The sequence below is a fragment of the Streptomyces sp. NBC_00872 genome, from assembly GCF_045161915.1.
GTDB lineage: Bacteria > Actinomycetota > Actinomycetes > Streptomycetales > Streptomycetaceae > Streptomyces.
In genome coordinates this window covers 6,843,992-7,074,677 of the sequence record NZ_CP108806.1, presented here as the reverse complement: position 1 = coordinate 7,074,677, position 230,686 = coordinate 6,843,992, and the positions used below count along the sequence as shown (strand labels likewise).

Annotated in this window: 203 protein-coding genes, 3 rRNA genes, 3 pseudogenes and 1 riboswitch (2 of these 210 cut by a window edge); of the genes and pseudogenes, 69 read left to right on the top strand and 140 right to left on the bottom strand. The window is 70.6% G+C overall.

From position 1 onward, the window contains the following. The 3 genes from cmk to aroH form a co-directional block, all read right to left on the bottom strand. On the bottom strand, window positions 1-427 hold the 5' portion of the coding sequence (gene cmk, locus OG214_RS30245; RefSeq protein ID WP_363084796.1) for a (d)CMP kinase. It extends 287 nt beyond the left edge of the window; the window shows 427 of its 714 coding nt (coding positions 1-427); its start codon is at window positions 425-427; its stop codon lies off the left edge, out of view. 135 nt (window positions 428-562) lie between these two features. Further along, on the bottom strand, window positions 563-1,648 hold the full coding sequence (locus tag OG214_RS30240) for a prephenate dehydrogenase (protein WP_363084797.1): 1,086 nt from the start codon (window positions 1,646-1,648) through the stop codon (window positions 563-565). Then, a complete protein-coding gene (gene aroH, locus OG214_RS30235) occupies window positions 1,645-2,007 on the bottom strand; it encodes a chorismate mutase (RefSeq protein WP_405986517.1) in 363 nt (120 codons plus the stop codon). Before aroH ends, OG214_RS30240 begins: the two co-directional genes overlap by 4 nt. A 186-nt stretch (window positions 2,008-2,193) precedes the next feature. Between aroH and OG214_RS30230 the strand changes: the two genes are divergently transcribed. Then, a complete protein-coding gene (locus OG214_RS30230; protein ID WP_405986516.1) occupies window positions 2,194-2,943 on the top strand; it encodes a DNA polymerase beta superfamily protein in 750 nt (249 codons plus the stop codon). Here the strand turns inward: OG214_RS30230 and OG214_RS30225 are convergent. The 14 genes from OG214_RS30225 to OG214_RS30160 form a co-directional block, all read right to left on the bottom strand. After that, on the bottom strand, window positions 2,863-3,717 hold the full coding sequence (locus OG214_RS30225; RefSeq protein WP_405986515.1) for a DNA polymerase beta superfamily protein: 855 nt from the start codon (window positions 3,715-3,717) through the stop codon (window positions 2,863-2,865). The genes OG214_RS30230 and OG214_RS30225 overlap by 81 nt on opposite strands. A 3-nt stretch (window positions 3,718-3,720) precedes the next feature. Beyond that, window positions 3,721-4,743, bottom strand: a complete 1,023-nt coding sequence (locus tag OG214_RS30220) for an ADP-ribosylglycohydrolase family protein (RefSeq protein ID WP_405986514.1) — start codon at window positions 4,741-4,743, stop codon at window positions 3,721-3,723. Then, window positions 4,740-5,522: an NUDIX hydrolase gene (locus OG214_RS30215; RefSeq protein WP_405986513.1), complete on the bottom strand. Its 783-nt coding sequence runs from the start codon at window positions 5,520-5,522 to the stop codon at window positions 4,740-4,742. The genes OG214_RS30220 and OG214_RS30215 overlap by 4 nt, the downstream gene beginning before the upstream one ends. Continuing rightward, entirely contained in the window at window positions 5,519-6,604 is a 1,086-nt protein-coding gene (locus OG214_RS30210) for an AAA family ATPase (protein ID WP_405986512.1), read from the bottom strand. Before OG214_RS30210 ends, OG214_RS30215 begins: the two co-directional genes overlap by 4 nt. Continuing rightward, window positions 6,601-7,257 (bottom strand): nicotinamide riboside transporter PnuC, encoded by a 657-nt coding sequence (gene pnuC, locus OG214_RS30205; protein ID WP_405986511.1) that lies wholly within the window; start codon window positions 7,255-7,257, stop codon window positions 6,601-6,603. Before pnuC ends, OG214_RS30210 begins: the two co-directional genes overlap by 4 nt. Window positions 7,258-7,407: 150 nt before the next feature. Further along, the gene (locus OG214_RS30200; RefSeq protein ID WP_405986510.1) at window positions 7,408-8,655 is read right to left on the bottom strand and encodes a pseudouridine synthase; all 1,248 of its coding nucleotides are present in this window, start codon (window positions 8,653-8,655) and stop codon (window positions 7,408-7,410) included. Then, on the bottom strand, window positions 8,655-9,221 hold the full coding sequence (gene scpB, locus OG214_RS30195; RefSeq protein WP_382866600.1) for an SMC-Scp complex subunit ScpB: 567 nt from the start codon (window positions 9,219-9,221) through the stop codon (window positions 8,655-8,657). Before scpB ends, OG214_RS30200 begins: the two co-directional genes overlap by 1 nt. A gap of 62 nt (window positions 9,222-9,283) precedes the next feature. Further along, complete coding sequence (locus tag OG214_RS30190; protein ID WP_405986509.1) at window positions 9,284-10,492, bottom strand: segregation and condensation protein A; 1,209 nt, start codon at window positions 10,490-10,492, stop codon at window positions 9,284-9,286. A gap of 48 nt (window positions 10,493-10,540) precedes the next feature. Further along, window positions 10,541-11,125, bottom strand: coding sequence for a hypothetical protein (locus OG214_RS30185; RefSeq protein WP_405987658.1), 585 nt, complete (start codon window positions 11,123-11,125; stop codon window positions 10,541-10,543). Further along, on the bottom strand, window positions 11,122-12,243 hold the full coding sequence (locus OG214_RS30180; protein ID WP_363083530.1) for a ParA family protein: 1,122 nt from the start codon (window positions 12,241-12,243) through the stop codon (window positions 11,122-11,124). Before OG214_RS30180 ends, OG214_RS30185 begins: the two co-directional genes overlap by 4 nt. Window positions 12,244-12,624: 381 nt before the next feature. Beyond that, window positions 12,625-13,740, bottom strand: coding sequence for an alanine dehydrogenase (ald, locus tag OG214_RS30175; RefSeq protein ID WP_363083529.1), 1,116 nt, complete (start codon window positions 13,738-13,740; stop codon window positions 12,625-12,627). Between the two features lie 144 nt (window positions 13,741-13,884). Further along, window positions 13,885-16,014: a tetratricopeptide repeat protein gene (locus OG214_RS30170; protein WP_405987657.1), complete on the bottom strand. Its 2,130-nt coding sequence runs from the start codon at window positions 16,012-16,014 to the stop codon at window positions 13,885-13,887. Window positions 16,015-17,105: 1,091 nt separating this feature from the next. Beyond that, a complete protein-coding gene (locus OG214_RS30165) occupies window positions 17,106-17,732 on the bottom strand; it encodes an NUDIX domain-containing protein (protein WP_383042005.1) in 627 nt (208 codons plus the stop codon). A gap of 89 nt (window positions 17,733-17,821) precedes the next feature. After that, complete coding sequence (locus OG214_RS30160; protein ID WP_363083527.1) at window positions 17,822-19,516, bottom strand: CTP synthase; 1,695 nt, start codon at window positions 19,514-19,516, stop codon at window positions 17,822-17,824. A 399-nt stretch (window positions 19,517-19,915) separates the two neighbouring features. Here OG214_RS30160 and OG214_RS30155 point away from each other — a divergent pair, with 399 nt between their 5' ends. Together OG214_RS30155 and OG214_RS30150 are read left to right on the top strand one after the other, a co-directional pair. Then, window positions 19,916-21,742 (top strand): glycoside hydrolase family 15 protein, encoded by a 1,827-nt coding sequence (locus tag OG214_RS30155; protein ID WP_363083526.1) that lies wholly within the window; start codon window positions 19,916-19,918, stop codon window positions 21,740-21,742. Between the two features lie 191 nt (window positions 21,743-21,933). Then, window positions 21,934-23,562, top strand: a complete 1,629-nt coding sequence (locus tag OG214_RS30150; protein ID WP_405986508.1) for a PucR family transcriptional regulator — start codon at window positions 21,934-21,936, stop codon at window positions 23,560-23,562. 34 nt (window positions 23,563-23,596) lie between these two features. Here the strand turns inward: OG214_RS30150 and OG214_RS30145 are convergent, their stop codons facing one another. The 5 genes from OG214_RS30145 to OG214_RS30125 all read right to left on the bottom strand — a co-directional run bounded on the left by OG214_RS30145 (window position 23,597) and on the right by OG214_RS30125 (window position 29,260). After that, window positions 23,597-24,688, bottom strand: coding sequence for a glycosyltransferase family 4 protein (locus OG214_RS30145; RefSeq protein ID WP_405986507.1), 1,092 nt, complete (start codon window positions 24,686-24,688; stop codon window positions 23,597-23,599). A gap of 438 nt (window positions 24,689-25,126) precedes the next feature. After that, entirely contained in the window at window positions 25,127-26,875 is a 1,749-nt protein-coding gene (gene recN, locus OG214_RS30140) for a DNA repair protein RecN (RefSeq protein WP_383042012.1), read from the bottom strand. Window positions 26,876-26,948: 73 nt separating this feature from the next. Continuing rightward, window positions 26,949-27,857, bottom strand: a complete 909-nt coding sequence (locus OG214_RS30135; protein WP_363084553.1) for an NAD kinase — start codon at window positions 27,855-27,857, stop codon at window positions 26,949-26,951. A gap of 209 nt (window positions 27,858-28,066) precedes the next feature. After that, window positions 28,067-28,882, bottom strand: a complete 816-nt coding sequence (locus tag OG214_RS30130; protein WP_405986506.1) for a TlyA family RNA methyltransferase — start codon at window positions 28,880-28,882, stop codon at window positions 28,067-28,069. 36 nt (window positions 28,883-28,918) lie between these two features. Continuing rightward, window positions 28,919-29,260, bottom strand: coding sequence for a hypothetical protein (locus OG214_RS30125; protein ID WP_382866976.1), 342 nt, complete (start codon window positions 29,258-29,260; stop codon window positions 28,919-28,921). Between the two features lie 42 nt (window positions 29,261-29,302). Here OG214_RS30125 and OG214_RS30120 point away from each other — a divergent pair, with 42 nt between their 5' ends. Beyond that, window positions 29,303-29,650: a sterol-binding protein gene (locus OG214_RS30120; protein ID WP_363084549.1), complete on the top strand. Its 348-nt coding sequence runs from the start codon at window positions 29,303-29,305 to the stop codon at window positions 29,648-29,650. Window positions 29,651-29,735: 85 nt separating this feature from the next. Here the strand turns inward: OG214_RS30120 and OG214_RS30115 are convergent, their stop codons facing one another. Further along, window positions 29,736-30,551 carry an ABC transporter ATP-binding protein gene (locus OG214_RS30115; RefSeq protein ID WP_363084548.1) on the bottom strand — a complete coding sequence of 272 codons (816 nt, stop codon included), beginning with the start codon at window positions 30,549-30,551 and terminating at the stop codon, window positions 29,736-29,738. Window positions 30,552-30,862: 311 nt separating this feature from the next. Continuing rightward, the gene (locus OG214_RS30110; protein ID WP_405986505.1) at window positions 30,863-31,891 is read right to left on the bottom strand and encodes an HAD-IIA family hydrolase; all 1,029 of its coding nucleotides are present in this window, start codon (window positions 31,889-31,891) and stop codon (window positions 30,863-30,865) included. A gap of 107 nt (window positions 31,892-31,998) precedes the next feature. On the opposite strand from OG214_RS30110, the gene OG214_RS30105 reads away from it, so the two are divergent. Next, entirely contained in the window at window positions 31,999-33,375 is a 1,377-nt protein-coding gene (locus OG214_RS30105) for a DUF1015 family protein (protein ID WP_405986504.1), read from the top strand. A 73-nt stretch (window positions 33,376-33,448) separates the two neighbouring features. Here OG214_RS30105 and OG214_RS30100 read toward each other — a convergent pair whose 3' ends face one another. The 6 genes from OG214_RS30100 to OG214_RS30075 form a co-directional block, all read right to left on the bottom strand. Further along, complete coding sequence (locus OG214_RS30100) at window positions 33,449-34,252, bottom strand: hypothetical protein (protein ID WP_405986503.1); 804 nt, start codon at window positions 34,250-34,252, stop codon at window positions 33,449-33,451. Next, window positions 34,252-35,487 (bottom strand): hypothetical protein, encoded by a 1,236-nt coding sequence (locus tag OG214_RS30095; protein WP_405986502.1) that lies wholly within the window; start codon window positions 35,485-35,487, stop codon window positions 34,252-34,254. The genes OG214_RS30100 and OG214_RS30095 overlap by 1 nt, the downstream gene beginning before the upstream one ends. 240 nt (window positions 35,488-35,727) lie before the next feature. Continuing rightward, window positions 35,728-35,844, bottom strand: a 5S ribosomal RNA gene (gene rrf / locus OG214_RS30090). Between the two features lie 133 nt (window positions 35,845-35,977). Then, window positions 35,978-39,101 (bottom strand): 23S ribosomal RNA (locus tag OG214_RS30085). 300 nt (window positions 39,102-39,401) lie between these two features. Further along, a 16S ribosomal RNA gene (locus OG214_RS30080) occupies window positions 39,402-40,929 on the bottom strand. Together the 16S, 23S and 5S rRNA genes form the textbook arrangement of a ribosomal RNA operon. 523 nt (window positions 40,930-41,452) lie before the next feature. Beyond that, entirely contained in the window at window positions 41,453-42,091 is a 639-nt protein-coding gene (locus OG214_RS30075; RefSeq protein WP_363085179.1) for a DNA-3-methyladenine glycosylase, read from the bottom strand. Window positions 42,092-42,165: 74 nt separating this feature from the next. Between OG214_RS30075 and OG214_RS30070 the strand changes: the two genes are divergently transcribed. From OG214_RS30070 to OG214_RS30060, 3 genes are all read left to right on the top strand, one after another. Next, on the top strand, window positions 42,166-42,948 hold the full coding sequence (locus tag OG214_RS30070) for a sporulation protein (RefSeq protein ID WP_363085180.1): 783 nt from the start codon (window positions 42,166-42,168) through the stop codon (window positions 42,946-42,948). An 81-nt stretch (window positions 42,949-43,029) separates the two neighbouring features. Next, complete coding sequence (locus tag OG214_RS30065) at window positions 43,030-43,569, top strand: YbhB/YbcL family Raf kinase inhibitor-like protein (RefSeq protein WP_405986501.1); 540 nt, start codon at window positions 43,030-43,032, stop codon at window positions 43,567-43,569. A gap of 142 nt (window positions 43,570-43,711) precedes the next feature. Next, window positions 43,712-44,224 (top strand): HNH endonuclease, encoded by a 513-nt coding sequence (locus OG214_RS30060; protein WP_363085182.1) that lies wholly within the window; start codon window positions 43,712-43,714, stop codon window positions 44,222-44,224. Window positions 44,225-44,300: 76 nt separating this feature from the next. On the opposite strand, the gene OG214_RS30055 is transcribed toward OG214_RS30060, so the two are convergent. From OG214_RS30055 to OG214_RS30040, 4 genes are all read right to left on the bottom strand, one after another. Further along, window positions 44,301-45,077 (bottom strand): sulfite exporter TauE/SafE family protein, encoded by a 777-nt coding sequence (locus OG214_RS30055; protein WP_405986500.1) that lies wholly within the window; start codon window positions 45,075-45,077, stop codon window positions 44,301-44,303. A 63-nt stretch (window positions 45,078-45,140) separates the two neighbouring features. After that, complete coding sequence (locus tag OG214_RS30050; RefSeq protein ID WP_129769718.1) at window positions 45,141-46,070, bottom strand: SPFH domain-containing protein; 930 nt, start codon at window positions 46,068-46,070, stop codon at window positions 45,141-45,143. Between the two features lie 90 nt (window positions 46,071-46,160). Continuing rightward, window positions 46,161-46,589 carry an NfeD family protein gene (locus tag OG214_RS30045; protein ID WP_363085184.1) on the bottom strand — a complete coding sequence of 143 codons (429 nt, stop codon included), beginning with the start codon at window positions 46,587-46,589 and terminating at the stop codon, window positions 46,161-46,163. A gap of 73 nt (window positions 46,590-46,662) precedes the next feature. Continuing rightward, window positions 46,663-47,454 carry an ABC transporter ATP-binding protein gene (locus OG214_RS30040; RefSeq protein ID WP_363085185.1) on the bottom strand — a complete coding sequence of 264 codons (792 nt, stop codon included), beginning with the start codon at window positions 47,452-47,454 and terminating at the stop codon, window positions 46,663-46,665. 125 nt (window positions 47,455-47,579) lie between these two features. On the opposite strand from OG214_RS30040, the gene OG214_RS30035 reads away from it, so the two are divergent. After that, the gene (locus tag OG214_RS30035) at window positions 47,580-48,374 is read left to right on the top strand and encodes a hypothetical protein (protein ID WP_363085186.1); all 795 of its coding nucleotides are present in this window, start codon (window positions 47,580-47,582) and stop codon (window positions 48,372-48,374) included. 439 nt (window positions 48,375-48,813) lie between these two features. On the opposite strand, the gene OG214_RS30030 is transcribed toward OG214_RS30035, so the two are convergent. From OG214_RS30030 to OG214_RS30020, 3 genes are all read right to left on the bottom strand, one after another. Then, the gene (locus OG214_RS30030; RefSeq protein WP_363086177.1) at window positions 48,814-49,062 is read right to left on the bottom strand and encodes a chaplin; all 249 of its coding nucleotides are present in this window, start codon (window positions 49,060-49,062) and stop codon (window positions 48,814-48,816) included. 155 nt (window positions 49,063-49,217) lie between these two features. After that, window positions 49,218-49,892, bottom strand: a complete 675-nt coding sequence (locus tag OG214_RS30025; protein ID WP_363086179.1) for a response regulator transcription factor — start codon at window positions 49,890-49,892, stop codon at window positions 49,218-49,220. Window positions 49,893-49,908: 16 nt separating this feature from the next. Then, window positions 49,909-51,066 (bottom strand): GAF domain-containing sensor histidine kinase, encoded by a 1,158-nt coding sequence (locus OG214_RS30020; protein ID WP_383041815.1) that lies wholly within the window; start codon window positions 51,064-51,066, stop codon window positions 49,909-49,911. A 236-nt stretch (window positions 51,067-51,302) separates the two neighbouring features. Here OG214_RS30020 and OG214_RS30015 point away from each other — a divergent pair, with 236 nt between their 5' ends. From OG214_RS30015 to OG214_RS30005, 3 genes are all read left to right on the top strand, one after another. Next, complete coding sequence (locus OG214_RS30015; RefSeq protein ID WP_405986499.1) at window positions 51,303-52,001, top strand: SDR family NAD(P)-dependent oxidoreductase; 699 nt, start codon at window positions 51,303-51,305, stop codon at window positions 51,999-52,001. Beyond that, window positions 51,998-53,134, top strand: coding sequence for an S-adenosylmethionine:tRNA ribosyltransferase-isomerase (locus OG214_RS30010; protein WP_405986498.1), 1,137 nt, complete (start codon window positions 51,998-52,000; stop codon window positions 53,132-53,134). The genes OG214_RS30015 and OG214_RS30010 overlap by 4 nt, the downstream gene beginning before the upstream one ends. 274 nt (window positions 53,135-53,408) lie before the next feature. After that, on the top strand, window positions 53,409-54,002 hold the full coding sequence (locus OG214_RS30005; protein WP_405986497.1) for a transglycosylase SLT domain-containing protein: 594 nt from the start codon (window positions 53,409-53,411) through the stop codon (window positions 54,000-54,002). A gap of 134 nt (window positions 54,003-54,136) precedes the next feature. On the opposite strand, the gene OG214_RS30000 is transcribed toward OG214_RS30005, so the two are convergent. Next, window positions 54,137-56,779 (bottom strand): FHA domain-containing protein, encoded by a 2,643-nt coding sequence (locus OG214_RS30000; RefSeq protein ID WP_405986496.1) that lies wholly within the window; start codon window positions 56,777-56,779, stop codon window positions 54,137-54,139. Window positions 56,780-57,055: 276 nt separating this feature from the next. On the opposite strand from OG214_RS30000, the gene OG214_RS29995 reads away from it, so the two are divergent. Both OG214_RS29995 and serB read left to right on the top strand, forming a co-directional pair. Then, window positions 57,056-58,885, top strand: coding sequence for a streptophobe family protein (locus OG214_RS29995; RefSeq protein WP_405986495.1), 1,830 nt, complete (start codon window positions 57,056-57,058; stop codon window positions 58,883-58,885). Between the two features lie 76 nt (window positions 58,886-58,961). Continuing rightward, window positions 58,962-60,179: a phosphoserine phosphatase SerB gene (gene serB, locus OG214_RS29990; protein ID WP_405986494.1), complete on the top strand. Its 1,218-nt coding sequence runs from the start codon at window positions 58,962-58,964 to the stop codon at window positions 60,177-60,179. Between the two features lie 141 nt (window positions 60,180-60,320). Here the strand turns inward: serB and OG214_RS29985 are convergent, their stop codons facing one another. The 4 genes from OG214_RS29985 to OG214_RS29970 form a co-directional block, all read right to left on the bottom strand. Next, on the bottom strand, window positions 60,321-60,839 hold the full coding sequence (locus OG214_RS29985) for a histidine phosphatase family protein (protein ID WP_363085847.1): 519 nt from the start codon (window positions 60,837-60,839) through the stop codon (window positions 60,321-60,323). 91 nt (window positions 60,840-60,930) lie between these two features. Next, on the bottom strand, window positions 60,931-61,140 hold the full coding sequence (locus OG214_RS29980; RefSeq protein ID WP_363085848.1) for a hypothetical protein: 210 nt from the start codon (window positions 61,138-61,140) through the stop codon (window positions 60,931-60,933). Window positions 61,141-61,323: 183 nt separating this feature from the next. Beyond that, window positions 61,324-61,440, bottom strand: coding sequence for an SGM_5486 family transporter-associated protein (locus tag OG214_RS29975; protein ID WP_363085849.1), 117 nt, complete (start codon window positions 61,438-61,440; stop codon window positions 61,324-61,326). A gap of 4 nt (window positions 61,441-61,444) precedes the next feature. After that, window positions 61,445-62,902 carry a CynX/NimT family MFS transporter gene (locus OG214_RS29970; RefSeq protein ID WP_405986493.1) on the bottom strand — a complete coding sequence of 486 codons (1,458 nt, stop codon included), beginning with the start codon at window positions 62,900-62,902 and terminating at the stop codon, window positions 61,445-61,447. A gap of 83 nt (window positions 62,903-62,985) precedes the next feature. Between OG214_RS29970 and OG214_RS29965 the strand changes: the two genes are divergently transcribed. Beyond that, complete coding sequence (locus OG214_RS29965) at window positions 62,986-63,660, top strand: FadR/GntR family transcriptional regulator (protein WP_382865510.1); 675 nt, start codon at window positions 62,986-62,988, stop codon at window positions 63,658-63,660. Window positions 63,661-63,757: 97 nt separating this feature from the next. On the opposite strand, the gene OG214_RS29960 is transcribed toward OG214_RS29965, so the two are convergent. The 4 genes from OG214_RS29960 to OG214_RS29945 form a co-directional block, all read right to left on the bottom strand. Further along, on the bottom strand, window positions 63,758-64,150 hold the full coding sequence (locus OG214_RS29960) for a hypothetical protein (RefSeq protein ID WP_405986492.1): 393 nt from the start codon (window positions 64,148-64,150) through the stop codon (window positions 63,758-63,760). 271 nt (window positions 64,151-64,421) lie between these two features. Next, on the bottom strand, window positions 64,422-65,195 hold the full coding sequence (gene fabI, locus OG214_RS29955; protein ID WP_363084637.1) for an enoyl-ACP reductase FabI: 774 nt from the start codon (window positions 65,193-65,195) through the stop codon (window positions 64,422-64,424). 4 nt (window positions 65,196-65,199) lie between these two features. Beyond that, entirely contained in the window at window positions 65,200-65,919 is a 720-nt protein-coding gene (gene fabG / locus OG214_RS29950) for a 3-oxoacyl-[acyl-carrier-protein] reductase (RefSeq protein ID WP_363084638.1), read from the bottom strand. 168 nt (window positions 65,920-66,087) lie between these two features. Then, window positions 66,088-68,133 carry a GTP-binding protein gene (locus tag OG214_RS29945; protein WP_405986491.1) on the bottom strand — a complete coding sequence of 682 codons (2,046 nt, stop codon included), beginning with the start codon at window positions 68,131-68,133 and terminating at the stop codon, window positions 66,088-66,090. 214 nt (window positions 68,134-68,347) lie between these two features. On the opposite strand from OG214_RS29945, the gene OG214_RS29940 reads away from it, so the two are divergent. The 3 genes from OG214_RS29940 (at window position 68,348) to tyrS (ending at window position 72,627) form a co-directional block, all read left to right on the top strand. After that, on the top strand, window positions 68,348-69,871 hold the full coding sequence (locus tag OG214_RS29940) for a TldD/PmbA family protein (RefSeq protein ID WP_363084640.1): 1,524 nt from the start codon (window positions 68,348-68,350) through the stop codon (window positions 69,869-69,871). Then, window positions 69,868-71,274: a metallopeptidase TldD-related protein gene (locus OG214_RS29935; RefSeq protein WP_405986490.1), complete on the top strand. Its 1,407-nt coding sequence runs from the start codon at window positions 69,868-69,870 to the stop codon at window positions 71,272-71,274. The genes OG214_RS29940 and OG214_RS29935 overlap by 4 nt, the downstream gene beginning before the upstream one ends. A gap of 84 nt (window positions 71,275-71,358) precedes the next feature. Continuing rightward, a complete protein-coding gene (gene tyrS, locus OG214_RS29930; RefSeq protein WP_405986489.1) occupies window positions 71,359-72,627 on the top strand; it encodes a tyrosine--tRNA ligase in 1,269 nt (422 codons plus the stop codon). Window positions 72,628-72,861: 234 nt separating this feature from the next. Here tyrS and OG214_RS29925 read toward each other — a convergent pair whose 3' ends face one another. Then, entirely contained in the window at window positions 72,862-73,152 is a 291-nt protein-coding gene (locus OG214_RS29925; protein WP_405986488.1) for a GlsB/YeaQ/YmgE family stress response membrane protein, read from the bottom strand. 218 nt (window positions 73,153-73,370) lie between these two features. Between OG214_RS29925 and OG214_RS29920 the strand changes: the two genes are divergently transcribed. Beyond that, window positions 73,371-73,730 carry a DUF3099 domain-containing protein gene (locus OG214_RS29920; protein WP_405986487.1) on the top strand — a complete coding sequence of 120 codons (360 nt, stop codon included), beginning with the start codon at window positions 73,371-73,373 and terminating at the stop codon, window positions 73,728-73,730. A gap of 208 nt (window positions 73,731-73,938) precedes the next feature. Beyond that, window positions 73,939-74,184, top strand: coding sequence for a hypothetical protein (locus OG214_RS29915; RefSeq protein ID WP_363083419.1), 246 nt, complete (start codon window positions 73,939-73,941; stop codon window positions 74,182-74,184). A gap of 43 nt (window positions 74,185-74,227) precedes the next feature. Here the strand turns inward: OG214_RS29915 and moaA are convergent, their stop codons facing one another. The 3 genes from moaA to OG214_RS29900 form a co-directional block, all read right to left on the bottom strand. After that, window positions 74,228-75,217, bottom strand: coding sequence for a GTP 3',8-cyclase MoaA (moaA, locus tag OG214_RS29910; protein ID WP_405986486.1), 990 nt, complete (start codon window positions 75,215-75,217; stop codon window positions 74,228-74,230). Between the two features lie 237 nt (window positions 75,218-75,454). Beyond that, window positions 75,455-77,107 (bottom strand): cation acetate symporter, encoded by a 1,653-nt coding sequence (locus OG214_RS29905; RefSeq protein ID WP_382865534.1) that lies wholly within the window; start codon window positions 77,105-77,107, stop codon window positions 75,455-75,457. After that, entirely contained in the window at window positions 77,104-77,499 is a 396-nt protein-coding gene (locus OG214_RS29900; protein WP_363083417.1) for a DUF485 domain-containing protein, read from the bottom strand. The genes OG214_RS29905 and OG214_RS29900 overlap by 4 nt, the downstream gene beginning before the upstream one ends. A gap of 246 nt (window positions 77,500-77,745) precedes the next feature. Here OG214_RS29900 and OG214_RS29895 point away from each other — a divergent pair, with 246 nt between their 5' ends. Next, on the top strand, window positions 77,746-79,311 hold the full coding sequence (locus tag OG214_RS29895) for a S8 family serine peptidase (protein ID WP_363083416.1): 1,566 nt from the start codon (window positions 77,746-77,748) through the stop codon (window positions 79,309-79,311). A gap of 16 nt (window positions 79,312-79,327) precedes the next feature. Here the strand turns inward: OG214_RS29895 and OG214_RS29890 are convergent, their stop codons facing one another. Then, window positions 79,328-80,263: a sterol desaturase family protein gene (locus OG214_RS29890; RefSeq protein WP_405986485.1), complete on the bottom strand. Its 936-nt coding sequence runs from the start codon at window positions 80,261-80,263 to the stop codon at window positions 79,328-79,330. Window positions 80,264-80,395: 132 nt separating this feature from the next. Between OG214_RS29890 and OG214_RS29885 the strand changes: the two genes are divergently transcribed. From OG214_RS29885 to OG214_RS29865, 5 genes are all read left to right on the top strand, one after another. Beyond that, complete coding sequence (locus OG214_RS29885) at window positions 80,396-83,500, top strand: NACHT domain-containing protein (protein ID WP_405986484.1); 3,105 nt, start codon at window positions 80,396-80,398, stop codon at window positions 83,498-83,500. A gap of 164 nt (window positions 83,501-83,664) precedes the next feature. Further along, window positions 83,665-84,711 carry a DEDDh family exonuclease gene (locus tag OG214_RS29880; RefSeq protein WP_405986483.1) on the top strand — a complete coding sequence of 349 codons (1,047 nt, stop codon included), beginning with the start codon at window positions 83,665-83,667 and terminating at the stop codon, window positions 84,709-84,711. Window positions 84,712-84,863: 152 nt separating this feature from the next. Further along, on the top strand, window positions 84,864-85,664 hold the full coding sequence (locus OG214_RS29875) for an SURF1 family protein (RefSeq protein ID WP_405986482.1): 801 nt from the start codon (window positions 84,864-84,866) through the stop codon (window positions 85,662-85,664). Window positions 85,665-85,749: 85 nt separating this feature from the next. Continuing rightward, complete coding sequence (locus OG214_RS29870) at window positions 85,750-87,534, top strand: glycoside hydrolase family 15 protein (protein WP_405986481.1); 1,785 nt, start codon at window positions 85,750-85,752, stop codon at window positions 87,532-87,534. 4 nt (window positions 87,535-87,538) lie between these two features. Continuing rightward, window positions 87,539-88,294: an SDR family oxidoreductase gene (locus OG214_RS29865; protein WP_405986480.1), complete on the top strand. Its 756-nt coding sequence runs from the start codon at window positions 87,539-87,541 to the stop codon at window positions 88,292-88,294. Window positions 88,295-88,376: 82 nt separating this feature from the next. Here the strand turns inward: OG214_RS29865 and amaP are convergent, their stop codons facing one another. The 5 genes from amaP to OG214_RS29840 form a co-directional block, all read right to left on the bottom strand. Next, window positions 88,377-88,955: an alkaline shock response membrane anchor protein AmaP gene (gene amaP / locus OG214_RS29860; RefSeq protein WP_405986479.1), complete on the bottom strand. Its 579-nt coding sequence runs from the start codon at window positions 88,953-88,955 to the stop codon at window positions 88,377-88,379. Window positions 88,956-88,959: 4 nt separating this feature from the next. Beyond that, window positions 88,960-89,712: a DUF6286 domain-containing protein gene (locus tag OG214_RS29855; protein WP_405986478.1), complete on the bottom strand. Its 753-nt coding sequence runs from the start codon at window positions 89,710-89,712 to the stop codon at window positions 88,960-88,962. Beyond that, window positions 89,709-90,059 (bottom strand): hypothetical protein, encoded by a 351-nt coding sequence (locus OG214_RS29850; RefSeq protein ID WP_363086018.1) that lies wholly within the window; start codon window positions 90,057-90,059, stop codon window positions 89,709-89,711. The genes OG214_RS29855 and OG214_RS29850 overlap by 4 nt, the downstream gene beginning before the upstream one ends. 6 nt (window positions 90,060-90,065) lie before the next feature. Beyond that, entirely contained in the window at window positions 90,066-90,257 is a 192-nt protein-coding gene (locus OG214_RS29845) for a hypothetical protein (RefSeq protein WP_363086019.1), read from the bottom strand. A gap of 77 nt (window positions 90,258-90,334) precedes the next feature. After that, on the bottom strand, window positions 90,335-90,826 hold the full coding sequence (locus OG214_RS29840) for an Asp23/Gls24 family envelope stress response protein (RefSeq protein ID WP_363086020.1): 492 nt from the start codon (window positions 90,824-90,826) through the stop codon (window positions 90,335-90,337). A 93-nt stretch (window positions 90,827-90,919) separates the two neighbouring features. Here OG214_RS29840 and OG214_RS29835 point away from each other — a divergent pair, with 93 nt between their 5' ends. From OG214_RS29835 to OG214_RS29825, 3 genes are all read left to right on the top strand, one after another. Then, entirely contained in the window at window positions 90,920-91,663 is a 744-nt protein-coding gene (locus OG214_RS29835; protein WP_405986477.1) for a hypothetical protein, read from the top strand. 181 nt (window positions 91,664-91,844) lie between these two features. Further along, window positions 91,845-92,924, top strand: coding sequence for a Dyp-type peroxidase (locus tag OG214_RS29830; protein ID WP_405986476.1), 1,080 nt, complete (start codon window positions 91,845-91,847; stop codon window positions 92,922-92,924). Next, window positions 92,905-93,714, top strand: coding sequence for a family 1 encapsulin nanocompartment shell protein (locus tag OG214_RS29825; RefSeq protein WP_363085401.1), 810 nt, complete (start codon window positions 92,905-92,907; stop codon window positions 93,712-93,714). Before OG214_RS29830 ends, OG214_RS29825 begins: the two co-directional genes overlap by 20 nt. A gap of 92 nt (window positions 93,715-93,806) precedes the next feature. On the opposite strand, the gene OG214_RS29820 is transcribed toward OG214_RS29825, so the two are convergent. From OG214_RS29820 to OG214_RS29790, 7 genes are all read right to left on the bottom strand, one after another. Next, window positions 93,807-94,610 carry an enoyl-CoA hydratase/isomerase family protein gene (locus tag OG214_RS29820; RefSeq protein ID WP_405986475.1) on the bottom strand — a complete coding sequence of 268 codons (804 nt, stop codon included), beginning with the start codon at window positions 94,608-94,610 and terminating at the stop codon, window positions 93,807-93,809. Window positions 94,611-94,738: 128 nt separating this feature from the next. Then, window positions 94,739-94,960: a helix-turn-helix domain-containing protein gene (locus OG214_RS29815; protein ID WP_030753304.1), complete on the bottom strand. Its 222-nt coding sequence runs from the start codon at window positions 94,958-94,960 to the stop codon at window positions 94,739-94,741. Window positions 94,961-95,618: 658 nt separating this feature from the next. After that, window positions 95,619-97,217, bottom strand: coding sequence for an ABC-F family ATP-binding cassette domain-containing protein (locus tag OG214_RS29810; protein WP_363085403.1), 1,599 nt, complete (start codon window positions 97,215-97,217; stop codon window positions 95,619-95,621). 98 nt (window positions 97,218-97,315) lie between these two features. After that, window positions 97,316-98,239 carry a hypothetical protein gene (locus tag OG214_RS29805; protein WP_405986474.1) on the bottom strand — a complete coding sequence of 308 codons (924 nt, stop codon included), beginning with the start codon at window positions 98,237-98,239 and terminating at the stop codon, window positions 97,316-97,318. A gap of 254 nt (window positions 98,240-98,493) precedes the next feature. Then, complete coding sequence (locus OG214_RS29800; protein WP_382865586.1) at window positions 98,494-99,891, bottom strand: hypothetical protein; 1,398 nt, start codon at window positions 99,889-99,891, stop codon at window positions 98,494-98,496. A gap of 133 nt (window positions 99,892-100,024) precedes the next feature. Beyond that, a complete protein-coding gene (locus OG214_RS29795; protein ID WP_405986473.1) occupies window positions 100,025-101,152 on the bottom strand; it encodes an alpha/beta hydrolase family protein in 1,128 nt (375 codons plus the stop codon). A gap of 101 nt (window positions 101,153-101,253) precedes the next feature. After that, complete coding sequence (locus OG214_RS29790; RefSeq protein ID WP_405986472.1) at window positions 101,254-101,916, bottom strand: class II aldolase/adducin family protein; 663 nt, start codon at window positions 101,914-101,916, stop codon at window positions 101,254-101,256. A gap of 173 nt (window positions 101,917-102,089) precedes the next feature. On the opposite strand from OG214_RS29790, the gene OG214_RS29785 reads away from it, so the two are divergent. From OG214_RS29785 to OG214_RS29755, 7 genes are all read left to right on the top strand, one after another. Beyond that, the gene (locus OG214_RS29785) at window positions 102,090-103,349 is read left to right on the top strand and encodes an inorganic phosphate transporter (RefSeq protein ID WP_363083311.1); all 1,260 of its coding nucleotides are present in this window, start codon (window positions 102,090-102,092) and stop codon (window positions 103,347-103,349) included. 30 nt (window positions 103,350-103,379) lie between these two features. Further along, a complete protein-coding gene (locus OG214_RS29780) occupies window positions 103,380-103,586 on the top strand; it encodes a hypothetical protein (protein ID WP_363083312.1) in 207 nt (68 codons plus the stop codon). 75 nt (window positions 103,587-103,661) lie between these two features. After that, window positions 103,662-103,793: riboswitch (cobalamin riboswitch) on the top strand. Window positions 103,794-103,828: 35 nt separating this feature from the next. Next, entirely contained in the window at window positions 103,829-104,896 is a 1,068-nt protein-coding gene (locus tag OG214_RS29775) for a cobalamin biosynthesis protein (protein WP_363083313.1), read from the top strand. Continuing rightward, complete coding sequence (locus OG214_RS29770) at window positions 104,893-106,536, top strand: cobyric acid synthase (protein WP_405986471.1); 1,644 nt, start codon at window positions 104,893-104,895, stop codon at window positions 106,534-106,536. The genes OG214_RS29775 and OG214_RS29770 overlap by 4 nt, the downstream gene beginning before the upstream one ends. A gap of 67 nt (window positions 106,537-106,603) precedes the next feature. Next, window positions 106,604-108,754, top strand: a complete 2,151-nt coding sequence (locus OG214_RS29765; RefSeq protein WP_405986470.1) for a putative cobaltochelatase — start codon at window positions 106,604-106,606, stop codon at window positions 108,752-108,754. Beyond that, window positions 108,754-109,353: a cob(I)yrinic acid a,c-diamide adenosyltransferase gene (cobO, locus tag OG214_RS29760; protein ID WP_363083317.1), complete on the top strand. Its 600-nt coding sequence runs from the start codon at window positions 108,754-108,756 to the stop codon at window positions 109,351-109,353. Before OG214_RS29765 ends, cobO begins: the two co-directional genes overlap by 1 nt. Next, complete coding sequence (locus OG214_RS29755; RefSeq protein ID WP_405986469.1) at window positions 109,347-110,780, top strand: cobyrinate a,c-diamide synthase; 1,434 nt, start codon at window positions 109,347-109,349, stop codon at window positions 110,778-110,780. Before cobO ends, OG214_RS29755 begins: the two co-directional genes overlap by 7 nt. Window positions 110,781-110,847: 67 nt before the next feature. Here the strand turns inward: OG214_RS29755 and OG214_RS29750 are convergent, their stop codons facing one another. After that, window positions 110,848-111,732 (bottom strand): ZIP family metal transporter, encoded by an 885-nt coding sequence (locus tag OG214_RS29750; RefSeq protein WP_405986468.1) that lies wholly within the window; start codon window positions 111,730-111,732, stop codon window positions 110,848-110,850. A gap of 63 nt (window positions 111,733-111,795) precedes the next feature. On the opposite strand from OG214_RS29750, the pseudogene OG214_RS29745 reads away from it, so the two are divergent. Further along, window positions 111,796-112,173: pseudogene (locus OG214_RS29745) on the top strand (cobalamin biosynthesis protein); the annotation flags it as partial. Window positions 112,174-112,451: 278 nt separating this feature from the next. Then, window positions 112,452-113,513 (top strand): Rv2231c family pyridoxal phosphate-dependent protein CobC, encoded by a 1,062-nt coding sequence (cobC, locus tag OG214_RS29740; RefSeq protein WP_405986467.1) that lies wholly within the window; start codon window positions 112,452-112,454, stop codon window positions 113,511-113,513. A gap of 243 nt (window positions 113,514-113,756) precedes the next feature. Here the strand turns inward: cobC and OG214_RS29735 are convergent, their stop codons facing one another. After that, the gene (locus tag OG214_RS29735) at window positions 113,757-114,707 is read right to left on the bottom strand and encodes an SCO1860 family LAETG-anchored protein (protein ID WP_405987656.1); all 951 of its coding nucleotides are present in this window, start codon (window positions 114,705-114,707) and stop codon (window positions 113,757-113,759) included. A gap of 317 nt (window positions 114,708-115,024) precedes the next feature. Continuing rightward, entirely contained in the window at window positions 115,025-116,122 is a 1,098-nt protein-coding gene (locus OG214_RS29730; RefSeq protein ID WP_405986466.1) for an amidohydrolase family protein, read from the bottom strand. A gap of 145 nt (window positions 116,123-116,267) precedes the next feature. Here OG214_RS29730 and OG214_RS29725 point away from each other — a divergent pair, with 145 nt between their 5' ends. The 5 genes from OG214_RS29725 to thpD all read left to right on the top strand — a co-directional run bounded on the left by OG214_RS29725 (window position 116,268) and on the right by thpD (window position 121,444). Continuing rightward, entirely contained in the window at window positions 116,268-117,323 is a 1,056-nt protein-coding gene (locus OG214_RS29725) for a pyridoxal-phosphate-dependent aminotransferase family protein (RefSeq protein WP_405987655.1), read from the top strand. A gap of 432 nt (window positions 117,324-117,755) precedes the next feature. Continuing rightward, window positions 117,756-118,316 (top strand): diaminobutyrate acetyltransferase, encoded by a 561-nt coding sequence (gene ectA, locus OG214_RS29720; RefSeq protein WP_363084430.1) that lies wholly within the window; start codon window positions 117,756-117,758, stop codon window positions 118,314-118,316. Window positions 118,317-118,525: 209 nt separating this feature from the next. Beyond that, entirely contained in the window at window positions 118,526-120,079 is a 1,554-nt protein-coding gene (gene ectB, locus OG214_RS29715; protein WP_405986465.1) for a diaminobutyrate--2-oxoglutarate transaminase, read from the top strand. Between the two features lie 49 nt (window positions 120,080-120,128). Next, entirely contained in the window at window positions 120,129-120,527 is a 399-nt protein-coding gene (locus OG214_RS29710; RefSeq protein WP_363084432.1) for an ectoine synthase, read from the top strand. 2 nt (window positions 120,528-120,529) lie between these two features. Beyond that, complete coding sequence (thpD, locus tag OG214_RS29705) at window positions 120,530-121,444, top strand: ectoine hydroxylase (RefSeq protein WP_365906149.1); 915 nt, start codon at window positions 120,530-120,532, stop codon at window positions 121,442-121,444. Window positions 121,445-121,544: 100 nt separating this feature from the next. On the opposite strand, the gene OG214_RS29700 is transcribed toward thpD, so the two are convergent. Beyond that, entirely contained in the window at window positions 121,545-122,609 is a 1,065-nt protein-coding gene (locus tag OG214_RS29700; RefSeq protein WP_363084434.1) for an alkene reductase, read from the bottom strand. 230 nt (window positions 122,610-122,839) lie between these two features. Here OG214_RS29700 and OG214_RS29695 point away from each other — a divergent pair, with 230 nt between their 5' ends. Continuing rightward, a complete protein-coding gene (locus OG214_RS29695; protein ID WP_405987654.1) occupies window positions 122,840-123,451 on the top strand; it encodes a MarR family winged helix-turn-helix transcriptional regulator in 612 nt (203 codons plus the stop codon). A gap of 50 nt (window positions 123,452-123,501) precedes the next feature. Next, window positions 123,502-124,995: a serine hydrolase domain-containing protein gene (locus OG214_RS29690; protein ID WP_405986464.1), complete on the top strand. Its 1,494-nt coding sequence runs from the start codon at window positions 123,502-123,504 to the stop codon at window positions 124,993-124,995. A 113-nt stretch (window positions 124,996-125,108) separates the two neighbouring features. Here the strand turns inward: OG214_RS29690 and OG214_RS29685 are convergent, their stop codons facing one another. The 3 genes from OG214_RS29685 to OG214_RS29675 all read right to left on the bottom strand — a co-directional run bounded on the left by OG214_RS29685 (window position 125,109) and on the right by OG214_RS29675 (window position 127,755). Beyond that, complete coding sequence (locus tag OG214_RS29685) at window positions 125,109-126,158, bottom strand: aminotransferase class V-fold PLP-dependent enzyme (protein ID WP_405986463.1); 1,050 nt, start codon at window positions 126,156-126,158, stop codon at window positions 125,109-125,111. A gap of 69 nt (window positions 126,159-126,227) precedes the next feature. Next, window positions 126,228-126,956 carry a DsbA family oxidoreductase gene (locus tag OG214_RS29680; RefSeq protein WP_363081558.1) on the bottom strand — a complete coding sequence of 243 codons (729 nt, stop codon included), beginning with the start codon at window positions 126,954-126,956 and terminating at the stop codon, window positions 126,228-126,230. 103 nt (window positions 126,957-127,059) lie between these two features. Continuing rightward, window positions 127,060-127,755 (bottom strand): TetR family transcriptional regulator, encoded by a 696-nt coding sequence (locus OG214_RS29675; RefSeq protein ID WP_405986462.1) that lies wholly within the window; start codon window positions 127,753-127,755, stop codon window positions 127,060-127,062. Window positions 127,756-127,873: 118 nt separating this feature from the next. On the opposite strand from OG214_RS29675, the pseudogene OG214_RS29670 reads away from it, so the two are divergent. Then, window positions 127,874-128,788, top strand: a pseudogene (locus tag OG214_RS29670) (zinc-binding alcohol dehydrogenase family protein); the annotation flags it as partial. Window positions 128,789-128,970: 182 nt separating this feature from the next. Here the strand turns inward: OG214_RS29670 and OG214_RS29665 are convergent. The 3 genes from OG214_RS29665 to OG214_RS29655 form a co-directional block, all read right to left on the bottom strand. Continuing rightward, a complete protein-coding gene (locus tag OG214_RS29665; protein WP_405986461.1) occupies window positions 128,971-130,266 on the bottom strand; it encodes an MFS transporter in 1,296 nt (431 codons plus the stop codon). Between the two features lie 79 nt (window positions 130,267-130,345). After that, window positions 130,346-130,981: a DUF1349 domain-containing protein gene (locus OG214_RS29660; RefSeq protein ID WP_405986460.1), complete on the bottom strand. Its 636-nt coding sequence runs from the start codon at window positions 130,979-130,981 to the stop codon at window positions 130,346-130,348. Continuing rightward, the gene (locus OG214_RS29655; protein ID WP_405986459.1) at window positions 130,974-132,518 is read right to left on the bottom strand and encodes an aldehyde dehydrogenase (NADP(+)); all 1,545 of its coding nucleotides are present in this window, start codon (window positions 132,516-132,518) and stop codon (window positions 130,974-130,976) included. The genes OG214_RS29660 and OG214_RS29655 overlap by 8 nt, the downstream gene beginning before the upstream one ends. Before the next feature lie 231 nt (window positions 132,519-132,749). On the opposite strand from OG214_RS29655, the gene OG214_RS29650 reads away from it, so the two are divergent. From OG214_RS29650 to OG214_RS29640, 3 genes are all read left to right on the top strand, one after another. After that, window positions 132,750-133,520, top strand: coding sequence for an IclR family transcriptional regulator (locus OG214_RS29650; RefSeq protein WP_363081564.1), 771 nt, complete (start codon window positions 132,750-132,752; stop codon window positions 133,518-133,520). After that, window positions 133,520-134,005 carry a GNAT family N-acetyltransferase gene (locus OG214_RS29645; RefSeq protein WP_363081565.1) on the top strand — a complete coding sequence of 162 codons (486 nt, stop codon included), beginning with the start codon at window positions 133,520-133,522 and terminating at the stop codon, window positions 134,003-134,005. Before OG214_RS29650 ends, OG214_RS29645 begins: the two co-directional genes overlap by 1 nt. A gap of 196 nt (window positions 134,006-134,201) precedes the next feature. After that, window positions 134,202-135,650 (top strand): penicillin-binding transpeptidase domain-containing protein, encoded by a 1,449-nt coding sequence (locus OG214_RS29640; RefSeq protein ID WP_405986458.1) that lies wholly within the window; start codon window positions 134,202-134,204, stop codon window positions 135,648-135,650. Between the two features lie 204 nt (window positions 135,651-135,854). Here OG214_RS29640 and OG214_RS29635 read toward each other — a convergent pair whose 3' ends face one another. The 3 genes from OG214_RS29635 to OG214_RS29625 all read right to left on the bottom strand — a co-directional run bounded on the left by OG214_RS29635 (window position 135,855) and on the right by OG214_RS29625 (window position 139,497). Then, window positions 135,855-137,534 (bottom strand): amidase, encoded by a 1,680-nt coding sequence (locus OG214_RS29635; RefSeq protein WP_405986457.1) that lies wholly within the window; start codon window positions 137,532-137,534, stop codon window positions 135,855-135,857. Beyond that, window positions 137,531-137,833 carry a hypothetical protein gene (locus tag OG214_RS29630; protein ID WP_363081568.1) on the bottom strand — a complete coding sequence of 101 codons (303 nt, stop codon included), beginning with the start codon at window positions 137,831-137,833 and terminating at the stop codon, window positions 137,531-137,533. The genes OG214_RS29635 and OG214_RS29630 overlap by 4 nt, the downstream gene beginning before the upstream one ends. Before the next feature lie 191 nt (window positions 137,834-138,024). Continuing rightward, on the bottom strand, window positions 138,025-139,497 hold the full coding sequence (locus tag OG214_RS29625; RefSeq protein WP_363081569.1) for an NCS2 family permease: 1,473 nt from the start codon (window positions 139,495-139,497) through the stop codon (window positions 138,025-138,027). A 237-nt stretch (window positions 139,498-139,734) separates the two neighbouring features. Here OG214_RS29625 and OG214_RS29620 point away from each other — a divergent pair, with 237 nt between their 5' ends. Then, on the top strand, window positions 139,735-140,973 hold the full coding sequence (locus tag OG214_RS29620) for an MFS transporter (RefSeq protein WP_405986456.1): 1,239 nt from the start codon (window positions 139,735-139,737) through the stop codon (window positions 140,971-140,973). A gap of 33 nt (window positions 140,974-141,006) precedes the next feature. Here the strand turns inward: OG214_RS29620 and OG214_RS29615 are convergent, their stop codons facing one another. The 7 genes from OG214_RS29615 to OG214_RS29585 all read right to left on the bottom strand — a co-directional run bounded on the left by OG214_RS29615 (window position 141,007) and on the right by OG214_RS29585 (window position 145,235). Then, complete coding sequence (locus OG214_RS29615; protein WP_365902523.1) at window positions 141,007-141,264, bottom strand: hypothetical protein; 258 nt, start codon at window positions 141,262-141,264, stop codon at window positions 141,007-141,009. A gap of 75 nt (window positions 141,265-141,339) precedes the next feature. Beyond that, entirely contained in the window at window positions 141,340-142,134 is a 795-nt protein-coding gene (locus tag OG214_RS29610) for a GNAT family N-acetyltransferase (protein ID WP_405987653.1), read from the bottom strand. A 404-nt stretch (window positions 142,135-142,538) separates the two neighbouring features. Continuing rightward, complete coding sequence (locus OG214_RS29605; protein WP_382859191.1) at window positions 142,539-142,796, bottom strand: hypothetical protein; 258 nt, start codon at window positions 142,794-142,796, stop codon at window positions 142,539-142,541. 241 nt (window positions 142,797-143,037) lie between these two features. Beyond that, window positions 143,038-143,463, bottom strand: a complete 426-nt coding sequence (locus OG214_RS29600) for an SUKH-3 domain-containing protein (RefSeq protein ID WP_405986455.1) — start codon at window positions 143,461-143,463, stop codon at window positions 143,038-143,040. A gap of 35 nt (window positions 143,464-143,498) precedes the next feature. Further along, window positions 143,499-143,912: a hypothetical protein gene (locus tag OG214_RS29595; RefSeq protein ID WP_405986454.1), complete on the bottom strand. Its 414-nt coding sequence runs from the start codon at window positions 143,910-143,912 to the stop codon at window positions 143,499-143,501. A 130-nt stretch (window positions 143,913-144,042) separates the two neighbouring features. Beyond that, entirely contained in the window at window positions 144,043-144,513 is a 471-nt protein-coding gene (locus OG214_RS29590) for an NUDIX domain-containing protein (RefSeq protein ID WP_405986453.1), read from the bottom strand. Between the two features lie 2 nt (window positions 144,514-144,515). Further along, complete coding sequence (locus OG214_RS29585) at window positions 144,516-145,235, bottom strand: XRE family transcriptional regulator (RefSeq protein ID WP_405987652.1); 720 nt, start codon at window positions 145,233-145,235, stop codon at window positions 144,516-144,518. Window positions 145,236-145,264: 29 nt separating this feature from the next. On the opposite strand from OG214_RS29585, the pseudogene OG214_RS29580 reads away from it, so the two are divergent. Continuing rightward, window positions 145,265-146,356, top strand: a pseudogene (locus OG214_RS29580) (tyrosine-type recombinase/integrase); the annotation flags it as partial. 140 nt (window positions 146,357-146,496) lie between these two features. On the opposite strand, the gene OG214_RS29575 reads toward OG214_RS29580, so the two are convergent. Both OG214_RS29575 and OG214_RS29570 read right to left on the bottom strand, forming a co-directional pair. Continuing rightward, complete coding sequence (locus OG214_RS29575) at window positions 146,497-146,817, bottom strand: hypothetical protein (RefSeq protein ID WP_405986452.1); 321 nt, start codon at window positions 146,815-146,817, stop codon at window positions 146,497-146,499. Window positions 146,818-147,392: 575 nt separating this feature from the next. Beyond that, window positions 147,393-147,896, bottom strand: a complete 504-nt coding sequence (locus OG214_RS29570; protein ID WP_405986451.1) for a hypothetical protein — start codon at window positions 147,894-147,896, stop codon at window positions 147,393-147,395. A 221-nt stretch (window positions 147,897-148,117) separates the two neighbouring features. Here OG214_RS29570 and OG214_RS29565 point away from each other — a divergent pair, with 221 nt between their 5' ends. Continuing rightward, window positions 148,118-149,359, top strand: a complete 1,242-nt coding sequence (locus tag OG214_RS29565) for an exo-alpha-sialidase (protein ID WP_405986450.1) — start codon at window positions 148,118-148,120, stop codon at window positions 149,357-149,359. 73 nt (window positions 149,360-149,432) lie between these two features. Here OG214_RS29565 and OG214_RS29560 read toward each other — a convergent pair whose 3' ends face one another. Together OG214_RS29560 and OG214_RS29555 are read right to left on the bottom strand one after the other, a co-directional pair. Next, a complete protein-coding gene (locus OG214_RS29560) occupies window positions 149,433-150,635 on the bottom strand; it encodes a hypothetical protein (protein ID WP_405986449.1) in 1,203 nt (400 codons plus the stop codon). Beyond that, on the bottom strand, window positions 150,632-151,726 hold the full coding sequence (locus tag OG214_RS29555; RefSeq protein ID WP_405986448.1) for a 5-dehydro-4-deoxyglucarate dehydratase: 1,095 nt from the start codon (window positions 151,724-151,726) through the stop codon (window positions 150,632-150,634). Before OG214_RS29555 ends, OG214_RS29560 begins: the two co-directional genes overlap by 4 nt. A 335-nt stretch (window positions 151,727-152,061) precedes the next feature. On the opposite strand from OG214_RS29555, the gene OG214_RS29550 reads away from it, so the two are divergent. Together OG214_RS29550 and OG214_RS29545 are read left to right on the top strand one after the other, a co-directional pair. Beyond that, a complete protein-coding gene (locus OG214_RS29550; RefSeq protein ID WP_363081578.1) occupies window positions 152,062-152,871 on the top strand; it encodes an NAD(P)-dependent oxidoreductase in 810 nt (269 codons plus the stop codon). Window positions 152,872-153,050: 179 nt separating this feature from the next. After that, window positions 153,051-154,244, top strand: coding sequence for a TerD family protein (locus tag OG214_RS29545; RefSeq protein ID WP_405986447.1), 1,194 nt, complete (start codon window positions 153,051-153,053; stop codon window positions 154,242-154,244). A 76-nt stretch (window positions 154,245-154,320) separates the two neighbouring features. Here OG214_RS29545 and OG214_RS29540 read toward each other — a convergent pair whose 3' ends face one another. After that, entirely contained in the window at window positions 154,321-154,548 is a 228-nt protein-coding gene (locus OG214_RS29540) for a hypothetical protein (RefSeq protein WP_078490871.1), read from the bottom strand. A gap of 164 nt (window positions 154,549-154,712) precedes the next feature. Further along, entirely contained in the window at window positions 154,713-156,131 is a 1,419-nt protein-coding gene (locus tag OG214_RS29535) for an alkaline phosphatase PhoX (protein ID WP_405986446.1), read from the bottom strand. Window positions 156,132-156,234: 103 nt separating this feature from the next. Here OG214_RS29535 and OG214_RS29530 point away from each other — a divergent pair, with 103 nt between their 5' ends. Then, window positions 156,235-156,999, top strand: coding sequence for an SDR family NAD(P)-dependent oxidoreductase (locus OG214_RS29530; protein WP_405986445.1), 765 nt, complete (start codon window positions 156,235-156,237; stop codon window positions 156,997-156,999). A 427-nt stretch (window positions 157,000-157,426) separates the two neighbouring features. On the opposite strand, the gene OG214_RS29525 is transcribed toward OG214_RS29530, so the two are convergent. From OG214_RS29525 to OG214_RS29510, 4 genes are all read right to left on the bottom strand, one after another. Beyond that, the gene (locus OG214_RS29525) at window positions 157,427-158,920 is read right to left on the bottom strand and encodes a hypothetical protein (RefSeq protein ID WP_405986444.1); all 1,494 of its coding nucleotides are present in this window, start codon (window positions 158,918-158,920) and stop codon (window positions 157,427-157,429) included. A gap of 267 nt (window positions 158,921-159,187) precedes the next feature. Continuing rightward, the gene (locus OG214_RS29520) at window positions 159,188-159,964 is read right to left on the bottom strand and encodes an antibiotic biosynthesis monooxygenase (protein ID WP_405986443.1); all 777 of its coding nucleotides are present in this window, start codon (window positions 159,962-159,964) and stop codon (window positions 159,188-159,190) included. 252 nt (window positions 159,965-160,216) lie between these two features. Continuing rightward, window positions 160,217-160,870 carry an SMI1/KNR4 family protein gene (locus tag OG214_RS29515; protein WP_363080681.1) on the bottom strand — a complete coding sequence of 218 codons (654 nt, stop codon included), beginning with the start codon at window positions 160,868-160,870 and terminating at the stop codon, window positions 160,217-160,219. Between the two features lie 41 nt (window positions 160,871-160,911). Then, window positions 160,912-161,544, bottom strand: coding sequence for a hypothetical protein (locus tag OG214_RS29510; RefSeq protein ID WP_405986442.1), 633 nt, complete (start codon window positions 161,542-161,544; stop codon window positions 160,912-160,914). Window positions 161,545-162,018: 474 nt separating this feature from the next. Here OG214_RS29510 and dapA point away from each other — a divergent pair, with 474 nt between their 5' ends. After that, window positions 162,019-162,909: a 4-hydroxy-tetrahydrodipicolinate synthase gene (gene dapA / locus OG214_RS29505; protein ID WP_405986441.1), complete on the top strand. Its 891-nt coding sequence runs from the start codon at window positions 162,019-162,021 to the stop codon at window positions 162,907-162,909. An 82-nt stretch (window positions 162,910-162,991) separates the two neighbouring features. On the opposite strand, the gene dapD is transcribed toward dapA, so the two are convergent. The 4 genes from dapD to OG214_RS29485 all read right to left on the bottom strand — a co-directional run bounded on the left by dapD (window position 162,992) and on the right by OG214_RS29485 (window position 165,324). Beyond that, window positions 162,992-163,990 (bottom strand): 2,3,4,5-tetrahydropyridine-2,6-dicarboxylate N-succinyltransferase, encoded by a 999-nt coding sequence (gene dapD, locus OG214_RS29500; protein ID WP_363080677.1) that lies wholly within the window; start codon window positions 163,988-163,990, stop codon window positions 162,992-162,994. A 222-nt stretch (window positions 163,991-164,212) separates the two neighbouring features. After that, window positions 164,213-164,416: a hypothetical protein gene (locus OG214_RS29495; protein ID WP_363080676.1), complete on the bottom strand. Its 204-nt coding sequence runs from the start codon at window positions 164,414-164,416 to the stop codon at window positions 164,213-164,215. Between the two features lie 33 nt (window positions 164,417-164,449). Further along, a complete protein-coding gene (locus tag OG214_RS29490) occupies window positions 164,450-164,986 on the bottom strand; it encodes a TetR family transcriptional regulator (RefSeq protein WP_363080674.1) in 537 nt (178 codons plus the stop codon). Then, entirely contained in the window at window positions 164,986-165,324 is a 339-nt protein-coding gene (locus OG214_RS29485; protein ID WP_363080673.1) for a multidrug efflux SMR transporter, read from the bottom strand. The genes OG214_RS29490 and OG214_RS29485 overlap by 1 nt, the downstream gene beginning before the upstream one ends. Before the next feature lie 333 nt (window positions 165,325-165,657). Here OG214_RS29485 and OG214_RS29480 point away from each other — a divergent pair, with 333 nt between their 5' ends. Continuing rightward, window positions 165,658-166,650 (top strand): oxidoreductase, encoded by a 993-nt coding sequence (locus OG214_RS29480; RefSeq protein WP_405986440.1) that lies wholly within the window; start codon window positions 165,658-165,660, stop codon window positions 166,648-166,650. Between the two features lie 53 nt (window positions 166,651-166,703). Here OG214_RS29480 and OG214_RS29475 read toward each other — a convergent pair whose 3' ends face one another. Both OG214_RS29475 and OG214_RS29470 read right to left on the bottom strand, forming a co-directional pair. Beyond that, window positions 166,704-167,708, bottom strand: coding sequence for an NAD(P)H-dependent glycerol-3-phosphate dehydrogenase (locus OG214_RS29475; RefSeq protein ID WP_405986439.1), 1,005 nt, complete (start codon window positions 167,706-167,708; stop codon window positions 166,704-166,706). 43 nt (window positions 167,709-167,751) lie between these two features. Then, window positions 167,752-168,477: a class I SAM-dependent methyltransferase gene (locus OG214_RS29470; protein ID WP_405986438.1), complete on the bottom strand. Its 726-nt coding sequence runs from the start codon at window positions 168,475-168,477 to the stop codon at window positions 167,752-167,754. A 46-nt stretch (window positions 168,478-168,523) separates the two neighbouring features. Between OG214_RS29470 and OG214_RS29465 the strand changes: the two genes are divergently transcribed. Then, a complete protein-coding gene (locus OG214_RS29465; RefSeq protein WP_405986437.1) occupies window positions 168,524-169,846 on the top strand; it encodes a transcriptional regulator in 1,323 nt (440 codons plus the stop codon). Window positions 169,847-169,985: 139 nt separating this feature from the next. On the opposite strand, the gene OG214_RS29460 is transcribed toward OG214_RS29465, so the two are convergent. From OG214_RS29460 to OG214_RS29425, 8 genes are all read right to left on the bottom strand, one after another. Then, window positions 169,986-170,324 carry a metal-sulfur cluster assembly factor gene (locus OG214_RS29460; RefSeq protein WP_363080665.1) on the bottom strand — a complete coding sequence of 113 codons (339 nt, stop codon included), beginning with the start codon at window positions 170,322-170,324 and terminating at the stop codon, window positions 169,986-169,988. Continuing rightward, a complete protein-coding gene (gene sufU / locus OG214_RS29455) occupies window positions 170,321-170,785 on the bottom strand; it encodes a Fe-S cluster assembly sulfur transfer protein SufU (RefSeq protein ID WP_382859270.1) in 465 nt (154 codons plus the stop codon). Before sufU ends, OG214_RS29460 begins: the two co-directional genes overlap by 4 nt. A gap of 24 nt (window positions 170,786-170,809) precedes the next feature. Continuing rightward, a complete protein-coding gene (locus OG214_RS29450) occupies window positions 170,810-172,084 on the bottom strand; it encodes a cysteine desulfurase (RefSeq protein WP_363080663.1) in 1,275 nt (424 codons plus the stop codon). Next, window positions 172,081-172,845, bottom strand: coding sequence for a Fe-S cluster assembly ATPase SufC (sufC, locus tag OG214_RS29445; protein WP_363080662.1), 765 nt, complete (start codon window positions 172,843-172,845; stop codon window positions 172,081-172,083). Before sufC ends, OG214_RS29450 begins: the two co-directional genes overlap by 4 nt. A 7-nt stretch (window positions 172,846-172,852) precedes the next feature. Next, entirely contained in the window at window positions 172,853-173,170 is a 318-nt protein-coding gene (locus OG214_RS29440; RefSeq protein ID WP_365902494.1) for a non-heme iron oxygenase ferredoxin subunit, read from the bottom strand. Then, on the bottom strand, window positions 173,170-174,348 hold the full coding sequence (gene sufD / locus OG214_RS29435) for a Fe-S cluster assembly protein SufD (protein ID WP_405986436.1): 1,179 nt from the start codon (window positions 174,346-174,348) through the stop codon (window positions 173,170-173,172). The genes OG214_RS29440 and sufD overlap by 1 nt, the downstream gene beginning before the upstream one ends. Window positions 174,349-174,435: 87 nt before the next feature. Continuing rightward, the gene (sufB, locus tag OG214_RS29430; protein WP_363080658.1) at window positions 174,436-175,857 is read right to left on the bottom strand and encodes a Fe-S cluster assembly protein SufB; all 1,422 of its coding nucleotides are present in this window, start codon (window positions 175,855-175,857) and stop codon (window positions 174,436-174,438) included. After that, on the bottom strand, window positions 175,854-176,603 hold the full coding sequence (locus tag OG214_RS29425) for a helix-turn-helix transcriptional regulator (RefSeq protein WP_405986435.1): 750 nt from the start codon (window positions 176,601-176,603) through the stop codon (window positions 175,854-175,856). The genes sufB and OG214_RS29425 overlap by 4 nt, the downstream gene beginning before the upstream one ends. 289 nt (window positions 176,604-176,892) lie before the next feature. Here OG214_RS29425 and OG214_RS29420 point away from each other — a divergent pair, with 289 nt between their 5' ends. The 3 genes from OG214_RS29420 to OG214_RS29410 all read left to right on the top strand — a co-directional run bounded on the left by OG214_RS29420 (window position 176,893) and on the right by OG214_RS29410 (window position 179,830). Further along, window positions 176,893-177,876 carry an ABC transporter ATP-binding protein gene (locus tag OG214_RS29420; protein WP_405986434.1) on the top strand — a complete coding sequence of 328 codons (984 nt, stop codon included), beginning with the start codon at window positions 176,893-176,895 and terminating at the stop codon, window positions 177,874-177,876. Then, window positions 177,873-178,694, top strand: coding sequence for an ABC transporter permease (locus OG214_RS29415; RefSeq protein WP_405986433.1), 822 nt, complete (start codon window positions 177,873-177,875; stop codon window positions 178,692-178,694). Before OG214_RS29420 ends, OG214_RS29415 begins: the two co-directional genes overlap by 4 nt. 161 nt (window positions 178,695-178,855) lie before the next feature. Then, window positions 178,856-179,830: a COX15/CtaA family protein gene (locus OG214_RS29410; RefSeq protein ID WP_405986432.1), complete on the top strand. Its 975-nt coding sequence runs from the start codon at window positions 178,856-178,858 to the stop codon at window positions 179,828-179,830. A gap of 49 nt (window positions 179,831-179,879) precedes the next feature. Here the strand turns inward: OG214_RS29410 and OG214_RS29405 are convergent, their stop codons facing one another. From OG214_RS29405 to OG214_RS29335, 15 genes are all read right to left on the bottom strand, one after another. Next, entirely contained in the window at window positions 179,880-180,920 is a 1,041-nt protein-coding gene (locus OG214_RS29405) for a sugar kinase (RefSeq protein WP_405986431.1), read from the bottom strand. Beyond that, window positions 180,917-181,924: an SMP-30/gluconolactonase/LRE family protein gene (locus tag OG214_RS29400; protein WP_405986430.1), complete on the bottom strand. Its 1,008-nt coding sequence runs from the start codon at window positions 181,922-181,924 to the stop codon at window positions 180,917-180,919. The genes OG214_RS29405 and OG214_RS29400 overlap by 4 nt, the downstream gene beginning before the upstream one ends. After that, on the bottom strand, window positions 181,921-182,622 hold the full coding sequence (locus OG214_RS29395; RefSeq protein ID WP_405986429.1) for a bifunctional 4-hydroxy-2-oxoglutarate aldolase/2-dehydro-3-deoxy-phosphogluconate aldolase: 702 nt from the start codon (window positions 182,620-182,622) through the stop codon (window positions 181,921-181,923). The genes OG214_RS29400 and OG214_RS29395 overlap by 4 nt, the downstream gene beginning before the upstream one ends. A gap of 76 nt (window positions 182,623-182,698) precedes the next feature. Then, window positions 182,699-183,553 carry a hypothetical protein gene (locus OG214_RS29390; protein WP_405986428.1) on the bottom strand — a complete coding sequence of 285 codons (855 nt, stop codon included), beginning with the start codon at window positions 183,551-183,553 and terminating at the stop codon, window positions 182,699-182,701. A gap of 29 nt (window positions 183,554-183,582) precedes the next feature. Continuing rightward, window positions 183,583-184,728 (bottom strand): galactonate dehydratase, encoded by a 1,146-nt coding sequence (dgoD, locus tag OG214_RS29385; RefSeq protein WP_405986427.1) that lies wholly within the window; start codon window positions 184,726-184,728, stop codon window positions 183,583-183,585. Further along, window positions 184,725-185,576, bottom strand: coding sequence for a FadR/GntR family transcriptional regulator (locus tag OG214_RS29380; RefSeq protein ID WP_405986426.1), 852 nt, complete (start codon window positions 185,574-185,576; stop codon window positions 184,725-184,727). The genes dgoD and OG214_RS29380 overlap by 4 nt, the downstream gene beginning before the upstream one ends. 82 nt (window positions 185,577-185,658) lie before the next feature. Further along, entirely contained in the window at window positions 185,659-186,417 is a 759-nt protein-coding gene (locus OG214_RS29375; protein ID WP_405986425.1) for an SDR family NAD(P)-dependent oxidoreductase, read from the bottom strand. A 107-nt stretch (window positions 186,418-186,524) separates the two neighbouring features. Continuing rightward, window positions 186,525-188,624, bottom strand: a complete 2,100-nt coding sequence (locus OG214_RS29370) for an alpha-galactosidase (protein WP_405987651.1) — start codon at window positions 188,622-188,624, stop codon at window positions 186,525-186,527. Between the two features lie 77 nt (window positions 188,625-188,701). Further along, the gene (locus tag OG214_RS29365) at window positions 188,702-189,613 is read right to left on the bottom strand and encodes a carbohydrate ABC transporter permease (protein WP_363080646.1); all 912 of its coding nucleotides are present in this window, start codon (window positions 189,611-189,613) and stop codon (window positions 188,702-188,704) included. Next, on the bottom strand, window positions 189,613-190,593 hold the full coding sequence (locus OG214_RS29360) for a carbohydrate ABC transporter permease (protein ID WP_405986424.1): 981 nt from the start codon (window positions 190,591-190,593) through the stop codon (window positions 189,613-189,615). The genes OG214_RS29365 and OG214_RS29360 overlap by 1 nt, the downstream gene beginning before the upstream one ends. Before the next feature lies 1 nt (window position 190,594). After that, the gene (locus OG214_RS29355) at window positions 190,595-191,884 is read right to left on the bottom strand and encodes an ABC transporter substrate-binding protein (RefSeq protein WP_405986423.1); all 1,290 of its coding nucleotides are present in this window, start codon (window positions 191,882-191,884) and stop codon (window positions 190,595-190,597) included. A 229-nt stretch (window positions 191,885-192,113) separates the two neighbouring features. Then, the gene (locus tag OG214_RS29350; protein WP_405986422.1) at window positions 192,114-194,318 is read right to left on the bottom strand and encodes a glycoside hydrolase family 27 protein; all 2,205 of its coding nucleotides are present in this window, start codon (window positions 194,316-194,318) and stop codon (window positions 192,114-192,116) included. Window positions 194,319-194,597: 279 nt separating this feature from the next. Further along, window positions 194,598-195,710, bottom strand: coding sequence for an amidohydrolase (locus tag OG214_RS29345; RefSeq protein ID WP_363084536.1), 1,113 nt, complete (start codon window positions 195,708-195,710; stop codon window positions 194,598-194,600). A 158-nt stretch (window positions 195,711-195,868) separates the two neighbouring features. Continuing rightward, the gene (locus tag OG214_RS29340) at window positions 195,869-196,276 is read right to left on the bottom strand and encodes a hypothetical protein (RefSeq protein WP_405986421.1); all 408 of its coding nucleotides are present in this window, start codon (window positions 196,274-196,276) and stop codon (window positions 195,869-195,871) included. 109 nt (window positions 196,277-196,385) lie between these two features. Then, window positions 196,386-197,333 carry a heme o synthase gene (locus tag OG214_RS29335; protein WP_363084538.1) on the bottom strand — a complete coding sequence of 316 codons (948 nt, stop codon included), beginning with the start codon at window positions 197,331-197,333 and terminating at the stop codon, window positions 196,386-196,388. A 337-nt stretch (window positions 197,334-197,670) separates the two neighbouring features. Between OG214_RS29335 and tkt the strand changes: the two genes are divergently transcribed. The 5 genes from tkt to pgl are packed head-to-tail and all read left to right on the top strand — an operon-like array spanning window position 197,671 to window position 204,241. Continuing rightward, window positions 197,671-199,746 carry a transketolase gene (gene tkt, locus OG214_RS29330; RefSeq protein ID WP_405986420.1) on the top strand — a complete coding sequence of 692 codons (2,076 nt, stop codon included), beginning with the start codon at window positions 197,671-197,673 and terminating at the stop codon, window positions 199,744-199,746. A 34-nt stretch (window positions 199,747-199,780) separates the two neighbouring features. After that, the gene (tal, locus tag OG214_RS29325) at window positions 199,781-200,899 is read left to right on the top strand and encodes a transaldolase (protein WP_405986419.1); all 1,119 of its coding nucleotides are present in this window, start codon (window positions 199,781-199,783) and stop codon (window positions 200,897-200,899) included. Between the two features lie 5 nt (window positions 200,900-200,904). Further along, window positions 200,905-202,437, top strand: coding sequence for a glucose-6-phosphate dehydrogenase (zwf, locus tag OG214_RS29320; RefSeq protein WP_363084541.1), 1,533 nt, complete (start codon window positions 200,905-200,907; stop codon window positions 202,435-202,437). Next, window positions 202,434-203,462 (top strand): glucose-6-phosphate dehydrogenase assembly protein OpcA, encoded by a 1,029-nt coding sequence (opcA, locus tag OG214_RS29315; RefSeq protein ID WP_363084542.1) that lies wholly within the window; start codon window positions 202,434-202,436, stop codon window positions 203,460-203,462. Before zwf ends, opcA begins: the two co-directional genes overlap by 4 nt. Continuing rightward, window positions 203,459-204,241: a 6-phosphogluconolactonase gene (pgl, locus tag OG214_RS29310; protein WP_365902472.1), complete on the top strand. Its 783-nt coding sequence runs from the start codon at window positions 203,459-203,461 to the stop codon at window positions 204,239-204,241. Before opcA ends, pgl begins: the two co-directional genes overlap by 4 nt. 122 nt (window positions 204,242-204,363) lie before the next feature. Here pgl and OG214_RS29305 read toward each other — a convergent pair whose 3' ends face one another. The 16 genes from OG214_RS29305 to uvrA all read right to left on the bottom strand — a co-directional run bounded on the left by OG214_RS29305 (window position 204,364) and on the right by uvrA (window position 225,834). Beyond that, window positions 204,364-205,203 (bottom strand): poly-gamma-glutamate hydrolase family protein, encoded by an 840-nt coding sequence (locus OG214_RS29305; RefSeq protein ID WP_363085684.1) that lies wholly within the window; start codon window positions 205,201-205,203, stop codon window positions 204,364-204,366. Window positions 205,204-205,291: 88 nt separating this feature from the next. Then, window positions 205,292-206,884 carry a PH domain-containing protein gene (locus OG214_RS29300; RefSeq protein WP_405986418.1) on the bottom strand — a complete coding sequence of 531 codons (1,593 nt, stop codon included), beginning with the start codon at window positions 206,882-206,884 and terminating at the stop codon, window positions 205,292-205,294. Then, window positions 206,881-207,393, bottom strand: a complete 513-nt coding sequence (locus OG214_RS29295; RefSeq protein WP_405986417.1) for a PH domain-containing protein — start codon at window positions 207,391-207,393, stop codon at window positions 206,881-206,883. The genes OG214_RS29300 and OG214_RS29295 overlap by 4 nt, the downstream gene beginning before the upstream one ends. Continuing rightward, on the bottom strand, window positions 207,383-209,035 hold the full coding sequence (pgi, locus tag OG214_RS29290) for a glucose-6-phosphate isomerase (protein ID WP_363085688.1): 1,653 nt from the start codon (window positions 209,033-209,035) through the stop codon (window positions 207,383-207,385). Before pgi ends, OG214_RS29295 begins: the two co-directional genes overlap by 11 nt. A 243-nt stretch (window positions 209,036-209,278) precedes the next feature. Continuing rightward, a complete protein-coding gene (locus OG214_RS29285; protein WP_003976875.1) occupies window positions 209,279-209,614 on the bottom strand; it encodes an RNA polymerase-binding protein RbpA in 336 nt (111 codons plus the stop codon). Window positions 209,615-209,784: 170 nt separating this feature from the next. Further along, window positions 209,785-210,015 carry a preprotein translocase subunit SecG gene (gene secG, locus OG214_RS29280; protein ID WP_363083672.1) on the bottom strand — a complete coding sequence of 77 codons (231 nt, stop codon included), beginning with the start codon at window positions 210,013-210,015 and terminating at the stop codon, window positions 209,785-209,787. A 186-nt stretch (window positions 210,016-210,201) separates the two neighbouring features. Further along, on the bottom strand, window positions 210,202-210,978 hold the full coding sequence (tpiA, locus tag OG214_RS29275) for a triose-phosphate isomerase (RefSeq protein WP_363083673.1): 777 nt from the start codon (window positions 210,976-210,978) through the stop codon (window positions 210,202-210,204). 7 nt (window positions 210,979-210,985) lie between these two features. Next, window positions 210,986-212,197 (bottom strand): phosphoglycerate kinase, encoded by a 1,212-nt coding sequence (locus tag OG214_RS29270; protein WP_363083674.1) that lies wholly within the window; start codon window positions 212,195-212,197, stop codon window positions 210,986-210,988. A 159-nt stretch (window positions 212,198-212,356) separates the two neighbouring features. Next, a complete protein-coding gene (gene gap, locus OG214_RS29265) occupies window positions 212,357-213,361 on the bottom strand; it encodes a type I glyceraldehyde-3-phosphate dehydrogenase (RefSeq protein WP_363083675.1) in 1,005 nt (334 codons plus the stop codon). A 180-nt stretch (window positions 213,362-213,541) separates the two neighbouring features. Continuing rightward, window positions 213,542-216,493, bottom strand: coding sequence for a M14 family zinc carboxypeptidase (locus OG214_RS29260; RefSeq protein WP_405986416.1), 2,952 nt, complete (start codon window positions 216,491-216,493; stop codon window positions 213,542-213,544). 229 nt (window positions 216,494-216,722) lie between these two features. Then, complete coding sequence (whiA, locus tag OG214_RS29255) at window positions 216,723-217,712, bottom strand: DNA-binding protein WhiA (protein ID WP_046495602.1); 990 nt, start codon at window positions 217,710-217,712, stop codon at window positions 216,723-216,725. Continuing rightward, window positions 217,703-218,737, bottom strand: coding sequence for a uridine diphosphate-N-acetylglucosamine-binding protein YvcK (gene yvcK, locus OG214_RS29250; RefSeq protein WP_363083677.1), 1,035 nt, complete (start codon window positions 218,735-218,737; stop codon window positions 217,703-217,705). The genes whiA and yvcK overlap by 10 nt, the downstream gene beginning before the upstream one ends. Continuing rightward, on the bottom strand, window positions 218,734-219,672 hold the full coding sequence (rapZ, locus tag OG214_RS29245; protein WP_363083678.1) for an RNase adapter RapZ: 939 nt from the start codon (window positions 219,670-219,672) through the stop codon (window positions 218,734-218,736). Before rapZ ends, yvcK begins: the two co-directional genes overlap by 4 nt. Continuing rightward, window positions 219,659-221,836, bottom strand: a complete 2,178-nt coding sequence (gene uvrC, locus OG214_RS29240; RefSeq protein WP_405986415.1) for an excinuclease ABC subunit UvrC — start codon at window positions 221,834-221,836, stop codon at window positions 219,659-219,661. Before uvrC ends, rapZ begins: the two co-directional genes overlap by 14 nt. Window positions 221,837-221,959: 123 nt before the next feature. After that, window positions 221,960-222,388: a Rieske (2Fe-2S) protein gene (locus OG214_RS29235; protein WP_363083680.1), complete on the bottom strand. Its 429-nt coding sequence runs from the start codon at window positions 222,386-222,388 to the stop codon at window positions 221,960-221,962. Between the two features lie 524 nt (window positions 222,389-222,912). Continuing rightward, window positions 222,913-225,834: an excinuclease ABC subunit UvrA gene (gene uvrA / locus OG214_RS29230; protein WP_405986414.1), complete on the bottom strand. Its 2,922-nt coding sequence runs from the start codon at window positions 225,832-225,834 to the stop codon at window positions 222,913-222,915. 243 nt (window positions 225,835-226,077) lie between these two features. On the opposite strand from uvrA, the gene OG214_RS29225 reads away from it, so the two are divergent. The 3 genes from OG214_RS29225 (at window position 226,078) to OG214_RS29215 (ending at window position 228,585) form a co-directional block, all read left to right on the top strand. Beyond that, complete coding sequence (locus tag OG214_RS29225; protein ID WP_363080087.1) at window positions 226,078-226,764, top strand: maleylpyruvate isomerase family mycothiol-dependent enzyme; 687 nt, start codon at window positions 226,078-226,080, stop codon at window positions 226,762-226,764. Window positions 226,765-226,774: 10 nt separating this feature from the next. After that, window positions 226,775-227,428 carry an MBL fold metallo-hydrolase gene (locus tag OG214_RS29220; protein ID WP_363080088.1) on the top strand — a complete coding sequence of 218 codons (654 nt, stop codon included), beginning with the start codon at window positions 226,775-226,777 and terminating at the stop codon, window positions 227,426-227,428. Between the two features lie 101 nt (window positions 227,429-227,529). Further along, the gene (locus OG214_RS29215; RefSeq protein WP_405986413.1) at window positions 227,530-228,585 is read left to right on the top strand and encodes a S66 peptidase family protein; all 1,056 of its coding nucleotides are present in this window, start codon (window positions 227,530-227,532) and stop codon (window positions 228,583-228,585) included. A gap of 126 nt (window positions 228,586-228,711) precedes the next feature. On the opposite strand, the gene OG214_RS29210 is transcribed toward OG214_RS29215, so the two are convergent. Continuing rightward, the gene (locus OG214_RS29210; RefSeq protein ID WP_363080090.1) at window positions 228,712-229,728 is read right to left on the bottom strand and encodes a TerC family protein; all 1,017 of its coding nucleotides are present in this window, start codon (window positions 229,726-229,728) and stop codon (window positions 228,712-228,714) included. Between the two features lie 254 nt (window positions 229,729-229,982). Beyond that, window positions 229,983-230,686: the 3' end of a TerD family protein gene (locus OG214_RS29205; RefSeq protein ID WP_405986412.1), read on the bottom strand. The gene runs 1,360 nt beyond the window's last position; the window shows 704 of its 2,064 coding nt (coding positions 1,361-2,064); the start codon falls outside the window, past its right edge; its stop codon occupies window positions 229,983-229,985.

Sequence of the window (230,686 nt, the reverse complement as noted above, 5' to 3'; positions counted from 1 at the left end):
CACGGCCCTCGACCACGATGCCGTTCACCGCGGCGGCGGCGATGGACCGCTGCAGCTCGGTGATGACGGTCCGTACCTCGGGCACCGCGCTGACCGCGCTCACCTTGGAGGTGACGTCCTGGGTACGGATCGGGGCCGAGGCGTCCGTGCCGTCGACCGTGATCGTGGGTCCGGCCGGGTCCGTGCCCGAGACCAGGGCGGGCTTGCCCGCGGCGGTCGCGACGGCCACGGCGTCCGTGACATCGATCCCGTTGCTGATCATCCACCAGGTCATCGCGCGGTACTGCGCGCCGGTGTCCAGATAGCTCAGCCCGAGCCGGGCGGCGACGGCCTTGGAGGTGCTCGACTTGCCCGTGCCCGAGGGCCCGTCGATGGCGACGATCACGGCGGCCGGGGCGGTCCGGGCGGGGGTTGCTCCGATTTCCACGGGGGTCGGACACCTTCCTGGTTCACGGGGTGTTGTGTGCGGGGACGCACAAACGCCCCCGCACAAGGTTACCGAGTACTCAGGACCGCCCACGCACCCGTTCGGCGGGACGCGGAGCCCGGGACCGCGGACCGGTCACTGCCGGATCGACCAGCCGCGTTCCCGCAGGGCCGCGGAGAGCACCGGTGCCGCCGCCGGTTCCACCATGAGCTGGACCAGACCCGCCTGCTGCCCGGTCGCGTGTTCGATACGGACGTCCTCGACGTTGACGCCCGCGCGCCCGGCGTCCGCGAAGATCCGGGCCAGTTCCCCGGGACGGTCGCTGACCAGGACCGCCACGACCTCGTAGGCCGCCGGGGCCGCGCCGTGCTTGCCCGGCACCCGTGCCCGGCCCGCGTTGCCGCGGCGCAGCACGTCCTCGATCCCGGCCGTACCGCCCCGTCGTTTCTCCTCGTCGGAGGACTGGAGCGCGCGCAGCGCCTCGACCGTCTCACCGAGGTCCGCGACCACCCCCGCCAGCACATCGGCGACGGGACCGGGGTTCGCGGAGAGGATCTCGACCCACATCGCGGGGTCGGAGGCCGCGATCCGGGTGACATCGCGGATGCCCTGGCCACAGAGGCGTACGGCCGTCTCGTCGGCCTCCGCCAGCCGGGCGGCGACCATCGACGAGATGAGCTGGGGGGTGTGGGAGACCAGGGCGACCGCCCGGTCGTGCGCGTCGGCGTCCATGACCACGGGCACGGCGCGGCAGAGCGCGACCAGTTCCAGGGCCAGATTGAGCACCTCGGTGTCGGTGTCCCGGGTCGGGGTCAGCACCCAGGGGCGTCCGTCGAAGAGATCGGCGGTCGCGGCCAGCGGACCCGAGCGCTCCTTGCCGGCCATCGGGTGCGTACCGATGTACGAGTCCAGGTCGAGACCGAGCGCCTCCAGCTCACGGCGGGGCCCGCCCTTGACGCTCGCCACGTCCAGATAGCCGCGGGCCACGCCCTCCCGCATGGCCGCGGCGAGCGTGGCCGCGACATGGGCGGGCGGTACGGCGACGATCGCGAGGTCGACGGGTCCCTCGGGCGCCTCGTCCGTCCCCGCGCCGAGCGCGGCGGCGGTACGGGCCCGGGACAGGTCGTGATCGCTGAGATGGACGGTGACGCCCCGGCCGGCCAGGGCCAGCGCGGCCGAGGTGCCGATCAGGCCGGTTCCTATGACGACAGCGGTTCTCACTGGGCGATGTCCTTGCGGAGGGCGGCGGCGGCACCGAGATAGACGTGCGCGATCTCCGACCGGGGAAGGTCGGACTCGATATGGGCGAGGATACGGACGACACGGGGCAGGGCGCCCTCGATGTCCAGTTCCTGGGCACACAGGAGGGGGACGTCGGCCATTCCGAGCCCGCGGGCGGCGGCTGCCGGGAAGTCGCTGTGCAGATCGGGGGTGGCGGTGAACCAGATACTGATCAGATCGTCCGCGGTGAGCGCGTTGCGCTCCAGTATCGCCGTGAGCAGCAACCTGACCTGGGCGTCCATATGTCCGGGCTCGTCCCGCTCCAGCTGGACGGCCCCGCAGACCGCTCGTACCGCCACGGTGTTCTCCTCGTTCCGCACTGCGCCCGGACGCTGTCGCTGTCCGGTGGGCAGTGCCCGGTCGGTCGGGTGGTGCCCGGTCGGTGTCCGGGCCGCTCAGCTCAGCGTAGACAGCCCGGGGACGCCCGGCCCGCGGTGCCGTCCCCGTACGCCGTCTCCGTACGCCGCCCCCGTACGCTCTCGCGCATGACACCCGAAGTCCTGGTCCGTGACCACACCGTCTACTCCTGTGTCATGGGCTCGCGCGCCTTCGGGCTCGCGACGGAGGAGAGCGATACGGACCGGCGGGGTGTCTTCGTCGCGCCGGCCCCGCTGTACTGGCGTTTCGAGAAGCCGCCGGCCCATGTGGAGGGGCCGGCCCCCGAGCAGTTCTCCTGGGAGCTGGAGCGCTTCTGCGCGCTCGCGCTGCGCACCAACCCCAATGTCCTGGAGTGTCTGCACTCCCCGCTCGTCGAGCGGCTCGACGACACGGGCCGTGAACTCCTCTCGCTGCGCGACGCGTTCCTGTCCCGCCACGCGCACGAGACCTTCGTACGGTACGCCGCGGGCCAGCGCAGAAAGCTGGAAGCGGACGTCCGTCTGCACGGCGCCCCGCGCTGGAAGCACGCCATGCATCTGCTGCGGCTGCTCGCGAGCTGCCGGGATCTGCTCCGTACGGGCACGCTGGACATCGACGTCGGCGCGGACCGGGAGTCGCTGCTGGCGGTCAAGCGGGGCGAGGTCCCCTGGCCGGAGGTGGAGCGCAGGATGACCCGGCTGGCCGACGAGGCCGACAGGGCGGCCGAGCGCTCGCCGCTGCCGCCGGAGCCGGACCACGCCCGTGTCGAGGACTTCCTGATCCGTACCCGCCGCGCCTCAGCGCTCCAGCCGGACACGGACGACCAGCTGGTGCAGCGCCTCGTACCCGGCGGGCGCGTCGGGGAGGGCCGTGGCTGACCGCGCCTCCTCCAGCACCGCGCCCAGCGCCTCCGCGTCCGCCCGCAGCCGCTCCGTCCCGGGCCCGCCGACGGCCCGTCCGTGCTCCGCCCCCGCCTTCGCCGCGATCAGCTCCGGCAGATAGCCGGGCGCCGCCACCTCGCCCAGCAGGGTGGGCAGATGCGCCTGGATCCCGCCGCCGCGCATGAGATGGATGCCGGTGAGCAGCGCGCGGAAGGTGTAGAGCAGGGGCTTGAGTTCACCGGTCTTCTCGAAGAGCCGCCACTGGGTCCGCGCGAAGCCCTGGTAGTGGTGGGCGTGATGCCCGGTCAGCACACCGGGGGCGAGCGCGATCAGCTCCCGGTGCGCCTCGCTCGTGCGCACGACCAGCGGCGAGAGGAGCTGCTCCAGCACATAACCGTTGCGCCGCAGCATCAGCAGGGCGAACTTGCGCAGATCGTGGGTGACGAGATCCATCTCCGTACCGTCCCGGTCCGCCGTCCAGGACCGGGTCTCGGCCGGCTCGTGGAGCCCGGTGAGCGCGGCGGCCGACAGCAGATGGACACCGCGCAGGTCCACATCGGAGTCCCGGCTCGGGAATCCGTAGAGATGCGCCCCGGAGACGGTGACGAACAGCAGCGGATCGCTCTCCTCCGCGAGGACCGGGCCGAGGTCGGTGACCGGCAGTCCGGCCGCGCGGAGGCGGTCTTCGGCGGTTCTTCCGTCCGCGGTTCTTCCGTCCGCGGTTCTTCCGTCCCCGGTTCTTCCGTCGGGGACCGCTTCGTCCGTACGCATGGATCAAGAGTCCCAGAGGGCTCCGAGCGACATCAGATCGCTCCGGTACTCGATCCGCTCGGCCCACTCCTTGGGCCAGGCCCCCGCGCCGAGGTGCGCCCCGGCGAACGCGCCCGTCAGACAGGCGATGGAGTCCGAGTCGCCCCGGGTGCAGGCGGCCCGGCGCAGGGCGGTGACGGGGTCGGCGGGGAAGAGCAGGAAGCAGAGCAGACCGGTGGCGAGGGCCTCCTCCGCGATCCAGCCGTCCCCGGTCGCCAGACACGGGTCGGTCTCCGGCGAGGGTGTGCGCAGGGCGAGCTGGACCCGCTCCAGGGCCTCCAGACACTCGTCCCAGCCGCGCGCGATGAAGGACTCGGGCGTGGAATCGTGCGAGCGCGTCCAGAGGTCGCCGAGCCAGCGGTGGTAGTAGCGCTCCCGGTTCTCGTACGCGTACGAGCGCAACTGCCCCACCAGCCCGACCGGTTCGCCGCCCCGGGCCAGCAGATACACCGCGCGGGCGGTGAGGTCCGAGGCGGCGAGCGCCGTCGGATGCCCATGGGTGAGCGCCGACTGCAACTGCGCGGCGCCCGCCCGCTGTTCGTCGCTGAGTCCGGGTACGAGCCCGATCGGCGCCACCCGCATATTGGCGCCGCACCCCTTGGAGCCGATCTGGCTGGCGCTCTGCCAGGGCCGGTCGCTGTCGAGGAGCGCGCACGCCCTCAGACAGGTGCGGCCGGGGGCGCGGTTGTTGTCCGGTGAGTGGTACCAGTCGACGAACTCGTCCCGCACCGGGCGCTCCAGCCGGACGGGACCGAGCACGCCCCGGTCCATCGCCGTCCGGATGCCCCGGGCGAACGCGAGCGTCATCTGGGTGTCGTCCGTGACGATCGCGGGCCGCGGCAGGGGCATCTCCCGCCAGGGGCCGCACTTGGCCAGGATCGACGGCACATCGTTGAACTCGGTCGGGAAGCCGAGGGCGTCACCGAGCGCGAGCCCGATCAGCGAGCCCGTCGCGGCCTGTTTGGTGAGGGTCCTCGCGATGATCATACGGTCCGTCCTTCCTGTCGATCCGGTCGCAGCAGAGGTGGATGCAGCGTGGTGGCGGCGCCCGCGCGATACAGCGCGGCCGGTTTCCCCCGGCCTCCGGTCCTGCGCGGCGGACGGTCCAGCGCCTGGACGAAGCCGGGCGTGGTGAGCACCTTGCGCCGGAAGTTGGGAGGGTCGAGTTCCACGCCCCAGACGGTCTCGTACACCTGTCGCAGCTCGCCGAGCGTGAACTCGGCCGGACAGAAGGCCGTGGCGAGACAGGTGTATTCGAGCTTGGCGCCGACACGGTCGTAGGCGTCGGCGAGGATGTGCTCGTGGTCGAAGGCCAGCGGCCCGTTGGCGCCGAACTCCACCCACCGGGCGCGGGCGGCGTCCCCGCCGCCCCTCGGCTCCGGCAGATCGGGCACGAGCGCCGCGTACGCCACGGAGACGACCCGCATCCTCGGGTCGCGGTCCGGGTCGCTGTACGTACGGAGCTGCTCCAGATGGAAGGCGCCCGCGGTCTCCGCCGACAGGCCGGTCTCCTCCGCGAGTTCACGGCGGGCGGCCTGCCCGGCGGACTCCCTCGGCAGGACGAAGCCGCCCGGCAGCGCCCAGGCGCCCAGATAGGGCTCCTGGCCGCGCTCGACGAGCAGGACGTGCAGCCGGCCCTCGCGGACGGTGAAGACGGCGAGGTCGACGGTGACCGCGAACGGCTCGAAGGCGGAGGGGTCGTAGTCCTCGGGCACCCGCGCCCGCGCCCGCCCGGCGGCCGGGGCGCCGGTCCCCCGGGCGCTCACCGCCGCTCCGGAAGCGGCGGGGCGAAGTCCCAGCCCCGGGCGAGCAGCGCGTCGACGGCGGCGACCGAGGCGCCGAGCCGCTCCTCGCGCGATCCGCTCACCCGGATGAACTGCCTTCCGGTACGGGCGAGTTCCGCCCCGAACCGGGCCGTCATCCAGGGCCGCAGCTCCTCCCCGTCGCGCAGTCCGTCGTCCTCGAAGGCGACACCCTCGTGGTCGGTGAGCAGCCAGAGATGATGGGTGTTCCGTTCCGCGATCTCCGCGGTCCGGGGATCATGTCCGCCCAGATACCGTTCGTGCCAGACGGTGGTGGCGAAGGAGTCCGTGTCGCAGAAGAGCACGGGAGACCCCGCCCGCGCCGCCGTGTCCTCCAGTTCGTTCTGCCGCTGGGCGATCAGCGGGAACTCCTCCGCGGTGAACTCGACGTCCTCCCAGCGCGCCCGCGGCCACCGGGCGCGCAGGGCGGCCAGCTTCCGTTCGCTGAACTCCCGCCCGTACTCGGGCACGCACCGGGTCCGCGCCCACACCCCGCCGCGCCGCCGGTAGTGCTCGGCCAGTGCCAGCGCCAGGGTGGTGGTGCCGGTGGACTCGGCGCCGAGCACCACGACACGGCGGGTCAGCGCCGCGCGTACGGGCGGTGCGAGCAAGTCCCAGCAGCCGACGGGGTCCTTGCGCACGGCGGTGCCGGAGACCGGGAAGACCGTACGGTCCTGGTCGACGAGGACGGACTCGGCGCCGAACCGCCGCCCCAGTTCCCCGCCGTAGGTCTCCGAGCTGAAGACGGCGTCGACCGGCTCGGGCACGGCCCCGCGGAAGACGGCCATATGGGCGTCCCAGACGGCGGGGTCGGCCAGATCCACGGGGATGTCGTCGACCGCGCCCACGACCCGTATGTCCGGCTCCGGGTGGACCTCGCGCATCCAGCGGACACGGTCGGCCAGCGGTACGGACTCCACCGAGGAGGCGCAGACCAGCACGGTCAGCCGGGCGCAGCGGTCCCGCGCGGTCCGTACGAGATGGTGGTGGCCGGCGTGCGGCGGATAGAACTTGCCGAGCACCAGGCCGTGTGCGAAGTCGCTCATAGCGCGGTCGCCTCCGCCGTCGGCCGGGGCGGACCCCCGGTGAGGTCCCTGGACCAGTTGCGCAGCCCCGCCACGCACAGGGCCAGGAAGCCGAGATAGAGCAGCGAGGTCAGATAGAGGTCCTTGTGCGCGTAGAGCGGGATGTACACGAGGTCCGCCGCGATCCACAGCCACCACGACTCCAGCCGCTTGCGGCACTGTCCGTAGGTCGCCATCAGGGAGAGCGCCGTGGTCAGGGCGTCCCAGAAGGGCACGGTCGAGTCCGTGGCCCGGCCGAGGAGCAGCGTCAGTCCGAGTGTCCCCACCGCCCCCGCCGCGAGCAGCCGGTTCCATTCGGTGCGGGTCGTACGCCGCACCGGCAGGGACGAGCCTGGTCCACCCCCGTGGGTCCAGGTCCACCAGCCGTACGCGGCGAGGGTGATGAAGACGACCTGCAGCCCCGCGTCGGCGTACAGGCCCGCCTGGGTGAACAGCAGGATGAAGAAGACGTTGTTGGCGATTCCTATCGGCCAGTTGGCGAGGTGCTGGCGGGCCACGAGCCAGACGCAGAGCGCGCCGCTGCCGAAGCCGAGCACCTCGGTCCAGCTCACCGGGGTGTCCAGGACGGTCAGCAGCGGACGCTGCAAGGGATCGAGGAAGTCCGCGAGACTCACACCCGCCTCCTTAATGGTCATACTGACTATAAAGTGAACGGGCTTGCTCCACAAGGGAAAAGCCCGCGGCCGACGGCCACGGGCTCTTTCTTCCTGCTTGCTGCTCGCTGCTTCCCGGGTACGGCGGGCATCGCCGCGTACCGCCTGGGGCTACAACCCCACTTCCTTCATCAGCATGCCGACCTCGGTGTTGGTGAGACGCCGCAGCCAGCCGGACTTCTGGTCGCCCAGCGGGATCGGGCCGAAGGACGTCCGTACGAGCCGGTCCACCGGGAACCCGGCCTCGGAGAGCATCCGCCGGACGATGTGCTTGCGGCCCTCGTGGAGGGTGACCTCCACCAGATAGTTCTTCCCGGTGTTCTCGACGACACGGAAGTGGTCGGCCTTGGCGTAGCCGTCCTCCAGCTGGATGCCGTCCTTGAGCCGCTTGCCCAGATCGCGCGGCAGCGGGCCCTGGATCGCGGCCAGATAGATCTTCTTGACGCCGTACTTGGGGTGGGTCAGACGGTGGGCCAGCTCACCGTGGTTGGTGAGCAGGATGATGCCCTCGGTCTCCGTGTCGAGCCGGCCGACGTGGAAGAGCCGGGTCTCGCGGTTGGTGACGTAGTCGCCGAGGGACTGGCGGCCGTCCGGGTCCTCCATCGTGGAGACGACCCCGGCCGGCTTGTTCAGCGCGAAGAAGAGATACGACTGGGTGGCGACGGTCAGCCCGTCGACCTTGATCTCGTCCTTCTCCGGATCGACGCGCATGCCCTGCTCGACGACGATCTCGCCGTTGACCTCGACCCGGGCCTGCTCGATCAGCTCCTCGCAGGCGCGGCGCGAGCCCATGCCGGCGCGGGCGAGGACCTTCTGGAGCCGCTCGCCCTCCTGCTCGGCGCCGGACGTCCTGGGGGTCTTGACCGAGGGCCGCTCCGCGTACCGGTCGCGGTTGCGCTGCTCGATCTTGGCGTCCAGCTCACGGGGGCGGGCCGCGGCGCCCCGGCGCGGGCCGCCACGGCCGCCGCCGCTCTGCGCGGGCCTGGGACCGCCCTTGGCGCCGCCACGGGCCGCCGCGCCCCGGGCACCGCCGCCCTGACGGGAGCCGCCGCCGGTGGCACCGTCCGTCTCACCGGAGCGGCCGGAACCACCGGAGCCACCGGAACGGCGCGCGCCGCCGGGCGCACCGGACGCGCCGGAACCGCCGGTCGGACCCGAGCGGCCGACGTCGTAACGGCGCTCCTCGGGACGCGGGCGGGACGGCCGCTTCTGCTGGTCGTCCCGGCCACCGCCGCCGGCGCTCCGGCCGCTGCCGGCACCCCGGCCGCCCCGGTCGTCCCGGCTGTTCCGGTTGCCGCCGCCGCTCCCGCCTCCGCTGTTCCTGTTGCCGCTGCCGCTGTTCCTGCCACTGCTTCGCATCAAAGTTCCGTCTTGTCGTCTGCGTCGGTATCCGGTGCGTCCGGATCGAACGACGGAACACCTTCCTGGCTCTCGGCCTCGATCGCGTCCGCCTCGGGGAGGAAGGGCGCGAGTTCCGGAAGTTCGTCCAGGCCCCGCAGGCCCATCCGCTCCAAAAAGTAGTTCGTCGTCCTGTACAGGATCGCACCTGTTTCGGGTTCCGCGCCCGCCTCCTCGACCAGCCCGCGCTGGAGCAGCGTGCGCATGACGCCGTCGCAGTTGACTCCCCGTACCGCGGAGACCCTGGACCGGCTCACGGGCTGGCGGTACGCGACGACCGCGAGGGTCTCCAGCGCGGCCTGGGTGAGCCGGGCCTGCTGGCCGTCGAGCACGAAGCCCTCGACGGCCTCCGCGTACTCGGGCCGGGTGTAGAAACGCCAGCCGCCCGCGATCAGCCGCAGTTCGAAGCCGCGGCGCTGGACGGTGTACTCGTCGGCGAGCTCCCGCAGGGCGTCGGCGACGGCCCGCCGGGGGCGGTCGAGGACCTTGGCGAGATGCTCCTCGGTGGCGGGCTCGTCGACCACCATGAGGACCGCCTCCAGGGCGGGCTTGAGATCCAGTTCCGCGACGGTACGTGACTGCTGCTCGCTCACACCTTCTCCTCGCTGTCCTCGGCGCTGTCCTCGGCGGTGTCGCCGCCCTCCGCGGCACGGTGCTCCTCGGCACGGTCCTCGGCCGTGCGGTCGAACTCGTCGGTCACGGCCGGCTCCGCGTCGCCGTCCCCGCCCGTCCAGCGGACCATGAGCCGGCCGAGAGCCTCCTCCTGGTCCAGGGAGACCGCCCGCTCCCGGTACAGCTCCAGCAGGGCCAGGAACCGCGCCACGACGGTGAGGGTGTCGGCGGCGTCCTCGGTGAGCGACTGGAAGCTGGCCTCCCCGCGCTCCCGCAGCAGCGCGACGACGATCCCCGCCTGCTCCCGTACGGAGACCAGCGGCGCGTGGATGTGGTCGACGTACACCCGCGGCTCGGGCTTGGGCTGCATCGCCTTCACGGCGAGCGCGGCGAAACCCTCGGGCCCGATCCTGATCACGACCTCGGGGAGCAGCGCGGCGTGGTGGGGCTCCAGTCCGACGGTACGGGGATAGCGCCGGGCCTCGGCGTCCAGCCGCCCGCTGAGGATCTCGGCGACCTGCTTGTACGCGCGGTACTGGAGCAGCCGGGCGAAGAGCAGGTCCCGTGCCTCCAGCAGGGCGAGATCCGCCTCGTCCTCGATCTCGGCGGTGGGCAGCAGCCGGGCCGCCTTCAGATCCAGCAGCGTGGCGGCGACCACGAGGAACTCGGTGGTCTGGTCCAGGTCCCAGTCGGGGCCCATGGCCCGGATGTGCGCCATGAACTCGTCGGTCACCCTGGACAGCGCGACCTCGGTCACATCCATCTTGTGCTTCGAGATGAGCTGCAACAGCAGATCGAACGGCCCCTCGAAGTTCGACAGCCGTACGGTGAACCGCCCGTCGTCATCGGCGGGCCCGGCGTCGGGCCCGGCATCCGGCCCGCGGGCGTCCGGTGTCCCGGCGCCCGGCACTCCGGGCGGGGCGGGGTGTGACACGTCGGCGGCGGACTCGGGTACGGGCTCCGCAGGCGCTGGTGCGGCCTCCGCGGACTCGGGTACGGGCTCCGCAGGCGCGGGCGCGGCCTCCGCGGACTCGGGTGCGGGCTCCGCAGGCGCGGGCGCGGACCCAGGGCTCTCCTCAGGGGGCGCGAGGGGCCCGGCGCTCTCCTCGGGGGCCGCCGGCGCGGGGGACGGCACGCCAGGGCCACGGCCCAGCGGGCGGCGGGCGGAAGGGGAGGGCGGGGGCATCGGGGTCCTGGGGGCGGGGAGCGGGGGTACTGCCCGCGCAGGCTACCCTCAGCGCCCGCGCAGGCGCCGTACGAGGATGCTCGCGTCGCCGCGTGATTCGAGGTCGGCGAGGACCACCGCGACCGCCTCGCGGACGATCCGCCCGCGGTCCACGGCGAGGCCGTGCTCACCGCGCAGTACGAGCCGCGCGTGCTCCAGGTCCATCAGTTCCTCGGCCGAGACATAGACCGTGATCTTCTCGTCGTGCCGCTCGCGCCCGCTGGGGCGGCGGTTGGCGCCCCGCCCCCGGCGGCGCTGCTGGCCGCCGGACGGCGCGGGTCCCGGTCCGCCGGTCTCCTGCGTCCGGCGTCCCTTCACGGCGTTGGCCGCCTGCTCCGCGCCCGCCGTACGGCTCCTGGGCGCTTCCGCGGAGTCCGTGCCGGCGGCGGAGTGCTCGTCAACGGGGGCCGGCGCGGACGCGGCCGACGCGGTCTGGCCCGGTACCCCCGGCTCGCCCGCCGGGTCGCTCTCCCCGGCCGGCGCCGGCACCCGCGGCTCGCCGTTGGCGTTCCGGCGCCGCTCCGCGGGCGAGGAGGACTGGAGCGCCGTCCCCCCGGTCGTACGGAACAGCTCGTCGGCCCCGGGCAGACTCACTCGGCGTGACACCGGGCGAGCACCTCCCTGGCGAGCTGGCGATACGCGGCGGCGCCCACGGAGTTCGAGGCGTACGTCGTGATGGGCTCACCGGCGACCGTGGTCTCCGGGAAGCGCACGGTCCGCCCGATCACCGTGTGGTACACGTGGTCGTCGAAGGCCTCGACCACCCGCGCGAGGACCTCGCGGCTGTGCACCGTACGGGAGTCGTACATCGTGGCGAGGATGCCGTCCAGCTCCAGTTCCGGGTTGAGCCGCTCCTGGACCTTCTCGATCGTCTCGGTCAGCAGGGCCACCCCGCGCAGCGCGAAGAACTCGCACTCCAGCGGCACGATCACCTTGTGCGCGGCCGTCAGCGCGTTCACGGTCAGCAGACCGAGCGAGGGCTGGCAGTCGATCACGATGTAGTCGTAGTCCTGCATCAGCGGCTTCAGCGCCCGCTGGAGCGTGGACTCGCGCGCGACCTCGCTGACGAGCTGCACCTCGGCGGCCGAGAGGTCGATGTTGCTGGGCAGCAGATCCATGTTGGGCACGGCGGTCTTCAGGAGGACCTCGTCGGCCGCCATGCCCCGCTCCATGAGCAGGTTGTAGACGGTGAGGTCCAGCTCCATCGGATTCACGCCGAGACCGACCGACAGGGCTCCCTGCGGGTCGAAGTCGACGAGCAGCACACGCCGGCCGTACTCCGCCAGCGCGGCGCCGAGGTTGATGGTGGACGTCGTCTTGCCGACGCCGCCCTTCTGGTTGCACATCGCGATGATCTTCGCGGGCCCGTGGTCGGTCAGCGGGCCCGGAATCGGGAAGTACGGCAGGGGACGCCCGGTCGGGCCGATCCGCTCACGGCGCTGGCGTGCGGCGTCGGGGGCGAGAGTGGCCGCGTACTCGGGATCCGGCTCGTACTCGGCGTCGGGGTCGTAGAAGTGCCCCTCGGGCACTTCGTCGTAGTCGGCGAATGGAGTGGACTCTCGGCCACCCTCGTTGCCGGCCATGGCGTTCACGTGTTGGCCGTCCATCATCTGGTGGGCTGTCGTCATGTGCTGGTGGGTGGCGAAGGTGCGGACAGCTACGGAGCCGACAGCCTCGAACCCGGACGACGGGCTCTGGCCCCTCACCGGCATTCCTGGTTGACCACCCCCGGGAGTAAATGTCGACTCATTCACAAGTCGTCTTACCTCCTTGGACGGGACCAGGAAACTTATCGATAGGTCAGCGTGGCACCATGCCGACGGTTGGCGACTCTATGGCGTGTCACCGGTCCGCAGCAACACAATCCGCCGGACCCGGCCCGATGTGTCGGCAACGGAACATCCCTCTGTCAAGGGCGCACAAGCCTCTCATCAAGGCATGGCGCACACGTTTCACGGCTCGGCGAATCGGTGAAAAGGTTACGTTCGAGGCGAGTTGACCGGGGGTTCGGAGCCGTCCGGGCACACGTCCGGCCGGACCCCGTCGATCAAGGTCCGGCCGCTGGCGTGATGTTGACGTCACAGATTGACGCATCAGCCCAGAAGCGCGCTCAATTCGGCGTGATCCAGCCCATGGGCCTCGGCGACCTCACGGTAGAACACCTGGCCCTCGTGGGTGTTGAGCCCCTTGGCGAGGGCGGGATCCCGGCGCAGCGCCTCGGTCCAGCCGCGGTTCGCCAGCTCCACGATGTACGGCAGCGTGGCGTTGGTCAGCGCGTATGTCGAGGTGTTGGGTACGGCGCCCGGCATGTTGGCGACGCAGTAGAAGACCGACCCGTGGACCGGGAAGGTCGGCTCGGCGTGTGTCGTGGGGTGTGAATCCTCGAAGCAGCCGCCCTGATCAATCGCAATGTCGACAAGTACACTTCCGGGCCTCATCTTGGCGACCAGCTCATTGGTGACGAGCTTCGGCGCCTTCGCCCCGGGGATGAGTACGGCCCCTATGACAAGGTCCGCCTCGACGACCGCGCGCTCCAGTTCGAAGGCGTTGGAGACAATGGTCTGCACCTGGGTGCCGAAGATCCGGTCGGCCTCGCGCAGCTTGCTGATGTCACGGTCGAGCAGGGTCACATGGAAGCCCATGCCGACGGCGATCTGGGTGGCGTTCCAGCCGGAGACACCGCCGCCGATGACGACGGCCCGGCCCGCCGCCGTACCCGGCACCCCGCCCGGCAGGACACCGCGGCCGCCGGCCGAGCGCATCAGGTGGTACGCGCCGACCTGCGGCGCGAGCCGGCCCGCGACCTCGGACATCGGGGCGAGCAGCGGCAGCGCCCGGCCCGCGGTCTCGACCGTCTCGTACGCGATGGCCGTGGTGCCCGAGTCCAGCAGCGCGTCGGTGCAGGCGCGGGACGCGGCGAGATGGAGATAGGTGAAGAGCGTCTGGCCCTTGCGGAGCCGGTGGTACTCCTCCGCGATCGGCTCCTTGACCTTCAGCAGCAGGTCGGCGGCGGCCCAGACCTCGTCCGCGGTGGCCAGGATCCGCGCGCCGGCCGCGCCGAACTCCTCGTCCGTGATCGAGGAACCGGCGCCGGCGTTCCGCTCGATGACGACCTCATGGCCCTGGCGCACCAGCTCGTGCACACCGGCGGGGGTGATGGCCACCCGGAACTCGTTGTTCTTGACCTCGCGGGGGATACCGACCAACACGGCAGATCACGGTCCTTGGCTCAGGGGATTGCGGGGGCAATGCCAGGGGGACCGGGGCGCGGAAGAGCGCACCGGGGCACACCGCGTGCGATGCGGCAGAGCCAGTCTAATGAAGGATTTCCCACTGTCCAGCCTTGCAAAGCTTTATTCCCCGGCCAAAGCGCTGCGGATTTCGTAGGTGTTTCCTTCCGTTTCCAGCAGCCGATCGGCTGTCGCGCGATGCAGCCTCGCCGCCGCCGGGTCACCGAGCCGGTCCAGCGTGTCCGCCACCCGGAGCTGGAGCGCGGCCTGGAGCCTGACGTCTCCGGCCAGCCGGGCCCACTCCACCGCCTCCTGACAGGTCTCCAGCGATTCCTGCGGCCGTCCCGCGTACTCCTGGACCCGGGCCGCCTCGCTCAACGCGCGTGCCTGGGCCGGGAGATCGCGCAGCCTGCGGTGGACGGCCACGGCGGCCCGCCAGCTCCGCAGCGCCTCCCCGTAGTGGCCCGCGTAGGTGTGGACGGTGCCGAGCCGGCCGTACAGCCTGGCCTCGTCGGCGCGTTCGCCCCGGCTGAGCCGCTGGGCGAGTGCCCTTCCGTACCAGTCGGCGGCCCGCTGCCAGTCCTGGAGGTCCTGGTACGCGCCGCCTACGGATTCCATCGCGCGGCCGGTCGCGTAGAGATCGTTCGCGGCCCGTCCGGCGTCCAGCGCGGCACGGTAGCGGGCGAGCGCGTCCTGGGTACGGCCGGTCCTGGCGTCCAGATCGCCGATGTTCAGCAGCGCGGCGGCCTGCTCGCGGTGCAGATCGCGCCGCTCCGCGATATCGAGGACGAGCTGATGGAGCCCGTACAGCTCGGGCGCGGCGGCCTCGGTGCCACGGTGCGCGGCCAGCGCGCGGACCAGCGCGGCGATCAGCCGGCGGGCCAGGGTGTCCAGTTCCCCGTCGGTGACCGCGAGCCGGGCGGAGGCCAGCAGGGCGGGCTGCCGCGAGTCCAGCCACTCGGCCGCGGCGGCGACGGTCGGATAGCGCAGCGAGCGGGGCAGCGTGGCCAGCCGTTTACGGGCCGGGGAGCCGTCGGGCTCGGTGATGGCCCGGCAGGACTGGAGCAGCCGTACGGTCCGCTCCAGCATCCGCGCCCGCGCGAGCTGCACCTCGGACTCCCGGTCGTGCCTCTCCAGGAGGTCGCGCAGCAGCGGGAGGAGACAGCCGGGCACCAGGTACTGGCCGGCGGTGTCGGCGGACTGCCCGTCCGCGGCCGGACCGCCGCCCCGGCGCAGCAGCCCGAGTGCGGTGAAGTCGGCGAGCGCGGTCCTGGCGGCCGAGACCGAGCAGCCGGCCAGCGCGGACGCGGTGTGCGCGTCCAGGACCCCCGCGGGGGCGAGGGCGAACAGCCGCAGGACCCGCGCGGCGGACGACGGCAGCGTCTCGTACACGAGCCGGAAGGCGCGGGCGAGCGGGCGGTCGCCGACCGGCCGCTCGGGGTCGTGCGGAAGGGCGCGCAGCCGCTTGGTCGCGTCGGCGACGGAGGCGGTGGGGCGGGCGGCGAGCCAGCCGCCGATGAGGACGAGTGCGGCGGGCTGGCCGCCGCACTCCTCGGCGAGCGACTCCGCGGCCTGCGGATCGACGGTGATCCGGACGGCACCGGTGAACCGCGCGAGCAGTTCGATGGCGGCCTTCGCGTCCATTCCGCCGAGCGTGCAGGGGCGGACGTCGGGGATTCCGGTGAGCGGGCCCTGCGCCACGGCGACGACCAGGCAGTCGGGGTTGTCGGGCACGAGCGGGTCGACCTGCCCGGCGTCGGCCGCGTCGTCGAGGAACAGCAGCACGCGCCGTACGGCCAGCGCCTCCCGCACCATCTCGGACAGCTCGTCCTCCCCGGCGCCGGGCGGGGTGGTGATGGCGAACGCGCCGAGGATCTCGCGGGCCGTGCGCTCGGTGGGTACGGCCTCGCCGCCGGGTTCGGTCAGCCGGGTCCTGACGACCCCGTCGGGATAGCCGTCCCGCAACTGCCCGGCCAGTTCCTCGGCGAGCGCGGTACGGCCCGCCCCGGGCCGTCCGGCGATCAGCAGCACCCGGGCGCGCGGCTCCTTGCGCCCGGAGAGGGTGTTGAGTCCGGCGCGCTCGATGTCCCCGTGCAGGGCCTTCAGTTCCCGCACCCGGCCGAAGAACTCCGTGGGCCGCGCCGCGCTCCGGCCCGGACCCGCCGGGGGCGGGGTTCCGCCGTGGGGTCCCGGTCCCGCCGTACCGCGGCCGGGCCCGGCGACAGCGCCCGTACCGGCGCCGACGGGACGGATCCCGGCGGTGACAGGGGTGTCCTCGTCGTCCTCGGGGTCGTCCTCGGGACCGAGCCCGTCGTAGAGACCGGCGGGGTCCTCGTCCGGGTCGGCCTCGGCGAGGCCCCCGCCGGACGCGCCACGGGCTCGCGGGCCGCCCGGCGCGGTCGCGGTGCCCCGGGTCCCGTCATCGGCGGGAGGGGCCTTGGCCGTGGCGGACGCGGATACGGACCGGGCGGGTGTGGACGGAGCGGGCGCGGACGGAGCGGGTGACCCGGCCGAGGGTGATCCGGCCGCGGGTGGTCCGGCCGGGGCGGTCGATCCGGCCGGGGGGGCCGCCTTCTCGGCCGCCTTCTCCGTCGCCTTGCCGACGGACGCGGAGCCCCGGGCCGGGGAGTCCGTGGAGTCCGGGGCCGTGACCTCGTTCGTGGCGGCGGGCCCGTTCCCGGTGGCGGTCTCGTCCCCGGTGGTCCCGCTGCCGGTGGTCCCGTTCCCGGAAGTTCCGTTGCCGGAGGTGGACACGGCAGCCGTGGCGGGACGGCGTCTCAGAAAGGGGCGACGGCGCCGCGCGTCCGACGGGGTATCACCCTCCGTAACGACGGCGGGAGTGTCACTGGTCGCGTCCTCAGGACTCTCCGGGAGCTTCACCCGGGCTGTACCTTTCGTCTCGGAACCGCCCTTCGGAGCCTTCGCGGCGGCCGGCTTGGACCGGCGGCCACGCCGCTTGCCCGAGGGGCGATCGGATTCATTCACCGCTGCGGCGCCCGGCTGCGCGTCGGTGGAGCCGCCGCTCTTCCCCGTGGCGTCCGTACGGCCGGGGCCGCCCACATCCACCGCCTGATCCGTCACGGGCCACGCTCCCGTCCGCCTGCGCACGAGCCGAGCCCGGCGGATTTCCGCACGGGCGGTTCGAGCGTAGTTCACTCTCTGCGACGGAAGCGGTGGAGCACGGCCGCCCGATCCCCCGATCGGATCAGTCGTATCGTCAGATCGAGCGACCGCGCGAGGAGGAGACCGCGGGAAAAGACCGCGGGACGGACCACGACGGGACGCCCCGCCCGGGATCACGCCCGGCCCGGAACCCGCCGGGCTCAGGATGGATCGCGCCCGGCTCAGGATTCAAACGGACGGGCGGGCCACGGGGCGTCCGCCGGCCGCAGCGCCTCGACACCGTCGCCCGCCAGCACCGCCCCGAGCGCGAGAACGCCCACGACCAGACAGTTGTTGTGCAGCTCTCCCGCGAAGACGCCCCGGGTCAGCTCCCCCAGCGCCACCCGCGCCAGCTCCATGTCCGCCTCCTCGTCGGAGACCTCGAAGCGCTCCCCCTCCGCCTCCGACAGATCGCGGGCGAGAAAGATCCGTACCGCCTCGTCGGAGCCGCCCGCCGTGGTGTAGACGTCCGTCAGCACCCGCCAGTCCTCGGCCTTGACATGCGCCTCCTCGTACAGCTCGCGCTGTGCCGCGTGCAGCGGGTTCTCACCCGGTACGTCGAGCAGGCCGGCCGGGATCTCCCACAGCTTCTGGCGCACGGGGTGCCGGTACTGGCGCAGTACGAGCACCCGGTCCTGGTCGTCCAGCGCGAGGATCGCCACGGAGCCGGGGTGGACCTGGTAGTCGCGGGACACGACCGTGCCGTCCGGCATGACCACATCGTCCGTACGGACACTGGTCTTGTTGCCGCGGAAGGGCGTCCTGGTGGCGGTGATCCGCCACTCCTCGGGGGCGTCCTTGATGGTCATGAAAGCGTCCTCCCACACAGCGCGCGCACGCGGAAACCGGGGCCGGGAATCCTGGAAGACCCCTGTGACCCCGGCTCCCACCGTATCGCCTACGCGCCGGCGGCCACGCGCTCCTGCGACCCGGGACGCCCGCCCCGACGGCGCTCCACCGCGGCCTTCACCAGACCGGCGAAGAGGGGGTGCGGCCTGGTCGGCCGGGACCGCAGCTCCGGGTGCGCCTGGGTGGCGACCAGATAGGGGTGCGTGGCGCGCGGGTACTCCACGTACTCGACCAGCTTGTTGTCGGGCGAGGTGCCCGAGAAGACCAGACCGGCCTTCTTCTCCAGCTCCGCGCGGTAGGTGTTGTTGACCTCGTAGCGATGCCGGTGGCGCTCCTCCACATACGGCTGGTCGTCATAGACCTCGCGCACGATCGAGCCCTCGGCGAGCTTCGCCGGGTAGAGGCCGAGCCGCATCGTGCCGCCCAGATCGCCCGCGCCCTCGACGTAGGCGAGCTGCTCCTCCATGGTGGAGATCACCGGGTGCGCGGTGCCGGAGTCGAACTCCGTGGAGTTGGCGTCGGAGATCCCGGCCACATTGCGCGCGGCCTCGATCACGATGCACTGGAGCCCCAGACAGAGCCCCAGCAGCGGGACCCCGTTCTCCCGGGCGTACTGGATCGCGCCGACCTTGCCGGTGACCCCGCGCTCCCCGAAACCGCCGGGGATCAGGATCCCGTCGACATCGGAGAGCTGCCGCGCCGCGCCCGCCGGAGTCTTGCAGTCGTCCGATGTGACCCACTTCACTTTGACCCGCGCCTTGTTGGCGAATCCGCCCGCGCGCAGCGCCTCGGTCACCGACAGATAGGCGTCGGGCAGATCGATGTACTTGCCGACCAGCGCGACGGTCACCTCGTGGTCGGGGTTGTGGACCCGGTCCAGCAGATCGTCCCAGACCGTCCAGTCCACATCGCGGAACGGCAGATCCAGTTTCCTGACGACATAGGCGTCCAGGCCCTCGGTGTGCAGCACCTTGGGGATGTCGTAGATCGACTTGGCGTCCACGCAGGCCACCACCGCCGCCTCGTCGACATCGCACATCAGCGAGATCTTGCGCTTGATCGGAAGAGGGACGTCGCGGTCGGCGCGGAGCACGATCGCATCCGGCTGGATTCCGATGTTGCGCAGAGCCGCCACCGAGTGCTGCGTGGGCTTGGTCTTCAGCTCCCCCGACGGGCCGATGTACGGCAGCAGGGAGATATGGACGACGAAGACGTTGTCGCGGCCGACCTCATGGCGCACCTGGCGGACGGTCTCCAGGAACGGCAGCGACTCGATGTCGCCGACCGTGCCGCCGACCTCCGTGATGACGACGTCGACATCGTCGGTCGCCATCCGCCGGATGCGGTGCTTGATCTCGTTGGTGATGTGCGGAATGACCTGAACCGTGTCCCCCAGATACTCACCGCGCCGCTCCTTGGCGATGACCTGGGAGTAGATCTGGCCGGTGGTGACATTGGCGGAGCCGTCGAGATCCACATCGAGGAAGCGCTCGTAGTGGCCGATGTCCAGATCGGTCTCGGCGCCGTCGTTGGTGACGAACACCTCACCGTGCTGGAACGGATTCATGGTGCCGGGGTCGACGTTCAGATACGGGTCGAGCTTCTGCATGGTGACCCGCAGACCACGCGCCTTGAGCAGCGCACCCAGACTGGAGGCGGTCAGGCCCTTGCCGAGGGAGGATGCGACGCCCCCGGTGACGAAGATGTGCTTGGTCGTCGAGGATGTCGAGGATCGGTTCGGCATGGCCAAGAGGGGCTCCCGTGGTCGCGGTCTGAGGTGCGTACCGGTGTCCCTGCCTGAGCGGGGAGGGACTTCCGTCGCTGCGGGTTCGGGGCCCCTTCGCGTTGCCTGGGAGTCCACCGGTCCACGGGCTACCAGGGTATCAGCGACGCGACGAGGCCGGTTCCGGCCACGCGCCCCACCCCCTTCACACGTGTCACCCTTTGTCCCCAGAGTCACCCTTGGCCACGATGTTCGTCGGACCGATGTTGCCGGGACCGTGGCGCAGAACTCCCAGGTGCGTCGTATCCTGCTCGGACGTTCGCTGCCGAGTCCGGCCGGCATCGGCACACCCCGCCCGATTTCCCGGAAGATGAGCTCGTCAACGACTCTTGACCGAAGTACGCGCCCCGCGGGGCGGACATGGCCGTTCGACTGGAGATGCACGTGGCCGGGCGCATCGAGGATTACGCACTCATCGGAGATATGCAGACCGCCGCCCTGGTCTGCCGGGACGGCACAGTCGACTGGCTGTGCCTGCCCCGCTTCGATTCGCATGCCGTGTTCGCGGCTCTGCTCGGCACCGATGAGCACGGGTTCTGGCGGCTGGGGCCGGCGCATCCCGCCGGCTCGGCGCCGCCGCGGGCGGCCAGGCGCCGCTACCGCGGAGACTCACTGATCCTGGAATCCGAGTGGGACACCCCGCGCGGCACGGTGCGCGTGACGGACTTCATGCCGCCACGCGACGGTGCTCCGCAGGTCATCCGGATCGTGGAGGGAATCAGCGGCCGGGTGCCCATGCGCTCCGCGCTGCGGATGCGGTTCAGTTACGGACGCGTGGTGCCGTGGGTGCACAAGGTCGACAACCGCACGGTCGCCGTCGCCGGACCCGACTCGGTCTGGCTGGACACCACGGCGGAGACCTACGGCAAGGACCTCACCACCTACTCCGACTTCACCGTGGCGCCGGGCGACCGGATCGCCTTCACGATCAGCTGGCAGCCCTCGCACCGGCAGCCGCCCGCGCTGCCCGACCCCGAGGGCTCGCTGGAGGCGACCTCCGACTTCTGGCGTGAGTGGGTCGAGCACTGTACGTACCACGGGCCCTACCGCGAGGCGGTGGTCCGTTCCCTGATCACGCTCAAGGCCCTGACGTACGCGCCGACGGGCGGGATCGTCGCCGCCCCGACCACCTCGCTGCCGGAGGAGATCGGCGGCGTACGGAACTGGGACTACCGCTACACCTGGCTGCGCGACGCCGCGATCACGCTCTCCTCGCTGCTGCGCACCGGCTACCGCGAGGAGGCCCGCGCCTGGCGCGAGTGGCTGCTGCGCGCCGTCGCCGGCGATCCGGAGAACCTCCAGATCATGTACGGGATCGCGGGTGAACGGGAGCTGGGCGAGGCGGAGCTGGACTGGCTGCCCGGTTATGAGCGCTCGGGCCCGGTCCGGGTCGGCAACGGCGCCGCGCACCAGCTCCAGCTCGATGTCTACGGCGAGGTCACCGAGGCGCTGCATCTGGCGCATATGACGGGCCTGGCCCGTAACGACTACGCGTCGGTTCTCCAGCTCAAGCTGATCCGCTATCTGGAGAAGCACTGGGACCAGCCGGACGAGGGCATCTGGGAGGTGCGCGGGCCGCGCAGGCACTTCGTGCACTCCAAGGTGATGGCCTGGGTCGCGGTCGACCGCACGATCAAGCTGATCGAGTCCGGCGAGGCGGACGGGCCGCTGGAGCGCTGGCGCGAGATGCGGGACGACATCCACCGCGATGTCTGCGAGAAGGGGTACGACAAGGAGCGGAACACCTTCACGCAGTCGTACGGCTCCAAGGAACTGGACGCGTCCCTTCTGCTCATCCCGCAGATGGGCTTCCTCCCGCCGGACGACAAGCGTGTGATCGGCACCATCGAGGCGATCCAGCGCGAGCTGTCCACGGAGGACGGGTTCGTGATGCGCTATCCGACGTCCGGTGAGGAAGAGGGCGTCGACGGGCTGTCGGGCGACGAAGGCGCCTTCCTGGCCTGCTCGTTCTGGCTGGCCGACGATCTCGCGATGATCGGACGGGTGGACGAGGCGCGGAAGCTCTTCGAGAGGCTGCTGGCGCTCAGGAACGATCTCGGGCTGCTGGCGGAGGAGTGGGACCCGCGGCTGCAGCGCCAGGTCGGGAACTTCCCGCAGGCGTTCAGCCATGTGCCGCTGATCGACACGGCACTGCGGCTGACGGCCTCGGGGGCGTACGGAGGCTGACGGCGGTCCGGAGGCCGGGACGGGGGCGCACGCCCCCGTCCCGGCCTCCCGCTTTCGCGCCCCGGCTTTCGCTGCCGCCGGTTTCACGCCTCCACCTCGCGCCCCCGGGGTTCGCGCCTCCGGTTTCGCGCCTCCCGTTTCCCGCTGCTCGCGTTTCCTGTCGGCCGTAACCGCGGGTAGCCTCCGGCTTCATGGACAGTCAGGGCGGAATCACCGTACAGCGGGCGCTTGAGCTGCCGGGGCTGCGCGGTGGTCTCCCCGAGGTCGTCGCCTGCGCGGACCGGCTGGACCGTACGGTCCGCTGGGTCCACGCGGGCGAGGTCCCGAACATCGCCTCACTGCTCAAGGGCGGGGAGCTGCTGCTCACCACCGGACTCGGTCTGGGCACCCGCCCCGCCGACCAGCGCGCCTTTGTACGCAAGCTCGCCGACCGCGGGATCGCGGCGCTGGTGGTGGAGCTGGGGTCGCGCTTCGAGCGGCTGCCGACGGCGCTCGTGGAGACGGCGCGGGCGGCCGGTCTGCCGGTCGTACAGCTCCACCGGGAGGTGCCCTTCGTCTCGGTGACCGAAGAGGTGCACACCGAGATCGTCAACGGCCACTACGCGCTGCTGAGACAGGCCGAGGAGGTCCACCGGCGGTGCACGGAGGCGCTGCTGGACGGGGGCGGGGTGCCGCGGGTGCTCCGTATCCTCGCGGACTTCGCGGGCAACCCGGCCTTCCTGGAGACCGCGGAGGGGCAGCTGCTGTACGCGGCGGCGCCCGGCGCGGGGCCGGCGGCGGCGGACCCCTTGCAGATCTGGGAGGGGCTGCGCGGCCGGCGGGCGGCGCGCGCCGCCGGGCCGCCCGTGGGCACGGTGCTGGTGGATGTGCCGGGCGGCGGCCACGGTACGGGCGCGGTACGGGCCCGTCTGGTGCTGCCCGCCGTCACGGCACCGCCGCTGCCGGTGCACCGTATGGCGGCCGAACGCGCGGCGGGCATCCTGGCGGTCGTACTGATGCAGGCACGCCAGGAGGATGAGCTGGCGGCACGTGGCCGTGGTGATTTTCTGACCGATCTGGCCGAGGGCAGGATCCTCGCCGAGGACGCGCCCGCGCTAGCGGGAGTGCTGGGCTTCAAGCCCGGTGAGGGGCCGCTGCTGCCGGTGGTGATGAGGCTGGGTCCCGAGCCGCTGCCGTCGGGCGACTGGGCGCTGCTGGCGCGGGCGGTGCTGGAGGAGCTGTCGTCGATGGGCGTCCCGGTGCTGCTGGGCGTCCGGCCGGTGGAGGGCCGGGTTCCGCTGCTGCTGGGACTGCGCGCCGAATCGGAACGTACACAGGTGGCCGACCGGGTCGCCTCGGCGCTGCGTACGGGGGTGGCGCGGGCCGGTCTGGAACGCGCGGGCGCGCAGCCGCCGGTGGTGGTCGTCGGGGTCGCGGGCGGCTGGGCGGCGGCGGGCACGGCGCTGCGGCACGCGGCGGAGACCGCGACGGCGGCGCGGGGCCTGCCCGAGTGCTCCTGGTACGACGCGCGCCGCCTGGACATCGACCTGCTGCTGTGGCGCCTGCGGGAACACCCGGACCTGGCCGCCTTCGTGGACCGCGCGATCGGCCCCCTGCGTACCCACGACCGCGCGTCCCGCCCCGCGCTGCTGCCCACGCTGGAGGTCTATCTGGCGCACGCGGGCCGCAAGGCGGAGACGGCCCGCGAACTGCATCTGAACCGCCAGACGCTGTACAACCGCCTGGCCCGCATCGCCGAACTGCTGGGCACGGACCTGGACGACCCCCAGACGGTCCTGGCCCTGAGCCTGGCGCTACGGGCGAGACGCCACACGAAGTAAAAGCCGGGGGGCGCCGCCGGGGTCGGCGGAGGCCTCAGCGGGAACGGGCCGGAGGCTGGGCCAGTTCGTCGTATACGCAGAGCACTTGGGCGATGGTCTCGTCCTCCGTCGGCCAGGTCTCCGCCTGGGCCCGGCCCGCCTCGGCGAGCCACTGCCGGCGGCCGGGGTCACCGAGGAGCCGGACCACCGCGTCGCCGAGGGCCTTCGCGTCCCCGTACGGTACGAGTTCCGCCGCGTCGCCGACCAGTTCGGGGATCCCGCCCACCGCCGTGGCGATCAGCGGCACCCCCAGCCGCAGTGCCTCCTGCGCGAGGACGGAGCGGGCCTCCCAGCGGCTGGGCAGCAGGGCGATATCGGCGGCGGCGAGGAGTTCGGTGATGTCGTCACGGCGGCCGATCAGCCGCACCGGCAGTCCGCCGGTGTCGATACGCCGCTGGAGCCCGCCCCGTTCCCGGCCCTCGCCCGCGATGGCGAGCAGCGGGGCGGGGTCGAGGCAGCTCCATGCCGCGGCCGCGTCGAGCAGCGTGTCGTACCCCTGTTCCGGTCTGAGGCTGCCCACCGCCATCAGCAACGGCCGCTCGACCGCGCCGAGTTCGGCACGGGCCTTGCTCTCGGGACCGCCGGTCCACCGAGGTGCCGCGGGCAGCGCGGCCGGCGCGAGGCGCGCGTCGCGCGCCCCTCTGCTGCGGGCCCGGTCGACCAGATCCGACGAGGTGCCGAGCACAATGGCCGCCGCCCTGACGGCCCTTCGCTCCAGCAGCCGTACGAGATGGCCGCGTGGTCCTTCGGTCCGCGCACGGGTGTGCAGGGTGACCACCAGCGGTATCCGCTGACCGCCGAGCGCGATCGCCGTCCGTACAGCGGCGTGCACCCCATGCGCGTGCACCACGTCCGCTCCGGCGCACGCGGCGCGCAGGGTCGCGACGGAGGCGGGGTCCCCACGCCGGGGTACGGCGACATGGTGCGCCCCCGAGCCGCTGAAGTCATAGGTACGCTCGACATCCGCGGGGGCGCACACCGTGACGCGCACGCCCCGGGCGACCAGCCCCGCCGCCAACGATCGAACGTGCGCGCTGCTGCCCGCACTGCCACCGCCCAGCACCTGGACCGTACGCAGTTGAGTCACGTGGTCAAGGCTCCTGGATCGGGATCGGGGACACCGTCAAGGATGCCAGTCCGGACGTGCGTTCCGGCACGGCGGGGATGTCGTTCTTGTGTCCGGCACCGGGAGCGAGCGATCGGGACCACCCACATGGGTGAACCTCGCCTCGGTGCGCCTCCGGGCGGGGAGGGCAGAAGACAAGCCCGTCCGGCGATCGAGGACGAACCGGCCGGCCGGAACGCGCCACGGAGACATTCCGGCCCGGCACGGCACGGTCACCGGCTTCCGCCGCGGCCCCTAGGTCCTGTCCGGTCGATCTTCGTGGATCAGCCCGGGGCGTCTGGCGCGGTGCATCGCAAGGCGGAGGATCGCCCGTGTACTGGATGTACTCGGGTGACTCCGACAACGCGGCGAGGTGCCGTGCCAGGCGTTCCGGGCCCACGAAGATCGACCGGACAGGACCTAGTTGAGAGGCGTCCTAGCCGTCGCCAGCAGCTCCTCCGCGTGCGCCCTCGCCGTCTCCGAGTCCTCCTGGCCCGCCAGCATCCGCGACAGCTCCCGTACCCGGTCCTCACCCTCCAGGACCGTCACCCCCGACCGCGTCACCGAGCCGTCGTTCGTCTTCTCGACCAGGAGCTGGCGGTCGGCGAAGGCCGCGACCTGCGGAAGGTGCGTCACCACCACCACCTGCGCGGATCTGGCGAGCTTCGCCAGCCGGCGGCCGACCTCGACCGCCGCCTTGCCGCCGACCCCCGCGTCCACCTCGTCGAAGAGATAGGTCGGTACGGGATCGGATCCCGCGAAGACCACTTCCACCGCGAGCATCACCCGGGACAGCTCACCACCGGAGGCGCCCTTGGCGATCGGCCTCGGCTGGGCGCCCGGGTGGGGGGCCAGCAGCAGTTCGACCTCGTCGGCGCCGTGCGAGCCGTACACCACGGAACGCCCGCCCACCACGATCCCGGACATCTCGTCCGCGGTCTCGGTCTGCCGGATGTCGAACGAGACGCGCGCGTGCGGCATGGCCAGCGAGGCCAGCTCCGCCGTGACGGCCTCCGCGAAGCGCGCCGCGGCCTCCGTGCGGGCGTCGGTCAACGCCTGGGCGAGAACGGACAGTTCGTCGCGCAGCGCGTCACGCTCGGCCGTCAGCTCCGCGATCCGGTCGTCGTCGCTCTCCAGCTCCGTCAGTCGCGCGGCGCTCTCCTCGGCCCAGGCCAGCACGGCGGAGATGTCCTCGCCGTACTTGCGTGTGAGCGCGGTGAGGGCGGCCCGCCGTTCCTCCACGGCTGCCAGCCGCAGGGGATCGGCGTCCAGATCGTCCGCGTAGCCGGCCAGCTCGCCCGCCACGTCCGCCAGCAGGATGGAGATCTCCCCCATCCGCTCGGCGAGCCCGGCGAGCACCGGGTCGTGGGACCGTACGGCCTCCAGCGCCCGCCCCGCGCCCGCGACGAGTGTGGTCGCCTCGACGCCCTCCGGGTCCTCGGGATTGCCCGCGAGCGCCGCGTGCGCCACGGCCGCGGCGGACGCGAGCGCCTCCGCGTGACCGAGCCGTTCCGCCTCGGCGGCGAGTTCGGTGTCCTCCCCCGCCCTCGGCTCCACGGCCGCGACCTCGTTCAGCCCGAAGCGCAGCAGATCGGCCTCCTGCGCCCGCTCACGGGCCCGGGTGGTCAGCTCCTCCAGCTCCGTGGCGACGGCCCGCAGCCTGCGGTACGCCGCCGTGTACGCGGTATGGGGCGCGGCGACCCCGTCGCCCGCGTACCGGTCGAGGGCCTGCCGCTGCCGCGCGGGCCGCAGCAGCCCCTGCTGGTCGGTCTGGCCGTGTACGGCGACCAGATCGTCCGCCAGCTCGGCCAGTACGCCCACGGGCACCGAGCGCCCGCCCAGATGGGCCCGTGAGCGCCCCTCGGCGGAGACGGTTCTGCTGATGAGCAGCGTCCCCTCGTCCAGCTCGGCCCCGGCCTCCTCGGCCCGTACGGCCGCGGGCGTGCCCGCGGCCATGGTGAGCCTGCCCTCCACGACCGCGGATCTGGCGCCGATCCGTACCAGCGCCGGATCCGCGCGTCCGCCGAGCAGCAGTCCCAGACTGGTGACGACCATGGTCTTGCCCGCGCCGGTCTCACCGGTCACCGCGGTAAAGCCTGGCGACAGCTCGACGACCGCGTCGTCGATGACCCCGAGCGACCGTATCCGCATCTCCTCCAACACGGTCATGACCATACGAGGTCCCCGCGCCGCCGCGCGACGGACCCCACCCCCGGTTCCCCCGGCCGAGGGCCGTCCGCCCTCAGTGCGGTGCCCCGCGCCAGCCGGACACCGGCAGCGCGAACTTGGCCACCAGCCGGTCCGCGAACGACGCGTGGTGCAGCCGCGCCAGCCGTACGGGGACGGCACCGCGCCGTACCTCCACCCGGGCCCCCTGGGGCAGCTCGACGGTTCTGCGGCCGTCGCACCAGAGCACACCGTTGGGCGTGTGCGCCTGCACCTCCACCGCGAGCACCGTGGTCGGTGAGGTGACCAGCGGCTTCGCGAACAGGGCATGGGCGCTGATCGGCACCATCAGCAGCGCCTCGACCTCGGGCCAGACGACCGGCCCGCCGGCCGAGAAGGCGTACGCGGTCGAACCGGTGGGCGTGGCGCACACGATGCCGTCGCAGCCGAAGGCGGTGACGGGCCGCCCGTCGATCTCCAGGACGACTTCGAGCATCCGCTCGGGCGAGACCTTCTGCACGGCCGCCTCGTTGAGCGCCCAGTCCCGGTGGACGACATCGCCGTTGCTGTGCACGACGACATCGATCGTCATCCGCTCCTCGACCTCATACGCACGGGTGACCACGCGGTTGACGACCTTGTCCAGATCGTCCCGTTCCGCCTCGGCGAGAAAGCCGACCCTGCCCAGATTGACGCCGAGCATGGGGACGCCCGAGGCCCGTGCGAAGGCGGCGCCGCGCAGCAGCGTCCCGTCACCGCCGAGCACGATCAGCAGTTCGCAGCCGTCGAGTACGTCGGGCGTGCCGTCGGGGACGGTCTCGACGGACGGCGGCAACGGCAGATCTTCGGCCTCCGTGGCCAGGACGCGTACGCCGAGACCGTTGCGCACCAGTCCGTTCACGACCAGTTCGGCGCTGCGGATCGCCGCGGGCCTGCCGGTGTGGGCCAGCAGGAACACCGTACGGTCCGCGTTCGCGGCTCGCAGGCTCCCGGCGGTCTCGGTGGCCGGGGCGCTCGGGGCGGGTTCGGCGGCCGGGGTGTGCTGAGCGCCCAGCGTGACCGGGACGCTCTCGGTGATCAGGGTGGCCCGGGTGGCCGGCGTGGTCCGGGTGCTCTGGGTGCTCTGGGTGCTCTGAACGGTCTGGGTGCTCTGAATGCTCTGCGCGGGCTCGGTGCTCTGCGCGGGCTGCGTGGTCAACGGGGTCCCTCCGCCACTGCACGGTCGACATCCGCCGGGTCCAGCTCGGGCGCTCCGGCGTGGAGCCACAGAAAGTACTCGACATTTCCGGACGGTCCAGGCAGCGGGCTCGCGGTGACCCCCCGTACTCCGAGGCCCAGTTCACCGGCCCGCCGCGCCACCGCCCGTACGGCCTCGGCCCGCAGCTCGGGACTGCGTACGACTCCCCCGCTGCCCAGCCGCTCCTTGCCCACCTCGAACTGCGGTTTCACCATCAGTACGAGGTCGGCGCCGGGTGCGGCGCAGCGCACCAGCGCGGGCAGCACCAGCCCCAGCGGAATGAACGAAAGATCCCCGACCACCAGATCCACAGGCTTCCCTTCGATCGCGTCGAGCGTCAACTCGCGTACGTTCGTACGATCCTTGACGGTGACGCGTTCATCGCTCCGCAGTGACCAGGCGAGTTGTCCGTAGCCGACATCCACCGCGACCACATGGCCGGCGCCGGCGCGCAGCAGGACATCCGTGAAGCCGCCGGTGGACGCGCCCGCGTCGAGTGCCCGTCTGCCGCGGACCTCCAGACCGAGCGGAGTGAAGGTCGCCAGCGCGCCCGCGAGTTTGTGTCCGCCGCGCGAGACGTAGTCGGGATCGCCGTCGTCCGCGGTGACGACCACGGCGGCGCTCGTCTCGACCTGGGTGGCGGGCTTGGTCGCGGTGGTGCCGCCGACGGTCACCCGGCCCGCGGCGATGAGCTGGCTCGCGTGTTCACGTGAGCGCGCGAGGTTACGGCGTACCAGTTCGGCATCGAGACGGCGGCGTGCCAGTCCTGCCACGTTCGGTTCAGCTCCTGTGGTCGTACGCGAGAGGGATCACCGGGGGCCCTGCGGCCGGGGTCCTTGCGAGCCTTGTGGTCCTTGCGGGCCCTGCGGCCGGGGTCCTTGCGGACCCTGCGGCGCCGGACGCGCGTCGAGCGCGGTCAGCGCGTCGCGCAGCCCCCGGTGTACATCCTCGTACACCTCGACATGTCCGTCCGTCGGCAGGTGGTCGGCGTCGCCGAGCCGGGCCAGCCGCTCGTCCACCTCGGCGTCGCCGGTCGGTACGGTGCCCACCCCGAGCGGGCGGGGCGCCGCCGGGTCGTCCGTGGGAGGTCCCGCCGTCCCCGGCTCGCTCTCGGCCGGTCCGGCGGCCGGTCCCGCCATGGAGTCGCTCATGCCCAGACGCTACCCCGAAGCCCTGCGGTACCGTCGGTCACGATGGCGACGACGGAGGAGTGCCGCAGCGCACTCGACAAGCTCTCGGACAATCTGGCACGCGCGGACGGGAAGGTCCGCACCGCGGCCGGGCTCGACCGTTCCCTGAGCTGCCACATCACGGATCTGGACCTCACGTTCACCGGCCGTCTCGTGGACGGCCGGATCGAGGTGGCCGACACCGTGCAGGGTCCGCCGCCGGAGAAGGCGGAGATCGGACTGGCCATGGCGGGCGACGACCTGGTGGCACTGGTCGACGGCACGCTGAACTTCGCCCGCGCGTGGGGCTCGGGACGGGTCAGACTGGACGCGGGCTTCCGCGACCTGCTGCGCCTGCGCGCACTGCTCTGAGGCTTCTTGCCCGGGGCTGGGCTTCGTGCGTGGAGCTGAGGCTTCGTGCGTGGGGGGGCGGCTTTGCGGCCCGGGTGCCGTCCTCTCACTTCTCCAGCGGTACGGGCACGGCCCGCCGGGTCCGCCGGGCCGCCGGCACCACCAGCGGCGTACCCGTCTCCGGGTCCTCGATCACCTGACAGCGCAGACCGAAGACCTCCTCCACGCGCTCGGCCGTGACGACCTCCCGGGGCGTCCCCTCCGCCACGACCGCCCCGTCGCACATCGCGATGAGATGCGTGGCGTAACGGGCCGCGTGGTTGAGGTCGTGCAGCACGGCGACGAGCGTACGGCCCTGGGTCTCGTGCAACTCCGCACACAGGTCGAGCACATCGATCTGGTGCTGGATGTCGAGGAAGGTGGTGGGCTCGTCGAGCAGCAGCAGCGGTGTCTGCTGGGCGAGGGCCATCGCGATCCAGACACGCTGACGCTGACCGCCGGACAATTCATCGACATAACGATCAGCCAGTTCGTCGACACCGGTCGCCGCCATCGATTCCTCGACTATCCGTTCGTCCTCCGGCGACCACTGGCGCAGCAGCCCCTGGTGCGGATACCGGCCACGCGCCACCAGGTCCGCGACCGTGATGCCGTCGGGCGCGATGGACGACTGGGGCAGCAGACCGAGGGTCCTGGCGACCTTCTTGGCGGGCATCGTGTGGATGGCGGTCCCGTCGAGCAGGACCCGTCCCCGGGAGGGCTTGAGCATCCGGGAGAGCGCCCGCAGCAATGTCGACTTGCCGCAGGCGTTCGGGCCGACGATCACCGTGAACGAGTGGTCGGGGATCTCCACCGACAGATCGCGGGCGATGAGCCGCTGGTCGTAGCCGAGGGTCACCGATTCCGCGGTCAGTCGCTGCATGGTCGTACTCCTGGTGTCCGGGCCGGTATCCGCGTCGGTGGCGGTGCGGCAATCGGTGGCGGTGCGGGAGTCGGTGGGGGTGGGGGTGCGGGTACGGGTGCCCGCGGGGTTCATCCGTGTCCGCGCATACGCGTCCCGCCCTGCGCCCGGTGACCAGCAGCCGGAGCGGACAGCGGCCACCGAGCGAGAGAACCCGCCCCGCCGTTCCCCGGAACCCCGCCGTTCCCGGGAACTGTCGCCAATGCGAGGTGAGGTTAGCCTACCCTCACCCCCCACCGGCCCCTCCGCCCCCGTACCGGCGACCGCCCCTCCTACAGACCGAGCCTCGCCAGCGCCTTGCCCGCGTCCAGCGTGCCGGCGCCGTCGCCCGCCTCCGTCCAGGCCGCCGCGCACAGCGCGCGCAGCCCGTCCGGCGCCGCGCCGTCCCCCTCCAGCGCCAGCGCGTTCCCGGCGACCGAAGCGGTCCAGCCGCCGCAGCCGAACCCGCCCTCCGTCCCGGTCACTTCGGGCTGCCCGGTCAGCAGCCCGCGCAGATCCTCGTCCACATAGGTCGGCCGGTGGTTCGGCCCGGCGGCCAGGAGCCGCGCCGCGTCCGTCACCCCGGTCAGTACGAGCAACGAGTCCACGCCCCCGTTGAACGCCCCTTCGATATCCGTGTCCAGCCGGTCCCCGACGACCAGCGCCCGCTTCGCCCCCGTCCGCAGAATGGTCTCGCGGTGCATCGGCGGCAGCGGCTTGCCCGCGACCTGCGGTTCGGCTCCCGTGGCGATCCGTACGACCTCGACCGCCGCGCCGTTGCCGGGCATGATCCCCCGCGCGCTCGGAATCGTCAGATCCGTATTGGACGCGAACCACGGCACACCGCGGTTGATCGCGTAGCAGGCCTCGGCGAACCGCCCCCAGGCCAGGTCGGGACCGCCGTACCCCTGCACCACGGCGGCGGGATCGTCGTCGGCCCGCTCCACCGGCTCAAGTCCGCGTTCGCGCAGCGCGACCCGTAGCCCCTCCCCGCCGATCACCAGGACCTTGGACCCGGCCGGAAGCTGCTCCGCGATCAGCCGGGAGACCGCCTGCGCCGAGGTGATGACATCGGCGGGCTCGGCAGGCGCGCCGAGTTCGGTGAGATGCGCCGCGACGGCGGCGGGCGTGCGCAGCGCGTTGTTGGTGACATACGCGAGGTGCATCCCGGCTTCCCGGGCCGTACGGAGCGACTCGACCGCGTGCGCGATGGCCTCCCCGCCCGCGTAGACCACACCGTCGAGATCGAGCAGAGCGGTGTCGTACGCCTCGTGCAGCGCGGTCGTACTCCCGCTCGGCCTGGTCCTGCTCTGCTCGCTCATCCGCCGTCCGTCCCTCGCTCGTGACAGCCACATGGCACGCGTCCGTACTCCGTGGCGCTTCTCCCCCGATCATCGCTCATCCCCCACACCCCACATACGATGCCCTGATGAACACAACAGGTCCCGCGGACAAGGGGCTGCGACTGATTCCGTTCCACGGGCTCCGCTATGTCCCCGAACGGGTCGGCAGTCTCTCCGCCGTGACCTCCCCGCCGTACGACGTGGTCGTGCGGCCGGACGGACTGCACCATCTGGAGTCGGCCGATCCGCACAACATCGTCCGGCTGATCCTGCCGCAGGCCCCCACCCCCGACGAGCGCCACCGCCAGGCGGCGCGGACGCTGGGCCGCTGGCTCGCCGAGGGCGTGCTCGCGCCGGATCCCGAGCCCGCGCTGTACGTGTACGAGCAGCGCAAGGGCGAGTTGGTGCAGAGAGGGGTCATCGGGGCGCTGGCGCTCTCCTCGCCCTCCGACGGCATCGTGCTGCCCCACGAGGACGTCATGCCGGATGTCGTGGCGGACCGTGCGGCCCTGATGCGGGCGACCGCGGCGAATCTGGAGCCACTGCTGCTGACGTACCGCAGCGGCGGCGAGGTCACGGGCTCTCCGGGGGTACCGGGCACGGCGGGCGCGCCGGGCACCTCGGGCGTACCGGGTACGGCGGTCACACCAAGCACACCAAGCACGGGCACACCGGGCACGGCGGGTGTCATCGAGCGCACCATCCGCCGCCCCCCACTCCTCGCCACCACCACGGAGGACGGCTTCAGCCATCGGCTGTGGTCGGTCACGGATCACGGCGACCTCGCGGAGATCGCCGACGATCTGGGCCACCACCAGGCCCTGATCGCCGACGGCCACCACCGCTGGGCGACCTATCTGAGGCTGCGCGACGAGCACACGGAACCCGGCCCCTGGGGATACGGACTGGTCCTGCTGATCGACACGGCCCGCTATCCCCTCCAGGTCCGCTCCATCCACCGGGTGCTGCACCAACTGCCGGTCGGCCGCGCGGTCGAGGCCCTCTCCGGCTTCTTCCGTGTCCGTACGGTCGACGGCCCGCTCCCGGAGGCGCTCGACGCCCTCGCCGACGCCACGACCACGGGCAACGCGTTCCTGCTCGCCGGGGACGGCCGCTTCCATCTGGTCGACCGCCCGGACCAGGAGCTGCTGGCGCGTACGGTCCCCGTCGACCGGCCCGCGGCCTGGCGGGCACTGGACGCGACCGTCCTGCACGCCACGCTCGTGGACCACATCTGGCGGATCCCGGACACGCCCGAGCACATCGCGTACATCCACGACACAGCGGCAGCCGTCGACAAGGCGGAACGGGACGCCAGTACAGCGGTCCTGCTGCACCCCGTGCGCGAGGAGGTCGTACGGGAACTGGCGCGGCAGGGCGTCATGATGCCCCGCAAGTCCACGTCCTTCGGCCCCAAGCCGGCGACAGGACTGGTGCTGCGGAGTCTCGCCCCGGGCAACTGACAGAGCGAACGCGTGTGGGTGGTACCCCGGCCGAACCCTGCCGGGGTACCACCCACACACCTCAACTCAACGCTCAGTGCTTGGTGTCGCGTTCGACTTCTTCATCGACCTCTTCATCGACGCCGTCGTCGTCATCCTCGTCACCGTCGCCGCTGTCTTCGTCGTCGTCCACGACGTCGGTGTCAACATCGGTGTCGGTGTCAGCGTCGAGGACGGGACTGAGGTCGTCGTCCTCGTCCGCGTCCTCGTCGTCCTCCTCGACCATGGCGTCGACGAACTCGACCCCGTCCAGCTCCGCGAGCCGGTCCGAGGCGTCCGTCGCGCCGTCCTTGTCCGCCTCGATCGTCTTGGCGAACCACTCACGGGCCTCGTCCTCACGCCCGGCCGACAGCAGAGCGTCGGCGTAGGCGTAGCGCAGCCGGGCGGTCCACGGCTGAACGGAGCTGGACGCCAGCTCGGGGCTCTGGAGCGTCACGATGGCGGCGTCGATCTGCCCCATGTCCCTGCGCGCCCCGGCGGCGACCAGCCGCATCTCGACCTGGCCCGCCTTGTCGAGCTTCTGCACCTCGGGCTCGCCGGCCATCGCCATCGCCCGCTCCGGACGGCCGAGTCCGCGCTCGCAGTCCGCCATGACGGGCCACAGATCGACATTCCCGGTCATCCGCCGAGCGGCCCTGAACTCGGCCAGCGCCTCGGCGTACTTCTGGGTCGCGTACGCGGCGAAGCCCGCCGCCTCGCGCACGGCGGCGACCCTGGAGGCGAGCCGCAGCGCGATACGGGAGTACGCGTACGCCCGCTCCGGGTCCTCGTCGATGAGCTGGGCGACCATGACGAGGTTTCTGGCGACGTCGTCCGCAAGCGTCTTGGGCAGGCTCATCAGCTCCTGACGGACGCTCTTGTCGATCTCCTCGCCGGTGACCTCGTCCGGGATCGGCAGCCGCTTGATCGGCTCCCTGTCACGGTCGCGGTCCCGGTCGTCACGGCGCTCGTAGCCGCCACGGCGGTTGTCTTCGCGCCCGCGGTATCCGCCACGGTCGCGGTCACCGCGGTCCCGGTCGTCGCGACGGCCGTAACCACCGCCACCGCCGGAACCGCTGGGACGGCCTGCCCCACCACGGCTGTCGTCACGACGCGGACCGCTGGGCCGGTCGTCACGACGGAAGCCCGGCCGGTCATCACGACGGTCATCCCGACGGGGTCCGCCGGGACGGTCGTCGCGGCGCGGAGCGCTCGGCCGGTCGTCACGGCGCGCGTAGCCGCCGCCACCGCCCCGGCTGTCGTCACGGCGGAAGGCGGGCCGGTCATCACGACGGGTGTCGTCACGGCGGGCGTCGTCACGGCGGGCGTCGTCACGGCGGGCGTCGTCACGGCGGGCGTCGTCACGGCGGAACGTGGGGCGGTCGTCACGGCGGCTGTCGTCACGGCGATTGTCGTCGCGCCGGTCATCACGACGCGGACCGGTCGGACGGTCGTCGCGGCGAGGGGCACTGCTGGGACGGTCGTCACGTCGCCCGTAACCACCGCCGCCGGAACCGAAACTGGGCCGAGCGCCACGGTCGCGGTCATCACGACGGGGACCGCTCGGCCGGTCGTCCCGACGGGGACCACTGGGACGGTCATCACGCCGAGGGCCGCTGGGGCGGTCGTCACGCCGAGGGCCGCTGGGACGGTCGTCCCGACGGAAGCCGGGGCGGTCGTCACGACGGTCATCACGCCGGAAGGCAGGCCTGTCGTCACGCCGGTCGTCCCGACGCGGACCGCTCGGGCGGTCGTCACGACGCGGACCACCGCTGCCGGGACGGTCGTCACGCCGCCCATAGCCACCACCGCCGGTGTTACCACCGGCCGGCCGCCCGCCACGGTCGTCACGGCGACCGTAGCCACCGCCGCCGGAAGCGGAACCGGAGCTGGAGTGGGGACGGCCGCCACGGTCGTCGTCGCGACGCGGTCCGGCGGGCCGGTCGTCGCGTCCACCGCGATATCCGCCGCCCCGGTTGTCATCGCGGCGACTGTTGTCGTCACGACGGCCGTCATCACGGCGACTGCTGTCGTCACGACGGAAACCACCACGGTCCCGATCATCACGTCGCGGACCGCGATCGCGATCGTCACGGCCTCCGCGGAAGCCGCCCCGGTCACCGCTGTCCCGACGGCGCTCATCGCGCTCGGGACGGTCGTCGGAGGAGTTGGGGGACATCGGTTGGGCTCCTGTCTTCGGGTACCGCAGTCATTCTCGCGCAGTCGGCCTTCCGATGCGCTTCGGGTGAAATGGGGAATGGGAGGGAGGAACGGGGAAAACAAAAAGGACCCATGGTCCAGCATGAACGCTGGACCATGGGTCCTTGAAAGATTGTTCGGCGGTGTCCTACTCTCCCACAGGGTCCCCCCTGCAGTACCATCGGCGCTGTGAGGCTTAGCTTCCGGGTTCGGAATGTAACCGGGCGTTTCCCTCACGCTATGACCACCGAAACCCTATCGGGCCACCCCACAAAGCTGGGGTATCGGCACTTAGCGAACAAGCACACTCTTCAATTGAGTACATACTGGTTCAACCGGTGCGACTGTTCGCAACCCGGGAACCACACAGTGGACGCGAGCAACTGAGGACAAGCCCTCGGCCTATTAGTACCGGTCAACTCCACCAGTCACCTGGCTTCCATATCCGGCCTATCAACCCAGTCGTCTACTGGGAGCCTTAACCCCTCAAAGGGGGTGGGAGTCCTCATCTCGAAGCAGGCTTCCCGCTTAGATGCTTTCAGCGGTTATCCCTCCCGAACGTAGCCAACCAGCCATGCCCTTGGCAGAACAACTGGCACACCAGAGGTTCGTCCGTCCCGGTCCTCTCGTACTAGGGACAGCCCTTCTCAAGACTCCTACGCGCACAGCGGATAGGGACCGAACTGTCTCACGACGTTCTAAACCCAGCTCGCGTACCGCTTTAATGGGCGAACAGCCCAACCCTTGGGACCGACTCCAGCCCCAGGATGCGACGAGCCGACATCGAGGTGCCAAACCATCCCGTCGATATGGACTCTTGGGGAAGATCAGCCTGTTATCCCCGGGGTACCTTTTATCCGTTGAGCGACGGCGCTTCCACAAGCCACCGCCGGATCACTAGTCCCGACTTTCGTCCCTGCTCGACCCGTCGGTCTCACAGTCAAGCTCCCTTGTGCACTTACACTCAACACCTGATTACCAACCAGGCTGAGGGAACCTTTGGGCGCCTCCGTTACCCTTTAGGAGGCAACCGCCCCAGTTAAACTACCCATCAGACACTGTCCCTGATCCGGATCACGGACCCAGGTTAGACATCCAGCACGACCAGAGTGGTATTTCAACGACGACTCCACCCATACTGGCGTATGAGCTTCAAAGTCTCCCACCTATCCTACACAAGCCGAACCGAACACCAATATCAAACTGTAGTAAAGGTCCCGGGGTCTTTCCGTCCTGCTGCGCGAAACGAGCATCTTTACTCGTAATGCAATTTCACCGGGCCTATGGTTGAGACAGTCGAGAAGTCGTTACGCCATTCGTGCAGGTCGGAACTTACCCGACAAGGAATTTCGCTACCTTAGGATGGTTATAGTTACCACCGCCGTTTACTGGCGCTTAAGTTCTCAGCCTCGCCAACCCGAAGATTGACTAACCGGTCCCCTTAACGTTCCAGCACCGGGCAGGCGTCAGTCCGTATACATCGCCTTACGGCTTCGCACGGACCTGTGTTTTTAGTAAACAGTCGCTTCTCGCTGGTCTCTGCGGCCACCCCAAGCTCAAGGAGTAAATCCCATCACCCAGTGTGGCCCCCCTTCTCCCGAAGTTACGGGGGCATTTTGCCGAGTTCCTTAACCATAGTTCACCCGAACGCCTCGGTATTCTCTACCAGACCACCTGAGTCGGTTTAGGGTACGGGCCGCCATGAAACTCGCTAGAGGCTTTTCTCGACAGCATAGGATCATCCACTTCACCACAATCGGCTCGGCATCAGGTCTCAGACACATGTTGCACGGATTTACCTGCACAACGCCCTACACCCTTACCCCGGGACAACCACCGCCCGGGCTGGACTACCTTCCTGCGTCACCCCATCGCTTACCTACTACAGATCTGGTCCGACGGCTCCACCACTCCCCTTTGCCCGAAGGCTCCAGGACGGCTTCACGGTCTTAGCATCGTCTGATTCGATACTGGGCGTTTCAAAGCGGGTACCGGAATATCAACCGGTTGTCCATCGACTACGCCTGTCGGCCTCGCCTTAGGTCCCGACTTACCCTGGGCAGATCAGCTTGACCCAGGAACCCTTAGTCAATCGGCGCACACGTTTCCCACGTGTGTATCGCTACTCATGCCTGCATTCTCACTCGTGAACCGTCCACCACTCGCTTACGCGGCGGCTTCACCCGGCACACGACGCTCCCCTACCCATCACAGTCCCCGTTGGGGGTACATACTGCAATGACACGACTTCGGCGGTACGCTTGAGCCCCGCTACATTGTCGGCGCGGAATCACTTGACCAGTGAGCTATTACGCACTCTTTCAAGGATGGCTGCTTCTAAGCCAACCTCCTGGTTGTCTCTGCGACTCCACATCCTTTCCCACTTAGCGTACGCTTAGGGGCCTTAGTCGATGCTCTGGGCTGTTTCCCTCTCGACCATGGAGCTTATCCCCCACAGTCTCACTGCCGCGCTCTCACTTACCGGCATTCGGAGTTTGGCTAAGGTCAGTAACCCGGTAGGGCCCATCGCCTATCCAGTGCTCTACCTCCGGCAAGAAACACACGACGCTGCACCTAAATGCATTTCGGGGAGAACCAGCTATCACGGAGTTTGATTGGCCTTTCACCCCTAACCACAGGTCATCCCCCAGGTTTTCAACCCTGGTGGGTTCGGTCCTCCACGACCTCTTACAGCCGCTTCAACCTGCCCATGGCTAGATCACTCCGCTTCGGGTCTTGAGCGCGCTACTATACCGCCCTATTCGGACTCGCTTTCGCTACGGCTACCCCACACGGGTTAACCTCGCAACACACCGCAAACTCGCAGGCTCATTCTTCAAAAGGCACGCAGTCACGACGCACCGAGTAAACTCGATGCGCGACGCTCCCACGGCTTGTAGGCACACGGTTTCAGGTACTATTTCACTCCGCTCCCGCGGTACTTTTCACCATTCCCTCACGGTACTATCCGCTATCGGTCACCAGGGAATATTTAGGCTTAGCGGGTGGTCCCGCCAGATTCACACGGGATTTCTCGGGCCCCGTGCTACTTGGGTGATTCTCAAACGAGCCGTACAGATTTCAGCTACGGGGGTCTTACCCTCTACGCCGGACCTTTCGCATGTCCTTCGCCTACCCATACGGTTTCTGACTCGCCGACCGGCCGGCAGACCGATCAAGAGAACTCCCACAACCCCTGAAACGCAACCCCTGCCGGGTATCACACGTCACAGGTTTGGCCTCATCCGGTTTCGCTCGCCACTACTCCCGGAATCACGGTTGTTTTCTCTTCCTGAGGGTACTGAGATGTTTCACTTCCCCTCGTTCCCTCCACACTGCCTATGTGTTCAGCAGCGGGTGACAGCCCATGACGACTGCCGGGTTTCCCCATTCGGACACCCCCGGATCAAAGCTCGGTTGACAGCTCCCCGGGGCCTATCGCGGCCTCCCACGTCCTTCATCGGTTCCTGGTACCAAGGCATCCACCGTGCGCCCTTAAAAACTTGGCCACAGATGCTCGCGTCCACTGTGCAGTTCTCAAACAACGACCAGCCACCCGCCACCCCACTCTCACGAGCGAGTACACCGGGACCGGCACTCGAAGGACGAGCAACGCTCGCACCCTCAGACACCCAACAGCGCGCCCCACACAGTCCACCAGCAAGAATCACGTTCCACGCCGAAGCAGTACTAGCAACCCTCACCAACAGACTGTGCCGAATAGTCAACGTTCCACCCATGAGCTGACCACCGTCGGACATGCGCCGACGAAGTGGCTCTCGACCCCGAAGGGTCTAGATGCTCCTTAGAAAGGAGGTGATCCAGCCGCACCTTCCGGTACGGCTACCTTGTTACGACTTCGTCCCAATCGCCAGTCCCACCTTCGACAGCTCCCTCCCCACAAGGGGGTTGGGCCACCGGCTTCGGGTGTTACCGACTTTCGTGACGTGACGGGCGGTGTGTACAAGGCCCGGGAACGTATTCACCGCAGCAATGCTGATCTGCGATTACTAGCAACTCCGACTTCATGGGGTCGAGTTGCAGACCCCAATCCGAACTGAGACCGGCTTTTTGAGATTCGCTCCGCCTCACGGCATCGCAGCTCATTGTACCGGCCATTGTAGCACGTGTGCAGCCCAAGACATAAGGGGCATGATGACTTGACGTCGTCCCCACCTTCCTCCGAGTTGACCCCGGCAGTCTCCTGTGAGTCCCCATCACCCCGAAAGGCATGCTGGCAACACAGAACAAGGGTTGCGCTCGTTGCGGGACTTAACCCAACATCTCACGACACGAGCTGACGACAGCCATGCACCACCTGTACACCGACCACAAGGGGGCGACCATCTCTGGCCGTTTCCGGTGTATGTCAAGCCTTGGTAAGGTTCTTCGCGTTGCGTCGAATTAAGCCACATGCTCCGCTGCTTGTGCGGGCCCCCGTCAATTCCTTTGAGTTTTAGCCTTGCGGCCGTACTCCCCAGGCGGGGAACTTAATGCGTTAGCTGCGGCACCGACGACGTGGAATGTCGCCAACACCTAGTTCCCAACGTTTACGGCGTGGACTACCAGGGTATCTAATCCTGTTCGCTCCCCACGCTTTCGCTCCTCAGCGTCAGTAATGGCCCAGAGATCCGCCTTCGCCACCGGTGTTCCTCCTGATATCTGCGCATTTCACCGCTACACCAGGAATTCCGATCTCCCCTACCACACTCTAGCCTGCCCGTATCGAATGCAGACCCGGGGTTAAGCCCCGGGCTTTCACATCCGACGCGACAAGCCGCCTACGAGCTCTTTACGCCCAATAATTCCGGACAACGCTTGCGCCCTACGTATTACCGCGGCTGCTGGCACGTAGTTAGCCGGCGCTTCTTCTGCAGGTACCGTCACTCACGCTTCTTCCCTGCTGAAAGAGGTTTACAACCCGAAGGCCGTCATCCCTCACGCGGCGTCGCTGCATCAGGCTTCCGCCCATTGTGCAATATTCCCCACTGCTGCCTCCCGTAGGAGTCTGGGCCGTGTCTCAGTCCCAGTGTGGCCGGTCGCCCTCTCAGGCCGGCTACCCGTCGTCGCCTTGGTAGGCCATCACCCCACCAACAAGCTGATAGGCCGCGGGCTCATCCTTCACCGCCGGAGCTTTCAACCCTCTCCCATGCAGGAGAAAGTATTATCCGGTATTAGACCCCGTTTCCAGGGCTTGTCCCAGAGTGAAGGGCAGATTGCCCACGTGTTACTCACCCGTTCGCCACTAATCCACCCCGAAAGGCTTCATCGTTCGACTTGCATGTGTTAAGCACGCCGCCAGCGTTCGTCCTGAGCCAGGATCAAACTCTCCGTGAATGATTACCCGTAATCGGGTCAGCACCACGAGAGCGGAACCACCAGCCGGAATAAGACCAGTGATTCACAGCGTCCTCGCTGTGTTACTTCAAAGGAACCCGAACCCACCGGAACATCACATCCCGGAAGGACGGGGTATCAACATATCTGGCGTTGACTTTTGGCACGCTGTTGAGTTCTCAAGGAACGGACGCTTCCTTCGTACTCACCCTCACGGGCTTTCCTCCGGGCTTTCCCTTCGGTCTTGCTGTCTTGCGTCTCCGACTTTACCAGATCCATTCGGCGTCTTCCGCCTCGTGAATTCCAGTGACCTTTGGGATTGGTCTTTTGCCTTTCGGCTTCCGCTACTTTAACCGAATCCCCGCCCGGCTCATAATCGAGCCGTCGGGCTTGAATTTCGGCATGCCGAAATAGAACCCGTCGGGGCTGGTCGTCAGTAGTGGATGGCCACTTCGGGCGGCTGCTGAGCAGCAGGACCGGTGTCAAGCGGCTCGGGCTACGTTAGGCGGATGAACGGTACGAGTCAAGTTCGGCGGCGTCTGGGCGCATGGGCCCGATAAGGGCTCACCGAAGGGTCGCCGTCGATCCAGAAGCGCCAGGGGTGGACCGCGCCGTCGCCGCCCACCCCGGTGCGGGGGCCGCTGCGGACCTGGTCAGTCGGTGCGGGCGTGCCGGCCAGTATCGCCAGCGGCGCGTCGGGGCCCGCGCAGACGTCCGTGCCGTTGAGGCCGCGGTCGACATCGAGGGCGGTGGCCAAGCGGGCCGGGCCTTTGGCCAGTTCTCTGTGATGCCGGGCCGAGAACCGACGTTTATGTGCCAGCTCGGCGCCCACCTCGATCTCGCCGGCGCGGAGCAGGACTCCGCTCGCCATGCCCTCGGGGCCGCACACCAGGTTGAGGCAGTGCCACATCCCGTAGGTGAAGTAGACGTACGCGTGACCGGGCGGGCCGAACATCACTCCGTTACGGGCCGTCCGGCCGCGGAATGCGTGCGATCCCGGGTCGATCTCGCCCGCGTACGCCTCCACCTCGGTCAGCCGGAGTTCGATCGGGCCCTCGTCCGTGGTGCGTACCAGTGTGCGCCCGAGAAGATCGGGCGCGACCTCCAGGACCGGACGGTCGAAGAAGTCCCGGGGAAGCGGAACACGATCGGGGCTCTCCATGGCGTATGAGCGTACCGGGGAACCGACTACGGTCGGAGCGCGTATGTAGGGGTCAGGATCTAGAAGGAGTGAACATGGGCTTCAAGAAGCTGCTCGCGAGCCTCGGTGCCGGTGGTGCGTCCGTCGAGACGGAGCTGACCGAGCTGAACGTCGTGCCGGGCGGGGTAGTCCAGGGCGAGGTGCGGCTCCAGGGCGGGTCCGTCAACCAGCGGATCGAAGGTCTCTCGGTCGGCCTTCAGGCGCGTGTCGAGGTCGAGGGGAACGACCAGGAGCTCAAGCAGGACATCGAGTTCACCAAGCAGAGCATCGGCGGCGCCTTCGAGGTGCAGGCCGGGGCGGTGCATGTGGTGCCGTTCGGTCTGGAGATCCCGTGGGAGACCCCGATCACGACGATCGACGGTCAGCAGCTGCGCGGGATGAACATCGGGGTGACCACGGAGCTGGCGATCGCGCGGGCGCTGGACTCCGGCGATCTCGACCCGATCAATGTCCACCCGCTGCCCGCGCAGCAGGCCATCCTGGACGCCTTCATCCAGCTCGGGTTCCGCTTCAAGGCCGCGGACATGGAGCGTGGTCATATCCGCGGGACGCGCCAGCGGCTGCCGTTCTACCAGGAGATCGAGTTCTTCGCGCCGCAGCAGTACCGCGGGCTCAACCAGGTCGAGCTGACCTTCGTCGCGGACGACCGTGAGATGGACGTCATCCTGGAGATGGACAAGAAGCCGGGGCTGTTCACCGAGGGCAGCGACTCGTTCCGGTCCTTCCAGGTCGGCCTGGGCGACTTCCAGGGCACCGACTGGGCCGCCTATCTCAACCAGTGGCTCGCCGAGGTGGGTGGCCGTCGCAACTGGTTCTGATCACGGCCTTTAGGCTCGGCGTCGCAGGGCGGATCCGCCGGCACACGGGCCGGCGGGACGGCCGATTCGGAGGTTCAGACGTTGACCGAGGGCAAGAGGGCTCCGCTCCCTCATGACTTCCATCCGCAGGTGCCGTCGTTCACGGTGGTGAGTGAGGACATCGCGCCCGGGGCGGTGCTGAAGGACGCGCAGGTCTACGCGGCCGGGAACACCTCACCGCAGCTGCGCTGGGAGGGCTTCCCCGCGGAGACCAAGAGTTTCGCCGTGACATGTTTCGATCCCGACGCGCCGACCGGCAGCGGGTTCTGGCACTGGGTGCTCTTCGACATCCCGGCGTCGGTGACCGAGCTGCCGGCGGGTGCGGGCAGCGGTTCGTTCGAGGGGCTGCCCAAGGGCGCGGTGCACGCGCGGAGCGACTACGGGTCGAAGGACTTCGGGGGCGCGGCGCCGCCGGCCGGGGATCCGGCACACCGGTATGTGTTCACGGTGTACGCCGTGGACACCGAGCGGCTGGGGCCCGACAGTGACGCCTCGCCCGCGTTCGTCGGCTTCAATCTGCGATTCCACACGCTTGCTCGTGCGCAGCTCATCGGCGAGTACGCCGCTCCGGCCAAGAGCTGACCGTTTTCCTTTTGTTTGCCCTGCCCTGGTCTTGGAGAGACCAGGGCAGGGCACTTTTTATTGTGTTGTCCCCCTCGGCGTGCCCGGCCAGAGTTGATCCCAGCCCGCCAGGTGGTGGGCCGGCACACGGGAGGTGGGCGGGATGCGGGACACGCTGGTACTGAATGCGAGCTTCGAGCCGCTGTCGACGGTGACACTCAACCGTGCGGTGGTGCTGGTGCTCCAGGACAAGGCCGTTGTCGAGCAGGCTCATCCCGGTCTCCGTGTCCGTGCGGCCACCATGGAGCTTCCGGTGCCCCGGGTGATCCGGCTCTGCCGCTATGTGCGGGTGCCCTTTCGAAGACAGGCCCCGTGGTCGAGGCGGGGTGTTCTGGTACGGGACCAGCACCGGTGCGCGTACTGCGGCAGACGCGCGACGACGGTGGACCATGTGGTGCCGCGGTCCCGGGGTGGCGCCGACAGCTGGCTGAATACCGTCGCTTCCTGCGCCGAGGACAACCACCGCAAGGCCGACCGTACGCCGGAGCAGGCGGGGATGCCGTTGCTGCACGACCCGTTCGTACCGTCCCCGGCGGACGCGATGCTGCTGTCGCTGCGGGCGGGTGAGCGTTCGGAGCTGCCGCAGTGGCTGATAGGCGTGCGGTCCGCCGCGTAAGGCCCACGACGACGTACGGCGAGAGCCCGCTCCCGGATCCGGGGGCGGGCTCCTGTGTGTCCGCGCGTCTTCGGTGTCAGCCGTAGCGGCGGATCAGGAGCTGTGCGATGGCGACCGCGCCGACGGCGACGATCAGCGCGCGCAGCGCGACCGGTGGCAGACGGCGGCCGACCCTGGCGCCGATCTGGCCGCCCAGCGCGGAGCCGACGGCGATGAGTACGACGGCCGTCCAGTCGAAGTGGGCGACGAAGAGGAAGTAGAGCGCGGCGATGCTGTTGACGACGGCGGCGAGGATGTTCTTGACGGCGTTGAGGCGTTGCAGGCTGTCGTCGAGCAGCATGCCCATCAGGGAGAGGTAGATGATTCCCTGGGCCGCCGTGAAGTAGCCGCCGTAGACGCTGGCGAAGAGGAGTCCGGCGAACAGGAGCGGACCGCCGTCGAGGCGGGCGCTGGTGCCTCTGCGCCGGCGGCGGGCCTGGACGGCCTTGGTGAGCCGGGGCTGGAAGATCACCAGGGCGAGGGCGATGGTGACCAGGACGGGCACGATCGTCTCGAAGGCCGTCGAGGGCAGGACGAGCAGCAGTGTGGCGCCGGTGAGACCGCCGGCGAGTGCGGCGACGCTCAGCCGCAGCACCCGGCGGCGCTGGCCGGCGAGTTCGGCGCGGTAGCCGATGGCTCCGCTGATCGAACCCGGTATGAGTCCAAGGGCGTTGGAGACGGTCGCGGTGACCGGTGGGAGGCCGGTCGCCAGCAGGACGGGGAAGGTGATGAGGGTGCCGGAGCCGACGATGGTGTTGATGGTCCCGGCACTGATGCCCGCGACGAAGACGGCGAGCATCTCCCAGATGGTCACAGCACGCTGCCCCTTCGGTGATCGGTGCGGTATGCACCGATCATGCACGAAGGGGCAGTACGGTCAGTCCAGCGGGGGGTCCTGGCGGCGCTCCTTGCCGGTGTCGAAGCCCGGCATCCCGCCGCCGAGATTACCGAAGGCACCGCTGAGTCCCTTGAGGGCGTCGCCGATCTCGCTGGGCACGATCCAGAGCTTGTTGGCGTCTCCCTCGGCGATCTTGGGGAGCATCTGGAGGTACTGGTACGAGAGCAGCTTCTGGTCGGGGTCGCCCGCGTGGATCGACTCGAAGACCGTACGGATCGCCTGGGCCTCGCCCTCGGCGCGCAGGGCCGCGGCCTTGGCCTCGCCCTCCGCGCGGAGGATCGCGGACTGCTTCTCGCCCTCCGCGGTGAGGATCTGCGACTGGCGGATGCCCTCGGCGGTGAGGATCGCGGCGCGCTTGTCACGGTCGGCGCGCATCTGCTTCTCCATCGAGTCCTGGATGGAGGTCGGCGGTTCGATGGCCTTCAGCTCGACGCGGTTGACGCGGATGCCCCACTTGCCGGTGGCCTCGTCGAGGACGCCGCGCAGCGCCGCGTTGATCTCCTCACGGGAGGTGAGGGTCCGCTCCAGGTCCATGCCACCGATGATGTTGCGGAGCGTGGTGACGGTGAGCTGTTCGATCGCCTGGATATAGCTGGCGACTTCATAGGTCGCCGCGCGGGCGTCGGTCACCTGGTAGTAGATGACGGTGTCGATGTTGACGACCAGGTTGTCCTGCGTGATCACCGGCTGCGGCGGGAAGGGGACGACCTGCTCGCGGAGGTCGATCCGGTTACGGATCGAGTCGATGAACGGGACCACGATGTTCAGGCCCGCGTTGAGAGTTCGGGTGTAGCGGCCGAACCGCTCCACGATGGCGGCGCTTGCCTGCGGGATGACCTGGATCGTCTTGATCAGGGCGATGAATACAAGCACCACCAGGATGACCAGGACGATGATGATTGATGGCATCGCGTATCTCGGGCCCTTCGCTGCCGGATGTTCTGATGATCGAGTTTCTCAGACCAGGAGCGTGTATGGGGAGCGTTCCACAGGGTTGGCTCACATCACCACGGCTGTCGCACCGTCGATTTCGACCACATCGACCTGCTGGCCGGGTTCGAACGACGCGTCCGCGTCGAGGGCGCGCGCCGACCAGACCTCACCGGCGAGCTTGATACGTCCATCACGGCCGTCGACACGTTCGAGAACGATGGCCTGTCGGCCTCTCAGCGCGTCAATTCCCGTGGCCGCTCCGGGACTGGAGCCGCGTTGCCGGCTCGCGATACGGCGGACCACCACGGTGAGCGCGACGGACACCACGGCGAATACGAGGACTTGGGCCACCACGGTGCCGCCCAGCGCGGCGGTGACGGCGGCGGCGACCGCCCCGGCGGAGAACATTCCGAACTCGGGCATCGCGGTCAGAACGAGCGGAATCCCCAGACCGACGGCGCCGATCAGCCACCACACCCACGCTTCGATTTCCACCTGGTCATGGTAGGTCCGGCGATCCCTGTCGGGACAGGGGTGATATCCGGTCAGCCGAGCGGCGTTGCCGGCGTCAGCGGAGCGGCAGTCCCTGCGCCGTCCAGCGGTCACCGTTGCGCTCGACGACGAGCGGGAGACCGAAGCAGAGGGAGAGGTTGCGGGAGGTCAGTTCCGTCTCCATGGGTCCGGCGGCGAGCACCTTGCCCTGACGGATCATGAGGACATGGGTGAAGCCCGGCGCGATCTCCTCGACGTGGTGGGTCACCATGATCATGGAGGGGGCGTACGGATCGCGGGCGAGACGGCCGAGCCTGCGCACGAGGTCCTCGCGCCCGCCGAGGTCGAGACCGGCCGCGGGCTCGTCCAGCAGGAGCAGCTCCGGGTCGGTCATCATCGCGCGGGCGATCAGGGTGCGCTTGCGCTCGCCCTCGGAGAGGGTGCCGAATCTGCGGTCGAGGTACTCGGTCATGCCCAGCCGGTCGAGGAAGGCGCGGGCGCGCTGCTCGTCGACCTCGTCGTAGTTCTCGTGCCAGGTCGCGGTCATGCCGTACGCGGCGGTCAGCACGGTCTGGAGGACGGTCTGGCGCTTGGGCAGCTTCTCGGCCAGGGCGATGCCCGCGATGCCGATGCGCGGGCGCAGGTCGAAGACGTCCACCTTGCCGAGCCGGTCGCCGAGGATGGTCACCTGCCCGCCGGTCGGGAAAAGGTAGCTGGAGGCGAGATTGAGCAGGGTGGTCTTCCCCGCGCCGTTGGGGCCGAGGATCACCCAGCGCTCCCCCTCCTTGACCGACCAGGAGACATCGTCCACCAGAGCGCGTCCGTCGCGGACCACGGATACGTCCACCAGCTCCAGTACATCGCTCATGAGCGCGTTGTCTCCCCATGCAATCGTCTTGAGGTTCCGGGTGCGCCTGTGGGCGCATCTCCCCGGAAAATCTACGCCACCGGTCGAGTGGTCCGGCCCTGAGGTCCGTTCCCTAGGCTGGGTCCATGCATTCGCAACCACGCTCAGGACTGCTGGCCGCTTGGGGAAACGCCCTTCTGGCCGGGTTTGTATCGCCGGACGACGCCGTGCTCGCCGTGGTCGGTGATGACGCGCCGCACCGGGTGGAGGGGCTGCCGGGCGAGGCCGGTCCTGTCGGGCTCACGCTGGCGCTGGGGCGGCTACGGGCGCTCGGGGTGACGGGATACCGGGTGGCGCTGCCCGTACCGGGACATCCGCTGGGGCTGAGCGGACCTCCGGAGTTCAATGCCCGCGCGCTGGAGGCCGAGGAGGCCGTCGTCGCGACGGGTGCGCCGTACGGTCTGGTGCCCGAGGTCACCTCGGTGGGCCCGGAGGGGGACCGCCATACCGAGGTCCTCTGGCACTGTCTGCCGGTACGGGAGGCCCCGCCGGCGGATGTGCCCTCGCTCGGGGAGGCGGAGCGTGAGCTGGCCGAGGCGCTGCGGGAGGCGACGGAGGTGATCTCACGGCTGGACGTGGCGGCCTCGGGCCCGGTGGCGGAGGCGGCCCTGGACGCGTACCGGGCACGGGCGGAGCGGGGCCGCGAGGTACTGGCGCCCGGTTACCCGCCGCGTGCGGTCCGGGTCCTCGAACTGGCGGAGCGGGTCGGACTGCTGGTCTCGCTGGCGTACGAGCACGGGCACGGCGGTGCGGTGAGCGCGTCGGAGATGGCGGCGCGCGGAGCGGCCCTGCGCCCGGTCGAGCGGGTGGCCCGACGGGCGCGGGTCGCCTCGTACAACGCGTACGTGGAGGAACGGCAGAGGCAAGAGCCGCATTTTTAAGGGGCTCGGTCCGCCTCCGGGCCCCCTTTTTTGAGGGCTCGGTTCGCCTCCGGGCGCTTTCTGCCACTGTCGACGGTCGACCGTGCTCGGTCCGCTCGTTCCTCACGGACCTGCACGCGCTCTCCCTTTCGACAGCGGCGCGCCCTTCGGCTCACTCGCCGGCGGCCGTGCGCGGCCCGAACGCATCCGTACCCCAGGGGCGGCCGGGGCGGGCCCCACCCGGATCCCGGTCACCTCGGCCGCCTCGGGACGCGGACATGTTCCGGCCGCTGTCGCCCGCCGGCGAGTGAGCCGAAGGGGCGCGTCGGCGCCGAAAAGGAGAACGCGCACAGGCCGTGAGGAACGACCGGACCGAGCACGATCGACTGTCGGCGCCGACAAAAAGCGCCCCGGAGGCGAACCGAGCCCAAAAAAGGGGGGGCCGACCCGGGGCTCAGCCCTAGTGGTTGACCGAGTGGTTGCCGAAGGCCGGGTTCAGCAGGCCGATCACGTTGACCGTGTTGCCGGTGAGGTTCAGCGGGATGTGCACCGGGACCTGGATGGCGTTGCCGGAGCCGACACCCGGGGAGTTCTTCGCCGTGCCGAGGGCGTGGGCGCCGCCATCCGTGGCGAACGCGGCACCGGCGGAGGCGCCCGCCGCGAGGCCGGCGGTGACGAGGACCAGAGCGGCCTTCTTGGCAACCTTCATGGGATGTTCCTTAATCGTGTGATCAATGACCACGGCAGTACGCCGTGGTTACGCCATGAAGAACGCCCGAGCGGCGGTCAGGATGCGCCGTGTGGGTGACATACACACGACGGTATGAATCTCAGACCGGAGGACGACGGTCCGCTTCGGCCGCTTCAGTCCGCCGCCCCATGTCGGACGGCCCAGAGCGCCGCCTGCGTACGGTCCGAGAGATCCAGCTTCATCAGGATGTTCGAAACGTGCGTCTTGACAGTTTTCTCCGAGAGCGTCAGCGCACGGGCGATCTCCCGGTTGGAGCGCCCGTCGGCGATCAGTCCGAGCACCTCCCGCTCCCGCTCGGTGAGCGAGGTCCCTCTGCCCTGGCCGGTGCCGGAGTCGTCCTGGGCCAGCAGCGCGCCCGCGACCTCCGGCTGGAGCAGCACATGGCCCGCGTGGACGGAGCGGATCGCGCCCGCCAGCGCCTCGGGGTCGATGTCCTTGTACACATAGCCGCAGGCCCCGGCCCGCAGGGCGGGGACCACGGTGCGCTGCTCGGTGAAGCTGGTGACGATCAGCACTCGGGCCGGACTGGCCTGCTCACGGAGCTTGCGCAGCGCCTCGATACCGTCCATACCGGGCATCTTGATGTCCATCAGTACGACATCGGGATGCAGTTCCCCGGCGCGGGCGACCCCCTCGGCGCCGTCCGACGCCTCGCCCACCACTTCGATGTCGTCCTGGATCTCCAGGAACGTGCGCAGTCCGCGGCGGACCACCTGGTGGTCGTCGACCAGCAGAACGCGGATCGCCCGCCCGCGCCCCGCCGCCGTCCCGTCGGCGGAGCGCTCCACGGCGCCCCTGCCCTCTTCAGCCACCGGGCACCTCCATCTCGATCGTGGTGCCCTGTCCGGGCGCCGATTTCACCCTGAGTCTGCCGCCCACACCGCTCGCCCGGTCGCGCATCGAGACCAGCCCGAGATGGCGGCCCGCCCTGCGGACCGTCCGGGGCTCGAAGCCCTTGCCGTTGTCGGTGACGCTGAGGACCGCGCCCTGGCCCCGGCGGGCGAGGGCGACCCCCACCCGGTCGGCCCCCGAGTGCCGCAGCGCGTTGTGCAGTGCCTCCTGGGCCACCCGCAGCAGCGCCTCCTCCTGGGCCGCGGGCAGGGCCCGTATCCCGGAGGTGCCGAAGGTGACCTCGGCCGAGTGGGCGCGGTCGAGCACCTGGACATGGTTGCGGAGCGTATGGACGAGCCCGTCCTCGTCGAGGGCCGCGGGGCGCAGCTCGACCACGGCGGCGCGCAGCTCGTCGGCGGCCTCGGCGGCGAGAGCGGCGACCTGCTGGAGTTCGCCCTTGGCGCGGACCGGGTCGCGGTCGACCAGGGCGGCGGCGGCCTGGGCGGTCAGCCGGAGCGAGAAGAGCTTCTGGCTGACCGCGTCGTGGAGTTCATGCGCGAGGCGCGAGCGCTCCTCGGCGATGGTGAGTTCGCGGCTGCGCTCGTACAGCCGGGCGTTGGTGAGGGCGATCGCGGCGTGCTGGGCGAGGATCGCGAGGAGTTCCTCGTCCTCCTCGGTGAATCCGCAGCGCCGGCCGCGGGAGGACTCCGCCCGGGGGCAGCGCTTGTTGGCGAGGAAGAGCGCGGCGAGCGTCTCGTCACCGTCCCTGACCGGCAGGCCGAGGAAGTCGGACATGTCGGGGTGGGCGGAGGGCCAGCCCCCGAACCGCGGGTCCCTGCGCACATCGGCGAGACGCTCGGTCTTCTCCTCGTGGAGCATCGCCGCGAGGATGCCGTGCTGGCGGGGCAGCGGCCCGATGGCCCGCCACTGTTCGTCGCTGACGCCGTCCACCACGAACTGGGCGAAGCCGCCGTGGTCGTCCGGGACACCGAGCGCCGCGTACTCGGCGTCGAGCAGTTCGCGGGCCGAGGCGACGATCGTCTTGAGGACGTCACGCACCTCCAGACGTCTGCTCATCGCGAGAAGCGCGCTGCTCACGGCGGCGAGGCCGGAGCCGGGTCGGTGACTCATGTTTTCACCGTACCGGCGGGTCGGGCAGCCCGTATCCGCCTCGCGACCGCCTCCGGCCGGGGCCGATGACCTAGGACCGGCCTAGGCCCGACCTCGGCGCGGCCTCGGCGCGGCCTAGGGCGAATGCCCTGAGTGGACAGGGCCCGCGTCCGAGGCGATGAGGAGGGCGGCGTTCCTACGTTGGGTGGCGTCGGCGGGCACCGGAGCGCGCCGATCCGGCGGAAGGAGCGGATGTCATGCCCGTAGCGATCATCACGGGGGCTTCGAAGGGACTGGGGCGCGCGCTGGCCGTGGCGCTGGCCCGGAGCGGCTGGGATCTGGTGCTGGACGCCCGGACCGCGCCCGCACTGGAAGGGGCGGCCGGCGAGGCGAGGGCGTACGGAACACGGGTGGTGGCGCTCACGGGGGATGTCACGGACGCCGTGCACCGGGAGGAACTGGTGACCGCCGCCGCCGGACTGGGGGCGCTCGATCTGCTGGTGAGCAATGCCAGCGCGCTGGGCGCGGAGCCGCTCGTACGGCTGGACGCGCTGCCGCTGCACGGACTGCGGACGGCGCTGGAGACCAATGTGGTCGCGGCGCTCGGCCTGGTGCAGCGGGCGCTGCCGCTGTTGCGCGCGGGCACTCCGGGCGCGGTGATCACGGTCAGTTCGGACGCGGCGGCGGAGGCGTACGGGACCTGGGGCGGTTACGGGGCGTCGAAGGCGGCGCTGGACCAGCTCGCCGCCGTGCTCGCGGTGGAGGAGCCGGAGCTGCGGGTGTGGAGCGTCGACCCGGGCGACATGGGGACGGACCTCTATACGGCGGCCGTGCCGGACGACCCGGATCCGCGGCCGGATCCGGAGTCGGTGGTGCCCGGTTTTCTGCGGCTGCTGGAGCGGCGCCCGCCGAGCGGCCGGTACACGGCTCCCGCTCTGCGGGACGTGACCGTATGAGGCGCCCGACGGCGGGGTGGGCGACGAGGCGGGAGGGCGCGGGGATGCCGCGGGCGCTGCGTGCGCTGCGGGTGCCCGAGGAGCTGTCGGCGCGGGTCCCGGCGGAACAGCGCGGCTCGGGCAGGGACGATGTACGTCTGCTGGTCTCCCGGGGCACCGACGTGACTCATCACACTTTCCCTGAGCTGCCTGATCTGCTCCGGGCCGGGGATGTGCTGGTGGTCAACACGTCGGCGACGCTGCCGGCCGCGGTCAACGGGCGGCTGGGCGGCGCGCGGGTCGTGACGCACTTCTCGACCCAGGGTGACGACGGCCGGTGGGCGGTGGAACTGCGCACACCGTCGCCGGCCGGGGCGGCCGGGGCGGGCACCACCGTGCCCAGGGCCGGGGGCCCTGCCGGGGCGGTCGTACGGCTGCCGGGCGGCGAGCGGCTCGTACTGGAGGAGCCCCTGGACCCGGAGGGGGTCCGGCTGTGGTGGGCGCGGGTCTCGTGCCCCGATGTGCCGGGACTGCTGCGCCGCTACGGGCGGCCGATCCGGTACGGGTACACGGAGCGGGACCAGCCGCTGTCCGCGTATCAGACGGTCTTCGCGCTCCCCTCCCCCGACGGCTCGGGCTCCGCGGAGATGCCGAGCGCGGGCCGTCCCTTCACCGCGGGGACGGTCAGGGAGCTGGTGCGGCGGGGAGTGCGGTTCGCCCCGCTGGCGCTGCATACGGGGGTGGCGTCGGCGGAGGCGCACGAGCCGCCGTACCCGGAGCGCTTCGAGGTGCCGGAGACGACGGCCCGGCTGGTGAACGCCGCCGCGGCGGGCGGCGGAAAGATCATCGCGGTCGGTACGACGGCGGTACGGGCCCTGGAGTCGGCGGCCGGGACCGACGGTGTGGTGCGGGCGGCCTCGGGATGGACGGATCTGGTGATCACGCCCCGGCGCGGGGTGCGCGCCGTGGACGGGCTGCTGACCGGGCTGCACGAGCCGGAGGCCTCGCATCTGCTGATGCTGGAGGCGATCGCCGGGCGCGCGGCGCTGGAGCGGGGTTACCAGGAGGCGCTGGAACATCTCTATCTCTGGCACGAGTTCGGGGACGTCCATCTCGTCCTCCCGGACGAGACCGCTCACTCATCGCATTGCTGAAGCAACGAACGGTCATATCGCCCCACCCCCGATGTGAGCCCGCACATAGGACGTGGATCACTTACGAAGCCGTCTAGTCGATGAACAAAGGGGTGTGAGCGTGGCGTAAACGGGCATTTGGACGCCGGTTGAGCGCCCCGCCGCACTACCCAGGGTCGTACGTCACACCTTTGCCACAGGATTTTGCTGCCGCTAAGAATTGCGTTCGTCGCCGCCGAGCTGGCTGGCCAACCGGCCTTCGCGACTCCCCGCAATTCGAAGAGGTACGTCTTTCATGTTCTCGTCACGCATCGCTGATCTCCGTAGCCTGAACAGGACCACGACCCGCAAGGCTTCGATCGCAGGCATCGCCGCCGCAGGTGTCGCGGCCGTCACGTTCTCGCTGGTTCCCGGTGGCAACACCGGCGCCGACACCCATGTCGCCAGCGCGCCCGTGGCCTGGTCGAGCACCCAGGGCGGTGTGCACAGCTCGGCCCTGAAGGCGAGCGCGGCGAAGGAGATCACCGCCGTCAAGACGGCCGACAGCAAGCCCGCCAAGGCGGCCTACCCGGACAACCTGGACGGGTGGATCCGCGAGGCGCTGTCGATCATGAAGAAGAACGGCATCCCCGGCTCGTACGAAGGGCTGCACCGCAACATCCTCCGCGAGTCCAGCGGTAACCCGAAGGCCATCAACCTCTGGGACATCAACGCCAAGAACGGCATACCGTCTAAGGGTCTGCTCCAGGTCATTCCGCCGACGTTCCAGGCGTACCACGTCAAGGGCACCCCGTTCGACATCTGGGACCCGGTCGCCAACATCGTGGCCGCCGCCAACTACGCCGCGGACAAGTACGGTTCGATGGACAACGTCAACAGCGCCTACTGAGCCGAACGGCGCTGAGGGCACAGAAGCCACGAGGGCGGCACCCACACGGGGTGCCGCCCTCCGGCGTATGCGTATATCCGCGGCGTACGCGCGTGTTCGCGCGTACGCGTACGCGGGTGACCCCCGCCCGCGCGCTACTTGCGCATGACCTCCGGCTCATGACGGCGCAGCAGCCGCGACACCGCGAACCCGCAGACCACCCCGATGAACAGCAGGATGCCGATGTTCATCCCCCACTGGCTCGCCGAGTGCTCCCACAGCGGGTCCAGATTGGTGGGGTTGTCCTGGTCCCACGGCGGCATGAGGTGTGCCAGATCGAGGGTCGAGCCCGCGCCCGCGATGGCCCAGCGGGACGGCATCAGCCAGGCGAACTGCTCCAGCCCCGGCGAGTCGTAGACCTGGAAGAGGATGCCGGTGAAGACGACCTGGACGATCGCGAACATCACCAGCAGCGGCATGGTCTTCTCGGCGGTCTTCACCAGCGAGGAGATGACCAGGCCGAACATCATCGAGGTGAAGCCGAGGGCGATCACGACCAGGCAGATCTCGACGGCCGGCGGCATGATCAGGCCCTCTTCGGGCAGGGTGCGGGTGGCGAAACCGATACCGCAGATGATGACGCCCTGGATGGCCGTGATCACACCGAGCGTGATCACCTTGGACATCAGATAGGCGGAGCGGGAGAGGCCGGTGGCCCGTTCCCGTTCGTAGATCACCCGTTCCTTGATCAGTTCTCGTACGGAGTTGGCCGCGCCCGAGAAGCACATACCGACCGCGAGGATCAGCATGATCGTGCCCGCGTCGCCGTTGAACTGGGACGGCGCCTCCGGCGGGCCGAGGCCGAACTTCGCCGGGATGACGACGCTGACCACCCCGAGCACGGCCGGCAGGATCACCATCAGCGCCATGAAGCCCTTGTCCGACGCGATGACCGAGGCATAGCGGCGGATCAGTGTCAGCAGCTGGGAGACCCAGCTCTGCGCCTTCGGCGGACGCATCTGCTGCGGCGGCGGCATATGTACGGACTGTGCCGCGACGGCGTCGATGTCGGCGGCGTACATCTGGTAGTGCTGCGAGCCACGCCAGCGGCCCGCCCAGTCGTAGTCGCGGTAGTTCTCGAAGGCGGAGAAGACATCGGCCCAGGTGGTGTAGCCGAAGAAGTTGAGCGCCTCCTCCGGCGGGCCGAAGTACGCCACGGCGCCGCCGGGGGCCATCACCAGCAGCTTGTCGCAGAGCGCCAGTTCGGCCACGGAGTGGGTGACCACCAGGACCGTACGGCCGTCGTCGGCGAGACCGCGCAGCAGCTGCATGACATCGCGGTCCATGCCCGGGTCGAGACCTGAGGTCGGCTCGTCCAGGAAGATCAGCGACGGCTTGGTGAGCAGTTCCAGTGCCACGGAGACACGCTTGCGCTGACCGCCGGAGAGCGAGGTGATCTTCTTGTTCTTGTGGATGTCGAGCTTCAGCTCGCGCAGCACCTCGTCTATCCGGGCCTCGCGCTCGGCCTCGGCGGTGTCACCGGGGAAGCGCAGCTTGGCCGCGTACTTGAGCGCCTTTCTGACGGACAGCTCCTTGTGCAGGATGTCGTCCTGCGGGACCAGACCGATGCGCTGGCGCAGCTCGGCGAACTGCTTGTACAGATTCCGGTTGTCGTAGAGGACATCGCCCTGGTCGGCGGGGCGGTAGCCGGTGAGCGCCTTGAGCAGCGTGGACTTGCCGGAGCCGGACGGACCGATGACCGCGATCAGCGACTTCTCCGGGACACCGAAGGAGACGTCCTTGAGGATCTGCTTGCCGCCGTCGACGGTCACCGTGAGATGACGGGCGGAGAAGGAGACCTCGCCGGTGTCGACGAACTCCTCCAGGCGGTCGCCGACCAGACGGAACGTCGAGTGGCCCACGCCGACGATGTCGTTGGGGCCGATCTGTACGGTGCCGGACTTGGCTATCGGCTGGCCGTTGACATAGGTGCCGTTGTGGGAACCGAGGTCACGGATCTCGAACCGGCCGTCGGGCGTCGCCGTGAACTGGGCGTGCAGCCGCGAGACCTGGAGGTCGGCGACGACCAGTTCGTTCTCCAGCGCGCGGCCGATACGCATCACACGGCCGAGGGAGAGCTGGTGGAACGTGGTCGGGCTGCGGTCGCCGTACACCGGCGGGGCCCCCGCGGCACCGCCGGAGGCCGGGGCCTGCTGCGGGAAGGAGGCACCGGGGCCGCCGCCCTGGTGAGGACCCTGCTGGTGCGGGCCCTGCTGGTGCGGGCCCTGCTGGTGCGGCACCTGTCTCTGCCGCGGCGGCGCCTGGCCGTGCTGCTGCGGTGTCCCCGGCTGCTGCTGCCAGGCCTGTTGCCCCTGCGCGGATGCCTGCTGAGCCTGCTGGGCCTGCTGGGCCTGCTGGGCCTGCTGCCAGTCCTGCTCCGCCTGCTGTGTCTGAGCCGGTCCCTGTGCGCCGTACGCACCCGCACCCGCACCCGCGCCCGCCGCTCCGCCGCCGGTGAGGCTGAGCCGGGGTCCGTCGGTGGCGTTGCCGAGATACACGGCCGAGCCGGGTCCGATGTCCAGCCGCTGGATGCGCCGGCCCTGCGCATAGGTGCCGTTGGTGCTGCCGTGGTCCTCGATGACCCAGTTCCGGCCGCCCCAGCTGATGGTGGCATGGCGCCACGAGACCCTGGCGTCATCGATCACCAGGTCACCCTGGGGGTCGCGGCCCAGGGTGTACGACCTGGACGGATCGAGTGCCCAGGTCCTTCCGTTCAATTCAAGTACGAGTTCCGGCACTCCATGCCCCACTTGTTGTCCCCCGATTGTCCCCCGTTCGCAGGGAGTCTAGGGATGGCGAACATCGTGAGGAACTATTTCAGGCTCGCTCGGCCGCGGGAAAGCCGGGCCGTACCAACGCCTGGTACAAGCACGTAACAGCGTGCGTGGAGGGACCGTTGACGGGGGAGAAAGGCACCCGGAGAGTGGTAAGCGCGTATGAGTGCCTACGGATCATGCGCGAATACGAGGAACGATCACAAGGCGGACACACCCGTCGGGGATCGGGGGGTCCTGATGAACGCGCGGGACGACGGCGGCCGTAGCGGTCCGGTCGATGTGCTGCTGGGCTCGATCGCCGCCGTGAGCTGGGCGCTGGTCGGGATGGCGGCGGTGGCGGCGCTCGGTCTGCGGCTGCTGGACGCCGACACGGCGGGCTCGTTGGGGCCGATGACCGCGGCGGTGGTGGTGCTGGGGGCGGGGGGATCGGTCACGCCTTCCGGCGATGTGTCCGCCCTCGGCATGGACGGTGCGGAGGTGCGGACCGCTGTCGACTTCACGCCACTGGGCGTGGGACTCACGGGGGCGCTGATCCTCGCGTTCCTCTTTCTGCGGTCGCTGCGGCGCGCGGGCGCGTATGTCTCCGTCGCCGAACTCGCCCTGCGTGCGGGGACGGTGGCGGCGCTCTTCGTCGGTCTGGTCGGCGGGCTCGCGTGGGCCGGGCGTGATGTCGTCACGATCGACGGGAGCGGGCTGGGGCTCGACCGGATGCCGGGCGGGGGCGGCTCCGGAGCGGGCGGTGACGGCTCCGGGATCGAGGTGCCGGGACTCGGCGAAGTACCGGGACTGGGCGACCTCGGCGATCTCGGTGATCTGGGCGACATCCCGGGCATCGGGGGGCTGTTGCCCGACCGGCTCGGTGATCTGGTGAACGTCCGGGCGACGGTGGGATTCCGGGTGGACACCGCCGAGTCGCTGGCCGGCGCCCTGCTGTGGGTGCTCGGCGTCCTGGCCGTGGCCCTGCTCGTCTCCGGCCGTACGCCGCTGCCGCGCGGCTGGGAGCGGGCGCACCGGATCGTACGGCCGGCGGCCTCCGCCCTGGTCACCGTGGTGCTGATGGCGGTGGTCGCGGGACTCGCGGCGGCCGGGTTCGCGGCGATCGGCGACGCCCATCCCCGGCGTATCGCGGGCGCGGCCCTGCTCGGCGCGCCGAACGGTGTCTGGCTCGGTGTTCCGCTCGGGCTGTTCGTGCCCTGGGACGGCAGCGCGTCGGGCCCCTTGGCCGCCCTGCTCCCCGACCCGCTGGACAGGCTGCTGCGGCCGTCGGGCGGTGAGCCGCTGACGGTCGGCGGGCTCGCGGAGCTGGACGGACGGATCTGGCTGCTGGTGGCGGCCGTCGCCGTGATGATGCTGTACGCGGGGGTGCTGACGGCGGTCCGTACGATCCGGGCCGACGAGAGCGCGGCCCACCAGAACCCGGCCTACCGGAGCCCGGCCCACGGGAGTGCCGCCCACCGGAGCCCCGCCCACCGGGGCGCGGCCCATCGGAGCGCGGCCCACCAGAACCCGGCCTACCGGAGTCCCACCCACCGGAGCGCGGCCCACCGGGGCGTGGCCGCCCTCGCCGGGCGGTGTGCCCTGACGCTCGGCATCGTCACCGCGCTCACTCTCCCGGCCCTGGTGTGGCTCACGGATGTCTCGGCCGACATGTCGCTGTCCGTGTTCGGGATCCCCGCGTTCGACGCGGGCCTCGAACTGCGCGGCAGAGCCGGTACGGCCCTGCTGCTCGGCGCGGTCTGGGGCGCGGGTGCGGGCGGTGCGGGGGCACTGCTCGCGTACGCGGTACGGAAGAAGGGACGGGGTACGGGAGCGGCGGAGCCGGAGCACCGACGGGCGCCCGGGACGGAAGTCCTGCCGCTGCCCGAGCCGGGGTTTCCGCCGATGCCCGAGGAGGCACCCGCGGCAGGCCCCGGGAAACGTACCGGTCCTGACCCGGGACAGGCGGCAGGACCGTACACCCCGTCCGTGCCCTACCGGCCCGCCGACCCCGGTACCAACCCCTATCTGCGCCTTCCCGAGGGCGGGAGCGGACCGCCTCCCCCGGGGTCGCAGCGGGACGGCCGCTGACCGAGACTGGAACCGCTGTCCGGTACGCGGGACGGCCGGCCACAGCTCCTGACTCGCCCGATACGGTGGAACCACCATGAGCGCATCGCAGCCCCCTCGGACCGCCGACGTCCCCACTCTTCTCGTCAAGATCTTCGGGAAGGACCGTCCCGGGATCACCGCCGGGCTCTTCGACACCCTCGCCGCCTACTCCGTCGACGTGATCGACATCGAGCAGGTCGTCACCCGTGGCCGTATCGTCCTCTGCGCGCTGATCACCGCCCCGGCCTCCGGCGCCGAGGGCGCGCTGCGGGCGACCGTGCACACCTGGACGGAATCGCTCAAACTCCAGGCGGAGATCATCTCCGGCATCGGCGACAACCGGCCGCGCGGCAGCGGCCGTTCTCATGTCACCGTGCTCGGCAACCCGCTGACCGCCGAGTCGACGGCGGCCATAGCGGCCTGTATCACCGCCACCGGCGGCAATATCGACCGGATCTTCCGGCTGGCGAAATACCCCGTCACCGCCGTGGAGTTCGCGGTGTCGGGGGTGGAGACCGAGCCGCTGCGCACCGCGCTGGCCACCGAGGGCGCGGAGATCGGGGTGGATGTCGCGGTCGTCTCGGCCGGACTGCACCGCCGGGCCCAGCGGCTGGTGGTCATGGACGTGGACTCGACCCTGATCCAGGACGAGGTCATCGAACTCTTCGCGGCCCACGCGGGCTGTGAGGCCGAGGTCGCCGAGGTGACCTCCAGGGCCATGCGCGGGGAGCTGGACTTCGAGCAGTCCCTGCACGCGCGGGTGGCGCTGCTCGCCGGGCTCGACGAGTCGGTCGTGGAGAAGGTGCGGGCCGAGATACGGCTCACCCCCGGCGCGCGCACCCTGATCCGTACGCTCAAGCGGCTGGGCTATCAAGTGGGGGTGGTCTCGGGCGGATTCACCCAGGTCACCGATGCCCTTCAGGAGCAGCTCGGGCTGGACTTCGCCGCCGCCAACACCCTGGAGATCGTGAACGGCAAGCTCACCGGACGCGTGGTGGGCGAGATCGTGGACCGCGCGGGCAAGGCCCGGCTGCTGCGCAGATTCGCGGACGAGGCGGGGGTCCCGCTGGCACAGACCGTCGCGATCGGCGACGGTGCCAACGATCTCGACATGCTGAACGCGGCGGGGCTGGGGGTCGCCTTCAACGCCAAGCCCGTGGTCCGTAAGGCGGCCCACACGGCGGTGAACGTACCGTTCCTGGACACCGTGCTGTATCTGCTCGGCATCACCCGTGAAGAGGTGGAGACCGCGGACGGCGGGGACGGGCACTGACAGGGGACGGACACCGGCATACGCGGGAGGGCCCCGGCGCGGACTCCGCGCCGGGGCCCTCCCGTGTCCTGGGCGGACCTCCCCGTGTCCTGGGCGGATCAGTCATGTCCGGGACGGATCAGTCGCGCATGCCGGGACGGATCAGTCGCGCGGGGTCCAGAAGTCGACGAGCCTGCCCACTCCGTGCTCCACCGACTTCCAGCTTCCGTCGAAAGCGATCACGGCGAGCGAGGCGGTCGGGAATCCCGTGCGGGTCATCCTGGCGATGGTGTCGCCGTCCGCCTCGCCGGAGAGGGCGTCGGCGAGCGCGTGCATACCGGGGTTGTGACCGACCAGCAGCAGATCGCGCACATCGTCGGAGGTCTCGTTGACCAGGGCGAAGAGATCGCCCAGGGTGGCGTCGTAGAGCCGGTCCTCATAGACGGTCCTGGGGCGTACGGGCAGCTCGTGCACCGCCAGCTTCCAGGTCTCACGTGTCCTGGCGGCCGTCGAGCAGAGAGCCAGATCGGCGACGAGCCCGCTGTCGGCGAGCCTGCGGCCGGCGATGGGGGCGTCCGACCGGCCGCGATCGGCGAGCGGCCGCTCGTGGTCGGGCACGTCCGGCCAGTCGGCCTTCGCATGCCGGAGGAGGACGATCCTGCGAGGTGTATCGACGCTCATGCATCCCAGCTTCGCATGAAATGCGCCAGCGGGCAGAGGGTGTTGACGGGCTGCCCCGGCACGGGTGAACGGTGCCGGCGACTGCTCGCCGTTACCCCACCAGGGTCTGATGGATCTGCTCCAGGATGCGGCCGACCCCGGGGTCGCTCGCCGCGGCACGGGCCTGGCCGGAGCCCGTCATCAGCAGTAGCAGCGCGGCGAAGGCGACGGCGGGCAGGGCGACGGACCACCACGGCAGCCGGATCTCGATGCTGTCGGAGGCGGCGCGAGGGTGGGACCGTGGGTGGGTCGGGACCGGCATGGCCGCCTCCGTGGGTCTGCGGTTTCTGTTACCCCAGAACCTACGGATCATGAGCCCCCGGGCACATCCGGTGACCCACCCAGTAGACCCTGACCCTGGCCCCCTAGGGGACGGTGGTGCTAGCCCCACCTTTCCGCGAGGGCGCGGCTCTCCCCAGGCAGTGTCACGGCGACCCGGGCGGCCTTACGGCGACGCGATCGACGCGATGATGCCGATCAGCACCAGGATGCCGATGATCGTGCCGAAGACGAGGAGCAGCTTCCGCTGCCCGTTCTGGGGGTTCGGGTCAAGGACTGGCATACGTTCAGTCTCGCATCCGCGCCTCGTCCTCGATCGTCCGGTCCTGTCCCGCGATCACCCCCGCCACCATCTGCGGCACCAGGAACCCCGCCATCAGCGCGATCGGCAGCCCCCAGCCGCCCGTGTGCTGGTACAGCACGCCCACCAGCAGCGGGCCCGGGATCGAGATCAGATAGCCGGTGCTCTGGGCGAACGCGGAGAGCCGTACGACCCCCGCGCCGGACCTCGACCGCATACCGATCATGGTGAGGGCGAGCGGGAACGAGCAGTTCGAGATGCCCAGCAGCACCGCCCAGAGCCAGGCGCCCCCGGCGGGCGCGAAGTACAGGCCCGAGAAGGCGGTCAGTCCGCAGACGCCCAGACCGACGACGATCGGGCCCTGGTTCCTCATCCGCGCGGCCAAGCCCGGGATCACAAAGGCCAGGGGCACCCCCATCACCATGGTCACGGCGAGCAGGAGCCCGGCCGTGCCCGCCGGGACCCCCGCGTCGCGGAAGACCTGGGGCATCCAGCCCATGGTGATGTACGCGCCGGTGGCCTGGAGGCCGAAGAAACAGGCGAGCGCCCAGGCGGTACGGCTGCGCCCGAGCCGGAGGCCGGGGGCCTGTCCCGTCGCCGGTCCGTGGGCGGCCGGAGCCCCGGTCGGACGGCTCCCGGCCGGAGCCCCGCCGGACGGCTCCCGGCCGGACAGCTCACGGCCGGACGGCTTCCGGCCGGACGGCTTCCGGCCGGACGGCGGCGCCGCGCCGCGGTCGCGTACCAGGCCGAGCCAGGGCAGTACGGCGACCGCGGCGAGCACGGCCCAGATACCGAGCCCCGTACGCCAACTGCCGCCCAGCGCCTCGGTCATGGGGACGGTCGCGGCGGCGGCGACGGCCGTGCCGAACGCCAGCGCCATCGAGTACAGCCCGGTCATCGTGCCGACCCGGTCGGGGAAGTACCGCTTGACGATCACCGGCATCAGCACATTGCTGACGGCGATACCCATGAGCGCGAACGCGCTCGCCGCGAGGAAGGCGGGCGTACCGCCCGCGAACGGACGGATCAGCAGTCCCGCCGTGATGGCCACCATGCCGGCGCAGACGATGGCACCGGCGCCGTAGCGCCGGGCGAGACGTGGCGCGGTGAAGCCGAAGACCGCGAAGCAGAGGGGCGGTACGGAGGTGAGCACACCGGCGACGCTGCCGCTCATGTGCAGCCCGTCCCGTGCCTCTTCGAGCAGCGCGCCGAGGCTGGTGATGGCGGGGCGGAGATTGAGGGCGGCGAGGACGATCCCGATGACGAGAAGCCGGGTGTACCGGAGCGCCGCCCCCGGTGCGGGAGAATCGCCGGACGCGGACGCGGATACGGGCACGGATCCTGGCGCGGACCCGGCTTCCGGCGCGGACGCGGCGGTGGACGCGGCCGGCCGGGTCAGGGTCCGGGTCTCCACGGGTATCTGCGGCTGCGGTTCGTCGGGCATGGGGTCATCATAGAATCATGGGATGATTGACTGTCCAGCCGCCCGACTCCCCTCTTCTGCCGTTCCACAAGACTTGGAGCATCATGGCGCTGACCTCTCCCCGGCGTTCCGCGCTCTCCGATCAGGTGATCACCGAGCTGCGGAGCCAGATCACCTCGGGCGAATGGCCGGTGGGCTCCCGTATCCCCACCGAGCCCGAGCTGGTCGAACAGCTCGGGGTGGCCCGTAACACCGTCCGTGAGGCGGTCCGCGCGCTCGCCCACAACGGGCTCCTGGACATCCGGCAGGGCTCGGGGACGTATGTCGTCGCGACCAGCGAGCTGGCCGGGGTGATGCACCGGCGCTTCGCCGGAGCCGACCCGCGTGATATCGCCGAGGTGCGCTCCACGCTGGAGTCCTCGGCCGCGAGGATGGCCGCGGAGCGGCGTACGGAGCGGGATCTGCGGCAGCTGGACACGCTGCTCGCCCACCGTGAGGAGGCCTGGAGCGCGGGCGACCGGGACGCGTTCGTCGCGGCCGACGCCACCCTGCACATGGCGGTCGTCTCGGCCTCGCACAACGATGTGCTGACCGCGCTCTACGCGGACCTCAACCACCTGCTGCGCGACTCGCTCCGCGACGACGTGGGGCAGGAGCTGCGCCCGGAGAACCATATGGACCACGCACGGCTGGTGGCCGCGATCCGGGCGGGCGATGTGGAGACGGCGGGCGCCGAGGCCGCCAGTTACACCCGTCACTGTCTGCACGAACGGGTCTGAGCGCCCCGGGTTTGCATACCGGCGGGTCCGGCCCAGGCCGGGTCGAGCACCCGGGTCCTGGGCGCCGTACGTACGGTCCTGGAGCGTCCGGCGGCGCTCAGGAGGCCGCGCGCTCATGGGTGATCCACACCTGGCGGATCTCCATCCAGCACCGCTCGGCGAGTTCCGCGTACCGGGCCGCGGCGATCTCCACCGCGGCGCTGTCGGCGTCGATGTCCCACCAGCGCTCGCACTCGACATGCAGCCGTACCCGGTCGGTCTCCGGATACGGGTTGTGACAGGAGGCGGTGGCGTGGGAGCCCTCGACCGTCGTACGGCAGGTGGCGCCGAAGCGCTCGGGACGGCCGTGCTCCATGCCCCCGCCCGCCGGGGCGGACAGATCGGCGACGGGCACGGGTCCGCCCCGTACTTCCGAGGAGACGGCGAAGGCGGTCGCGATCAGCAGGGCCGTGAGGAGAGTGGCGGCCGTACGGAGATACGACGGGCGCATGTGTACACCTCCTCCCCCATGGCGGCCCTCGCGGCGATCCGCGCAGCGGCCCACGAGGCCGCCGATACGGCAACCGGAATGCCCCGATGCGCTCAGTGTGGGGCCACTTGCCCCACTTTTCGAATCGAAGGGACACGGTCCGTCACTCCACCGGATCACCGCCGGATCACCGGGCCCTGGCGCCCTGACACACGGAAGCCGCGCACCGTCGGACTGGACGGTGCGCGGCTTCCGGAACGGGGGTACGCGGGGCGCTGAGGTGGTCAGGCGGTCAGGCGCCCATCATGTGCACGCCACCGTCGACATGCACGATCTCGCCGGTCGTCTTCGGGAAGAAGTCGGACAGCAGACCGACGACACCCCGGCCGGCCGGGTCCGGGTCGGACAGGTCCCAGCCGATCGGCGCGCGGTGGTTCCACACGTCCGCCAGCTCCTCGAAGCCGGGGATGGACTTGGCGGCCATGGACTTGATCGGACCGGCCGAGACCAGGTTGCAGCGGATGTTCCGCGCGCCCAGGTCACGTGCGAGATAGCGGTTGGTGGACTCCAGCGCCGCCTTGGCGACACCCATCCAGTCGTACTTGGGCCAGGCGACCTGCGCGTCGAAGGTGAGACCGACCACCGAGCCGCCGCGCTCCATCAGCGGCAGACAGGCCGTCGTGAGCGACTTCAGCGAGTACGCGGAGACGTGCACGGCGGTCGAGACGTCGTCCCAGCTTCCCTCCAGGAAGTTGAACGCGCCCTGCGGGCCGAAGGCGATCGAGTGCACGACACCGTCGAGTCCGGCACCGGCGTCGCCCTGGATCTCCCGGATCCGGCCGGCGAGCCGGTCCAGGTGCTCCTGGTCGGTGACATCCATCTCGATGACCGGGGCGGGCTTGGGCAGCCGCTTGGCGATGCGCTCGACGAGGGTGAGCCGGCCGAAGCCGGTGAGGATGACATCGGCGCCCTCCTCCTGCGCCACCTTGGCGGCGTGGAAGGCGATGGAGCCCTCGGTGAGGACACCTGTCACCAGAATGCGCTTGCCGGCGAGGATTCCACTCATGTGATCAGTGACCCATGCCCAATCCGCCGTCAACGGGAATGACGGCTCCAGTGATGTACGAGGCGTCGTCGGAGGCGAGGAACCGCACCGCGGCGGCGATCTCCTCCGGCTGCGCGTAGCGGCCGAGCGGTACCTGCGCGACGATGCCCGCGCGCTGCTCGTCCGTGAGCACCTTGGTCATGTCGGTGTCGACGAAGCCCGGTGCGACGACATTGAAGGTGATGTTCCGCGAGCCCAGTTCACGGGCGAGGGAGCGCGCGAAGCCGACGAGACCGGCCTTGGACGCGGCGTAGTTCGCCTGTCCCGCCGAGCCGAGCAGCCCGACGACCGAGGAGATCAGGACGACCCGGCCCTTCTTGGCCCGCAGCATCGCGCGGTTGGCGCGCTTGACGACACGGAAGGTGCCGGTGAGGTTGGTGTCGAGGACGGAGGTGAAGTCGTCCTCGGACATCCGCATCAGCAACTGGTCCTTGGTGACACCGGCGTTGGCCACCAGCACCTCCACGGGACCGTGCTTCTCCTCGATCTCCTTGTAGGCCTGCTCCACCTGCTCGGTGTCGGTGATGTCGCAGCGGACCGCCAGGCAGCCCAGCTCCAGCAGGGCCGCCGGCGGCTCGCCGGAGCGGTAGGTGATGGCGACCTTGTCGCCGTTTTCGGCGAAGACCCGGGCGATGGCGAGGCCGATGCCCCGGTTTCCTCCGGTGACGAGAACCGAGCGGCTCAACGGATCAGCCTTTCGTAGCGGTCTGGTACACCGAAAACCTATCGGTAGCGTCTCGTCCGCGGAGAATCGACCCCTGACAGCGCCTCGGTACAGACCCTGTTGGATTCCTACAGAAACACCCGCAGGGCCGCCGGAACACCCGCGCCGGGCGGCCGGGAACGGGCCGGACTAACCCCCGGCGATCCTTCGCACGACACGCAGCAGGTACTCCTTTCGGTGGAGTGGATCGTGATCCGTGCGGGGCCGGGACGGGATGGCGCCGGTGACCGGGCGGTAGCGGTCGAAGGCGGATTCCAGTACGCCCTCGCCCCGGGTCAGGGTCGGCAGCCGCTGTTCCAGTTCATGTACCTGGGCCGCCGGGATCTCACCCTCCAGAACGTATGCGTCACCCCGCGTGGACGGTGTCCGGGGTACGGCGCGCAGCCGGGCGAGAACGGGCAGGAGCGCTCCGTACACATCCGCCGGGAGTTCGAGGCGGAAGCGGTGCATCGGCTCGTGCACCGCGGTGCCGGCCTGCTGGAGCGCGCTCATCAGGACCAATGGCGTGAGATTGCGGAAATCCCCCGCGGTGCTCGACATGCTCTTGTCGAAGACACCGTGGGAATGGCTCTGCCGCGCCGCGTAGCCGGAGTGGGTGAGGGTGACCGTACAGTCGGGAATCCGCCATCCGTGAATGCCCTGGAACAGGCTCTCCTTCACCGTTTCCTCGACCGCTTTCATGAACGCGAAGGGCATGGAACCGAGTTCGACCTCCAGCCGGAATTCCACGCCCGAATCGACCGGCGCCGGATCGACGCGCAGCCCGACCGTGGCGAGAAAGGGATTGTGGTCCTTTCCCATGATCTCGAAGGCCGCGCCGGATCCGGTCAGCCGTTCCACACAGATGGTGGTCGTCTCCCGGAAGGTGACCTCGACGCCGAAGTCATTCGCCAATGTCGCCTGGATGACCTCTTTCTGCACCTCTCCGTAGAGCGATACGGAGATCTCCTGGCGGAGTTCGTCCTGCCGGAGATCGATCAGCGGATCCTGTTCGACGAGTTGGGCGAGTGCCGCGTGCAGCGCGCCCCGGTCCGCCGGGCGGCAGGGGACGACGACCGTCTCCAGCGTCGGCGGGGCGAAGTGCTCCGGGGAGACGCGCGAGTGCTCGGCCCCGTCCGGGGAAACACCCGTACGCGCGGTGACGCCGGTGACGCCGGTGCCGCCGACGGTGTCGCCGATCCGGACACCGCCGAGCCCCCGGAGGACGGCGATCCGCCCGGCCTCGACCGACTCGCGGGGGACGGCCGACCCCTGGTCGAACACGCTGATCGCGGTGACCTTCCCCGCGCCGTCCCGGCCGAACGTCAGCCGGTCCCGGGTCCGTACGGTCCCCGAGAGCATCCGGACGTACGCGACCTTCTCCCCCGCCGGACCACGGTCGATCTTGAAGACCGTGCCGAGGACGGCGCCCTCGGCGTCGCGCTCGGAGGCGGGCAGCAGCTCCTTGACCCCAGTGATCAGCGCGTCCACGCCCGCGCCCGTGATGGCCGAGCCGAAGTACACCGGATGGACCGCCGCCCGCCGGGTCTGCGCGGCGAGCTCACGGTGGAGCAGGCCGTAGGGAAGAACCGCCGCGTCGTCCAGATACGCGGCCATGAGGGCGTCGTCATGATCCGCGAGCGTCTCCGCGAGCCCGCTGACGAAGGCGGTCTCCGTCCCGTCGTACGGGGCGAAACCGGCGCCGCGCGTGCCGAGACCGTACGCCGCTCCCATCGGAACGACCGCCGGGCTCAGCCGCTCGGCCACGCTCCGGAGCACGCGTTCGCCGTGCGCGCCACGGCGGTCGATCTTGTTCACGAAAACAATCGTGGGAATACGGAGCCGCCGCAGCGTCCGCATCAGTACACGGGTCTGCGCCTGCACCCCTTCGACGGCGGAGATCACCAGGACCGCGCCGTCGAGCACGCCCAGGGAACGCTCCACCTCGGCGATGAAATCGGGGTGTCCCGGTGTATCGATCAGATTGACGGTGATGTCGTCGATCACGAACGACACGACGGCCGACTTGATCGTGATCCCGCGCTGCCGTTCCAGCGCGAGGGAATCGGTCCTGGTACTCCCGTCATCGACGCTGCCGATCTCGTCGATGACCCCGGCGGTGTGGAGCAGCCGCTCGGTCAGGCTCGTCTTACCGGCGTCGACATGCGCCAGGATTCCAAGGTTCAGCGTTCGCACGAAGTGTCAGGTCCTCTGTGTGGACGGCAATTTCCCGCTGGCTGGACACAGACGTTCCTCGCACGACGAACTCCTTGATCGATCCGATGTCGCGGGCGAGTACAGCAGAGCTCCCCGCCGGTCGCAACCGATTTGTCCGGCACACGGCGGCGCCCCGCGCCCGCATGATTCACTGCGGACACATGACACACAGCTGTGAGAAGGGGAGGCCGACGTGCCCCATGAGGTAGATCAGTCGTTCCTGGCACTGCCGCTGCGGGCGCTCGCCGACGCCGCGCTCGCACGGGCGCGGGCGCTCGGCGCCGAGCACGCGGACTTCCGGTTCGAGCGGGTGCGCGGCGCGTCGTGGCGGCTGCGGGACGGCAAGCCCGCCGGGTCGTCGGACACCACGGATCTCGGGTACGCGGTCCGGGTCGTGCACGGGGGTGCCTGGGGTTTCGCGTCCGGCGTCGATCTGTCCATGGACGCGGCGGCGCGGGTGGCGGGGCAGGCCGTGGCGATGGCGAGGCTCTCCGCGAAGGTGATCGCGGCGGCCGGTTCGGACGAGCGTGTCGAGCTCGCCGAGGAGCCGGTGCACTCGGAGAAGACCTGGGTGTCGTCGTACGAGATCGATCCGTTCGACGTGCCCGACGAGGAGAAGAGCGGGCTGCTCGCGGAGTGGAGCGCGCGGCTGCTGCGCGCGGAGGGCGTCGCGCATGTGGACGCGTCGCTGCTCACCGTCCACGAGAACAAGTTCTACGCGGACACCGCCGGTACGGTCACCACCCAGCAGCGGGTCAGACTGCATCCGCAGCTCACCGCCACCGCGGTCGACGCCGGCAGCGGTGAGTTCGACTCGATGCGCACGATCGCGCCGCCGGCCGGGCGGGGCTGGGAGTATCTGACCGGGACCGGCTGGGACTGGGACGCGGAGTTGGAGCGTATCCCCGTGCTGCTCGCCGAGAAGATGCGGGCGCCGAGCGTCGAGGCGGGCACGTACGACCTGGTCGTCGATCCGTCCAATCTCTGGCTGACCATCCACGAGTCGATCGGCCACGCCACGGAGCTGGACCGGGCGCTGGGGTACGAGGCGGCGTACGCCGGGACCTCGTTCGCGACGTTCGACCAGCTCGGGAAGTTGGCGTACGGCTCCTCGGTGATGAATGTGACGGGCGACAGGACCGCCGAGCACGGTCTGGCGACCATCGGCTACGACGACGAGGGCGTCGAGGCGCAGTCGTGGGACCTGGTCAAGGACGGCACGCTCGTCGGCTACCAGCTCGACCGCAGGATCGCGAAGCTCACCGGTCTGGGCCGCTCCAACGGCTGCGCCTACGCGGACTCACCGGGGCATGTGCCCGTACAGCGTATGGCGAATGTGTCGCTGCGGCCGGATCCCGGCGGGCTGAGCACGGAGGACCTGATCGGCGGGGTGGAGCGCGGGATCTATGTGGTCGGCGACCGGTCGTGGTCGATCGATATGCAGCGCTACAACTTCCAGTTCACCGGGCAGCGGTTCTTCCGTATCGAGAACGGCGAACTGACCGGTCAGCTCCGCGATGTCGCCTACCAGGCGACGACGACGGACTTCTGGGGCTCGATGGAGGCGGTCGGCGGACCGCAGACCTATGTCCTGGGCGGCGCCTTCAACTGCGGCAAGGCCCAGCCGGGCCAGGTGGCGGCGGTCTCCCACGGCTGCCCCTCCGCCCTCTTCCGCGGCGTCAACATCCTCAACACGACTCAGGAGGCCGGACGATGAGCACCAGCCGTATCAGCAAGCCGCACGAAATCGTCGAGCGCGCTCTCGAACTCTCCACCGCCGACGGCTGTGTGGTCATCGCCGACGAACAGTCCTCCGCCAATCTGCGCTGGGCCGGCAACGCGCTGACGACCAACGGTGTCACCCGGGGCAGGACCCTGACCGTCATCGCCACCGTCGACGGCGCGCGGGGCACCGCGTCCGGTGTGGTCTCGCGCGCCGCCGTCACCGCCGATGAACTGGAGCCGCTGGTACGGGCCGCCGAGGCCGCCGCGCGCGGGGCCGGTCCCGCCGAGGACGCCCAGCCGCTGGTCGGCCCGGAGCAGGCTGGTCCGCCGTCCGGGGACTTCACGGACGCGCCCGCAGAGACGACCTCCGCCGTCTTCGCGGACTTCGCGCCGGCGCTCGGCGAGTCCTTCGCCCGTGCCCGCGCCGGCGGCCGTGAGCTGTACGGTTTCGCCAACCACGAGCTGACCTCGACCTATCTCGGTACGTCGACGGGCGTACGGCTCCGCCACGACCAGCCCAACGGCACGCTGGAGCTCAACGCCAAGTCCCCCGACCGCACCCGCTCGGCCTGGGCGGGCCGGGCCACCCGCGACTTCAAGGACGTGGACCCGGCGCTCCTCGACACCGAGCTGGCCCAGCGGCTGGCCTGGGCGGAACGCCGGATCGATCTGCCCGCCGGGCGGTACGAGACGCTGCTGCCGTCGACCGCCGTGGCCGATCTGCTGATCTACCAGCTCTGGTCCTCGACCGCCCGCGACGCCACGGAGGGCCGTACGGTCTTCTCCCGCCCCGGCGGCGGCACCCGCCTCGGCGAGAAGCTCTCGGAGCTGCCGCTCACGCTCCGTACCGATCCGAACGAGCCGGGTCTGGAGTCCGCGCCGTTCGTGATCGCGCACTCCTCGGGCGACGACGCCTCCGTGTTCGACAACGGTCTGCCGCTGCCGGCCACGGACTGGGTACGGGAGGGCGAGCTCTCCCGGCTGATCACCACCCGGCACACCGCCGCGCTGACCGGGCTCCCGGTCGCGTCGGGCACCGGGAATCTGATGCTGGAGGGCGGCGGCGACCGGTCGCTGGAGGAGATGGTCTCGGCCACCGCGCGCGGGCTGCTGCTGACCTGCCTCTGGTACATCCGGGAGGTCGATCCGGCGACCCTGCTGCTCACCGGGCTGACCAGGGACGGGGTGTATCTGGTCGAGAACGGCGAGGTCGTCGGTGAGGTGAACAACTTCCGGTTCAACGAGTCGCCCGTCGATCTGCTCTCCCGCGCCACCGAGGCCGGGCGTACGGAGAAGACGCTGCCGCGTGAGTGGGGCGACTGGTTCACCCGGGCGGCGATGCCCCCGCTGCGTATCCCCGACTTCAATATGAGCTCGGTCAGCCGGGGTGTGTAGCCGGAGCGGATCGCGCGCTCGGGCCCCGCACGACGCCCATAGACTGGTGCTCACCCATGTGACCATCCGAGGAGAGACACGACCGTGACGGATATCGTCGACGAGCTGAAGTGGCGCGGGCTGTTCGCCCTGTCCACGGACGAGAACGCTTTGCGCAAGGCTCTCGCGGACGGTCCCGTGACGTTCTATTGCGGCTTCGATCCCACCGCGCCCAGTCTGCACGTGGGACATCTCGTACAGGTGCTGACCGTACGCCGGCTCCAGCTGGCCGGACACCGGCCGCTGGCCCTGGTGGGCGGCGCCACCGGCCAGATCGGTGACCCCAGGCCGACCGCCGAGCGGACGCTGAACGACCCGGAGACGGTCGCGGGCTGGGTGCGGCGGCTGCGGGCCCAGATCGAGCCGTTCCTCTCCTTCGAGGGCCCGAACGCCGCGACCGTGGTCAACAATCTGGACTGGACCGCGGGTCTGTCCGCGATCGAGTTCCTGCGGGACGTCGGCAAGCACTTCCGGGTGAACAAGATGCTCACCAAGGAGTCCATCGCCCGCAGGCTGGAGTCGGACGAGGGCATCAGCTACACCGAGTTCAGCTACCAGTTGCTCCAGAGCATGGACTTCCTGGAGCTGTACCGGCGGTACGGCTGTGTCCTCCAGCAGGGCGGCAGCGACCAGTGGGGCAATCTCACCGCCGGTCTCGATCTGATCCACCGGCTGGAGCCGGGGACCACCGTGCACGCGCTGGCCACCCCGCTGATGACCAAGGCGGACGGGACCAAGTTCGGCAAGACGGAGGGCGGGGCCGTCTGGCTCGACCCGGAGATGACCACGCCGTACGCCTTCTACCAGTTCTGGCTGAACGTGGACGACCGCGACATCTCCGCGTACAGCCGCATCCTCAGCTTCCGCGGCCGCGAGGAGCTGGAGGAGCTGGAGCGGAGCACCGAGGAGCGTCCGCAGGCCCGTGCGGCCCAGCGGGCGCTGGCGGAGGAGCTGACGACGCTCGTCCATGGCGCGGAGCAGTGCGCGGCGGTCGTCGCGGCCTCCCGGGCGCTGTTCGGGCAGGGGGAGCTGGCGGAGCTGGACGAGGCGACGCTGAGCGCGGCGCTCTCCGAGGTGCCGCGCGCCGAGGTCACCGAGCTGGGCCCGGTGGTGGATCTCCTCGCCGAGACCGGTCTCGCGCCGAGCAAGTCGGCGGCGCGGCGCACGGTCAAGGAGGGCGGGGCCTATGTGAACAACGCCAAGGTCACCGACGCGGACTCCGTACCGGGCCGCGAGGAGCTGCTGCACGGCCGCTGGCTGGTGCTGCGCCGGGGCAAGAAGAATCTGGCGGCGGTCGAGGTCACGGCCGGCTGACCGTTGTCAGGCTGATCCTTGCGGTCCGGGTGGTCCTCGGAGCCGGGGGCGGTCCTTGCAGACCGTGGTGGTCCGCGGGGCGCGCGAGACATCGTGTGCCCCCGGGCCGCCCGTCCACACACTTCACACGCTCTGCACACTTCACGCGCCTCACAGCCGGACACGTCTCACGGCTGCACACGTCTCATAGCTGCACACGTCTCATAGCTGCACACACCTCATAGCTGACACGTCTCACATGCGCTGTCTGGCACCGCTGGCCCGTCTCCCCCGGATCCTGTTCCAGAGCAGGTCGACCACGAAGACCACCAGAATCGCGCCGATGAGCTGGAGCACATGGCGCGTCCAGTCGATGCCCCTGGTGTGGGCGACGCCCAGCCAGCCCGCGGCCCCGTTGCCCAGCATGCCGCCGAGGATGCCGCACAGGACGGTCAGCCAGAGGGGGATGTGCTGTTTGCCCGGGAGGACCGCCCTGGCGACAAGGCCCAGCACCAGCCCCACAATGATCGCCCACAACCAGCTCATCGTCGCCTCCCGGAGTGGTGCGCTCGCGCTCCGCGCATGTGCGGCCAGTCTGTGCCGGTCGCTCATACGGCGCATGTCGGACGGCTCCGTACGTGGCGCGATGAGAACGATCGGTCAGGATGGAGGGTGACCCGCTCTCGTGGCGGCAGGAGTCCGGGCGTACCGTGGTTTGCGATGGGCCCGGGGGAATCCGGCACAGAATCGGGTGATGGAACGTGATGCGGAAGCGGAGCGGCACCGAGGTCTTCCGGATCACGGGGGCCCGGCAGGGACTCGCCGACGATGTGCGCGGCCGGCAGCGCCGCTATGTGATCTCGATGTCCGTACGGACCCTCGCGGTGGTCGCCACCGTGGCCTTGTGGAATGTGGAACGGCCGGTGGCGATCGTGACCCTTGTCGTCGGCACACTGCTGCCGTATGTCGCCGTGGTGATCGCCAACGCGGGCCGGGAGAACGCTCCTTCGCTGCCCACGACCTTTGTGACGGCGCCCGTGGCTCCGATGATCGCGCCGCCCCCGGGACCTGTTGTGGCGGAATCCGGAGCCGAGACGAAGGGCCGCGAAACGCGGGAGAACTGATCTCCGGCGGTCCGCGAAGCTCAAGGAAAGCTCAGATCAATCGTGAAGTTCCGGTGCACGGCACCCCATTGCCCGTGACATACTTTGTACGCGCTCCGCATCCCCCGTCGGAGCGACGGACCGACGCCGGGCAGCTCCCCCCGTGGCTGCTCGGCGTCGCCATTTCGGGTTATCGGATGGGGTCCGGGGCTTGTCCTAGGGTGGCCGGGTGAACTTCCCCGACAATTCCCATTCCGAGGCCGCGCCGATCTGCTCCGCGAAGGGCTGCCGTAAACCCGCCGTCTGGGTCCTCGCCTGGAACAACCCCAAGCTGCATACGCCGGAGCGGCGCAAGACCTGGCTGGCGTGCGACGAGCACCGTGAGCATCTCTCCTCGTTCCTCGGTATGCGCGGCTTTCTCAAGGACGTGGTCGAACTGGCCGAATGGGAGCGCCGGTCCGCCACCGATCACTGACACCAGCCACCGATCGCGGACATCGGTCACCCGACCTCCGGCATCAGCCTCCGATCGCGGACATCGGGCGGTCCGGCTGGAGGAACGAGGGATCGTCCAGCCCGGAACCGGCCTTCTTGCCCCACATCGCCAGCTTCCAGATCGTGGCGATCTCCTCGTCGGGCGCACCGGAGCGCAGCGCGCCCCGCAGATCCGTCTCCTCCCGGGCGAACAGACAGGTGCGCACCTGTCCGTCGGCGGTCAGCCGGGTGCGGTCGCAGGCATGGCAGAACGGGCGCGTGACGGAGGCGATCACCCCGACGCGGTGCGGTCCGCCGTCCACGATCCAGCGCTCGGCGGGCGCCGAGCCCCGGGCGCTCTCGCCCTCGGGGATGAGCACGAAGCGGGTACGCAGCGACTCCAGGATCTCACCGGCCGTGATCATGCCGTCGCGCTTCCAGCCGTGCTGGGCGTCGAGCGGCATCTGCTCGATGAAGCGCAGCTCATAGCCCTGCTCGATGGCCCAGGCGAGCAGCTCGGGCGCCTCGTCGCCATTGAGGCCCGGCATCAGCACGGCGTTGATCTTGACGGGGGTGAGCCCGGCCTCATGGGCGGCGCGCAGCCCGCTGATCACATCCGCGTGCCGGTCACGCCGGGTGAGGGCCTGGAAGACGGCGGGCCGCAGGGTGTCGAGTGAGACATTGACCCGGTCGAGGCCGGCGGCCCTGAGCGCGGCGGCGGTGCGCCGGAGCCCGAGGCCATTGGTGGTCACCGACATCCTGGGGCGTGGCTCCAGCGCGGCACACCGCTCGACGATCCCGACGAGACCGGGTCTGATCAGCGGCTCGCCGCCGGTGAAGCGGACCTCGGTGATACCCAGGCGGGTGACGGCGATATGGACCAGACGGACGATTTCGTCGTCGCTGAGCAGCTCGGACTTGCCGAGCCACTGGAGCCCTTCCTCCGGCATGCAGTAGGTGCACCGCAGATTGCACCGGTCCGTGAGTGAGACGCGCAGGTCAGTGGCCAGACGGCCATAAGTGTCTATGAGCACTCCGGGCCCCCTCCCTGTGATCGGATCCGACACCGTCGAGACTACGTCAGCCCACTGACAACGCCAGAGGGACATTTAGGGCGGGGAGCGGCGTGGCCGCGTCGCGGGTCTCCACGACGCGGCCACGGAAGGCGCCCGGAAGGGGCACGGAAGGGGCACGGAAGGGGCACGGAAGGGGGTCCGTACCCGGAAGGGTGCTGCCCGTACGGCTTTTTCCGATGAGTCTTCCCGTACGGCTCAGTGGGCTCCGGTGCCGGTCAGGGACTTGACCTCCAGCTCGGCGTACTTGCCCTTGTCCGGCTGCTCCTTGGACAGCACGGTGCCCAGCCAGCCGAGCAGGAAGCCCAGCGGGATGGAGATCAGACCCGGGTTCTCCAGCGGGAAGAAATGGAAGTCGACGTCGGGGAACATCGAGGTGGGCTTCCCCGAGACGACCGGGGAGAACAGCACCAGCAGCACCGAGGAGGCCAGACCGCCGTAGATCGACCACAGGGCGCCCTGGGTGGTGAACCGCTTCCAGAACAGGCTGTAGAGGATGGTCGGCAGATTGGCCGAGGCGGCGACGGCGAAGGCGAGCGCGACCAGACCGGCCACGTTCAGATCGCGGGCGAGCGCCCCGAGCCCGATGGAGACGACGCCGATGGCGACGGTCGCCCAGCGGGCCGCGCGGACCTCCTCCTTCTCGGTCGCCTGGCCCTTGCGGATGACATTGGCGTAGATGTCGTGCGCGAAGGACGACGAGGACGCGAGCGTCAGTCCCGCGACCACCGCGAGGATCGTGGCGAAGGCGACCGCCGAGATCACGGCGAGCAGAATCGCTCCTCCGGTGGAACCGGCACCGCCGCCGATTTCCAGGGCGGCCAGCGGAGCCGCCGTGTTGCCCGCCTTGTTGGAGGCGATGATGTCATCGGGCTTGAGCAGCGCGGCGGCGCCGAAGCCGAGCACGATCGTCATCAGATAGAACGCGCCGATGATGCCGATGGCCCAGATCACCGACTTGCGGGCGGCCTTGGCGGTGGGCACGGTGTAGAAGCGGATCAGGATGTGCGGCAGTCCCGCCGTACCGAGCACCAGCGCGATGCCGAGCGAGATGAAGTCCAGCTTCGAGGTCGCGGTGGCCCCGTACTTGAGACCGGGCTCCAGGAAGGACGTCCCCTTGCCGCTGTTGCTCGCCGCCGTGCCCAGCAGGTCCGAGAGGTTGAAGTTGAACTTCAGCAGGATGAGGAAGGTGATGAGCAGGGTGCCCGCGATGAGGAGCACGGCCTTGACCATCTGCACCCAGGTGGTGCCCTTCATACCGCCGATGGTGACGTACACGATCATCAGCAGACCGACCAGCGCGACGATGGCGATCTTCCCGGCGTCACTGGTGATGCCGAGCAGCAGCGAGACCAGCACACCCGCGCCGGCCATCTGCGCGAGGAGGTAGAAGATCGAGACGACGATGGTGGAGGTGCCCGCCGCGGTACGGACCGGGCGCTGGCGCATCCGGTACGCGAGGACGTCACCCATGGTGTACCGGCCGGAGTTGCGCAGCGGTTCGGCGACGAGCAGCAGTGCCACCAGCCAGGCGACCAGGAAGCCGATGGAGTAGAGGAAGCCGTCGTAGCCGAAGAGGGCGATGGCGCCGGCGATCCCGAGGAAGGACGCGGCGGACATGTAGTCGCCGGAGACGGCGAGTCCGTTCTGGAAGCCGGAGAACTGGCGTCCGCCCGCGTAGAAGTCGGACGCGTTCTTGGTCTGCCGGCCGGCCCAGACGGTGATGACCAGGGTCGCGACGACGAAGAGTCCGAAGAGTGTGATGATCAGCGGCCGGTGCTCGCTGGCGTCCGAGGCGGCGGCGAGCTGGAGCGGCGCCGACTGGCCGACGAGCTGGATCGAGTGGCTCACGCGTCCGCCTCCATACGGGACTTGATGACATCCGCCTTCGGGTCGAGCTTGCGGGCGGCGTGCCGCGCGTAGTACCAGGCGATGAGGAACGTGGTGGCGAACTGCGCCAGACCGAGGACGAGTGCGACATTGATGTTGCCGAAGACCTTGGTGCCCATGAAGCCGCCCGCGTAGTTGGACAGCAGGACGTACAGCAGGTACCAGGCGATGAAGGCGACGGTCAGCGGGAAGGCGAAGGAGCGGTAGGTACGGCGCAGTTCGCCGAATTCCGCGCTCTCCTGCACCTCGACGAACTGGGCCGTCGTGGGCTGGACGGTCGTGGGCCGGTCCGGTGTGGACGGGGCTGGGCTGGTGTCCGTACCGCCCTCGGGCGGCGGTGCATCGGTAGCCACGGAATCTCCTCGTGACGCGGGTGCGGTGTGGTTGGCCATGGGGACCTCTCAGGGACGGGATGGTGCTCGTCCCCCTGACAACGGCACGGGAGGCATGGCGAAGCGGTTCAACACCGGTCTTTTTCTTCCGGAAATGATTCAAGAAGTGATTGAAGAGCAGCGATGATCAGCGATAACTTCGCTCGTCATGTACCCGTTCACGCGCAGCCTGCGCGGGGGCGGTCTCACGGATGATGTGGAGAACCCATGGCTCATCTGGGATCCAGACGGCAGCGCGCACTCGCGCTGCCCGTAGGTCTGGCGCTCACCGTCACGCTCGGTTTCCTGCCCGCCGCGACGGCTACGGCCGCACCGGCAGGCGGCGGCACCGACGCGGTCGCCACGGACGGCCCGAAGCTGTCGTACGTCGTCAACACCCGCGGTGGACACTCCACCGTCAAGTCGGTCAAGAAGGCGATCGACCGGGCCGGCGGCACTGTGGTCACCAGCTATGACCAGATAGGTGTCATCGTCGTCACCTCGCAGAACCCCGGCTTCGCCACGGCCGTACGCAAGGTCAGGGGCGTCGAGTCGGCCGGTGCCACCCGCACCGCGCCGCTGCCCGCGCAGTCCACGACGGACGTCGGTACGCCGCGTGCGCTCACCGCCGAGGAGGTCGCCGTCGCGACCGGTGCGGCGAAGAAGGCGAACGCGTCGAAGGGCGGCGGCACCGCCCTCCCCCAGGACCCGCTGGAGCCGTTGCAGTGGGACCTGCCCGCCATCAAGGCGGACAAGGCGCATGAGAAGACCCTCGGCAGCAGGAACGTCACTGTCGCCGTCATCGACACCGGTGTCGATGACACGCACCCGGACATCGCGCCCAACTTCGACCGCGCGGCGTCGGTCAACTGTGTGACGGGCAAGCCCGACACGACGGACGGCGCCTGGCGTCCGAACGCCGGGGAGAGCCCGCACGGCACGCATGTCGCGGGTGAGATAGCCGGAGCCAAGAACGGCGTGGGCATCACCGGTGTCGCGCCGGGTGTGAAGGTGTCCGGTATCAAGGTCTCCACCCCGGCCGGCCTCTTCTACACCGAGGCCGTCGTCTGCGGCTTCATCTGGGCCGCCGAGCACGGTGTCGATGTGACGAACAACAGCTACTACACCGACCCGTGGTACTTCAACTGCAAGACCGACCCGGACCAGAAGGCCCTGGTCGAGGCGATCACCCGCGCCACGCGGTACGCCGAGAGCAAGGGCACGGTCAATGTGGCCGCGGCGGGCAACGAGAACTACGACCTCTCGTCCGACGAGATCCTCGACCCGACCAGCCCGGACGACGGCACCCCCGTCGACCGGGTCATCGACCCCTCGGTGTGCCTGGACATCCCGACCCAGCTGCCGGGCGTCGTCACCGTCGCCTCCACCGGCGCCAAGGGCCTGAAGTCCTCGTTCTCCAACCACGGTCTCGGCATCATCGACATCGCGGCCCCGGGCGGCGACTCCACCGTCTACCAGACGCCGGCCCCGCCGGCCACCAGCGGTCTGATCCTCGGCCCGCTGCCGGGCGGCAACTGGGGTTACATGGCCGGTACGTCGATGGCCTCCCCGCATGTCGCGGGTGTCGCGGCGCTGCTGAAGTCCACGCATCCGCACGCCTCGGCGAACGCGATCAAGGCGCTCCTGACGGCGCAGGCCGACGACGTGGCCTGCCCGACGGCGTACGACATCAACGGCGACGGCGTCGTCGACGCCGTCTGTGAGGGCGGCAAGGCCTACAACGGCTTCTACGGGGCGGGTCTGGCCGACGCCCTGGACGCGGTGCGCAGGTAGGCACCACCAGCCGGAATCAGTGCGCGGGCCGTCCTTCGGGGCGGCCCGCGTCCGTTGTACGCTCCGCCGTGCGGGCCGCGGGCGCGGCGGACACGGCGGACCCGGCCGGCACGGCCTCCTGTACGGGCTGCCAGCCGGGCCCGCGCAGCACATGGCCCGCCCGGTCACGCCAGCCGCGCGCGGCCCGCAGATCGCGAGCGAGGGCCGCGTACTCATGGGTGGCGACCCGGAGCGGGTTGTAGGTGTCGATGTTCTTGGTGAGCCCGTAGACGGGCCGCTCGGTCTCGGGCACGAACGACCCGAACAACCGGTCCCAGACGATCAGGATCCCGCCGAAGTTCCGGTCCAGATAGCCGCCTTGGGACGCGTGGTGCACCCGGTGGTGGGAGGGCGTGTTCAGCACGTACTCGAACGGCCGCGGCAGCTTGTCGATCCGCTCGGTGTGCACCCAGAACTGGTAGACGAGATTCGCGGACGAACAGAACGCGAGCGCCGCCGGATGCACACCGCACGCGATGAGCGGCAGATAGAACGGCCAGACCGTGAGCGAGGTCCAGGGCTGACGCAGCGCCGTGGTCAGATTGAACCTGCGGCTGGAGTGGTGGACCACATGGCAGGCCCACAGGATCCGGATGACGTGATGGCCGCGGTGGGACCAGTAGTAGAAGAAGTCCTGCGCGAGCAGCATCACCGGAACGGTCCACCAGAGGACGGGCACCCGGAGCGGGGTCAGGGCGTGCACGGCGGTGTAGACCGCGACGATCGGCAGCTTCCAGAGCAGATCGAAGACCAGACTGCCGAGCCCCATGGTGACGCTGGTGACGGCGTCCTTGGCCGCGTACCCCGCGGCGTCCTCGTCGGGATGGAACCGGTAACTCACCATCTCGACCACGGTGAGCAGTACGAAGGCGGGTATCGACCACAGCACGGCATCGGGCAGGTTCGACGGCATGCGAGCACGGTAGAGGCGGGCGCGGGGCGGCGCCAGATGTTGTTACCGACAAGTATGCGAGCCGTGCCGTGGGATCCTGTCAGCCCGCTTCGTCGTCGTGTGCGTCGTGTTCATCGGGGAGGAACGGCCGCAGTGAGCCTGGAAGTCGTGGTGGCGCGTCTCGCGGGTACGGTCATGGGCGCGGTCGCCAAGTCCGTACTCCTGCCGAAACCGGGCGCGGGCCTCGTGGCCTCTCCCGTACGCCCCCTGCCGAAACCGGCCTCACCGGACCGGCTGGCGAAGGTGCTGGCGGGGAGGCTGAAGCAGTCACACGCTTACGCGCGGCTGCCGGAGAACGAACGGCTGGCGGCCGTCGAGGCCGTACGGTCCTCCTTCGCGGCGGCGGGTGGGCTGACGCCCGAGCGGCTGTTCGCCCTGGACCTGGACCCGGCGCGGCTGGCGGGAGAGTTACGCACACCGCATCCCGGTCCCGCCGAGGACCTGTACGAGGAGCTGCTCGGTCTGTGCTGCGCGCATGTGGTGGAACAGCTCACCGCACATCCGTCGTTCGCCGCGCGGGCGGCGGTCGAGCAGCGGCGGGAGGCGGGCCGGACGCGGGAGCTGGTCGAGGACGTACGGGAGCGGGTGGGACCGCGACGGGACGCGGCGGCGCTGGCGTTCGAGCAGCGGTACGGCGAGTATGTCGCCCGTACCCATGGGCGGCTGGAGCTGTTCGGACTGACGCTGGGACGGTCGAGGCGGGACTGGCCGCTGGACACGGCGTACATCAGCCTGTCGGTGAGCGGGGAGCGCAGAGGTCCCGGGGGTCTCGGGGACCCGGGGCTGCCGCACACGGGCCCCACGACGGTCACCGCCGAGCAGGCGCTGACGACCACGGACCGATTACTGCTGCGCGGCCCGGCCGGGTCGGGCAAGAGCACGCTGGTGCAGTGGCTGGCGCTGAACGCGGCCCGGCGCAGCTTCCGTCCCGAACTCGCCGACTGGAACCGCTGCGTGCCCTTCGTACTGCGGCTGCGGGCCTTCACGACCTGGGATTCGCTGCCGATGCCGGAGGACTTCCTGCGGGCGGCGGGGGTGCCGCTGTCGGCGGCGTCCGGCTGGGCGGAGGACCTGCTCACGGAGGGCCGCGCGCTGGTCCTGGTCGATGGCGTGGACGAGGTGCCGACCCGGCTGCGGGCCCGTACCGAGACCTGGCTGAAGTCCCTCGTCGCGGCGTTCCCCCGAGCGCGTTATGTGGTGACGACCCGGCCGTCGGCGGTACCGGAGGACTGGCTGTCGGGTCAGGGCTTCGAGGCGCACTCGCTGCTGCCGATGGACCGTGAGGACATCAAGGCGTTCGTGGGCCACTGGCACGGCGCGGCCCGCGCGGAGTGCGTCTCCGACACCGAACGGGACCAGCTCGACACGTACGAGAAGTCCCTGCTCCAGGCGGTGATGACCCGCCGGGACCTGGGGCGGCTGGCGACGAACCCGCTGATGTGCGCGCTGCTGTGCGCCCTGAACCGGGACCGCCGAATGCAACTTCCCCGGGCCAGGAAGGAGTTGTACGACGCGGCCCTGGAGATGCTGCTCGTACGGCGGGACACGGAACGGGAGATCCTGGGCGTCGAGGGCGTGACCCTGACCCGGGACGAGCAGACGGCACTGCTGCAACGGCTGGCGTACTGGCTGATCCGCAACGGGCAGGCGGAGGCGACGCGCGGGGACGTCGTGGAGATGCTCGGGGAGTGGCTCGCCGCGATGCCTCAGGTGGCGGGCGGACCGGAGGAGGTCTTCACCCATCTGCTGATCCGCAGCGGCCTGCTGCGCGAACCGGTCCCGGGCGCGGTCAACTTCGTCCACCGGACCTTCCAGGACTATCTGGGCGCGAAGGCGGCGGTCGAGAGCCGGGACTTCGGAGTGCTCGTCAGGAACGCGCATGACGACCAGTGGGACGACGTGGTGCGCATGGCGGTGGGCCACGCGCGGGTGGATGAACGGGGCCGGCTGCTGCGGCAGTTGCTGCGCCGCGCGGATCGGGCACCGAGGCTGAGCCACCGACTGGTGCTGCTGGCGGCGGCCTGCCTGGAACACGCGCCGGAGCTGGAGCCGGCGGTACGGGGAGAGGTGGAGTCCAGGGCGGCGGAACTGGTCCCGCCGCGCGGGATGGCGGACGCGGAGGCCTTGGCGAAGGCCGGGGAGCTGGTGCTTGAACTGCTGCCGGGTCCGGAGGGTCTGGACGAGCGCACGGCGGCGGCGGTGGTACGGACGGCGGCGCTGATCGAGGGGGACGGGGCGTTCGAGGTGGTCTCCCGGTTCCGGGAGGATTCACGCTCGTCGGTCGTTTCCGAGGTGTCCAGCGCATGGGTGTCGTTCAACAGTCAGTCGTATGCCGAATCCGTGCTGTCCGCCCATCAATGGGGAGGGGATTCCTTTCTGTATGTGCGGACCTCGGAACAGCTTCAGGCTCTGCGCCATGTCCCCATGGCTCGCAATGTGCATGTGCACGGCGATCACAGTGACCTCACGCCCCTGCTCGCGCTCAAGGCCCCGGACTGGCTCTATCTCCGCGACAACGACGTGCTCACCGATCTCTCCGTCCTCGCGTCCCTTCCGCGATTTTCGGAGTTGTCTCTCGACCGCTGTTCCGCGGTACGGGACCTGACCGCCCTGGTGACATGCGGGCTCACGGAACTGCATCTGTACGACGTGCACCACGACATCTCGCTGGAGCCGCTGGGCGAGATGCCCGAACTCCAGCGCGTCCTGTTCTCCTACCCCTTGCTCATGGAGAGCGTGGGGGAACTGCCCATGGGCCCGCAGCTCACCGACCTCTACCTCTACCGGCAGGCCAGTTATCTGAATCTGGACGGTATCGAGCGATGGCCGAAGCTCAAGAGCCTCGCTCTGTCCGGCGCCGCACAGATCCGTCAGCTCGCCCGGATTCCCTCGTTGAGCGGACTGACCACACTGAGCCTGCTGCACCAGAGTCCACTCGACCTGGCGGATATCAGCCATCTCACCGGACTCCGGCAGCTTTACTTACGGCAGTGCGAATTGCCGCTCGGGCTCGGCCCGGTTCGCGATTTACCCGCCCTCACCGCCATCTCCCTGGACTCATGCGCTCAGTCGGGAATTCCACTCGACCTGAGCACGCTCGCCGATCTGGAAGGGCTCACCGTCAACCTCATCGGGAACGACACCCCGGTCACCGGGGAAGACCTCTTCCCGCCCGGCCGGATCGTCCGGGCGGAATAGGTCCTGTCCGGCCCGGCGTCGTCCCGTGCGCCCGGTGCTCCTACAGGCGCCGTACCCATAAGCATCCTTGACGGTACGCCGGGCCGTCGGGCGGCGAGGGGTGGGTGAGGGTGTGGTACCGGCCGACCAGGCGTCAGCTCTGTCAGTCCCGGCCCGTATTCTCTGTGACCATGCTCGACGACCATACGACTTCAGCGATGTGGCCGGCCGCCTACCCCGAGGGGTACGCGGTCGTCGACGTGGAGACCACCGGACTCGCACGCGACGACCGGATAGTGTCCGCTGCCGTCTACCGTCTGGACGCGCGGGGCGATGTCGAGGACCACTGGTACACACTGGTCAACCCGGAGCGCGACCCGGGGCCCGTGTGGATCCATGGTCTGACGACCGATGTGCTCGCCGACGCCCCGCTCTTCCCCGAGGTCGCCGGTGAGCTGGCCGAGCGGCTCGACGGCCGGGTGCTCGTGGCGCACAACGCGATCTTCGACTGGTCGATGATCGCCCGGGAGTACGCGCGCGCGGCGCGGACCGCGCCCACCCGGCAGCGGCTGTGCACCATCGCGCTCTCCAAGGAGCTCGGACTGCCCCTGCCCAACCACAAACTGGAGTCGCTCGCCGCGCACTTCGGTGTCGTACAGCAGCGCGCGCACCACGCGCTCGACGACGCGCGCGTGCTGGCCGAGGCGTTCCGTCCGAGTCTGCACGCCGCCGCGCGCGGGGGCGTGCGGCTGCCGCTGCTGGAGTGCCTGCCGCTCACCGAGTGGTCGGACGCCCCGGCGCGGCCCCGGGTCGGCTATCAGCCCACCTATCGGCAGACGAGCTGGCGGCCCTCCCGCAAGCGGCCCGCCTGCCCGTATCCGAACCCCGGGCGGTACGAGCCGGGCGGGGCGCTGATGCAGGGGATGCGGGTGGCGTTCTCGGGCGACACCTCGGTCGACCGCGAGCTGCTGGAGGACCGGGCCGTGGAGGCGGGGCTGCATGTGGCGTCCAGTGTGTCCCGGCTGACGAGTCTGCTGGTGACCAATGACCCCGGGTCCTCGACGTCCAAGACGGTCAAGGCGGCGTCGTACGGCACGCCGGTGATCGACGAGGCGGCCTTCACCCAGCTCCTCCGGGACGTGGCACCGGCGCGTGGTTCCATCCCCGCGCCCGCCACCGAGCCCGTCCCCGCCACCGCCCCCGCGCCTGCCTCCGCGCCCGGCGCCGAGTAGAGGCCGAGTGGAGGAAGGGCACACCCGCCTTCCGTCCGCCACGCCCGCCGCCGCTCCGGGCCCTGGCCCGCGCGGCCTGTCCGGAACACCCCCCATCGTCCAGAACCCACCCGCCGTCCGGCGGCCACCGGCCGCCGGGTACGGTCGATGGTGTGTACCGCTTCCTGTTGTCCCGGCAGTGGGTGATCCTCACCCTGCTCGCTCTCGCCCTCATCCCCGCGATGATCGAGCTGGGTTTCTGGCAGCTCCACCGGCATGAGCACCGGGTCGCCCAGAACACCCTGATCTCGGACAACCTCAAGGCGAAGCCCGTCCCGGTCGAGGAGCTGACCTCCCCCGGACACACCGTCCCGCGCGCGGACTACTGGCGCACGGTCACCGCCACCGGCAGATTCGACACCGCGGACGAGGTCGTCGTACGCCGCAGGACCTCCGCCGACGACCAGGTCGGCTATCACGTCCTCACCCCGCTCATCCTCAGCGACGGCCGGGCCGTGGTCGTCAACCGGGGGTGGATCCCGTCCACCGGCGACCAGCGGGCCTTCCCCGACATCCCCGCCGCGCCGAAGGGCGAGGTCACCGTCACCGGCCGGCTGAAGGCCGACGAGACGGCGGCGGCCACCGGGATCAGGGACGTACAGGACCTGCCTCCCCGCCAGGTCATGCTGATCAACAGCGAGCGGCAGCAGAAGGCCATCGGACGCACCGTCCTCGGCGGCTATGTCGAGCAGACCGCTCCCGTGCCGGCCGGTGGCTCTCCCGAGCAGATCCCGACCCCCGACGACAGCTCGATCGGGCCTCATATGGCGTACGCGGTCCAGTGGTGGCTGTTCGCCGCCGCCGTGCCCGTCGGCTGGGTGATCCTCGTCCGCCGTGAGCTGCGCGACCGTGCGGCGGCGGCCGGGCGGGCCGCGCCCGAGTCCGAGCCGGAGCGCGCGCCCGCCACGGCCTGACCGTCCGAGGACCCGGGCGGGAACCCCCGCCCGCCTCCCCGCCGCGCCTGCTTAGCCGTTCCGCGCGCCGGGAACAGCCCTTTGCGTGACCCAACGCATCGAGGACTACGCACTCATCGGCGATCTCCAGACCGCCGCCCTGGTCGGCAGGAACGGCTCCATCGACTGGCTGTGCCTTCCTCGCTTCGACTCGGCGGCCTGCTTCGCCGCGCTGCTCGGCGACCAGGAGAACGGCCACTGGCGGATCGCCCCCGTGGACGCGGGCGACTGCACACGGCGTGGCTATCTGGGTGAGACGCTGGTGCTCGAATCCGTGTGGGAGACCCCCACCGGCACGGTCAAGGTCATCGACTTCATGCCGCAGCGCGAGGTGGCCCCCGACATCGTGCGGATCATCGAGGGCGTCAGCGGCTCGGTGGAGATGAGCGGCACGCTCCGGCTGCGCTTCGACTTCGGTTCCGTCGTGCCCTGGATGCGGCGCGAGGAGGGGCACCGGCTCGCGGTCGCGGGTCCCGACTCCGTCTGGCTGCGCAGCGAACCCGAGGTCAGGACCTGGGGCCAGCACTACAGCACCCGCTCGTCGTTCACCGTCGCCGCGGGCGAGCGTGTGGCGTTCGTCCTCACCTGGCACCCCTCGCACGAGGAGCGCCCGCCGCTCGCCGATCCGTTCGAGGCGCTGGCGCAGTGTCTGGAGGACTGGGCCGTCTGGTCGGCGCGCTGCCGGTACGAGGGCCCGAACCGCGCCGCCGTCATGCGCTCGCTCATCACGCTCAAGGCGCTGACGTACGGCCCGACGGGCGGCATCGTCGCCGCGCCGACCACCTCCCTGCCGGAGGAGCTGGGCGGCGTACGCAACTGGGACTACCGCTACTGCTGGCTGCGGGACTCGACACTCGTGCTGGGGGCGCTGCTGTCGGTCGGCTATCTGGAGGAGGCGGCGGCCTGGCGGGACTGGCTGCTGCGCGCGGTGGCGGGTGATCCGGCCGATCTCCAGATCATGTACGGCCTGGCCGGTGAGCGGCGGCTGCCGGAGAGCGAGTTGCCCTGGCTGAGCGGTTACGCGGGCTCCTCCCCGGTCCGTACGGGCAACAGCGCGGTCGACCAGCTCCAGCTCGATGTGTACGGGGAGGTCATCGACTCGTTCCATGTGTCACGGACCTCGGGTCTGCCGCCGAAACCGCATGCCTGGAGTCTGGAACTGACGCTGCTCGGCTTCCTGGAGTCGAAGTGGCGCGAACCGGACGAGGGGCTGTGGGAGGTACGGGGACCGCGCCGGCACTTCGTGCACTCCAAGGTGATGGCATGGGTCGCCGCCGACCGGGCCGTACGGACGCTGGAGCGCAATCCGCGCTTCGCCGGGAAGGCGGACCGGTGGCGGGCGATGCGGGACGAGGTGCACCGGGAGGTGTGCGAGCGGGGGTACGACCCGGAGCGGAACACCTTCACGCAGTCGTACGGCTCCGCCGAACTGGACGCGGCGACACTGCTCATCCCCCGGGTCGGGTTTCTGCCGCCGGACGATCCGCGGGTGATCGGCACGGTCGACGCCGTACGGGCGGAGCTGGGCCAGGACGGTCTGCTGCGCCGCTACAGCGTGACGGGGCCGGGCGTGGACGGACTGCCGGGCACGGAGGGGACGTTCCTGGTCTGCTCGTTCTGGCTGGCCGACGCGCTGCATCTGACGGGGCGTACGGAGGAGGCGAAGGAGCTGTTCGAGCGGCTGCTCGCGCTCCGCAACGATGTCGGGCTGCTCTCGGAGGAGTACGACCCGGTGGCACGGCGGCAGCTCGGCAACTTCCCGCAGGCGTTCAGCCATATCGGTCTGGTGGTGACCGCTCTGACGCTCGCCGGGGAGCACACGGCAGGATAGGGCCATGGATCTTGGACTGAAGGACCGTGTCTATGTCGTGACGGGCGCGTCACGGGGGCTCGGCCGGGCGACCGCGGAGGCGCTGGTGGCGGACGGCGCGAAGGTCGTCGTCTCCGGGCGGGACGAGAGGAGTGTGAGCGAGGCCGCGGCGGCGATCGGCCCCGGCGCGCACGGGGTTGCCGGGGACAACGCGGACCCGGCCCTGGCGGAGCGTCTGATACGGACGGCGCGCGCCGAGTTCGGGGGCTTCGACGGCATCCTGATCAGTGTCGGCGGCCCGCCGCCGGGATACCCCACGGCCAATTCGGACGAACAGTGGCGGGCGTCGTTCGAGTCGGTCTTCCTGGGAGCGGTACGGCTGGCGCGCGCGGCGGCGGCGGAGCTGGGCGAGGGAGGAGTCATCGGCTTCGTCCTGTCGGCCTCGGTCCATGAGCCGATCCCGGGTCTGGCGATCTCGAACGGTCTGCGCCCCGGGCTGGCCGGTTACGCGAAGTCCCTGGCGTACGAACTCGGCCCGCGCGGGATCAGGGTGCTGGGCCTGCTGCCGTCGCGTATCGACACGGACCGGATGCGCGAGCTGGACGCGCTGTCGGGCGACGCGGCGGCGGCACGGGCGGCGCAGGAGTCCCGTATACCGCTGCGGCGGTACGGAAAGCCGGAGGAGTTCGGCAGAACGGCCGCGTTCCTGCTCTCGCCGGCGGCGTCGTATCTGACGGGCATCATGCTCCCGGTGGACGGCGGCACCCGCCACGGCTTCTGACCGCGAGGCTCGGTACGCCCAGGCGGGGTACGGCGAGGCCCGGTACGGCCGGGGCGGGTGGCCCCGGCCGTACGGTCCCGGATCAGGTGACGCGTTCCGCGCCGTGCCGGGCCGCGCGAAGGCGGACCTCCGCCGGGAGCGCGGCCAGGCCCGTCGAGTCACGGGCATGGGTCAGTGCCTCGTCCGTGAGCCGGTTCACCGACCGGCGCGGCGACGCGTGGGGTTCCAGGAGCAGCCGGATCCGGGCCGACGGGCCCGAACGGCGGCCCATGAGGCGTACCTTGGCGCGCGCCACACCGTCGAGGGACTCCGCGTCGTCCTCCAGCACGCTCTCCAGCGCGCGCCCGCGCAGCAGCGCGCCCTGTCCGTCGCCGCTGTCGACCAGCACCTCCGCCGGCCGGGACCGCCGCAGCTGGGACAGCAGCCACCAGAGCGCCAGGACCACCACGACCGCGAGACCGGCGATGACGGCCGGCCACCACCAGCCGTCGGTGCGGTAGCGCTCCCGGTCGGCGCGGCTGAGCAGGACGTCGTGCGGCCCGCTGTACGGCCACCAGGACGGTACCGCCCACCCCAGTCCCCGGGCGAGCACCAGACCACCCGCGCACAGCAGCGCCAGGCCGATCAGCGCCAGCAGCACACGGTTGACCACCCGGATCATCCCGTCACCCCTTCTTCACCGGCCTGCGGACCCGGACCGTCAGCGAGGGCGGCCTCGCGAGACCGAGTTCGCCGATGCCGGTGGCCAGTACCTCGTCCAGATCGGCCCGTACGGAGTCGATTTCACGGAAGTGGGAGAGGGCACGCGCCCGCACCCTGGAGCGGCCGACCCGTACCCGCGCGGACCGCACCCCGGAGACCTCCATGGCCCGGTCGCGCAGTACCAGCGCGGCAGCGTCCCGGTCGAGCCCGGCGCGTACGTCCGCGACGTCCCGTCGCATCGGCAGCACCCGCCGCAGCCCCGGTGTGAGGGCGAGCGCGATCAGCCACAGCCCGAGCGCCATCGCGACACACGCGGCGACCAGCATCCAGGTGTCGTCCAGGGGCCGCCGGGCGAGTTCGTCGGCGAGCCTGCGGCGCCAGTCCATCGCCCGCTGGCCGGCCCGTACCGCCGCGATGTCGTACAGCAGGAGACCGGCGGCGCCCAGGACGACCAGGGCGGTCAGCGCCGCGGGGAAACGGCGGGCGGACCAGAAGCGCCCGGCCCTGTGGTACGCCTCGCCGGTGAGCGTAGGCCGCGGCTCGTAGCGGGTGGCGGAGGCCGACAGATCGAGAGCGGCCGGACCGCCCGGTCCGTCGCCCTGTGCCGGATCCTTCCCGGCTCCCCCGGCCGCCGGACCGCCCGCAGGCCCGCCCGCCCGCTCTTCCGACGGATCCTCGGCCGGACCGTTCGCCGGGCCCTTCGCCGGATCGCTCACCGGACCCTCCCCTGTGCCGTCAGACGCGACTGAACGGAGTGCAGCCGCTCGACGCTCACCACCACCTCGGGTACCTCCAGACCCGCCAGGGCCCTGACCCGCTGGGCGACCCTGAGCCGTACCGCGCCGCACTGCGTACCGATGTCGGAGGGGTAGTCCAGCTCGACCCCGACCCGTACCTGCGCGATGTCACGGCGCACCGTGACCGTGGCGTGCGGCGCGGAGCCGCCGTCCGGTACGCCCTGGAGCGCCTCGCGCGCCGCCTGCGCGGCGATCTTCGCGACGACCCGGTCGGCGATCGTGGTCGCCCCGCGCTCGGCGGCCGCCACCACCCCGTCACCGGCCACGCGGGATCACCGCCGCCGGTCGTCGCGGTCGCGGTTACGGAAGAAGTCGCCGGGTTCGAGATCGCCGTCGGCGAACCGCCCTGCCACAAAGCCGATCGCCCCCAACGCGGCCACCAGCACAAAGGCACCGAAGCCGCCGAAGTATCCGGCGAAACCGAGCGCCATACCGGCCAACAGGCCGACCATCGCCATGCTCATCGTGCGCTCCTCTTCCGCTGCTCTTCCGCCCCCGGGCCGGTCGCTCCGCCGGTCACGGCCGTCACGCCGGTCACGGCCTACTGGACCCGCGCGTCCTGGTCCTCGTCATCTTCCTCGTCGGGCAGCTTGACGTCACTGACCGCGATATTGACCTCGACCACTTCCAGGCCCGTCATCCGCTCGACCGCGGCGATGACGTTCTCCCGCACGGCGGCGGCCACTTGGGTGATCGAGACGCCGTAGTCGACGACGATCTCCAGATCGAGCGCCGTCTGGACCTCTCCCACCTCGGCCTTCACCCCCCGGCTGACGGATCTGGTGGTGCCGGGGACCCGCTCGCGCACCGCGCCGAAGGTACGGGACATACCGCTGCCCAGGGCGTACACGCCCAGTACGTCGCGGGCCGCGAGCCCGGCGATCTTCTCCACCACACCGTCGGCGATGGTGGTACGTCCACGTGTGGCGGGAGGGCCTCCACCGCGCTTGGTGACGGACGGCTTCCTCCCGTCGTCGCCCGAGGGTTCCGTGGCAAAAGGCGCTGACTGGTTGCGGGGTGTGCTGTCCGACATCGCCATTCATCCTTTCCGGGCGGCGGGAGACTCCGTTCCTCAGACTAGGTCCGCTTTCCCCGTACCGCGCCACGGATGCGGCAGGCTGGTGGAATGACGACTGCGCACGACTCCGACAGTTGGACGGCCGCGGTACGCCGGCGGCTCGACCTGGGCAGACTGCTTCCGCTGGGCGGCGCCGCCGACGGGACATGGCTGGCGGAACGCGCGGCGGCGGCGGAACTCCGGGGGGCGGCGGCCGCGGTGCCGGGCACCGTGCTGGGCGCGGTGCGGCTCTCCCCCGCGGATCCGGGCACGGTGGAGAAGTCCCTCGTACCGCCGCCGCCCAGCGCGCTGCCGCCCGGACAGCTCCGTATCGAGGCGGAGTTCGGCGAGCGGTTCACGGATATGACGGACGCCCCCCTGCCCGTCGTGGCCGACCGGCTGCGCGCGGTGCTGTTCGCCTGCGCGACCAAGCGGCTGGGACTGCGGATCGCGGAGATCGATCTGCGGGTGACGGCCCTGCTGGACCCGGCGGCGGAGCCCTCGGCAGAAGCGGCGGGGGCGGCGGGGCCTGTGCAACCGGCCGGGCCGGCAGGGCCGTTCGAGCTATGGGCCGCCACCCCGGAGGGTGAACCCGCGCTGACGGCCGCCTCGGTGCCCGGTGTCGCCTGTCTGACCCGGACGCTGGGCAACGCGGTGACCGGCTCTCCCGGGCATGTCCGGATCGAGCTGGCGACGGCGGCGGGGCACCGCCCGCTGGAGGTGGCACGGGTGGTACGGAAGAGGGTCGCGGCGCGCGTGCCGGGCGGTCCCTCGGTGGGGGTGCTGATCACGGCGGTGAATGTGACGCCCTGAGATCTCCGCCCCGCCCGTGGCCGGGCCCCGCCCGTAGCCGGGCCCCGGCCGCCCCGGGCCGCGCGGGGCGGCCCGGCCACGGGATGCGGTGCCGCTCCCCGCCCAGGACAATGGTGCAGGTCAGACCGGGGTACCGGTCGGCGCGGCGGCCCACGACGAGCGGCGGAGGAGGCAGGCGGCCATGGCCGGTCCCGTCCCGGAGGTGATCCCGCAGCCGGTGCTGAGCCCTCTGACGGGTGCGGCCATCTTCCTGGTGGTGACGGTGGACCCGGGCGGCGAGCCGGTCGTGCGGGAACTGCTGCCCGATCTGGCGGGGCTCCAGCGCGCGGTCGGTTTCCGGGCGCCCGACGGGCAGTTGAGCGTGGTCACCGGTATCGGCTCACAGGTCTGGGACCGGCTGTTCGGCGGACCGCGCCCGGCCGGGCTGCATCCCTTCCGTGAACTCGTCGGACCGACGGGACACCGCGCGGTGTCCACCCCCGGCGATCTGCTCTTCCATGTCCGGGCGGCGCGGCTCGATCTCTGTTTCGGTCTGGCCGCCCAGATCATGGAGCGGCTGCGCGGCGCCGTGACGGTCCGCGACGAGGTCCATGGTTTCAAGTACTTCGACGTACGCGACCTGCTCGGCTTTGTCGACGGGACGGAGAATCCCGTCGGTCCCGTGGCGCGGGCCGCGGTGCTGATCGGCGACGAGGACGCCGGGTTCAGCGGCGGAAGCTATGTGATCGTGCAGAAATATCTGCACGATCTGGACGCCTGGAACGCCCTGCCCGTCGAGGAGCAGGAGCGGGCGATGGGCCGGTCGAAACTCTCCGACATCGAGATGGCCGACGACGTCAAACCGGCCGACTCGCATGTCGCGCTGAACACGATCACGGACCCCGACGGCACCGAGCGGAAGATCCTCCGCGACAACATGCCCTTCGGCAGCGTGGGGCGCGGTGAGTTCGGCACGTACTTCATCGGTTACGCCCGTACCCCCGATGTCACCGAGCAGATGCTGGAGAACATGTTTCTCGGCAGTCCGCCGGCCACCCACGACCGGATCCTGGACTTCTCCACCGCCGTGACCGGCACGCTGTTCTTCGCGCCCAGCGCCGACTTCCTCGACGATCCGCCGGACCCGCCCGGAGCGGGGACGGAGACGGAGGAGGCGGAGGAGGCCGGGGAAACCCTGGTCGGCAGCGCACCGAGGACCGACGGCTCGCTCGGGATCGGCGACCTGAAGAGGAGCATCCCCGATGAAGAACCTGCACCGTGAACTGGCGCCCATCTCCGATGCCGCGTGGGCGGACCTGGAGGAGGAGGCGCGCCGCACCTTCGAGCGCCATGTGGCCGCCCGCCGGATCGTCGATGTGCCCGAGTCCCTCGGAGTCACGACGGCGGCGATCGGTACCGGCCATCTCGACCCCGTCGATCCGCCCGCCGACGGGGTCGTCGCCCACCGACGCGCGTCACGGCCGCTCGTCGAGCTACGGGTGCCGTTCACGGTCGACCGCCGGCAGGTGGACGATGTCGAGCGCGGCGCGAAGGACGCGGACTGGCAGCCGGTGAAGGACGCGGCCCGGAAGATAGCGTTCGCCGAGGACCGCGCGGTCTTCGAGGGGTACGGGGCGGCGGGCATCGCGGGTATCCGGCAGAGCACGTCCAATCCGGAGCTGACCCTCCCCGCCGAGGTGCGCGACTATCCGGACGCCATCAGCCAGGCCGTGTCCACGCTCCGGCTGGCGGGCGTCGGCGGTCCGTACACCCTCGCCCTCAGCGCCGGCGCGTACACCGCCGTGAACGAGACGTCCGACCACGGCTATCCGATCCACCGGCACATCGACCGGGTGCTGGACGGCGGGATCGTCTGGGCGCCCGCCATCGACGGTGCCTTCCTGCTGTCCACGCGGGGCGGCGACTTCGAGCTGCGTCTCGGTCAGGACGTGTCCATCGGCTATCTGTCCCACGACGACACGAGCGTACGGCTCTACTTCCAGGAGACGCTGACCTTCCTGATGTACACGGGCGAGGCCGCGGTGGCACTCACCGCGACACCGCAGCTGTGAGACCGACCGCGCGTCAGACCGGCCGCGATCATGGGACGGATCGCGGCCGTGAGTCCGCTCGGGCACACCGGCGTACCGGCGTACCGGCCGCGTCAGTCCGCGAGCCCCGCCAGATCGCGCAGCCGCCGGGCCTGCGCCGCGCGCTCGGCCGCGCGCTGGTCCTCGAAGGAGCGGCCGGCCGCGCCCCGGAGCAGCGCCTTGGTCTCGATCACCGCGTCCCTCGGCGCGGCCAGCAGCGCGCCCGCCAGATCCTGGACGGCCGCATCGAGTTCGTCGACGGGCACCACGAGATTGGCGAGCCCGGTACGTTCGGCCTCGTCGGCCTGGACGAAGCGGCCCGTGGCGCAGATCTCCAGCGCACGGGCATAGCCCACGAGTCCCACCAGCGGATGGGTGCCGGTGAGATCCGGGACCAGCCCCAGACTCGTCTCGCGCATGGCGAACTGCGCGTCCGACGCCACGACCCGGAGATCGCAGGCGAGGGCGAGCTGGAAACCGGCGCCGACGGCATGCCCCTGGACGGCCGCGACCGACACGATGTCGTTGCGGCGCAGCCAGACGAAGCCGTCCTGGTACTCGGCGATGGCCGCGTCGAGGTCCGCGTCGGAACCCCGCGCGAGATCCAGGAAGGACGGCTCCCCGTCGAACCCCTCGGGGGTGAACGCCTGCCGGTCGAGCCCCGCGGAGAAGGACTTGCCCTCACCACGCAGCACCACGACCCGCACACTGCCCGGCAGCGACCTGCCGGCTTCCCTCAACGCCCGCCACAGAGCGGGAGACTGGGCGTTGCGCTTGGCCGGGTTGGTCAGGGTCACCGTGGCGATCGCGTCCTCGACGGTGAGCCGTACGCCGTCCTTGTCGAGCACTGTTTCGTGTACTGATTCGAGCGAAGTCATACCGCGCCTCCGGTCCGGGCAGTCAGGGCATCGAGCCAAGTGACTGCACAGTAACCACCTGGGCGATCGCGTGATCGACCCGGGTGGCCACCGTCCGAACCGGTGACCATGAGGAGCGCACGCGGGCGTCAGGCCGAAGCGGCCTTCTTGCCTCTCGTCGCTCCGCCACGTCCCCGCAGCGTGACTCCGGACTCGCTGAGCATCCGGTGAACGAATCCGTAGGAACGGCCCGTTTCCTCGGCCAGCGCCCGGATGCTCGCACCGTTGTCGTACTTTTTCTTCAGGTCTGCCGCGAGCTTGTCGCGCGCGGCGCCGGTTACCCGGCTGCCCTTCTTCAGAGTCTCGGCCACCCGTGCCTCCTCATGGGAAGTGCGCTCTGGACTTCTCATGATCACCCCTTACGGGCCTCCTGGCCACCCATTCGGCAAGGTCCGTACGACAAGCTTTGGCAGAGTTCAAGCTTCCAGCGCGACCGGATTCCCCGATTCCGGTCATGGCTGTAGGGGACAAGAGTCGGGATACCGGTCGAAGTGCCAGGTCAGCGGCGTACCGGCAAGAGTGGCGCGGATAATGTGTCCAACAGCACTCTCCGTCGCGCGGCACGCCGACAGTACGAGACGCACTCACTCAGATGATGGATCACCGCTGAGCCGAATGATCCATACGGAGTGGATCACGGTCGGGACCGGGGCGGGACCGGGGCGGGACCGCCCCTGGAACACGGCCGCGGGCGCCCTGCGCACCGGTCCGCGGACCGCCCATGGATCACTCGCCGGGCACCCCACGGGCCACCCGGCGGTCGGTACGGCAGATCATCCGGCGGCCACGGAGGGGACCACCCGGCCGTCGCACGACGGCCGCGCGCGGGCGGCCACACGCGACCGTCGCGCACGGGCAGCCATACGCGGCGGCCATACGCCGGGCCGGCGGTTGTCCGCACGGCGGGCCGACGGGCGGTCGCCGGGCAGGCCACTCCGGCGGTCAACCCGGCGGACCGCCGCCAGGCCGTCAGGCGAGCGCGACCAGATCCGCGTAGTCCGCGCCCCAGAGGTCCTCGACCCCGTCGGGCAGCAGGATGATCCGCTCCGGCTCCAGCGCGTGGACGGCGCCCTCGTCGTGGGTGACGAGGATGACCGCGCCCTTGTACGTACGCAGCGCGCCGAGGATCTCCTCGCGGCTGGCCGGGTCCAGGTTGTTCGTCGGTTCGTCGAGCAGCAGCACATTGGCCGAGGAGACGACCAGGGTGGCGAGCGCGAGCCGGGTCTTCTCACCGCCGGAGAGCACACCGGCGGGCTTGTCGACATCGTCACCGGAGAAGAGGAAGGAACCCAGCGTCTTGCGGACCTCGACCAGATCGAGATCGGGCGCCGACGAGCGCATGTTCTCCAGGACCGAGCGCTCCGGGTCGAGCGTCTCGTGCTCCTGGGCGTAGTAGCCCAGCTTGAGACCGTGGCCCGGGGTCACCTGTCCGGTGTCCGGCTTCTCCACCCCGGCCAGCAGCCGGAGCAGGGTGGTCTTGCCCGCTCCGTTGAGACCGAGGATGACGACCCTGGAGCCCTTGTCGATGGCGAGATCCACATCGGTGAAGATCTCCAGGGAGCCGTACGACTTCGAGAGTCCCTCGGCCGTCAGCGGGGTCTTGCCGCAGGGGGCGGGTTCGGGGAAGCGCAGCTTGGCGACCTTGTCGGACTGGCGCACCTCCTCAAGGCCGGACAGCAGCCGCTCGGCCCTGCGGGCCATGTTCTGCGCGGCCACGGTCTTGGTCGCCTTGGCACGCATCTTGTCGGCCTGCGAGTTGAGGGCGGCGGCCTTCTTCTCCGCGTTGGCGCGCTCGCGCTTACGGCGCTTCTCGTCGGCCTCGCGCTGCTGCTGGTAGAGCTTCCAGCCCATGTTGTACACATCGATCTGGGCGCGGTTGGCGTCCAGATAGAAGACCTTGTTCACCACGGTCTCGACCAGCTCGACATCGTGGGAGATCACGATGAAGCCGCCCCGGTAGGTCTTGAGGTAGTCGCGCAGCCAGACGATCGAGTCCGCGTCGAGGTGGTTCGTGGGCTCGTCGAGCAGCAGGGTGTCGGCGTCCGAGAAGAGGATCCGCGCCAGCTCCACCCGGCGGCGCTGACCGCCGGAGAGGGTGTGCAGGGGCTGGCCGAGCACCCGGTCGGGCAGCCCGAGCGCGGCGGCGATGGTGGCGGCCTCGGCCTCGGCGGCGTATCCGCCCTTGGTGAGGAACTCCGTCTCCAGGCGCTCGTACCTCTTCATCGCCTTCTCGCGGGTGGCGCCCTTGCCGTTCGCCATCCGCTCCTCGTTCTCGCGCATCTTCCTCAGCACGGAGTCGAGGTCGCGGGCGGAGAGGACTCGGTCGCGGGCGAGGACGTCGAGATCGCCGGTGCGGGGGTCCTGCGGCAGATAACCGACTTCCCCGGAGCGGGTGATGGTGCCGGAGGCGGGGATGCCCTCACCCGCGAGGCACTTGGTGAGGGTGGTCTTGCCGGCTCCGTTGCGGCCGACGAGACCGATGCGGTCCCCCCTGGCGATACGGAACGAGGCGGACTCGATGAGGACACGGGCTCCGGCGCGCAGCTCTACGCCGGTTGCGGTGATCACGGAAAGACTCCAGGGCGGTATGGACGGCGGAAGAGGGCAGGCGGAGGCGAGTCTTCGACGCCGGCTAATGCACAAGGAGAAATGCCATGCGGCCCAGTCTAACCGGGCTGCGCGAATGCTTTCCGCTGCCGGGGGCCGGTACCCTCGGCCGGCCGGTGGCCCGGGAGATCGTTGCCGAGCGGGGTGCGGTCGGGCACGATCCTGCCGAGTCCGTCCACGGCCTTCAGCTCCGCCGTCCAGGCGGAGTTCCCCTCGCAGGGCTGGGCGACGAGCAGGACCCCGCCCGTACGGACCGAGCGCGCCGGGTCGAAGGCACAGCCGCGTACGGCGGGCAGCACCCAGCGCAGATCGCCGTCGGCGGTGCGGTACGCGGTGATCCGGCGCGGGGTGACGACGGCGAGCATCCGGGCCCCGGGGTCGAGGAGTTGGAGCACTCCGGTGCCCCGGCCGGGGGCGGCGGCCAGCCAGTCGGCGAGCCCGGGGAGCGCGCGGTGCCAGCGCACGGCGTGGCCGGTGGCGCTCTCGGTGTCGGTGACCAGACCGTCGCTCCAGAGGGCGAAGGCGTGGCCGGGCGCCGCGGCGAGCGCGAGCGGGCGGCGGCCGGAGCGCTCATGGACCCAGCGCAGTGCGCCGGAGCGCGGATCGTGTGCCTCGACGCGCGGGCCCGCGGTGCGCAGTACGGGGTCCTGGGCGGCGGGCGGGGCGGGGGCAGGCGGGGTGTGGACGGTGAGCTGGTCGCCGAAGGGGGCGTGCCGGGAGTGATGGGCGGCGGTCACCAGGGGGAGCGCGAACAGGGCCGGGAAGACGGCGAGCGCGAGCCGGGCGGCGCGCCGTGCGCGCCGGTGCCGGGCGGTGGTACGGGCCACGGCGCCCCCGGTCCCGTCTCCGTCCCCGGTCCCGTCTCCGTCCCCGGTGCCGTCGCTCCCGGGTGTGGGCGAGGGGGTCGCGGCGGGTGGGGCGGGCGTGGTGTGCGGGGCGGGCGGCGGGACGGTCGGCGCCGCGGTCGTGGACGGAACGGTCACTGTTCCCCCGGTCCCTGTTCGCTCTTCTGTGCCACCGGTCTCGACCCGGCGTGCGCCTCGGTCAGGCGTGAGCGTAATAAGGGACCACGCGGACGGCACCCGGAGCCGCCGCGACACGGCGGACAGGGCCGGGCACATCCCCCGTTCGGCAGCGGGCCCGCGCGGGACGGCGGCTTCGCGCGCGGGGCCCCGCCGGGTCCGTACCGCCGTCCACCGTCCACCACCCCGGGCGGACGGCGGTACGGGCGTACGGGTCAGGAGCCTCCGGTGTGCACCTGGAAGGCGGCCCGGCGCACGGCCTTGGCGAGGGCCGGATCGGGGTGTGCCGCGGCCAGGGCGACCAGGACCTGGACGGTACGGGGATGGCCGACGGCCCGGACCTCGTCCAGCAGGGCGGGCACATTGCCCTGCACGGCCGAGTCGAGATGGCGGACCAGCAGATCGCTCTCCCCGTGGTCGGCGACGGCCGCCGCGGTGTCCACCCAGAGCCACGTCGACTCCTCGCGGGTGAGGACATCGGCCGCGTCGTCCGGGTCGGCGCCCTCGTACTCCGCCAGCCAGAGCAGGGCGTAGGGGCGCAGCGAGGACTCGCCGGCCGCCGCCCGTACGCCCGCCTCGGCCGGGGCGCCGACGACGCGCAGCGCCTCGAAGGCCAGCCCGCGCAGGAGCGCGTCCTCGCCACGGGCGACGGTGAGCAGTTCGGTGACGGCGCTGCCGACGGTCCGGGCGGCGAGCCAGGCGCGGTACTCGGCGCGGGCCGGTCCCGGGGTGAGTCCGGCACAGCCGCGCAGCATGTGCTGGGCGGACTGTTCGATATTGCCCGCGGGGCTCTGGGCGGCGACGCAGATCTGCTCCAGCTTGACCCAGACCGCCCAGTTGCCGAGCGGGGTGAGGGTGGCCTGGCCCTCCCCCAGGGTCAGCGCGCCGACGGCGGCCAGTCCTTCGAGGGCCCAGTCGAGCAGCGGGGGCAGGAGGGTCTCGTCCGGCGGCTCGGGGGCCGTGCGCTCGGCGGGCGCGGGCTGTGGCCCGTAGGGGACCTCGCAGCGCTCCTCGTGGAGTTCGGCGACGCGCTGCCGCAGCAGATCGAGCAGGGCCGGTACGAGCACGGGTCCGGCCGAGAGCTGGAGCAGGGAGAGCACCTGGGGGACGGCTTCGACGACCTCGGCGACCGTGGAGGCCTCGACGTCCTCGGGGGCCGGGTGCACGAGCGACCAGGCGTCGAAGAGGGCCACCCAGCCACGCTGGACGGCGCTGTCGTCGCGGTCCCAGGCCTGGAGCCGCCAGCCGGGCCGTACGGTGCCGCCGTGCAGCTCGACGAGCCCGGCCAGCCTGGCCCGGTCCCAGCCCGCGCGCACCTGCTCCGGAGCCAACTCCAGGGCTTCGGCGGCCCGTGCCTGCGCGGACGCGCCGAAGGGACCCGTGCCGGGGCCCCGGTCGACGGCGGCCCAGCGGGCGATCCGTACGGCGTCGGCGAGGACCTCCCTGGCCTGGCGGGCCAGCTCCGCGGGGGGTGGAGTGCCCTCGGGCGGCCGGGGTGCCGGCCGGTTGCGTCCGTCGGTCACAGCCCGTCGGGCCGTGGTCAACGGCCGCGGGCGGACGAGTCGGAGTCTGGAGTTGCGCGCCAATTGCTCATCAGGCTTTCGGGACGTCACGGGAGCAGTCTTCCCGGTGACCGCCCGAAAGCCCAAACGGAACCTGTTCAGTCGGTACCGGAACGCGGACAGGGGCCCGCGCGGACGGGTCCGGGCGAGGGTGCGTACGGGGCGGAAGAGGCCAGTTGGACGGCTACATGAGAGGGGTGAGGAAGCGGCGCAGGGCCTCCTCGTAACCGGTCGGATCCGCGTTCCACATCGCGGCGTGCGGAGCGTGCGCGACGGCGTGCAGACCGATCAGTCCCGGGCGCAGGGCGGCGAGTTCGCGGGAGGGGTCCCAGGAGGCGAGGGTGTCGTCGGGGCCGTGGATGATCAGCGTCGGGACATCGAGGTTGCGCGGGTCGGCGGCCTGGAGCAGCCGGCCGCCGTGGAGTCCGGTCCTGCCCTGGGCCGCCCGGACGGCGAGCGGCAGCAGCGCGGTGGGGGTGCGCCGGGCGGTGGCGAGGGCCTTCAGGGTGGCCTCCCAGTCCAGTACGGGCGAGTCGAGCACCAGCCCGGAGATCCGCTCGCTGTGCGCGGAGTTCGCGGCGGCGTGCAGGGCCATCGTGGCGCCGGTGGACCAGCCGTACAGGATGACCCGCTCCGCGCCGTAGCGGACGGCGTAGCGGATCGCCGCGTCGAGGTCGCGCCACTCGGAGTCGCCGAGATGACCGAGGCCGTCCGGGGAGCTGGGGGCGCCGGGGTCGCCCCGGTAGGCGAGATCGAGCACGGCGACCTGGAGTCCCGCCAGCAGTTCCATGACGTTCAGGGGGTGCTCACGGGTGGTGCCCAGACCGTGCACGGTGATCACCCAGGTGTCCCGCGCTCCCGGCACGAACCAGGCGGGCAGGAAGCCGAGTTCGCCCGGGATCCGCTCCTCCCGGTGGTCGATGCCGAGCGCGGTGGTGGGGTCGCCGGTGTGGACCTGCGGGGTGAGGCGTACCCGCATACCCGGGACGAGGGTGCCGTGGTCGACCCGCTCCAGTCTCCGTACGACGGTGTCGGCGGGGTGCCGCACGCCCTCCAGGACGGGCCCGACGACCGCGTGGAGGTCCCGGTTCCCGATCCCGTACACACCGGGGCGCAGGGAGGCGAGACAGCGGGTCAGGGCGATCTGCCCCGCGGCCGTGGCGTGCACGGTGAGCCGGGGGTCGCCGGGCAGGGGCCGCCCCGGCGACGCCTTCAGAGCGGCGTCACCGGCGAGCCGGCCGGCCGCGACCGCGGCCGCGCCGACGCCGATCACGGTGGAGACGGCCGCTGCCGTCGCTGTTGCGGGGCGCACGGTCCCAGTGTCGTCACCCGCGCCCGCCCCGGCCACCGGGCGCGGTCCGTCGGGGTCGGGCCGGACCGTCACCGGTCACGGCCGGCGGCCCCGGCCGATGGTCAGCGCCCCTGGCCGTAGCCCTTCAGCTTCTCCCCGGCCTCCTGGAGCTGGGCCTCGGAGAGCAGCGAGGGCGAAAGGCCCGGCACCGCGCTGGCGGTGAGCCAGAGCCGGGACATCCACTCCAACTGGGCCGTGCGGTCGTAGGCCTGCGCGAGGGTGGCGCCGTAGGTCACCGTGCCATGGTTCTGGAGCAGACAGCCCGTGCGGTCGCGAAGGGCGGCGAGCATGCCCGCGGCCAGTTCGTCCGTCCCGTACAGCGCGTACGGGGCGACCCGGACGGGGCCGCCGAACGCCGCCGACATGTAGTGGATCACGGGCAGTTCCGGCACGAGCGTGGAGACGGCGGTGGCGTGCACCGCGTGGGTGTGGACGACGGCCGCCGCCGAGGTGTGCCGGTAAACCGAGAGATGGAGCGGCAGCTCACTCGTGGGGGTGAACGCGCCGAGGACCTGCCGGCCGTCCGGATCGACCCCGACGGCGTCCTCAGGACCGAGCTGTTCATAGGGAATTCCGCTCGGCGTCACCAGGATGATTCCACCGACCCGCACCGAGACATTGCCCGAGGTGCCGACGACGAGCCCCTCGGAAGCCGTTCTGCGGGCGGTGTCCACCAGGTCCTGCCAGGCCCGGACTATGGCGTCCTGTTTCTCCTGATCGGTCATACCGCGATCCTGCCAGGAGTGCCCGGCGGACCGTGCACCGTTCTCCCGATCATCCGAACAGAACCATGCGACGTCAGCCTGAGACACCACGAAGACCTGCGCAGTTCATCTTCCGTTCACCATGACTCCCTACGTTCACCGAGGCCCCCTACGTCGAACGATTGCCTGGGTAAATGGAACACATCACACTGCTGCTCGCGATCGTGATCGTGACGGCGCTCGTGTTCGATTTCACGAACGGTTTCCATGACACCGCCAACGCGATGGCGACGACCATCTCGACCGGCGCCCTGAAGCCCAAGACCGCGGTGGCCATGTCCGCCGTGCTGAATCTGGTCGGCGCGTTCCTCTCCGTGGAGGTCGCCAGAACGATCTCCGGCGGGCTCATCAACGAGAACGGCATCCGGACAGAAGTGATCTTCGCGGCGCTCGTCGGCGCCATCCTCTGGAATCTGCTCACCTGGCTCGTCGGTCTCCCGTCGAGCTCCTCCCACGCCCTCTTCGGCGGACTGATCGGCGCCACCCTGATGTCCGTCGGCACCTCCGGGGTCAACGGCGGTGTGGTCATCACCAAGGTGCTGATCCCCGCGCTCGCCGCGCCGGTCGTCGCCGGTCTCGCGGCGCTGCTCGCCACCAGACTGACGTACCGTATCGGCCGCCGCACGGACGACAAGGCCACCGCCAAGGGCTACCGCGCGGGCCAGATCGCCTCCGCCGGTCTGGTCTCCCTGGCGCACGGCACCAACGACGCGCAGAAGACCATGGGCGTCATCACGCTCGCGCTCGTCACCGGCGGTGTCCTCTCCCCCGGCTCCAACCCCCCGCTGTGGGTCATCGTCTCCGCGGGCACGGCGATCGCGCTCGGTACGTACCTCGGCGGCTGGCGCATCATCCGCACCATGGGCACCGGTCTCACCGATCTCGGGCCGCAGCAGGGCTTCGCGGCCCAGACCAGCGCCGCGACCGTCATCCTCGCCTCCTCGCACCTCGGCTTCTCGCTCTCCACCACCCAGTCCTGCTCCGGCGCCGTGATGGGCGCGGGCCTCGGCCGCAAGGGGGGTGTGGTCCGCTGGTCCACCGCCACCCGGATGTTCGTCGCCTGGGGACTGACCCTGCCCGCCGCGGGTCTGGTCGCGGCCTGCGCGGAGTTCCTGACCGGTCAGGGAAGTTGGGGCGTCTCGGTGGTCGCCGCACTGCTCCTCGCCTTCTCCGGCGCCATCTGGCTCGCCTCGCGCCGCCGCCCGGTCGACCACACCAATGTCACCGACGTCGACGAGGACGAGGCCGGGATCCTGGCCGACGGCATCACGGCCGTCACCACGTCGACCACGACAGCGGCCGGTGCCGGTGCCGGTGCCGGGCACGATCTGTCGACCACCATTCCGTCCCCTCCGGGCGGCTCCGGTGAGCCCGCCCGCACCGCCACGGTCTGAACCCCCCACGGTCCAAGGAAGAGCGAACGTATGAAAATCGACTGGGCAGCGCTCGGCGCGGTCTTCGGGGTCAGTCTCGTGGCGACCGTCGCCCTCGTGGGTCTGTTCACCCTGGGCGTCGTGGGTCTCGCCAAGCGGGAGCCGGGCTCCCTGGCTCTGGCGCGCACGGGCGCGTACGCCTGCTTCGCCCTGTGCGCCGGGGCCGTGGCGTACGGGATCTGGCTGATCGTCGCCTGACCCGGGTCCACCCGCCGATGTGGGGCTTCGCACACTGTCCCGTCGCAGGTCAGCGATGAGTTGACGGCTGTTCGCGGGGCGTGGTGGACTGCCGGGGCCATTTACGGCGGCAGAAGAGGAAGCCGGTGCGAATCCGGCGCGGTCCCGCCACTGTCACCGGGAGTCTTCTCCCGGGAGCCAGGAACTCTCGCCGCCGCACCACGTCGAGCCGGGGCGCGGACCCTGAGTGAGGACATTTCGCCATGCCTGGCTGCGGTTCTGCCGTCGTGCGCGGCGGCGGTTCGGCCGCCGAGCGGGTCTTCGCCTACGGCGCGGCCCTGGGGCTGCTGGGCGACCAGGTGTTCGCCGATCCGCGCCGGGGCCATCCGGTGGCCGCGTTCGGCCGGGCGGCGGGGGCCGTCGAGCGGATGCTCTGGCACGACCACCGCGGCTGGGGCACGCTGCACACCCTGGTGTGCGCCGGAGGCGCCGCAGGGCTCGCGATCGTCGCCGCGCGGGGTACGGAGACCGTACGGGCAACACGGGCCACGCGGGCCGTACGGAGCAGCCTTGCCGCCTCCGTCGCGCTGACCGCCCTGGCCACCTGGTCCGTCGTCGGCGGCACCTCGCTCGGCCGGGAGGCACGCGCCATCGGCGCGGCGCTCACCGCCGGGGACATCGAGCTGGCCAGGGAGCGGCTGCCGCGGCTGTGCGGGCGCGATCCGCAGGCACTGGACGGACAGCAACTCGCCCGCGCCGTCGTGGAGTCCGTCGCCGAGAACACCTCCGACGCCGTCGTGGGCGCGCTGGTGTGGGGGGCGATCGCGGGGGTGCCGGGGCTGGTGGGATTCCGGGCCGTGAACACGCTGGACGCGATGGTGGGCCACAGGTCCCCCCGGTACCGCCGGTTCGGCTGGGCGTCGGCCCGGCTCGACGACCTGGCCGGCTGGCCGGGGGCCCGGCTGACCGCCGCGCTGGCCGCCGCGGCGGGCGGCGATCCGCGCGCGGCCCTGCGGGCGGTACGGCAGGACGCGCGGAAGCATCCGAGCCCCAACGCGGGCCCGGTGGAGGCGTCGTTCGCGGGCGCGCTGGGCGTACGGCTCGGCGGGACGCTCGCGTACGGCGGACGGGTGGAGCACCGGCCCGTACTGAACGGCGAGGGGCGGCCCGTGGATACGGCCGACATCGAGCGGGCCGTGCGCCTGTCGCGCCGGGTGAGCGGATACGCCCTCGCGGTCTGTGTCGCAGGCCGGTTCGCGTACGGCGCGATACGCCGCCGTACCACGGACACGCGCCGCCGTACGGCGGCCACGGGAAAGGGACGTGGATGAGCCGGGGCGGGCGCGGCGGGGGCCTTCTGGTGGCCGGGACCACCTCGGACGCGGGCAAGAGCGTCGTCACGGCGGGGATCTGCCGGTGGCTGGTGCGCCGTGGGGTGAAGGTCGCGCCCTTCAAGGGGCAGAACATGTCGCTGAATTCGTTCGTGACGCGCGAGGGCGCGGAGATCGGACGGGCGCAGGCGATGCAGGCCCAGGCGGCCCGGGTGGAGCCGACCGCGCTGATGAATCCCGTCCTGCTGAAGCCCGGCGGTGACCGCAGCAGCCAAGTGGTGCTGATGGGACGGCCGGTGGGTGAGCTGAGTGCCAGGGGGTTCTTCGGCAGCGCCGAGGGGACCGCGCCGGAGAACTCCGCCACGGGGAACGCCCTTGCCGGGAACTCGTCCGCGGGCGGGGCGACTTCGGGGCAGGCGCTGCGCGGTGGACGGCGCGAGGCGCTGCTCGGGCCCGTCCTGGAGTGCCTGGAGGAGCTGCGCTCCACCTATGACGCCGTGATCTGCGAGGGCGCGGGCAGTCCGGCCGAGATCAATCTGCGCCGTACCGACATCGTGAACATGGGGATCGCGCGGGCCGCGCGGCTGCCGGTGGTGGTGGTCGGGGACATCGACCGGGGCGGGGTCTTCGCCTCGTTCTTCGGTACGACCGCGCTGCTGGGCCCGGAGGACCAGGAACTGGTCGCGGGGTATCTCGTCAACAAGTTCCGGGGCGATGTGTCCCTGCTGGAGCCCGGTCTTGAAATGCTGCGCGGGCTGACCGGCCGGGCGACGCTCGGGGTGCTGCCCTGGCGGCACGGTCTGGGCATCGACGAGGAGGACGGACTGCGTATCTCGCTGCGCGGCGCCGTGCGCGAGTCCCTGGTGGCTCCCCCGTACGGCGAGGAGGTGCTGCGGGTCGCGGTCTGCGCCGTACCCCTGATGTCCAACTTCACCGATGTGGACGCGCTCGCGGCCGAACCGGGTGTCGTCGTGCGGTTCGTGGACCGCCCCGAGGAACTGGCCGACGCCGATCTCGTGGTGGTGCCCGGCACCCGGGGCACGGTGAGGGCGCTGGCGTGGCTGCGGGAGCGCGGGCTCGCCGACGCGCTCGCGCGGCGGGCCGCCGAGGGGCGTCCGGTGCTGGGCATCTGCGGCGGCTATCAGATCCTCGGCGAGCACATCGACGACGAGGTGGAGTCACGGGCGGGCGCCGTGGCCGGACTGGGGCTGCTGCCCGTACGGGTGCGGTTCGCCCGTGAGAAGACCTTGGCCAGACCGTCCGGGACGGCCCTCGGCGCGGCGGTGGAGGGGTACGAGATCCATCACGGGGTCGCCGAGGTGCGGGGCGGGGACGCCTTTGTCTCCGGCCCGGACGGACGGGCGCTGGACGGCTGCCGGATGGGCGCGGTCCAGGGCACGCACTGGCACGGGGCGCTGGAGAGCGACACGTTCCGGCGGCGCTTCCTGACAGAGGTGGCACGGGCGGCGGGCCGGCGTTTCGTCCCCGCGCCCGACACGAGCTTCGGCGCGCTGCGCGAGGAACAGCTCGACCTTCTCGGTGACCTCATCGAGGAGCACGCGGACACGGACGCGCTGCTGCGGCTGATCGAGGAGGGGGCGCCGCCGGGGCTGCCCTTCATTCCTCCTGGGGCACCGTGAGCGCCGACGCCCTGGAGGGCGCCACAGCCGCGTTCGGAAGCGTCGTACTCGAAGGAGCGATCAGCATATGAGCACCCCTTATCCGTTCACCGCCATCGTGGGGATGGACGATCTGCGGCTGGGCCTGCTGCTCAACGCGGTCAGTCCGGCGGTCGGCGGAGTCCTCGTACGCGGGGAGAAGGGCACGGCGAAGTCCACGGCCGTGCGGGCCCTGGCGGCTCTGCTGCCCGAGCTGGCGGTGGTCGCCAGGTGCCGGTTCGGCTGCGATCCCGCCGCGCCCGATCCGCACTGCCCGGACGGACCGCACGGGAGCGGCCCGGGTGTCTCCAGGCCCCCGCGTATGGTCGAGCTGCCCGTCGGCGCCTCCGAGGACCGGCTCGTCGGGGCGCTGGACATCGAACGGGCGCTGTCGGAGGGTGTGAAGGCCTTCGAACCGGGGCTGCTCGCGGACGCGCACCGAGGTGTGCTCTATGTCGACGAGGTCAATCTCCTCCATGACCATCTCGTCGACCTGCTGCTGGACGCCGCCGCGATGGGTGCCTCGTACGTGGAGCGCGAGGGCGTCTCCGTACGGCATGCCGCGCGCTTTCTGCTCGTCGGGACGATGAACCCCGAGGAGGGCGAGCTGCGGCCGCAGCTGCTCGACCGCTTCGGACTCACCGTGGAGGTCGCGGCCTCGCGGGAGCCGGAGCAGCGGGTGGAGGTCGTACGGCGGCGGCTCGCGTACGACGACGACCCCGCCGCCTTCGCCGCGCGCTGGGCCGACGAGGAGAGCGCGCTGCGGGAACGGATCGTCGCCGCCCGCGCGCTGCTGCCCGAGGTACGGCTCGGGGACGCCGCGCTGCTCCAGATCGCCGCGACCTGCGCCGCGTTCGAGGTGGACGGGATGCGCGCGGACATCGTGATGGCGAGGACCGCGACGGCGCTGGCCGCGTGGGCGGGGCGTGCGGACGTGGGCGCCGAGGACGTACGGCGGGCCGCGCTGCTCGCGCTGCCGCACCGGCGGCGCCGTAATCCCTTCGACGCGCCGGGGCTCGACGAGGACAGGCTCGACGACACGCTGGAGCGGTTCAAGGGCGAGGACGACAACGGCGCGGACAGCGGGAACGACGGGGGCGAGGACCCGGACGACGACCCCGACGGCGGCGGTTCCGGTGGCCCGGACGGACCCGGGGGCGGTGGCATCCCGCCACAGAGCGGTCCCGAAGTGTCCGACACGCCACAGGAGTCCGCGGCGGGACAGGACGACACGCCCGCGGAGCCGGAGCCGGAGCCGACGACGGAGCCCGAGCGCGCGGGCGCGGAGGCGGACGGCGGGGCCGGTGCGGGTGCCGGCGCGGGGTCCGGGGCCGGGCCCGGGGAGCAGTCCGCCGTACGGGCCGCCGAGCCGTTCCGTACGAAGACACTGAGCGTCCCCGGACTGGGCGAGGGCGCCGCCGGCCGCCGCTCCCGGGCCCGTACCGAACACGGCAGGACGACAGGGTCGCGCAGGCCCCGGGGCGCGCTGACCAAGCTGCATCTCGCGGCGACCGTACAGGCCGCGGCCCCGCACCAGCGGGCGCGCGGGCGCAGCGGCCCCGGGCTGGTGGTCCGCAGGGACGATCTGCGGCAGGCGACACGGGAGGGGCGCGAGGGGAATCTCGTGCTGTTCGTCGTCGACGCGTCCGGGTCGATGGCGGCCAGGGCCCGGATGAGCGCGGTGAAGGGCGCGGTGCTCTCGCTGCTGCTGGACGCGTACCAGCGACGCGACAAGGTCGGTCTGGTCACCTTCCGGGGCAGGTCGGCGGAGGTGGCGCTGCCGCCGACCTCGTCGGTGGACGCGGCGGCGGCCCGGCTGGAGTCGCTGCCGACGGGCGGGCGCACACCGCTCGCCGCCGGGCTGCTCAAGGCCCATGACGTGCTGCGGGTGGAGCGGATGCGCGATCCCGCGCGCCGTCCGCTGCTGCTGGTGGTGACGGACGGGCGCGCGACGGGCGGCCCCGATCCGGTGGCGCTGGCGGCGCGCGCGGCCCGGCTGCACGCCTCGGAGGGAACGGCCTCGGTGGTCGTGGACTGCGAGTCGGGGCCGGTACGGCTCGGGCTGGCCGGTTCGCTCGCCTCGGCGCTCGCGGGCACGGCCATCACACTCGACGAACTGCGGGCCGACAGCATCGCCGGTCTGGTCAGGGACGTACAGCAGATCAGCAGCAGCAACGGACGCTCCAGGAGGGCCGCGTAATGCCGCAGGGACAGCCGGAGACCGTGCCGGACGACGGTCTGACCACCCGCCAGCGCCGTAACCGTCCGCTCGTGCTCGTGCATACGGGCACCGGCAAGGGCAAGTCGACGGCGGCGTTCGGACTCGCGCTGCGCGCGTGGACCCAGGGGTGGCCGATCGGGGTGTTCCAGTTCGTGAAGTCCGCGAAGTGGCGGGTCGGCGAGGAGCGGGCGCTGACGGTGCTGGGGGCGAGCGGCGAGGGCGGTTCCGTCGTCTGGCACAAGATGGGCGAGGGCTGGTCCTGGGTGCAGCGCGACAGCCAGCTCTCCAACGAGGAGGCGGCGCGCGAGGGCTGGGAGCAGGTCAAGCGCGATCTCGCGGCCGAGACGCACAAGCTCTACGTCCTGGACGAGTTCGCCTATCCGCTGCACTGGGGCTGGGTGGACACGGACGAGGTGATCGAGGTGCTGCGCGACCGTCCAGGGACCCAGCATGTGGTGATCACCGGGCGCAACGCCCCGCAGAAGCTGCTGGACTTCGCGGATCTGGTCACCGAGATGACCAAGGTCAAGCACCCGATGGACGCGGGCCAGAAGGGCCAGCGGGGCATCGAGTGGTGAACGTCCCGCGTCTGGTCGTCGCCGCGCCCGCCTCCGGCAGCGGCAAGACCACCGTCGCGACGGGACTGATGGCGGCCTTCTCGGAGCGCGGTCTCGCCGTGTCCCCGCACAAGGTGGGGCCCGACTACATCGATCCGGGGTATCACGCGCTGGCGGTCTCCGGTGCCGGCCGGGCCCGTCCCGGCCGCAACCTCGACGCGTACATGTGCGGCACCGGGCTGATCGGGCCGCTGTTCGCGCATGGCGCGGCGGGCTGCGACCTGGCGCTCGTCGAGGGCGTGATGGGGCTGTACGACGGCGCGTCCGGCCAGGGGGAACTGGCCTCCACTGCGCAGGTGTCGAAGCTGCTGCGGGCTCCGGTGGTACTGGTGGTGGACGCCTCGTCGCAGTCCCGTTCGGTGGCGGCGCTGGTGCATGGCTTCGCCTCCTGGGACCCGGAGGTACGGATCGGCGGGGTGATCCTCAACAAGGTCGCCACGGACCGGCACGAACAGCTGCTGCGCGACGCGCTGGACGAGTCGGGTGTGCCGGTGATGGGGGTGCTGCGCCGCACGGAGCAGGTCGGTACGCCCTCGCGCCATCTGGGTCTGGTGCCGGTCGCCGAGCGGCGCGCGGAGGCGCTGGCGGCGATGCGGGAGCTGGCCGGGCGGGTACGGGCGGGATGTGATCTGGAGGCGCTGCTGGCGCTCGCGCGCAGTGCGCCGCCGCTGGACACGACGGCGTGGGAGGCGGGAGCGGGGTGGGACGAGCCGCGCGATACGGCCGGGAGGACCGAGGGAGCCGGGAGGCCCGGGGCGGTCGCTTCGGTCGCTTCGGCGGGGCGCGGGCGGCCGGTGATCGCCATGGCCGGCGGGTCGGCGTTCACCTTCTCGTACGCGGAGCACACCGAGCTGCTGACGGCCGCGGGTGCGGACGTCGTACCGTTCGACCCGCTGCGTGACGAGCGGCTCCCGGAAGGGACCCGGGGGCTGGTGATCGGGGGCGGCTTTCCCGAGGTGTACGCGCCGGAGCTGTCCGCGAACGAGCCGCTGCGCAAGGCCGTGGCGGAGCTGGCGTTCTCCGGTGCTCCGGTGGCCGCCGAGTGCGCCGGGCTGCTGTATCTGGCGCGCTCCCTGGACGGACGGCCGATGTGCGGCGTGCTGGACGCCGACGCGCGGATGTCGGGGCGGCTGACGCTGGGGTACCGCGAGGCGGTGGCGGTCGGCGACAGCGCGCTGGCGCGGGCCGGAACCCGGGTGCGGGGGCACGAGTTCCACCGGACGGTGCTGGAGCCGGGCGCCGGGGACGCCCCCGCGTGGGGCGTGGTGCATCCGGAACGGCGGGTGGAGGGTTTCGTCCTGCGGGGTGTGCACGCGAGTTATCTGCATACGCACTGGGCGGCGGCGCCGGAGATGGCGCGGCGGTTCGTGGAGCGGTGCTCGGCGTGAGCGGGTCGCGGGGCCGTGTCCCGGCCCGTGGCTCCCATGCCCCCGCGCTTCAGGCGCGTTCCGTGCCTCAGGCGGCGAGACCGACCACCAGCCAGATGAAGGCCACCCCCAGGACCGTGCAGAGCAGCGTGGAGCGGGCCGGGTGCTCGTGATGCGCCTCGGGCAGGATCTCGGCCGCCGCCAGATAGAGCAGGCCGCCGCCGAAGAACCCGAGATAGCTGGCGAGCGCCTCCTCGGGGAGCGTGAACAGCAGGGTGGACGCGGCGCCCAGCACCGGCGCGATCGCGTCCGCGACCAGCATCCCGATCGCCCTGCGCCGGTCGTTCCCGTACAGGCTGGTGAGTGTGTACGTGTTGAAGCCGTCGGCGAAGTCATGGGCGATGACGGCGAGGGCGACGGCGGCGCCCATCGCCTCGCCCACCTGGAAGGCCGCGCCGAGGGCGATACCGTCCATCACGCTGTGGCCCACCATGGCCGCCGCGGCGGTCAGTCCGACCTCGGGCACCCGGCCGTTCGTCCCGGGGGCGGCGGTGCCGTGGCCGGAGTCTGGACCCGCGCCGGGACCACCGGCGGGAACCTCGCCGGGACCGCCGCCAGGTCCGCCGCCAGGTCCGCCGCCAGGTCCGCCGCGGCCCGAGCCGGGCGCGACGGACTGACGGGAGGCGGGATCGCGCGGGGCGCCGCCGTGGGAGGCCTGACGGACCGCGAGCAAACGTTCCACCAGATGGGCTACGAGAAAGCCCCCGACGAAGAGCAGCAGCGCCTGCGGTACGCCGAAGATCTCATGGCCCGCCGCGCGCATCGCCTCCGGCAGCAGATCCAGACCGACGACACCGAGCATCAGCCCACCGGCCAGGCCCAGTACGAGATGGCGGCGGTCGGTGACGCGTTGCGCCGTCCAGCCGCCGAACAGCGTCATGAGGAACGCGCCGAGCGCGACGAACACGGCCATGCGCCCCTGCATAGCGGATCGGACGCCCGACTCGCACATCCGCGCTCCACGGCGCGGCCGGATCCGGAACTGGTCGTCGGGGTGGGCGCGAGCCGCGGCGCCACCGTCGGGGAGGTGCTCGGACTGATCGCGGACACGCTGCGGGACGCCGGGCTCGCGCCGGGCTCGGTGGCGGAACTGGCGACCGTCGACACCAAGGCGGCTGCCCCCGCGATCGCCGGGGCCGCGGCGCGGCTGGGTGTGCCCGTACGGGGGTACGCGGCCGGTCTGCTGGCCGCGATCGACGTACCGAATCCGTCCGGTGCGCCGCTGGCCGCCGTAGGGACCGCGTCCGTCGCGGAGGCCGCCGCGCTGGCGGGCGGAGGGGTGCTGCTCGTACCGAAACGGAAGTCGGACCCCGAGGGCCGCCCGGCCGCGGTCACCTGCGCGGTGGCGTACAGGGGCCGGGACGGAGTGGAACCGGCGGGAGCGGAGATGATGTCGACGACAGAGACGTCGGTGACGTTGACTGCGGCGGCCGGTTGGCGGTAGAGATCAGCGGCCACGCGCTACAGCGCGCCGCGCATGACGCCTCCGTATCCCGGTGGCATTCGGAAGGAGCCCGGTGACCCGCGTCGACCAGTCCAGCGAGAGCGTGGCACCCCACGCGCGGGGTCCGTACCCGCACCGGCCCGGCCGGGCCCGTATATCCCTGATCCGCCATCGACCGATTGGCCGTCATGTCTACGCGCGGTGATCTCCATGATCTGCGCCATCACGGCGACGCCGAGATGCGGGACGGCGCGGAGGGCCTGATCGATCTCGCGGTCAATGTCCGTACGGGTACTCCCCCGGAGTGGCTGCGCGCCCGTATCGCCGACTCGCTGACCGGGCTCGCCGCGTACCCGGACGGACGGGCGGCGCGCGCGGCGGTGGCGGCACGGCACGGGCTGCCGGTGGAGCGGGTGCTGCTGACGGCAGGCGCGGCGGAGGCGTTCGTACTGCTCGCCCGTGCCCTGCCGGTACGCCGGCCGGTGATCGTCCATCCGCAGTTCACCGAGCCGGAATCGGCGCTGCGGGACGCGGGGCACACCGTGGGGCGGGTGCTGCTCGGCGTGTCGGACGGCTTCCGGCTCGATCCCGGGGCGGTGCCCGAGGACGCGGATCTGGTCGTCATCGGCAATCCCACGAATCCGACCTCCGTGCTCCATCCCGCCGGGGCCATCGCGAAGCTGGCGCGCCCCGGGCGGACGCTGGTGGTGGACGAGGCGTTCATGGACGCGGTGCCGGGTGAGCCGGAGGCGCTGGCGGGGCGTACGGATGTGCCGGGGCTGGTGGTGCTGCGCAGCCTCACCAAGACCTGGGGGCTCGCGGGTCTGCGGATCGGTTATGTACTGGCCGAGCCGGAAACGGTGGCCGCGCTGGAGCGGGCGCAGCCGCTGTGGCCGGTCTCGACACCCGCGCTGGCGGCGGCGGAGGCGTGTATGTCGCCCGCCGCGCTGGCGGAGGCGGAGAGCGCGGCGTGCCGGACGGCGGTGGAGCGCGCCCATCTGCTGGCGGGGCTCGCGGAGTTCGAGGAGGTACGGACCGTCGAGGCGGCGGAGGGGCCGTTCGTCCTGGTCCATATGGCCCACGCGAACGCGGTACGCGCCCGGCTGCGCACCCTGGGCTTCGCGGCCCGACGGGGCGATACGTTCCCGGGCCTCGACGCCGAATGGCTACGCCTGGCGGTCCGCGACCGCACCACGACGAACCGCTTCCTCCAGGCCCTGGACCAGGCCTTGACGGCGGTGGGCGGCTGACGGCCCGCGGTGTCGCCCGGCCGGCGGGACCACCGGTCGGACGACGCGCGCCCCGGAGGAACCGGCCGGCGTTTCGCCGGCCGACCGGCCCCCTCGGCGCTCAACGGGGCGGCGGCAGCGTTCAGCCCGGACTCATGGTCCGAGCGGGCGCGGGCGGTCGTACGGCGGCCCGGCACCTCGCCGTACGACCGCCCGCTGCCGCTCCGCACGCCTGCGACGCACGCCCGCGACGCACGCCCCGCGTCAGCGCTTCGCGCGGGTCCTCGTCCAGGCGAGGGTCGCTCCGCCCGCCGCCAGCAGGAGTGCCGCACCGCCCGCCACGTACGGAGTCATGGTGCTGCCGCCCGTCTCCGCGAGATTCTCCGCCGCCGGCTCCACGCCGCTCTGGGGCTTCAGACCGGCAGGGCCGGCCGGTGCGGCCGAGGCGGCAGGGGCGGCGGGGGCGGCCTCCGACGGCCGGCCCGGGGCCGCCGCGCGCTTCGGCGGTGCGGGTGACTCACAGGTGGCACCGGCCAGGGTGAGGGAGCCCTCGACCTCGGCGACGTTCAGCTTGAGCGGGTTCAGCGACACCCTCAGTTCGAGCGCCGCCGCGGCGGCCGTGCGGGACGTGGTGTGCGTCTTCGACAGTTCGAGCGTCACCTCGCCCACCCCGGGCACCTCGACCCGGGTCGTACCGCCCGTGGAGAGCGTGATCCGCTTGCCGAGCACCGTCACGGCGCCGAGCAGATTCGATTCGGCGACCGGCCGTTCACCCGCCGCGCAGACCGCCTTGGAGGTGACCTCCTGGATCTCGATGAGCGAGAGCAGCGGCAGTCCGGGGACATGGACCTTCGCGTGGGCGAGACGGCTCCGCCCCTCCGCCCTGTGCCTGTCGGCCTTCGCCTCCGCCGTCGCCACATCGGCGCGGAGCAGCGTGAACGGCCGCCCCCGGTCGACACCGTCCAGCGTCACGCTCAGCGCGGTCTTCCCGGCGCTCGCGGGCGCCTCGACCTCGTTGAGCGCGGCCTTGAGCGGCACCTGGACGGTCTTGTTGAGCAGGGACACGTCGAGGCCGGTCCTGAGCACGACCGCGCCCGCCCGCCCCACGTCCTTGCCCTCGGTGCCCTCGGTGGCTCCCGCCGGGGCGGCGAGAAGCACCGGCCCCGCCGTCAGCGCGGCGGCGGCCAGTACGGCGGCGCAGCGGCGTGCGGGCATGCGGAAGGTATTGCTGTTCACGATGTGGAACCCCCACAAGAGACTTGGTGTCGCCGGTCCGCCGAACGGGGACACGCGGCGGTGGCGACCGAGACACCGGAATCTTTACGCACGAAGAGTGAACTGGCGGGCACCTGGGGTGAGTTCACTCCAAAGTGGGGTTTCCGGGTTCATATTCGATTCTTGTGGCACATGCGTTCTTCGCCACCCCGTCCATGACACGGCGCGGGTGGTGCGCCGGTCACCCGGCGGAGTGCGGGCGGGGACCACGCGCCCGACTCCGCATAAGACACTTCAACGACTCGGGCCGCCCCGCGTCACGCTCCGTCAATCACGCGCCCGTTCAGCACGATCCGCCGCGGCGCCGTCAGCACCGCGACGTCCGCCCGCGGATCCTCGTCGTACACCACGAGATCCGCCGGAGCGCCCTCCTCCAGCCCCGGGCGGCCCAGCCAGCGGCGCGCGCCCCACACGGCCGCCGAGAGGGCGTCCACGGGCGGGATACCGGCCTTCACCAGCTCACCGACCTCGGCCCCCACCAGACCGTGGACGAGCCCGCCGCCCGCGTCCGTCCCTGCGTAGACCGGGATGCCCGCGTCGTACGCCGCGCGCACGGTGTCGTAGCGGCGCTCGTAGAGCCGGGTCATATGCGCCGACCAGCGCGGGAACCGGGCGGCGCCGCCCTCCGCGAGCCGGGGGAAGGTCGCGATGTTCACCAGGGTCGGGACGATCGCCACACCGCGCTCCGCGAACAGCGGAATGACGTCCTCGGTGAGTCCGGTCGCGTGCTCGACACAGTCGATGCCCGCCTCCACGAGATCGCGCAGCGCGGTCTCCGCGAAGCAGTGCGCGGTGACCCGGGCGCCGAGCCGGTGCGCCTCAGCGATGGCCGCCTCGACCTCGCCGCGCGGCCAGCAGGCGGTCAGATCGCCCGCGTCCCGGTCGATCCAGTCGCCGACGAGCTTGACCCAGCCGTCACCGCGCCGGGCCTCCCGGGCGACATAGGCGACCAGATCCTCCGGCTCGATCTCATGGGCGAAGTTGCGGATGTAGCGGCGGGTACGGGCGATATGCCGGCCGGCCCTGATGATCTTCGGCAGATCCTCGCGGTCGTCGATCCAGCGGGTGTCGGCGGGCGACCCGGCGTCCCTGAGCAGCAGCGCGCCCGCGTCCCGGTCGGCGAGCGCCTGCTTCTCGCTGGTCGCGGGGTCGACCGCGCCGTGGTGGTCCAGGCCGACATGGCAGTGGGCGTCGACGAGACCGGGCAGCGCCCAGCCCCGGACCGTACGGACGTCACGGGCGCCGGCCGGCCGCTCGTAACTGATCCGGCCGCCCACCACCCACAGTTCGTCCCTGATCTCCTCGGGCCCGACGAGGACCCGCCCCGTCACCCGCAGCACCGCCTGACCGGTCATGAAAGCACCGCCTGATCACCCTGATCACTCATGTACAGCACTGTACGAGCCCGTGGGTACCCTCGACCGGGAAGATTCCGAACACCGGTCCGAGGCCGGTGACATCCGCGCGACACCCGCGAAGAGAGCCGAAGAGAGCGCCGCCGTGACACACCCGCTGCTGGACCTGCCCCCGCTGACCGCCGCGCACTTCGCCTCGATCGAGCGCCGCGTCGCCTCGTTGCTCGCCACCGAGAACGATGTCGTGATCATGCAGGGCGAGGCGCTGCTGCCGCTGGAGGCATGTGTACGGGGCGGCGCGCGGCCCGGTTCGACGGCGCTGAACGTGGTCACCGGACCGTACGGACAGACCTTCGGGAACTGGCTGCGCGACTGCGGCGCCACGGTCGTCGATCTGGAGGTGCCGTTCCACACCGCCGTGACCGCCGACCAGGTCGGGGCGGCCCTGGCCGCGCACCCCGGCATCGACTTCGTCTCGCTCGTCCACGCGGAGGCGGCGACCGGCAACACCAACCCGGTGGCCGCGATCGGTGAGGTGGTACGGGCCCATGGCGCGCTGTTCATGCTGGACGCCGTCGCGTCGGTGGCGGCGGAACCGCTGCTGACGGACGAATGGGGCGTGGATCTCTGTGTGATCGGCGCGCAGAAGGCGATGGGCGGACCCGCCGGGGTCTCGGCGGTGTCGGTGAGCGCGCGGGCCTGGGAGCGGTTCGCCGCCAATCCGGGGGCGCCCCGCCGCTCGTATCTCTCCCTGCTGGACTGGAAGGAGCGGTGGATCGACACCGGCCGCAGGGCCCTGCCGCATGCCCCCGCCCAGCTCGAAATGCTGGCGCTGGAGGCCTGTGCCGAGCGGATCGAGGCGGAGGGACTGGACTCCGTGATGGCCCGGCACGCCTCCGCCGCCGCGGCCACGCGCGCGGGCGCGGTGGCGCTGGGCAGCGGTCTGGAGCCGTATGTCCATGAGGCCGCGGCGGCCGCTCCGGTGGCGACGACTCTCCGTACCCCGCCCGGGGCGGACGCCGCCGAGGTGGTGGCCAAGGCCCTGGCGGCCGACCCCTCGCTGCCGCTGATCGCGGGCGGCGGCGCCCTGGCCTCGGAGATGATCCGGGTCAACCACTACGGCCCCCACGCGACACCCGAGGCCGTACGGTCCTCGCTCGCGGCGCTGGGTACGGTGCTCGGCGCCGTTCCGCGACGGTGACCGTGGTGCTGCCACGGCCGGCGCGGGCGTACCGCTTCACCGGCATCGGCACAGCACAATGAATCCCGGATATCGAATATTGGATATCGGCGCAGAATAAGGGAATCGGTATCGCAATCGGCATCAGGTGCGTACATTCGGGTGCCGTCATCTTTTGAATTCTTCTCCGCAGGCAGGTTCCCGTTATCGCCTGCCCACTGATTCAAGGCTTAAACACCGGAGCTCAGGCGATTCAGGCGGGTCTCACCAGCGTTACAGATATGTGACCGAGCCCACCGGCGCGGCCGTCTTGCCGGGATATGTGGGCCTATTCTACCCAACTCCACGAGAGTGCGCACCGGCAGCCGCGCACGCGTGATAACACAACCCGCCTTCCCACCCAACCCCTTCCCAAGATGCATGTTTTGAATTTGCTGGGTAAATTCAATAACTATGACCGCCGCACAAGCAGACCTTGCAGGCGCCCGAAGCGAATTCACCCCGTCTCCGACGATCGACGCCCCACGAGTGGAGGACGGAGCCGCGATCTGGCGCATCGCCCGTGACTCCGAGGTCCTGGACCTCAACTCCTCGTACAGCTACCTGCTGTGGTGTCGTGACTTCGCCGCCACGTCCGTCGTCGCGCGCGACGACGGAGGAGTGCCGATCGCCTTTGTGACGGGCTACGTACGGCCCGAGCGTCCGGACGTGCTGGTCGTCTGGCAGGTGGCCGTCGACCGCGAGCAGCGGGGCCGGGGCCTCGCCGGGACCTTGCTCGACGCGCTGACCGCCCGGGTCGCGGAGGAGCCGGGAATCTCGGCGATGGAGACGACCGTGACCCCTGACAACACCGCGTCGGACCGGTTGTTCACCGCGTTCGCCGCGCGTCATGGCGCGACGCTGACCCGTGAGGTCCTCTTCGACGGCGGACTGTTCCCCGACGGGGTGCACCAGCCGGAGGTGCTGTACCGGATCGGTCCCCTCTCCCGTCGGCCCGGCGAGCCGACGCCCTGAGCGGATGAGCTCGCCGGCTGGGCCGGCCGACCGGTCGGACCGGACCCCGCGGCACGGGCCGACCCGCACGCCGCGGACGTACGTGGCCGCGCCGGCATCCGGGCACGGCGGCATAGGGGCATCCCCCGTCCCCGTACGCCCCGTACGTCCCCGCCCCGTACGCCAGGCGAGCACCTCGTACGCGAGCACCCCGTACACGAGCGGCCCGTATGCGAGCACCCTCCGTGCGAGTACCGCGCGAGTACCTTCTCGCGGCTCGTGCCCGGCGGTCCGGGACCCGGGACCCGGGACCCGGGACCCGGATCCGGCCTCGCGTCCTGCCTCCGCGCATGCCCGCGCCCCGCTCGTATCTCCCTCTCCCCCCGCCCCCTTCCTCTCTCCTCTCCCAACCCCATCGGCAGGAGAATCCTGTGACTATCACCCCGCCCGCACTGAGCGTCTTCGAGACCCTTGAGTCCGAGGTGCGCAGCTACTGCCGCGGCTGGCCCGCCGTGTTCGACCGGGCGCAGGGCAGCCGCCTCACCGACGAGGACGGCCACAGCTACCTCGACTTCTTCGCCGGCGCCGGCGCGCTCAACTACGGCCACAACAACCCGGTGCTGAAACGCGCGCTGATCGACTACATCGAGCGCGACGGCATCACCCATGGCCTCGACATGGCGACGACCGCGAAACGCGCCTTCCTGGAGTCCTTCCAGAATGTGGTGCTCCGGCCCCGTGACCTGCCGTACAAGGTGATGTTCCCCGGCCCGACGGGCACCAACGCGGTCGAGTCCGCCCTCAAGCTGGCCCGCAAGGTGAAGGGCCGCGAATCGATCGTCTCCTTCACCAACGCGTTCCACGGCATGTCGCTGGGCTCGCTCGCCGTCACCGGCAACGCGTTCAAGCGTGCCGGGGCGGGGGTCCCGCTGGTCCATGGCACCCCGATGCCGTTCGACAACTATCTGGACGGCCAGACACAGGACTTCCTCTGGTTCGAACGGCTGCTGGACGACCAGGGCTCCGGGCTGAACAAGCCCGCCGCGGTGATTGTCGAGACGATCCAGGGCGAGGGCGGCATCAATGTCGCGCGCCCCGAGTGGCTGCGGGCGCTGGCCGATCTCTGCCACCGCCAGGACATGCTGCTGATCGTCGACGACATCCAGATGGGATGCGGCCGTACCGGCGCCTTCTTCTCGTTCGAGGAGGCGGGCATCACACCGGACATCGTGACGCTGTCGAAGTCGATCAGCGGATACGGACTCCCCATGTCGCTCTGCCTGTTCCGTCCCGAGCTGGACATCTGGGAGCCGGGCGAGCACAACGGCACCTTCCGGGGCAACAACCCGGCCTTCGTCACGGCCGCCGCCGCGCTCACCGCGTACTGGGCGGACGGCCAGATGGAGAAGCAGACCATCGCGCGCGGTGAACAGGTGGAGCGGGCGCTCGCGGCGATCTGCGCCGAGAGCGCGGACGAGAGCACCGCGGGGAGAGGCGCCCGGAGCATCGGAAGCGACGGCGACGGCGACGACGGCGACAGCACCGGAGGTCCCGGCGGTCCGGCCGCGGAGTTCCGGGGCCGGGGTCTGGTCTGGGGCCTGGAGTTCGCCGACAAGGAGCGGGCATCCGCTGTCTGTGCGCGTGCGTTCGAGCTGGGGCTGCTGCTGGAGACCTCGGGCCCGGTCGGCGAGGTGGTGAAGCTGCTGCCGCCGCTCACCATAACGCCCGAGGAACTGGACGAGGGCCTGCGCACGCTGGCCCGCGCGGTCCTGGAGACCGCCTGAGCCGCCTGACACCGCCCGCACCAGCCAGAGAGAAAGGCAGCAACACACCGTGATCGTCCGATCGTTCAAGGACATCGAGAACACCGACCGCCATGTGAGGTCGGCCTCGGGCACCTGGGAGAGCAAGCGCATCGTGCTCGCCAAGGAGAACGTCGGCTTCTCCCTCCACGAGACCGTTCTCTACGCGGGTACGGAGACGTCGATGTGGTACGCCCACCACATCGAGGCCGTGCTCTGTGTGGAGGGCGAGGCCGAGCTCACCGACGAGGAGACCGGCGAGACCCACTGGATCCGGCCCGGAACGATGTATCTGCTGGACGGGCACGAGCGCCACACGCTCCGCCCCAAGACCGACTTCCGCTGCGTCTGCGTCTTCAACCCGCCGGTGACCGGGCGGGAGGACCATGACGAGAACGGGGTCTATCCGCTGCTGACCGAGGAGGGCTGACGATGACCACCACACCCGTACGTACGGAACGTACCGAGCGGACCGATCTGTATCCGACCCGTGGCCGTCGCGAGGTGACCACCCCGCGACAGGACCCCGTCGTCTGGGCGGCGCCGGACGCGCCGGGACCGGTCTCCCGGGCGGACCTCGGCGGCTTCGAGCGGGACGGTTTCCTCACCGTGGACCGGCTGATCGGCCCCGACGAGGTCGCGCTCTACCGCGCCGAACTGGAACGGCTGGTCGCCGACCCCGGCGTACGCGCGGACGAGCGCTCGATCATCGAGCCCAGGACCCAGGACGTACGGTCGGTCTTCGAGGTCCACCGTCTCAGCGAGATCTTCGCCGGGCTGGTACGGGACGAGCGGGTGGTGGGCCGTGCCCGCCAGATCCTCGGCTCGGACGTCTATGTCCACCAGTCACGGATCAATGTGAAGCCGGGCTTCGGCGCCTCGGGCTTCTACTGGCACTCGGACTTCGAGACCTGGCACGCGGAGGACGGTCTGCCGAACATGCGGACCGTGTCCGTCTCGATCGCGCTGACCGAGAACTACGACACCAACGGCGGGCTGATGATCATGCCCGGATCGCACAGGTCGTTCCTCGGCTGCGCGGGCGAGACGCCTCAGGACAACTACAAGCAGTCGCTGAAGATGCAGGACGCCGGGACCCCGTCGCACGAGGCGCTGACGCGTATGGCGGACGAGCACGGCATCAGGCTCTTCACGGGCAGGGCCGGTTCGGCGACCTGGTTCGACTGCAACTGCATGCACGGCTCCGGCGACAACATCACGCCGTACCCGCGCAGCAATGTGTTCATCGTGTTCAACAGTGTGGAGAACGCGGCGGTGGAGCCGTTCGCGGCGCCCGCGCCACGGCCGGACTTCATCGGGGCGCGGGACTTCACACCGGTGCGCTGATGGGGCCGGTGCGCTGAGGGGCCGGGCAGCGGACAGGGGTGCGGGGCGGCCGTCATGGTCTGCCCCGCACCCCTGTCCATCCGTTGTCCCTCCGTGCCGGTCAGTTCTCCAGGAACGGATAGTCGATGTAGCCCTTGTCGTCGCCGCCGAAGAAGGTCGCCGGGTCAGGGGTGTTGTACGGTCCGCCGGCCTTCAGCCGGTCCGGCAGATCGGGGTTGGCGAGGAAGAGCGCCCCGAAGGAGACGATGTCCGCCGTACCGTCCTCGATCAGCTTCAGCTCGTCGGCGCCGGTGAAGCCCTCGGTCGCGGCGTTGAGGACGAGCGTGCCCGAGAACTGCTTGCGCAGAACGACCGTCAGATCACGGGTGTTCTCGATCAGATGCAGATAGGCGAGGCCGAGCGGCTCCAGCTCCTTGACCAGCGCGATGTACGCGGCGTCGGGCTCGGGCTCCACGATGCTGTTGTACTGGTTTCCGGGCGAGATCCGGATCGCGGTGCGCGAGGCGCCGATCTCGTCGGCGACCGCGCGGGTCACCTCGACCGCGAAGCGGATACGGCCCTCCACCGAGCCACCCCACTCGTCGGTGCGCAGATTGGAGCCGGGGGCCAGGAACTGGTGGATCAGATAGCCGTTGGCGCCGTGCAGCTCGACACCGTCGAAACCGGCCTCGATCGCGTTGCGGGCGGCGGAGGCGAAGTCCGCGATGGTCTCCCGTACCTCGTCGGAGGTCAGCTCGTGCGGGGTGACGAAGTCCTTGGGGCCGTCGTGCAGATAGACCTGTCCCTGCGCGGCGACGGCGGAGGCGCTCACCGGCACCAGACCGTCGGGAAGCAGGTCCGGGTGGCCGATCCGGCCGGCGTGCATGATCTGGGCGAAGATCTTGCCGCCCTTGGCGTGTACGGCGTCGGTGACCTTGCGCCAGCCCGCGATCTGCTCGGCGCTGTGCAGACCGGGGGTGTCCGGGTAGCCCTGGGCGACCACTGAGGGCTGGGTTCCCTCGGTGATGATCAGACCGGCGGAGGCGCGCTGCGCGTAGTACTCCACCACCGAGTCGGTGGGCGAGTGGCCGGGGCCGAAGGCACGGCTGCGGGTCATCGGAGCCATGGCGATGCGGTTGGCGAGCTGCGTACCCGAGAGGTCGATCGGGTCGAACGCTGTGGTCATGAACGCTCCCGGAGCGGTGAATGGCCGGCGGTGAACGGCCGGCACGACAGACATGGCGACTGCGATGGCACCGACCGGTATGTGGTCGGCCAAGTAATCAACCGTGGATCACCCTAACGTATTCCTTGGCCGGCCAAGCTAAACTCTTTCCCATGACCTCGGAGCGCACGGACGACCCTGCCTGTACCGGCGACGCGCCACCCGACCTGCCACGCGACCCGTCGGACGAGTTGCCGGGCGAACTGCCGGACGCGGACGGCCCGTCGGGCGATCTGCCCGGCGCCGCACGCGGCGGCCCGGTCAGCCACAGCCTGTCCCGGGTCGCGCGGCTGCACCGCATCGCGGCGGCGAAGCTGCTGCGGAGCGCCGGCCTCTACCCGGGCCAGGAGCTTCTGATGATGTATCTCTGGGACACGGACACCGCGCGCCAGTCCGAACTGATCAAGTCGATGGATCTCGATCCGTCGACCGTCACCAAGATGCTCCAGCGGCTGGACCAGGCCGGGTATGTGAAGCGCTCGGCCGATCCGGGGGACCGGCGGGCGGTGCTGGTCGAGGCGACCGGGGAGAGCTGCGCCCTGCGTTGGGAGGTCACGAACGCCTGGACGACCCTGGAGGAACACACGCTGGCGGGGCTCGACGACACCGAGCGCGAGGAGCTGACGCGGCTGCTCGCCAAGGTCGAGACGAACCTCTGCCGGGAGACCCAGGAGTGTCCGGGACGGCACGGGGAGACGCGTACGGCGGAGGTGCCCGGTCCGGCGGAGGAGCGACCTTCGGCGGAGGCCCCCGGTCCGGCCGAGGAGCGCCGCCCGCGGACCGGGCAGCAGCACCGGGCGTAGACCGGTCGACAGCGCCGGCGAAAGCCGGGTGCCGGGAGGGGCGATCGACGATGGACGAGCGACTGGACGGACTCCGCCACGGCCTGGGCGAGTTCTGCGCCGGGGCCCTGGCGGAGCACGGCGCCCCCTCGGTCTCGGTCGCGGTGGCCGAGCGGGGCGAGGTGGTCCTCGCGGAGGCGTACGGCACGGCCGACACCGCCACCGGCCGCCCGGCGACACCCGCCACGGCGTACGGACTGGCCTCCGTCACCAAACCGGTCACGGCGACCGCCGTCTGTCTGGCGGCCGACGAAGGACTGCTGGACCTGGACGAGCCGGTGCCCGGGGCCGTACGGATGCCTTCCGCCGGCCACGACCGGTGGCCGGCGCCGACGGTACGTCAGCTGCTCCAGCACCGGGGCGGCCTCGGCGCGTTCTACGCCTGGCACTACGGAGACGGCGCGCGGACGGTCGACGCGGACGCCTACACCCGGCTCCACCGGGAGCCCGGCACCGGCTTCGAGTACGCGAATCTCGGTTACCGGGCCCTGGGGCGACTGCTGGAGACGGTCACCGGGCAGGAGTTGAGCGCGTTCGTACGGGAGCGGGTGTTCGAGCCGCTCGGGCTCACCGGCTGCCATATCGCCCGTACCTATCCGGGCCCCGCGCCCTCGGCGGTCCGCTACACCGTCGACGGCCGCGCCTACCCGGACTACGGCTGCGACCACCCCGGTGCCACCCTCGGCTGGGCCCCGGCCGGTGAACTGGCGCTCTTCGCGCAGTCGTACGAGCGGCTGCTGAAGCCGGACACGGCCGCGGCCATGAGGACCGGGCTCCCGATCAACACCCATGTCGGCTACGGGCTCGGCTGGTGTGTGTCGCGCGCCGAAGGACCCGCGGTCGGCGCGGACCTCACCGTGCTCAGCCATGGCGGCGGCGGGGGCGGGGTCGCGGCGATGACGGTCGCCGTACCCGGACGAGAGCTTTCCCTCGCCGTGCTGTCCAACAGCACCGGTAAGGCGGCGCGCGACGCGATCGTCCGGTACGTACTGGACGCACTCGTCCCGGGCTGTACGAGCGAGCGGATCTCCCCGTCGATCCCCGACCCCGATCGTCCTTCGAGGCTGCCGGCGGGTGGTGCGTGGGCGGGCAGGATCGGCACGCCCGAGGGCGATGTCCCCATAGCGGTGCGCTCCCTGACGGCTCGTCAGGGAAGCCGTCAGGGGAGCCGTCAGAGCGATCACCAGGTCGGTCCTCAGGTCGAGATCCGACTCGGTGACGGCGACGGCGACGGCACGAGCGAGGGCGCCGCCACGGCCGCCCCCATGATCGCCCGCGCCCCGGCCCTCGCCTCGGACGCCTGGGATCTACGGGCCGATGTCCCCTGGCAGTTGCCGACGGCGGACGCGCGCGTCAACAGTCCTCACCTGCTCCTCGGCCTCCGGCTCGAAGGGAACAGGCTGACCGGCGTGGCCCAGGCCTACAAGTCCGGTGACGCGGAAGGTCTGCTGGGGAACTTCCTCACCCACCCCTGCGAACTGACCCGACTGACCCAACTGACCTGACTGGCCTGACCGACCGGGACCGACCGGGACCGACCGGGACCGACCGGGACCGACCGGGACCGACCGGGACCGACCTGGCTGATCGGACCGGCCGATTCGGCCGGGCCGGTCACTCAGCCGGCCAGCACATCCAGCGCCCGGTCCACATCCGCGGTGGAGTTGTAGATGTGGAAGGCGGCCCGCACATTGCCCGCGCGGATCGCGACGGCCACCTCGGCCCGTTCGAGGTCCGGGTGACGGTGCGTCAGCCCCGGTACGGAGACGATGACGGAGCCCTCGGCGGGAACCGGCTCATGGCCGAGGCCGATCAGACCCTCCCGGAAGCGGGCGGCGAGAGCCGTGTTGTGCGCGCGGATCGCGTCGACTCCGATCTCCTCCAGCAGCGCGAGGGACTCGGCGGCGCCGTGGTACGAGAGGAAGGACGTCGGTTCGTCGAAACGGCGTGCGGAGTGCGCCAGTTCCTTGACGGGACCGTAGGTGCTGCCCCAGAGGTCCTCCCCCGCGATCCAGCCCGCGTGCAGCGGCGCCAGCGACTCCTGCGCCTCCTCGGTCACCGTGAGGAATGACGTACCGCGCGGACAGACGAGGAACTTGAACCCGCCGGTGACGGTGTAGTCAAACGCCCCCGCGTCCACGGTGAGCCAGCCCGCCGACTGGGTGGTGTCGACCAGCGTACGGGCGCCGTGCGCGGCGGCGGCGGCCCGTACCGCCGCCAGATCGGCGATCCGGCCGTCCGCCGACTGGACCGCGGAGAACGCCACCAGCGCGGTGCCCGGCCGTACCGCCTCCGCGAGGTCCGCCAGCGGCGCGTACCGCAGCTTGAGATCGCCCCGTACGGAGAACGGTGTGATCACCGAGCTGAAGTCCCCTTCGGGGACGAGGACTTCGGCGCCCGTGGGCAGTGAGGCCGCGATCAGTCCGACATGGATCGAGACCCCGCCGCCGGTGGCGACACGCTCGGCCGGCACACCGGCGAGCCGGGCGAAGGAGGCACGGGCGGCGCCGACGGCCTCGAAGTTCCCGGCACCCGCCCCGCGCCCGCTCGCGTTCTCCTCGGCCAGCGCGTGCACGGCGTCGACGGCCCTGCGGGGCAGCAGACCGCAACTGGCGGTGTTGAGATAGGTCGTCTCGGGCGCGAACTCGGCGCCTCCCAGGGTGTCCATGAGCCCACCCTGGAACCCGCCTACCTCATAGTCAATCGCTTAATACTAATGAGCACACCCAAGCAGTCCTTATGAATGGGCTCCGGCCTGCGGAATCTCGCAGGATCCGTCGGTGTCGCACACCGCGGCGTCCGGCGCGGTGACGGCGACGGGCGTGATCACACGTCCCTGCCACGCCTGCTCCAGGGCCTGGGTGAAGAGCTCGGCCGGCTGCCCGCCGGAGACTCCGTACCGCCGGTCGAGTACGAAGAACGGCACCCCGTTCGCCCCCAGCTCGGCGGCCTCGCGCTCGTCGGCCCGTACATCGTCGGCGTACGCGTCGGGGTCGGCGAGGACCCGGCGCACCTCGCCCTCCGCGAGCCCGGCCTCGACCGCGAGGCCCACCAGGGTCTCCTGGTCGTAGACGGAACGGTCCTCGGCGAAGTTGGCCTTGTACGCGAGATCCAGCAGCGCGTCCTGCCGGCCGTGGGCCTTGGCGAGATGGAGCACCCGGTGGATGTCGAACGTACTGCCGTGGTCGCGCCCCTCGGTCCGGTAACCGAGGCCCTCGGACCGCGCGTTGGAGGCCACGTGCTCCTCCATGGCGAGCGCCTCCTCCCGGCTCCGCCCGAACTTCTCCGCCAGCATGTCGACCACGAGACCGACATCCCCCTTGGCCCGCCCCGGATCCAACTCGAAGGACCGGTGCACCACCTCGACCTCGTCCCGGTGGGCGAAGGCCGCCAGCCCCTTCTCGAAGCGGGCCTTCCCGATGTAGCACCAGGGACAGGCGATGTCACTCCAGATCTCGACGCGCATAGCTCCGCTTCTCTCCGCTTCGGTACCAGTCCAAGCGGAGACCCCCTCCGCCAGTACGGGAACACCCTGCCCCGCCACCCCATTCCCGCGCCGCTCTCCCTCGTCAGCTCGCGTCCGTCGGAGCCATCGTCCCGGCGGCCCCGGCCGAGGCCGGCATCGTCTCGGCGAGTCCGACCGCGGTCGCTTCGAGAAGGAAGCTGAGTTTCGGGGCGAAGTCGAGGGCGACATGGCCCCAGCGCGGCATCTGCTCGTACAGGGCGGCGAGCGTCGGAGTCGGGTGCGACACCTGCCAGAGGCTCGCCGCGAGCGCGAGTGCCGTGGCCAGCAGGCCCTCGATCTGCTCGGCCGTCATACCGCTCGCGCGATCCAGTGTGCTCACGATCTCGTCGTGAGCGGCGAAGGCGTTGGTCTTGTACCGGCGGGCCCGTTCGATGTCGACGTCGCCTTCGAGCGACAACGGGACATGGGTCAGCAGGTCGCAGAAGACAGGCAGCGAGGCGAGAGTCCCGGCGACGAGCTTCGCGATCTGCCTGGCTCCCAGCCCGGTGCGATCACCGGCCTCGCCCTTGATCGCGTCGCGCCACCGGCCCCATCCCCGCTCCGCCAGTTCGAGAAGCAGTTCCTCCTTGCTGGCGTAGTAGCGCCGTACGCCGGTGCGGTGCAGGCCCGCGCGTTCGGTGACCGGCGCCAGGGTGATGTGCCGGACGCCGCCGAGCTCCAGGGCGAGCGCCTCGGCCGCCGCCAGCAGGTCTTCGGAGCGACGTGTCTTGTCCTCGGTCGATCGGGCTCTGCGGTGCATACCGGAACTCTAACGCTCGCGAGGTGCGCTATTCCGTGGACCCATGCTACGTTCGCCGTAACGCATCACGAGGTGCGTTACGGCGCGTACGACTCCTGGATCGCGACCTTCAGCGGTCATGCGCGAACCAGCGCGAAAGAACGCGAACCAGCGCGAAAGAAAAGGACCAAGCATGAAAGCCGTTCACCTCACACGATTCGGCGACCCGAGCGTGCTGGGCGTCGTCGATCTGCCCGATCCGGAACCCCGGCCCGGACAGATCTCGATCGACGTCACCCACGCGGCCGTCGGGCTCATCGACGTCTTCTTCCGCCAGGGGCTGTTCAAGGACCAGGAGGGGCTGCCCCAGCCGCCGTTCGTTCCCGGTCTTGAGGTCGCGGGCACGGTACGCGCGCTCGGCGACGGGGTGACCGGCTTCACGGTCGGCGAGAAGGTGGTCACGCTCTCCGCCACCGGCACGGGAGGGTATGCCTCGGTGCTCGTCAGCGACCAGGCCCTCGTCATATCCACGGAGGGCTACGGCATCGATCCCGCCCTCGCCGTCGCGGCCGTCCCCAACGCGGCGATGGCCTCCCTCGCACTCACCCGCGTCGCCCGCATGTCCGCGGGTGAGAGCGTCCTCGTCCACGGCGCCCTGGGCGGTTTCGCGTCCGCTTTTCCCGGCATCGCACGACAGCTCGGCGCTTCACGGGTGGTCGGTTCCGTCCGCGCCGGCAAGCTGGAGGCGGCCTCCGCCACCAGACTGCCGTACGACGAGATCGTCGACTCCGCCGAGTTGCCCGACGCCCTCCACGGCCAGACGTTCGACGTCGTCATCGACCCGGTGGGGGGTGCGGTCCGCGCCGGGAGCCTCGATCTGCTGGCACCGTCCGGCCGTCTCCTGCTGGTCGGCAACGCGATTGGCGACTGGGGCAGTCTCATCGACAGCAACCGGCTCTGGCTCGGCGGTGTGACCGTCTCCGGGTTCTCGGCGGGCTCCTACATTCCGGCGCACATGGAGGAGCTCCGGCCCGCGGCCGAGGCCGCGCTGAGGGCGGTCGCGGACGGCCTGGCCGAGACCGAGGTCGATGTCCTCCGACGCCGTGACCGCGCACGAACGGATGGAGAGCCGCTCGGTCAACGGCCGCATCGTCCTCACACCGTGAGCGCCGAGCCCGTCCGCCGACGACCCCCGCCCGCTGCCACCCCGGCCACCTCGGCGGCCTTCTGCCGGGGTCAGTCGTGGTCCGGGGTGGCCGGGGACGGGACCGGGCGGGGGCGGGTCCGGGGGGACTTGCCGTGTTCGTCCAGGGGGTGTGCCGGTGTGCGGAGTGCGCGTACCTGGGGAGCCAGCAGGGCGGCGGCGGTGGCGAGGACGACCAGAGCCGCGCAGCCCGCGAGGGCGGGACCCGTACCGGTCCTCGCGGCGATCGGGCCCGCGATCAGCAGGCCCAGCGGGGCGAAGGCCAGGGATCCGAAGATGTCGTAGGAACTGACGCGGGAGAGCACCGCTTCGGGCACCTCGCGCTGGACGGTGGTGGACCACAGCACTCCGAAGATGTCGTTGGCGACACCCGCGCAGAACATGGCGGCGGCGATCGACCAGACGGGCGCGTGCGCGGAGAGCAGGATCATGGGGGCGGCGGCCGGGAAGGTCGCCAGCACCGCGACCAGGACCGGCCGGCGCACCCGTACGCGCGTGGCGATACCGGCGCCCGCGATCATTCCCAGCGCCTGGGCCGCGACGATCAGCGACCAGGCCCGTGCGCCGCCCAGCCCTTCCTCGGCCACCAGGGGGCCGAGGACCCCGAGGGTCGCGTTGATCGCGGCGACGACGACGGCGTACTGGGCGACCACGGCCCACAGCCACTGCCGGGAGGCGAACTCGTGCCAGCCGTCCCGCAGATCCGCCCAGCCGGAGGAGACGGCGCGGGGCGAGGTGGTGAGCCGCAGAGCGTTCACGAACAGCGCGCTGACGGCGAAGGACGCGGCGTTCAGCGCGAGGGCCCAGCCCGCGCCGACCAGGGCCACGGTCACCCCCGAGAGCGCGAGGCCGAGCAGCATGGCGCTGTTCGTGCCGATCCGCAGCGCGCCGTTCGCCCGCTGGAGACGGGAGGCGGGCACGATCAGCGGGACGACACCCTCCATCGCCGGCAGGAACATCGCGGTGGCCGTCCCGGCCAGCACCGCCAGGACGCACATGGCCCACAGGGGCGCGTGGCCCGTGAGCACCATCGCGGCCAGTCCCCCGTACGCGGCGGCGCCGACGACATCGGAGAGAACCATCAGCCGCGAGCGCGACATACGGTCGGCGATCACCCCGCCGACAAGGACGAAGAGAAGCTGCGGAAGTGCCTGGCAGGCGAGCACCAGCGAGAGCTTCCCGGGCCCCGCGCCGGGGAGGGCCAGCACCGCGAACGCCAGCGCCACCCGCGCGAATCCGTTGCCCAGCACCGAGACGGTGCGGGCCGCCGCCAGAAGGAGAAACCGCCGGTCACGGAGGAGCGGCGCGGGCGCCGAGGCTGCTGTCATGGCGAGCCACCCTAGGCCCTGTCCGGCCGTACGCGTCCACGCGTCCCCGCCCCTGCCTCACCCGCGCCTTCGCCCCGCCTCAGCTCCCGTCCCGCAGGTCCGCCAGGCCCGTTGGCCGGAACGCGATGCCGTCGAACGTCACCGCGCACCCCTCGCCCGTCGGTGACTGCACCAGGAAACCGACCCGGGCCGTCGCGATCTCCTCCGCCGTCCCGAGCGTGAAGACACGGACGAACGTCCACCGTTCGCCGTCCGGAGAGGCGTGGAAGGCGAACGCCCTGCCGGTGCGGCTGACCCGTAGCCAGAAGCTCTCGCCGTCCACCTGGAAGGAGTTGGCGTCGTCGGAGTGGCCGCGGGTGACGACCGTGCAGATCGTCGGACGTTCGGGGGACAGCTCCAGACAGAGCTTGGCCCACTGCCGCTCGGCGACCTCCAGACAGAGCACCCCCGCGTCGAAGGCGGCTTCGAAGCCGACCGTGACCCGGGCGAGAAGCTGGAAGTCGCCGTCCGGTACGCCGAGCAGCCGGGGCGCGTCGGAGGCCGGGTCCAGGGACTCCCGCGACGGCGGTACGAAACGGTCCTGGCGCGGGCCCGCCCGGCCGGTCAGCGCCCCGTCCCCGTACGCCCACGCGCCCTCAGGACCGTACGGCCGCAGCGGGAAGGGCAGTTCAGGGAGGCCGAAGGACTCGGGAAGCGCGGCCCTGCCCTCAGTCACCTGCGTAACCCTCCGCGTGGCCGTCGACACGGCGCGGCACACCCAGCGGATTCTCGTCGGTCAGCTCCGGCGGGAGCAGCGCCGCCGGCGTGGACTGGTACGTGACCGGGCGCAGCCAGCGCTCGATCGCCGTCGCGCCGACCGAGGTGGAGGTCGAGGTGGTCGCCGGGTACGGGCCGCCGTGGTGCTGGGCCGGGGCGACGGCGACACCGGTCGGCCAGCCGTTGACCAGGACCCGCCCGGCGAGCGGTGTCAGTTCGGCGAGCAGCTCGGCGGTCCCCGGCACGGTGCCCGCGCTCTCCGCCTCCGCGAGCTGGAGCGTGGCGGTGAGATTGCCGGGCAGCCGGGCGAGAACCGAGCTGATCTCGTCGGTCGAGCCGTACCGCGCGACCACCGTCACCGGACCGAAGCACTCCTCCAGCAGGAGATCGTGCGGTCCGGCCTTGGTGAGCAGTTCGGCGGGCAGGGAGAGGAAGCCCGCGCTGACGGTGTGTTCGCCGCCCGCGCCGGGGGTGATCGGGGCGTCGACGTCCGGCAGCGCGGCCCGTTCCCGTACGCCCGCGACAAAGGCGTCCCGCATCCGGTGGTCGAGCATCACCCCGGGCTCGGTCTCGCTGACGGCCGCGGTGAGGGAGGTGACGAGCCGGTCGCCGGCCTCGCCGGCCGGGGCCAGGACGAACCCGGGCTTGGTGCAGAACTGCCCCTCCCCCAGCGTCATGGAGCCCGCCAGCCCGGCACCGATCTGCTCGGCGCGCTCGTCGGCCGCCGCCTCGGTGATCACCACCGGGTTGAGCGAGCCCAGCTCGCCGTGGAACGGGATCGGCGCGGGCCGGGCCGCCGCCGCGTCGAAGAGGGCGCGCCCGCCGCGTACGGATCCGGTGAAGCCGGCCGCCGCCACCAGCGGGTGCTTGACCAGCTCGACGCCCGCCTCGAAGCCGTGCACCAGCGTGAGGACGTCCTCGGGCAGCCCGACCCGGGCCGCCGCCCTGCGCAGCACGGAAGCGCACAGCTCGGAGGTGCCCGGGTGGTCGGGGTGCGCCTTGACGACGACGGGGCAGCCCGCCGCGAGCGCGCTCGCGGTGTCGCCGCCGGGCACCGAGAAGGCGAGCGGGAAGTTGCTCGCGGAGTAGACGGCGACCACACCGAGCGGCACCTTCCAGCGGCGCAGATCGGGCCAGGGCGGAGTACGGCCGGGGTCGGCGTGGTCGATCCGTACGTCGAGGAAGGCCGCTTCCTCGACGACCTCGGCGAAGGCACGCAACTGGGCGGTCGTACGCGCGAGTTCACCGGTGAGCCGGACGGGTCCGAGAGCGGTCTCGGCGTCCGCGGCCTCGATGACGTGCTCACCGGAGGCGTCGAGCAGATCCGCCGCCGTACGGAGCAGGGCGGCGCGGACGGTACGGTCGGCGAGCGCGCCCCTGGCGGCGTACGCACCCCGCACCGCGCGGTCGATCTCCTCGGCCGTGGCCTCGTGCGCGACCTGTTCACGTGGCTTCCCCGTTCGGGGGTCGACACTCCAGACTGGTGCTGCTGCCACCGCGGCTTCCTTCCCGACTGCCCGACCCGTCCGACCCGCCCGACTCTCCCGATGCGTGACCGGTGGACCGTTCGAGCGTTTCGACCGTTTCAACCGTTTGGACCGACTGTCACCCATCGGAACTTGTTCGGTATTCTGAACAGGATTCCTGATAGTGAATCTGTAGGGACTCTATTTCCGCGCGTTCTGTGTGGTCAAGAGTGGTCCGGAAGGCGAAAAGGGGCGAGGACGATGTCGGCTGCTGAGACCGGTGGAGCACAAGTCAAGTCCGCCGTACGGACGGTGGAACTGCTCGAATACTTCGCGGGGCGCCCCGGTATGCACTCCCTCGCCGCCGTCCAGGAGGCGGTCGGCTACCCCAAGTCCAGTCTGTACATGCTGCTGCGCACGCTGGTGGAGCTGGGCTGGGTGGAGACGGACGCGACGGGCACGCGGTACGGCATCGGCGTACGGGCCCTGCTGGTCGGCACCTCGTACATCGACGGTGACGAGGTCGTGGCGGCGGCCCGCCCCACCCTGGACCGGCTCTCCGACGACACCACCGAGACCATCCACCTCGCGCGTCTCGACGGCACCAATGTCGTCTATCTCGCCACCCGTCAGTCCCAGCACTATCTGCGGCCCTTCACCCGGGTCGGGCGCAGACTCCCGGCCCACTCGACCTCGCTCGGCAAGGCGCTGCTCGCGACCCACAGCGACGAGCAGGTGCGCAAGATGCTGCCGGAGACCATGCCCGCGCTGACCGAGCACACCATCACCGACCGGGAGAAGCTCATCGAGGAGCTGCACACCGTCCGTGAGCAGGGCTTCGCCGTGGACCGTGAGGAGAACACCCTCGGGCTGCGCTGCTTCGGTATCGCGATCCCCTACCGGACCCCGGCCCGCGACGCCATCAGCTGCTCGGTGCCGGTGGCGCGGCTCACCCCGGGACATGAGCAGATGATCAAGGACACCCTGTTCGACGCGCGCGACCGGCTCACGCTCGCCACCCGGCGGCTCTGATGAACGCCGGGAGCGAAGTGCGTCTGCGCGAGGTCCGGGAGAGCGATCTGCCGCTCTTCTTCGCGATGGCGCAGGACCCCGAGGCGAACCGGATGGCCGCGTTCACCGCGGAGGACCCCGCCGACCGGGCGCGTTTCGACGCCCACTGGGCACGGATCCTGGACTCGGCCGGGATCGTCGCGCGCACGGTGCTCGCCGAGGGGGCGGTGGCGGGGCACGCGGCGGTGTACGGGCCGGCCGAGGAGCGTGAGGTGACGTACTGGATCGACCGCGCCCGGTGGGGCCGCGGCATCGCGACCGCCACACTGCGGGCGCTGCTCGACACCGTGCCGGAACGGCCGCTGTTCGCCCGGACCGCCGCCGACAACGCGGGCTCGATCCGGGTGCTGGAGAAGTGCGGGTTCACCGTCACCGGCCGGAACAGGGACTACGCGCCGGGGCGTGGCGAGGAGACCGACGAGGTGCTCCTCACCCTCGAAGGATGAGCATCCCCCGGGGATGAGCCAGCCTCGAAGGATGAGTCGCCCAGGGCGCCACAGGCGCTCCGAAGCGCCCGCCACCCACCACCCGCCACAAGACCCCCGCGAGGCCTTCCTGAAGAGTTCCTGAGAAGCGAGGCCACGGGGAACACCGCCCCCGCCCCCGCTCGTCCCCCGTACGGGACGACGCACGGGGATGAAGATGAACAGAACGATCAGACACACGGCGGTGGTCTGTCTGTTGATGGTGCTGGCCCTGCTGGTACGGGCGACCTGGGTGCAGGCGTACGAGGCCAAGGCCCTCGCCGACGACAAGCACAACAGGCGGCAGATCATCGCCCAGTACGCACAGCCGCTGGGCGACATCATTGTGGCCGGTTCGCCCGTCACGGGCTCCAGGAAGACGGAGGGCGGCGATCTCGCGTACGAGCGCACCTACACCGACGGCGCGCTCTACGCGCCCGTGACCGGCTACAGCTCACAGGCGTACGGCTCCACCCAGCTCGAAGGCATCTACTCCGATGTGCTCGACGGGACGGACAGCCGGCTGAAGAACCCGCTCGACGCGGTCCTGGGCAAGCAGACGGCGCCGGGCGATGTCCTGACGACGATCGATCCCGCCGTACAGGAGGCCGGCTACGCCGCGCTGGGCGCCAAGAAGGGCGCCGCGGTCGCCATCGACCCGGTGACCGGCCGGGTGCTCGCGGTGGTCAGCACCCCCTCGTACGACCCGACGAGGATCAGCGGAACGACGGACGGCGACGCCTGGAGCTCACTGACCGGCGACCCGGCGAAGCCGATGGTCAACCGCGCCCTGCGGCAGCCGCTGCCGCCCGGCTCGACCTTCAAGCTGGTCGTCGCGGCGGCGGCGCTGGAGAACGGTCTGTACGGCTCGGTCGACGAACGGACCGACAGCCCCGATCCGTACCAGCTGCCCGCCACGGCCACCGTCCTGCGGAACGAGAACGGCTCGGCGCCGTGCGAGAACGCCAGCATCCGTACCGCCCTCGCGTACTCCTGCAACACCGTCTTCGCGAAGATGGCCGACGACCTCGGCCAGGAGAAGGTGCGTGCCATGGCGGAGAGGTTCGGTTTCGGCGACACCACCCAGGATGTGCCGGTGCGGGCCTCGGAGAGTGTCTATCCGTCCGGCATGGACCGGGCGCAGACGGCGCTGACGGGCATCGGCCAGTTCGATGTGACCGCGACCCCGCTCCAGATGGCCATGGTCTCGGCGGCCCTGGCCAACGACGGGACGCTGGCGGCGCCGCACATGGTGTCGAAGGTGGTGGACGCGAGCGGTGACACCTTGCGGTCGTACCCGGACGGGGACACGACCCGGATCGTCTCCTCGTCGACGGCGGAACAGTTGCGCAGCGCGATGGTGACGGTCGTCGAGGACGGTACGGGGACGAACGCCAGGATCGACGGCGCCGAGGTGGGCGGTAAGACGGGTACGGCGCAGCACGGCGTGGACAACAGCGATACGCCGTACGCCTGGTTCACCTCGTACGCGAAGGACTCGGCCACCGGCAAGGAGGTGGCGGTCGCGGTGGTGGTCGAGGACTCGGGCGCGGCGCGCTCGGAGGTCAGCGGCAACGGCCTGGCGGCTCCGATCGCGCGGAAGATGATGACGGCGGCCTTGGGGTGACCGCCCTGACGTGACCGCGCCGAGGTGACGGCGCCATGTGACCGCGCCGAGGTGACCGCGTACGGCAGCCGTCGTATGGTCCCGGTCGTACGATCCCCGCCACGTGACCCCGGCCGCATGATCCCCCCGGGCGACGGGCCGACCGGCCGACAGAACCGGTCGGCCGGCCCGCCACGCCGGGGGGGATCCTGCGAGGGCAAGCCGTTACGCGCTCTGCGCGGCCGCCTCCTCCGCCGTGATGCGCGGCCTGTCGGCCACCGCCATCCGCTTGGCGGTCCGGCCCGCGGCCGTCGGCGCCGGGTCCGCCGGGCGCCGGGTGTGCCAGTCCGTCACCGCCTGGTACGCGGCGGCGACCTCCAGCAGCCGGTCCTCCTCGTACGGCTGGCCGCCGAGGATGACCCCGGCCGGGATCCCCGACGTGAAGCCCACGGGGAAGGCGATCTCCGGCAGTCCGAGGATGTCGAACGGCACGGGCCCGGTCTGGAGCAGCACATCGCAGCGGGCCATGACCCCGTCGAGCACCTCGCGCAGCAGATGGTTCTTGGCGCGCTGCGCCGTGATCCACTCGTCGCCGGAGAGCATCAGCCCCTGGAGCCAGCTCAGCAGGGAGACCCCGAACTTGGCCGGGTCCTCACGCAGCCAGTACCGGAACGGCTCGGTCCGCTCGGACAGCCGCGCGTCGTTGAACGAACCGGTCAGCAGCGACCAGTCGGCCGGATAGGTGACATCGACGAGCGTCACCCCGGAGATGGAGTCGAGCTTGTCGAGGAACGCCCGGCGCAGATCGGCCGCGGAGCTCAGGAAGTCCGCGGGCACACCGATCCTGGTGGCCCGGCGCAGCTTCACCTTGCCCCGCGAGACCACCGGGGTCGCGGCCCGTACGAGATCGGGGAGGGCGGGCAGGCCGAGGGTGCGCGGGTCGTGCGGATCGGGACCGCCCATCACCGCGAGCATCAGCGCCGCGTCCATCGCGTCGCGCGCCAGCGGTCCCGGGTGGTCACGGGTGTAGGAGAGCGGGATCACGCCATAGGCGGAGACCCGGCCCATGGTCGGCTTCAGCCCGGTGAGATTCTGCCGGTTGGAGGGCTGGACGATGGATCCGCCCGTCTGCGTACCGATGGAGGACGAGGCCAGCCGTCCGGCGACGGCGCAGGCGGGGCCGGTGGAGGAGCCGCCGGGGTCGGTGGCGGGATTCTCCGGGGTCCAGGCGTTGACGGTGGTGACCGTTCCGTTCGGGGTGGTCGCGCGGGTGGTGGCCAGCGGTCCCATCTGCCCCTTGCCCAGCACGATGCCGCCCGCGGAGGTGAGCCGTGCGACCGCGGTGGCGTCGTAGTCGGGTACGAAGTCCTCGAAGATGAAGGAGTTGCAGCGGGTCGGCACTCCGCGCGTGTAGTAGTTGTCCTTGATGCAGAGCGGGACTCCGCTCAGGACCCCGCCCCGCCCGCCGCCGCGGTCGGCCTTGCGCGCGGCGGCGAGCGCGCTCTCGCCGGTCACCTCGGCGAACGCCTGATAGGTGGAGTCGTAGGTCTCGATGCGGTCGAGGTACGCCTCGACGAGCGTGGTGGACGTCAGCTTGCGGCGGCTCATCAGGACGGCGGCCTCGGCGAGCGTCGCCTCGGTGGGATCACGGCGTGCCGCGTCGCGTACGTCGATGTCGGGGAGATACGGCTTGCGCCCGGCCGAGCCCGCCGAGCCGCCGGAGCCGCTGGAACCGCTGGAACCGCTGAAAGAAGACGTGTGCGCGGCGGCGGGGGTCGCGAGGGCGGATCCGCTGATGACGGCGCCCGTCACCGCGGCCGAACTGGCCAGGAAGGCACGGCGGTTGACGGCACGGCGGTTGACATCGGGGCGGTCTGCGGCGGGGCGGTCCACGGCGGGGCTCATCGTGCGTCCGCCTTTCCGGTCCAGGCCTCGGTGATCGAGGGATAGAGCAGCGGGGGCGAGGCCTGCTGGGCGTACGCCGCGGCCGGGGTGCCGGTCACCGGCGGTGTCCAGCCGGCGATGGCGGCGGGGCCTCCGGTCACGAAGGAGCGCAGCGAGCGCAGCGCCTGGTCACGGGTGGGGACGCCGGTCTCGGGGTCCGGCTGCGCGGGCAGCAGATCGAGGTCGACGCCGGCCAGGGCGAGTCTGGTCCGTATGTACGCGTCCAACTGCTCCTGGGTGGGCGGCTGAGGCTGGCTCAAAAGAACCTCCGGGAAGGTGCATGCCGTGCGGGGGGTGCGGGCGTGACTCCATCAGCCGCCGATGACTGCCCCATTGAGCACATGCTTCATGGGTGTTACATCGAACGCACCCCCGCGACCCCGCGCACCCCCGGCCGTACCCCGGCCGCACCCCCGGCGACCTGGCACGACGCCCGGCACCGCGGCTGCCGCTACGTCACATTGAGCAACTGCTCGACGGGGTCGATCGCGAAGTAGACGAGGAACAGCGCCGCCGTCCCCCAGAGCAGCCAGTGCACCTCACGGGCCTTGCCCAGCACTGTCTTGATCAGGACGTACGCGATGAACCCGGCGCCGATGCCGTTGGTGATCGAGTACGTGAACGGCATGACGGCGATCGTCAGAAAGGCCGGGATCGCGATCTCGTACTTCTCCCAGTCGATGTGCCGCACCTGGGTCATCAGCAGGAAGCCCACCACGACCAGCGCCGGGGCCGCCGCCTGCGCGGGGACCACCAGGGCGAGCGGGGCGAGGAAGAGGGAGAGTCCGAAGAGGGCGCCGGTGACAAGGGAGGCGAAGCCCGTACGCGCGCCCTCGCCGACGCCCGCCGCCGACTCGATGTACGAGGTGTTGGAGGAGGCGGAGGCCGCGCCGCCCGCCACCGCCGCCGCGCCGTCGATCAGCAGGACGCGGCCGAGATGGGGCACCTTGCCGTTCTCGTCGAGGAGTCCCGCCTCGCTGGAGACACCGACGACCGTGCCCATGGTGTCGAAGAAGTCGCTGAGCAGAAGCGTGAAGACGAGCAGGACGAGTGTGATCACACCGATCTGCTCGAAGGCGCCGAAGAGGCTGAAGGAGCCGACGAGCCCGAAGTCGGGCGCGGCGACGACGTCGTCGGGGACGGACGGTGCGGTCAGGCCCCAGGCGGTGGGCGCGATATCGGCGATCTCGTTGATGACGACGGCCACGACGGTCGTCACGACGATACCGATGAGGATCGCGCCCCTCACCTTCCGCGCCACCAGCGCGACGGTCAGCAGCACACCGAGGCAGAAGACCAGGACGGGCCAGCCGGAGAGCTGCCCCGACGCGCCGAGCTGCACCGGCACGGAACCGGTCTCTCCGGGGATACGGGTGACGAAGCCCGCGTCGATGAAGCCGATGAAGGCGATGAAGAGGCCGATGCCGACGCTGATGGCCTGCTTGAGCGAGTGCGGGATGGCGTGCATGACCGCCTCGCGCAGCCCGGTCACGACCAGCGCGCAGATCACCAGTCCTTCGAGGACGATCAGCCCCATCGCGTCGGGCCAGCTCATCAGCGGCGCGAGCTGGAAGGCGACGACGGCGTTGAGTCCGAGGCCGGCGGCGATGGCGAGCGGCAGATTGCCGCCGAGACCCATGACCGCGGTCATCACGGCGGCCACCAGCGCGGTGGCGGTGACGAGTTGGGGCCCGGAGAGATGGGCGCCGAACTTGTCCTCGGCACCACCGAGGATGATCGGGTTGAGCACGAGGATGTAGGCCATCGTGAAGAAGGTGGCGAAGCCGCCGCGCACCTCGCGTCCATAGGTCGAACCGCGCTCGCTGATCTTGAAGTACCGGTCCACGGCGTCGCGTCGGGACCCGGTGGCGCTCTCCGGGCTCTCTGGCGACTGCGGGGTTGGGTCCACGGTCTGGCCTGACATGGGGCTCCTCTTGCCGACGACGGTCGCGGGGGGTAGAGGGATTGTGCCCCTGTCAGGGACAGTTCAGGTTTTCACCGTGTTAATGACCTCGCCCTCACGCGCGGAAACAGGTCCGCGCGGAACGCGTCTGAGGCCCCTCGCCCGTGGAAGTAGGGCGATTGCCCGATGCGGCCACCCCGTCCTCAGCCGCCACCCTGACGCCCGTGGCCGCGGTGGGCGAAAGGGCGAGGAGAGGACATGGGTGTGGGCGTGGGCATGGGCGGTGTCCTGCGGGACCGGGACGCGGGGCTGTATCTGTCCGGTGTGGTGGTGTCCGGTCTCGGTACGTCCGCGATGTGGCTGGTGGCGGGGATCTGGGCCAAGTCGCTGACCGGCTCGGACAGTCTGGCCGCGCTCACCGTCTTCGCGATGTGGGCGCCGACGCTGGTGGGACCGCTGCTGGGGACGGTCGCCGACCGGGTGCGCCGCAGACCGCTGCTGATCGGCTGCGATCTCGCCCTGGCGGCCCTGCTGCCTCTGCTGCTCGCCGTCGACTCGGCGGACCGTATCTGGCTCCTCTACTCCGTGCTGTTCGTATACGGGGCCGTCGGGGTCGTCCAGGACGCCGCGGAGACGGCCCTGGTCGCCACGGCCGTCGACAAGCGGCTGCTGGGGGACTTCAACGGGCTGCGGATGACGGCCAACGAGGGCATGAAGCTTCTCGCCCCGCTCGCGGGAGCGGGTCTCTACGCCCGGTTCGGCGGCGCTCCCGTCGCCCTGCTGGACGCGCTGACCTTCGTGCTGGCCGCCGGATGCTTCGCGCTGATGCGCGTACGGGAGGAGCCGCCGGCCCCACGGCCCGCCGAGGGGCGGCTGTCCGGTATCGCCGAGGGCTTCCGCGGGCTGCGGGAGACCCCCGCCGTACGTCCGCTCGTGTCCGCCGCCGGGGTCACGATGCTGCTCGCCGGGATCAACGGCGCGGCGGTCTACGCGGTCGTCGACCGGACTCTCGGCCACTCCCCCGCGTACGCCGGGCTGCTGTACGCGGTACAGGGCGCCGGGTCCGTGGCCGTCGGTCTCGCGGCGGGACCGCTGCTGCGCCGCCTGCCGGAGCGGATGTTCGCGGCGGCGGGCGTGGCGCTGTTCGCGCTCTCGGTCGGAGCGCGGGCGCTGCCGTACGACGCGGTGGCACTGGCGAGCGCGGCGGGCATCGGGCTCGGGCTGCCCTGTGTACTGATCGCAGCGCTGACGGCGATACAGCGCGAAACCCCCGATCCCATGCTGGGCCGCACGGCGGCGAGCGCCAACACCCTGATCTACGTACCGAACGCGATGGCGCTGGGGCTCGGCGCGGCCCTGATCGCGTTCATCGACCTCACCGCCCTGCTCCTGACGACCGCCACGACCGGCCTGCTCACGGCGTCCGCCCTGACCCGAAACAGCCGAACGCCCGCCCACCGGGGGCGCCCGGGGCAACCGGACCCGGCCAACCCGTAACAGCCGGACCGCGACGGCCGTGTGGCACGAAAGCTAATAAAGCTGATGCAATTCCCGGCCCGTCGCATCCAGAGTGGTCACCGGACCGGGAGGCGAAAGGGAGATTCCGCCCTCCCAGTACACGATCTCCATCTCTTCCGATTCAGGATCATCAAGCCGTGCGAACATCACCTCGGACGGGCCCAGTTCATACAGCATCCCGCTCGGCTCGAACATGACAGCGAGTGAGCTTCCGGCATCGGCTCTGATTTTGAGAGTGAACCCTCGCGGCACCATCAGCCTCTCCTCCACGCGTCCAGAACCTGGACGGGATTCCCACGTCGCCGGTAGGCGACGTGAAGGTTCGCCGGGTGTCCGGCAGCCGCGTCATCGGTTACGCCTGCGGTGGGGATCGTAGACGTATGGAGTCGTGGTGCTCAGAACGGTGAACCCGAGCCGTTGCAGGATGGGGCGGCTCTGGTCGGTGGCGTCGACCTGAAGGTAGCGGTAGCCGAGGTCGGCGGCGGTCCGGGCGCGGTGGGCGACCAGAGCCCGGTAGATACCCCGGCCTCGCCAGGCAGCCACGGTGCCGCCGCCCCAAAGGCCGGCGAAGTCGGTGCCAGGTTTCAGTTCCATCCGCGCCGCGCACACGGGCAGGTCGTCGGCCATCGCCACGACCATGCTGATGGTTTCGGAGTTTTGGGCGAGCTGGGCGAGCAGCCGCTGCCGCAGGCGGACGCTGCTGGTGCCGAAGGCCTGTTCGTGGACGTCTGCCACGAGGTCCACCCCGGCGGTGTCGGTCACCGGACGCAGACGCACGCCTTCGGGCAGCGCGGTGTCGGTGGGCAGGTCCCGGACCGGCGCGACCATGACCGCCTCCTGCGGCTCAGGCGTGAACCCGGCCGACTTCAGCCGCGTCTCAAGGTCACTGGGACGGTCGTGGGCGTATGTCTTCCATTCGAACTCCCGCCCAAGTGCGGCGAAGTACCGCGTCTGTGCCCTGATCGCCACATCTGCCGTGGCATGGTCGAGATCCGACCAGAGGACGCCGTTCCAGTCATGATCCGCACCAACCTGCCGCACGACGTCGCCATCACGCTCGATACGGGTTCCGGGACCGTCGGCCTGCGCGTCGCGCCTCAACTGGCGGTCGAACAGGGCAAGTACTTCTTCATGATTCATCCGCTCACTCCAGCATGGGGAGGGCGACCGCACCACTGAGTTGCGCACGCGGCTTCACTCCTCATGGTCGCCGGGACAGAGAACCCAAACACCGATCACGACCTGATCGCCCTTGCCCACAGGGCCATCTCCAAGCATCGATACCTTGAAACTCACAGATGCTCCGCAAGGTAGTTCATTAGCGCAGCCCTACTCTGGGCATCGATATTGACATTCCTCCCCCGAGCCACCGAGGATTTATAGACATTGGTGTAGAAATTTGCCCAACTTTTCGCCTCGGCCTTGGCCATCCCCAGGGTCCCCCTCACGAACGAGACATGTTGCGGGGTCCTCAGAGCGAGGGCTCCAAGTTTATCGGGTCCACCATTTCCGCCCCATACCACATCTCAGTCGCAGTTGCGAAATCACCATAGGCGGACAACTTCGCGATCACTGGAGTCTAGAACAATGTAGTCGGACTCCCCTGGATAGGGCAGCCAGACCGATATTCCATTCGACCAAATATTAATCTCGACGGAAGGAGCAAGGCTAGGGTCAAGTTGCAACGTGATGAATTCATCGGCGCCGAGTGTGAAGACGACCCCACCCGGCTCGAACGTAACTCGTGCGGGCCCATCGGCCGCAGCGAGCTTCATTTTCATCACCGAACGATCAGGCTCCACGCTACCTCCAGGCGTCAATTATCTCCGGCAACAGTTGTACGCGGTTTCTTGCAGTGTTCACGGTGATCTGGAGTTCAGCACTCCCCGTCCAGCCGCGCCGCCCTTGCCCGCGTTGACAGCTCCCTGATAGAAGTCCTGGCGCTTCTCCGCATCGCCCCGGCCGACAAGACCAAGGAGAGCTTCCAGCGTACGCGTTCCAATGAGCTTTTCGGGGTCACTGTTGCCCTAAATCTTGCGCGCATCAGATCGGAGACAAGTTCACTCTCCGCCCTATGGCTTGAAGCGCGTGGTATCCATCACCGGATACTTTGGCGAGAAACCGATCATACCCACCGTATGTTGCCCCATCCGGCGCCATATACAGGAACAGATTTCCGCTCGCCGAATAGCCAATGGGGCACAGTTCACAGCCAAGCCTCTGCTCGTACTCCGTCACGAGTGACCGTGCGACCTGTTGCGCTGCAGCAACCCCAGAGACCATGCATACATATGCTCCGCCGACTGCCGGGTGTCGAGGGTAGTCGAATTGAAGGCCGCTGCATTCCTCCATGAATTCTCGAACGGAGCCGGAAACAATGTACCCATCAGTCGACCATGCATCGAGATCATCCTGAAGATCGATGTGCCGTCCGGGGAACCATCCAATTCCTTCCATGAAGTCAATCAAGTCGGCATCCTTGACAGGCAATCCAAGCAAACCCATTAATTTGCCGCCTCTCGTGCGCCACCGCCACCCAACAAGAATCGACAGTTGTCGCAAGATGGGAAATTCAATCCAGCTTTTCTGATGATGGTCGCATACTCGGTCTCATCAAGGCGCGCCGTAGGCACCTTGAAGAGCAGATTATTGCAGGCGTTGAACTCTGCACATTCGCCAGCCGGCCATGATTCCAAGGAGCCCCCATGCTGCTCCATCAAATCATCGAGACGCCCCCTGAGTTGAGGATGAATCTGTGCAGGCGCCGTGCCGCTCTCGCCATATGCCCACTCCCCTGTATACGTGTCACGGGCGACCGCCCCGGCAGTATTGGAAGTGGTTGATTTCGCCGATTCGGCCTTGGCCAGCTCGTGCAGATCGCAGTTGTGAACGAGTACCGGCGTGGCCCCCGCCAGCACATAGTACGTATGCTACGCGAAGCCTTCGACCTGCTTTTTCGCAGGTCAAGTGCGGTTTGCTGGTCCGGTGAAGTGCGTGGGCGTCCGTGGTTGTGCGGGGCTGTTGCCGTCGCTACTGCCGTCAGACGGTTCAGCCCAGGTACGGCTTCTCGCGCTGTTCCAGGAAGTGCTGGAGCCTGAGTCGTTGGGTGTGGTGCATCGGCAACTGCTCGATCTCGTCCGGCGGCACGAACCGGAGTTCGGTGGACTCGTCGGAAATCTCCAGCCGGCCGCCGGTGATGCGGGCGGTGAAGCAGACGTTGAACTGTCGCCGGACCTCGCCGTCGGTGTAGGCGATGATGTGTTTCGGGTCGGTGTAGGTGCCGACCAGACCGGTGATCTCGACGTCGAGGCCGGTCTCTTCCTTGACCTCGCGGACGGCCGTGCCGGGGAAGGAGTCGGTGAGGTCCATGCCGCCTCCGGGCAGGGCCCATAGGTCGTTGTCGCGTCGGCGCTGGAGGAGGATGCGCCCGTGATCGTCGGTGACGACGGCGGACGCGGCGACGACCATGCTGTTCGGCTTGGGCGCGTTCGGGTCGTCGTAGTACTCGGTGCGGGCCACGGTCAGCCTTCCTCTCGTACGGGGGTTGCGGTCGTCCACACGGAGTCGAAGCTCTCGGCGTAGGTGTCGAACATGCCGCCTGCCTCGTGTCGGCGAAGGTGCCATACGGGGGCGGCGTAGGCGTTGACGCCCCAGACGTGGGCGTTGACGAGTTGCTGGTCGTCGGCGCGGTAGAGGGAGTTGTAGAGCGTGGTTTCGTGGGTGCGGACGTCGATGCCCGGGGTGCTGGCGAGTGGTCTGTAGTGCATGAGTGCGAGACGGCAGCGGGATTCGATGCCGTGGCCGAACCGCTCCTCCTGGCCGCGGGCTTGGACGTTGTCGCTGCCGGGGTCCCCGATCGCGATGCGGACGGTGCAGCCTTGGGCGGCGCGTTCGGTGAGGAGTTCGTTCAGCCGCGGGTACGCCTCGTGGAGGAAGACCGCCGCGTACACGAGGATGTCGATCCGTTCCCGTGCCTGGGCCATCAGCTCGGTGAACCTCGAGACAGGGATGTCGGCCCGCTGCTCGTAGAGCGCGACCAGTTCGGGGCTGATGGCGCGGGCGGGGCGGGCCTGGCGGAGCGCCGGCCAGAGTGCGTGCACGTCTTCCCCCAGGGCCTTGGCCGCCTGGAGGGCGGTGGCACGACGTGGGATACGCCCGAGGTTCACCCAGCGCTCGACCGACTTGGGGTCGACCTCGACCTGCTGAGCGAGGGCGGCGTACGTCCAGCCTCCCGCCGCCATGACGGCTCGTAGTCTCTCGTTCGGCACGAGTCCCCGTCCCCTCCGCGCAGAGCAGCCTGGCCGCGTACCTCACCTATTGGCTGGAGGCCGTCGCCGTCCACCAGCTCCGCGAGAACACCCACACCCGCTACACCGCTTGCGTGAACCGGTACCTCATCCCCGGCCTCGGCAAGAAGAAGCTCGCCAAGCTCTCCGCCAAGGACATCCGCACCTGGCTCAACCATCTCCGAACCACCTGCCAGTGCTGCGCCCGTGGCATCGATGCGGGGCGTGATGAGCCCCGTTGCTGCGCCGTCGGATCGTGCTGCTCCAAGCGGCTCTCTCCGCTGACGCTGACCTACATCCACTCCGTACTCAAGTCCGCCCTGGAGCACGCCGTGCGCGAGGAGGAGATCCCGCGCAACGTCGCCCGCAACGTCCGCACCGGCACTCCACGGCCCCGACGCTTCGAACCCCTCACCGCCGACGAAGCCCGCCAGCTCCTCACCACCGCCCAAGGTCACCGGCTGCACGCCCTGTTCGAACTCGCCCTCCACACCGGACTCCGCAAGGGCGAACTCCTCGGCCTGTGCTGGGAAGACCTCGACCTCGACGCAGGCACCGCTGCCATCCGCCGAACCTTGCAGCGCACCAGCGCAGGCGGGCTCACCACGCTGCCCATCAAGACCTGGGCCTCCGAGCGCCGCATCGCCCTCCCCGCCCGCTGCCTCCAGTCGCTGAAGCTCCACCACGAACAGCAGCAGCGCGAGCGCGAGGCAGCAGGCATCGCGTGGCAGCGCAGCGGGCACGTGTTCACCACGGTGCAGGGCGGACCGATCGACCCGACAAACCTCACCCGCGCCTTCACCACGCTCCTCCGTAAGGCCGGCCTCCGCCGCATCTGCTTCCACGACCTTCGCCATTCGACTGCGACCCTGCTCCTGGAACAGGGCGTCGAACTCGTCGTGATCAAGGAACTCCTCGGCCACGCCCACATCGGCGTCACCGCCACCGTCTACGCCCACGTCCGACTTCGCCTCCAGCGCGACGCCATCAACACCCTCAGCACCGCTCTTGACGGTCCAGTTAGCGACGAGTCGACCCGCGACAACCTGCCGCTGTGCGGAGCCACCGTCCACTGACGTTGCCGTCAACTACTGCCGTCACCCACCGCAGAAGCCTCGCCAGGACGCACCTGACGGGGCTTCAATTTTGCTGCCGCTATCCAGCGCGAGAGTTGCGGGATCGGGCAATGTGCGAGTAGCCACTGCCGAATCGAGACTTACTTTGTCGGCATTAGAGGGCTCTCAGCGTCGAACTCGAACGTCTCCATCGCGGCGTCGATCGGAAACTCGGAGTGGTCTCGCCAAATACGTGCGATAGAGACGAGAAGATTCCATGAGGCATTTGCGTGATCAGCTACTGCAGCGCCGCTAGAGGGAGAGGACCGAAAATAGCGAACGGCAGCAACCTGTTTGTCGGCAACCAAATGCAGGGCGGTCACGGTGCGACGCGCCTCTTCTTGCAGCGCATCGGCATCCGAGAGTCTTGCATATACGAACGACACCAGAAGTGCAATCTGGCCCTCGGTAATCCGCTCCATCGAAATACTCCAAAAAAGTTGATGGGCGTAGACAACGTGACGTGCGCGTGAGGTCGGACAAAATAATCCGACCGACCTCACACAGAACACAACGATCAATTCATCCGGGCGAAGTCAGGTGAATCTCTCACGAGATTAGCATCCCGGAGTATAAACTCTGATATTTCGGTAGTTGTGATTGTCCACCCAACCGATGTCACCGTGCCGGTTCACGAGAATCCGATATCTGTTCTCACCGTCACCCATGTCGTAGATCAATGCCGCATCGTTGGCACCCGGAGATGAAGGGCCCCACTTTCGCGCGTGCGCGCCAGGGGTTGGGTTGTTACGGCCCGTTCTCACCTCAAACCTGTCAGGGCCCGTACGATCACCATTCAGCCTTGGCTGCGCTTGCCCGGCCAGGATTTCTGCAATGCGCTGCTGGATGATACCCGGAACTTCGGGCCCGTTACCCCCGGCATTATGCACCAGCACCGGCGTCTCGCCCGCCAGCACATAGTACGTGTGCTACGCGAAGCCTTCGACGTTGCCGTCGACTACTGCCGTCAGAGGCTCGCCGCACATCCGTAACGAACTCATTGATACACGCGGCGAGCTCGTCCCATGAAACGGGCGAACTCTTCACCTCCGGCGTGAACATTGACCCCACCGCCCGAGTCCGAAAACCGCTTCCAGGTGCAGGGGTCCTCCTCGTTGGTGGCACGCATCCCGAAGGTGATCGTCGGCCATTTCTTGGAGGCCGCCTCGGCCACCATGGCCTTCACATCGAACTTCGCGTCCTTCGAGGCGCACCCGTCATACCCGTAGGCGAAGCTCCGTGTCTGATGGTGGTCGACCCAGAAGCCGTCGGCGGTCTCCGTGTTCCATGTGGTGGACGAGTTGATGCGCTTGGTCCGCCACAGCTGGACCTCGCGCGCGTCGCAGGAGGCGGCGTGTGTCTCGCGGGCCACGAACTCGGCCGACAGAATCGACCGTCCGGCGAACTTGGTGGTCGATATCTGGTAGAAGAGCCGCTTGACGTCGTACGGCTGACTTGGGGTGTCGCGACCGCCACATCGCGGTGCACCCGGGCGGCGCAAGGGGTCCGTGACCTCAGCGGAACAGGCGGCGACGGGAAATCGCCGACGGGTAGTCAGGTCGTGTTCCCCCGGTGTTCACCGAGGCGTACGGCTCGATCATGTTTTATGCCAGCTCTGCGGCATGCCACACCCACGCACACCACCAGCCCCGAAGACTGTCAGCAACCCCACAACACGCGTCTGAAAGCCTCAGTGCGTCACATATCCCCCGGGAGTCGTCGGTGCCCTCTTTGTTCATACGCGGCACCATGCTCGTGGGGCTCGCCGCCCTGTTGTCCGGTTGCGTCAATCCGACGCCCGCCGCCGAACACTCCGCGGGCGAGGCGGGCGACTGCGAGTCCTCCGTCGTCTTCCGTTCCGGCACCGGCGGCTATCACACCTTCCGTATACCTGCCGTGGTCACGACAACAGACGGCACCCCGGGCGCCCCTGACACCCCGGGCACTCTCATCGCCTTCGCCGAAGCACGCCGCAACGCACAGGCCGACACCGGCGACGTCGACGTCGTCTCCCGGCGTTCCACCGACGGCGGATGCACCTGGTCACCCCTGCGACTGGTCGCCGACGCCGGTGCGGACACGGTGGGCAACCCCGTCCCCGTCGTCGTACCCGGGACCGGACGCCTGGTACTCCTGACCTGCGGCAACGCCGCGACCGCCACCGAGGAAGCCATCCTGCGCGGCGACCACCCTCAAGCAGCCGGCCGACGGATCTACGTCCAGCACAGTGACACCGCGGGACGCACCTGGTCGGCCCCCACCGAGATCACCGACCAGGCCAAGCAGCAGGACTGGCGCTGGTACGCCACAGGCCCCGGCCATGGACTCGCGCTCACCAACGGCCCCCACACCGGACGCCTCGTCATCCCCGCCAACCACTCCACCGCACCACCCGCGGGCAGCGCCGACAACGGAACAGAACCCCGTTACTACGGCGGGCACTCCCTGCTCAGCGACGACGGCGGCACCACCTGGCGCATCGGCTACGTCGATGCCACACCCGACGGACGCGTCAACGTCAACGAGACCAGCGCCGCCCAACTGCCCGACGGGCGCGTCTACTTCAACGCCCGCGACCAGCACGGCACCATCCCCGTCACCCGCGCCCACGCCTACAGCGGCGACGGCGGACAGTCCCTGGACGCACCCTTCACCCCCACCGAGGACGTGACCGCGCCCATCATCGAGGGAAGCGTCCTCCAGACACACCAGGACCGGCAGACCGGCCCCCTCCTGCTGTCCGCACCCGGCGACCCCCAGGCACGCAGCCATATGACCGTACGCTCCAGCGACGACGGCGGCCTGAGCTGGACCACCGGCCTCCGCCTCACGACCCACCCCGCCGCCTACTCCGACCTGGTCCAGATCGACCAGGGCACCGCCGGGATCCTGTACGAGACCGGCCGCAGCAACCCGTACGAAACCATCACCTTCACCCGGCTCCCCCTCGACCGACTCCGGTAGCTGAGGGGTGGGACGGGCTTCCGGGGACGGCGTGTCCACGGCGCGTCCGCGCCCGGCAGCCCGGGAGGCCCGCTCAGCTCAGGTGTGAGAGCGCCGACGCGACCGCCGTCAGATCCGCGTCGGAGGCCAGCCCCGCGTGGTAGAGGCGCAGTTCGGTCGCTCCCAGCTCCTTCGCCCGCGCGGCGTCCTCGGCGAGCGAGGCCGGGCTGCCGCCCATACCGCTGACGACATTGAAGTTGGCGGCGAGCACCGGGGACGCGGCGGGCACGGCGGACGCGGCGGACGCGCTGCGATGGTCCGCGAAGGGGGGCAACACGGTCCCGGCCGCGCCCCCGGCGCAGGGCAGGACGACACCGTCCGCGACTCCGAGGATGTGCGCCGGGTCCACACCGGCGTTGGCACCGGTGTGGTACGGCACGGGATCGGCGTGCAGCAGCACCTGGAATCCGGGGCCGGCCGCCGCCCGTACCGCCGCGACCGCCGACTCCTGGAACGTACGGGCGATCCCGCCGCGCCAGTCGAGGGTGACGGCGGCGAGATCCGCGCCGAGCAGCTTCTCGATACCGGACCGGCCGGCCTCGGCGGAGCCGGCGGCCCAGCCGGGCTCCAGCGCGCGCCGTACGGCGGAGGCCAGTTCGTCCGGTTCCGCCCCGAGGCCCTCGTACCCCTCCCGGCAGACGGAGCAGAAGCAGAGCGACATCAGATACTGGGCCGCGTCACCGAGGCCGACGCCCGCGATCTTGTCGTGGGCGTGCAGATGGGCGAGTCCGTACCAGCCGCAGGACTCCAGCTCGGTGCCGTGCGCGCCGGGGCGTACGGCGGCCTCCGCGGCCAGCTCGGTCAGATACCCGGCGACCTCGGGCCGCGCGATACAGGGCGCCCAGGGATAGCGGTCGCCGTAGGCGTTCACCACGGAGGTGGCGGGATGCTCGGCGCCCAGCCGGGAGCTGTGCGCGAGGATCGCCCAGGTGTGTACGTCGAGTCCGGCGTCCGTGAGCGCCGCCGCGGCCTCGCCGTGGGCGTCCCCGGGTGCCCAGTCGCCCGCCGGGTACGGACGCAGGTCATGGCCCGCCCAGCGCGCCGGGTCCGGCGGGTAGAGGACGGCGGCGTGTTCGGCGGTGACGACGCGATGGCGCGGATGACGGGGGGTCAGGGCGCGGGTGGAGTGGTAGGCGGAGGCGAGGGTGACCTGCTGGACGCCGAGCTCCGCGATCCTGGCGGGGGCGTCCGGATCGCCCACCACGTCCCAGGGGTAGAGAAAGACGGACGTCCTCACCGGCCCGCCCCCGAGCCGTCGACCGAGCCATCGACGGGGCCTTGCACCGAGCCGTCGACCGGGCCTCGCACCGAGCCGTCGACCGGGCCTCGCAGCGGGCCGCCGACCGGACCGTCCGCCGTGCCCGCGCCCTCGATGTCCGCGAGGCCCTCGATGTCCGCGAGCACGGACCTGCCCCGGTCTATGAGCACGGCGAGCGCCTTGACATGGTCGGGGGCGGGCTCGCTCAGCGGTGGCCGTACCTCACCCACGTCCAGACCGCCCAGCCGTACGCCCGCCTTGACGAGCGAGACGGCATAGCCGCGGCCGAGGTTGCGCAGCTCGACCAGCGGCGCGTAGAAGCCGTCGAGCAGCCGGTCGACGGTCGTGTCGTCGCCGGTGACCAGGGCGCGGTGGAAGGCGAGCGCGATATCGGGGGCGAAGGCGAAGACCGCGGAGGAGTAGAGGGTGATCCCGATACCGCGGTAGGCGAGGCCGGTGAGTTCGGCGGTGGGCAGACCGTTGAAGAAGAGGAACTCGCGGTCGGGCAGCTCACTCCGTACGGCGCTGACGATGCGCTGCGTCAGATCGAGGTCGCCGTACCCGTCCTTGAGACCGATGATGCCGTCCACCGCGGCGAGTTCGACGACGGTCGCGGGGGTGAAGACGGCGTTGTCGCGCTGGTAGACGATGGTTTCCAGGGAGGTGGCCGCGGCCAGGGCGGTGTAGTGGCGCACCAGCCCCTCCTGGTCGGCGACGACCAGATAGGGCGGCATCGCGAGCAGCCCGTCCGCGCCCTCCTCCTCGGCGATGCGCGCGTACTGGATCGCGAGCGCCGTGCCGTAACCGGTCGCCGCCACGACCGGCACCCGGCCGCCGGTCGCCTCGACGGCCGCGGCGAGGCAGGCGCGGAACTCCTCCGGGGTGAGGGCGTGGAACTCACCGGTGCCGCAGCACGCGAAGACCGCGGCGGCTCCCGCGTCGACGCCCGCTCCGACATGCGCGCGGAAGGCGTCGAGGTCGAGGGCGCCGTCGGGCCCGTACGCGGTGACGGGGAAGAACAGCGGCCCGGCCACGCGGGTGAGGCGTGCGGCGAGCGGGGCTGAGGTCACGAGCGCTCCCTTGGCCATGCAGCGAGCGGCGACCGCTCGTGCACAATTCTGATCGATGTCCATATCCCTGAACAACGCCACGCTAGGGCAGCCGCGCGGCGCGGGTCAAGACGAGAAACCGCAACTCAGGGACGGATTCACCGCCCTAGCGCCACACTTGACGCCGCCGCTCCCCACTCCCTAGCGTGTCCACGCATGTGAATAATGTCTACGGATCTGAGCATGTTGAGTACGCCGGGTGCCCCGGGCCCGCCGCCCACCCGCCGAGACCGCCGAGACCGCCGTCCATGGATCCACACCACCGAGGGGATCCACGCCGCCGAGGAGATGTCCCCATGCCCGCACCGCGTACCGTTCTGCTCACCGGCGCCGCCGGCGGCCTCGGCACCCTGATGCGGGGCCTGCTGCCCGCGTACGGCTACGAACTGCGGCTCTTCGACGTCAACCCCGTCGACGGCGCGCCCGACGCCGTCACGGCCGATCTCGCGGACACGGACGCGCTGCGCGAGGCCGTCCGGGGCGTGGACGCGATCATCCATCTCGCGGGCATCTCGCTGGAGTCCACCTTCGACAAGATCCTGCGCGCCAATGTCGAGGGGACGTACAACCTCTACGAGGCGGCGCGCGCGGAGGGTGTCAGGCGTACGGTCTTCGCCTCCAGCAACCACGCCGTGGGCTTCACCCCGCGCCCCCGGGGCGACGATCCGCTGATCCCCGTCGACACCCCGCGCCGCCCCGACACGTACTACGGGCTCTCCAAGTGCTTCGGCGAGGACCTCGCCCAGCTCTACTGGGATCTGCACGGGCTGGAGACCGTCTCCGTACGGATCGGCTCCTGCTTCCTGGAGCCCAGCACGGTCAGGATGCTCTCCGTCTGGCTGAGCCCCGGCGACTGCGCCCGGCTCTTCCACGCCGCGCTCACCGCCGAGGAGGTGGGCCACACCGTCGTCTACGGCTCCTCCGCCAACACCCGGCTGTGGTGGGACCTGACGAGCGCGCGGGCGCTGGGGTACGAGCCCCAGGACGACTCGGAGCAGTTCGCGGAGAAGCTCATCGAGGCGCAGGGACCGCTCGACCCGGCCAACCGGGACCACGCGTATCTGGGCGGCGGGTTCGTCACCGACCCGCCGCGCTGGCCCCACTGACGACCCGCCCGGCTCCGTGCCGGGCGCGGCGCCTGATGCGGCCCTGACGTGGGACTGAGCAGGTACGGACCAGATACGGACCAGATACGGACCCGGTACCGGCGCGGCGCCGAGGGGAAGCGGCGACGCGAATGGCGTAGGTAAGGGAACGGTAAAGCGGGGTCGTTCGTTACGTCGGCATGACAGCTATGACCCCAGGCTCGAACATCCCTCTGCCCACCGCCCATGTGGCGGTGGACGTCGCCGCTCCCGTGCGGCTCGACGTATCGGGCCTGCTGCTCACCGCCGACGGCAAGGTGCGCTCGGACGACGACTTCATCTTCTACAACCAGCCGGCGGGTCCGGGCGTGACGTACCGCTCGGGCGAAGGGTCGGCGCCGGACGCGATCGTCGTCGACACCACCGCCGTCCCGCCGGGTATCGAGAAGATCGTCGTCACGGCGAGCCCGGACGCCGCCGGGCAGAGCTTCCAGGGCATCGAACCCACCGCGACGATCCGCGACGCCGCCACGGGCGGCACGCTGGCCACGTTCACCCCGCCGCGGCTGGGCAGCGAGACGGCCCTGGTGATCGTGGAGATCTATCTGCGGAACGGCGCGTGGAAAGCGCGTGCGGTGGGCCAGGGGTACGCCGATGGACTGGCCGGGATCGCGACCGACTTCGGTGTCTCGGTCGAGGAGCCCGCCCCGGCTCCCGTCGCGATCCCGGTCCCCGCCCCCACCCCCGCCCCCGCGCAGGCCGCGCCGCCCGCTCCGGCGGCCCCGCCGGGACCGCCCGCCGCCGCACCCGGCAGCGGCAAGATCAATCTGGACAAGGGCCGGGTCAGCCTCCAGAAGAACCAGACGGTGTCGCTGGTCAAGGGCGGCCGGCCACTGCTCAGCCAGGTCAAGATGGGCCTCGGCTGGGAGCCCGCGTACCGCGGCAAGGACATCGATCTCGACGCCTCGGTGATCGCCTACGGTCCGAACCGCAACCACCTCGACAGCTGCTACTTCGGCAAGCTCTCCATCCTCAACGGAGCCATCAAGCACTCCGGTGACAATCTCACCGGGGAGGGCGCGGGCGACGACGAGGTGATCGTCGTCGATCTCGGCCGGCTGCCCGCGGACGCGACGGGGCTGGTCTTCACCGTCAACTCCTTCACGGGCCAGAAGTTCACCGAGGTCGCCAAGGCGTACTGCCGGCTGATCGACGCGGCCACCGGCGAGGAGCTCGTCCGCTTCGATCTGACGACGGCCGAGCCGCAGACGGGTGTGATCATGGCGAAGTTGATCAAGCAGTTCTCCGGCGAGTGGGAGATGACCGGTCTCGGGGAGTTCGTGAAGTCCCGCACGGTCCGCGGCATGGTCAAGCCCGCCGCGAAGATCCTCTGACAGACAGTCCTACGGGCCGCCGCGGGGTCCCGTCAGGACCCGCGGCGGCCCGGGGGCGCGGCGTTCTGGCTCCGCCTCAGAGCTTGGTCAGCTTGGCGAAGGGGCTCAGGATCCTCCCCTGTCGCCCTGAGAAATCGATGAGCACGGCGTGTTCGCCCTCGACTCCGATGACTCTGCCCAGACCGAACTGATCGTGTGAGACACGGTCTCCCACATCGAACTGCTCGGGCGGGGGTGAGGCCGGGGCCTGGCGGTTGAAGGGACTGGACGGCAGGTGGCGCCGGGATCCGGCTGACTTTGTCATTACTTGGAAGTATGCGCCCAATGAGCCCCGGCGCGCCATGCCCGGCGGCCGACGGGCCGCCGGATCACCCCTTCCGGGACCCCTTGAGAACCGCTCCAGGGCAGCTCCGGAACGGGTCCGGGGCCGCTCCGGAATCCTTGGAAAACGGTGTCCGGGCTGCGCGGTCAGTGCCGGGGTGAGCGCCGCCAGGGGCCGGTGATGGCGAGCATGATGCCGGGCTCCTGGATATTGGCGAACAGGGTGCGGCCGTCGGGCGAGAACACGACACCCGTGAACTCGCTGTCGTTGAGATCGTTACGGGCGATCGGGTAGGTACGCCCGCGCTCCGTGGCGCCGAAGAGATGCTGGACCCCCTCGCCGTCCTCGGCGATGACCAGTCCGCCGTACGGCGAGACGGTGATGTTGTCCGGGCCGTCGAAGGCGCCGTCCTCGCCGGGGTCGGCGTTGACGCCCAGCAGCACCTTGAGCGTCAGCGTGCGGCGCCGGGGCTGGTAGAACCACACCTGGCCGTCGTGCGGGCGGCCGGGGCTCTCGTCACGGGCGTACGAGGAGACGATGTACGCGCCCCCGTCCGCCCACCACATGCCCTCCAGCTTCCTGGCCCGGGTGACGTCCTCGCCCTCGAACTGCCGACGTACGTCGACGGTCCTGGCGTCCCGGTCGGGTACGTCCACCCAGTCCACGCCGTAGACGGTGCCGAGCTTCGCGGCGCGCGAGAGATCGTCGACGAAGCGGCCTCCGGCGTCGAAGCAGCGGGGCGCCTGGAGGACACCCGCGTCGTCGGCGAGACGGCGTAGCTGGCCGCGGCCGTGCTTGAAGCCGTGCGGCGGGACCCAGCGGTAGAAGAGGCCGTTGGGCTCCGAGGCGTCCTCGGTCAGATAGGCGTACCCGGTACGCGGGTCGATGACGACCGCTTCGTGGTCGTAGCGGCCGAAGGCCTTGATGGGCTCGGGGTTCCGGTTGGCACGGCGGTCGTAGGGGTCGACCTCGAAGACATAGCCGTGGTCCTTGGTCATCCCGTTCTGGCCCGCCCGGTCGGAGTTCTCCTCGCAGGTGAGCCAGGTGCCCCAGGGGGTGCGTCCGCCGGCGCAGTTGTTGGCCGTACCCGAGATACCGACCCACTCCGCGGTACGGCCGTCGCGGTGCGTCTCCACGACGGTGCAGCCACCGGGCGCGGCCGGGTCGTAGACCAGCCCCTCGGTGAGCGGCACCGGGTACTCCACCTCGTCCCTCGGACCGTCCAGCTCATGGTTGTTGACGAGCAGCGTGACCCCGCGCGGGCCCTCGAAGGTGGCGGTGCCGTCGTGGTTGGAGGGCGTGTCCTCGCCGGTCTCCAGTTTGGTGACCCCGCTGTGTGTGATCACCTTGTACGAGAATCCGGCGGGCAGCGCGACCATCCCGCGCGGGTCCGGGCGCAGCGGTCCGTAACCCGGCTCCAGCGCGGGACCGCTCGCCACCTCGGGAGCGTCCTCGGCGGCGAGCGCCCCGGGCGCGGTCGCGAGCGCGCCGGCGGCGCCGGTCAGGACGAAGCCCGCCCCGGTGAGTGCGGATCTTCCGGTGAAATCCCTGCGGGTCAACGACATCGCGGTCTCCTGAAGGGCACAAGGGGAGGGAGTACGCTCCCGACGCTCCCGCCCATGGCTGAACGCCGGTTGAACACCGTCCGACATCGAAAGGCCCTCTTCCATGAAACTGCCCGCCACCGGTCGCCGTGTCCTCGTCAGCGGCGCGTCCCGGGGTCTCGGCCGCGCCGTCGCCGGAGCCTTCGCCGCCAACGGCGACCGGGTCGCCGTCCACTACGGCAGCCGCGCCGCCGACGCCCGGCAGACCCTGGAGTCGCTGTCCGGTACGGGCCACGCGCTGCTGGGCGGCGATCTGTCCGACCCGGCCGGGGCCGCGCGGATCGCGGACGAGGCGGCGGAGGCGCTCGGCGGGATCGACGTACTGGTCAACAACGCGGCGGTGAACGAACCCCATCCGCTGCCCTCGACGTCGTACGAGGAGTGGGCGGCGGCCTGGCAGCGCCATATATCCGTCAATCTGCTGGGCACGGCCCTGCTCAGCCATCGCGCCGCCCGCTCCATGATCGACCGGGGCACGGGCGGCCGGATCGTCAACATCGGCTCACGCGGCGCGTTCCGCGGCGAGCCGGACCACCCGGCCTACGGCGCGACCAAGGCGGCCGTCCACGCGCTGGGCCAGTCCCTGGCCGTCTCCCTGGCCCCGTACGGCATCGGCGTCGCGTCCGTGGCCCCGGGCTTCTTCGACACGGAACGCGTCGCGCACCGCCTGACGGGCCCGGAGGGCGAGGCGATCCGCGCGCAGAGCCCCTTCGGGCGGGTGGCCACGGCGGAGGAGATCGCGGAGGCGGTGCTGTGGCTGGCGTCGCCGGCGGCGGAGTGGGCGTCGGGCACGATCCTGGACCTCAACGGCGCGTCGCACCTGCGGTGAGCGGTGCGCCTCCCGGCGGGGGGCCGTGGTCGGGGGTGCGTTTCGGCGGGGGCCGGTTGTCGTGTGCGGGTCCGTCCGCGTGACGGGTCCGTCCTCAATCGCCGGACGGGCTTGTTTTCCGCCCCGCGTCCGTCCGGGAGCCCGGCACCGGGGTGCGCGGGTCCGTCCTCAATCGCCGGACGGGCTTGAATTGCGGCCAGCAGCCGGGCCTCCGGCGGGAGGGGGTCGGGGTCGTAGGAGGTGCGTGTCCGGACACTAAAGCGTGATTTGTGCCGCACACCGAGCCGCACCCGACAACGAGACCCGCACGCGGCGTAAATCATGCCGTCCGGACATGTACCTCCGGAGGCCCCGGCACCCGCACCACCCACACACCGGCCCCCGCGCCGCCAGGCGGACACCGCACTCGCCGGGGGAGGCGAACCCCCTACGACCGGGACCTCGCCTTGAACGCCGCCTTTCGGGCCTCCTTCGAGATCCCCCGGTCCCGGTGCAGGCGTCCCATCGCCTCCAGGACCTCCGCCGTCGCCGGGTGGTCGATCCGCCAGGCCGCGTCGAAGAAGCCGCTGTGCCGGCCGACCAGCCCCTCGACCAGCTCCTGGAGCTCCTCCGGTTCACCCTCCGCGTCGAGCTGCGCGGCGATCGTGTCGATGGCCAGCCAGAAGATCATGGGCTCCGGTGGCGGCGGCACGTCGCGCGCTCCCAGTTCGGCCAGCCAGACCCGCGCCAGACCGCCCAGTTCCGCGTCGTCCAGTACGTCCCGTACCGCCGACTCCGCCTCCGCGCCGACCAGGGAGAGCGCCTGCTGGCAGTGGAGGCGGCGCAGCGGCGCGCGCTGGTCCGTGCCGCGCGCGGCGGCCAGCAGTTCACCCGCGGCGTCGGCCGGTGCGCGGCGGGCCAGCCACTGCTCGGTCTCGGCGCGGGCGGACAGCTCGGGGAAGTGCGCGACCCCGTCCAGCAGCGCGTGCGCGTCCTTGTCCGCAAGATCGCCGACCGCGGGCGCGTCGACCCCCGCCTCCAGCATCCGGGACCTGATCCCGTAGAGCCCGAGCGGAGTCAGCCGGACCATGCCGTAGCGGGCGACGTCCTCCTCACCGACGGGCAGCGAGGCATCGGCCGCGCCCCCCGTGTCCTCCTCCATCAGGGCCTCGTCCACCGGTACGTACGAGACCAGCCCGACCGGCTCCAGCAGCCGGAACTGGTCGTCCAGCCGCATCATCGCCTCGGAGACCTGCTCCAGGACGTCGTCGGTGGGTTCGCCCATGTCGTCGGGCACGATCATCGACGCGGCGAGGACCGGCAGCGGTACGGGCCCCGACGCGCTGTCCCCGGCGCCGCCGCCGTCCGCGACGGTGAGCAGATAGAGATTGCCGAGCACGCCCTCCAGGAACTCCGCCTCCGACTCCGGGTCCCAGTCGAGCGACTCGAAGTCGATCTCGCCGTCCTCGCCGATCGCCGCGGCCAGATCGTCCAGGACCGGCGCGGTCGCGTCGGCGAACACGACGTCCAGGGCGTCCAGCCAGAGCCCCAGGATGTCCTGCGGGGAGCCGGAGGTGAGAAGGGCGAGCTGCTCGCCGGCCGTGACACGGCCGGCGGCGCCGTCGTCCGCGCCGTCCGCGCCGTCCTCGGTCTCGTCGTCCTCGACCGTCACCAGGCCCGTGTCGACCGCGACCCGCCATGCTTCGCTCGCGTACGCCTCGCCGTCCCCCCGTGACTCCTCGTCCACGAGACCGAGCACCTTCGCCGCCTCGGGGAGCTGTTCGTCGACAAGCTCGCCGCCCGCCCCCACGCGTGTCCCGGGGCCCGCCCAGCGGGCCAGCCGCACGGCGCGGGCGAGCAGTGGCGCGGCCAGCGCGTCCCGCGCCAGTTCCGCGTCCGAGGGCAGTCGTACCGGGGGCACGGTGGGGCGGTCTCCGGTCATCTGGTGGTTCTCCTCGCGGCGTACGGATTCACGGCGGCCCCCAGCGTAGACGCATTTGGACCCATCCCACCCGGTTCATGTACCCGACAGGTGGAGCGGACCGAGGCACCCTTGACAACTGGCCGGTCCAGCAAGGAGATTACGCGCGTAGACCCACCCCCGCACGGCTCTTCCCGAAGTGGCCGGAAACCCTCGCACGGGGGGGGCGTCACATCCCGGGAACCGCGGCGGTCCGGCCGTACCCCACATACGGCCGGGCCGCCGCTCTCACCCCGCGGAGAGACTCAGCGCGGGCGTGTACCGCCGCACCGCGCCGCCGGTGAGTCCGGGGTGATTCCGCACCCGCCGCCATGCCTCGGTGTCCGACCCGACCCCGTCCCCCGGGGCGGCGAGCGCGTCCAGATGGGCCTGCTCGCTCTCCCATTCCGCGTAGTTCAGGACACGGGTCCCGTCCACGCTGATGTGGAAGTGCGCCGAGATCCCGCCGGGCGCCGGGGCCGGCTCGTCGTCGAGGGCCTCGAAGACGGCATCGACCCAGGCCTTCTGCCGCTCGGCGCCGGGGCCGTCGAACTCCGCCTCCACGAGCGCGACACAGCCGGGGACCCGGCGCCCGCCCGCGGCACTCTCCAGGCTGCGGTACAGCTCGTACGCGCCCATCCCGATCCGTTCGATCCCGGGCACGGCCGCGTCGATCTCCGCGTCGCGCCCGTCGCGGTGGGTGCGCCCGTCGCGGTGGGTGCGCCCGTCGCGGTGGGTGCGCCCGTCGCGGTGGGTGCGCCCGTCGCGGTGGGTGCGGACGAACTCTTCGTACGCCTCCGGGCCGCTCCACTGCGCGTAGTGGAGCAGGCTGTCGCCGTCATTGCCGGTGAGGACGGAGTACGAGAGCAGACCGGCGTCCGGCCACTCCCGGCTCCGCCACGCGCGGTCGATGGCCTCGACCGCGGCCCGCCGGTCCTCAGGCGCGCCGAGGCGCCAGCGGCTGACCATGACGACCCCCACACCGGGGCGGGTGATCTCGGGCAGGGTGGTGGTCAGCACGGACACGGTGATACCTCCTGGGTGGCGCACCCCCGCGGTGCGCCTTCGCCCCCAGGCTCGAAGATGAAGTGCGGTTGAGGTCAAACAGCTTCCGCGTCGGTCCCGCCCCGTCGCGGCCGGCACCCGGTCACGGTCCCCGTCCTGACTCGGTCCCCGTGCTGACCCGGGCCCCGCCCGGTCACGGCTCCGTCCCGCCACGGACCCGTCCCGTCATGACCCCCGTCCTGCCGTGGTCCCCGTCGGACCACGCCCGTCGAATCAGACCACGACGTCGAACCACGGCCGCCGCGAGGTGGCCCAGTGCGCCACCCAGCCGGCGAACCCGTCCCCCGCGGTGGTGTGGCCGAACGCCGCCCCGAACGGCGCCGCGCCCACATCGCTGATGTTCCAGATCCGGCCCCGCTGCGGGCCCGTGACCACGAGATGCCAGTACATCCCGCAGCCGTCCGTGCCCAGCACCACGCTGCCGTGGTTGCAGACCTCGTCGATGAGCGGCTCGATCTCCTCGTACGGCCGGGGGTCGTCCTCCCACACCCAGGCCCCGGTGAGCGGGAAGGGCTCCGAGAGCACCCGCTGTGTCTGCGCGCATCCCCAGTCGGCGGGCACAGCCGCCACGGGTATCAGCCCGTCGACATCGGCCGGGCCCTCGCTGCATCCGTCGCAGATCTCGGCGACCAGCGTGCGGTACGGCTCGGGCAGGACGATCCCCTGCTCGCGCTCGAAGGCGCGCACCGCGTCCCAGCCCAGCGGCGGCAGACAGTGCTCCGGCGGGAAGGCCGCGCGCAGCGCGTCGAGTTCACCCCGGTCGGCCGCGCCCGGATCGCCCGCGTCCCGGTCGTCCCGGTCCGTCTCGCCCCGGTCTGCTTCGCCCCGGTGGGCGTTTTCGTTCTCCATGCTCTTCATGCCCTCCATGTCCCCTATTGGACCAGCACCCACTGACAGTCCGGCCCCTGCTACCCCGAAGCTCCCTCCGGCACGCTGTTGTCGGGAGCGCCGTCGCCCACGGGCGGCAGATCGCCCCGTTCGACCGGCGACGCCGGAGCCGTCTGTTCCGGCAGCAGCGCGTCGAGTTCGGCGTCCGTGGCGGGGCGCGCGGACTCCGCCGCGCGCCGCAGCGTCCCCCGGTCCACCGTCGCCCGCTCGCCGCTGACCCGTACGACATGGCCGTCCTCGGCCCGCGCGTACTCGTGCGTACCTCCGGAGACGCGGTACCAGGCGGTGCCGTCCCGCTCGCACTCCGCCCGGCCGCCCGAGGTCCCGTGGAGCGGGATGTCCGGGCAGGTCGCCGCCGTCAGCGTCCCCCGGTCCACGGTCAGTTGGATGCGCGCGCCGTCGCGCGCCGATACGTACGTACTCCCGAAGCCGTCGCCGCCGACGACCCCGACCGACTGCGGCGCCACCTCGAAGCCGTCCACCTCGGTCACCCGGATCAGCTCGATCGCCGACTGCATATACCGGGCGCGCGCCTCCAGTTCGGCGCGGTCGGCCTGGGCGCCCGCGTGCGCCCTCTCGTTCCCGCAGGCCGCGGACGCGAGGGCGAGGGCCGGTAACAGCAGAAGCAGCGGACGGCGCGGAGTACGCATCATGGGAGCATCCTGCCGCATCCCGAACGGACGGCCGATCACTGTTCGATGCCGATATACGAACGCCGAACGACGGACAGCGGAATACAGCCAATGGCAGACCCGGACCGCTCAGGACGCCCCCCGGACCGCTCAGGACGCCCTGGGGGTCGGGTCCGGCGGCCCCGGCCGTGATGTCCGGTTCGTCCGACGTACCGGCATCCACCGGCATCGACCGGCATCGACCGGCATCGACCGGCAGGGCAGGGTGCTCCGCTCCACGCCCGCCGCCGCGGTGATCACCGGAGGGACGCCGCCGTCATGGGCCGCCGTGCCGGTGATCCGGTGAGAGCGCCGAGGACGAGGAAGGCGACGGGGACGAGGACGCCGCCGGTCATGCCGGTGGTCCGGTCACCTCCTGTGTTCAGCGCTGCTTCACTCCCACTCCAAGCAGAACTAAGTAGACCTTCACAGTCAGGTGGACGGACACTGGCCGCCATGAGCACTCCACGCCCCTTCGGCCGCGCCCTCTGCGCGATGGTCACGCCGTTCACCGCCGCCGGAGAACTGGATCTGGCAGGCGCCCGCGAGCTCGCCGGTCATCTCGTGGCCGAGGGCTGTGACGGGCTGGTCCTGAACGGCACCACGGGAGAGTCCCCCACCACCACGGACGCCGAGAAGACCGCGCTCGTACGGGCCGTGTGCGAGGAGGTCGGCGACCGGGCCCAGGTCGTCGCGGGCGTGGGCAGCGCCGACACCCGGCACACCGTCGCCCTGGCGCGGGCCGCCGAACAGGCGGGGGCGCACGGCCTCCTGGTGGTGGCGCCGTACTACAGCCGTCCGCCGCAGGAGGCCGTGGAGGCGCACTTCCTGCGCGTCGCCGACGCGACGGGCCTCCCGCTGATGCTGTACGACATCCCCGGCCGCACCGGCACCCGTATCGAACCGGCGACCATGCTCCGCCTCGCCGGACACCCGCGGATCGTCGCCGTGAAGGACTGCGCGTACGACCTGCTCGGCAGTTCCACGGTGATCGCCAGGACATCGCTCGCGTACTACTCGGGGTGCGAGGAGCTGAACCTCCCGCTGTACGCGGTGGGCGGCGCCGGATTCGTCAGCACGGTCGCCAATGCCGCGCCCCGCCGCCTACGGGCCGTTCTCGACGCGTACGACGCGGGAGCGTGCGCCGAGTCCGTACGGCTCAACCAGCTCACCCTGCCGCTGGCCACCTCGATGATGGCGTCGGGCCTGCCCGGCACGGTCACCGCGAAGGCGCTGCTCGGCGCGCTCGGCCTGCCCGCGGGACCGGTCCGTGAACCGCTGCTGCCCGCCGGCCGGGAGACGGCCGACGGGCTGCTGAGGACCTACGGGGAACTCGCCGCCGCGTGAGCCGCCAGGGCCTGTCCCGCCCCTGGTGGTGTCCGGCCCTGGGGTGTCCGCCCCTGGGGTGTCCGGCGCTGGTGGTCTGTTCTCAGTTGTGGCTGTGGAGCACGTCGTTGAGACCGCCCCAGACCGCGTTGTTCGGACGGGCCTCGACGGCGCCGGTGACCGAGTGGCGGCGGAAGAGGATATTGCTCGCGCCGGACAGCTCACGCGCCTTGACGATCTGGCCGTCGGGCATCGTGACGCGCGTACCGGCCGTGACATACAGCCCCGCCTCGACCACGCACTCGTCGCCCAGCGCGATGCCCACCCCCGCCTCCGCGCCGATCAGACAGCGTTCGCCGATCACGATGCGCTCCTTGCCGCCGCCGGAGAGCGTGCCCATGGTGGAGGCGCCGCCGCCGATGTCGGAGCCGTCGCCGACGACGACGCCCGCGGAGATCCGCCCCTCGACCATGGAGGTGCCGAGGGTCCCCGCGTTGAAGTTGACGAAGCCCTCGTGCATCACGGTGGTGCCCTCGGCGAGATGCGCGCCGAGGCGTACGCGGTCGGCGTCGGCGATCCGGACGCCCTTGGGCGCCACGTAGTCCGTCATCCGCGGGAACTTGTCGACCGAGGTCACCTGGAGGTGCAGCCCCTCGGCGCGCGCGTTGAGCCGTACCGTCTCCAGCGCGTCGACGGCGACCGGGCCGAGCGAGGTCCAGGCGACATTGGCGAGCAGCCCGAAGAGGCCGTCCAGGTTCTGGCCGTGCGGCTGGACCAGCCGGTGGCTGAGCAGATGCAGCCGCAGATACGCGTCGTGGGCGTCCAGCGGCTTGTCGTCGAGCGAGGTGATGACCGTACGGACGGCGACGACCTCGACCCCGCGGCGCGCGTCGGGCCCGACGGCCCTGGCCGCGCCCTCACCGAGCAGTTCCACGGCGCGCTCGGCGGTCAGCCGCTCGGTGCCGGCCGGTCCGGGCTCCGCGGCGAGCCCGGGAGCGGGGAACCAGGTGTCCAGGACGGTGCCGTCCTGGGTGAGGGTGGCGAGGCCGGCGGCGACGGCGCCGGTGGTACGGGAAGAACGGGGCGAAGAGGTGTCGGTCATGCTCAGAATTTAACGTTCCCGACGGCACCCGGGCGAACCGGTCTCAGGTGACGGGCGCGCGTCCCGGGGCCGTGCCCCGGGTCGGTTCTCCGGTCCGTACACCCGGGCCGGCTCGGCGATCGACGGCGATCGCCGTCGGCCACCGCGGCCGGGCACCGCGGGGCACCGCGGCCGGGCACCGCGGCCGGGCAACCGCCGTCAGCACCACCGTCAGCGCCGCCGTCAGCTCAGCCGGTTGTCGTCCGTACCGGCCGCCGCGTGGTCGATGTCGTCCTCGGCGCGCGGCAGCGGGCGGTGTCCCTCCGAGTGGTGGTTGACCCAGCCGCAGACACCGCAGCTGTAACGGCCGTCGAGACCGGCGATCAGGGTTCCGCACTGCCTGCACTCGGCGTAGGTGATCTCGGGCCCCTGAGAGGTGTTGCTCATCCGATCAACCTACCGTCAGGCAACAGGCCGGGTTCATGGGATCAACCGCGCCATCATCTCGCGCGCGTACTCCTGGTCGTACACCGTGTCCGTGAGCAGCACCTGGAGGCAGATCCCGTCCAGCAGCGCGACCAGCGCCCGCGCGGTGACGGGGTCGGTGCGCCGGGACAGCACCTCGGCGACCGCGACACACCACTCCGCCGCGACCGGGCGCAGCGCGGGCCGCCGCAGGGCCGCGAGATACAGCTCGTACTCCAGCTCCACCCCCGTACGCTCCCCGGCGAGCCACTTCCCCATGAACCGCGCGAGCTCCCCGGCGACATCGCACTCCGGATCCGCGAGGGCGCCGCTCTCCTGGATGGCGGTGGCGAAGTTCTCGTTGGCCTGGCGCAGCGCGGCGATCAGCAGTTCGTCGAGGGAGGTGAAGTGGTACGTGGTCGAACCGAGCGGCACATCGGCCTCGGCGGCGACCGTGCGATGGCTGAGCCCCGCGATACCGGCGCGCCCGACCACCCGGATCGCCGCGTCGATGATGCGCCGACGCCGCTCGGGGTCGTAACGCCGGGTCATCAGTGGGCTCCTCCCAGGTTGAGCACGAGGACACCCGCGATCACCAGGACGATACCCGCCACTCGGGCCGCGTTCACGGACTCGTTCATGAAGAGCACGCCGATGACGGCGATGGCCGCCGTGCCCGCGCCGGACCAGATCGCGTAGGCGGTGCCCACGGACAGGGTCTTGAGGGTCTGCGCGAGCAGGGCGAACGCGACCAGATACCCGACGACGGTGATCAGCGAGGGCCACAGCCGGGTGAAGCCCTCGCTGTACTTCATGGCCGTCGTACCGGCCACCTCCGCCGCTATCGCCGCGGCCAGCAGTCCATATCCCATGCGTACGATCGTACACATAGGTATGTACGCCCGTACGTATAATCCCTGGCCAACCTCCGCGCGCGGCGGCTACGGTGTGCCGTCCGAAGGGGCGAGCGCGAACGGGGTGGGGTTGTGACGCACGGCACGGGGTGGGACGGAAACGGTCCGCCGGGGAACGGCCCGGACGGCGGCGACGGTGAGCGGGGCGGCGGCAGCGGCGGTCCGGGCGGCGGCGGAGGCCCGTACGGCGGCGGTCCGAACGGCCCTTACGGAAATGGCCCTTACGGGAACGGTCCTTACGGGCCTTACGGGAACGGGCCGTACGGCCGGGGCGGCTGGACACCTCCTCCCCCGCCTCCCAGGCCCGGAGTGATCCCGCTCGCACCGCTCGGTCTCGGCGACATACTGGGCGGCACCTTCGCCGCCATGGGGCGCTACTGGAAGCCGCTCTTCGGGCTGGCCGCCCTGGTGTACGGCGCCGCCACCCTGGTGGTCGGCGCCGCGCTGGCGATCGCCTACGCCCAGGTCGGCGACCATCTGCACCGGGTCTTCGACACGGCCTTCGACACCGATCCGTCCTGGCACGACCTCCGGCCGCTGCTGATCGCCTTCGGCTGCGTCTGGGTCCTGGGAATGCTGACGCTGCTGGCCGCCAACGCGCTGGTCCAGGCGGCCTGTCCGGCGATAGTCCAGAACGCGGTCCTGGGCCGGCCAACCACCCTGCGCGAGACGTGGCGGCGCGCCTCGGTACGCACCCCCGCGGTGCTGGGCACATCGGTCCTGAGCTGGCTGATCGCCCTTGTCCCGCTGGCACTCTTCGTGGCGACGTTCACCGCCACGCTGATCTCACTCACCACGCTGGGCGAATGGCGCCCGGCCTCCTGGCTGATCCTGACCGGTTTCCTCGGCACACTGGCGTTCGCTCCCGCGGCGATCTGGCTCTGGGTCCGCTTCAGCCTGGCCCCCGCCGTCGCCGTGATCGAGTCCCGTGGCCCGATAGCGGCCATGAGCCGCTCGGCACACCTGGTACGCGGCGCCTGGTGGCGGATCTTCGGGATCTCCCTGCTGGCCTTCGCCATGGCGGCCCTCGCGGGACTGGTCTTCCAGCAATTCGTCGAAGCACTGGGCGTGTTCCCCGGTCTGTTCGACACGGCCGACGACAACAGCGACCTCACCGCGGGACCGGCCCACGTCGCCCTCGTGGCCTATCTGGCCATGTCCCTGGTCGGCCAGCTGGTCAGCCAGATCGTCGTGACGACCTTCCCCCAGCTCGTACTGGGCCTGCTCTACGTGGACCAGCGCATCCGCACCGAGAACCTGGCCCCCACCCTCGCCGAAGCAGCCGCCACCCAGCAGAGCTGAGGATGCCCAAGCGTCGCTGCGCTTCGGGGTGGTGCCAACGGCCGGCTCGCCGCTCAGCGGCGTTCAGGCTGCGGTGAGCGTGACATGAGTTCCCTGATGGCTTCCCGCGGTGACATGCCGCCGTGGACAATGCCGACAACGGTCTCGGTGAGCGGCATGTCGACGCCGTGGCGGCGTGCCAGGTCCAGGACGGCCTGACAGGAAGTGACGCCTTCGGCCGTCTGCTTGGTGACCCCCGTGGTCTCGGCGACGGTCAGGCCACGGCCCAGGTTGGCGCCGAAGGTGTGGTTGCGGGACAGGGGTGAGGAGCAGGTGGCGATGAGGTCGCCCATGCCGGCGAGTCCTGCCAGGGTCTGCGGCTGGGCGCCCATCGCCTGGGCGAGCCGGGTGGTCTCGGCCAGACCCCGGGTCATGAGCGAGGCTTTGGTGTTGTCGCCGAGACCGTGGCCGTCGGCGATGCCGACGGCCAGGGCGATGACGTTCTTCACGGCGCCGCCGAGTTCGCAGCCGATCACGTCCGTGGTGGTGTAGGGGCGGAAGTACGGGGTGTGGCAGGCGGCTTGGAGCTGTTCGGCGGCAGTCTCGTCCTGGCAGGCGACGACGCTCGCCGCCGGCTGCCGACGGACGATCTCGCCCGCGAGGTTCGGGCCGGAGACGACCGCGATGCGCTCCCGCTCGGCGCCTGTCACCTCGCCGATCACTTCGCTCATCAGTTTGGCCGTGCCGAGTTCGACGCCTTTCATCAGGGAGGTCAGGACGGTGTCGTGGTCGAAGTGCGGTGCCCACCGGGTGAGGTTGTCGCGCAGGGTCTGCGCGCTGACGGCGAGGAAAGCGGCTGTTGCGCCCTTGGCGGCCTCCGCCGCGTCCGTCGTCGCTGTGATCCCGGACGGGAGCGTCGTGTCCGGCAGGTAGTCCGGGTTGCGGGAAGTGGTGTTGATGGCGTCGACCAGCTCGGGGCGTCGTGCCCACAGGGAGACTTCGCATCCGCCGTCGGCCAGGATCATGGCGAACGCGGTACCCCAGGATCCGGCCCCGAAGACAGCAACACGAGTCGGCATGGGTGGGTCTCCCCTTGTCTCTTGTGCACGTGGTGTGGCGCCGTCAGGCCGCGCTGTCCGCAGACGCTTTCGTACCGCCGGGCCGTCTCAGCGTAATGGTGACAGAGCGTCGGTTGCCCAGTGTCTGTGATCTTGTACGGGCTTCGACGAGCATGCTCTCGGCCTGTTCGTCGCCGAGGTGGTGCCGCAGGTCCGCCTCGCGTTCGAGCCACAGCCGGTAGAGGCGGCTCCACATCGCCGGCTCGCCGGGACGCTCCTCCTCGGACTCCAGCTCCATGCCCGCCTCGGCAGCCCGGTGCGACCACGGCGGGGCCACAGGATGGGCACGGCGGCCACCGGAGGTGAGGACAGCCCGCCCGCCGGGGCGCAGTACCCTGTGCATCTCCCTCAGCGCGCTCAATCCGTCGGGAGCGAATCCCAGCGCGTCAACACATACGATGCCGTCGGCCTGAGCGTCAGGAAGGCCGGTCACCTCCATGGTCGCCACGCTGAAGGTGGCCTGTCCCGGCGGTACGAACGCGGAGGACCGTCGGGTGGCGAGACCGATCGCTTTCGGTGAGATGTCGATACCGATCAGCTGCACGGAGAGTGCGCGGGCCAGCCACAGCCCGGGGCCCCCTGTCCCGCATCCCAGATCGACGAGCCGTCCGCCGGGGCGCAACCGCAACCCACTGACCATGGCCCCGAGCAGGGGCCAGTCGCACGAGCTGGATGCCTCCAGTTCGTGCGGGTAGGCGTCGCCCATCGCCTCGGCGTAGAGCTGTGCCACCAGAGCGGTCGAGGCCCACGACGAGGCCGGGAACCTCCTCCAACTGGTGCTCGATCAGGAGCGTTGCGACGGCGGCACGTTCGCGCGCCGCCTGGCTGCTCACCACCAGCAGCTCGGGCTCGGAACCATGGCCGGCCGACCGGAGAAGATCTCCCGGTGGAAGAAGGGCCGTTCCCGGCCGGATCGCCGCGCCACCATCGCCATGGCCGACATGCTCGGTGTCCCCCTGGACCAGGCACATTCACTGGGCTGGCCCCACTGGCTACAGCTCGCGCTCAGGGACGACCGCGCGCTGATCGTCTCCCCATGGACACCATCCGGAACCGTCCGGGCACTGGAACTCGTAGGAGGGCCCGCGGACATGGAACGCAGGGAATTCGTGATCACCGGCGGCACGCTGGCCGCCCTGCTGGCGAGCTGGAGCGCCGCCGCCCCGGCGACCGCCGTCCTGGCCTCCGACCGGCGCCCCCTGATCAACGACGACATCGTCCGGCTCATCGAGGACCGCCTCGCCACCCTCAGACACCTGGACGACCGGATCGGATCCGGCCAGACGTACGCCTTGGCCTGCGCCGAACGCCGGCTGATCGTCCACACCCTCCGAAACACCTCTTACAGCACCGCCACCGGCCGCCGCCTGTTCGCCGCCGCCGCCGAGGCATCGCGCGTCTCGGGCTGGTGCGCCGTCGATTCCGGACACCCTGCACAGGCCCAACGCCACTATCTGGCCGCCCTGCGTTCCGCCGGGAGCGCGGCCGACCCCGTCGTCACCGCCAACACCCTCAGCTTCTGGGCCATGCTCCGCTACAGCACCGGCGACCCCGCCGGTGCGCTCCAACTCGTGGACGCCGCCCACCGCCACGCCGCCCGAACCGGCTCACCCAGGATGACCGCCGTGCTCCACGCACGCGCCTCCCGCGCCCATGCACGCGCCGGAAACACCTTTGCCAGCCGGCGTGCCGAGCACGCCATGTTCGATACCTACGAACGTGTCGGCCCACCGGACGACGAACCCGCGTGCGTCTACTGGATCAACCGTGACGAACTCCACGGCTGGGCCGCAACCAACGCCCTCGACCTCCGCGATCCCCGGCGTGCCCTCACTCACCACACCGCCATCGCCATCGCCCGCCGAACCGGCGCGCACGACCAGCCCCACCCGCGTACAGCCGCTCTACGCCTCGCCCGTGAGGCAGACGCGCATCTCGCGCTCGGCGACATCGACGCCGCCGTGCATACCGCCGATCAAGCGGTACAGACCCTCGGCGGCGTGGCCTCCTCCCGTGGAACCAGTCTCCTCACAGGACTCAAGAACAAGCTCGCCGCGCACAAGACCCCACTCGTGAAGGACTTCCTGGAGAGCAACTGACCAGGCGGCGGCTTGCGGCTTGCTCAGCCCGTCCAAGAAGGGTTGGCTGAGTTCGCGATACGGACGCGCGGAAGCCCCATGACCCGGTCCGTGGGTCATGGGGCTTCTGTGACGCGTCCGCTCGGGCGTCCTCGGGCTCTCAGACGTTGAAGCCCAGTGCGCGGAGCTGCTCGCGGCCGTCGTCGGTGATCTTGTCCGGGCCCCACGGCGGCATCCAGACCCAGTTGATCTTGAGTTCGCTGACGATGCCGTCCGTCGCCGCCTTCGCCTGGTCCTCGATCACATCGGTCAGCGGACAGGCCGCCGACGTCAGGGTCATGTCCAGGGTGGCGGTGTTGGAATCGTCGATGTGGATGCCGTAGATCAAGCCGAGGTTGACGACATCGATGCCCAGTTCGGGGTCGACGACGTCGTACAGCGCCTCGCGGACCTCGTCCTCCGAGGCCGGCTTGATCGTCAGGGTCTCGTTCTCGCTCATGCCGTCTCCTTCGTCGCACGGTCGCCCAGGGCCTGGGCCGTCGCGTCCTTCCACGCCATCCAGCTCAGCAGGGCGCACTTGACACGGGCGGGGTACTTGGAGACGCCGGCGAACGCGATCGCGTCCTCCAGCAGCTCCTCCATCGCGTCATCCGGGTCCAGCTGACCCTTGGAGTGCATCAGCTCCAGAAAGGTGCCCTGGATCTTGTGCGCCTCGGCCAGTTCCTTGCCGACCAGCAGATCGTTCAGTACGGACGCGCTGGCCTGGCTGATGGAGCAGCCCTGGCCCTCGTACGAGACATCCGCGATCCGCGAACCTTCGTACCGCACACGCAGCGTGATCTCGTCACCACAGGTCGGGTTCACGTGGTGCACTTCGGCGTCGCCGTCCCGCAGACCGCGCCCGTGCGGGTGCTTGTAGTGGTCCAGGATGACGTCCTGGTACATCGAATCCAGCTTCACGGACAGCCTCTCAGTCCTCAGTCCTCATCCGAAGAATTGACGGACGTGCTCCAGCCCCTCGACCAGAGCGTCGACCTCGGCCGGAGTGGAGTACAGATAGAAGGACGCTCGCGTGGTCGCGGGAATTCCGTACCGCAGGCAGACCGGCCGGGCGCAGTGGTGCCCGACCCGGACGGCGATGCCCTGCTCGTCGAGGACCTGGCCCACATCGTGCGGGTGGATGTCGCCGAGCGTGAAGGAGATCGTGGCGCCGCGGTCCTCGGCCGTCGCCGGACCGATGATCCGCAGGTCGGGGACCTCCAGCAGCCGCTTCACCGCGTATTCGGTGATCGCGTGCTCATGCGCGGTGATCCGCCCCATACCGATCGCGGAGAGATAGTCCACGGCCGCGCCGAGGCCGACGGCCTGGGCGATCGGGGGCGTACCCGCCTCGAACTTGTGCGGCGCGGGCGCGTACGTCGACGAGTGCATCGACACGGTCTCGATCATCTCGCCGCCGCCGAGGAACGGAGGCAGATCCTCCAGCAGCTCCTGACGGCCCCAGAGCACACCGATGCCGGTCGGTCCGACCATCTTGTGGCCGGTGAACGCCACGAAGTCGGCCTGGAGCGCCTGGACGTCCAGCACCTGGTGCGGGGCGGCCTGCGAGGCGTCGATGCAGACGAGCGCACCGACCTCCTGGGCCCGCCGGACGATCGCCTCGACCGGGTTCTGGGTGCCCAGGATGTTGGAGACCAGCACAAAGGAGACGATCTTCGTCTTCTCGGTGATGATCTGGTCGATGTCCGAGAGATCGAGACGGCCGTCGTCGGTGATGCCGAACCACTTCAGCTTCGCGCCCGTACGCTGCGACAGAAGCTGCCACGGCACGATGTTGGAGTGGTGCTCCATCTCCGTGATGACGATCTCGGTGTCATGGTCCACCCGGTAGGGCTCGTCCGCCCAGCCGAGCATGTTGGCCACGAGGTTCAGCGACTCCGACGCGTTCTTGGTGAAGATCACCTCGTCGCGGCTGGGAGCGTTGATGAAGGCGGCGACCTTGTCGCGCGCGCCCTCGTACAGCGCCGTGGCCTCCTCGGCGATGGTGTACACGCCGCGGTGGACGTTCGCGTTGTGCCGCTCGTAGTACTCGTTGAGCGCGTCGAGCACCTGGCGCGGCTTCTGCGAGGTCGCCGCGGAGTCCAGGTACACGAGCTTCTTGCCGTCGTGGATCACCCGGTCGAGGATCGGGAAATCCTTGCGGATCGCCTCGTCGAGCAGGCGGTCCGACGCTGTGAGAAGGCCCGGCAGCTCTGTCACGCGGGTACGCCACCCTTCACATATGCCTCGTAGCCCTCTTCCTCCAGCTTGTCGGCCAGTTCCGCGCCACCGGACTCGGCGATACGGCCCTGTGCGAAGACATGCACGAAGTCGGGCTTGATGTAGCGGAGGATCCGCGTGTAGTGCGTGATCAGCAGGGTGCCGACCTCGCCGGTCTCGCGGACGCGGTTGACGCCCTCCGAGACGACCCGCAGCGCGTCGACGTCGAGGCCGGAGTCGGTCTCGTCGAGGATCGCGATGCTCGGCTTGAGCAGTTCGAGCTGGAGGATCTCGTGGCGCTTCTTCTCACCGCCGGAGAAGCCCTCGTTCAGATTGCGCTCGGCGAAGGCGGGGTCCATCTGGAGACGCTCCATGGTCTCCCGGACCTCCTTCACCCAGGTGCGCAGCTTGGGGGCCTCGCCGCGTACGGCGGTGGCGGAGGTGCGCAGGAAGTTGGAGACGGAGACGCCGGGGACCTCGACGGGGTACTGCATCGCGAGGAAGAGACCCGCGCGGGCGCGCTCGTCGACGGTCATCCCGAGGACGTCCTCGCCGTCCAGGGTCACGGTGCCACCGGTGATCGTGTACTTGGGGTGGCCCGCGAGGGAGTAGGCGAGGGTCGACTTGCCGGAGCCGTTGGGGCCCATGATGGCGTGCGTCTCGCCCTGCTTGACGGTCAGGTCGACGCCCTTGAGGATCTCGCGGGGGCCGGCCTCGGCCTCGACGGAGACGTGCAGGTCGTGGATTTCAAGCGTTGCCATGGGTGCCTCAGGACTCCTGGGTGACGGAGACGAGCACATCGTCCCCTTCGATCTTTACGGGGTATACGGGGACGGGGCGCGTCGCGGGCAGACCGGACGGTTTACCGGTGCGCAGGTCGAAGCTGGAGCCGTGCAGCCAGCATTCGATCATGCAGTCCTCGACCTCGCCCTCCGAGAGCGACACATTCGCGTGCGAGCAGATGTCGTTGATCGCGAACACCTCGCCCGCGGTACGGACGACGGAGACGGGCGTGCCGTCGAGTTCCACCCGCTTCGGGGTGTCCTCCTCCAGCTCGCCCAGTCCACAGACACGGACGAAGGCCATCAGACTGACGCCTCCAGCTCCGCGTCGATCTTGGTCATCAGCCGCTCCTCGAGATCGGGCAGACCGATCTTCTGGACCAGTTCGGCGAAGAAGCCGCGGACCACCAGCCGGCGGGCCTCGGTCTCCGGGATGCCCCGGGCCATCAGATAGAAGAGCTGCTCGTCGTCGAACCGGCCGGTGGCCGAGGCGTGGCCGGCGCCGGCGATCTCACCGGTCTCGATCTCCAGATTCGGCACGGAGTCGACCCGCGCGCCGTCCGTGAGAACCAGGTTGCGGTTCATCTCGTAGGTGTCGGTGCCCTCGGCCGAGGCCCGGATCAGTACGTCACCGATCCAGACGGCGTGTGCGTCGATGCCCTGGAGCGCGCCCTTGTAGGCGGCGTTCGACTTGCAGTGCGGGGCGTTGTGGTCGACGAAGAGCCGGTGCTCCTGGTGCTGGCCGCGGTCGGTGAAGTAGAGGCCGAACAGCTCGGCCTCGCCGCCCGGCGCCGCGTACCGCACCTGGGGCGTGAGCCGTACGAGATCGCCGCCGAAGGTAACCACGACGGACTTGAAGGAGGCGTCCCGGCCGACCAGCGCATTGTGCTGGGCGACATGGACGGCCTTCTCGTCCCAGTCCTGGAGCGAGACGACGGTCAGCTTGGCACCGTCGCCGATGAGATAGTCGACATTGGCCGCGAGCACGGCGTCGCCGGTGTGGTCGATGACGACGACCGCCTCGGCGAAGGCGCCCAGCTCGACGATCTGATGGCCGTAGGCCGTACCGCCCTCGCCGTGGACGGCGATCCTGATCGGCTCGCTCAGCACGGTCTCCTTCGGCACCGAGACGACCGAGGCCTTCTCGAACGAGGAGAACGCCTGGGCGGAGACGCGGTCCACCGGGATACCGGCCTTGCCGATCCGCGCGTCCTCACGCCCGACGGTCTCGACGACGACGCCGTCGGGCGCGGTCACCTCGACCGTGACGCCGTCCGACGCGACGGCGGTGCCGTCGTGCAGCCCGCGCAGCCGCTCCAGCGGCGTGAACCGCCACTCCTCCTCACGGCCGTGCGGGACGGGGAAGTCCGCCACGTCGTAGGAGGGGGGCGCGCTCATGCGCGTGGCGACGGTCGACTCGGCGGCCACCGCGATCGAACCGGCGGTGGTGGAACCCGCCGGAATGTTCTGAGCCTCAGCCATGGCTGTCGTCGTGCTCTCTCTCTGCCTCTGCGTAAGGAATAACGGTCACTGGCCGAGCTGCCGGCCGGACGGGGATCAGCCGACGGATCAGCCGACGGAACCTTCCATCTGGAGCTCGATCAGCCGGTTCAGCTCCAGCGCGTACTCCATGGGCAGTTCCTTGGCGATCGGCTCGACGAAGCCGCGCACGATCATCGCCATCGCCTCGAACTCGGAGAGACCGCGGCTCATCAGATAGAAGAGCTGGTCCTCGGAGACCTTGGAGACGGTCGCCTCGTGGCCCATGGACACGTCGTCCTCACGGACGTCCACATACGGGTAGGTGTCGGAGCGGGAGATGGTGTCCACCAGCAGCGCGTCACAGAGCACATTGGACTTGGAGCCCGCGGCGCCCTCGCCGATCTCGATCAGACCACGGTAGGAGGTACGGCCGCCACCGCGCGCCACCGACTTGGAGACGATGTTCGACGAGGTGTTGGGGGCCATGTGGACCATCTTGGCGCCGGCGTCCTGGTGCTGGCCCTCGCCCGCGAAGGCGATGGACAGGGTCTCGCCCTTGGCGTGCTCGCCCATCAGATAGACGGCCGGGTACTTCATGGTCACCTTGGAGCCGATGTTCCCGTCGACCCACTCCATGGTCGCGCCCTCGTAGGCGACGGCACGCTTGGTGACCAGGTTGTACACATTGTTCGACCAGTTCTGGATGGTCGTGTAGCGGCAGCGCCCGCCCTTCTTGACGATGATCTCGACCACGGCGCTGTGCAGCGAGTCCGAGGAGTAGACCGGGGCGGTACAGCCCTCGACGTAGTGGACGTAGGCGTCCTCGTCGACGATGATCAGCGTCCGCTCGAACTGGCCCATGTTCTCCGTGTTGATACGGAAGTAGGCCTGGAGCGGGATGTCGACGTGCACACCCTTCGGCACGTAGATGAACGATCCGCCGGACCACACGGCGGTGTTCAGCGAGGCGAACTTGTTGTCACCGACCGGGATGACCGTGCCGAAGTACTCCTGGAACAGCTCGGGGTGCTCCTTGAGCGCGGTGTCGGTGTCCAGGAAGATGACGCCCTGCTCCTCCAGGTCCTCACGGATCTGGTGGTAGACGACCTCCGACTCGTACTGGGCGGCGACACCCGCGACGAGGCGCTGCTTCTCCGCCTCCGGGATACCGAGCTTGTCGTAGGTGTTCTTGATGTCCTCGGGCAGTTCCTCCCAGGAAGCGGCCTGCTTCTCGGTGGACCGTACGAAGTACTTGATGTTGTCGAAGTCGATGCCCGACAGATCCGAGCCCCAGCTCGGCATGGGCTTCTTGCCGAACAGACGCAGGCCCTTGAGGCGCAGCTTCAGCATCCACTCCGGCTCGTTCTTCTTCTCCGAGATGTCGCGGACGACATCCTCGGAGAGTCCGCGCTTGGCCGCGGCGCCCGCGGCGTCGGAGTCGGCCCAGCCGAATTCGTACGTACCCAGACCCTCGAGCTCGGGGTGGGCAGTCTCCGTGGGGAGCGTCATTCGGGGTTCCTCCCGGCTGTGCTTTCAGATGCGTGATGGGTGGTCTCTTGGGTGGCGGCCGCGCGGGGGATGAACGTCGTGCAGACACCGTCGCCGTGGGCGATGGTGGCCAGCCGCTGCACATGGGTACCGAGCAGTTGGGAGAAGGTCTCCGTCTCCGCCTCGCAGAGCTGCGGGAACTGCTCGGCGACATGGGCGACCGGGCAGTGGTGCTGGCAGAGCTGCTCGCCCTGCCGGTTCGGCGCGCTACGCGCCGTAGCAGCGTACCCGTCGGCGCTCAGCGCCCTGGCCAGGGCCTCGGTGCGCCGACCGGGCTCGGCCGACTCGACCGCCGAGCGATAGGCCTCGGACTGGTCGGCGAGCCGGGCCCTGGCGAAGGCCGCGACCGCCGCCTCACCCCGCTCCCCGCCGCCCGCGGCCCGCGCGATCCAGCGCAGGGCGTCGGCGGCGAGCTGGTCGTACGACTGGTCGAACGCGTCCCGGCCGCAGTCGGTCAGGGCGAAGACCTTGGCCGGCCTGCCGCGCCCGCGCGAGCCGTAGACGCGCTGCTCGCGCGGCTCCACGACGGCGTCGGCGGCCAGGGCGTCGAGATGACGGCGGACGGCGGCCTGGGTGAGCCCGAGGCGCCCCGCCAGCTCGGAGACCGTGGAGGGGCCGTGGTCCAGAATGGAGCGCGCGACGCGGTTTCGAGTGGAGTGCTCACCGGTCGCGAGTTCCTCCTGAGGAGCCTCGCCAACGTATTTCACAACGCCATTGTTGCGTAATTCCGGCGGCCCTGACAACCACGGTCCGCAGCGGCCGACGGTGCGCTTCATCACTAAGGGTTACCTAACAAGCAGCGTTCCTCCGTACGGGACAAGGGCTTCCGGCGGGTGCGCGCGGTGGTCCGGAGGGGCGGGAACGGGCCGAGAACGCGGCGAAGAACGGTCTCCGCGCACTCCGCCAAGGGTGCGGATACGGCGGCTTCCGGCCCCCTGAGGGCCCCTTTCGGCCCCGCGGACCGGGGGTCGGCGGTCCGTGCATACACTTCCCGCCATGCGCAGCGTCTTCCCGGGCGGCTCCCGGCCCGGCCGCGGTCCCGCCGCGGGCCACGCCCCCGGAGAGCCCGTCGTCGAGGTCCGTGGCCTGGTCAAGCGGTACGGGTCCAAGGCCGCGGTCGACGGTCTCGATCTGGTGGTGCGCGCCGGTACGGTCACCGCCGTGCTCGGCCCCAACGGAGCGGGCAAGACCACCACGGTCGAGATCTGCGAGGGCTACCGCAGGGCCGACGAGGGCACCGTCCGCGTCCTCGGTCTCGACCCCGTCACCGACGCCGCCCGGCTCCGCCCGCGCATCGGCGTGATGCTCCAGTCGGGCGGCGTGTACTCCGGCGCGCGTGCCGACGAGATGCTCCGCCATATGGCCCGGCTGCACGCCCATCCCCTGGACGTGGACACGCTGACCGAGCGGCTCGGCCTCGGCGACTGCGGCCGTACCCCGTACCGCCGGCTCTCGGGCGGGCAGCAGCAGCGGCTCGCGCTGGCGCTGGCCGTCGTCGGCCGCCCCGAGCTGCTCTTCCTGGACGAACCGACCGCCGGGCTCGACCCGCAGGCCCGCCGCTCCACCTGGGATCTCGTCCGCGAGCTGCGCGCCGACGGCGTCACCGCCGTACTGACCACGCACTTCATGGACGAGGCCGAGGAACTGGCCGACGATGTCGTGATCATCGACGCGGGCCGGGTGATCGCCCAGGGCAGCCCGGAGGAGCTGTGCCGGGGCGGCGCCGAGAACACCCTGCGCTTCACCGGCCGCCCCGGGCTGGACCTCGGCTCGCTGCTGAAGGCGCTGCCCGACGGCACGGCCGCCGCCGAGCTGACCTCGGGGGCGTACCGGATCAGCGGCGCGGTCGATCCGCAGCTGCTCGCCACGGTGGCCTCCTGGTGCGCGCAGCACGGTGTGATGCCGGACGGGATCTCCGTCGAGCGGCACACGCTGGAGGACGTCTTCCTCGAACTGACCGGCAAGGAGCTGCGTTCATGACCGCCGACACGAGCAGCGGCGCGGCGAACGGCACGGTGGCCGGTGGCGTCGCGGGCGCCGGTACGTACGCCCCGGCGCCCGGCGCCGCGCCGGTGCTCCGCATGATCGCGGCGCAGACGGCGTTCGAGACGAGACTGCTGCTGCGCAACGGTGAGCAGCTCCTGCTGACCGTGATCATCCCCTCGCTGCTGCTGGTGCTGTTCTCGACGGTCGACATCGTCGACACCGGCGCGGACGAGGCGGTGGACTTCCTCGCCCCCGGTGTGCTCGCCCTGGCGGTGATGTCCACGGCGTTCACGGGGCAGGCCATCGCCACGGGCTTCGAGCGGCGGTACGGCGTGCTCAAGCGGCTCGCCGTGTCACCGCTGCCCCGGTGGGCCCTGATGACCGCCAAGACGCTCTCCGTGCTGGTCACCGAGGTGCTCCAGATCGCGCTGCTGACGGTGATCGCCCTCGCTCTGGGCTGGTCCCCGCACGGCGGCCCGCTCGCCGTCGTCCTGCTGCTCGTGCTCGGCACCGCGGCCTTCTCGGGGCTGGGTCTGCTGATGGCGGGCACGCTCCGGGCGGAGGCGACCCTGGCCGCGGCCAATCTGGTCTTCCTGCTGCTCCTGGTGGGCGGCGGGGTGATCGTGCCGCTGGACAGGTTCCCGGACGCTGCGCACTCGGTGCTGGCGCTGCTGCCGATCTCGGCGCTCTCCGACGGTCTGCGGGATGTCCTCCAGCAGGGCGCGGGGGTGCCCTGGGGCGGTCTCGGGGTGCTGGCCGGCTGGGCCGTGCTCGGCCTCGGCGCGGCGGCGGCCTTCTTCCGCTGGGAGTGACCCCGCGACCGGCCTTCCGCGCGGTACGGGCCGACTCGCGCGCGGTATGGGGCCGGCTTCCGCGCGGTACGGGCCCGCTCCCGGGCGGCCGAACCCGCTCCCGGGCGGCGGGACGCGGTGTACGCACCCCTCGTGAAAACCTGCACAAGCTCCCGCCTACGATGGTTGCCGTGCTGACCCCCCTCGCCCATATCGCCCAGCGCTGGACACCTTCCCCCCGGACCGTCCGGCGTGCCGCGCTCACCGCCGTCGTGATGAGCGTGGTGATCGTCGTCACCGGCGGCGCGGTCCGGCTCACCGGTTCCGGCCTCGGCTGCGACACCTGGCCCAAGTGCACGGACGACAGTCTGTTCGCCACCCCCGAGCAGGGCATCCACGGTGCGATCGAGTTCGGCAACCGGATGCTGACCTACGTCCTGTGCGCGGCGGTCGGCTGGGCGATCGTCGCGGTGCGCTCGGCGAAGCCCCGGCGGCGCGGGCTGACCCGGCTCGCCTGGTCCCAGTTCTGGATCGTCATGGGCAATGCCGTGCTCGGCGGCATCACGGTGTGGACGGGTCTCAACCCCTGGACAGTGGCGGGCCACTTCCTGCTCGCCACCGCCCTGCTCACCGTCACCACCCTGACCTGGCTGCGCACCCGCGAGGGCGACGGCGCGGTCCGGCCGCGTGTCCCGCGTCCCGTACACAAGCTGTCCTGGGCCCTGACCGGCGCGGCGGTGGTCCTGATCGCGGCGGGTACGACGGTGACCGGCTCGGGCCGGCACGCGGGCGACAGCAGCGATGTGCCGCGCATGCCCTTCGACTGGGTGAACGCCGCCCATGTGCACGCGGTGTTCGCCTGGCTCGTCTGCGCGCTGGCCGTGGCGATGTGGCTGGTGCTGCGGGTGGTGGACGCGCCCGCCGACACCCGGGCGCGCGCCCGTGAGCTGCTTCTGGTGCTGCTCGCCCAGGGCGCCATCGGCTATGTGCAGTTCTTCACCGACACCCCCGAAGTCCTGGTCGGCGCCCATATGCTCGGCTCCTGCCTGGTCTGGATCGCGGTCCTGCGGGTGGCGATGAGCCTGCGTGAGCGCCCGCACACGGCGGTGGAGATCCCCGCACAGCCGGACCCGGCGCTCTCCGCGGTCACGGGCTGAACCCTCCGGACCCCCGTCGGTTCAGGGTTGTCTCGGACTCTCTCGGGGGTCAGCGTTTCCGGGTCTCCTCCTTCCAGGTCTTCTCGTCCGCCGTCAGCAGCTCCCTCAGCCGGGCCGCCGGGGGCAGCGGGCCGTGGTCCGACACGACGCGGAGTGCCGACGCGGCCGTGAGGTGGCCCAGCCGCAAGGCGCGTACGGGATCGCCGTCGGCCCGCAGCCCCGCCAGGAAGCCCGCCGCGAACGCGTCGCCCGCGCCCACCGGTTCGACCACCTCGACCCATGGGGCGGGGACGGAGCAGGGCACCTCGCCGAGATAGGCCGTGGCCTCCCGCGCGCCGTCCTTGACCACCACTGTGTACGGACCGGGCAGCAGGGCACGTACGGCGGCCGCGTCCGTCACCGCCGGGCCCCACAGCGCCTGGGCCTCGTCCAGACCCACGAAGACGAGATCCGCGCGGTCCGCGAGCGCGTGGAGGATCTCCGGCGCCGGCCGGCCGGTCCAGAGCGCGGCGCGGTGGTTCACATCGAAGCTGACGGGCCAGGGCCGGCCGGGCGCGAGCGCCTCCTCCACCAGGGCCAGACAGCTCTCCGACAGGGCGGGGGTGATACCGGTGAGATGCACGAGTCCCGCCTCCCGGACGGCCGCCGAGCGCAGCACCTCCGGGCCGAGCGCGGAGGCCGCGGAACCGCGCCGGTAGTAGTGGACGCGCGTGCCGTCGGCGCCGGGGTTCTTGATCAGCAGGCCCGTCGGCCGCGTGGGGTCCGTCCGTACACCCGTGACATCCACGCCGCAGGAGGCCACCCGCCGCAGGATCCGTCCGCCGAGCGGATCGTCGCCGAGCGCGGACACCCAGCGCGCCGGTACGCCGTGGTCGGCCAGATACATCGCCACATTCGACTCGGCGCCAGCGATGTCCAGGCGGAGCAGCTCCGCGTCGTCCAGGCCGAGCAGGGCCGCGTCGTCGAGCGGCGCGACCGGTTCGGGCGCCAGCGCCGCCATCGTCTCTCCGACACAGACGACGGGCCCCGCCCCGATGAGCCGCGGTCCGCCGTCGCGCGCGGCTGGAGTGCTCGCGAGTGGAGTGCTCATGAGCCGTTTCCCGGGTCCGGTGAGCCGCTTCCCGGGTCCGGGCGGTAGGACGCCGTCGGCAGGCCCGGCACCTCGACCCGTACGGAGAAGACCGCGCCGTCGAGGGGTTCCGGCCGGGAGAGACCCGTACGGGCGCTCGTGACGAACAGTGTGCGGTCGTCCTCCCCGCCCAGACAGACCCCGGCGGGCTGCGCCGCGGGGACCCGTACCACCTGGTCCAGGGCGCCGTCCGGACGGTAGCGATGGACCACGCCCTCGCCCCAGACGGCGGTCCACAGGCCGCCCTCGGCATCGACGGCCATTCCGTCCGGGCCGCCCGTGTCCAGCGTCGTGAACACCGACGGTTCCCCCAGCTCACCCGTCGCCGGGTCGACCGGATACCGCCTGATGAGCCCCCGCGCGCTGTCCGCGAGGAACAGGGTCTCCCCGTCGCCGGAGAACGCGGGGCCGTTCGGTACGGTGATGCCGCTCAGCACCCGGGTCACCGTTCCGTCGCGGTCGACGCGGTAGAGGGATCCCGCGCCCTCGATGTCGTCGTACGCCATGCTGCCCGCCCAGAAGCGGCCGTGCGGATCGGCGGTCGCGTCGTTCATCCGCATCCGTACGGGCGCACCGTCCTCCGGACGCGCCAGCCACCCGATCCCGGTCCCGTCACCGTCGTCGGCACCGGCACCGGCATCGGCACCGGTCTCGTCGTCGGCACCGGGGCCGCCGGCGGTGTCGAGCAGACAGATCCCCGGGCCCGCCGCCGCGATCCAGCTCCCGGGGCGCCCCTCGACCGGGGCCACCGCGCCGAGGGCCACGGGCAGCCGGGCCAGCTCGGCCAGGCCCTGTCCGGCCCGGTCGCCGGGCGGCGCGGCGAGCAGCCGGCCCGAGAGGATGTCGACCAGCACGATCCGGCCGTCGACCCAGCGGATTCCCTCGCCCAGTTCGAGGCGGTCCGGCCAAAGGACCTCGGCCCGGGAGCCGTGCGCTCCGGTGCCGTGCGCTCCGGTGCCGCTCATCGCCGCTCCTCCGCCCGCTCGTGCTCGTGTTCGCGCTCGTGCCCGTGCTCGCGCTCGTGTTCGCGCTCGTGCCCGTGTTCGCCGACCACGGTGAGGAACTCCCGTGCCCGCGCCCGCAGTCCGCCGAGGTCGCCGCCGTCCGCCGCGTCACCGATCAGCGGTGAGCCGACTCCCACCGCCACCGCGCCCAGCTCCAGATACTCGCGCGCGGCGGTCGCGTCCACTCCCCCGACGGGAACGAACGGCAGCTCCGGGAACGGTCCCCGCAGCGCCCGCAGATACGCCGGGCCCCCCGTCTGTCCGGCCGGGAAGATCTTGAGCGCCCCGGCACCGAGCCGCAGCGCGCTCAGGATCTCCGTCGGTGTCATCACCCCGGCGAGTACCGGCATCCCCAGCTCCTTGGCCACGGTGATGCCGTCGCCGACCGCCGGGGTGACGATGAAGTCGGCTCCCGCCGCGTGCGCGGCACGCGCGTCGCCGGGACCCAGCACCGTGCCCGCGCCGAGCGGCGCTTCCGGGCCGAGAGCGGTCCGGGCCCGCGCGATGACATCCAGCGCGTTCCGGCCGGAGAGCGACACCTCGATCAGGGCGACGCCCTCCTCGGCGAGTGTCAGTACGGTCCTCAGCGCCGCGTCCGGATCGTCTCCGCGCACGATGGCGACCAGCCGGTGGGCGCGCAGCGCGCTCAGCAGATCCACAGGGTTCCTCTCCTCGTTCCTGTCGGGTGATGTCACGTCATGGGCGATGCCGCGTCAGGGGTGGTGCCGCACCGCGTCAGGGGTGACGCCGTACCGACAGCGTGAGCCGCCAGCGCACCTCGCCGGACGCGGGCACGCGCGCCGCGTCCTTCTCCCCCGCGTGGGCCAGGTCGAAGACCCGGCCGAGCATCGGCTCGACACCGAGGGAGCGGTACGGCGCGTCCTCGGGGAAGCCCCCGAGGTTCCGCCAGAGCGCGACGGAGACCGGCTGTCCCTCCGCCTCGACCGACAGACACAGCTCGTCGGCGCCGTCCCGTACGGACACCTCGGATGTGTCGACCACGGCGCCCACGGCCGTGCCGTCGGCGGGGCCGAGCCGGTCGAGCGGCACACCCGCCACCGTGGGCCAGCGGCCCGGGGTCCAGCGCGCGCCGCCGTCGGGGTACAGCCGGACCGCCGCCCCTCGCGGCATCAGCGCCCGCGCCCGCCCGGAGAGTTCCAGCAGCGCGTGGGCGGCCCAGAGGAAGCGGTAGCCGGGCGCGGCGGACAGCCGGTAGTCCACGACCGTGCGCGCGGTGTCCGTGGTGATCCGCCGGACCAGCCGGAAGTCCGGGCAGTCCACGGCCTCGGCCACCGGCTCTCCCGGGGGCCGGTCAGCGGCCCGCCGCCACACCCGGGACCACGCGTCACCGTGATCCGGTGTCCCCCGGATCGTGGGGACGCACTCCTCCAGACCTCCGGCGTCGGCGAACGCGTCCCCCGGGCGGACACCCGCCCGGCGCGGCTCGTCCCGGAACCAGAGCCACTCCCGGCCGCCGCCCCCGCCGTCCTCACCGCCCCCGCCGTGCTCTTCGCGCCCACCGCCCCCGCCACGCAGGGACGTCCAACGCCCGCCGCGCGCACGGTCCGTGACGACACGCGGCCCGGACACGGCGGAGACCCCGGACACGGACCTCTCGCTCACCATTCCGCGAACGACCCGTCCGCGTGCCGCCACACCGGGTTGCGCCACGCGTGCCCCCTGCGGTCGGCGGCCCGTACCGCCTCCTCGTCCACCGTGATGCCGAGGCCCGGCAGCCCGGTACGACGCGCCTGCCCGGCCTCGAACCGGAACGGTTCGGTGTCCACCACGTACGACAGCAGATCCGCGTCCTTGTTGTAGTGGATGCCCCGGCTCTGCTCCTGGATGAGGAAGTTCGGTGTGCAGAAGGCGATCTGGAGACTGGCGGCGAGCGCGATGGGCCCGAGCGGGCAGTGCGGCGCCAGTTGCGCGCCGTACGTGTCCGCCAGCGACGCGATCCGGTGCACCTCCGAGATGCCTCCCGCGTGCGAGAGGTCCGGCTGCGCCACCGCGATGCCCGCCGCCAGCGCGGGCAGGAACTCGGCCCGTCCGTAGAGCCGTTCACCGGTGGCTATGGGCACCGGGCTCGCCGCCACCAGTCCGGGCAGCAGATGCCCGTGCTCGGGCAGCAGCGGCTCCTCGGCGAAGAGCGGATGCAGCGGGCCTATCTCCTGGAGGACCCGGCGGACCCCGGCCGGGCCGAAGCGCCCGTGGAAATCCACGGCGACATCGCGGTCCGGGCCGAGGACCTCTCGGGCCGCGGCCACGCGCTCCACCACCGCGTTGGTCTCCGCGAGGGTGGTGATCGGTGACGTACGGCCCGCAGCGTTCATCTTGACGGCGGTGAAGCCCGCCTCGACCTGCTCGGTTATCTCCTCGACCAGCCGCGCCGGTTCATCGCCGCCGACCCATGCGTAGACACGTACGGAGTCCCTCACCGGGCCGCCGAGCAGGGCGTGCACGGGCGCTCCGTACGTCTTGCCCGCGATGTCCCACAGCGCCTGGTCGATGCCCGCGACGGCGCTGGAGAGCACCGGGCCGCCCCGGTAGAAGCCGCTCTTGCTGAGGATCTGCCAGTGGTCCTCGATCCTGAGCGGATCCTGGCCGATCAGATACTCGGCGAGCACGTCGACCGCGGCCCGTACGACCTCGGCCCGGCCCTCGACGACCGGTTCGCCCCAGCCGACCACGCCCTCGTCGGTCTCGACGCGGCAGAACAGCCAGCGGGGCGGGACGAGGAACGTCTCCACGCGAACGATCTTCACTTGGCCTCGGGGCCCTTCTCCTCGGTGTCCGCGCGTGGCGTGTCGGCGTGTGGCGTCTCCGCGCGTGGCGTGTCGGCGTGCGGCGCGCCGTGCACCCTGTCGAGGTCGCGTACCGCCTGGTCGAGCAGGGCCCGCATGGCGCGCTCCGCCGCGTCCTGGTCCCGCGCCCGTACGGCGTCGAGGACGGCGCGGTGGCTGGGTACGGGGTCCTCGCCGTGCGGGGAGCTGTGCACGATCTGGTCGCGATGGGCCAGTCCGGACTCGATGACCATCTCCATGCGTTCCAGCAGTTCGTTGTGGGTGGCCGCGAGCAGCGCGCGGTGGAAGGCGAGGTCGGCCTCGACCGCGCGGGCGGCCCCGCCCGCCGCGCCGGCCCCGCCGGTCCCGTCGGTCCCGTCGGTCCCGTCTTCGTCGTATGCCGTCGTCCCGCCCATCGCCGTCAGCGCCGCCTCCAGCTCCGCGAGATCGGCGTCGGTGCGGCGCGCGGCTGCCAGCCGTACCGCGGCCGGTTCCACGATCCCGCGCACCTCGCCCAGATTGCGCAGCAGCCCGAGGTCGGCCTCGGAGCTGGTGCCGTCGGCGAACTGCCAGCGCAGCACGTCCGCGTCCAGCAGATTCCAGTCGGCGCGCGCTCTGACGAAGGTGCCTCTTCGCTGGCGCGCGTCGACCATCCCCTTGGCCCCGAGCACCTTCAGCGATTCGCGCAGGGCGGTCAGACTGACGTCCAACTCGCGCTGCAACGCCACGAGATCGAGTGTCGCCCCCTCGGGAATCTCCCCGCTGAGCACCCGGCGCGCAAGAATCTCCACGGTCTGGCCGTGCACTCCGCGGCGCGCGTACGGCGTCATGTCGTAATGCCTTTCTGCTGGTCGGTCGTTGTCCGGCGGTCGGTGGCGCGGTGTCGGCGGGCCGGTGTCGGCGGCCCGGTGGTCAGGCCGACGCCTTCACCACACTCCAGCCGCCGTCCACGAGCAGGCTCGATCCGGTGATGTACGAGGCTTCCTCGGCGGCCAGGAAGGCGATCGCGGCGGCGACCTCCTCGGGTCTGCCGAAGCGGCGGGCCGCGGTCTCGGCGATGCTGCGCTCCCGGTCCGCCGCCGGCACCCGGTCCCAGGCGGCGGTCAGGATCGGTCCCGGCAGCACGGCGTTGACCCGCACCTCGGGGCCGTACTCCACGGCGAGCTGTCCGCTGAGCGAGAGCAGCGCGCCCTTGGAGGCCGCGTACGCGGGGTGCCCGGGGATGCCCTTGTGCGCGTGTACGGACGAGGTGAGGACCACCGCGCCGCGCCGCTCGCGCAGATCGGGCAGGACGGCCCTGAACCCGAGGAAGCCGCCGGTGAGATTGACGGCGAGCTGGCGTTCCCAGGCGTCGAGCGACATCTCGTGGGCGGGCGCGACCCGCACGGTGTAGGCGTTGCTGACCAGGACTCCGACGGGGCCGTAGGTGTGCGCGGCGGCCACGATCCGGTCCCAGTCGCCCTCGTCGGAGACATCCGCCGTCACGAACGCGGCACGGCCGCCGGCCGCGCGGATGTCCGCGGCGACGGCTTCCCCGCGCTCCTTCGCGATGTCCGCGAGGATCACGGCCGCGCCTTCGGCGGCGAGCCTTTGCGCGGTGGCGGCGCCGATGCCCGAGGCGGCTCCGGTGACCACGGCGACGCGGTCGGTGAAACGGGCGGTTCCGTTCATGGGGCGGGTCGACTCCTTGGGAGGTGAGGGAGGTTGGCCGGGTGCCGGCCACGGATCGGCGGACAGGACGGGCGTCCCGACTGTAGTGACTCTGCGGTCCCGCCCGGTCACTCGCGCAGGAGGACCACCAGTTCCGCGTCGTACCGCTCCGTCCAGGCGAACGGCACACCGGAATGGACGAGATGGGCCCCGCTGTAGGTGACGCCCGACGCCGGATCGCGATAGCGGGCCGCCGGGTCGAGTCCGCGCAGCCGCAGTCTGGCCGCGCGCCCCGGGACCAGCGGAGCGCCGTCCAGACGTCCGGTGTTCCACGCCGTGACGACGACCCGGCCGCCGCCCGGCTCCTCGTACTGCGCTCCGCAGGTGGCGTCCGCCGGGGAGTTCAGCAGCCGCGCCTCCCCGTGGTGGACGACATCGCGGATCTCCTTGTAGCGGGCGATCCATCCCGCCGCCTCCGCGCGCCGCTCCTCGGACCAGTGGCGGATGTCGGCGCCGATACCGAGCACGCCCGCCGCCGCGGTGACGAAGCGGAAGCCGAGCGAGCGCGGGCGCGGGTCGAAGACACCGGGCGCGTCGGTGACCCAGGAGCTCATGGTGTGCGGGGCGTGCGCGTGGAGATAGCCGTACTGAATGGCGAGCCGGTCGAGCGGCGCGGTGTTGTCGCTGGGCCACACCACATCCGTACGGGCGAGGGTGGCGTGCTCGATCCGGCCGCCGCCGCCCGCGCATCCCTCGACGGTGACGTGGGGGTGGCGTGTACGGAGATGGTCGAGGACCCGCAGATAGCCGGCGACATGCGCGGCGTCGAGATCCTGTTCCTCGACGGGACCGCCGCCCGGTCTGCCGCGTTCGGTGGGCGGGCGGTTCATGTCCCACTTGAGATAGCCGATGGCGTGGTCGTCGAGCAGCCGGTCGAGCGTGCCGAGGACGAAGTCCTGTACGTCCTCGCGGCCGAGGTCGAGGAGGAGCTGGTTGCGTACGAGCGTGGCGGGGCGGCCCTCCAGCCGGTAGACCCACTCGGGGTGCGCCGCGTACAGCCCGGACGCGGGGCTGATGGCCTCCGGCTCCACCCACAGTCCGAAGTCCATTCCCAGGTCGCGGACTTGAGCGATGAAGTGGTCGAGTCCGTCCGGGAAGGACGCCGGATCGGTGTACCAGTCGCCGAGCCCGCCGGTGTCGTCGGACCGCCCGGTGAACCAGCCGTCGTCGACGACGAACAGCTCGGCCCCCATCTCTGCGGCGATCCCGGCCAGTTCGAGCTGGGTCGCGGCGTCGACGTCGAAGCCGGTGGCTTCCCAGGAGTTGTAGAGCACCTTGCGGGGCCGGTGCATCCGGTCACCGGTGAGACGGCGCTCGTAGCGGTGCCAGACCCGGGCGAGTCCGTCGAGACCGTCCGGGCTGAAGGCGCAGGCGAGCCGGGGGGTGGTGAGTGTGCCGCCGGGGGCGAGCCGTACCGCGCCCTCGTGCGGGACACGTCCCGCCCGGACCCGGACCGCGCCGCCGGGCTCGGCGTCGGTGGTGATGTGCCAGTTGCCGGACCACTCCAGGGCGACGCCGTAGGTGGGGGTGGCTCCTTCGGCCGGTGACGCGGCGTCCTGGACGGCGAGCCAGGGCGCGTAGGCATGGCCGGGGACGGCCTGGGCGGAGGACATCCCGAAGCTGCCCCGGGCCAGTTCGAGCTGGGTGAGCTGGAATTCCTGGGACCACTGGCCGGTGAGATACGTCAGCCGCGCGCCGCCTGTGACGGGGATGTTCACGGCGGCGGAGTCGAAGCGTTCCAGCCGCAGACCGGTCTCGGCGGTGCAGGTCAGTTCGGTCCAGCGGAGGATCACATCGGTGCCGGGGACGGTCTCGTAGCACAGAGCCGTCGTCAGTCCGAGAGTCTCGTCGGTGAAGACCAGCCGCAGGGAGGAGTCGCCTTGGCGGGTGGCCCCGGTGAAGGTCCACCAGACGCCGCGCTCCTCGCCGGGCCGCTGGGCGACCAGATCGGCGCCGGTGAACGGCCGCAGCCCGTACGGGATGTACTCGGCGGGCGCCAGATCGGCGGGGGTGATGAAGTGCGTACGGCGTGACCAGTCCAGCGCGGAGGGTCCGGTCTCGGCTCCGTGCGGGCCCCACGCGGTCAGCTCGGCCCAGCGGCCGTCACCGGCGAGGGCGACCGCGTAGGTGGTGTTCTCGGTGCGCAGCAGCCACCGGTCGCCCCGCACGTCCGGATCGTGTGTCTTCAGGTCGTGCGTCTTCTGGCCGTGCGCGTCCGGGTCGTGCGCCTTCGGGTCGTGCGTCGTCACTTGACTGCTCCCAGATTGAGTCCGGCGACGAAGTGCCGCTGGAACCGCAGGAATACGATCACGGTCGGGGCCGCCGCGATCACCGAACCCGCCGCGATGACGTTCCACATCGACACGTACTGGCCCTGGAGGCCGATGAGCGAGGCCGTGACGGGCATCTTGCTGCCCGTACGCAGCACGGTGATCGCCCACAGCAGATCGTTGAAGATCCAGGTGAAGGAGAGCGCGCTCAGCGCGGCGAGGGCCGGGGTGGTCAGCGGCATGATGATCCGCCGGTAGATCTGCCACGGACTCGCGCCGTCGATGACGGCGGCCTGCTGGATCTCGGGCGGGATGGAGCGCATGAAGCCGTGCAGCACGAAGACGTAGAAGCCGACGCCGAAGCCGACCTGGACACCGATGAGCGCGTACAGCGAGTCGTACAGCCCCAGTGACTCGCTGATCTTCGACACCGGGATCAGCAGGATCTGCGGGGGCAGCAGATTGCCGCCGAGCATCAGGAGCAGCAGGGTGCGGCGCAGCGGCAGATCGTAACGGGCGAGCCCGAAGGCCGCGAGCGAGGCCAGCGCGAGCGACAGCAGCACGGTCGGCACGGTCACGAGCAGGCTGTTGGCGAGCGCGCGGGCCTGGCCGCCGTCGGTCCACGCCTGGCCGAAGCCGCTCAGGGTGAAGGAGTGCGGCAGGCTGCCGAGGCCGTTGGCGGCGATGTCGTCGAAGGACCGGGTGCTGGTGACGAGTACGAGGACGATCGGCACCAGCCACAGCGCGGACAGCGCGCCCGCGCCGAGATGGAAGCCCGCGGTGGACCACGCGCGGCGCCGGGACCGGGTCCCGCCGGGCGCCGGTGCGGGCGGGGCGGGCGGTGTGCCGTGCTGTCCGGCGGGCGGCTCGGCTCGGGTGACGCTCATCAGTCGGCCTCCCGGAAGGCGCGGACGAGATAGGACACGATGACCCCGAAGGCCAGCACGAAGATCACGACCGCGAGGGCGGAGCCGTATCCCAGCCGCAGCGACTGGAAGGCGGTGGAGTACATATAGGTGCTGAGCAGTTCCGAGGAGTGGTACGGACCGCCGCGGGTGAGCGCCCAGACCACGTCGAACGAGCGCAGCGAGTCGATCACGATCACCGACAGGACCACGGCGTTGACGCTGCTGAGCTGGGGCAGGGTGATGTGGCGGAACTGCTGCCACCGGGTGGCGCCGTCGACCTTCGCCGCTTCGTAGAGCACCGGGTCGATGCCCTTGAGACCGGCGAGATAGAGCACCATCACATAGCCGATCTGGCGCCACAGGGCGGGCACGATCACGGCGTAGAGGGCGGTGTCCTGGTCGGCCAGCCAGGCATGGCGCAGACTGCCGAGCCCGACGGCTTCGAGGGTGTTGTTGATCAGCCCGTCGGGCTGGTACATCGCCTGCCACACCAGGGCGGTGGCGGTGAGCGAGAACACCACGGGCAGGAAGAGGGCCGCCCGGTAGAAGCCGACCCCGCGCCGCTCCTGCTGGAGCAGCAGCGCGGCGCCGAGACCGAGGAGCGCGGAGAGCCCGCCGAAGAGCAGCAGCCACAGCACGGTGTCGAGCAGGGCCGTACGGAAGATCTCGTCGCCGAACATCTCCCGGTAGTTGGCGAGTCCGACGAACGACGGGGCGGAGACTCCGTCCCAGTCCGTGAGGGAGAGATAGAACCCCTGGACCGCCGGCCAGAACACCCAGAAGGCCTCGGCGAGCAGCGGTACGAGGACGAAGACGAGGACCACGGGCCTGACCCGTGTCGCGCCCCGGCTTCCCAGCAGCCCTCCGCCGCCCGGCCGCCCCCGGCCGCCGGGTCCCCCGCCTCCTGGCGGTTTCCGGTCTCCTCGCCGCCCGGACCGTGGCTCGGTCAGCACCGCCACGTCACTGTCCCCAGATCTTCTGGGCGTCCCGCTGCCAGGTGGTGAGGATCGAGTCGATCTCCTTGGGCTTGGCGAGGAAGCGGGTGAGCGCGGTGTCCGCGGTGGGCTGGAGGGCGTCGCTGGAGTCACGGTTGAAGAACTGGGTGACGTCCGCGGCGCTCTCGATCAGCGCGCGGCCCTTCTTGACCAGCGGGGTCCCGGTGTCCTTGGCCTTCGGGTTGGTGGGCAGCGCGGTCCCGGAGGAGCCCTTGAGATAGATCTCCTGCGCCTCGGCGGTGGCCATATAGGTCATCAGCTCCCTGACCTCGTCCTTGTGGCCGGTACGGGCGCTGGCGAAGTAGCCGTCCGTGGGGCCCTCCTCGGCCAGGGGGACCTTCGGGTCGATGACGGGGAAGCGGAAGAAGTCGATGTCGTCGAGCTGGTCCTTGGGCGCGGAGTCCGCGAAGAAGGTGCCGATGAGCATCAGTCCCGTACGGCCCTGGAGCAGCGCGGTGGTGGCGTCCTGGAAGGCCAGCGCCGTGCCGTCGGGGTCGAAGTACGGCAGGGCCTCGCTCCAGCGGTCGAAGACCTTGCGGACCTCGGGGTCGTCGAAGCGGTGCTTTCCGGCGAGGAGGTCGCGGTGGTACCGCGCTCCGTTGATCCGTATGTTCAGGTAGTCGAACCAGGAGGAGGCGACCCAGGCGGTGTTGCCGCCGGCGCCGAGACCGATCGGCGCGACGCCCTTGGACTTGAGCGTGTCGCAGAGGTCGAGGAACTCGTCCCAGGTCTTCGGCTCCCGCACGCCCCACTTGGCGAAGTTGGACTTCCGGTAGAAGCAGCCCCACCAGTAGTACGTGGCGGGTACGAAGACCTTCTTGCCCGCCGAGGAGGTGCACAGCGTCTTGAGGGCCTCGCTGTAGCCCGACAGTTCGGGCTTCTCCCAGAGGTCGCCGATGTCGAGCAGCAGGTCCTTCTTCGCGTACGAGTCCGCCACCGAGCCGGGGTACCAGGTGAGCAGGTCCGGCGGCTGGGCGGAGGTCAGATACGTCGGGAGCTGGGTGCGGAAGGTCTCGGAGGCCACGGTGTTGAGCGAGGCCTCGGCGCCGCCGCGCTTGTTGAACGCGGCGACGAGATCCTCCATGGCCTTCTTGGCCTGCGGCGAGGAGAGGTTGGACTGAAGGGTGACGGGGCCGCCGCCGGAGGAGGTCTTGGCGCTCGGTCCCGAGGTGACGCAGCCGCTCAGGAACGCGGCGGCGCCGACCGCTCCGGTGCCCGCCAGGAACCGGCGGCGGCTGGGGGCTGAACTGTTCATGGAAGTGCTCCCTGATGGCTCGGAAAGTCTGTGGGGGCGTGGACTGCGGGGGGTGTGGACCGCGGGGTGCGGAGTGCGGGGTGCGGGGTCGCCGGGCACCACGCCCCGGACGGGGGCCCCACCCGGGGCGTGGTGCGATGCGACGCGGTGTGGTGCGACGCGTGCGGTGCGGTACGACGCATGCGACGCGGTGCGGTCGCGGTGCGGTCGCGGTGCGGTCGCGGTGCGGTCAGAGACCGCTCTGGTGGACGCGGTCACCCACCCCGCGGAAGACGGTCAGCACCCGGCCGTCCGGACCCGCGGTGGCGCCGAGGGCGCCCCGGAAGACATCGCTCTTGAACTCGGTGCGCGGTCCCCAGCCGCCCCAGCCGCCGGCGCCGTCCGCCTGGTACGAACGGGTCCAGAGGGTGTAGTCGCTCGCCCGCGCGTAGAGACGCACGGTGCTCCCGGACGACACGAGGGTCGGACTGCCGCCGACGGTCCCGCCCAGCGAGGACCACGCCGACCAGAGACCGGATCCGTCACGGGTCCTCGTCCACACCGCGTCGTCGGCGGTGCGTACGGCGAGATGGGTCAGGCCCGCCGAGTCGGTGACGGCGGAGGGGCGCCCGTACACCGTCAGGCCCTCCGGTGCCCCGAGCGGGGTCCACCGTGCCGAAGGACCGCCCGACGGTCCGCGCGAGGCGATGGTGCCGTCCTCGCCCCGGGCGAAGAGCGTCCAGTCGTCCGGGCCGCGGAAGGCGACACCCGGCGCGTCGGTGAGTGTGCCGCCGAGCTTCTGCCAGGGCCCCCAGTGACCGGCGAGCGAGGTGCGCCGGTAGGCCGCGTCGTCCGTGCCGCGTACGAATACATCAATACGGCTACGGCTCCCGCCGCCCGGCAGCTCCGACGCGTACGCGGCGGGCTGCCCGAGGATCCTGCCGTGCGTCGGTCCGCCCAGCGCGGTGGTGTGTGCCGACCAGTCGCCGTCGCGCCCTGTCTGCTGCCGCAGCGAACCGTCCGTACCGCGCGTGAAGGCGGTCAGTACGTCCCCGTCCGCCACCAGCGCGGGGTCCGCCGAGGACCGTACGCCCAGCGGCACCCCGGGAGCCTCGTCCGTACCGGACAGCCGGAGGAAGGCCGTGCCGTGCGCGGGGACCGTCACGGTGTACGAGCCGGTGTGCGTCCCCGCGTCCTTCCTGGCGCGCAGATCGCGTACCGCGATCCGGCCGCTCAGTCCCGCGTCGGCGAAGGTCACCGTGCGCTCGGCCGGCCGCTCGGAGCGGTTGAGCAGCACCACCGCGCGCTTGCCCGCGCCCTGGAGCACCTTGCTGTAGACGTCGCCGGTGGAGTCGGTGGCGACCCGCACTCCCTGGATGGCCAGCGGGTCCTGGTCGACGGCGAGGATCTCGGGGTTGCGCAGTGTGTCGATCATCGACTGCGGAAGGGTGCGCGAGTCGGAGCCGATGACCAGGGGCGCGCCCATGACGGCCCACAGCACGAACTGGCTGGTGGACTCCTCCTCGTTCAGCTCGTACGAGCCGTCCGCGGTCTTGCGCATCGGGAGCAGATAGTCGGGGTCGTTGTAGTGACCGGGGCCCTGCGCCTCGGGGTGCCAGGCGTTGGCGTCGGCGCTGCGCAGGATATTGGTCCAGTTGCCGGGGTAGGGCGTGCCGAAGGCGAGGTCGGTGCCGGTGCGCCAGGAGTCGGCGATCGTGGGGCCGTAGACATACGCGTTGTGCGCGTCCTGCGCCGGCGTGTGCGGCAGTCCCCAGTCGTCGGTGAGCGGGTTGCACAGGTTCAGCAGCATCCGCCGGCCGGATGCCGCGACCGCGTCGCTGAACTCCTTGAACGCGGGGCCCGGGTCGAGCTTCGCGCCGATACCGCAGAGGAAGTCGACCTTGATCGCGTCGATCTTCCAGTCCGCGAACTGCCTGGCGTCCTCGGTGTAGTGGCCACGGCTGCCGAGCCCGCAGCTCTTGCCGCCGTCGTACTCACCCGCGTCCGTGTAGATCCCGGCCTTGAGCCCGCGCTGATGGAGATAGGTCACCAGCGCGGGGATACCGGAGGGGAAGCGCTCCGGGTGCGCGGCCAGCCGTCCCGCGCTGTCCCGGGGGTTGTCGGCCTGCCAGCCGCCGTCCAGCCAGACGATGTCGTAACCGCTGCGCTTGAGGCCGCTGCTGACCAGATGGTCGGCGACGTCCTTCACCGCGCTCTCGGTCGGGGCGCCCAGACCGTAGTAGGTGTTCCAGCCCATGTACGGCGTGGGTGCCAGACCGCTGTCGTAGTACCGGGGCGCGCCCTGGTCGTCCGCGGTGCGCGGCTCGTCGGCGGCGCGCGGTACGGAGATCCGTGGGGCGGGGGCGTCCGGCTCGACGGCGTGCGCCATGGGCATCGCCGCCCCGGCCAGCGCGGCGACTCCGAGAACCGCTCCGGCCCGCCGGGCACACACCATCCCTGCACGATGCGAAGTCAACTGTGTCTCCCGAGGATTGGGGTCCATGGGCGCCGCTCGCCGCCCTCCCGTCCCGAGAGTGCGGCGGCGGCGCCACGACGAAGACTGTGACCCGGCGCTCCCACCCTGTCAACAATTATTACTAATTAATTGAAACAAGCCTCGACCGTCCTACATCACCGGGTCCGCCCCCGGTCCGGCGAAGAAATGATTCGCTGCCGCAACGCGTGCCGACGCGGCGCGTGACCCACGGATGACCCACGCGTGACCCACGGCCCGTCAGTCGCCGAGGAGCCGGTAGAGACGGCGGGCGTTGCCCGCCGCGATCATCCCGGCGACGCGCCGGGCGTCCTCGGACGCCCATGACCCGTCGGCCACCCAGCCGCCGAGCACCCGCGCCAGCGCCTCCCGGAACACCCGCGCCCCCACCACATGCAGCTCGGGCAGCCCGCGCGCGCCACTGGAGAACAGCAGCTTCCCGAACGGCGCGAGCTCCAGGATCTCGGCGAGTACGGCCGCGGCCCGCGCCCCCGTGTAGGCGAGCGCGGGCCCCAGATCCGCGTAGACATGCGGGAAGACCCCGGTGAGCTGGGCCGCGTGCCGGTGGTACGGATAGGCGCCGAGCAGCACGAGATCGGTACCGAGCCCCGCCGTGGCCGCCGCGAAACCGGTGAGCGGCAGCGGATCGGAGCGTCCCGCCGAGGGAAGGACCCCGGCGGTTCCCGTGTGCAGTTGCAAGGGAAGACCGGAGCCGACGGCGGTCCACAGGAGATGGCGCAGCAGTACCGGATCGGTGAGCGGCGCCCCGGCGGGACGCCCGGCCAGCCAGCGGTCGGCCGCGCCGCGCACCTCACCGGGCCCCGGCGGCTCGGGGGCCAGCGCGAGACCGTGCCGGATCCCGGCGACGGAGCTGAAGGCGACGGCCGAGGCGGCGGCGGTGTGCACGGACTCGGCGAGACCGGCGAGAAAGGTGCCGACACCGCCCGTGACATCGGCGACCCGCTCGGCGAGGGGTTCGAGCCGGACGATCTCCCGGGCCTCGGCCGCGCCCGCCGAGGCGATCTCGTCGGGCCCGGTCAGATCGCCGGGCAGCCCGGTGTCCACGAGATAGGTGGCGATACCGGTGGAGCGCAGCAGCCGTCTGCCCGCCTCCATCACACCCAGCTCCCTGCGGCGGGCCAGATAGCGGGCCGGCGGGCAGTGCGGTTCGAGGCCGAGCACGGGCGGACACCAGCGGCGCACCGCGAAACCGGTCTGGGTGTCGAAGAAGGTGGTGCCCGCGGCGGGCGGCCCCGCCGTCCTGCCCAACTGGGCCTCGAAGGTACCGAGGCCCAGCTCTCTGCGGAGCACACCGTGGCAGTACTGGTCCACCAGGGACGCAGTTTCGATCATCGGGATTCCCGTCGTGGACCGTACTCCTACACGTCCTAACGGGTAAGTCGCGATCGGGTGGCGCCCGCGCCCCGCCCGGTCGGCCGCCGCACGGGCCGTTGACGCCTCACCGTTGACGTCTCGCCATGGACGTCGCCACGGGTGCCGCGGGGCCTGTCTCAGCCGCCGAGCTGGATCCCGGCCATCCGCTTCCACTCGTACGGACCAGTGCGGACCTTGGCCGCGAAATCTCCGTCGAAGGATTCGTGCAGGGTGAGCCCGGCCTTCTCGGCGGCGACGCGCGCGACGTCGTACGTGGGGGCGACGAGATCGCCCCAGCCGCCGTCCTCACCGACGAGCACGATGCGGGTGCCGGCCTGTCCGAGATACGAGAGCCGGCCCTCCGCGCCACCGTGCCGCCGGGCGAACGAGGCGATGCTCCTGGCCAGCCGCGCCGCCCTGCGCTCCGCGCGCGCCGCCCGCCGGTCCGGGGCCCGCTTCCCGCCGGCCCGGCCGTCCTCGGCCCGGCCGTCCTCGCCGCTCTCGTCGCTCTGGTCGCTCGGGTCCACCTGCTGGGTCTCTGCCATGAACTCGATGCTACCCACGGGTAGATCAACACGCGACGGGCGGGACACGTGGCATCAGCCACGTGCCCCGCCCGTCCGCAGTTCCGGTGCCCCGGATCTTTCCAGTCGTCTAACGCAGGAAGGGATCCACCGCCACCGCCACGAAGAGCAGCGACACATAGGTGATGGACCAGTGGAACAGCCGCATCTCCTTGAGCTTGCCGCCCGTCTCGCCGGCCTTGGCGCGGGCCTGGAGGCCATGCGCCTCCCAGAGCCACCAGCCGCCCGCCGCCAGCGCCACCGACGTGTAGAACCAGCCGGTGTACCCCAGGGGGGTCAGCAGCAGCGAGACGACGAACATCACCCAGCTGTAGAGGACGATCTGGCGGGCCACCACGCGATTGGTCGCGACGACCGGGAGCATCGGCACACCCGCGCGCTCGTAGTCCGCCTTCACCTTCATCGACAGCGGCCAGTAGTGCGGCGGTGTCCAGAAGAAGATGACGAGAAAAAGAATGACGGCGGCCCAGGACACCGAGTTGGTGACGGCGGACCAGCCGATCAGCACCGGCATACAACCGGCGATCCCGCCCCAGACGATGTTCTGCGCGGTACGGCGTTTGAGGATCATCGTGTAGACGACGACGTAGAAGAGGAGCGCCCCCAGGGAGAGCGCCGCCGAGAGCCAGTTGACCAGAAAACCGAACCAGAGTGTGGAGCCCACGGTCAGTGTGAGGCCGAAGACCAGCCCTTCACGGGGCGAGACCATGCCGGTCACCAGCGGGCGCTGAGACGTACGGTCCATGAGCGCGTCGATGTCACGGTCGATATACATGTTCAGCGCGTTGGCGCCACCGGCGGAGAGATAGCCGCCGACACACGTAGTGACCACCAGCCACAGATCCGGCACGCTCCCGGCGGCCAGGAACATCACCGGAACAGTGGTGATGAGCAGCAGTTCGATGATCCGTGGCTTGGTCAGCGCCACGAACGCTTTGACACGGGCCCCGAACGGCCGATGGCCCCCCGGACTCGGAGTCAGGACGACCCCTGCGGGTCGGGACTCGACGGCCGTCACGCACACCCCTGACAGAGAAATCCCAGCAAGCTCCGGGCGTGCAGCCCCGGTGAAGCTTGCGCGTACCACGCCACTCTAGACGTTGCCCAGACACCGATCTTCGCGGGGGTGGGATGGCCTTCGGGGCGCCCGGAACGCCGTCCCCGCAGGCCCCGGGACCGTCCGTACGCACTGCGGGAAGGCGAAGTCCAAGCTGCCGGGAGGCGAAGTCCAGCCCATCACCGCACCCTGGAACGCAGGGGAAAGGTTGGGCGAGCCCACGAGGGTAGGCTCGACAACGAACCGGTGCGCCCTCAGACACCGGGATTGGACATGTGGAGAGGAGCCCTGACTCAGGGTGAGCACCAAGCCGACCACCACAGACCTCGAGTGGACCGAACTGGACCGCCGGGCGGTCGATACCGTTCGTGTCCTGGCCATGGATTCCGTACAGAAGGTCGGCAACGGCCATCCCGGTACGGCCATGAGCCTGGCCCCTGCCGCCTATGTGCTCTTCCAGAAGCTCATGCGGCACGACCCCGCCGATGCCCAGTGGACCGGCCGCGACCGGTTCATCCTCTCGGCCGGCCACTCCAGCCTGACTCTCTACATCCAGCTCTATCTGGCCGGCTACGGCCTGGAACTGAGCGATCTGGAGTCGTTCCGCACCTGGGGTTCGAAGACCCCGGGCCACCCGGAGTACGGGCACACCGTCGGTGTCGAGACCACCACGGGCCCGCTCGGCCAGGGTGTCGCGAACGCGGTGGGCATGGCGATGGCCGCCCGGTACGAGCGCGGTCTGTACGACCCGGACGCACCGGCGGGCACCTCCCCGTTCGACCACACCATCTGGGCGATCGCCGGTGACGGCTGTCTCCAGGAGGGCATCTCCGCCGAGGCGTCGTCGCTGGCCGGCCACCAGAAGCTGGGCAATCTCGTACTGCTCTGGGACGACAACCACATCTCGATCGAGGGCGACACGGAGACCGCGGTCTCCGAGGACACCCTCAAGCGGTACGAGGCGTACGGCTGGCACGTCCAGCGCGTCGAGCAGCTGCCGAGCGGCGACCTCGACCCGGCGGGCCTCCACCGCGCGCTCAAGGCCGCGCAGGCCGAGACCGAGCGCCCCTCCTTCATCGCGGCCCGCTCGATCATCGCCTGGCCCGCCCCGCACGCGCAGAACACCGAGGCCGCGCACGGCTCGGCGCTCGGCGACGCGGAGGTCGCGGCGACCAAGAAGGTCCTCGGCTTCGACCCCGAGAAGTCCTTCGACGTCTCCGAGGAGGTGCTCGCGCACACCCGTGAGGCCCTCGACCGCGGCCGTGAGGTCCGCGGCGAGTGGGAGAAGTCCTTCGCCGCCTGGCGCACCGCCAACCCGGAGCGCGCCGCGACGTTCGACCGGATCAGGGCCGGTGAACTCCCCACGGGATGGGAGGAGAAGCTCCCCGCGTTCGAGGCCGGCAAGTCGGTCGCCACGCGCGCCGCGTCCGGCAAGGTGCTCCAGGCGCTCGGCGCGGTCATCCCCGAGCTGTGGGGCGGCTCCGCCGACCTGGCGGGCTCGAACAACACCACCATCGACAAGACGTCGTCGTTCCTCCCGGTGGGCAATCCGCTGCCGGGGGCCGACCCGTACGGCCGCACGGTGCACTACGGCATCCGCGAGCACGCCATGGGCTCGACGATGAACGGCATCGCGCTGCACGGCAACACCCGTATCTACGGCGGCACTTTCCTGGTGTTCTCCGACTACATGCGCGCGTCCGTGCGGCTGGCGGCGCTGATGCGGGTACCGGTCACCTATGTCTGGACGCATGACTCGATCGGTCTGGGCGAGGACGGTCCGACCCACCAGCCCGTCGAGCATCTCGCCGTGCTGCGTGCCATTCCGGGGCTGAACATCGTCCGCCCGGCCGACGCCAACGAGACGGCGGTCGCCTGGCGCGAGATCCTCAGGCGCCATGACAAGGGCGCTCCGCACGGTCTGGCGCTCACCCGTCAGGGCGTGCCGACGTACGAGCCCAACGACGAGGCGGCCAAGGGCGGTTATGTGCTGTTCGACGCCGAGGGCGGCGCTCCCCAGGTCGTACTGATCGGTACGGGCTCCGAGGTGCAGCTCGCCGTGGAGGCGCGTGAGCGGCTCCAGGCCGACGGCATCCCGACGCGGGTCGTCTCCATGCCTTCGGTCGAGTGGTTCGAGGAGCAGGACCAGACGTACAAGGACAGTGTTCTGCCGCCTTCCGTGAAGGCGCGGGTGGCGGTCGAGGCCGGCATCGGACTGACCTGGCACCGGTATGTGGGCCAGTCCGGCCGCATCGTGTCGCTGGAGCACTTCGGAGCTTCGGCCGACGGCAAGGTCCTCTTCCGCGAGTTCGGTTTCACCGCGGAGGCGGTGGCCACCGCGGCCCGGGAATCTCTGACGGATTCGGCGCGCTGACACCCGTATACGAACAGTAGGAGATGCAACTCTTATGACAGACGCACTCAAGCGCCTCTCCGACGAAGGCGTCGCGATCTGGCTCGACGACCTGTCGCGTACGCGCATCACATCCGGCAATCTCGCCGAACTGATCGATCAGCAGCATGTGGTGGGTGTGACCACGAACCCGTCGATCTTTCAGAAGGCGATCTCCCAGGGCAGCGGTTACGACGCCCAGCTCGCGGATCTCGCGGTCCGCAAGGTCACCGTCGAGGAGGCCGTCCGCATGATCACCACGGCGGACGTCCGTGACGCCGCCGACATCCTGCGTCCGGTCTTCGACGCGACGCAGGGCCAGGACGGCCGGGTCTCCATCGAGGTCGACCCGCGCCTCGCGCACCGGACCGAGGCGACCATCGCCGAGGCCAAGCAGCTCGCCTGGCTGGTGGACCGCCCCAACACCCTTATCAAGATCCCGGCGACGAAGGCCGGTCTCCCCGCCATCACCGAGACCATCGGCCGGGGCATCAGCGTCAATGTCACGCTGATCTTCTCGCTGGAGCGCTACCGCGAGGTCATGGACGCCTATATCTCGGGTCTGGAGAAGGCCAAGGCGGCCGGCCTCGATCTCTCCAAGATCCACTCGGTGGCGTCCTTCTTCGTGTCCCGCGTGGACACGGAGATCGACAAGCGGCTCGACGCGCTGGGCACCCCCGAGGCCAAGGAGGCCCGCGGCAAGGCGGCCCTGGCCAACGCGCGCCTCGCGTACGAGGCGTACGAGGAGGTCTTCTCCTCCGACCGCTGGGCGGTCCTGGACCGGGCGCAGGCCAACAAGCAGCGTCCGCTCTGGGCCTCGACCGGTGTGAAGGACCCGGCGTACAAGGACACGCTGTACGTCGACGAGCTGGTGGCGCCCAACACGGTGAACACCATGCCGGAGGCGACCCTGGAGGCCACCGCGGACCACGGTGCCATCACCGGTGACACGGTACGTGGCACATACGACCAGGCGCGCGCGGATCTGGCGGCCGTGGCCGCGCTGGGCATCTCGTACGACGACGTCGTCCAGCTGCTGGAGGACGAGGGTGTCGAGAAGTTCGAGGCGTCCTGGAACGACCTGCTCAAGTCGACCGAGGCGGAGCTGAAGCGCCTCGCCCCTTCGGAGGGCTGATTTCCTTGACCGCAACCCACGGGGCGAATCCGCTCCGTGACGCCGCGGACCGACGGCTCCCGCGTATCGCGGGGCCGTCGGGCCTGGTCATCTTCGGTGTCACGGGGGATCTGTCCCGCAAGAAGCTGATGCCCGCGATCTATGACCTGGCCAACCGCGGTCTGCTCCCGCCGGGCTTCTCGCTCGTCGGTTTCGCGCGCCGCGAATGGCAGGACGAGGACTTCGCGCAGGAGGTCCACGACGCCGTCAAGGAGCACGCGCGTACGCCGTTCCGTGAGGAGGTCTGGCAGCAGCTCATCCAGGGGATGCGCTTCGTCCAGGGTGACTTCGGCGACGACGACGCGTTCGAGAATCTGAAGGCGACGATCGCGGACCTGGACAAGACCCAGGGCACCGGCGGCAACTTCGCCTTCTATCTCTCCGTACCGCCCAAGTTCTTCCCGCAGGTCGTCCAGCAGCTCAAGAAGCACGGGCTGGCCGACCAGAAGGAGGGCTCCTGGCGGCGCGCGGTCATCGAGAAGCCGTTCGGCCACGATCTGACCTCGGCGAAGCAGCTCAACAAGGTCGTCCACGAGGTCTTCCCGTCCAACGAGGTCTTCCGGATCGACCACTATCTGGGCAAGGAGACCGTCCAGAACATCCTGGCGCTGCGGTTCGCCAACACCCTCTTCGAGCCGATCTGGAACCGGTCGTACGTCGACCATGTCCAGATCACCATGGCCGAGGACATCGGCATCGGCGGCCGGGCCGGCTACTACGACGGCATCGGCGCCGCCCGTGATGTCATCCAGAACCATCTGCTCCAGCTCCTCGCGCTGACCGCCATGGAGGAGCCCGCCTCCTTCGACGCGGACGCGCTGGTCGCGGAGAAGACCAAGGTGCTGGGCGCGGTGCGGCTGCCCAAGGATCTGGGCGCGGACACCGTGCGCGGACAGTACGCCGCGGGCTGGCAGGGCGGCGTGAAGGCCGTCGGCTATCTGGAAGAGGACGGGATCGACAGCAGGTCGAAGACCGACACCTACGCCGCGATCAAGCTGGAGATCGACAACCGCCGCTGGGCGGGTGTCCCGTTCTACCTCCGTACCGGAAAGCGGCTCGGCCGCCGGGTCACGGAGATCGCGCTGGTCTTCCAGCGCGCCCCGCACTCCCCCTTCGACCACACCTCCACGGAGGAGCTGGGGCAGAACGCCCTGGTCATCCGGGTGCAGCCGGACGAGGGCGTGACGATGCGATTCGGCTCCAAGGTGCCCGGCACCTCGATGGAGGTACGGGACGTCTCGATGGACTTCGCGTACGGCGAGTCCTTCACCGAGTCCAGCCCCGAGGCGTACGAGCGGCTCATCCTCGATGTGCTGCTCGGCGACTCGAACCTCTTCCCGCGTGTGGAGGAGGTCGAGCTGTCCTGGAAGATCCTCGACCCGATCGAGGAGTACTGGGAGAAGCACGGCAGGCCCGCGCAGTACGAGTCCGGGACCTGGGGTCCGGTCGAGGCGGACGAAATGCTCGCACGAGACGGACGGAGCTGGCGCCGGCCATGAAGATCGACCTTACGGACACCACGTCCAGCAAGATCAACAAGGCGTTGGTGCAGGGGCGCCGGGCGATCGGCACACCCGCCGTCGGCATGGTCCTCACCCTGGTCATCGTCACCGACGAGGAGAACCAGTACGACGCGCTCAGGGCCGCCGACGAGGCGTCCCGCGAGCATCCGTCGCGCAAGCTCGTCGTCGTCAAGCGGTTCTCGCGCTCGGCGCGCGAGCGGTCCAAGGCGCGGCTGGACGCGGAGGTACGGGTAGGCGCGGACGCGGGCACCGGTGAGACGGTCGTCCTGCGGCTGTACGGCGAGGTCATCGACCACGCCCAGTCGGTGGTGCTGCCGCTGCTGCTGCCCGACGCCCCGGTCGTCGTGTGGTGGCCCGTGAACCCGCCGGCCAACCCGGCCAAGGACGCGCTGGGCAAGCTGGCGCAGCGCCGGGTGACGGACACCCACGCGGCGGAGAACCCGACCGAGGAACTGACGGTCCGCGCCGACGCGTACACCCCGGGCGACACCGATCTGGCCTGGACCCGCATCACGCCCTGGCGCTCGATGCTGGCCGCCGCGCTGGACCAGGTGGACTGCGCCATCACCTCCGTGGAGGTGGAGGGCGAGCAGCACAATCCGAGCTCCGAACTGCTCGCCATGTGGCTCGCGGACCGGCTGCACGTACCGGTACGGCGCTCCGTCTCCTCGGGGCCGGGTCTCACGGCCGTACGGCTGGAGACCACCTGCGGCCCGATCAGTCTGCACCGGGCGGACGGCTCGCTGGCGACCCTCTCCATCGAGGGCCAGCCGGACCGCGCGGTGGCGCTGAAGCGGCGGGACACCTCCGAGCTGATCGCGGAGGAGCTGCGCCGACTGGACCCGGACGACATCTACGCGTCGGCTCTGCGGTTCGGTGTGGAGCGGCTGGGCGGCGCGCCGGACCCGTCGTCCGCCGGACCCGCCGAGGGATCCGGTGCGCCGGGTACGGCCGCGACCGCCACGAAGAAGGCTCCGGCCAAGAAGGCGGCGTCCAAGTGAGTGCCCCGCAGGTGGTCGTCCACCGGGACAAGGAGCTGATGGCCCAGGCCGCGGCGGCCCGGCTGATCACCAAGGTCGTGGACGCCCAGGCCGCCCGGGGCTCCGCCTCGGTGGTGCTGACGGGCGGACGCAACGGCAACGGGCTGCTGGCCGCGCTGTCGGCGGCGCCCGCCCGTGACGCGATCGACTGGGCACGGCTGGATCTGTGGTGGGGCGACGAGCGCTTCCTGCCCGAGGGTGACCCGGAGCGGAATGTCACCCAGGCACGGGAGGCGCTGCTCGGCTCGGTGCCGCTGGACCCGTCACGGGTGCACGCGATGCCGGCCTCGGACGGTCCTTACGGCAGCGATGTGGAGGCCGCGGCCGCCGCGTACGCCACCGAGCTCGCCGCGGCGTCCCGGCCGGAGGACCACGGTCCCGTGCCGACGTTCGACGTCCTGATGCTGGGGGTCGGGCCCGACACGCATGTCGCGTCGCTCTTCCCGGAGCTGCCCGGCGTACGGGAGACCGAGCGCACGGTGGTCGCCGTGCACGGCGCTCCCAAGCCTCCGCCGACCCGTATCTCGCTCACCCTGCCCGCGATCCGCGCGGCCCATGAGGTCTGGCTGCTCGCGGCGGGCGAGGACAAGGCGAAGGCGGCGGAGATCGCCCTGTCGGGCGCGGGTGAGATCCAGGCCCCGGCGGCGGGCGCGTACGGCAGGAGCCGCACCCTGTGGCTGCTGGACGCGGCGGCGGCCTCGGGGCTGCCGCGCGGTCTCTATCCGCCGGCCTCGGCCTGACGATCCGTCGGTCCGGTGCCGCGAAGGCCCGGTTCACGACGGCCGGTTCACGAAGGCCCGGTCCGTCTCCGGACGGACCGGGCCTTCGCGTGTCCCGTACGGGGGTCCGTCCCGGAGCGGCGTCAGAGAATGATCTGCCCGGCGGTCGCCTCCAGGTCCGCGACGGCGCTGCGGGCCGCGCCCACGAAACGGTCGAAGACCTCATTGGTGGAGACGGGGCGGCCCAGCCGGGTGTAGGTGCCGAACATGCTCTCGCGCAGTTCGGTGGTGATCTCCAGCTGGCCCCCCATACCGAGGAGCGTGCGGTTGGCGATGTTCTGGGGCTGCACCCCGGCGAGATCGGGCACGTCCGAGCCGTCGATCGTCTGGAACCCGGCCGCGCCGAGGGCCGTGTGCAGCAGCTCCTTGAAGCGGTCGTTGCGTCCGCCCACCACGACGGCCTCGGGGCGGCTCGCCGGGGCACCGGCCTGGTCGGCCTGGCAGCCGTGCAGGCTCAGCACATTGAGACTGCCCGCCGCCAGGGCGAGCGCGACCCCGTCGTCGCAGTGCGACGAGGTGACATGCATCGTCCCGTTGCCGCTGGACTTGAGCCCCTCGAACATCCAGTAGTCGTACACCGGACCGCCCGCCGGTGTGACCGCGAAGGTGGCCGGGTGGTAGCCGGCTATGGCGAGGCACAGCTCCGAGGTCCCGGGCTCGATACCGCCGCCGTGCAGTGCCATGACGGTGGTACGCGGGTAGCGGGGGGCCGTGCCGAGGCTGCTGTCGAGGGTCTCGTGCCGCTTGTAGCGGCGGGCGAAGTCCAGGCCCTCACTGCCCGCGAGCCTGGTGTAGAGGTCCGTGTTGGACGCGTAGTAGTCGGCGGCGTACGCGGGTGAGGCGCCGGCCCCGGCCAGCAGGGACCCGCTCACGGTGGCGGTGGCCAGGGCGGCGAGGACCGTACGACGGCTGGTGTGTGTCATGCCCCCATGATCCACTCGTCCCGGCACAGAGGCGAGGCCTTTCCCGCGCTTCCCCTCCTCCCGGGCCCCCCGGCCGGATCGGAAAGGGTCACTCCCTGATCAGAAAGGGCTCCAGCAGGCCGGGAACGGCCTCCGCCGCGAAGGCCAGGCCCTCGCCCTCCGCCGTGTCGTACACGTGGTACGCGCCGCTTCCCGCGGCCGTGGTCGCGGTCAGGGTCAGCAGGCCCGCACGGCGCTGGAAGTAGGACTGCCGGACCGTCCAGCCGATCACCCCGCCGCGCTGGAGGGCGACGGTCGTACGGCGCAGCGTGCCCGAGCGGGCCACCAGATAGCCGCCGCCGAGGCCATGGCCCAGATTGCGGTACGAGTCGAGCGCGAGCAGCACCGCGACCGGCAGCGCCACCACGGCGCCCACCGCCGCGACGATCAGCAGCACACCGGTCAGCAGCAGACCGAGGACCGTCAGGAGCGCCGGCGGCAGCAGTGCGGCGGACAGGGCCCAGCGCAGCCGGCGCGCACGGGCCGCGCGGGGGTGCGGAGCCAGCGGGACCGCCCGTGTCGGGGAGAGGGGCTCCCGCAGTATCCGGGCCGCCACCTCGTCCGCCACCGCCCGCGGCGCGGGCGGCAGCAGGCTCTTCTGGTCGGCCTGCTCGTCCTCCTCGTCCTGCGCGAGCCCCGTGGCGATCGCGTCCAGCCTGGCCGCGCCGGCCAGCCGGACCCCGAGCGGTTCGACCAGTTCCACCCCGCGCAGCCGCCGCTCCTCGATGGAGACCGAGCGGGAGGTGAACAGCCCGCGCCGGACCCGCAGGGTGCCTCCGGGCTCCCGTTCCAACCGGTAGTTCCACCACATCTCGATCCAGAGGGCGAGCGCGCCGACGACCCCCGCGATCCCCGCCGCCACCGCGAACCCCACGAGCAGCACGATCCCCCAGACGGGAGAGATGTCCCGCACATGGCCGCCCGCCCAGTGGACCACCCGGCCCTGCACACCGAACCACTCGCTGAGCTGGAACAGTCCGCCGACGCCCGCGCCCGCCAGCGCCAGACTGAGGAAGGAGAGCGGCGCGTACCGGATCCAGCCCGGATCGAGCGCCGCCAGCATGCCGTCGTCGGCGCCTTCCGCGGCCCCGTCCCCCTCGGCGGCGCGGCCGAGCAGTGCCGTACGGAGCCGTTCGCCCTCGGCCCTGGTGACCGGGTCGAGTTCCAGCGTGGACTCACCGCCGGTCTGCTCACCGGTCCCTATCCGGACCTTCACCAGCCCGAGCAGCCGGAGCAGCGGATTGGCCGTGAGATCGACCGTCCGTATCCGCTCGCGCGCCAGCGAACGCCGTTTGACCAGGAAGAGACCGGTGTGCAGCTCGGCGCGCTCGGGCCCTGTCCGGTACCGGGTACGGCGCCAGCGGACATAGTCCCCGAACGTACCGGAGACGATCAGCAGCGCGGCCCCCGCCAGTACCCAGGTGAACGCCTCCCCGAGCGGGCGACTGCCCGACAGTCCCATGACGGCAGGCACCCCGGCACCCACGACGAACCCCGTCAGGACCGCCACGGTGACCAGCAGAGTGCGCCGGTCGAGCCGCCGCCAGCTCTCTTCCCCGGCCGCCCCGGGGTCTTCGAGGCTCGGGGACCCGGCGCTCTCCACGGGTTTCCGGGCCCCTACGGCGTCCGCGGGGTCGCTCATGTGGCGTCCCCGGGGGTCGCCTCGGTGATCCGGGTCAGCCGCTCGGCCAGCTCCGCGGCCAGCTCGTGGTCGAGCCCCTCGATATGGACCGCGCCCTTGGACGACGCGGTGGTGACGATCACCGTGGCGAGCCGGAAGAGCTGCTCCAGCGGACCACGCACGGTGTCCACGGTCTGTATCCGGGACATCGGCGCGATCCGCCACTCCTGCCAGAAGAAGCCGGTACGGACATAGACCGCCTCCTCCGTCACCTCCCAGCGGTGCACCCTGAACCACCACACGGGTATCAGCGCCGTGCAGAGGAGGCCGAGCACCGCCAGGACGGCGGCGGGGACCAGCAGCCACGCCCGTGCGGGGGCGATGAGCGCCCCCAGCACGGCCGGTATCCCCGCCACCACCACGGTCAGCGCCAGCCACTGGGCGCGCCACCAGCCGATGGCGCGCTCGTTCAGTGTGTTGTTGGGCGGCCGGAGCCGCTGCGCCCCCTCCGCCACCGGTTCAGCGGCCACGCAGTGAACGGTACGCGGCGACCAGCGCCGCGGTCGAAGCGTCGAGCCGGCCGCCGGACTCCTCGCCGGTGAGTACGGGCTCGATCCGCTTGGCGAGCACCTTGCCCAGCTCGACGCCCCACTGGTCGAAGGAGTCGATGTCCCAGACGGCGCCCTGGACGAACACCTTGTGCTCGTAGAGCGCGATGAGCTGGCCCAGCACGGACGGGGTGAGGGTCTCGGCGAGGATCGTGGTCGTCGGGTGGTTGCCGCGGAAGGTCTTGTGCGGCACCAGCTCCTCCGGCACGCCCTCGGCCCGTACCTCGTCGGGCGTCTTGCCGAAGGCGAGCGCCTGGGTCTGCGCGAAGAAGTTGGCCATCAGCAGATCGTGCTGTGCGACCAGCTCGGGCCGCAGATCGTCGACGGGCCGGGCGAAGCCGATGAAGTCGGCCGGGATGACCTTGGTGCCCTGGTGGATCAACTGGTAGTACGCGTGCTGCCCGTTGGTGCCCGGCGTGCCCCAGACCACGGGTCCGGTCTGCCATTCGACCGGCCGGCCCTCGCGGTCCACCGACTTGCCGTTGGACTCCATGTCGAGCTGCTGGAGATACGCCGTGAACTTCGACAGATAGTGGCTGTAGGGCAGGACGGCGTGCGACTGGGCGTCGAAGAACGACCCGTACCAGATCCCCAGCAGCCCCAGCAGCAGAGGCGCGTTGGCCTCCGGCGGCGCGGTACGGAAGTGCTCGTCGACCAGATGGAAGCCGTCCAGCATCTCCCGGAACCGGCCGGGCCCGATCGCGATCATCAGCGAGAGACCGATGGCCGAGTCGTACGAGTAGCGCCCGCCCACCCAGTCCCAGAACTCGAACATGTTGGCCGTGTCGATACCGAACTCGGCGACCTTGCCGGCGTTGGTGGAGAGCGCCACGAAGTGCTTGGCGACGGCCTCCTGCCCGGCGCCCAGCCCGGTCAGCAGCCAGGAGCGGGCCGAGGTGGCGTTGGTGATGGTCTCGATGGTGGTGAAGGTCTTGGAGGCGACGATGAAGAGCGTCTCGGCCGGATCCAGGTCCCGTACGGCCTCGTGCAGGTCCGCGCCGTCCACGTTGGAGACGAACCGGACCGTGAGGTCACGGTCGGTGAAGGACCGGAGCACCTCGTAGGCCATCGCGGGACCGAGGTCCGAACCGCCGATACCGATATTGATCACGTTCTTGATGGGACGCCCGGTGTGACCGGTCCACTCGCCGGACCTGATCCGGTCGGCGAACGCGCTCATCCTGTCGAGTACGGCGTGCACCGCCGGTACGACGTTCTCCCCGTCCACCTCGATGACGGCGTCGCGCGGGGCGCGCAGCGCCGTGTGCAGTACGGCGCGGTCCTCGGTGGTGTTGATCTTCTCGCCGCGGAACATCGCGTCCCGCAGCTCGGCCACCCCGGTCGCCGCGGCCAGCTCACGGAGCAGCGCCAGCGTCTCGTCGGTCACCAGGTGCTTGGAGTAGTCGAGGTAGAGGTCGCCCACCCGGAGGGTGTAGCCGGTGCCGCGCGCCGGATCGGCGGCGAACAGCTCCCGCAGATGCGTCTGCCCGAGCTGTTCACGGTGCTTGCCGAGCGCGTTCCACTCGGGCGTCCGGTTGAGCCTGGTACGGCCTTCTGCGTTCATCTCGGACATCGGTCCACTTCTTCTCGTGCGTGTGTGCGTGCCCTGCTGCCCGTCCAACCTATGCGATCAGGGTGGCCGCGCGGCGGCGGGACGGGCCGCGCGGCGGCGGGGCGACGCGGGTCACGGACGGGGCAGAACAAACCGGCCGGACACCTGTTGGGTGTCCGGCCGGCTGAAGTATGTCCAGATCTTGCTGTATCCGGATCTCGGTATGTCCGGATCCCGCTGTCGAGATCCCGATGTCTAGATCTCGCCGCGCAGTTTGGCGAGCGCCTCGGCGAGGATCGCCTCGCCGTCCGCGTCGCTGCGTCGCTCCCGTACATAGGCGAGGTGCGTCTTGTACGGCTCGGTGCGCGGCGGGTCCGGCGGATTGTCCCGGTCCTGACCGGCCGGGAATCCGCAGCGCGGGCAGTCCCACGTCTCCGGAACCTGTGCGTCACTGGCGAAGCTCGGCTGCGTCTCGTGCCCGTTGGAGCACCAGAAGGAGATGCGCAGGCGGGGCGCGGACTCGCCACGCTCGGCCTCACCCATCGGCCCCGCTCCGACCCGGCTTCCCCGGATCGCGTTGCCACTTGCCACGGTCGTAACTCCCTGCGTGATGGTGCCGCAAAGCATCGATAGGCAGCTCCGCTGCCGGGCGCCCCAGTCTACGTAAGGCCCAACGCGCGTCCAGTGAAGGGAGTTACCCCCTGCCGCCCGGCGCGGAACCCCATGATAGGCCGCGCCCGCGACGCCGTACCGTACGCGGCCTAGCTGTCCAGCTTCAGCAGCAGACCAAGCACGACGATGCTCGCGAACCACAGCAGACCGACAACAACGGTGATGCGGTCGAGGTTACGCTCGGCGACGGAGGAACCACCGACGGACGACTGCATTCCGCCACCGAACATGTCGGAGAGGCCGCCGCCCTTCCCCTTGTGCATCAGCACGAGCAGCATCATCAGCAGACTGAAGACGATGAGGGCGATCGAGAACCCCATTACCACGGCTGGACCAACTTCCTCGGACTGACGGGACCGACAGGACTGATGTATCTGATACGCACTGCGGGGACCGGGCGGCATCTTCCGTGAGAACGGATCGGAGATGCCCGTACGGCCCCCGCAAGGGTACGACGGATCCGTGCCACCGCATACTTACCGGTCACGGAACCTGCTGACCGGCGCCTACTGGTCCCGGAACCTGACGATCTTGACGAACTCGTCGGCGTCCAGCGCCGCGCCGCCCACCAGGGCGCCGTCCACATCGGGCTGTGTCATGATCGCGGCGACATTCCCGGACTTCACCGAGCCGCCGTACTGGATCCGGACCTGGTCGGCCAGCTCCTGCGAGTACAGCTCGGCCAGCCGCCCGCGGATCGCCCCGCAGACCTCCTGCGCGTCCTCGGGGGTGGCGACCTCGCCGGTGCCGATGGCCCATACGGGCTCGTAGGCGATCACCACGGACTCGGCCTGCTCGGCCGGGATGTCCTTGAGTCCGCCGTCGAGCTGGCTCAGCGTGTAGGAGACCTGGTCACCGGCCTTGCGGATGTCCAGACCCTCGCCCACACAGAGGATCGGGGTCAGCCCGTGCCGGAACGCGGCCTTGACCTTGGCGTTGCAGATCTCGTCCGTCTCGGCGTGGTACTGCCGTCGCTCGGAGTGACCCACCGCGACATAGGCGCACTTCAGCTTGGACAGCATCGGGCCCGAGATCTCACCGGTGTACGCGCCGGAGTCGTGCGCCGAGATGTCCTGGGCGCCGTACTTGATCTTGAGCTTGTCGCCGTCGACCAGGGTCTGCACGGACCGCAGATCGGTGAAGGGCGGCAGAACGGCCACCTCGACGGCGTCGTAGTCCTTGTCCGTCAATGCGAAGGCGAGCTTCTGGACATGGGCGATGGCCTCGAGGTGGTTGAGGTTCATCTTCCAGTTGCCCGCCATCAGCGGGGTACGGGTGCTCATTTGGGGGTCAGTCCTCCAGTGCGGCGAGGCCGGGAAGCGTCTTGCCCTCGAGATATTCGAGGCTGGCGCCGCCACCGGTCGAAATATGGCCGAATGCGTTCTCGTCGAAGCCCAGGATGCGGACGGCGGCGGCGGAGTCGCCACCGCCGACGACGGAGAAGCCCGGGGAGTCGACGAGCGCCTGGGCGACGGCCCTGGTGCCCTCGGCGTAGTCGGGGTGCTCGAAGACGCCCATGGGACCGTTCCAGAAGACGGTCTCGGCGTCGAGGAGCTTGGAAGCGTACAGACGGCCGGTCTCGGGGCCGATGTCCAGGCCCATCTTTCCGGCCGGGATGGCGTCGGCGGCCACCGTGTCGGGGTGCGCGGGCGCCTTGGTCTTCAGGTCCGGGAACTCCGCGGCGACCAGGACGTCCACGGGGAGGACGAACTCCACACCGCGCTCGTCGGCCCGCTTCAGATACTCCTGGACGACCGGGATCTGATCCTCCTGGACGAGCGAGGAGCCGATCTCGTGGCCCTGTGCCTTCAGGAAGGTGAAGAGCATGCCGCCGCCGATCAGGATGCGGTCGGCCTTCTCCAGGAGATGGTCGATGACCCCGAGCTTGTCGGAGACCTTGGCGCCGCCGAGGACCACGGCGTAGGGCCGCCGTACCTCGTCCGTGAGCTTCTTGAGCACGGCGACCTCGGTGGCGATCAGACCGCCCGCCGCGTGCGGCAGCCGGGCCGGCAGATCGAAGACCGAGGCGTGCTTGCGGTGCACCGCGCCGAAGCCGTCGCCGACATAGAGATCGGCCAGCCCGGCGAGCTGGTCGGCGAAGGCGCCGCGCTCGGCGTCGTCCTTCGAGGTCTCGCCCGGGTTGAAGCGCAGATTCTCGATGACGGCGACCCGGCCGTCGGCGAGGTCCGCGACCACGGCCTTGGCGGAGTCGCCGACGGTGTCGGTCGCGAACGCCACGTCCGCGCCGAGGAGTTCACCGAGGCGCGCGGCGGCGGGGGCGAGCGAGAAGGCGGGGTCCGGGGCGCCCTTGGGGCGGCCCAAGTGGGAGGCGACGACGACCCGGGCGCCGGCCTCGGCGAGCCGGGCGACCGTCGGCAGGACGGCCCGGATCCGGCCGTCGTCGGTGATGGTGGTGCCGTCGAGCGGCACATTGAGGTCGGCACGGACGAATACGCGCTTGCCGCCGACCCCTTCGGCGAGAAGTTCGTCGATCGTCTTCATCTGCTGCTGGACTCCTTGGGATGTCTGGACAGGCCAACAGGGCTCGAACAGCGCAGCGGGTGCGCCGACCGAGCCCTGTCGCTCATATCGAGATGCCTACCGGCCCTGAACTCAGCGGCCCTGAACTCATGGGCCCTGTGTCAGAGCTGGCCACCGACGTCAGAGCTGGCCACCGACGAAGACGGTCAGGTCGACAAGACGGTTGGAGTAGCCCCACTCGTTGTCGTACCAGCCGATGACCTTCACGTTCTTGCCCTGGACCATGGTCAGGGAGGAGTCGAAGGTGCAGGAGGCGGGCCAGTTGACGATGTCCGAGGAGACGATCGCGTCCTCGGTGTAGTCCAGGATGCCCTTGAGCTGGCCCTCGGCGGCCTTCTGGAACGCGGTGTTCACCTCGTCCTTGGTCACCTCGCGCTCCAGCTCGATGACCAGGTCGGTGACGGAGCCCGTCGGGACCGGGACGCGCATCGCGATGCCGTCGAGCTTGCCCGCCAGCTCCGGGATCACCAGGGCGGTGGCCTTGGCGGCACCGGTGGTGGTCGGAATGATGTTCTCCGCGGCGGCGCGGGCGCGGCGCAGGTCCTTGTGCGGGAAGTCCAGGATGCGCTGGTCGTTCGTGTACGCGTGGACCGTGGTCATCATGCCCTTGACGATGCCGAAGTTCTCCAGGAGAACCTTGGCCATCGGCGCCACACAGTTGGTGGTGCAGGAGGCGTTGGAGATGACGTGGTGGCTGGCCGCGTCGTACTTGTCCTGGTTGACGCCCATCACGATGGTGATGTCCTCGTCCTTGGCCGGAGCCGAGATGAGGACCTTCTTGGCGCCGCCCGCGATGTGCTTGGCGGCGTCGTCCTTCTTGGTGAAGATACCGGTCGACTCGATGACGATGTCGACACCCAGCTCACCCCAGGGGATGTCGGCCGGGTTGCGCTCGGAGAGCACCTTGATCGTGTGCCCGTCGACGGTGATCGTGTCGGCGGTGTGGGTCACCTCGGCCTTCAGACGGCCCAGGATGGTGTCGTACTTCAGAAGGTGCGCCGTGGTCGCAGTGTCACCCAGGTCGTTGACAGCCACGATCTCGATGTCTGCACCCTGCTCCAGCAGCGCGCGGAAGTAGTTACGACCGATGCGGCCAAAGCCGTTGATGCCTACGCGGATCGTCACGAACCGATCTCCTCGTTAGGTACGCCGGGTTTCGACGCCGGCGAGTTGTATGGGATGTCCCCGACCGCTTAAGACCCTACCTCTCCGCGGCGGGCCTGGTGACATCGAGTGGCGCCGCGAGCCGACGGCGGCCCGTACCCGTCGGTACGGGTACGGGCCGCCACACGCGTCGGAAGGGGATCAGTCCCGCAGGGCTCCCAGCGCCTTGCCGAGGAGCGTCGCGCGCTCTCCCGTGTCCAGTACGTGTTCCAGGCCGAATCCGAGCAGTACGGTGTCACGCGTGGTGACGGACGCGTACGACTTGAAGAGTTCCTGGGAGCGCGCCCAGTCCCCCTCCACCGCGGGGCTTCCCTCCGGGGCGCCCGGTGTGGTCCAGGCCCCCAGCGAGGTCTCGAAGCCCTCGGAGGCCTGCTCCACGCCGCCCACGGCCAGCCGCGCGTCGTCCGCGAAGACTCCGCGCCCGCCGCTGCCGGGGTCGGTGATGTAGCTGAGCGACAGCTCGGCCTCGGTGCCCGCGTAGGCGCTCAGGTCGAAGACGACCTGCTGCCAGCCGTTCGAACTGCCGGTGAGGCTGTTCCAGGCGCCGCTGGTGCCGGTCGGCGTGCAGCCGTCGTTCCCGAGGGTCAGATAGCGGCCGAGGAACGGATGGCCCTGGAGGAAGAATCCGGCCTCGCACTCATCGGGGACGGTGGTGCTGGTCGCGCCTCCGGCCTCGGGGAGCGTGGTCCAGTCGTCGGCCCCGGCGGTGTGCGCCTCCAGGACGGCGTGGTCGTACCCCGGCTCGGTGTTCCAGTTGAGCGCGAGGCGCAGCTCCGGCTTGTCGGCCGCGCTGACACCGGTCAGATCGACGGTCCGGGTGAGCCGGCGCCAGTCGTTGTCCTGGTGGGTGGCGGCGGCCATCCACTGGCCCTCGTAGGGGGCGTACGGGTTCGCGGTCCCGGTGTACACGCCCGCCTGCGCGCTGCCGAACTGCGGGAAGGTCTCCGGGTCCAGGGTGTCGGAGGTGACGGTGTAGACGCCCGCCGCGTTCAGCGGGTTGCCGGGCGCCGCGCCGAGCGTTCCGGCCGCTCCCGCCAGCGCTCCCTCGCCGCTGAATCCGGTGGCGCGGGCGTTGGAGGCGCGTCCGTAGGCGCCCAGGTAGTACTGGCTGAAGTCATTGGTCTGGGCCCGCCCGACCTGGGCGTTGCCACCGGCCAGCTCGCCAGCCTCGATGAGCTTGCCGCCCTCGTTGAGGAAGTCGCGCACGGCGATCTGGGTCGCGCCCCCGGGGGCCACGGCGCCCGTGTAGTGCACGGCCGTGGAGAAGTGGCCGAGCACGCCCAGCGGGTGCGGTACGCCCTGGGTGGCGACGTCCCAGACGACGGCGGTACGCCCGTTGGCGCGCAGGGCGTCGACATAGGCCTGGGCCTGCCGGGCGGGCGCGCCCTCCTCGGCGATCACGATCGTGTCGGCGCTGGGGCGTTCGGCCACGGTGTAGGTGAAGTGCTCGCTGGAGGTGGGCCCTCCGCTCTCCGCCCGTCCGGTGAACCAGACCTCGACGGTGTCACCGGGACCGGCGTCCTCGACCTTGGCGCGGTACTGGTCGAAGTGGAGGTTGTCCTCGCCTCCGTAGGTCTCGCCGCCCTTCCAGGCCCTGATCCTCTCCTGCTCGGCACGGCCGCCGTTGACGCGGTAGTTCAGCTCCATCTTCCGCAGCGACGAGCGCGCGATGACGGAGACCTCCTGGTCGGCGCCGCGCGCGTACGAGGTGGTGAACGGGTCGATCGTGAAGTCCGGGGCGGTCAGGCCGACCGACGAGGAGGGCTGGTCGGGGTGGGCGGCCGTCTCGGCGACGGAGAGCGCGAAGGGGACGTTCTTGGTGAACTCCTCCTGGATCAGCTTCTCGTCGTCGGGGAAGTTGAAGCCGGAGCGGCAGTCCCGTGCCTCCCACGCGTCGTCCGGGTCGTACCCGGACGCGGTCTGGCAGGTCGTCATCTCGGGGGTGAACATCATCGTGCCGTTGACGTTCGCCGCGTGACCGTCGGCCTCGCCGTTGGTCGTGTACAGCTCGGAGGAGACCTGCGGGTAGTAGCCGGGGATGGCGGAGTTCTCCGGGGTGCCCGCGAGCGCCTTGTAGAGCACGTCGTCGGGGGTCGGGGTCGCGACCTGCCAGCCCACACCGTAGAGGAGCAGTTCGGCGGCGGAGTGGTAGTTGACACCGTAGTCGAAGTCGATGCGCCGCTCGAAGCGGTCGATCGCCGCTGTCTCGGGCTCGGAGTTGGGGCCCGCGCCGCGGTAGGTCTCGTTGGCGGGCTGCGGGGACGAGCCCTCGTCGTCATAGCCCCACTTGTAGGCGAAGTTACGGTTCAGGTCGACGCCGTCGCCGGACGCGATCTTCCCGTCCCCGTCGACGTCCCTGAGGTTCTTGCGCCAGAGGCGGGCGCTGTCCGAGCTGAAGGTGTAGTCGTAGCCGTCGGGGTTGGCCGAGAGGACGAACCACAGCTCGGTGGAGTCGACGATCCGCGTGATCCGCGGGTCCTTGCCGTAGTTGTCGATGTAGTGGTGCATCAGACGGCGTGTCATCTCGGGAGTGATCCACTCCCGGGCGTGCTGGTTGGACATGTAGAGCACCGACGGCTTGTCACCGTCCTTGGTGACGGGCGCGCCCTTGCTCACCTTGAGGGCGAGGATGTCCTGGCCGTTGACGGTCTTGCCGATGGAGACGACCTTGGTGATCCCGGGGTTGGCCTGCCCGGTTTCGACGATCTCCTCCTGGAGATTGCCCTCGCCGCTGTACGGGCGGTAGACGCCGTCGCCCGCCGCGCGCGCCCGCGCGGCCGCCTTCGCGGGGACCGTGCGCTCGGTGACGTCGACGCCCTGCTTCTCCAGGGCGCGCGCCTGGGCGTCGGTGAGAAACAGTTCGACCTTCGCGGTCCCCTTCTCGGGGGCCCGTTCGGTGAGTTCATGGGCGTCCTGGCCCGCCGAGAGCAGCAGCGGTATCTGCTCCTGGGTGACCTCGGCGTCGAAGACCTTCACCGCGTCGGCACCGGCCGCGGGGTCCGGGGCCGGCCGTGCCTGGGCGGCGGGCGCCGCCGTCACACCGGCCAGCAGCAGTACGCCTGCGGCGAGTATGGATCTCGCTCTGTGTCTCATGTGCCCCTCTTGCTGTTGTCTGCCACGTCCGTGAACTGACGTCAGGCTGACCACGCTCCATGATCATGTCAAGAGCGCCTGATGAAGTGCCAGAATGCCTGCTGCCGACACCTATTCGGTGCCGGCAGCGGGTGGCTGGGGAGAGACAGGACGAGGGCGACGGGCGGACGATCGAACCGGCGCGCCGGACGGGCCGTACGGAGCGGGCGGGCCGGGGCCGGAGGCGGGCTCAGCCGACGAGACCGTCCGCCAGTTCCTCACTCAGATTGGACTCCGTGCCCGGAATCCCGAGGTCCTGTGCCCGCTTGTCGGCCATCGCCAGCAGCCGGCGGATCCGGCCCGCGACGGCGTCCTTGGTCAGCGGCGGATCGGCGAGCGCGCCCAGTTCCTCCAGGGAGGCCTGCTTGTGCTCCATCCGCAGCCTGCCCGCGGCGGCGAGATGCTCCGGCACCTCCTCGCCGAGGATCTCCAGCGCGCGCTGCACCCGGGCACCCGCGGCGACCGCCGCGCGGGCGGAGCGACGCAGATTCGCGTCGTCGAAGTTGGCGAGACGGTTGGCCGTGGCACGGACCTCGCGGCGCATCCGCCGCTCCTCCCAGGCCAGCACCGACTCATGCGCGCCGAGCCGGGTCAGCAGCGCGCCGATCGCGTCCCCGTCCCGTACGACCACACGGTCCACCCCGCGCACCTCACGGGCCTTCGCGGCGATCTGGAGCCTGCGCGCGGCACCGACGAGCGCGAGAGCGGCCTCGGGACCCGGGCAGGTCACCTCCAGTGAGGAGGAACGGCCGGGCTCGGTGAGCGAGCCGTGCGCCAGGAACGCGCCGCGCCAGGCGGCCTCGGCGTCACAGGTGGCTCCCGAGACGACCTGCGGGGGCAGTCCCCGGATCGGGCGTCCGCGGCCGTCGACCAGCCCGGTCTGCCGGGCGAGCTGATCACCCCCGGTGATCACCCGTACGACGTAACGGCTGCCGCGGCGCAGTCCGCCGGGGGCCATCACCACCAGCTCCGAGTTGTGCCCGAAGATCTCCAGGATGTCCTTGCGGAGCCGGCGCGCGGCGATGCTGGTGTCCAGCTCCGCCTCGATCACGATGCGGCCGCTCACCAGGTGCAGCCCGCCCGCGAACCGAAGAATCGCCGAGACCTCCGCCTTCCTGCAGCACGTCCGGGTGACGGGGAGGCGGGCGATCTCGTCCTTCACCGCTGGCGTCATCGCCATGGGCCGATCCTTCCATGCATCCGAAAAATACGGTCGTACGCGGCTGCCAACAGCTCCGGATCGTGGACCGGCGAACTGTCGGACGCTGCCACCGGCGCCAGCTCGACCGCGGCACCGAACCGGCCGGCGGCATCGGAGAGTGACTCACGGTCGGGCACGGCGGCCTTGTCGGCCAGCACCACGTCCAGGGCGAGTTTAGGGGCGTGTCGCCCCAAAACCTCCAAATGACGCTGCGGTGAGAAGCCATCGGTTTCACCGGGTTGCGGCGCGAGGTTCAGCGAGAGGACCCGGCGGGCCTTGGTCTCCATCAGCGCGTCGAGCAGCTCCGGCACCAGAAGATGCGGGATCACCGAGGAGAACCAGGAGCCGGGACCGAGCACCACCCAGTCCGCGTCCCGGACCGCCGCGACGGCCTCGGGGACGGCCGGCGGGTCGTGCGGCACGAGATGCACGGACTGCACCTCCCCCGGGGTGAGCGCGACCGTCGCCTGACCACGCACCGTGTTCACCTCGTCGGGGTACGCCGGGTCATGGCCCCGTACGAGCGCCTGCAACTCCAGCGGGACGGCGGACATGGGCAGCACCCTGCCGTGCGCGCCGAGCAGCTTGCCGACCAGATCCAGGGCCTGGACATGGTCGCCGAGCTGCTCCCAGAGGGCGACGATCAGCAGATTGCCCACCGCGTGCTCATGCAGATCGCCCTGGGACTGGAAGCGGTGCTGGATGACCCGGGCCCAGGTCTGGCCCCAGTCGTCGTCACCGCAGAGCGCCGCCAGGGCCTTGCGCAGATCGCCCGGCGGCAGTACCCCCAGCTCCTCCCTGAGCCGCCCGCTGGAGCCCCCGTCGTCGGCGACGGTGACCACGGCGGTCAGATCCCCCGTGATCCGGCGCAGCGCCGCGAGGGAGGCGGACAGGCCCATGCCGCCGCCGAGTGCGACGACCTTCGGCTGGGCACCGCGCCCGCGCGCCGACAGCGCGGGTGCTCCCCGGCGCAGTCGGCGCATACGCAAGGTGCGTCCGGTCACTCGCGCCCCATGTCCCGGTGCACGACGACGGTCTCGATTCCTTCGGAGGCGAGGCGGGCGGCGACCTTCTCGGACATGGCGACGGAGCGGTGCTTGCCGCCCGTACACCCGACCGCGACGGTCACATACCGCTTGCCCTCGCGCCGGTACCCGGCGGCGATGAGCTGGAGCAGTTCGGTGTAGCGGTCGAGGAACTCCTTGGCGCCCGGCTGGTTGAAGACATACGCGGACACCTCCTCGTTGAGCCCGGTGAACGGGCGCAGCTCCGGCACCCAGTGCGGGTTGGGCAGGAAGCGGCAGTCCACCACCAGATCGGCGTCGACCGGCAGTCCGTACTTGTAGCCGAAGGACATGACGGTGGCCCGCAGCTCCGGCTTCTCGTCCCCGGCGAACTGGGCGTCCATCTTGGCGCGCAGCTCGTGCACATTGAGACTGGAGGTGTCGATCACCAGATCGGCGTCCCCGCGCAGCTCGCGCAGCAGATCGCGCTCGGCCTCGATGCCGTCCACGATCCGGCCGTCGCCCTGGAGCGGGTGCGGGCGCCGTACGGACTCGAAGCGGCGGACCAGCGCCTCGTCGGAGGACTCCAGGAAGACGATCCGCCGGGTGACCTCCTTGGCGTCGAGGTCGGCGAGCGACTCACGGAGATTGTCGAAGAACCGCCTGCCGCGTACGTCCACGACGACGGCGATCCGTGCCACATTGCCCTGCGAGCGCGCGCCCAGCTCCACCATGGTGGGGATCAGCGCGGGCGGCAGATTGTCCACCACGAACCAGCCGAGGTCCTCCAGGCATTTGGCGGCGGTGCTGCGGCCCGCGCCCGACATTCCGGAGATGATCACCAGCTCGGGAATGGCCGCGTCGCCGGTGTCACCTGCCTCCTTGGTGGTGCCCGTACTCACGTGCTCCGCTCCGTCCCGGTCATGCTCGGTCATGCGTGCTGCCCCCGTCGTCTTCCATGATCTCTCCTGTTGCCGTGTTCACGGCGGGTGCCGCCGGGGCCGCCTTCGCGAGGGCCACGACGACGGACTCGGCCGTCTTGCGGCCCAGGCCCGGTACCTCGCAGATCTGGTCGATTGTCGCCTGCCGCAGCCGCTTCACCGAGCCGAAATGCTTGATGAGTGCCTGTTTGCGGGACTCTCCGAGGCCCGGGACCTCGTCCAGCGGGCTGGTCCTGACCCGCTTGGCACGCTTGGTCCGCTGGTAGGTGATGGCGAAGCGGTGCGCCTCGTCCCGTACCCGCTGGAGGAGATAGAGGCCCTCGCTGGAGCGGGGCAGGACGACCGGGTCGTCGTCGCCGGGCAGCCAGACCTCTTCGAGGCGCTTGGCGAGACCGCAGACGGCGACATCGTCGATGCCCAGTTCGTCGAGGGCCCGCTTGGCCGCCGCGACCTGGGGCTGTCCGCCGTCGACGACGAGGAGCTGGGGCGGGTACGCGAAGCGCTTGGGCCTGCCGTCGTCGTCCCGGTCGGGCCCGCCGGCGGTTTCCCCCTCCCCCGGCAGCGCCGGGGGACCCGGCCGGGCGGGCCGCTCGTACCCCACGGACCGCGCGTAATCCATGGGCCGGTCCTGCTCCAGGGACCGCGCGTGCCCGTTGGGCCGCGGCGCGTCGAGCGGTCCGCTGTCGACCGGCCGCGGCTCCTCCGACCGCTCCGCCTCCTCCGCCTCCTCGGGCTGCTCGGGCCACTCCCCGGTCTTCTCCTTCTCCTGGAGATAGCGCCGGAAGCGACGGCTGATCACCTCGTGCATCGACCGGACGTCGTCCTGGCCCTCGAAGGTCTTGATCTGGAAGCGGCGGTACTCGCTCTTGCGCGCGAGGCCGTCCTCGAAGACCACCATCGACGCCACCACGTCCTCGCCCTGGAGATGCGAGATGTCGAAGCACTCGATACGCAGCGGCGCGCTGTCCAGGGCGAGGGCCTCCGCGATCTCCTCCAGGGCGCGGGAGCGGGTGGTCAGATCGCTGGCGCGCTTGGTCTTGTGCAGGACGAGCGCCTGCTGCGCGTTGCGGCCGACCGTCTCCATCAGGTCCTTCTTGTCGCCGCGCTGCGGAATCCGCAGCGAGACCTGGGCGCCCCGGCGCTCGCTCAGCCACTGGCTGACCGCGTCCGCCTCCTCCGGCAGGGCGGGGACGAGGACCTCCTTGGGCACGGAGTCGCCGCGCTCCTCCCCGTAGAGCTGCTGGAGCGCGTGCTCGACCAGGCCCGCCGTGTCCACGGCCTCGACCTTGTCGGTGACCCAGCCGCGCTGGCCGCGGACCCGGCCGCCGCGGACATGGAAGATCTGTACGGCCGCTTCGAGTTCGTCCTCGGCGACCGCGATCAGATCGGCGTCGGTGGCGTCCGCGAGCACGACGGCGTTCTTCTCCATCGCGCGGCGCAGGGCGCCTATGTCGTCACGGAGCCGGGCGGCCCTCTCGTACTCCATCTCCTCGGCCGCGGCCGTCATCCGCCGCTCCAGGCGGCGGATGTACGTACCGGTGCGGCCGGCCATGAAGTCGCAGAACTCGTCGGCCAGTTCACGGTGCTCCTCGGCGGTGACCCGGCCGACGCAGGGCGCCGAGCACTTGCCGATATAGCCGAGGAGGCAGGGGCGGCCGGTCCGCTCGGCGTTCTTGAACACGCCCGCGGAGCAGGTCCGTACGGGGAACACACGGAGCATCAGGTCGACGGTCTCGCGGATGGCCCAGGCGTGTCCGTACGGTCCGAAGTAGCGCACGCCCTTCTTCTTGGCGCCCCGCATGACCTGGACGCGGGGGTACTTCTCGTTGAGCGTCACCGCGAGCGAGGGATAGCTCTTGTCGTCGCGGTACTTGACGTTGAAGCGGGGGTCGAACTCCTTGATCCAGGAGTATTCGAGCTGGAGCGCCTCGACCTCGGTGGAGACGACGGTCCACTCGACGGAGGCGGCCGTGGTGACCATGGAACGGGTGCGCGGATGCAGGCTCGCCAGGTCCTGGAAGTAGTTGGCGAGCCGCTGGCGCAGGCTTTTCGCCTTTCCTACGTAGATCACCCGGCGGTGGTCGTCGCGGAACTTGTAGACCCCCGGCGAGTCGGGGATCTGTCCCGGCTTGGGGCGGTAGCTGGAGGGGTCGGCCATGCCGTCCACCCTACTGTCGGCGACGGACAGTGTGGCCGCGCCGGGGTACGGAGGCGGCCCTCGGACGGTGTCGGGGCGGACGGTCTCGGGGCGGTCGTCGCCGTGTGCGGCCCTGCCGGGTCCTCAGGCCTGGGGACCGGCGATGAGCTTGCCGCCCCGCGCCGTGACCGGTACCTCCGGCAGCGGTACGGTCGCCGGGCCGTGGATGGCCTCGCCGGTGGTGACGTCGAACTTGCTGCCGTGGCACGGGCAGTCACCCACCGTGCCCTCCAGCTTCTCCAGGAGACAGCCGGCGTGGGTGCACTGGGCGCTGAACGCCTTGTACTCGCCGCGCGCAGGGCAGCTCACCACAAGACGCTGCTCGCGGAAGAGCTTGGCACCGCCGACCGGGATGTCGTCCGCCGCGCCGAGCTCGACGGCCGTGGTGGGTGTGGGGTCCTCGGCGTGCCCGAGCTTCGACTCGGTGGAACACCCCGCCACACCGATCCCGGCCACCCCGGCGAACGCGACCCCCTTCAACACGGTGCGACGCTGCGCGGACGGGCCGTTCATGGTGTCTCCACTGGTCAGGGTTACGAATACGCCACCCCCGACGATACCGACCGCCCTCCGGCCCCGCCCGCCCCGGCCCGACAGCCCCGCCCGCCCCTGCCCACGCCCTGGGGGCACGGGGAGCACGGGGACCATGGGCACCCCGCACGGGCCTGGGGCCCGGCGGCCCGGAGCCCGGCGGCCCGGAGCCCGGCGGCCCGGGGCTCTGGGGCCCGGGGCTCTGGGGCCCGGGGCTCTGGGGCCCGGGGCTCTGGGGCCCGGGGCTCTGGGGCCCGGGGCTCTGGGGCCCGGGGCTCTGGGGCCCGGGGCTCTGGGGCCCGGGGCTCTGGGGCTGGGCCCGGAGCCCCAGACCCGGGGCCCAGCCCCAGAGCACAGGGCTGTCGTGCCCCGGATCCAGGGCACGACAGCCCTGGGACCCGGGCCTGGGCTCCTGACCCAGAGCACGGGGCCCTGGGTCCGGGCTCCGGGCTCCGGGCTCCGGGCTCCGGGCTCCGGGCTCCGGGCTCCGGGCTCCGGCGTCAGGCTCAGCGGGAAGCGGTCGCCTTCTTCGGCGCCGCCTTCCTTCGCGCCTGCTTCTTCGGGGGCGTCGCGTCACTGATTCGTTCCGGGTCCAGGATCTCCCGGAGGAACTTGCCCGTGTGACTGGCCGGGACGCCCGCCACCTGCTCCGGAGTGCCCTCCGCGATCACCAGACCGCCGGCGTTGCCGCCCTCGGGACCCATGTCGATCACCCAGTCCGCCGTCTTGATGACGTCCAGGTTGTGCTCGATGACGATCACCGAGTTGCCCTTCTCGACCAGCCCGGACAGCACCGTGATCAGCTTGCTGATGTCCTCGAAGTGCAGACCGGTCGTCGGCTCGTCCAGGACATAGACCGTACGGCCCGTCGACCGCTTCTGGAGCTCGCTCGACAGCTTCACGCGCTGCGCCTCGCCGCCCGAGAGGGTCGGCGCGGACTGGCCGAGCCGCACATAGCCGAGACCGACCTCGTTGAGCGTCCTGAGATGGCGCGCGATCGCCGGGACGGCCTCGAAGAAGTCCAGGGCCTCCTCGATCGGCATGTCCAGCACCTCGGCGATGGACTTGCCCTTGTAGTGGACCTCCAGCGTCTCCCGGTTGTACCGCGCCCCGTGGCAGACCTCGCACGGCACATAGACGTCCGGCAGGAAGTTCATCTCGATCTTGATGGTGCCGTCACCCGAGCAGTTCTCGCACCGGCCGCCCTTGACGTTGAAGGAGAAGCGCCCGGGAAGATAACCCCGGACCTTCGCCTCCATCGTCTCCGCGAAGAGCTTGCGGACATGGTCGAACACCCCGGTGTACGTGGCCGGGTTGGACCGGGGCGTACGGCCGATGGGCGACTGGTCGACATGGACCACCTTGTCGACCAGATCGTCCCCGTCGACCCGCGTGTGCCGGCCGGGCACCGACTTCGCGCCGTTCAGCTCACGCGCGAGATGCGTGTACAGGATGTCGTTGACCAGGGTCGACTTGCCCGAGCCCGAGACACCGGTGACCGCCGTGAACACTCCCAGCGGGAACGACACATCGATGTCCCGCAGATTGTTCTCCCGCGCGCCGTGCACGGTGAGCTTCCGCTCCGGGTCGACGGGCCTGCGGATGTCCGGGGTCGGGATGGACCTCTTGCCCGCCAGATACTGGCCGGTGATCGACTCCTTGTTGGTCAGCAGTCCCTTCAACGGCCCGGAGTGCACGACCTTGCCGCCGTGCTCACCCGCGCCGGGGCCGATGTCGACCACCCAGTCGGCCACCTTGATGGTGTCCTCGTCGTGCTCCACGACGATCAGTGTGTTGCCCATGTCACGGAGCCGGACCAGGGTCTCGATCAGCCGGTGGTTGTCCCGCTGGTGCAGACCGATGGACGGCTCGTCCAGCACGTACAGCACGCCGACCAGACCCGAGCCGATCTGCGTCGCCAGCCGGATCCGCTGTGCCTCACCGCCGGAGAGCGTGCCCGCCGCGCGATTGAGCGAGAGATAGTCCAGACCGACGTCGACCAGGAACCTCAGCCGTTCGTTGACCTCCTTGAGCACCCGCTCGGCGATCTTCTTGTCCCGGGCGTTCAGCCTGAGCTCGCCGAGGAACTCCGCGCAGTCACTGATCGAGAGCGCCGAGACATCGGCGATGGACTTGTCCATGACAGTGACCGCGAGAACGATCGGCTTGAGGCGCGTGCCCTCACAGGTCGGGCACGGCACCTCGCGCATATAACCCTCGAAGCGCTCCCTGCTGGAGTCGCTCTCGGCCTCGCCGTGCCGCCGCTTGACGAAGGAGACGGCCCCTTCGAAGGCCGGGGTGGTGTAGGCCCGCTCACGGCCGTACCTGTTGCGGTAACGGACCTCGACCTGGGTCTTGTGGCCGTACAGCAGGGCCTTCTTCGCCCGCTGCGGCAGCCCGGCCCACGGGATGTCCGTACGGAAGCCGAGGGCCTGCGCGAGCCCGCCGATCAGCCGGCCGAAGTACTCCCTGGTGTGGCCGTGCGACCAGGGGTGGATGGCGCCCTCGTCGAGCGACTTCTCCTCGTCGGGGACGATCAGCTCCGGGTCGACCTCCATACGCGTACCGATACCGGTGCACTCGGGGCAGGCGCCGAACGGTGAGTTGAAGGAGAAGGAGCGCGGCTCCAGCTCCTCGAAGGAGAGATCGTCGTACGGGCAGTAGAGATGCTCCGAGTACATCCGCTCGCGCTCGGGGTCGTCCTCCGGGAGATCCACGAAGTCGAGCACGACCATGCCGCCGGAGAGACCGAGCGCGGTCTCGACCGAGTCGGTCAGCCGGCGCTTGGCGCTGTCCTTCACCGTGAGGCGGTCGACGACCACCTCGATGGTGTGCTTCTCCTGCTTCTTCAGCGTGGGCGGCTCGCTGAGCTGGATCGTCTGCCCGTCGACCCTGGCCCGGCTGTACCCCTTGGTCTGGAGATCGGCGAAGAGATCGACGAACTCACCCTTGCGCTCCCGCACGAGCGGCGAGAGGACCTGGAAACGGCTGCCTTCGGGGAGCTCCAGCACCCGGTCCACGATGGCCTGCGGCGACTGCCGGGAGATCGGCCGGCCGCACTCGGGACAGTGCGGCTTGCCGATTCTCGCGAAGAGCAGCCGGAGGTAGTCGTAGACCTCGGTGATCGTGCCGACCGTCGAGCGCGGGTTGCGCGAGGTCGACTTCTGGTCGATGGAGACGGCCGGGGAGAGCCCTTCGATGAAGTCGACGTCCGGCTTGTCCATCTGACCGAGGAACTGCCGGGCGTACGAGGACAGCGACTCCACATACCGGCGCTGCCCCTCGGCGAAGATCGTGTCGAACGCGAGGGAGGACTTGCCCGACCCGGAGAGCCCGGTGAAGACGATGAGGGAGTCACGGGGGAGGTCGAGCGACACGTTCTTGAGATTGTGCTCGCGCGCGCCACGGACGATGAGACGGTCGGCCACGCCGGTCCGCACCTTTCTGGGGAAACAGGGGCGGAGCCCCCTTCATGGACTACGGGGGTCGCCAGAGCGATTGATTGCCAAGCGGTGGAGGGCCCCGCGCGCGGAGCGCCGGGCTCGGATGTGCCTATTCGCGATGTGCCTACATGCCAGGATGCCTCGCCCGAGCCTATAGCACGTGCATTCGATTTAAGGACGCTCGTCACCGCCTTCACCCGATCGAGTGGCGCGGCTATCGTCGGCGCCATGATCGACCATGTGCGGGACCTGGCATCTGTACGCGAAGCGACCGAGCGGCTCCTCACCGCGGCCGGCGCACTGGACAACGCGGCTCTCGCCGCGCCGTCACGCCTTCCCGGCTGGAGCAGGGGCCATGTACTGGCCCATCTCGCCAGGAACGCGGACGCCCTGGTCAATGTTCTGGAAGGACGGCCCATGTACGAGGACGCCGCTTCCCGCGAGGCGGACATCGAGCGGGACGCGTCACGCGCCCTCGATGTGCAGCTCGCCGATGTACGTAACACCGCGGAGCGGTTCCAGCATTCCGCGGCCGTCCCCGCCGACTGGTCCCGCGTCGTGGCGCTGCGCAACGGTGTCACGGACAGGGCGGCCCGCCTTCCGTTCCGCCGGCTGGTCGAGATGGAGCTGCACCATGTCGATCTGGGAATCGACCGCGAGCTGGAGGACTTGTCCGAGGAGTTCACCGCACGCGAGATCGACTTCCTCACCGAGCGCTTCTCCGGCAGCCCCGGGGTCCCGCCGCTGACCCTGAAGGCGTCCGACGGCCGCACCTGGCGCACCGGCCGTACGGAGGGCGTCCCGCTGCCCGTCACCGGTCCGGCCGCCGATCTGATGGGCTGGCTCGCCGGCCGTCGCGACGGAGCGGCGCTGGAGTTCCCGGAGGGCCGCCTCCCCGTACTCCCCCCGCTATAGGCTGATCCTTATGACGTACAGCGGAGCGGTGAAGGTCGGCGGACCGGCGGATGTGCATGAACTGCCCGCCCTGATGATCTCCAAGGTGGCGGTCGGACCGATGGAGAACAACGCCTATCTGCTGCGCTGCCGGGCCACCGGCGAGCAGCTTCTGATCGACGCGGCCAATGACGCCGCGACCCTGCTGACCCTGATCGGCGACGACGGCATCGCGTCCGTCGTCACCACGCACCGGCACGGCGACCACTGGCAGGCGCTCGCCGAGGTCGTGGCGGCCACCGGTGCCCGTACGTACGCGGGCCGGTACGACGCCGAGGGCATCCCCGTACCGACCGATGTGCCCGTCGAGGACGGCGACACCGTCACCGTCGGCGAGATCGGGCTCACCGCGCTGCGTCTGGTGGGGCACACCCCGGGCTCGATCGCGCTGGTCTACGACGACCCGCACGGTCACCCGCATGTCTTCACCGGCGACTGCCTCTTCCCCGGCGGTCCCGGGCGCACCACGACGCCGGCGGAGTTCACCAGTCTGATGGACGGGCTCGAAGCCAAGGTCTTCGGCGCCCTGCCCGACGAGACCTGGATCTATCCGGGCCATGGGAACGACTCCACGCTCGGCGACGAGCGCCCGCAGCTCGCGGCCTGGCGGGCCCGCGGCTGGTGATCTCCGGGGCGGCCGGTGATCTCTCCGGGGCGCCACCCGGCCGGTCGGTGGCTCGGAATAATGACTCGAACCCGGCCGGGCCGCGTTCCTACGATCGGTTCATGCCGATCCCCGTATCGCCCGTCTACCCGCCCAAGCCCCTGCCCGGTGACCGGATCGCGGTGATCTCGCCGTCCTCCGGACTGCCGGGGCTGCTTCCGCTCCCGTACGAACTGGGGCTCGGCCGGCTGGCGAAGGACTTCGGGCTGGTGCCCGTCGAGTATCCGGCGACCCGGAAGATGGATTCGACGCCCCGGGAGCGGGCCGACGACATCCACGCCGCCTTCGCGGATCCGACGGTGAGGGCCGTGATGGCGAGCATCGGCGGGGACGACCAGATCACCGTGCTGCCCCTGCTGGACCGGGAGTTGATCCGGGCCCACCCCAAGCCGTTCTTCGGTTTCAGCGACAACACCAATCTGCTGGCGTATCTGTGGAACACCGGGATCGTCGGCTATCACGGCGCCAGTGTGATGACCGAGCTGGGCCGGCCGGGCGCGATGGACCCGCTGACCGCCGAGTCCCTGCGGGCCGCGCTGTTCACCTCGGGACCGTACGAACTGCGCCCCGCCGAGAGGTTCCGGGACCCGGGCGACGACTGGGCGGACCCGGCGGTCTTCACGGCCGAGCCGGAGACACGGCCGGGCGGCGGCTGGAGCTGGCACGGTCCCGGGCGGGTGGTGGAGGGCCGCAGCTGGGGCGGCAATCTGGAGATTCTCTCCTGGTTGCTGATGGCGGACCGGGAGATCCGGCGCGATCTCTCCGTGTACGACGGATGTGTGCTGGTACTGGAGACCTCGGAGGACCTGCCGTCCGCCGAGGATGTGTTCCGGATCCTGCGCAGCATGGGCGAGCGCGATCTGCTGCGGCGCTTTCCCGCGCTGCTGATGGCACGGCCCAAGGCCTGGTCGTTCACCCGGCCCAACAGCCCGGAGGAGGCGGCCCGTTACGCGCGGGAGCAGCGCGAGGCCGTACTGCGCGCGCTCGCGGCGTACGCCCCCGGAACGGTCGCCGTCTTCGATGTCGACTTCGGGCACACCGATCCGCAGCTGGTGATCCCTTACGGCGGACTGATACGGGTGGACGGGGCCGCGCGCCGTATCAGCGTCACCTACTGACGCCTCCGGGGAGAACGAACGGGGGGCCGGGCGTCCGGAGGCCCCGGGGACGTCCGGAGGCCCGGGGGACGTCCGGAGGCCCGGGGACGTCCGGAGGTCCGGGCGTCCGGACCTCCGGGTCAGGGATCAGGCCTGGATGCTGTCCTTGCTGTCCGCGCTGTCGGCGTCGCCCTTGCCCGCCGCGGCCGACGCCTCGCGCTCCGCCTGCTTCTTGGAGGCGATCAGGCTGGTGATCGTGGTGACGATCAGAACACCGCAGATGACCGCCAGCGAGACCGGAATGGAGATCTCGGGGACATGCACCCCGCTCTCGTGCAGCGCGTGCAGCACCAGCTTCACCCCGATGAAGCCCAGGATGACCGACAGTCCGTAGCTGAGGTGCACCAGCTTCTTGAGCAGTCCGCCGATGAGGAAGTAGAGCTGCCGCAGACCCATCAGGGCGAAGGCGTTGGCGGTGAAGACGATGTAGGGGTCCTGGGTCAGACCGAAGATCGCGGGGATGGAGTCCAGCGCGAACAGCACATCGGTGGTGCCGATGGCGAGCATGACCACCATCAGCGGGGTCAGGACCCGCTTGCCGTTGTTCCTGATGAAGAGCTTGGTGCCGTGATACCTGTCGGCGACACCGAACCGCTTCTCGATGGACTTGAGCAGGCGGTTCTCCTCGAACTCCTCTTCCTCCTCGTCGGAGCGCGCCTCCTGGACGAGCTTCCAGGCGGTGTAGATCAGGAACGCGCCGAAGATGAAGAAGACCCACGAGAAGCTGGCGATGATCGCGGCGCCCGCCGCGATGAAGGCCGCGCGCAGGACCAGGGCGATCAGCACACCGATCAGCAGCACCCGCTGCTGGAGATGTGACGGCACCGAGAACTTCGCCATGATCAGGACGAAGACGAAGAGATTGTCGACACTGAGCGACTTCTCGGTGATGAAGCCCGCGAAGAACTCGCCGGACGCCTGGCCCGTGCCGAAGACCATCAGGCCGAGGCCGAAGAGCGCCGCGAGGACGACCCAGACGACCGTCCAGATCCCGGCTTCCTTCATCGACACGTCATGTGGCTTGCGCCCGATGAGGAAATCCACGGCGATCAGGGCGGACAGACCGAGAACGGTCAGCACCCACAGGGTCATTGAAACGTCCACTGTGCCTCCGGCTTCGTACGGCTACTGATCAGCGTCGTCGCTGCCGGAGGTCTCCTCCACCCGGGCGGCGTCCGCCGCTCCCCGGGCCGGCGCCCCGGGACCGATGGCGGTCCGTATTGACGGGTACGTCGCGATGCGGGAGTACTCCCCTCCGTTCCAAGGAACAGTACAGGAAAGACCAAGGAAAGGTAAAGAAAGAGGTAAAGCCGCTGAAAGTGTGCTGCTCAGCGGGGGTGTGCGCGCTCGCGCGCCGCTCAGGGGCGCCAGGAGCGACGGGCGGTGGCCACCTGTTCCAGGACCTGGAACAGCACGCGGCTGCCCGGGGGCACGATGGGAGGCTCGTACGTCCAGGCGTGGCCGACCCACGGATCCGCGAGATGGTCGTCGGGGACCGGGGTGATCCGGAGCAGGGACCGCCAGAGCGGATCCAGCACGGGCCCGTACGCGGCGGCGTCCTCGCGGTCCGCGACCATCAGCAGATGCACCCCGACCGACGGACCCTCGTCGGCGAGATAGCGGAGCTGGGTCACCGCGCGGTCGTCGAAGCCGTGCGGGAAGTCATTGACGATCAGCAGCTGCTCGGCGGTGTCCAGACCGGGCGGCAGCGACTCGGCGGCGCCGCCGCGCACCGCCATCTGCACCAGATCCACCCGCTCGGTGAGCTTCGCGAGGACGGCGGCCACCCCCGCGGCACCGGCGGCGGGCGGTCCCGCCAGGGCGCCGGACGCGGTCAGCGGGGTCAGCGAGCGGGCCGCGGACCCGGCCGGGTCGATGACATGGACCGTGAACTCGCCGGGCGGATAGACGGCGAGCAGCCGCCCGGCATGGGCGACGGCGGTGTCCAGGGCGAGACCGCGGAGCTGGGCCTCGTCCATCATCAGGGCGGCCTCGGAGCCGGACCGGCCGCTGTCGACCCACAGCCCGCGCTCCAGCGGCAGCCTCACCAGCATCGGGATCC

Excerpts from the sequence above, each read along its gene's own strand:
- OG214_RS30230 (WP_405986516.1), top strand. The coding sequence starts at position 2,194 with ATGACACCCGAAGTCCTGGTCCGTGACCACACCGTCTACTCCTGTGTC.
- OG214_RS30225 (WP_405986515.1), bottom strand. The coding sequence starts at position 3,717 with ATGCGTACGGACGAAGCGGTCCCCGACGGAAGAACCGGGGACGGAAGA.
- OG214_RS30220 (WP_405986514.1), bottom strand. The coding sequence starts at position 4,743 with ATGATCATCGCGAGGACCCTCACCAAACAGGCCGCGACGGGCTCGCTG.
- OG214_RS30210 (WP_405986512.1), bottom strand. The coding sequence starts at position 6,604 with ATGAGCGACTTCGCACACGGCCTGGTGCTCGGCAAGTTCTATCCGCCG.
- OG214_RS30200 (WP_405986510.1), bottom strand. The coding sequence starts at position 8,655 with ATGCGAAGCAGTGGCAGGAACAGCGGCAGCGGCAACAGGAACAGCGGA.
- scpB (WP_382866600.1), bottom strand. The coding sequence starts at position 9,221 with ATGGTGGTCGACGAGCCCGCCACCGAGGAGCATCTCGCCAAGGTCCTC.
- OG214_RS30190 (WP_405986509.1), bottom strand. The coding sequence starts at position 10,492 with ATGCCCCCGCCCTCCCCTTCCGCCCGCCGCCCGCTGGGCCGTGGCCCT.
- OG214_RS30180 (WP_363083530.1), bottom strand. The coding sequence starts at position 12,243 with ATGCCGGTGAGGGGCCAGAGCCCGTCGTCCGGGTTCGAGGCTGTCGGC.
- OG214_RS30165 (WP_383042005.1), bottom strand. The coding sequence starts at position 17,732 with ATGACCATCAAGGACGCCCCCGAGGAGTGGCGGATCACCGCCACCAGG.
- OG214_RS30160 (WP_363083527.1), bottom strand. The coding sequence starts at position 19,516 with ATGCCGAACCGATCCTCGACATCCTCGACGACCAAGCACATCTTCGTC.
- OG214_RS30155 (WP_363083526.1), top strand. The coding sequence starts at position 19,916 with ATGGCCGTTCGACTGGAGATGCACGTGGCCGGGCGCATCGAGGATTAC.
- OG214_RS30150 (WP_405986508.1), top strand. The coding sequence starts at position 21,934 with ATGGACAGTCAGGGCGGAATCACCGTACAGCGGGCGCTTGAGCTGCCG.
- recN (WP_383042012.1), bottom strand. The coding sequence starts at position 26,875 with ATGACCGTGTTGGAGGAGATGCGGATACGGTCGCTCGGGGTCATCGAC.
- OG214_RS30125 (WP_382866976.1), bottom strand. The coding sequence starts at position 29,260 with ATGAGCGACTCCATGGCGGGACCGGCCGCCGGACCGGCCGAGAGCGAG.
- OG214_RS30120 (WP_363084549.1), top strand. The coding sequence starts at position 29,303 with ATGGCGACGACGGAGGAGTGCCGCAGCGCACTCGACAAGCTCTCGGAC.
- OG214_RS30115 (WP_363084548.1), bottom strand. The coding sequence starts at position 30,551 with ATGCAGCGACTGACCGCGGAATCGGTGACCCTCGGCTACGACCAGCGG.
- OG214_RS30110 (WP_405986505.1), bottom strand. The coding sequence starts at position 31,891 with ATGAGCGAGCAGAGCAGGACCAGGCCGAGCGGGAGTACGACCGCGCTG.
- OG214_RS30105 (WP_405986504.1), top strand. The coding sequence starts at position 31,999 with ATGAACACAACAGGTCCCGCGGACAAGGGGCTGCGACTGATTCCGTTC.
- OG214_RS30100 (WP_405986503.1), bottom strand. The coding sequence starts at position 34,252 with ATGAGCCTGCCCAAGACGCTTGCGGACGACGTCGCCAGAAACCTCGTC.
- OG214_RS30075 (WP_363085179.1), bottom strand. The coding sequence starts at position 42,091 with ATGGAGAGCCCCGATCGTGTTCCGCTTCCCCGGGACTTCTTCGACCGT.
- OG214_RS30070 (WP_363085180.1), top strand. The coding sequence starts at position 42,166 with ATGGGCTTCAAGAAGCTGCTCGCGAGCCTCGGTGCCGGTGGTGCGTCC.
- OG214_RS30060 (WP_363085182.1), top strand. The coding sequence starts at position 43,712 with ATGCGGGACACGCTGGTACTGAATGCGAGCTTCGAGCCGCTGTCGACG.
- OG214_RS30050 (WP_129769718.1), bottom strand. The coding sequence starts at position 46,070 with ATGCCATCAATCATCATCGTCCTGGTCATCCTGGTGGTGCTTGTATTC.
- OG214_RS30040 (WP_363085185.1), bottom strand. The coding sequence starts at position 47,454 with ATGAGCGATGTACTGGAGCTGGTGGACGTATCCGTGGTCCGCGACGGA.
- OG214_RS30035 (WP_363085186.1), top strand. The coding sequence starts at position 47,580 with ATGCATTCGCAACCACGCTCAGGACTGCTGGCCGCTTGGGGAAACGCC.
- OG214_RS30030 (WP_363086177.1), bottom strand. The coding sequence starts at position 49,062 with ATGAAGGTTGCCAAGAAGGCCGCTCTGGTCCTCGTCACCGCCGGCCTC.
- OG214_RS30020 (WP_383041815.1), bottom strand. The coding sequence starts at position 51,066 with ATGAGTCACCGACCCGGCTCCGGCCTCGCCGCCGTGAGCAGCGCGCTT.
- OG214_RS30015 (WP_405986499.1), top strand. The coding sequence starts at position 51,303 with ATGCCCGTAGCGATCATCACGGGGGCTTCGAAGGGACTGGGGCGCGCG.
- OG214_RS30010 (WP_405986498.1), top strand. The coding sequence starts at position 51,998 with ATGAGGCGCCCGACGGCGGGGTGGGCGACGAGGCGGGAGGGCGCGGGG.
- OG214_RS30005 (WP_405986497.1), top strand. The coding sequence starts at position 53,409 with ATGTTCTCGTCACGCATCGCTGATCTCCGTAGCCTGAACAGGACCACG.
- OG214_RS29995 (WP_405986495.1), top strand. The coding sequence starts at position 57,056 with ATGAACGCGCGGGACGACGGCGGCCGTAGCGGTCCGGTCGATGTGCTG.
- serB (WP_405986494.1), top strand. The coding sequence starts at position 58,962 with ATGAGCGCATCGCAGCCCCCTCGGACCGCCGACGTCCCCACTCTTCTC.
- OG214_RS29985 (WP_363085847.1), bottom strand. The coding sequence starts at position 60,839 with ATGAGCGTCGATACACCTCGCAGGATCGTCCTCCTCCGGCATGCGAAG.
- OG214_RS29980 (WP_363085848.1), bottom strand. The coding sequence starts at position 61,140 with ATGCCGGTCCCGACCCACCCACGGTCCCACCCTCGCGCCGCCTCCGAC.
- OG214_RS29975 (WP_363085849.1), bottom strand. The coding sequence starts at position 61,440 with ATGCCAGTCCTTGACCCGAACCCCCAGAACGGGCAGCGGAAGCTGCTC.
- OG214_RS29970 (WP_405986493.1), bottom strand. The coding sequence starts at position 62,902 with ATGCCCGACGAACCGCAGCCGCAGATACCCGTGGAGACCCGGACCCTG.
- OG214_RS29965 (WP_382865510.1), top strand. The coding sequence starts at position 62,986 with ATGGCGCTGACCTCTCCCCGGCGTTCCGCGCTCTCCGATCAGGTGATC.
- OG214_RS29960 (WP_405986492.1), bottom strand. The coding sequence starts at position 64,150 with ATGCGCCCGTCGTATCTCCGTACGGCCGCCACTCTCCTCACGGCCCTG.
- fabI (WP_363084637.1), bottom strand. The coding sequence starts at position 65,195 with ATGAGTGGAATCCTCGCCGGCAAGCGCATTCTGGTGACAGGTGTCCTC.
- OG214_RS29935 (WP_405986490.1), top strand. The coding sequence starts at position 69,868 with ATGAGCACCAGCCGTATCAGCAAGCCGCACGAAATCGTCGAGCGCGCT.
- OG214_RS29925 (WP_405986488.1), bottom strand. The coding sequence starts at position 73,152 with ATGAGCTGGTTGTGGGCGATCATTGTGGGGCTGGTGCTGGGCCTTGTC.
- OG214_RS29920 (WP_405986487.1), top strand. The coding sequence starts at position 73,371 with ATGCGGAAGCGGAGCGGCACCGAGGTCTTCCGGATCACGGGGGCCCGG.
- OG214_RS29895 (WP_363083416.1), top strand. The coding sequence starts at position 77,746 with ATGGCTCATCTGGGATCCAGACGGCAGCGCGCACTCGCGCTGCCCGTA.
- OG214_RS29890 (WP_405986485.1), bottom strand. The coding sequence starts at position 80,263 with ATGCCGTCGAACCTGCCCGATGCCGTGCTGTGGTCGATACCCGCCTTC.
- OG214_RS29865 (WP_405986480.1), top strand. The coding sequence starts at position 87,539 with ATGGATCTTGGACTGAAGGACCGTGTCTATGTCGTGACGGGCGCGTCA.
- amaP (WP_405986479.1), bottom strand. The coding sequence starts at position 88,955 with ATGATCCGGGTGGTCAACCGTGTGCTGCTGGCGCTGATCGGCCTGGCG.
- OG214_RS29845 (WP_363086019.1), bottom strand. The coding sequence starts at position 90,257 with ATGAGCATGGCGATGGTCGGCCTGTTGGCCGGTATGGCGCTCGGTTTC.
- OG214_RS29840 (WP_363086020.1), bottom strand. The coding sequence starts at position 90,826 with ATGTCGGACAGCACACCCCGCAACCAGTCAGCGCCTTTTGCCACGGAA.
- OG214_RS29835 (WP_405986477.1), top strand. The coding sequence starts at position 90,920 with ATGACGACTGCGCACGACTCCGACAGTTGGACGGCCGCGGTACGCCGG.
- OG214_RS29830 (WP_405986476.1), top strand. The coding sequence starts at position 91,845 with ATGGCCGGTCCCGTCCCGGAGGTGATCCCGCAGCCGGTGCTGAGCCCT.
- OG214_RS29825 (WP_363085401.1), top strand. The coding sequence starts at position 92,905 with ATGAAGAACCTGCACCGTGAACTGGCGCCCATCTCCGATGCCGCGTGG.
- OG214_RS29820 (WP_405986475.1), bottom strand. The coding sequence starts at position 94,610 with ATGACTTCGCTCGAATCAGTACACGAAACAGTGCTCGACAAGGACGGC.
- OG214_RS29790 (WP_405986472.1), bottom strand. The coding sequence starts at position 101,916 with ATGACCGATCAGGAGAAACAGGACGCCATAGTCCGGGCCTGGCAGGAC.
- OG214_RS29785 (WP_363083311.1), top strand. The coding sequence starts at position 102,090 with ATGGAACACATCACACTGCTGCTCGCGATCGTGATCGTGACGGCGCTC.
- OG214_RS29780 (WP_363083312.1), top strand. The coding sequence starts at position 103,380 with ATGAAAATCGACTGGGCAGCGCTCGGCGCGGTCTTCGGGGTCAGTCTC.
- OG214_RS29775 (WP_363083313.1), top strand. The coding sequence starts at position 103,829 with ATGCCTGGCTGCGGTTCTGCCGTCGTGCGCGGCGGCGGTTCGGCCGCC.
- OG214_RS29770 (WP_405986471.1), top strand. The coding sequence starts at position 104,893 with ATGAGCCGGGGCGGGCGCGGCGGGGGCCTTCTGGTGGCCGGGACCACC.
- OG214_RS29765 (WP_405986470.1), top strand. The coding sequence starts at position 106,604 with ATGAGCACCCCTTATCCGTTCACCGCCATCGTGGGGATGGACGATCTG.
- cobO (WP_363083317.1), top strand. The coding sequence starts at position 108,754 with ATGCCGCAGGGACAGCCGGAGACCGTGCCGGACGACGGTCTGACCACC.
- OG214_RS29750 (WP_405986468.1), bottom strand. The coding sequence starts at position 111,732 with ATGGCCGTGTTCGTCGCGCTCGGCGCGTTCCTCATGACGCTGTTCGGC.
- cobC (WP_405986467.1), top strand. The coding sequence starts at position 112,452 with ATGTCTACGCGCGGTGATCTCCATGATCTGCGCCATCACGGCGACGCC.
- OG214_RS29735 (WP_405987656.1), bottom strand. The coding sequence starts at position 114,707 with ATGCCCGCACGCCGCTGCGCCGCCGTACTGGCCGCCGCCGCGCTGACG.
- OG214_RS29730 (WP_405986466.1), bottom strand. The coding sequence starts at position 116,122 with ATGACCGGTCAGGCGGTGCTGCGGGTGACGGGGCGGGTCCTCGTCGGG.
- ectA (WP_363084430.1), top strand. The coding sequence starts at position 117,756 with ATGACCGCCGCACAAGCAGACCTTGCAGGCGCCCGAAGCGAATTCACC.
- ectB (WP_405986465.1), top strand. The coding sequence starts at position 118,526 with ATGCGAGCACCCTCCGTGCGAGTACCGCGCGAGTACCTTCTCGCGGCT.
- thpD (WP_365906149.1), top strand. The coding sequence starts at position 120,530 with ATGACCACCACACCCGTACGTACGGAACGTACCGAGCGGACCGATCTG.
- OG214_RS29700 (WP_363084434.1), bottom strand. The coding sequence starts at position 122,609 with ATGACCACAGCGTTCGACCCGATCGACCTCTCGGGTACGCAGCTCGCC.
- OG214_RS29690 (WP_405986464.1), top strand. The coding sequence starts at position 123,502 with ATGGACGAGCGACTGGACGGACTCCGCCACGGCCTGGGCGAGTTCTGC.
- OG214_RS29685 (WP_405986463.1), bottom strand. The coding sequence starts at position 126,158 with ATGGACACCCTGGGAGGCGCCGAGTTCGCGCCCGAGACGACCTATCTC.
- OG214_RS29680 (WP_363081558.1), bottom strand. The coding sequence starts at position 126,956 with ATGCGCGTCGAGATCTGGAGTGACATCGCCTGTCCCTGGTGCTACATC.
- OG214_RS29675 (WP_405986462.1), bottom strand. The coding sequence starts at position 127,755 with ATGCACCGCAGAGCCCGATCGACCGAGGACAAGACACGTCGCTCCGAA.
- OG214_RS29665 (WP_405986461.1), bottom strand. The coding sequence starts at position 130,266 with ATGACAGCAGCCTCGGCGCCCGCGCCGCTCCTCCGTGACCGGCGGTTT.
- OG214_RS29650 (WP_363081564.1), top strand. The coding sequence starts at position 132,750 with ATGTCGGCTGCTGAGACCGGTGGAGCACAAGTCAAGTCCGCCGTACGG.
- OG214_RS29645 (WP_363081565.1), top strand. The coding sequence starts at position 133,520 with ATGAACGCCGGGAGCGAAGTGCGTCTGCGCGAGGTCCGGGAGAGCGAT.
- OG214_RS29640 (WP_405986458.1), top strand. The coding sequence starts at position 134,202 with ATGAACAGAACGATCAGACACACGGCGGTGGTCTGTCTGTTGATGGTG.
- OG214_RS29635 (WP_405986457.1), bottom strand. The coding sequence starts at position 137,534 with ATGAGCCCCGCCGTGGACCGCCCCGCCGCAGACCGCCCCGATGTCAAC.
- OG214_RS29625 (WP_363081569.1), bottom strand. The coding sequence starts at position 139,497 with ATGTCAGGCCAGACCGTGGACCCAACCCCGCAGTCGCCAGAGAGCCCG.
- OG214_RS29620 (WP_405986456.1), top strand. The coding sequence starts at position 139,735 with ATGGGTGTGGGCGTGGGCATGGGCGGTGTCCTGCGGGACCGGGACGCG.
- OG214_RS29610 (WP_405987653.1), bottom strand. The coding sequence starts at position 142,134 with ATGAATCATGAAGAAGTACTTGCCCTGTTCGACCGCCAGTTGAGGCGC.
- OG214_RS29585 (WP_405987652.1), bottom strand. The coding sequence starts at position 145,235 with ATGGCGGCGGGAGGCTGGACGTACGCCGCCCTCGCTCAGCAGGTCGAG.
- OG214_RS29575 (WP_405986452.1), bottom strand. The coding sequence starts at position 146,817 with ATGGAGCGGATTACCGAGGGCCAGATTGCACTTCTGGTGTCGTTCGTA.
- OG214_RS29550 (WP_363081578.1), top strand. The coding sequence starts at position 152,062 with ATGCCCGCACCGCGTACCGTTCTGCTCACCGGCGCCGCCGGCGGCCTC.
- OG214_RS29545 (WP_405986447.1), top strand. The coding sequence starts at position 153,051 with ATGACAGCTATGACCCCAGGCTCGAACATCCCTCTGCCCACCGCCCAT.
- OG214_RS29540 (WP_078490871.1), bottom strand. The coding sequence starts at position 154,548 with ATGACAAAGTCAGCCGGATCCCGGCGCCACCTGCCGTCCAGTCCCTTC.
- OG214_RS29535 (WP_405986446.1), bottom strand. The coding sequence starts at position 156,131 with ATGTCGTTGACCCGCAGGGATTTCACCGGAAGATCCGCACTCACCGGG.
- OG214_RS29530 (WP_405986445.1), top strand. The coding sequence starts at position 156,235 with ATGAAACTGCCCGCCACCGGTCGCCGTGTCCTCGTCAGCGGCGCGTCC.
- OG214_RS29525 (WP_405986444.1), bottom strand. The coding sequence starts at position 158,920 with ATGACCGGAGACCGCCCCACCGTGCCCCCGGTACGACTGCCCTCGGAC.
- OG214_RS29515 (WP_363080681.1), bottom strand. The coding sequence starts at position 160,870 with ATGGAGGGCATGAAGAGCATGGAGAACGAAAACGCCCACCGGGGCGAA.
- OG214_RS29510 (WP_405986442.1), bottom strand. The coding sequence starts at position 161,544 with ATGATGCGTACTCCGCGCCGTCCGCTGCTTCTGCTGTTACCGGCCCTC.
- dapA (WP_405986441.1), top strand. The coding sequence starts at position 162,019 with ATGAGCACTCCACGCCCCTTCGGCCGCGCCCTCTGCGCGATGGTCACG.
- dapD (WP_363080677.1), bottom strand. The coding sequence starts at position 163,990 with ATGACCGACACCTCTTCGCCCCGTTCTTCCCGTACCACCGGCGCCGTC.
- OG214_RS29495 (WP_363080676.1), bottom strand. The coding sequence starts at position 164,416 with ATGAGCAACACCTCTCAGGGGCCCGAGATCACCTACGCCGAGTGCAGG.
- OG214_RS29490 (WP_363080674.1), bottom strand. The coding sequence starts at position 164,986 with ATGACCCGGCGTTACGACCCCGAGCGGCGTCGGCGCATCATCGACGCG.
- OG214_RS29485 (WP_363080673.1), bottom strand. The coding sequence starts at position 165,324 with ATGTGTACGATCGTACGCATGGGATATGGACTGCTGGCCGCGGCGATA.
- OG214_RS29475 (WP_405986439.1), bottom strand. The coding sequence starts at position 167,708 with ATGCCGACTCGTGTTGCTGTCTTCGGGGCCGGATCCTGGGGTACCGCG.
- OG214_RS29460 (WP_363080665.1), bottom strand. The coding sequence starts at position 170,324 with ATGAGCGAGAACGAGACCCTGACGATCAAGCCGGCCTCGGAGGACGAG.
- sufC (WP_363080662.1), bottom strand. The coding sequence starts at position 172,845 with ATGGCAACGCTTGAAATCCACGACCTGCACGTCTCCGTCGAGGCCGAG.
- OG214_RS29440 (WP_365902494.1), bottom strand. The coding sequence starts at position 173,170 with ATGGCCTTCGTCCGTGTCTGTGGACTGGGCGAGCTGGAGGAGGACACC.
- sufD (WP_405986436.1), bottom strand. The coding sequence starts at position 174,348 with ATGGCTGAGGCTCAGAACATTCCGGCGGGTTCCACCACCGCCGGTTCG.
- sufB (WP_363080658.1), bottom strand. The coding sequence starts at position 175,857 with ATGACGCTCCCCACGGAGACTGCCCACCCCGAGCTCGAGGGTCTGGGT.
- OG214_RS29420 (WP_405986434.1), top strand. The coding sequence starts at position 176,893 with ATGCGCAGCGTCTTCCCGGGCGGCTCCCGGCCCGGCCGCGGTCCCGCC.
- OG214_RS29415 (WP_405986433.1), top strand. The coding sequence starts at position 177,873 with ATGACCGCCGACACGAGCAGCGGCGCGGCGAACGGCACGGTGGCCGGT.
- OG214_RS29410 (WP_405986432.1), top strand. The coding sequence starts at position 178,856 with ATGGTTGCCGTGCTGACCCCCCTCGCCCATATCGCCCAGCGCTGGACA.
- OG214_RS29405 (WP_405986431.1), bottom strand. The coding sequence starts at position 180,920 with ATGAGCACTCCACTCGCGAGCACTCCAGCCGCGCGCGACGGCGGACCG.
- OG214_RS29400 (WP_405986430.1), bottom strand. The coding sequence starts at position 181,924 with ATGAGCGGCACCGGAGCGCACGGCACCGGAGCGCACGGCTCCCGGGCC.
- OG214_RS29380 (WP_405986426.1), bottom strand. The coding sequence starts at position 185,576 with ATGACGCCGTACGCGCGCCGCGGAGTGCACGGCCAGACCGTGGAGATT.
- OG214_RS29375 (WP_405986425.1), bottom strand. The coding sequence starts at position 186,417 with ATGAACGGAACCGCCCGTTTCACCGACCGCGTCGCCGTGGTCACCGGA.
- OG214_RS29365 (WP_363080646.1), bottom strand. The coding sequence starts at position 189,613 with ATGAGCGTCACCCGAGCCGAGCCGCCCGCCGGACAGCACGGCACACCG.
- OG214_RS29355 (WP_405986423.1), bottom strand. The coding sequence starts at position 191,884 with ATGAACAGTTCAGCCCCCAGCCGCCGCCGGTTCCTGGCGGGCACCGGA.
- OG214_RS29350 (WP_405986422.1), bottom strand. The coding sequence starts at position 194,318 with ATGGTGTGTGCCCGGCGGGCCGGAGCGGTTCTCGGAGTCGCCGCGCTG.
- OG214_RS29345 (WP_363084536.1), bottom strand. The coding sequence starts at position 195,710 with ATGATCGAAACTGCGTCCCTGGTGGACCAGTACTGCCACGGTGTGCTC.
- OG214_RS29340 (WP_405986421.1), bottom strand. The coding sequence starts at position 196,276 with ATGGCAGAGACCCAGCAGGTGGACCCGAGCGACCAGAGCGACGAGAGC.
- tal (WP_405986419.1), top strand. The coding sequence starts at position 199,781 with ATGACAGACGCACTCAAGCGCCTCTCCGACGAAGGCGTCGCGATCTGG.
- opcA (WP_363084542.1), top strand. The coding sequence starts at position 202,434 with ATGAAGATCGACCTTACGGACACCACGTCCAGCAAGATCAACAAGGCG.
- OG214_RS29305 (WP_363085684.1), bottom strand. The coding sequence starts at position 205,203 with ATGACACACACCAGCCGTCGTACGGTCCTCGCCGCCCTGGCCACCGCC.
- OG214_RS29300 (WP_405986418.1), bottom strand. The coding sequence starts at position 206,884 with ATGAGCGACCCCGCGGACGCCGTAGGGGCCCGGAAACCCGTGGAGAGC.
- pgi (WP_363085688.1), bottom strand. The coding sequence starts at position 209,035 with ATGAACGCAGAAGGCCGTACCAGGCTCAACCGGACGCCCGAGTGGAAC.
- secG (WP_363083672.1), bottom strand. The coding sequence starts at position 210,015 with ATGGGGTTCTCGATCGCCCTCATCGTCTTCAGTCTGCTGATGATGCTG.
- tpiA (WP_363083673.1), bottom strand. The coding sequence starts at position 210,978 with ATGAGCACCCGTACCCCGCTGATGGCGGGCAACTGGAAGATGAACCTC.
- OG214_RS29270 (WP_363083674.1), bottom strand. The coding sequence starts at position 212,197 with ATGAAGACGATCGACGAACTTCTCGCCGAAGGGGTCGGCGGCAAGCGC.
- OG214_RS29260 (WP_405986416.1), bottom strand. The coding sequence starts at position 216,493 with ATGAGACACAGAGCGAGATCCATACTCGCCGCAGGCGTACTGCTGCTG.
- whiA (WP_046495602.1), bottom strand. The coding sequence starts at position 217,712 with ATGGCGATGACGCCAGCGGTGAAGGACGAGATCGCCCGCCTCCCCGTC.
- rapZ (WP_363083678.1), bottom strand. The coding sequence starts at position 219,672 with ATGACCGAGCATGACCGGGACGGAGCGGAGCACGTGAGTACGGGCACC.
- uvrC (WP_405986415.1), bottom strand. The coding sequence starts at position 221,836 with ATGGCCGACCCCTCCAGCTACCGCCCCAAGCCGGGACAGATCCCCGAC.
- OG214_RS29235 (WP_363083680.1), bottom strand. The coding sequence starts at position 222,388 with ATGAACGGCCCGTCCGCGCAGCGTCGCACCGTGTTGAAGGGGGTCGCG.
- OG214_RS29225 (WP_363080087.1), top strand. The coding sequence starts at position 226,078 with ATGATCGACCATGTGCGGGACCTGGCATCTGTACGCGAAGCGACCGAG.
- OG214_RS29220 (WP_363080088.1), top strand. The coding sequence starts at position 226,775 with ATGACGTACAGCGGAGCGGTGAAGGTCGGCGGACCGGCGGATGTGCAT.
- OG214_RS29215 (WP_405986413.1), top strand. The coding sequence starts at position 227,530 with ATGCCGATCCCCGTATCGCCCGTCTACCCGCCCAAGCCCCTGCCCGGT.